We start from the raw sequence: 230686 nt of genomic DNA, 5'->3' as shown, positions 1-230686 counted from the left end.
AAATCCACAACGGCCTGTAAGCCGCTGCCCTTGGCGGGGTGCTGCGCCCGCACCGCAAGAAAAATGCCTGCGGCCAGCGCCAGCACCACCAGTGCAAAGATCACATTTTTCTTCCACGCGCTGCCCTTGGGGGCGGCGGTGTCAGAGCTTTTTTGCTTTATGCTCATGCAGCGTACTTGCTGGCAGCTGCACCGGCAATGCGGCCAAAGACGGTAAAGTCGGCCACAGCGTTACCGCCCAGACGGTTTGCACCGTGCACGCCGCCGGTCACCTCACCTGCTGCGAACAGGCCGGGGATCACAGAGCCGTCAGCCTTCAGCACCTCGGTGTTGGTGTTGATCTTCAGGCCGCCCATGGTGTGGTGCACACCTGCGGTGACCTTGATAGCGTAGTAGGGAGCGGTATCCAGAGCCTTTGCAAAGCTGGTGCGGCCAAAGTCGGGGTCGTTCTTGGCTTCAACGTAGCCGTTCCAGGTCTTCATGGTCTCGGCAAAAGCAGCCTCGTCCACGCCCATGGCCTTTGCCAGCTCCTCGTAGGTCTGGCCGGTCACAGTGTAGCCCTTCTTGATGTAGCCCTGAATGACGCTGGAAGCATCGACCATAGCCTGATCCACCACCAGCCAGCTGTAGCTGCCGGTCTGAGCGATCTCGGCAGCGGAAACCACGTCACGGGTGCCCACTTCGTCGATGAAGCGCTTGCCCTCGGCATTGATCAGCACAGCGCCGTCGCCGCGCAGACCCTCGGTGATCAGAGCAGCGGTGTTAGCCTCCACGGTGGGGTGGATCTGGATCTGATCCATGTCCACAGTGTCAGCGCCCACAGCGGTAGCCATCTCAATGCCCTGACCCTGTGCGCCTGCGGCGTTGGTGGTCATAAAGCCCTTCAGCTCGGGCTTGTACTCGGTGACCATGTCCAGATTTGCGCCGAAACCGCCGGTGGTCAGCACCACAGCCTTGGCATTCACAGTGATGGTCTCGCCGGTAGAACCGGTAGCCTTCACGCCCACAACGGCGCCGTTAGCATCGGTCAGCAGCTCGGTAGCGGTGGTGTTCAGCAGGGTCTGCACGCCGGCCTTGTCGCAGTTCTCCTGCAGCAGGGGGATCATGTAGGAGCCCACAGAAACGGTCTTGCCCTCAGCATTCACGGGGCGGTGGATACGCTTGACGGATGCGCCGCCGAAGCTGGAAACGCTGTGCAGGGTGATGCCGTGCTCGTCCAGCCAGTCGATGGCGTCAGCGCTGTTGGAGCACAGGGTCTCCACCAGAGCGGGGTCGTTGATGCCCTTGCCGCCGATCATGGTGTCCAGCTCCATCAGCTCCACAGAGTCGAAGTAGCCCTTGGGGTCTGCCTGATAAGCTGCCCACTGCTCGGAGACGGTCTTTGCCAGAGCGGTGATGGTAGCGTTGTCGGCGTACTTTTCGGCAGCGGTCTTGAGGGTCTTTTCCACGCCTGCGGACTCGCCGAACTCGTTCTCGTCCTGATACACGGTCTTGCCGGCGTTCATGCCGCCGGTAGCGCGCACGGAGTTGCCGCCCACCATGGGCTGGCTCTCCAGAATGACCACGCTCTTGCCCTCGGCAGCAGCCGTGATGGCAGCAGTCATGCCTGCACCGCCTGCACCCACGATGGCAATGTCTGCGTCAATGGTGGAGTCCTCGGCCTTGGTCGTGTCGGCCTTGACCTCGGTCTTATAGTCATCAGCGTTCAGGCCGGCTGCAACCAGAGCGGCAGCAGCAGCCTCCTTGATGGCGTCAGAGGTGATGGTTGCGGTGGCCACGCCGTCCACGGCAATGCTGCCGCTCTCGGCAATCGCGCCGGGCAGCTGCTCCAGAGCCATGGTGCCGATGCCGGGGGTCTCGTCCTTGCCCTCGGCGGTACAGCCGGTGATCTTGCCGTCGGTCAAAGTCAGAGTGACGGTAACATCGCCGCCCATACCCTTGGCGGTGCCGGTGAACTCGCCGGACACGCCCCTGCGGTGGAGGAGGCAGGCTTGCTGCCGCAGCCGTAGCCCAGCAGGCTGACGCTTACAACAGCCGCCATGGCCAGTGCAGCCACGCTCTTGCGGATTTGATTCTTTTTCATTGTTTCTTCCTTCTTACTTTGGGTTGCTTGTGTTCGGATATCTATCAGCAAAAAAGGGGGAGCTGCTCATTCGGAAAGCAGCTCCCCCTCGCTGAAACTTAGGAAAGGATTAGGCGTTGGCCTGAGCTGCAGCAACAGCGCAGGCAACGGTAGCGCCGACCATGGGGTTGTTGCCCATGCCGATCAGACCCATCATCTCAACGTGTGCGGGCACAGAAGAGGAGCCTGCGAACTGAGCATCACCGTGCACGCGGCCCAGAGAGTCGGTCAGGCCGTAGCTTGCGGGGCCTGCAGCCACGTTATCGGGATGCAGGGTACGGCCGGTGCCGCCGCCGGAAGCAACGGAGAAGTACTTCTTGCCGTTCTCGATAGCCCACTTCTTGTAGGTGCCGGCAACCAGATGCTGGAAGCGGACGGGGTTGGTGGAGTTACCGGTGATGGAGCACTGCACGTCCTCCTTCTTCATGATGGCAACGCCTTCCATAACGTCGTTCGCGCCGTAGCACTTAACGGCTGCGCGCTCACCCTCGGAGAAGGGGATCTCCTTGACCACAGTCAGGGTCTGGGTGGGGATATCGTACTCGGTCTGCACATAGGTGAAGCCGTTGATACGGGAAATGATGTAAGCTGCATCCTTGCCCAGACCGTTCAGGATGACGCGCAGGGGGGTCTTACGGACCTTGTTTGCGGTGCGGGCGATGCCGATAGCACCCTCAGCAGCAGCAAAGGACTCGTGGCCTGCCAGGAAAGCGAAGCAGGTGGTGTCCTCGCTCAGCAGACGAGCGCCCAGGTTGCCGTGGCCCAGACCGACCTGACGCTGCTCAGCAACAGAGCCGGGGATGGTGAAAGCTTCCAGACCCTCACCGATGGCAGCTGCGCACTCGGCAGCATCGGTCAGGCCGCGCTTCACAGCGATAGCGGTGCCCAGAGTGTAAGCCCAGACAGCGTTATCAAAGCAGATGGGCTGCACGCCGCGGACGATCTTGTCGCAGTCGATGCCCTTAGCGAGGAGCATCTCGTTGCAAGCGTCCAGAGACTCCAGACCGTTAGCCTTCAGGCATGCCTCGATTTTAGGCATACGGCGATCCATAGATTCAAAAGTTGCCATTGAGTTGTTCCTCCTCTCTTATTCCTCACGCGGGTCGATGTACTTCACAGCGCCCTGCTCCTTGCTGAAGCGGCCGTAAGTACCCACGTTCTTCTCATAAGCCTCGTTGGGGGTCTTGCCGTGACGGATATCCTCCATCATCTTGCCCAGCTTGACGAACTGATAGCCGATGACCTCATCGTTAGCGTCCACTGCCAGCTTGTTGATGTAGCCCTCGGTCAGCTCCAGGTAGCGCACGCCCTTCTCCTTGGTGGAGAAGATGGTGCCGGTCATGGAGCGCAGACCCTTGCCCAGGTCGTCCAGACCTGCGCCGATGGGCAGACCATCCTCAGAGAAAGCGGTCTGGCTGCGGCCGTAGACGATCTGCAGGAACAGCTCGCGCATAGCCACGTTGATAGCGTCGCACACCAGGTCGGTGTTCAGAGCTTCCAGAATGGTCTTGCCGGGCAGAATCTCGCCTGCCATAGCAGCAGAGTGGGTCATGCCGGAGCAGCCGATGGTCTCCACCAGAGCCTCTTCGATGACGCCGTTCTTGATGTTCAGGGACAGCTTGCAGGTGCCCTGCTGGGGTGCACACCAGCCCACACCATGAGTGTAGCCGCTGATGTCCTTGACCTCATAGGCCTTGACCCATGCGCCCTCTTCGGGGATGGGAGCCGGACCATGCTTAGGACCTTTGGTGATCGGGCACATATTCTGTACTTGCTGCGAATAGGTCATAATCATACTCTCCTTTTGACAAATGTCGCTTTGGCAGCATAAAACCGCCGCCGCGCCCTGCCGGCACAACTGCTGCTCTCTGCTGCTTGCATCCGAACCGGGTGCGCTGCTCTCTTTCAGCGCCTGCACCGGTACTACCACGCATGATTTTATTATAGAGAAAACGGACGAATTTTGCAAGTCATTTCCTGCAAAAAGTACAGCCGGGTTTTACGGTCATCCGGCGCTAACCGTCATTTCCACCGCTTTACACAAAACAGTCGTCAAGTTTTTGTCAATTCTGCCGTAAGCACCGGCAAACTTTTTTCAGCCTTTTCTTTTTGCGCGTTTCAGCGCGGGTCTTTCTGCACCGGATGCAGCGCCCAGATGGCCGCAAAACCCGCCGCCGCACCGGCCATGGCAAGCAGGTGCCGCCCGTTTTCCAGCGCCAGCAAGTTAGCTGCAAAGGGGAACGCAAGGCTGCCCACGCTCTGCCCCAAAGCCAGAAAGCCATAGTTCACCCCTGCATGGGGCAGGCCGAACAGATCGGTGGAAAGGGCGGGCAGCACCGCCGCCAGCGCCGAGTAGCAGAAGGTGAGCCCGGCGTAGCACACCACCACCCACCAGCCCTGCGCCGCCCAGAACGCCGCTGACAGCCCAAGCGAAGCTGCAAACAGTCCAAGGTCGGTGGCGCGGCGTCCGATATGGTCGCTGAGCATGGGCATCAGCATCCGTCCCGCGGCGCTGCCCACGCTGCCCAGTACGATGCTCCACAGTGCGGCAGTCTCGTCCAGCCCGCGCTCCATGCCCAGCTTTAGGATGATAGGGCTGAACAGCAGCACCGCCGGGGTTGAAAAGCACACCGCGCCCGCGCACAGCCAGTACTGCTTTGTGCGCAGCATCTGCCCCGGGGAGAGGTCGAGGGTGTTTTTGCCGCTTGGCTGCTGCTTTTTCTGCGGCGGATCGCTGAGTACCGCACTGCCCGCAAGGCACACCGGCAAGGTGAGCGCCCCCAATGCCCAGAACGCGCCCCGGATGCCCTGCACCGGGCCAAAGCCCCGCAGCGCCGCCCGGACGAATACCGTAAGGAACGCACCGGAAAGTCCTACTGCCCCGCCGATGACCCCGGTTGCCAGTCCCTTGCGCCCCGCATACCACTTTTGGGCGCAGGACTGGATAGAGGGGTACAAAAAGGCCGTGCCCAGCCCCGCCGGGATGCTGAAGGCCAGAAAGAACCCCCACCCTGCCCAGCCCGGCAGAAAGGCCGCCGCAAAAAAGCCGCCGCAGAGCAGGGCTGTGCCCCACAGCGCCGCGCAGCGCGGGCCCTTTGATCCTGTAAAAAGCCGCCCAGCACACACCCCACCCCAAAGGCGGCAATAAGCAGGGCAAAGGCGTAGCCTGCCCCCTGCTCCGAAAGGCCGTATTCCTCCATGACCGGCTGCTGAAAGACGCCCCAAGCCGCCGGTAAACCGGTAAGCACCTGAATGGCTGCCCCCGCAGCCAGAATCGTCCACGGGTGTTTTGCTGCAAACTGCTGCTTCATACTTTCACCTCAAAGATTTGTGCAATTTGCGATAGTGTGCCCATTTGGATTGACAATCCGGCATTATCCTTTATAATGGTAAAGTACTGAGTTAAAAACACTCCCGCCCCTTTTCAGGCATCGCGGGCGGGTACAATTTACAGATAGAGAGGAATTACTGTTATGAAAACACAGGCTTTGAAGGGTATGCGGGATCTACTGCCCGCTGAGCAGACCCTGCGCGACTACATTCAGGGCAAGATTCTGGAGACCTACCGCTCTGCCGGCTTCGAGCGCATCTCCACGCCTATGCTGGAGAATATGGAAAATCTAGACAAGTCCGACGGCGGCGACAACCTGAACCTGATCTTCAAGGTGCTCAAGCGCGGCGACAAACTGACCGCCGCCTTGAACACCGGCGACCCCAAGCAGCTGTCCGACATGGGTCTGCGCTACGACCTCACCCTGCCGCTGAGCCGCTACTACGCTGCCAACAAGGATAAGCTGCCCAACCCCTTCAAGGTCATCCAGACCGACCGGGTGTTCCGCGCCGAGCGCCCGCAGAAGGGCCGTCTGCGCGAGTTCGTGCAGTGCGATATCGACATTCTGGGCGATGCTTCCCCCAACGCCGAGGTGGAGCTGATCGACGTGACCACCCGCGCACTGCTGAACATCGGCTTTACCGGCTTTACCGTTAACATCAACGACCGGCGCATCCTGCGCGGGATGCTGGAGAGCATGGGTTTTGCCGCCGACACGCTGGATTCCGTCTGCATCACCTTTGACAAGATGGACAAGATCGGTGCCGAGGGCGTGAAGGCCGAGCTGACCGAAAAGCAGCTGCCGGAAAGTGCCATCCACGCACTGGCAGACTTTATTGCCGCCGGGGACGTAACGCTGGACGCTGTGGCTGCCCGCTGCGCCGACCCCGCCATTGCCGATGACCTGAAATATGTGCTGGCCACCGCCAACACGCTGGCTGCCGGCCGCTATCAGGTGGTCTACTGCCCCAGCCTGGTGCGCGGTCAGGGCTACTACACCGGCATGGTGTTCGAGGTGACCTGCCCGCAGTTCAGCGGTGCTGTGGCTGGCGGCGGACGCTACGACAACATGGTGGGCAAGTTCCTTGGCGTGCAGGTGCCCGCCGTGGGCTTCTCCATCGGCTTCGAGCGGGTGTGCGGCATTCTGCTGGAGCAGGGCTACCAGATCCCCGGCGCAAAGCAGAAGATCGCCCTGCTGTACGGCAAGGACGTTGACTTCCCTGCCGTGCTGAGCAAGGCCGCCGCGCTGCGCGAGCAGTACAACGTCACCGTGCTGCCGCAGGGCAAAAAGCTGGGCAAGCAGCTGGGTCAGCTGGAAGCCGCAGGCTTTGCGGGCGCAGCCTTTATGGACAAGGACGAGGTAAAGATCTTCGCCCAGCAGTAAGCTGCCCGCCTGACAATTATAATTTTGTGGCTCAGAAACGTCTGCGGACGTTTCTGCCCCACTTTTTTCAGCCGTCATGATATAAGAAAAGCAGCCCCGCCGGAGTGCCGATGGGGCTGCTTTTTTGCATGATAGTGTATTTTTTAGAACTCGATCTTGCTCTCGATGTAGCTCTTCAGCTCGCTGATGGGCATACGCACCTGCTCCATGGTGTCGCGGTCACGGACGGTGACGCAGTTGTCGGCAGCAATGCCCTTGGCCTCATCGCCCACGGTGTCAAAGTCCACGGTGATGCAGAACGGGGTGCCGATCTCGTCCTCGCGGCGGTAACGCTTGCCGATAGAACCGGTATCGTCGTAATCCACCATAAAATACTTGCTCAGCTCGTTGCGGATCTCCATAGCCTTCTCGCCCAGCTTCTTGCTCAGGGGCAGCACGGCGCACTTGTAGGGAGCCAGAGCCGGATGCAGACGCAGCACGGTGCGGACATCCTCCTTGCCCTTGCTGTCGGTCAGGTGCTCCTCATCGTAAGCCTCGCACAGGAAGGCCAGCGCCACGCGGTCACAGCCCAGAGAGGGCTCGATGACGTAGGGGATGTAGTGCTCGTTGGTCTCGCTGTCGAAGTACTCCAGGCTCTTGCCGGAGGCCTCCTGATGGCGGGTCAGGTCGTAGTTGGTACGGTCTGCAATACCCCACAGCTCGCCCCAGTCGGTGAACGGGAAGGCGTACTCGATATCAGTGGTAGCACGGCTGTAGAAGGCCAGCTCTGCGGGCTCGTGGTCACGCAGGCGCAGGTGTTCCTTCTTGATGCCAAGGCTCAGCAGCCAGTTCTCGCAGTAGTCCTTCCAGTAAGCAAACCAGTCCAGATCGGTGCCGGGCTTGCAGAAGAACTCGCACTCCATCTGCTCGAACTCGCGGGTGCGGAAGGTGAAGTTGCCCGGGGTGATCTCGTTGCGGAAGGCCTTGCCCACCTGACACACGCCAAAGGGCAGCTTGCGGCGGGTGGTGCGCTGGATGTTGGCAAAGTTGACAAAGATGCCCTGTGCGGTCTCGGGACGCAGATAGCAGGTGGAGGAGCTATCCTCGGTCACGCCGATGGCGGTCTTGAACATCAGGTTGAACTTGCGGATGGGGGTAAAATCGTGCTTGCCGCACACGGGGCAGACGATATCCTCGTGCTCTGCGATGAAAGCATCCATCTCGTCAAAACTCATGGCGTCCACGTTCACCTCGGGGTGCTCCTCCCCGATCAGCTTGTCGGCGCGGTGGCGTGCCTTGCAGGCGCGGCAGTCCAGCAGGGGGTCCGAGAAGCTGGACACATGGCCGGTGGTCACCCAAGTCTGGGGGTTCATGATGATGGCAGCATCCAAACCCACGTTATAGGGGCTTTCCTGCACAAACTTTTTCAGCCATGCCTTTTTGACGTTGTTCTTGAACTCCACGCCAAGGGGGCCGTAGTCCCAGCTGTTGGCCAGACCGCCATAGATCTCGGAACCGGGGAACACATAACCACGGTTCTTGCAAAGATTGACGATCATGTCAAGGGTCTTTTCGCTCTGTTCCATTGTAGTACATCCTTTCCGTCCGCGGCTGGTTTGCCGTGTCGTATCGTGTTGTGTTCCGGCGGCTTTTCCCACCGCCGGGCGTGCTTGTGGCTTGCGCAAGCACAGTATATTTACTGTACCATGTTTTGCCCCGCTTGTAAAGCCCGGCAGACAGTTCAGCTGCGCTCTGTCAGGTATTTTACCAGCAGGCGGTACAGAGTATCCGGGTCAATGGGCTTGGGCAGGTGCTCATTCATGCCGGCTTCCAATGCCCTGTTGCGATCCTTCACAAAAGCGTTGGCCGTCATGGCAAAGATGGGAATAGTCTTTGCGTCCGGACGGTCCATGGCACGGATGGCGCGGGTGGCCTCGTGGCCGTCCCGCACCGGCATCATCACATCCATCAGGATGGCGTCAAAGCCGCCCACCGGCGAGGCTGCAAAGGCCTCCACCGCCTGCTGTCCGTCGGCGGCTTTGGTCACCTTTATGCCTACATCGCTTAGCAAAAATTCCATGATCTCCATGTTCAGGGCGTTGTCCTCGGACAGCGCCAGCAGACAGGCAGCCAGCCGCAGTCCTCTTCGGTGTTTTTTCATGGTTCTTCTATCCTGTGTTTTTTGCTGCTTTTTGTAATAGAATGCTCCACGCTATCAGTATAATAAAAACTGTTCCAAAAGAAAAGCCAAAAATTGCTTTTCCGGCAGGTTTTACATGTTTCTGTAAAAAGAGCTCCCGGAGCGCCTGCGAACGCTTCGGGAGCCAAAAATGACATTTTACTTGTGGTACTTCATGCCTGCATTGATGGTACAGGCGCGGTAGATCTGCTCGGTGAGCACCAGCCGTGCCAGCTGATGGGGCATAGTGATGCGCCCCATGCTGAACTTGAGGGCAGCGGCCTTTTTCACCTCGTCGGACAGGCCGTGGGAAGAGCCGATGACAAAGGCCACATCCCCTGCCCCGCTGCCGGCGCGCTGCGCCAGAAACTGCGCCAGTTCATCGGAGGAGATCTGCTTGCCCTCGATGCACATAGCCACGATAGCAGCCCCCTTGCGCACATTGGAAAGGATGGCTTTTCCCTCCTTATCCAGCGCCTTTTTCACCACGGCGTCCGAGGCGTTTTTCTCCTCGATCTTTTCCTCCGGCAGCTCAAGGATGCGGAAGGCGGCAAAGGCCGCCAGACGCTTCTGGTACTCTGCCACGCCCTCGGCGAAATATTTGGCGTTCAGCTTGCCCACACAGATCAGGTCGATATTTTGCATGATAGCTTCCTCTTTTCAGGATAAACGATTTAAAATTGTCTCCGCTTCGCTCTGACAATAACAGCGGAAAGAATATTTTTGTTTTCGGTGAAACGGCACGCCTACGGGCGCTCCGTTTCCCCTATTTTCACAAGAGGGGACTTTTCGGAAAGGCAGCGGGGAGTTTCCTGAGCAAATTCCGGCGAAGTGGGGCCCCGGTGCGCAGCACTGGGGCGGAACAGGGGGTTCCGGGCTCATTTGCGAAGGAAAGCTCCCCGCCGTCTGCCAATCAAAGCAGGCTCATCTGCTCGCCCTCGTCCTCGGCGCGGATCAGCGCACCGGTGGCGGGCAGGCTGCGCACGCGGTAGCGGTGGGGATTCGCCAGCTCCAAGGTATCTGCCGGCACCACCGAGGCGATGGTCTGGTTCTTTTTCAGGGTAACTACCGCCACACCCTGACTGTCGCGGGTGGTCTTGGCGGCGATCTGCGCCGTACCCACCAGCAGCATCCGGCTGGCGCTGGTTCGGATGGCAAGCTCGGTCTCCTCCGGCTGGTAGAGCATCATGGCCAGCGGCTCCTTATCGCTGTACGCCTTCAGCAGCTTGCGGCGGTTCTGCTTGGTGGCGTAGGAGCTGAGCGGGATCTTTGCGCACTTGCCGCTGGCAAAGAAGAACAGCATAAAGCCGCTGTAATCGCCGGTGATCACCATGCTCAGCACGTTTTCGCCCTCGTCCATGCCCAGCCGTCCCGGGATGAAGATGCCCATCTGGGCCACTTTGCCGTCCTCCAGCTCTGCCAGACGCACCTTGTACACCTGCTGCTTGTCGGTAAAGAACAGCGCCTCCACGTTGTTGCGGGTCTCCAGCTGCTGGACGATCTCGTCGCCCTCCTTCAGCTTGTGAGCACCGGCGGTGCGCAGGCTCTGGGGCGGGATTTTTTTAAAGTAGCCCTCCCGGGTAAAGAACACGGTCACCGGGTAGTCCGGCACGGTCTCCTCCTCGGCGGCGGCCTCCTCCTCGGGCAGGTCGTACAAAATTTCGCTGCAACGGGGCTTACCGTATTTTTTCGCTACATCGTTCAGTTCATTGATGATGATGCGGCGGATGCGGGCAGGCTTTGCCAGCACATCGTTCAGGTCGGCAATGTCCTTTTCCAGCTGCTCGATCTCGCCGGTGCGCTTGAGGATGTATTCCCGGTTCAGGTGGCGCAGCTTGATCTCTGCCACATAGTCTGCCTGCACTTCATCAATGCCAAAGCCGATCATCAGGTTGGGTACCACCTCGGTCTCCTCCTCGGTGGTGCGGATGATGCGGATGGCCTTGTCGATATCCAGCAGGATGGCGGCAAGACCCTGCAACAGGTGCAGCCGCTTTTCCTTGCCGTGCAGGTCGTAGTAGGTGCGGCGGCGCACGCACTCGACACGGAACGCCGTCCACTCCTTCAGAATTTCCCGCACGCCCATGACCCGGGGCTGGCCGGACACCAGAATGTTGAAGTTGCAGCTGAAGCAGTCCTCCAGCGGGGTGGCCTTGAACAGTTTTGCCATCAGCTTGTCGGCATCCACGCCGCGTTTGAGATCCAGCGTCAGCTTCAGACCGTTCAGGTCGGTCTCATCGCGCATATCGCTGATCTCCTTGACCTTGCCGGTCTTGACCAGTTCCGCGATCTTGTCCATGATGGCCTCCACCGTAGTGGTGGGCGGGATCTGGGTAACCTCGATCATATTTTCGCCGGGCACTGCGTTGTAGCGGGCACGTACCTTTACGCTGCCGCGGCCGTTCTCGTAAATTTCACGCATCTGCGCTTCATCGTACAAGATCTGGCCGCCGCCAACAAAGTCCGGGGCAGGCATGGTGGTGCCGATATCGTGGTGCTCGTCCTTCATCAGCGCCACGGTGGTGGCGCACAGCTCTGCCAGATTGAAGGAGCAGATGTTGCAGGCCATGCCCACCGCGATGCCCAGCGTATTGTTGGCCAGAATGGTGGGGAAGGTGACCGGCAGCAGGGTAGGCTCGGTGGTGGTGCTGTCGTAGTTGGGCACAAAATCCACGGTCTCTTTGTCGATATCCCGGAACAGCTCCTCGCACACACCTTCCAGCTTTGCCTCGGTATAACGGGCGGCAGCGCAGGACATATCGCGGCTGTACGCCTTGCCAAAGTTGCCCTTGCTGTCCACAAAAGGCACCAGCAGGCTCTCGTTGCCGCGGCCCATGCGCACCATCGTATCGTAGATAGCGGCATCGCCGTGGGGGTTCAGGTGCATGGTGCTGCCCACGACATTGGCAGACTTGGTGCGTGCGCCCTTGAGCAGACCCATCTCGTACATGGTGTACAGCAGCTTGCGGTGCGCCGGCTTGAAGCCGTCGATCTCCGGCAGCGCGCGGCTGACGATGACGCTCATGGCGTAGGGCATATAGTTGGTTTCCAGCGTGCGGGTAATGGGATCCTCCAGCACGCTGCCTGCGTTTAAAATTTCAACGCCGTCGCCCAGCTGCGGGCGCACCGGCTTTAAGGTTTTCTTGGTCGATTTTTTTGCCATTGTGTTTCCTCATACTGTCCAGAGGCCGTGATTCAGGCCTTTGAGAAGCATTGCTGCTGCCCACGCCCTCATCCGGCTCGTAAACTCGCCACCTTCCCCGTCCGGGGGAAGGCTTTGGCACGGTATCGTTCTGTTTGTCAGGACACGTCCAGATCATCCAGATACTCTGCGCCGTGCTGGGCGATATGCTCCTTGCGGCCTGCCAGATTGTCGCCCAGCAGGATATCGAACACCTGCGCGGTCTGCACCACATCGGTGGGCATTACTTTAATAAGGCGGCGGCTTTCCGGGTTCATGGTGGTCAGCCACATCATCTCGGGGTCGTTCTCGCCCAAGCCTTTGGAGCGCTGGATGGTGTATTTTTTGTCCCCGATCTTTTCCAGAAAAGCGGCCTTTTCCGGCTCGGTATAAGCAAAATAAGTGCGGTCCTTCGTGGTGATCTCATACAAAGGCGACTCCGCGATATACACATAACCCTTGTTGATCAGGGTGGGGGTAAGGCGGTAGAGCATGGTCAGCACAAGGGTGCGGATCTGGTAGCCGTCCACGTCGGCATCGGTACAGATGACGATCTTATTGAACCGCAGGTTTTCGAGGTTGAAAGTAGCAAGCTCCTTGTTGTGCTTGCCGCCCAGCTCCACACCGCAGCCCATCACCTTGATGAGGTCCACGATGACGTCCGATTTGAAGATGCGGGCATAATCCGCCTTCAGACAGTTCAGGATCTTGCCGCGGATGGGCATGATGGCCTGATATTCGCTGTCCCGGCTGGACTTGACCGCGCCCATAGCCGAGTCGCCCTCCACGATATACAGCTCGCGGCGGGCGGCATCCCGGGTGCGGCAGTCCACGAACTTCTGCACGCGGTTGGCTAAGTCGATTTGCGTAGAGAGCGTCTTTTTGATGCTCTGTCGCGTTTTTTCCGCGTGCTCGCGGCTCTGCTTGTTCACCAGCACCTGCTGGCAGATCTTCTGGGCCTCCTCCGGCTTTTCCAGAAAATACACTTCCAGATAATGCTTAAGGAAATCGGTCATGGCCTGCGAGACAAATTTATTGGTGATGGCCTTTTTGGTCTGGTTCTCGTAGCTGGTGCGGGTGGAAAAGCTGGAGGACACATACACCAGACAGTCCTGCACGTCCTGAAAGCTGATGGCGCTCTCGCCCTTTTTGTACAGGTTCTTTTCCTTCAGGTACTTGTTGATCTGGTAGACAAAGGCGGTGCGCACCGCGTGCTCCGGGCTGCCGCCGTGCTCCAGCCACGAAGAGTTGTGGTAGTATTCCAGCAGCTGTACCTTATTAGAGAAACAAAAAGCCGCACTCATGCGCACCTTGTAGTCCGGCTGGTCATCGCGGTCCCGGCCCACGGCCTCGCTCTCGCAGCTGAACACGGGGGTCAGGGTGTCCTCCCCTGCTACTTCTGCCACATAGTCCGCGATGCCGTTCTGGTAGCACCAGCTTTCGTGCCACGGCTTGCCGGTGGCGGGGTCCTTTTCCTTTTCATCGGTAAAGTTGAGGGTAAGCCCGGCGTTGACCACAGCCTGACGGCGCAGCACATCCTTATAGTAGCTGCCGGGCACATCGATATCGGTAAACACCTCATCGTCCGGCTTCCAGTGGATAATACTGCCGGTGCGGCGTCCCTTGTAAGGCTCCTTTTGCAGGCCGCCCACGTTCTCGCCCTTTTTAAAGTCCAAGTGGTAGTGATAGCCGTCACGGTAGATATCGGCGGTCATCCACGCCGAGGCGTACTGGGTGGCGCACAGACCCAGACCGTTCAGGCCAAGGCTGAACTCGTAGTTATCCTCGCCTTCGCCGTACTTGCCGCCCGCGTACATCTCGCAGAACAGCAGTTCCCAGTTGAAGCGCCCCTCGCCGTTGTTCCAGTCCACGGGCATACCGCGGCCAAAGTCCTCCACAATGACGCTGCCGTCCTTGCAGCGGGTCACGTTGATGGTATCGCCGTGGCCGTCGCGGGCTTCATCGATAGAGTTGGACACGATTTCAAAAATCGAGTGGGCACAGCCCTCCACACCGTCTGAGCCAAAGATGACTGCCGGGCGCTTGCGCACACGGTCGGCGCCCTTTAACGAGGTAATACTCTCGTTGCCATATTCCTGTTTTCTTGCCATGCTGCTCCTCCCGTCCCGCCGCAGCTGTGCCGCGCAGGACGTCCTGTAATCAAAGCAAGCGCCCGCCCTATCTATTATATAAGAAATATAACAGCATCTCTAAGGGCATAAGCGCCTGTGTTCTTTTCTTTTATTAAACCATAGGTTGTAAAACTTGTCAAATGTTCTTTCTATCTTTCCCCGTGCAGCCCTCCGGCGCGAAAACCGCGAAAAAAGTCGTTCTTATTTTGTGCGCAGAGACGTCATAAAGCAAAAACTTTTCAATTTTTTCAAAAAAGTTTGCATTTACCCCTTTACAAAATCGAAATTTCAGGTATAATAATCATCGTCCGGTGCGCCTCTGTAGCTCAGTCGGTAGAGCAGGGGACTGAAAATCCCCGTGTCATTGGTTCGATTCCGATCGGAGGCACCACGTCGAGGAAACCCATCAGGGTTTCCCAATATGCGGCCGTAGCTCATCTGGTAGAGCGCCACCTTGCCAAGGTGGAGGTAGCGAGTTCGAGCCTCGTCGGCCGCTCCATTAAGGAGCAGCATTAGTTGCTCCGGTATGGCCCGGTAGCTCAGTTGGTTAGAGCACCAGCCTGTCACGCTGGGGGTCGTCGGTTCGAGCCCGATCCGGGTCGCTCGTCGGAATGTCAGTCGTTTGTCTGGCAGTCTTACAAGTAAGACCGCCGTAACAAACTCTGAAATTCCTCCTCTTCCCCACAAAATCTTGCTTCGCAAGCTTTCGCGGGGGCCCCGAAATTCGCAAGAATCGCTCGGGAGGGTGCAGGGACAAATGCACCGAATATGCGGCCGTAGCTCATCTGGTAGAGCGCCACCTTGCCAAGGTGGAGGTAGCGAGTTCGAGCCTCGTCGGCCGCTCCATTGGAGTGGTATTCATCACTCCCTTATATGGTGACGTGGCCAAGTGGTAAGGCAAGGGTCTGCAAAACCCTCATCCACCAGTTCAAATCTGGTCGTCACCTCCAAAAGATTCCCGGAAGCTTCGGCTTCCGGGATTTTTTGTTTTGTGCTGTTCCCTGCCGACCGCAAGGCCTCTGACTGTTTAGCCTGTACTTCTTGGGGTGCCGGATTTTTCATTTCCGATATAGACGGCAGCCGTGTGTCCTCGACCTTTGCAAAGAGATTCCACCACAAGGAATACGGGCGGCACCTTCTGCCGGAAAATTAGCGCTCATAAACATTCCAGTTTTTTCTTGACAACATTCTGTATGCGTGCTATTTTAAATTTTGTCAATTAGCCTATCCTAACCATCTGAGGGGTCTCGCCCCGCAGGTTTTTCTTTGCGCGCAATGTTAGGAGTGGCTAACTATATGGCAACGGTTTTCTGCCATTGCGAGGGCTGCTTCCCGGGCTGTAACGCCTGCAAACAGCAGTGCCCGGTGTGCCTGAAGCTGGAGGAAACCAGCCTGCGCAGCGGGGAGTGCATCGCCTGTGAAGCCTGCGTGGACACCTGCCCCAAGCAGAACATCCACCGGTGGGATCTGGCTCTTTGCAAGCACCCGTGGCTGCCGGTGCTGGGCAAGGCGCTGCTCTTTTTCCTGCTGGGCTGCTGGCTGGGCTTCTGCCGGTTTATCTGAAACAAAAAGGAGGCCGCTGCACAGTATTTGTGCATCAGTCTCCTTTATTGACTAGGACGATTTTGAATGCCCTCCGCTATGCTCTGGGCATTTTCGGCGGAAAAACTATTTATAATTTCGGTACGCCGGAGCGTCTGCGGACGCTCCGGCGTACCATTTTCACGGTAAAGGCTTGCCTTCATGTAAGATCGTACATTTCATTGCTTTTCTTACCCCTCTGCGTAAAAAAGAGCCGCCTAAGCGGCGGCTCCGTTGCGACATATCACTCTGCGGTCTGCTCTTCTTCAGCCGTATCCTCGATGACCTCCTGTGCAGCCTCGGCAGCGCGGCTCTCGTTGATGGCCTTTGCATCGGCAAGGATATCGCCGACCTCTTCCTGCACCTTATTCACGGTCTGCATGGTGCAGTCCTTCATCTGCAGCACCGCAGCGGTGGTCTGGGTGTAGACCTTTTTAGCGTCCTTGCTGGACAGCACCTTGAAACCGGCAGAGCCGAACACCACACCGCCCAAAAACAGTGCAAGCTTTTTTTGCATCAAACATATTTACCCCTCGTTTCTGTATTTTCCATCTGTGTGCCCGCGCCCGGAGCGGGGCAGGCTCTTTATCTCTGTATTGTAGCACGCTTTCGGGCTTTTTCAATAGTTTTCGACGATGTTAGGTCACGTTAACATTATTAGCAGCTGTATTCCATCCCGCAAGCGCAATTCGCCGATGTACCGGTTCTTCAGCCTCCGTTACCGTTTCTTTCTGTACCCGCAGACGCAGTAGAGTCCGCCGGGTCTCAAGACCCGGAAAACCTCCCGATAAGCAGCCTCCTTATCCGGGAACGCGTGAAAGCCGTTCAAAGACAAAACAATATCAAACGCGCCGTCCGCATACGGAAGTGCGCCCGCATCCCCCACCGGCTTGAGTGGCCGCACACCAAAAATCAGGTCTTATGAAATTCTACTTTTTGCGCAGCAGCTTACAGCAAAATCGTTCTTCCGTTTTTCCGTGCCGCCTTCATGGCAAACCGTACTGCATCACGGCTCGTCATTGGATCCACGATTCCAATCGTCAGATGTTTTGGGCTGCGGAATAAACGCTTCCACCCTCCGCAAAGCAGTTCCTGTGCATCTGCCCCTTCCAGCGTGACCGATACTTTTTGGCTCTTCCCCGGCATCAGCTCCGGCAGGGACAGCGGCAGACGCGCCGTGCACAGAGTGCCGCCTGCTGCATCCTCCAGATAAAGATTCACAGGCCAATCCCAATAGAACGGTGCTGCGCCCTCGTTTGCCACAGTCAGCTCTGCGGAAACGCCGTCTGCGCACAGGATCAGCTTTAGCTTTGTTACCCGGAGCCGATAGCCCAACCGCTTCAGCACGGCATTATATCCTTTTGTATCCTTTACCGGTGCCGTTTTTGGGCCCAGAAAGCTCATGTGCGACATTTCCAACAGGTGCAGCGTGCGGGGAAGATTTTGCTCCAGCATATCCTCCATGGAAAGGCTGCTGGTGAACTCGCCGCCCACCGGGGCATCCTGCCAGAGATCCGGCATAGGCGTCAGCGCATCGGGTTCATTGCCGTACCAGCCGCCCTCTGCGATCCATCCCAGCCACTCCATGGTGTCTTGTTCCTCGCCGGTCATATCGTTATAAAGGCCGAGGTTTTGTTCTGCCGCGAAGCGGAACGGCCTGCGCATCAGCAGTTTCGCCGTAGGAAAAGCGGCAAGGTAATCTGCGGCATATTCGTCCCGGATCGTCTCGTCCGGCATGGCCACCAGGCCATCTTCACTTTTGATGTGCCACTCGCCCCAGTGGCCAAGGCTGCCCAGCTCCACATAGGAAACAAAACCATCCGTGCCCAAAAACTCCGCCAGCGCATAAAGCACACGGTGATGCGCAGCCCGGAACACCACATTGGCATAGTTTGGAGAATAGCCTTTTCCATAATCTGTATCGTACCAGCTGCCATCCTTTGTCTGCGCATAAAGCCAGTCCGGGATATCCAGATGCGTCTCTTGTCCCGGCACATCGCAGACAAAGCGGATCACCAGATGGATCCCCTGCTCCCGCAGCGCGGCAAAGCCGTATTTTTCGCTGATCGTCTCCCACGCATAAACGCCCTCTTCCGGCTCTGCCTCCCGCCATGTAAGTTCCAGATAGCGGAGCGTTGCATCGCCAGCCTCTGCGGTATCGAGCATCGGTGCGTAACCGATCTGAGCATTCGGAAATGCGCCGTCATCCGCAGCATAGGTTCTTGTTTTTGTGGTCGATGCGATCATTGCAGCTCCCATCCCCAGCAGACAGATCCCTGCCGCCAGGATCCTTGAAATTTTACCCATGATACTCCCCGTTGTACTGGATAAGGGTGACATCCTGTACCCCCTTTACAGCGCGGATACGGTCTGCAAATTCCATATTGGGGTCTTTGCAGAATACCTCTACCGCCATCTCGGTGTTCTCGCCCCGCATGGTCTTGGATTTGACTGCATACTTGATGCGTCCCAGTGCCCGGACGATATCGTCTCCGGCATCGGCGCCCACATAGTGGATCACCGCAATGTACACCCGGCCTTTAGCCTGCCAGTGGGAGAACAAATAGATCATGGCGATCATGACAGCCGCCGTGACCAGCCCCAGTGCATACATTCCGGCGCCCGCCGTGATGCCCGTAGTGATAGACCAGAACAGGTACAACAGATCCAGCGGGTCCTTGACTGCGGTGCGGAAGCGGACGATGGACAATGCGCCCACCATACCAAGGGAGATGACCACGTTGGTACTGATGGCCAGTGTGACCATGCAGGTAAGCACGCACATTCCCACCAGCGTTACCGCAAAGCTGCGGGAGTATACTACGCCCGTATAGAATTTGCGGTAGACCAGATAAATAAGGATGCCCAGCGCCAGCGCCGCCAGCAGCGCCACCGCAAGCTTAGGCGCATCGTACTGGATAAAGGCATTCAGGACAGATTTTTTGATAAAGTCTTTTGTGCTCATGGTTCATTGTATTCCTTTTCTCTCAGGTTTCGTTCCAGTATTCAAACCCGTGCCGATATGCGGTCTTATCGCAGCACAGCACATACTTGGAAACGGCAGTCAGCTCCTGCGCGCGGGGCGGGAGGATGTCCCGCACGATCTGCGGCAGATACTCTGTAAATTTAACTTCCATGACCAGTTTGCCCGGCTCCAGCACCGGCAGGGTGGGAAGCGCAGGATCAAAAATATCCCAGCTGCCCACAGCAGCCCGGACATTCTGATCAAATGTAACACGCACCGTGCCGGCGTCCATGATCCACGGTTCTCGGTCGTAATCCACGATGACCCGGGGACGGAGCACATTGCATACACACTCGGTGTAGAACTCCTGACACAAACGGTGGGGACTGTGCAGCAAAAAGGCATAATCTCCGGCAAGAATAGCATCAAACTCTGTATGGGTCAAAGGTGCAGCTTCTTTATAGATGTAACTGCCGAATTTTTTCTTTCGTTCCAGCTTGATGCTGCGGTCGCTGCAATTATAAATGCGGATGCGGTACTTTTTGCGCAGCAGCACACCGGCATCTTTTTCCTCGTAAGCAGTATTCCAATAATCGTCAAAATACAGACTTCGGATGAAGTACCCGCCCTGCTGCGCGTGAGGGTCCAGATGAAGCACCGGAGACAGCCGCACAGTCAGCTCTGCCTTGTCCGCGTAGGAGATCAGATATTTCAGCTCGTGGCGGTAGGCTTCCGTATCGTTGCGGGGCTGCGGGGCCAGCAGTTCTTTTCCCCACTCCAAGCACTGCTGCCAGAGCGCGGACTCATTCTTCATAGATATCCTCCACCACGGTGCCGTCCGGCTGGATGTAAAAACATTTGACGCCATACACCTTGCCGGTATCGATGACATAGTAATCAAACGCATCCTGCGTATAGCCGGAGGCGTTGGTAGCCCGCACCCGGATAAAATACTGGCCTGCACCGGGAGACTCTGCCTGCGCTACGGGCAGCACAACGTGTTCCTGCCGGTAGAGCACCTGCCGGAACTGGTAATCCCGGGCAAGTTCCACCGTATAGACGATATCCTCGGCATTAAAATCATAGGACGGGTCCCAACTCAGCTGGAGCACGCCGTTCTGGAGGGAGGGCGTACCAATGTAAAACGGCATGGGGTAATAGTAGCCCTCCGGGTACTGCTGATAATTTTCCTCAATTTCCTCCGGCAGTGCCTGCGCCACCGTATTATACTGCGTTCTTGTAAGGGGCAGATGCTCCATGTCCGGCATTTGCCAGATGTACTGCTCGGTGATGGTGCGGTAATGCGCCGTCATCTCCTCGATCCGGTCGGCATTCAAATAATCATGCAGTTCCTGTACTGCGGTATCCAATACCTCCCGATAGCTCGCGGTCTGAAGGCAGCGGCGGAACAGCACATTGCACCAGTAGTTGCTGATGCCCCACTCCCAGCTTTCAGCATCTGTAAAGCGGATGAGTTCGCGCTCTTTACGGCGAAGCATATCGTCGTTATCCCAGTCCAGAATGTACCAGGTATCCGAATTCTGCGGACTATAGAGATACATGTTGCGGCTCTGGGTATCGGCATTGCCCATCAATAGCTGGAATGCCATCCAGTAGGCAATATTCTCCACATCAAAATATGTTTCCAGCAGCTTTTCCATCGGCTGGGATTCATCGTTCAACTTTTCCAGCATCTCAATGAGTTTGCTGTGGTCGCTGCTGCCCTTCGTTTCCAGATAAGAATCAAATTTCGCCTGATCAAACGTGGGGTCGGTGGTAAGCTTGATGGCATCTTCATAGCGGTAAAATTCAAAGAAATTCACCTTGTACAGCTGCCCTGTGGAATCCAGTCCATGGGCTTTCAGGGCCGTCTTGTTCAGCTGTTCCACCTGCGTATAGAGGCCATAATCTTCAAAAACACCGCTGGAACTGTCGGTCAGATCTTTCACATAAAGATGGACAAATTGGGTGCGCAGTCCCATCATCTGGTCGATTCCCTTAATAAGGTCATAGGCCATTTTGTTGCGGAACCGCAGTCCCTCGCCCATGTGTTTGTTCAGAGCGATGGTGCGCTGACCGCGCCAGCTGCCTTTATTTTTCTTGAGTTTGATCTTATAGTTCTTTTGGCTATTTCGGCTGGAGGTCTGACCGCGGATCTGCACTGTGGCGTTGGGGGCTTCCACCGCATAGCCCAGTTCACCGGGCAGAGGGCCATTTTCATCGCCCACCTGCAAAAGGGCATTGACCTGATAGCGTGGCACACCCATGGTCTCATAATCGTAAACCGAATAATGGTTGATCTCCGCCCAGCTGTGGTTGGTGTTCTCGCTGTCATTGCCCCGGCTCACGGTCAGGTACATTATCACCACGCCGCTGTCATCGTAGACCGTGTAAAGTTCCGGGTTATCCCGCAGGTGGACACTGTTGATATCCTCCAGCGGAGCCTTTTCCACCTTGTCCGCTGCTTTATTCCCAGACGCTGTCTGTGAACTGGCAGCGCTCTCTGTACTCCCGGCCGGCAGCACAGCGCAGCCTGCACACAGCCCGGCAAGCGCCACTCCCAGCCCCAACACCCTGCGGCGCGGGATCAGATCTCTATTCTTCATTTGCCTTCTCCTCTCAAAGCTTTCCCTTTTTATGTTCCAAGAACAGCCCCAGCCGGGTGAAGCGCCCGGCTTTTGTTTCTGCCACAATCGGCTGCTGCCCCAACACCCGGTAAGGCAGGTTGGCCGTAAAGGCATCCAACCGGAACAGCGTGATCAGATAAAACAGTGCCGCCCCGATCAGAAAGCCGAACCCATAAAACACAGGGTCAAACGCCATGGAAAGCGCTGTAAGCCCGCTGGCAGAAACAGCAAATACCACGGCTGCTGCGACAGCCCCTCCGTAATCCGTAAAGTAAAGCAGGATCATCAGAATGGTGTTGCCCACGGCGTAAAGGCCGTACCCTACACACAGGGTGCGGAAGTAACCGTGCATCAGGTCGTTGAACCCAAGAGGCAGCAGAGCCAGCAGAGTGTTCTCCAGTGAAAGTACCGCCGCTGTGACGAACAGCTGTTTGAGGGCAGTGAACCGGAGTTCCCGGTTCAGCACAGCCAGCATCTCTTCCTCTGCTGTGACGATATCGCCCACAACGCCGTCATCGTTGAACAGGCTGTAGTAGTTCCGGTAGGTGAACATGAACAGCAGTACCAGCGGAACGAACAGGAACACCAGCGTGACGATAAGCTGCTGCCCGCGCATACTGTGGAAGTATTCGCTGAAGCTCTTGCGCTTTTTAGGCGCGGATACAGTTGCGGAAGATGCCATATAAAAGACCTCCTTTCACCAAAAGCAGGGCGGACACGGGCCCGCCCTGCTGATTCCTTACGATAGATCGCTTACTGCGGTGCGCAGGCATCCACAGCTGCATTCCATGCAGCGTTCCAGTCGGCCACGATGTCGTCCAGTGTCTCGTCGCCGTTGATGCCAGCCTCCACCACACGCATGACGTGGGTCTGGTCGGCATTCAGCATCAGCTCAGCCTCCTGCTGTACCTCGGTGGCAAGGTCTGCCAGCTCTGCGGGGGCGGGGGCATCCTCGATCAGGTCGATGCCGTCGAATGCCTTCAGAGTATCGGGGTATTCCTGGCTCTTCAGCACCGGCACACCGCCCTGATCATAAGCAAAGTTGGAGCTTTCGGTCAGCCACTTGATGTAGAGCATGGCAGCCAGCTTTTTGTCATCGGTGGTGTTCTTGTTCACACCGAAGCAGTAGTCTGCACCTGCGCTGGCGTACTGGGTACCCTTGACGGTGATGGGGAACGGCATATAGCCAATGTCGTCGGCGTGGTCACCGGCGGCCTGCATCTGCACGATGGCCCAGCTGCCCAGAACCATGGCACCGATCTGGCCGTTATTGATGCGGGGCTTGGAGCCCTCCCAGTCGGTGGTGGTGGGGTCGGCCTCGGTCAGGCCGCGCTTCACTGCTTCGTACAGGATGTAGTACACAGCGTAGGGACCCATATCGTCCGCACCCAGAATGCCCTTCTGGAACGGATCCTTGGTCTGGGGCATGGTAATGTTCATCCAGTTCGGGTCGCCGGTTGCGCCGCCGCTGGTGTAAGCATCCCATGCGGTCATGGTCCAGCCGGCGGCGTAGTTGGTGTACAGGGGATCAATGGAAGGATCGTAGTCCTTGATCTTCTGCAGGTCATCCAGGAACTCGTCCGGGGTCTTGGGCAGGGTGGTGATGCCGGCAGCCTCAAAGACCTTCTTGTTGTAGACGATGCCCTGTGCATTGCCGGTGGAGGGGATGCCGTACACGGTGCCGTTATAAGCGCGGTTACTTCACCCGACAAAATCATCGCTGCGCTGCGTGGGTGGTATTTTTTTACAAATAGAACCTTATGTGGTTGTACAATTCTCCGAATTTTATTTATAGTTGTTTACAGTACAACATAAAGGTGTTATTCTTGTGCTTGAAAGAAGTAGGACGTAGTGCCCGCACTGCACCCGGCTTTCTTCATACTGTACCTTGAATCTTACATAAACCGTCTGAACGTGATACCGTGCCATGACCTCACACTTTCCGTAGGCGAGCCGGACAACGCCGCTGCACAAACAGGGGCAGGAACTGCGTTCGGAGCAAACGGCGATCAACATACATGAGCAGTGGAACTCTCTACTTATTTTTGCGTCTTAACAATTCGGAAATATTTGTAGAACTTGTCGGGGCGGAGCCCCCTCCATCTTGCTAACGCAAGACCGTTCGGTCGCTCAAAAGCCTCACTGGGGCTTTTGTTGCTGCGCTGCGCAAGCGCGGTCCCACCCCAAACCCTGCTCATGGTTCGCACCTGATGGTGCGAACAGCAACGGCGTGTCGTGCTTTACATAACTTCACCGAGGAGTTATCGAACAGACAGGAGGTACAATGACCAAAACGAATGTTCAACCGACCCCTAGAAATTCCAAGCACCACGACACGCCGAACAACAAAACGCACGTCATCAAGTTCCGTGTAACGAAAAATGAAAAACTGGAACTCAAATGATCAATCTGAAAATTGACCCGGAGTTCCAGTCCCAGATTCCGCCGCTGACCGATGATGAATTCCATCAGCTTGAAGAAAATATCCTCAAAGAGGGCAAGCTGATCTCTCCTTTGATTGTCTGGAATAACACCCTCGTTGACGGCCACAATCGTTATGAAATCGTTCAGGAACATCCCGAAATCTCCTTCTCCACGATGCCGCTCCCGTTTGAAAGCAGAGAAGAAGTCCTCGCATGAATTTGCAAAAACCAGTTGGGACGGCGCAATTTAACCCCGGAGCAGAAAAAGTTCCTCATTGGGAAACAGTACAGTGTAGAGCATCGGAAGCCCGGTGGAAACGGCAACAACCAGCACACGGCTGCTGCCAAGAAAACCGCCCCGGAGGAATTGTGTCAATTTGACACAATTCCTCCCACCTCTGCGGAAGCGAGCATCCGCAAGCAGATTGCAGAGCGGAACAATGTCAGCGAATCCTACGTTGCCCGTTCTGAAAAGTTCATGCACGGTGTAGAGATCATGGAACAGATGATGCCCGGTATGCAGGAGAAAATTCTGTCTGGGCAATTCAAAGTCCGTGATGCCGATATGCACCGCCTTGCCAGAGCTGATTTTCCGAACCGCAAGCAGATCGTGCACGAGATTCTGCACTCGGAAGACCGTCCCGCTCCGCAGTCGAGCTACTCACACTACTCTGGAATCAACTACTCCGCGCTGGAAGTCGCCGTCCGGCGGATTCAGCAGGACTTTGATTTTTGATGAGATACTTGCCTAAGCTGCCAGACGGTTCCTAACCCAAAAATGTCGGAAAGCAAAAATTGCCGGGTGAAAAAAACACCCGGCCACAAGGAATTGGAGGCTTGCCTATGAATTTGAATCGGCCTGACATGACCGAAGATGTGAAATATAAAGATTATACGAATAAGACCTTGCAAAAGGACTCAACCACAACTACAATGGAGATGGTCACTCAAACCAATGCCGTCAAGTCTCCGACTGACAGCCCGGCAACCACAAAGCTGGTGTACACGGTGGAAGAGATCGCACGAATGCTGGCCATCAGCCTGCGCTCTGCTTACAACCTGTGCAACAGCACCACCGAATTCCGTGTCCTGCGGGTAGGCGGAAGCATCCGCATCCCGAAAGACGGTTTCGATGCGTGGCTCAACCGGGCAGCTTGATAAGGAGGCAACAGTATGGCATATATTACGAAACGTGGCAACTCTTACAGCGTCCGATACACCTACGAAGATGAGCACGGCAAGAGCTGCGACAAATGGGAAAGTTTTCCCACCAAAGAGGAGGCAACAAACCGTAAGAAACAGATCGAGCACGAACTGGCAGCTGGCACTTTTCTGATTCCGTCCTCGGTGACGGTGGCAGAGTTCCTCATGGACTGGCTGCCCAAGCAGTGAAGCAAGCACAAGTGGGCACCCAAAACCTACGAATCCAACCTTTCCACCATCCAGAACCTTATTATCCCATATATCGGCAGCATGGAGATGCAAAAACTCAAGCCCTACCACATGGAGAACCTCTACACGACCCTGAGCAAAACGCCCTGCGGTTCGTATATCGAGGGAAAGAAGCAGGAACTGACCGAAAAGCAGAAGCAGCGGTTTCTTTCCGGCACCACCATCCATGAGGTGCATCGGCTACTGGGTACAGCCTTCCAATATGCCGTAGAGTGGGGTATTCTCGTCAAAAGTCCTGTTCCCGTGGACAGCCCCAAGAAGTCCACGCAGGAGCGCACCATCTGGACGGTAGAGGAGATGCGGGCGGCTCTGGACAGCATGGAGGACCCCATCCTGCATCTGGCAGTCCACCTCACACTGGTGGGCGCACTGCGAGAGGGCGAGATCGTAGGTCTGACCCCGGAAGATCTCGATTTTGATGCCGCAGATGGCATCGGAACGTTCCATATCAACAAGTCCATGCAGCGGGTGCGAAAAGAAGCCCTGAATCAAGTAGATGATGGCTGCATCATCAAGGTATTCCCGGACAAGCTGGAGCGCAGCACCACTTCCCTCATCCTGAAAAGCACTAAAACGGCATCCTCCTGCCGCACCATCTTCATGACCTCTGCTCTGAAAGAGGAATTGAAGAAGTGGCTGAATCAGTTAGCGGCAGACGAGAGAAAAGACCCGGCACGTTACCATGACAGCGGAATGCTGTTCCGTCTGCCCAACGGTCTGGCGGTGGAGCCTGTGCTGATTCGCAAGAAGTTCCTCAAATGGCAGGATGCACACCCGGAGTTCCCCCGCATCGTCTTTCACGGTCTGCGCCATTCCAGTGCCACCTATCAGCTGATGATCTCCGGCGGCGATGTGAAAGCCGTTCAGGGCACCACAGGACACGCTACGGCAGATATGCTGGTGAACACCTACGCCCACATCCAGCAGTCCTCCCGTGTAGAGCTGGGCAGGAAGTTCGAGGAAGGTTTCTATGCTAAGTCCGAAAACCCCAGCCCGCAGGCTGTACCCGCCGAAGGCGAACCGACCATTTCTATGACTGCTCTGCTGGAACTGCTGAAGAATGCAGACCCCGAAGTAAAGGCACAGCTCCGTCTGGCTCTGCTGACCTGATGCAAAATTTACCACGCATTTCAAAGCAATTCCAGCCCATGCAGAGGATTCCCACGAAAACACCAACCGTGCAAAAACCGTGCATTGACCGTGCAGGCCCCGATTTTTCGGGGTTACATAACGAAAAAGAGCGTCAAATCTTACGATTTGACGTTCAATATCTGGTGCACCTCGCGCACTCATATCCGAACTTTTCTCCGCTTTTACGGCTTCCCCGAAAGCGACCGTTTCTGTACCTTCCTTATAATTAAAGGTAATAAGTACCTTATCATCGTAGAGATAGATGGCATTGATGAAGGTGTCCACCAGTGCCTGCCGCTGCTCCGGCTGGGTCATATCCAGCTTGCGGAAGCGAAGCAGCCAAAACCGGACGAACTCCTCTTTCATCTTTGGCTTAGCCAGCCGTTCCTCTGCAATGCGGGCTTGCAGTTCTTTTCGCTGATCTTCCAGAGTTTCCAGCCGTTCCTTGGTGGAGCTGGTCAGAATGCCCATCTGGATAGCGTTCAGCATATTGGTGATGCCGACTTCCGTTTCCTTCAACTGCTTTTCGTAGATGGGCAGGTCTGTGCTTTCCTGATTTTGCAGCTCCATGACCTTGGCGATGATAGCATTCATGGAAGCATCGTCTTCCACCAGTTTCATGGTCTCGTTGACAACCAGATCTTCCAGCCACTGTTTCCGCACGGCCTTTTTATCGCAGGTCTTTTTCTTCTTGGCAGCAGCACACTTATAATAGGTGTACATCTTCCCGGTGTGGCTGACACCGCTTTCGCCAAACATCAGCGCTCCGCACTTACCGCAGTACAGCTTGGTGGTAAGCAGATAGCTTTCCTCTGCCTTATGACGGGCAGGGGCCTTTTTATTTTTCGCCAGCTTTTCCTGTACTTTGTTGAACAGGTCCTCTGACACAAGAGCCGGGATCGCATTGGGCTGTACCACATCCCGCAAACGCAACTCGCCGATGTACCGTCGATTGCTCAGCATCCGCTGAATCGTATTGTAGGACATCTCCCCGCCCATTGAATTTTTGATGTTGTGTGCCTTTAACCAATCCCGCAGGTCAGTCATGGTCGCACCGTCCGCATACTTCTGGAACGTCTGCTCCACATACGGAGCCAACAACGGGTCGGGCTGGTAATGCCGGGTCTCATCGATCATGTAGCCGAACGGAATCGTGCCACCATTATAAATGCCCTTGAGAGCGTTCTCGGTCATGCCGCGCACGACCTTTTCGGACAGGTCAGCCGAGTAGTATTCGGCGTAACCTTCCAGCACCGATTCCAGAATGATGCCCTCCGGGCCAGCCGAAATGACTTCCGTTGCCGATACCAGTTTCACGCCGTTCCGCTTCAGTTGGGTCTTGTACCGGGCACTGTCGTAGCGGTTCCGGGCAAAACGATCCAGCTTCCAGACAATGATGACATCAAAGATGCCGCGTTCGCTGTCCTTGATCATCTGCTGGAACTGCGGGCGGTTGTCCGTTTTTGCGGAGACGGCACGGTCAATGTAATGCTTTACCACCGTGAAGCCATTCTTTTCCGCATAGGCGGTGCATTCCCGGATCTGACCTTCAATGGATTCCTCGCGCTGGCTGTCAGTTGAATAACGAGCATAGATCACAGCAGTCATGGCAGGCACCTCCCATTTATACATCATTGAACGGTGGATCGTTTTTTCAAAGCAATGTTTCGTATAATGGATATACCATATTTTACAGATGATTGCAAGCATTTTTTACGTTTCTCATAAGATTCATCAAAAAAACGAACGCTCTTTAAAGGCAAAACATTCACATTCCATGGTTCTATGAAAGCACCCGGAGGAATTGTGTCATTTTGACACAATTCCTCCGCTCACCATGCCCCCTCCAGCGGCTTCAGCGCACTTTTGCGGTATTGCAGAGGGCTTTGCCCGGTGGCTTTTGCAAAGCGGGTGGAAAAATTGCTGGCATCCCCAAAGCCTACCTTCTGTGCAATTTCGCTGACGCTGTGGTCGGTAAGGACAAGCAGTTCCTTTGCCTGTGTGATGCGAAAGTTGACCAGATAATTATACGGTGTTGTGCCCATATACCGCCGGAACAGCCGCAGAAAATAGCTTTTGCTCATGTGCGCCTCTGCCAGCAGGTCGGCAAGGCAAAGTTCCTGCTGGTAATTTTTGCGCAGGGTCTCCGCTGCCTGCAAAATGACCTGCCGTGCGCTGGTGGTTTCAGCTTCTGCAAGAATGCTCTGTGCACATAAGGCAAGCATTTCGTGGAGAGCCAATCCGGTGTGCACCATGCTGTCCACGGTGCTGCGCTCCATCTGCCCCAAAAGCATTTCAAAATATTCCTGCATCTTGACCCCGGTGAGCTGCACCGGGGTCAGTTTTTTGCCCGGCAGCAGCAGCGGCTCCATGGCGGCGACCCCTGCGCCGTCCAGATGCACCCAATAATGATGCCAGCAGCTTTGCCCCGGAGCGGTGCAGTAGCTCTGTGGGGTGCGGCAGTTCAGCAGCAGCGCCTGCCCGGTGCTGAGCACCACATGGCTTTCCCCCTGCTCAATCAGCCCTGCACCCCGGAGGGTATAAAACAGGATGTAACTTTCCTTATCTGTCCGGGCGGTGGAAAAATGCTGCTGGGCGTAAAACACTCCCGCCTCGGTGCAGTAGTAGGGCTGTGCCAGCTCTGCTTCGCTGGGGGTAGTGCGTTTCCATACACTCTCCGGGGTCACATCCATGTTGTAGGTCAGCATTTTCCGTTCCCTCTCTTTCTGTGCCCAGTATAGCGCACCTGCCTTTGCAGCGCAAGAGTAGACTTTTCACAAAGAATGTGTCACCTTTGCGGATGGAATTGCGAGCATCATGCCGCTATACTGGTAGCAGACAAGGTCACACAGGAGGCGCATTATGCACAAAAATTATCTTGCCATCGACATTGGTGCGTCCAGCGGGCGGCACATTGTGGGATGGGTGGAGAACGGTGTTCTCCGCACCGAGGAAGTGTACCGTTTTCCCAATAGCGTCCAGCGGGTGGACGGTCATCTGGAATGGGACATCGACAGCCTGTTTGCCAACGTGAAGCAGGGCATCCGGGAAGCCTTTGCAAAGTACCCGGTCATTGAGAGCCTTTCCATCGACACCTGGGCGGTGGACTATGTGCTGCTGAAAAACGGCCAGCCCCTCTCCCCGGTCTACGCCTACCGGGACAGCCGGACGCAGGCGGTCACCCCCGAAGTCCACAACATTCTGCCCTTTGCGCAACTCTACCAGCGCACCGGCATCCAGTTCCAGCCCTTCAACAGCATTTATCAGCTGTATGCCGACAAAAAAGCCGGTCGGCTGGCACAGGCCGAGGACTTTTTGATGATCCCGGAATACCTGCTGTGGAAGCTCTGCGGCGTGAAGGCGCGGGAGTACACCAACGCCACCTCCACCGGCCTTGTGAATGCCCAGACCAAGGAGTACGATTCGGAGATCCTGCAGGCACTTGGCCTACCGGAAACAATGTTCCCAAAGCTGACTGCACCCGGCACGGTGCTGGGGTCCCTGCTGCCCCACATTGCCGCCGAGGTGGGTGGGCAGACCAAGGTAGTGCTGTGCGCCACCCACGACACCGCCAGCGCCGTGGAGGGCATCCCCATGGAGCAGGGCGATGCACCGTTCCTCTCCTCCGGTACATGGAGCCTGCTGGGGGTCAAGCTGACAAAGCCCATCACCAGCCCGGAAAGCTGCCGCGCCAACTTTACCAACGAGGGCGGCGTGGGGTACATCCGCTACCTGAAAAACATCATGGGTCTGTGGATCATCCAGTGCGTGCAAAAACAACTGGGCATCTCCTTTGCCGAGATGGTGGAGCTGGCCAAGACCAGCACCTACACCCGCATTTTTGATGTGAACGCAGCCCGCTTCTCTGCCCCGCAGGATATGCGCGCAGAGATTCGCACGGCTCTCGCCGAGACCGGCGAGGCCCCTGCCACGGATGCCGACCTCATCAACAGTGTCTATCATTCGCTGGCGTACTGCTATGGGGAGGCTTTCCGGGAGCTGGAAGCCCTCACCGGCCAGCACTGGGATAAGCTCTACATCGCAGGCGGCGGCGCAAAGAACGCTACCCTGAACGAGCTGACCGCTCACTATACCGGAAAACAGGTGGTGGCGCTGCCCATCGAGGCCACCGCCATCGGCAATTTGAAAATTCAGATGCAGATTTAAGAAGGAGGAACCGTATGAGTTACGCAGAAGCAAAAGCCCGCTACGCCGCCATTGGCGTGGACACCGAAGCTGCCATTGCCCGGTTAAAGACCGTGCCTATCTCCCTGCACTGCTGGCAGGGAGATGATGTCCGGGGCTTCGACACCGACCCCACCAAGCCCCTGACCGGCGGCATCCAAACCACCGGCAACTACCCCGGCCGTGCCCGCACCCCGGAGGAGCTGATGGCTGATATGGACAAGGTGCTTTCCCTTTGCCCCGGCACCAAAAAGATCAACCTCCATGCCTCCTACGCCATTTTTGACGAAGAAAGCCCGTGGGTGGACCGGGACAAGCTGGAGCCCAAGCACTTCAAAAAATGGGTGGATTTCTGCAAGGCAAGAGGGCTAGGCGCAGACTTTAACCCCACCTTTTTCTCCCACCCCAAGTGCGACCCACTGACCCTTGCCAGCCCCAACGAGGAGACCCGGAAATTCTGGGTGGAACACGGCAAGGCCTGCATCCGCATCAGTCAGTATCTGGCCGAGGAGCTTGGGCAGCCCTGCACCATGAACATCTGGACAGGCGACGGCTTCAAGGACGTACCTGCGGACCGCAAAGGCCCTCGCGACCGCTACAAGGCCAGCATCGACGAGATTTTGAGCGTGCCTTACGACTTCAAGCTGGTGAAGCCCTGCATCGAGAGCAAGGTGTTCGGCATCGGTGTGGAGGCGTACACCGTGGGCAGCGCCGAGTTTGCCCTGAGCTACGCCGCCTTCAACCGGGAAAAGTGCATTCCTCTGATGGATAACGGCCACTACCATCCCACCGAGGTGGTCAGCGATAAGATCCCCGCCCTGCTGGCCTTCTTCCCGGAGATCGCGCTCCACATCACCCGCCCCATCCGCTGGGACTCCGACCATGTGGTACTGTTCGACGATGAAACGAAGGAGATTTGCAAGGAGATCGTGCGCTGCGGCGGTCTGGACGGCCGGGTGAACATTGCACTGGATTACTTTGATGCTTCCATCAACCGCATCTCCGCATGGACGGTGGGCTTCCGCAACGTGGAAAAGGCGCTGTTGTCTGCCCTGTGCACCCCGCATACGGTGCTGAAGGAGCTGCAGGACACCAACCAGTTCACCGAGCTGATGGTTCGGCAGGAGGAGCTGAAGACCCTGCCCTTTGGCGAGGTCTGGGACGAATACTGCCGCCGGAACAGTGTGCCGGTGGACGGTGCATGGTTTGAGGAAGTCAAAAAGTACGAGCAGAACGTGCTGAGCAAGCGCATTTGAATGAGAGAGGTTTTTGAAGATGGGTATTCTGGATATTGAGATTGTAAAAGGCTTTATGCGGATGTGCAACGATGGCTGGCTGCAGGGCTGGCACGAGCGCAACGGCGGCAACCTGACCTACCGCATGAAGGAGGAGGAAGTGGCCCAGTGCCGCCCCTTCTTTGACCCGCAGCCACGGGAGTGGGTGAACATGGGGGTGCAGGCAGATAATCTGGCTGGCGAGTATTTCATCACCACCGGTTCGGGCAAATTCTTCCGCAATGTAGAACCGGACCCTGTCCACAGCATCGGCATTGTGGAGATCAACGAAAAGGGCGACAGCTGGCGCATCGTCTGGGGCTTGGAGGGCGGCGCAAAGCCTACCAGCGAGTTCCCCAGCCACTTTATGAACCACAGCGTCCGCAAGGCTGCCACCAATGGCGCAAACCGTGTCATCTACCACTGCCACGCCACCAACGTCATTGCCCTGACCTACATCCTGCCCCTGACCGACCGGGACTTCACCCGTGCCCTGTGGCAGAGCGCCACCGAGTGCCCGGTGGTGTTCCCGGAGGGTGTGGGCGTCTGCCCCTGGATGGTGCCCGGCGGGGCGGACATTGCCATGGCCACCAGTGAGCTGATGAAGCACTATCAGGCAGCCGTCTGGGCGCAGCACGGTCTGTTTGCCTCCGGTCCGGACTTTGACATCACCTTTGGTCTTGCCCACACCATCGAAAAGAGTGCTGAGATCTACGTCAAGGTGCTCTCCATGGGCGGCGGCATCATCCGGCAGACCATCACCGACGATGACCTGCGCGCCATTGCCCACGACTTTGGCGTGACCCTGAACGAGAAGTTCCTTAACTGAGCCTTTCTCCCCCCATTTTTCTTCATCCTAGCAGAACAGGCATCCTGTCCGATACCGCCAAATGGTATCACAGGATGCCTGTTCTGCTTTATGTTTCCCGGAACTCCATAGGTGTTTTTCCGGCGACCTGCTGAAAGACTGCGCTGAAATAATTGCGGGTGGCAAAGCCAAGCTGCTCGGAAATTTCCCGGACGCTGAGCGTTGTGCTTTTCAGCAGAACCTTCGCGCGTTCGACCTTTGCAAACTTCACATAGTTCGTGACGCTCAGACCCGTTTCTTCCTTGAATTTATGGGTGAGGTAGTATTCCGTGTAGCCCACCAGGGCGGCAAGATCTTCCGCCACGATCTTTTTGTCCAGATTCATCTCGATATAATCCACACATTTCTGGATCTGCATACTGAGGTTGGGGTTCGTCCGGTGTTTGTGGACACGCCGAATGAAATCATCGTACATCATCATTGCAAGCGGGCTCAGTTCATCCAACGATTTTGCCGCTTCCGCCGTCTGAATGTAGCTGTCCCCCAGCGAGTACGCCTCCTCCGGGGAAAGACCGCCCTCAATGGCGGCACGGCACACCAGCGAGGTGAACACGATGATGGAAGTCTTACTCTGGCGCAGAACATCGCTGCTCTGCACCGGCACGCCTGCACTCATGCTCATACTGTTGGAAAGTGCCTGCTTGTAATTCAGGTCTCCGGTGCGGACCATTTGCAGCATTCCCTGCTCCGCCATCCAGATCTTATGCCGGTCATGGGGAATCGCATCGCTTTTCAGTCGTTCGTCCTGTACTGCACTGCTGTTCACACTGCTCAGCTCCAGCCGCTGCCCGGTCAGGCAGTAGTGCATCATCAGCAGATAGCGGTTCATAATGGTGTTTTGCAGGGTAGGAACTTTTTCAAGGGCTTTGTAAAGCTGGATCGTCCATGCCACACTGATCTCCAGCTTGCTGTAATATTTCAGCCCTTCCTCGATCCCGCGCATTGTCACATCCTGATAGAACACCGGCCCGATGACCCAGACACGCTTCAGTTTTCCCTCTTCCTTTTCAAAGGCTGCGCCCCACAAAAGACCCAATGCCGTCCCCAAGGTAACGGGTACATCGTCCCGATCCCCCTGCTCCAGCATCCGCTGTTTGCAGCCGAACAGTTCAAATGCACTGGCAAGAAATGCCTCGTCCGGGCAGTTGCTCCGCAAGAGCTTCCCCTGTGCATCATAGCACCATGTATATACATTTCCGCCGCACTGGACAAGCTCGGAAAACAGCATCATATTCTGGAGAACATCCATGTGTAACCCCTCCGGCTCATTGATAAAAGCAGTATATCATACTTCCGCCGTTTTTTCCACCGATGCCCGGAGCCAGTGCAGCAGGATGCCCGCAGAGATAGCCGCAGCGCCAACGTCTGCTATCAGGTGCGCCGCCGCAATGCCCTGCACGCCGCAAAGCGCATTCATCAGGTACAGCAGCGGAATCAGCAGCAGCCCCTGCCGCAAAAGAGAGAGCACCACCGCACCGCTTGCCTTGCCCACAGATTGCAGCAAATTGGTTGCCAGATAGGTCAGACCGATCACCGGGCTGCCCAGAACCAGATAGACCACCAGCTGCGTTCCCAGACGGAAAGCGCCTTCTTCCTTGATGAACATCCCGATCAGCGCATTGCGTCCGGCAAAGCTGGCAGCTCCGGTAAGGACGCCAAAAACAACGGTCAGCAGGATCAGATCCTTCAAAAGCTGTTTCAAACGTTTTGAGTCGCCTGCGCCGTAGCTGTACGCCAGAAGCGGCTGGCAGCCCATGCAGATCGCCATGGCGATCATGCTGATGACCATGGTCGTCTTGCCTGCCGCTGCCATAGCTGCGACCGCCGCCGTACCGTGGGTCACCAGCAGCCGGTTGCTGAAGGAGGAGGCAAACCCTGCCAGCAGGCTGCTGATCCCGTTGGGCAGACCAATGGCCAGCATCTCACCCAGCATCTGCGGCTTTTTCAGGGCAGGACGGAAATCAACGGTCAGCACCGTGCCGTGTTTGACGATGTAGCGCAGATAGCAGCCCGTCGCCACAAGATTGCCCAGCACACTGGCAGCAGCCGCACCGCTGACGCCGAAGTTCAGCACCAGAATGAACAGCGGGTCAAAAATGCAGTTGACCAGCGTGCCCAGAAGATTGCCGATCAGGCCTTCTTTTACTGCGCCCTCTGCACGCACCAGCATCGCCATGCTGTTGGACAGGATAAAAAGCGGCGCACCCAGTGCAAGGACCCGAAGATACCGCTCTGCATAGGGAAAAAATTCTGCATTTGAGCCCAGCACCCCCAGAAGTGGCACTCTGCCCACCAGCAGACCGATGCTGACCAGAACGCCCAGAAAAAAGCAGCTCCAGAAGCAGAGCGAGGAGCAAGTCTTGCCCTGCTCGATCTCGCCTGCGCCAAAGCAGCGTGCAACCATGGCGCTGCTGCCTGCGCCAAGCATGGTCGCCACTGCCGCAAGGATCGAAAACACCGGTCCCACAACGGAGACCGCCGCCACCTGTGCGGTATCGCCCAGACAGCCCACAAAAAACATATCCGCCATGTTGTACAGCACCATGACAAGGATAATGATAATGGAGGGCACCGCCATGGAAATGATAGATTTCCAGACAGAACCGGTACGGAAAAGTGCTTCGTTTTTCATGGTCTCCTCCCAAAAATCAACCGCACGCAGGCAGAACGAAAGCCCCTGTCAAGGGGGCTTTCCGGGCTGCTTCGGTCACAGGTTGTCCAGCGCATCCAGCAGTGCTTTCAGCGCCGTTTCCGGCAGACCCAGCATAGGGCCGATCTTGCCAAATGTCATGCCGTAGGCAGCTTTTGCCTGCTGGTTGTCGGCAAAACCGGGCAGGTACTGCTCCACGATGGCTTTTGCGGCCTCGTTTTCCATCAGTGCTGCAATCGTGCTCTGGCTGTTCAGCTTGCCGCCGGTCAAAATTTCCGGGTGCTTCCAGCTGCTGATGCTCTGGTGTCCGGCAGACAGTGCGCCGTCCACCGGGATGGCTGCACCGGTGATGTACCGTGCCAGACCGCTGGCAAGGAAAAGTGCCAATGCAGCGCACTCCTCCGGGTCGCCCATCCGCTTTGCCGGGCAGTCGGCTGCAAAGAAGTCCATGGCCGCAGCCGGTGCATCCCCGAAAATGCTGGTTCTGGTGTAGCCGGGACAGATGGCGTTGACGGTAATGCCGTATTCTGCGTAATCCAGCGCCGCTGCGCGGGTCATGCCGACCACGCCGAACTTGGTGGCACTGTACAGCGCCTGTCCACGCTGGGGCACAAGACCCGCCACCGATGCCACATTGATGAGGAATCCGCCTTCGCTGTGGCTCTTGAGGATGGCCTCTGCGCCGTACTTCATCCCGGCAAAGACACCCTCACTGTTCAGGGAGAAGATCTTCTCGTAATCCTCTACCTCATACTCATGCAGCGGTGTGCCGCCCATGCCGATGCCTGCGTTGCTGACAACGCCATCCAGCTTGCCGTAGTGCGTCACCGTCTTATCCACCAGTTCTTTGATGGCAGAAGCCTTGCTGCAATCGGTCTGGATAAAGATGGCATCGCCGCCCTTGGCGCAGATGCCATCTGCCACAGCCCGCCCCTGCTCTGCACTGCGGGCTGCACAGACCACCTTCATGCCGTTTTCGCCAAAGCACTCAGCAATGGCCCGGCCGATGCCACGGCTTGCGCCGGTGACGATGGCCACTTTACCTTTGACACTGTTAAAATCCATAAAATGCCTCCACTTGATGTTTCATTCTCAAATACTCAACTGTGAGTTGCTTATCCATCTCCATGGTGCTATAATAGCACTGCGCCGCAGGGGCCGCAATCAGCAGTTTCCGGCGTATCCGGTGTTTAAGCAACGAATCACGTTCAAAGCGTTGGTTAAGCACCCTTTATGAAATTAATTGATGGAGGAATTCTATGGATATCCGGGTCAAAAAAACGAAGCGTGCCATTCAGAAAGCGTTTGTTGCCCTGCTGCGGGAGAAGCCGATTGAAAAGATCACGGTCAAAGAAATTGCCGAACGGGCCGAGATCAACAAAACAACCTTTTATTCCCACTATGAAACGCTGGATGCCCTCACCGCCGAAATGGAGCGGCAAACGGTCCAGCTCGTCTGCGACAATATGGGCGGCGCACAGCAGCTGCTGGATACGCCGGAGGCTTTTGTGCGGGAGATGTTTGCTAATCTCCAGCAGGCGACCGATTATCTCGGTGTGGTTCCTGCATCCGCGATGAACCGCTTTACACAGCATCTGCGTGATGCGATTCTGGAACAAATCAAACTCGCAAACATGGAACCATCCCAATATGAAAATGTCGGTGCGATCCTGATTTTTGTAATGAACGGTCTTTCCGGGCTTCTGAACACCGACGCAAAACTGGCACAGAAACAAATTGATGTGATCGCCGCCGTGGTTGCGGATGGTGTCCGTTCCATTCAATTCTCCTGCTGAAAAAAACCGTGCATGTTATCGAAAACGATAGCTCTGCGCGGCTTTTCTGGTTCAAAATTACTTTTTTGCTTTTTTGATGAACAGGGCTTCATCCGTTTCGGTCAAGACATACCTTGTTCATGTCCAAAGCCGCTCTCAAGCTCCGCAATACTCCCCCAGCACCCCAAGGCTGGGCTTTGCTGTCCGCTCCATCGTTTCGCGGTTCACGGCGATCAGACCAAACTGCATGGCATAGCCCTTCTGCCACTCAAAGTTGTCCATCAGGCTCCAATGGAAGTATCCCTTCACCGGGATGCCGTCGGCGATGCAGTGCTGCACGCCATCCAGTGCCTGCCGGATAAATGCCACACGGCGGGTATCATCGGCGGTGGCAATGCCGTTTTCGGTCACAATCAGGTCACCCTTGAATTCCTCTGCCACCTTGCGAATGACGTGTTCCAGTGCCTGCGGATAGACCTCGTAGTCCATCTGGGTCAGTTCTGCGCCCTCCGGTGCCGGCAGCTGCCCCTGCGGGCCATAAAGGGTGCGGGTATAGTTCTGCACACCCAGAAAATCATCGTCTTTGATATAAGGCAGATAATGGGTGAACTCCTCCTGCCATGCGGCCTCGGCAAAGGCTTCGCCGCCGGGCTGTGCCTGCAAGTCGTGCAGCGAAAGGGTCAGACCCACCTTGACCTGCGGGCAGAGGGCTTTGACGGCATCTCGTGCGGCTGCATGGGCACGCATCACCAGCAGATCACCTTCCGGGGTGCGCTCGCTGACAAAGATCTGCGGCTGGGGTGTGCCGAACGCCTGTGCATTCTCCATGGCAGCATACTTCATGTTTTCCATCATCTTCTGGAAGTTCATTCCCACCTGCACCGTGCCCTCGGCAGACTTTCCGGCCGATGCGGCATTTTGGGCGGCCCGCTCTGCCATCAGACGGAACCGCTTGGAGATCGCGGCAAGCTGCAAGCCCATATTGGCCTCGTTGATGGTGCAGACATAGCGCAGCTCGCTGCCCAGCTGTTCCATCACATAGGTCACATAACGTTTAAAATCCTCTACGGTGCTTTCGGTTTCCCAGCCGCCCTTGCAGATGAGCCATTTCGGGCTGGTGAAGTGCAGCAGCGTCACGATGGGTTCTACGCCATGCGCTTTGCAGCAGGCGATCACCTTGCGGTAATGCTCGATGGCTTCCGGGTTGAACTTTCCTTCCTCCGGCTCTACCCGTGCCCACTCGATAGAAAAGCGGTAGGCATTCAGCCCGGCATCAGCCAAGAGCTTGATATCTTCTTCGTACCGTTGATAATGGTCGCAGGCAATGCCGCTGGGCTCCGTAAAGCTGGAATGGGGCAGCTGCTCCTGTGCCCAGTAGTCACTATTCGTATTGTTGCCCTCCACCTGATGAGCTGCTGTTGCAGCACCGATGAAAAAGCCTTTTTCAAATTTCTGCATGATGGTTCTCCCTTCCTGCGTGTTGCTTGTTGAGGCTATTGTAGCAGACCTGTTTTGCCCCTATGGGACAATAAATCGTGAAGGCAGGCGCAAATTCACGCATCACAAATTATTGCACGAATTTTTATCCTTAACTATCGTTTTTCATCCGGCAGTGGCTGTTGCATTCTGTTATTCTGGTGTCAGAGAAAGCGGAACTCAGTTCACACAAAAAGGAGGAAAATCATTATGTTCCAAAAGAAACCCAGTGCCAGTGAAGTAGACGGCGTCCAGTACCGTCGTGCAAAGCTCTGGCAGATCATCTGTTACGCCTGCAACGCTTTTGTGGGCATGAGCATCTATTCCCTGATCGGTATGGCCAGTTATTCTGCCAGCATCGGCTACGGCATCACCACTGCGACCGTCGGTCTCATCCTGATGCTGGCCCGCATTCTGGACGGCTTTACCGACCCGATGCTGGCGTTCATCTACGACCGCGTCAACACCCGTTTCGGCAAGCTGCGCGTTCTGCTGATCAGCGGCTATCTGATCGAGGCTGTCGGTCTGCTGTGTATGTTCAACCTGTGCTCCAGCAAGGGCTTCGGTCTGCCGGTGTTCGTTTTGACCTACATTATTTACATCATCGGCTATACCGTCACCAACATGACCGCCCAGACCCTGCCGGCTATCATGACCAACGATCCCCGCCAGCGTCCCACCATCGGTGTCTGGAGCACTGCGCTGAACTACTTCGTGCCCATGGGCATGAGTATGCTGATCTACACCGTCATCCTGCCCAAGTGCGGCGGCACCTTTAATCAGGATTTCCTCAGCACGGTCTGCACCATCGTGCTGCTCATTGCCGGCATCGGCACCCTGATCGTCTGCGCCGGTATCTCTGCCTACGATAAGCCCGAAAACTTCGAGGGCACCAGCAAAAAACACGAGCCGCTGAAAACTGCGGATATTCTTGAGGTGCTCAAGCACAACAAGCCCCTGCAGTGCTACATCGCCTCCAACGCTTCCGATAAGCTGGCACAGCAGGTAGGCAGCCAGGCCATCATCAACACGATGCTGAACGGCATCCTCATCGGCAACATGGGTCTTGCTACCACCCTTAGCGTGATCAGCATGGTGCCTTCCATCTTCTTTGCGGCCTTCGGTGCAAAGTATGTGGGCAAAAATGGCAGCAAGAAGGGCATCGTGACCTGGACCTGCGTCAGCATGGCCATCGCCTCTGTGCTGTTCCTGTTCTTCATCTTTACCGACACTCGTCAGATCGGTGTGATCGGCAGCTGGAACATGATCGTTTACGTCCTGCTGACTCTGCTGCAGAATGGTTCCATGATGTGCATTACCACCTCCAACACTTCTTACATGGCCGATACCATTGACTACGAGCTGGACCGCACCGGCCGCTATATCCCGGCTGTCGTTTCTGGTACTTACAGTCTGGTGGACAAGCTCATCACCTCGGTGGCTGCTGTCATCGCCACCGGTGCGGTCGCCCTTCTGGGTTACACCACCACCATGCCCCAGCCCACGGATCCCTACACCAGCGGCATCTTCTGGATGACCCTTGCCATCAAGTTCGGTCTGCCCATGCTGGGCTGGGCCATCACCCTGATCGCCATGCTGGGCTGCCCGCTGACCAAGGAAGAAATGGTCAACGTCCAGAAGCGCATCGCAGATAAGAAAGAAGCCCTTCGTCATGAAGTAATTGCAGAACAGATGCAGTAACACCCTGCAAAGACCGAAAGGGCTCATACGCTCTTTCGGTTTTTGCTGATTCTATCCATCTTTTATAAAAAAGGAGTTTTTACCATGAGCAAGACCATCCTGTTGAATCAGAGCGACTGGCATTTTACCAAGGATAACCCCGGCATCCCCGCCGCCGTTATGGGCGAGGCCATTGCCCTGCCCCACACATGGAACGCGGTGGACGGTCAGGACGGCGGCAACGATTACTATCGCGGCACCTGCTGGTATACACTGGCCCTGGCAAAGCCCACCATCCCGGCAGGCGGCAAGGCTGTTTTGCAGCTGGACGGCGCAGCTATGACCGCTGCCGTCTACCTGAACGGTGAAAAGCTGGCTGAGCACAAGGGCGGCTATTCCACCTTCCGGGTAGACCTGACCGACCACCTCAAAGAGGAAAATCTGCTGGCAATTTCCGTGGACAACCGCGACAACGACACCGTGTACCCCCAGAAGGCAGACTTTACCTTCTACGGCGGCATTTACCGGGATGTGACCCTGCACATCGTTCCCGCAGAGCACTTTGCCCTGCCCGCTAATGGCGCACCGGCGCTGAAGGTGACCCCTATCGTCACCGACCTTGCCGCCAAGACCGCCGAGATCACTGTGGAAGCCGCCGTGGTGGGCGCACAGAGCGTAACCTTTACACTGGAAGGCCAGAGCATCACCGCCCCGGTGGAAAACGGCACTGCAAAGGCTGTTTTCACCCTGCACGATGCCCATCTGTGGGATGGCGTGGAGGACCCCTTCCTTTACACCGTTTCCGCCAAGCTGGGCAACGGCGAGGAGGCATCTGCCCGCTTTGGCTGCCGGAAATTTGAGATCGACCCCCAGAAGGGCTTTTTCCTGAATGGACGTAGCTATCCGCTGCGGGGCGTTTCCCGCCATCAGGACCGCAAGGGGGCCGGCATTGCTCTGACCAACGAAATGATGGAGGAGGATATTTCCATCATTCTGGAAATGGGTGCCAACACCATCCGGCTGGCCCACTACCAGCACGCACAGTATTTCTACGACCTGTGCGATGAAAAGGGTCTTGTCATCTGGGCAGAGATCCCCTACATCACCATGCACATGACCAACGGCCGTGCCAACACCCTAACCCAGATGGAAGAGCTGATCGTCCAGAACTACAACCACCCCTGCATTGCCGTGTGGGGCCTTTCTAACGAGATCACCGCCGCCTCTGCGGTCAACGAGGATCTGCTGGAAAACCACCGTCTGCTGAACGAGTTGGCGCACAAGCTGGACCCCACCCGAAAGACCACCATGGCAAACGTGTTCATGCTGGAGACCACCAGCCCCATTCTGGAGATCCCGGATGTGAACAGCTACAACCTCTACTTCGGCTGGTATCTGGGGGACCTTGAGCAGAACGACGAGTTCTTTGACAAATATCATGCTGATTACCCGGACCGCTGCATCGGCTTTTCGGAGTACGGCGCAGACGCCAACCCCCAGTACCAGAGCAGCCACCCGGAAAAAGGCGACTATACCGAGAGCTACCAGTGCATCTACCACGAGCACATCGCAAAGATGATTGCCGACCGTCCGTGGCTGTGGGCGACTCATGTGTGGAACATGTTCGACTTTGCCGCCGATGGACGCGATGAGGGCGGCAAGCATGGCGAGAACCAGAAGGGACTTGTCACCTTTGACCGCAAGCTGAAAAAAGACCCCTTCTATCTCTACAAGGCCTATTGGAGCAAGGAGCCGTTCGTGCACCTGTGCGGCAGCCGCTATGTGGACCGCGCCGAGGATGTGACCGAGATCAAGGTCTACTCCAATCTGCCGGAAGTCTCACTGTACAAAGACGGCCAGCTGGTGGAGACCAAGCAAGGCGACAAGGTGTTTACCTTCCAGTTGCCCATCACCGGCAAGCACAGCATTGAGGCACGCTCCGGTGAGCACAGCAGCATGATCCTGGTGAACAAGGTAGACGCCCCCAACCCGGATTACGCCATGGACAACCGCAAGAACGTGACCAACTGGTTTGACGGCGAGCTGGACGAAAGCTGCTGGTCGGTCAAGGACAACATGGCTGCCGCCATGGCAGACCCCAAGGCAGGCCCCGTCCTGAAGCAGATTTCTGATAAAGCCGCTGCTGCCCGCGGAGATGTTGCCGCTGCCGTGAAGGACAACCCGGCTCTGGTGGCGATGATGGAGCGTGCCATGCAGCGGATGACCATTGAATCCATGCTGATGCAGGCGGGCACTTCGGAAGAGGATATCAAGCAGTTGAACCGGGTATTGCAGGGCATTTCCAAGGAGTGATTTTTGATGAAACAGACTTATTGCAACCCCCTTGATCTGGGCTACCGTTACCAGCACATGAAGGAAGGCCCGCGCACAGCGGGCTTCCGGGAGGGCGCAGACCCGACGCTGGTGTACTTCAAAGGCAGATATTATCTGTTCGTTTCCATGTCGGCAGGGTTCTGGTACTCGGAGGATCTTCTGGACTGGAACTTCCATGCAGACCCCGACCTGCTGATCTATGACTACGCACCGGATGTGCGGCAGGTGGGCAATTACCTCTACTTCTGCGCCAGCCGCAAGGGGCGCAACTGCCCCATTCTGCGCACCGCTGACCCCCTGACTGAGCCGTTTACCGAGGTTTCCGCGCCCTTTGCTTTCTGGGACCCTGATCTGTTCTGCGATGACGATGGCCGGGTGTACTTCTACTGGGGCTGTTCCAATATTGCCCCCATCTACGGCGTGGAGCTGGACCCGGACACCATGACTCCCATCGGTGAAAAGCAGGAGCTGATCTTCGGCAATGAAACCATACTGGGCTACGAACGCCCCGGCAACAACGGCATCGTGAACCGGGAAGCCAGCGTGCTGTACCAGTCCATGAAGCAGTTCTATGATCCCAAGACCGGCAAGCTGAATCTGCCGCCGCAGATGGCAAATATCCCCGGTCTGAGTGTCGAAAGCCTGACTGCCATGTTCAACGCCATCGGCAAGCCCTACATCGAGGGTGCCTTTATGACAAAGCATGACGGCCTCTATTACCTGCAATATGCCTGCCCTGGCACCCAGTACAACACTTACGCCGACGGTGTATACACCTCCCGTTCTCCGCTGGGCCCCTTTGTGCGGCAGGCATCCAATCCGTTCTCCGCAAAGCCCGGTGGCTTCATTACCGGTGCAGGCCACGGCAGTACCATTGCCGACACCTACGGCAACTGGTGGCACGCTTCCACCATGCGCATTTCCGTCAACTATGACTTTGAGCGCCGGGTGGGGCTGTTCCCTGCCGGGTTCGACAAGGACGGCGTGCTTTACTGCAACCAGAACTTTGCCGATTACCCCCACCGCATCCCGGCAGACCGCTTTGATGCCGCCAGACAGCAGCCGGAATGGATGCTGCTGAGCTACAAAAAGCCGGTCACGGCCTCCAGCACCGCAGAAAACAGCAGCCCGGAATGGGCAGTCAATGAGGACTGCCGCAGCTGGTGGAGCGCCGCCGGTGCAGAGCCGGGCGAATGGCTCTGCGTGGACCTTGGCAAAGAGAGTGATGTCCGTGCCATTCAGGTAAACATGGCGGATGAAAAGCTGGTGGTGGACTTCCCTGCCGACAGCTACGGCGACGACCGCAAGACCCGCCACATCGAGACTCGGCCGCAGATCTCTCATTACACGGTAGAGACCAGTGTGAACGGAGCAGACTGGACGACCCGCGAAACGATTGCCCGGGAGTGCTCTAACGGCTACTACGAATATGCCGACGGCATCCGCGCCCGGTACGTACGGGTCACGGGAGGCGAACTGCCCTATGGACAGCCGCTGCGCATCAGCGGCCTGCGGGTATTCGGCAACGGCGAAGGCCCGAAGCCCGCACAGGCCGAAGCCGCCGGGGCTCGCGTAGATGCACTGGATGCAAAGATCACTTGGAAGCATATCGAAAATGCACAGGGCTGCAATGTCCGCTACGGCGTTGCGCCCGATAAGCTCTATCTGAGCTGGCTGGTGTACGATGCAGACGAAGTGACCCTTTCCACCCTGACCGCCGGGCAGGAATACTACGTCTGCGTGGACAGCTTTAACGAAAACGGCATCACGCCGGGTAAGATTTTCAAACTGGAGGGGTAAACCATGCCCATCAAAGCCGTGCAGCAATTTATGCTGGGCACTGTACTGAGCAACGAGCAGCAGGCAAAAGAGACCCTTGCTGCCATGAAAGCCGCCGGGTACGACGGCATTGAACTGTGTGGATTTATGATCCACCCCATCGGCTTTGTGGTAAAGCTGCTGACCAAAGCCGCCGGGATGCCGGTGGGCAAGGGCGGCAACTTGGACTGGCACAAGCTAGTGCAGGAAGCCGGTCTGAAGGTGGTCAGCCTGCACACCGACCTTGGCTCTCTGGAACGGGACGCCCACGCAGTGGCCGAGGAAGCCAAGAGCTTCGGCACACAGTATGTGGTCATTACCGGGATGTACCGGTTTGATTACGGCGATGAAGCCGTTATGCACCAGCTTGCGCAGCGGCTGAACAAAGCCGGCGAGACTCTGACAGCCGAGGGCATCCACCTGCTCTACCACAACCACAACTGCGAGCTGCGGCATGTGAACGCAGAAAAGCGCGCCTACGACATCCTCTTAGAAGAGACCGACCCTGCCTTTGTCAACTTTGAGTTTGACAGCTACTGGTTCACCGAGGGCGGTGCAAATGCGCTGGCATGGATGCAGCGGCTTGGTCCCCGCATGAAGCTGTGGCACATCAACGACCGGGGCACCCGCATCACTGGCAGTGCCATCACCCCCATTCTGAAAACCGACAGCATGGAACTGGGCACCGGCAATATGGACTTGGACAGCCTGATGGCGCAGGCCCTTGCCGTGGAGGTGGATGCCGTTATTCTGGAAAGCCACCGCAACTGGGTGGACAATTCCCCCATCAAGAGCTTCCAGCTCAGCGCAAAATACCTTGCGCAAAAATTCTGATCTGCCATTTTTTCATCATTTTCTTCTTCATTACCCCCATAAAAGCAACGCCCCGCACCGGTTTCTCCTTCCGGTGCGGGGCGTTGTGTTTTGTGGGGAATCTTTTTGCGTTACAGGGTGTGGGTGCCCGGCTGCAAGGTCAGGCTTCTGCCATCCGGGAGGGTGACTTCTGCGGTTCTGTTGCAGGGCACGGTGATGGTGTAGGTCACGGCATCGCCTGCATACTGCCAGCCGCTTTCAATGCGCCCCACCGGGGAATCGTACACTGCTTTTGCCCATCCCAGAGCCGGGTTCGGGGTGGGGGTGATGGTCAGGGTCTCCCCTGCCAGACGGATGCCGCACACGCCACCGAACAGCCAGCCGCAGATGGCGCCGTAAGAGTAGTGGTTCAGGGATTCGCTGGGGTGGCCGTTTGCGTCAATGCCCGTCCATGTCTCCCAGACGGTGGTAGCGCCCTGCTTGACCTCATAGAGCCAGCTGGGAGCGGTGTCCTGTAACAGCAGCTTATAGGCGGTGTCGGCATAGCCGTACTTTGCCAGCACCTCGCAGAGGAAGGGCGTAGAAAGGAAGCCGGTGTTCAGGTGGTAGCCGTTTTCCGCCACCATCCGGTTCAGGGTATCCGCAGCGGCTTGGCTCTCCTCCTCGCCCAGCAGCGCAAAGGCAATGGCGCGGACATATTCGCACTGGCGGTCGGAAGTGATGGTTCCATTATCCGTAAAGGCAGCACGGTATGCCTTCACCGCCTTTTCTGCCGTGTCACGGTACTGCACTGCGTCCTCTGCCTTGCCCAGTGCCTGCGCAATTTCTGCCAGAATCCGCCCGGAATAAGCCAGATAGGCCGTACCCACGCTCTTGCGCGGGTTCATCATCGCCTGCATGGGGGTAATGCCAGGCTCACACCACTCGCCGTAGTCCAGACCGTTCAGCACCGTGTACTTGGCGTATGCCCCGGTCTGCTGTTCCTCAGTGGTCTGCTGTGCACGGCCAAGCAGGAACGCATACCACTTCTGCATCATCTCGTAGTTGTCCGCAAGGATCTTGCGGTCACCGGTGCGCTTATAAAGGGCGTAGGGCACCAGAATGGCAGCATCGCCCCAGCCCGCCGACATACAGAGCATGGGGGTCATGTAGCCGGGGCGGCTGGTGGGCGGCGCAATGTTCGCCATGCGTCCATCCGGGTACTGGTTCAGGCGGCACTCGGCCAGCCATTTTTCCACCACCGGGTAGCAGTCCATCAGGGTCAGGCCGGTCTCAATGAACACTCCCATATCGCCGGTCCAGCCGGCGCGCTCGCGGGTGGGGCAGTCGGTGGGGATATCGCAGAAGTTGCCCTTCTGGCTCCACACACTGTTTTTCACCAGCTGATCCACATCGGCGTTGCCGCACGCAAAGCTGCCGGTGACCGGCATCTCCGAATAGACGGCGTGGGCAGTAAACTCTGCGCCGGTCAGGTCGATGTCCGTTTCCACCTTTGCGTACCGGAAGCCCATGATGGTAAAGCTGGGCTTGTAGTGATTCTCGCCCTCTTTGCAGACGAGTTCCAGCATCTGCGCCGTGCCGCCCTCCTTGTGGCGGTTCCGGTCCTGAAAGTTCTCCTGCGTAAAGTTGCCGTTCTCGTCCAGTGCTTCGCCGCACAGCAGCTTGATTTTCTGCCCGGCGTGGGCGGTCAGCTTTATCTCCACATAGCCAGCCACGTTCTGGCCAAAGTCCAGCACGGTCTCACCGTTGGGGGTGTGCAGCAGCCTGCCCGCAAAGGCCTCCTGCTCCTGGATGGGCACAGTGTTCATGCCGGTGATGGGCAGGGTGTTCGGCTCGGTCTTTACGCCATGCCAGCCGGAAAGCTCCTCTTCCAGCCGGGCATCGTACACTTCGCCCTGCTGCAGATCATTTTGGCGAATCGGGCCGCACTGGGTGGCCTCCATGTCGTCATCCGAAACGCAGACCGCCTTGCCGTCCACTTCCAGCTGGAACAGGACAGCCACTTCTTTCCCGAACAGGTCACGGTCGCCATCCACGCCGGAGGTGCTGCGGTACCAGCCGTCGCCCAATGCGATGAGTAGTTCGTTTTCACCGTCACGGACAAGCGCGGTCACATCGTAGGTCTGCGCCCCAAGGTGCTTATCTGCGGTAAAGCCTCCGGGGGCAAGCACCATGTCGCCGACACGCTTGCCGTTCAGCCATGCCGCATACAACCCCTTGGCGGTAATGTACAGCCGCTTGCGCTGCCCCGCCGGGGCGGTGAACGTTTTGCACAGATAGCTTGCCGGGCGGTGGGGCTGATAAGGCTGTGCCTGCCCTTTGCCAGAGGCTTCCAGCGCTGCCTGCTTCTGCTCCCAGTTGGGTTTTGCAAAGGCGTTGATGGCATCGGTGCAGTCGATGTCCGGCTCTTCTGTCTCCGGGCAGGCCCACACGCCCTGCCAGTCTGTCTGTGCAAGCCCGGTCTCGAAGGAAGCGGTGCTCCATGCACCGGGCTGGTCATTTTCATCCCACAGGCGGATGCGCCACTGTCCCTGCATCTTGGGCGGCACAGGGGTGGGCGTTTCGGTGTGCATCATACTGCTCAAAATCTTTCCGCTTGCCCACAGCGTTTCGGCTCCGGCGGTCACTTCGATTCCGTAGGCGGTCTGGCGCACGCCTTCGGCGCACTGCCACGATAAAAACAGCGTCCCGGCATCTATACCGAGAGGCTGGGTCAGATGATTCGTTTTCAGGTTTGTTGCTTGCATCATCTGCATCTCCTTTTTCCGTTTGATTTCTGTTCTTATTATAAAGAGAATCCCACGGAATAAGGGTGCAAAATTTTGTGTTATCGGTCAAAAAATCGTGTTGTTTATGACAATTCAAAAAATTCATCTTGCTTCACGACTTTTCACCCGTACTGTCTGCGGTTCTCCTGTTATACTTTGGGTAAGAAAATCAAAGGGCTGTGGACTGCCCTCAAACGAAAGGAAGGCATTACAGAATGGACATTGAAAAGATCCTCCAGCAGATGACACTGGAGGAAAAAGCAGACTTCTGCTCCGGTTCGGATTTCTGGCATACACAGCCGGTGGAGCGGCTCGGTGTGCCTGCCGTGATGATGAGCGACGGCCCCAGCGGTCTGCGCAAACAGGACGAGCAGGGCGACCATCTGGGCATCAACGAAAGCATCCCTGCGGTCTGTTTCCCGTCCAGTGCGGCGGTGGCTTCCAGCTTTGACACCGCTCTGGCAGAAAAGCTGGGCGAAACGCTGGGCAACGAGTGCCGCGCCGAGAATCTGGCCCTGCTGCTTGGCCCCGGTCTGAACATCAAGCGCAGCCCGCTGTGCGGACGTAACTTTGAGTATTTCAGCGAAGACCCCTATCTCAGCGGTGAGATGGGCGCGGCACTGGTCAACGGCATCCAGAGCAATGGTGTGGGCAGCTGCATCAAGCATTTTGCCGCCAACAATCAGGAGACCGACCGGATGGTCAGCGACAGCGTGATGGACGAGCGCACCCTGCACGAGATCTATCTTCCCGCCTTTGAAACGGTGGTCAAAAAGGCAAAGCCGCTGGGCGTGATGGCCGCCTACAACAAGCTCAACGGCACCCACTGCTCGGAGAACAAGGAACTGCTGACCGACATCCTGCGCAAACGCTGGGGCTATGAGGGCATGGTGGTGACCGACTGGGGCGCAGTAAAAGACCGCGCCAAGGGCATCGCCGCCGGACAGGATCTGGAAATGCCCGGCGGAAGCGGCCGCGGCACAAACTCGATCCTTTCTGCCATCAAGGCAGGAACGCTCTCGGAGGAGGAGTTGAACGCTGCCGTCCGCAACCTGCTGCGGTTCGTGGATTCTGTGACCAAAACTGAAAACGCGAGCGCCGTATTTGACCGGGACGCAGACTACCGGATGGCAGTTTCTGTTGCAGAGAACTCTGCGGTTCTGCTGAAGAACGAAAAGGGCGTGCTTCCTCTGGCAAAGGGCTGCAAGGCGGTGTTCCTTGGCGAATTTGCGCAGCACCCCCGGTATCAGGGCGGCGGCAGCAGCCATGTCAACAGTGCGAAGGTCAGCTGTGCGCTGGAGCACGCTCCCGGTGTAGCCTATGCACAGGGCTACCGCACCGATGAGGATACCGTTGATCCTGCGCTGGAACAGGCCGCCGTGGCTGCTGCTGCAGACGCAGAGGTCGCCGTGATCTTTGCCGGACTCCCGGAGCGGTACGAGAGCGAAGGCTACGACCGCACCACCCTTGCCATGCCGGAAAATCAGAATCATCTGATCGCCGCAGTCGCTGCGGTACAGCCGAATACCGTGGTCGTCCTGCACAACGGCTCTGCCATCGAAATGCCGTGGGTCAACGATGTCCCGGCTGTTCTGGAACTGTACCTTGCCGGTGACGGTGCCGGAGAAGCCGCCGTGAATCTGTTGTACGGCGCTGTCAACCCCAGCGGCAAGCTGGCAGAGACCTTCCCCCGGAGGCTGAGCGACACCCCGGCTTATCTTTCCTTCCCCGGCGAGCGGGAGACCAGCGTTTACTCTGAGGGCGTATTTGTCGGCTACCGCTACTACGACACCACGGAAGCAGATGTTCTGTTCCCCTTCGGTCATGGCCTTTCCTACACGACCTTTGAATACAGCGTACTCCGGCTGAGCCGCAGCACCGTCCGTGAGGGTGAAGAAGTGCAGGTCACCGTCACGGTAAAAAATACCGGCGCAGTCGCCGGCAAGGAAACGGTGCAGCTCTATGTAGCACCGCCCAAGGGTGAGCGTCACCGTCCGGTCCGGGAACTGAAAGGTTTTGCCAAGGTGTCCCTGCAGCCCGGTGAGAGCAAGGAGGTGCAGTTTACACTGGACAAGCGCAGCCTTGCCTATTATGAGCCGGAACTGCATGATTTCTATGCAGAAAGCGGCACTTACCAGATCTGCGTTGGTGCATCCAGCCGGGATCTGCGCCTGACCGGCTTGCTGGAATGGCAGGCAGCGCAGCCGCTGCCGGTACACTTTACCGCAGCCTCCACTCTGAAGCAGGTCATGACCCACCCGGTGGGTGCTGCCATCATCGGACCGATCCTGCAGCGTATGGCCGCAGCCGCAGGCAGCGCCACCGGAAAAAAGGACGATGATGATTCTTCTCTGTCCATGATGATGGGAATCCAGCTCAACACGCTGATTGATTTCCACGTCCTGACCGAGGAGCAGCTGAACGGCATCCTGAGCCAGATCAATCAGGCGTAAGGCAGGGATTGCGCGATAAAATAAGTCCTACTCTCTCCACTTTATTGCCATAAATTTTCCAAAAACCTCTTGACGCATTCTACATACAGTGGTATTTTTCTTGTAAATCCCACTGCTTTTGTGGATTGGCCCAAAACCATCCACAAGATGTGGTCGTGTTCATTTTGAACACAGCCACAGAAAGTGGTTGGTTATCACCGTGAGACCCACCACTTCCGTGAGGAAAAGTCCACGAAAGAATTTACCGCCCCGCAACACACCCGATTCATTTTGCCGCCGATTCACCCGACAAAATCCATCGCTGCGCTGCATGGGCGGTATTTTTCTTTTTCACAAATAAAATCTTATGTAGTTGTTCAATCTTCCAAAATTTGTTTTCAGTTGTTGACTATACAACTTCAAAGTGTTATTCTTGTGCTTGAAAGAAGCAGGTTGTAGTGTCCGCACTGCGCCCGGCTTTCTTCATACTGTACCTTGAATCCTTCATAAGCCGTCCGAACGAGATACTGCGCCATGACCTCACACTTTCCGTGGGCGAGCCGGACAACGCCGCTGCAAAACAGGGGCAGGAACTTCGTTCGGAGCAAACGGTGACCCACATACACGAGCAGCGGAACTCTCTACTTATTTTTGCATCTTAACAATTCGGAAACATTTGTTGAAAATGCGTTTTGAGCGCAGCGGTAGAGGGCAAGAACCGTCCCGTGGCCACAAATTTTCAATTCTTGAATATTTCCTGTCCATCTGGGACTTCACTTCTGCAATGCGTCTGCATTTCCGAAGTGATCTTGTTGGGGCGTGCCTGCCCCAAACCCTGCTCATCATTCGTGCCTTACGGCACGAATGGAACGGCGTGTCGTGCTTTACATAACTTCACCGAGGAGTTATCGAACAGACAGGAGGTACAATGACCAAAACGAATGTTCAATCGATCCCTAGCAATTCCCAGCACCACGACACGCCGAACAACAAAACGCACGTCATCAAGTTCCGTGTGACAGCGGAGGAAAAAGCGTCACTGGAACTCACTTGCAAACTCCTGAATCTCTCCCTCTCCACGTTCATCCGCCGTGCCATCCACAACGTCAAGATCGAAAAAACGGTCATCGTCGCAGGCGGCGGCGAAGAAACCCTGACCGCTGTTTCCACCCTGCTTGCCCAGTGCAGCAAGGTGGGCACCAACCTCAACCAGCTTGCAAGGCACTTCAACTCCGGCGGTGCAGACACCGAGCAGATCCGGGCGAAAATTCTTGACGAACTTGCAGACCTGACCGCATTCCGTCTCCACGCCGAGAAAGTTCTGGGTGAACTGTATGGCAACGCTCAAGCATATCGCCTCTAAAAACTCGGACTACACCGCCATCGAAGCGTACCTCGTTTACCAGCACGACGCGTTCACCGGAAAGCAACTTCTGGATGAGCACGGCAAGCCGAAGCTGCGGGATTCGTACCTGCTCGACACCCTTGAGTGCGGCGATTTCTCGTTCGCAACGGCCTGTCTGCTGGCAAACCGCAAGTATGGCAAGAACACCCAACGCGATGATATTAAGAGCCATCAGTATATCATCAGCTTCGACCCCAGAGATGCAGCCGACAACGGCCTGACCATGGAAAAGGCACAGGCACTTGGCCTGAAGTTTTGTTCTGAAAATTTTCCCGGTCATCCTGCCATCGTCTGCACTCACCCCGATGGGCACAACCATTCGGGAAACATCCACGTCCACATCGTGATCGGCAGCACCCGAACGCGAGAAGTGGAACGCAAGCCCTATATGCAGAAGCCCCGCGATTGGCGCGAGGGCATGAAGCACTCCAGCACCGCCCAGACTATGCGGCACCTCCGTGTCGAGGTCATGGAACTGTGCGAGGGTGCCGGACTGTACCAGATCGACCTGCTCAACGGCTCGAAAGAGCGTGTTAGCGAAGCTGAGTATTGGGCGCGCAGGCGCGGTCAGCAGAAGCTCGACCTTGCAAACGCAGCCCTCACCGCAGCCGGACAACCGTCCCAGCAGAAGAAGTTTGAAACCGTAAAAGATACCCTGCGGAAGCAGATTTCTTCGGTGCTGTATCGCGCTGTGAGCCTTGAAGATTTTTCTGACAGGCTCATGCAGCAGTATGGCATTGCTGTCAAGGAAAGCCGTGGGTGTCTGAGCTATCTGCCTGCTGGCAGGAACAAGTTTATCCGAGCGAAACATCTCGGTGACAAGTTTGAGAAAGAGCAGGTGCTTGCCGCACTCGCTCAGAACATCCGGCTTGCTCCGACCATCCAGCCTATCGCAACAGACAAGCCCGATAAGATTCAGAAACTGGTGGACATTCAGGCAAAGCTGAAGCAGGGCAAGGGCATCGGCTACGAGCGTTGGGCGAAGAAACACAACCTCAAAGCCATGGCACAGACCTTGATTCTCTTGCAAGAAAAAGGTCTGCTCAACGAGGACGCACTCGACCAGAGAATCACAGAGCTTGACACCAAGTTCCACGATTCGCTGGCGGTGGTGAAAGATCTCGAAGGTCGCATGAAAACCAACAAAGAGCTGCGCTATCACGTCGCAGCCTACACCAACACCAAGAACATCGCACAACAGTTAAAAGCCGCAAAACGACCCGCAGCCTTTGAAGAACAGCACCGTGCAGAACTGACAGCATACCGGACGGCAGCAGCCTATTTCAAGGCAAATGATATCACCAAGCTGCCCAGCCCGAAGAAACTGGAAGCCGAGTATGCGCAGCTGGCATCCGAAAAGGCAAAATTCTACGAGCAGTACAAGGAAGCCAAAGAGGAACTGCTCAAGCTGAAAACCGCAAAGCAGAATGTTGCGTCCTTTTTCCGGGAGGAAGAACAGACGCAGCAGGAGAGATAAAGGAGTGTGCGTATGATTAATCTGAAAATCGACCCAGAGTTCCAGAACCAGATCCCGCCGCTGACGGACGATGAGTACAAGCAGCTTGAAGAAAACATCCTCAAGGAAGGCAAGCTGATTTCTCCTTTGATCGTTTGGAATAACATCCTTGTTGACGGCCACAATCGTTATGCCATTCTCCAGAAGCATCCTGAGATTTATTTTTCCACCATGCCGCTCCCGTTTGAAAGCCGAGAAGAAGTTCTCGCTTGGATTTGTAAGAACCAGTTGGGGCGGCGCAACCTCACCCCGGAGCAAAAGAAGTTCCTCATTGGAAAGCAGTACAGTGTGGAGCATCGAAAGCCCGGTGGAAACGGCAACAATCAGTATACCGCAACCACTCAGGAAGCCGTTCAGGAGGAATTGTGTCAAATTGACACAATTCCTCCCACCTCTGTGGAAGCAAGCATCCGCAAGCAGATTGCCGACCGGAACAACGTTAGCGAATCCTATGTTGTCCGCTCGGAAAAGTTCATGCGGGGCGTGGAGATCATGGAGCAGATGATGCCCGGTACGAAAGAGAAGATCCTGTCCGGGCAGTTCAAAGTCCGTGATGCCGATATGCACCGTCTTGCTAGGGCAGATTTTCCGAACCGCAAGCAGATCGTGCACGAAATTCTGCACCCGGAGGACCGCCCCGCTCCGCAGTCGAGCTACTCACACTACTCTGGAATCAACTACTCCGCGCTGGAAGTCGCTGTCCGGCGGATTCAGCAGGACTTTGATTTTTTGATGAGATACTTGCCTAAGCTACCGGACGATTCCTACGCCAAAACTGAAACGCTAAAAATCCTCAAGCAGCACAAAGCGTATATGGCACAGTTTGAAGAAATGCTGAACGATGAAAAAATCGCATAACGACAGGCACTTGTAAGCCATCAACGAGCCACCAGCCGCAAGTGCAGGGCGGAAAGCATCCGCGCCCTTGCGCCTGATAAAAATTGGAACTTTGATTTTCTCGCCCGACTTTGCTGCGGTGGGACGATCAAAGGAGCGTGCGTTTGAACAAAAAGAAAAAGTCCACAAACACTTCCCCTTACCCCGATGAAGTCATTGACCGTTTGGCACGGGCATTCTACCCGGCCATCCTTGCCTGCTGGAACAGCGAAGAAGGGCAAAGAGAATTTGCCGCGTGGCAGGCGGAACAGGCTCATCTCTCCGGCAAAGAAAAACAGAGCGTTCCCGACGGGGAACGCCCTGCTGTACATATCGCTATCGTATGTGGATTTTGGCAGGGTGCGTCCGGCAGGGCGCACCCTATTTTTGTTTTGTTCTCAATCTTCTAACCCGTGATTCCCAGCCGCATTCTTCAAATATTCTTCCGGCTCGCCGTTTAGAATCAGGTCTGCATACACCAGCGGGTCATTGTAGATGAGGTAGTCCAGTTCCGTCCTCTGCGCCATGGTCACGTCCAGTGCATCCTCGACCCCGGTGCAGTCGATGGAAATCTTTCTCCCATCCCGGAGCAGCAGCTCCACGCACCCGGTGTCCATGTTGAATTTGCAGGCGCTTTCATCGTACTTCATGTTTGTGTCCTTTCCGCCTTACGGCACTCTCACAGTGGTCTGTCGTGCTTTCTTATGATAAGGTCTAGGACGTTTTTCGATGGAAGCAAGGGACTCGTTCTGTTTTCCAAAGAATACAAAAAATCCGAACCCTTCTCCTATCGGAAAAAAGTTCGGATTTTGTTGTTGTGGTGCACCTCCAGGGACTCGAACCCTGGGCCCACTGATTAAGAGTCAGTTGCTCTACCAACTGAGCTAGAGGTGCATATGGTGACCCGTACCGGAATCGAACCGATGTTAAAGGCGTGAGAGGCCTCTGTCTTAACCGCTTGACCAACGGGCCATATAAAAGTCGGCGACTACCTATTTTCACAAGCCGTTTCCAGCTAACTATCTTCGGCACAAGTAAGCTTAACTTCTGTGTTCGGAATGGGAACAGGTGGAACCTTACCGTCATCGACACCGACCGATTTGACTGAATCAGTATAACACATTTCTGTGCTTCTGTCCAGTATTTCTTAGAAGGACGTGCCTTCAAAACTGAATAATCACTGCTGACATTTTTTCGTTGACTTAAAAGTCTCAAGCGAATTGTGGTCAAGCCCTCGACCTATTAGTACACGCTTGCTGAATGGATCACTCCACTTACACATCGTGCCTATCAACCTTGTAGTCTTCAAGGGGTCTTACTTGTTTGAAACAATGGGATATCTTATCTTTGGGTCGGCTTCACGCTTAGATGCTTTCAGCGTTTATCCGATCCGTACATAGTTGCCCAGCTATGCCCTTGGCAGAACAACTGGTGCGCCAGAGGTACGTCCGCTCCGGTCCTCTCGTACTAGGAACAGCTCCCATCAAATATCCTGCGCCCACGACAGATAGGGACCGAACTGTCTCACGACGTTCTGAACCCAGCTCGCGTACCGCTTTAATTGGCGAACAGCCAAACCCTTGGGACCGAATACAGCCCCAGGATGCGATGAGCCGACATCGAGGTGCCAAACCTCCCCGTCGATGTGGACTCTTGGGGGAGATCAGCCTGTTATCCCCAGGGTAACTTTTATCCGTTGAGCGATGGCATTTCCACTCACATACCACCGGATCACTAACTCCAACTTTCGTTACTGCTCGACCCGTCAGTCTCGCAGTTAGGCTCGCTTCTGCGTTTGCACTCTTTTGCTTGATTTCCGTTCAAGCTGAGCGAACCTTTGAACGCCTCCGTTACTCTTTAGGAGGCGACCGCCCCAGTCAAACTGCCCACCTAACAATGTCCCCCGCCTTGATTCAAAGGCGCAGGTTAGAATTCCAATATCGCAAGGATGGTATCCCAACGGCCACTCCACAAAAGCCAAAGCTCTTGCTTCCCAGTGTCCCATCTATCCTGTGCATGCAACATCGAAACCCAATATTAGGCTACAGTAAAGCTCCATGGGGTCTTTCCGTCTTGTCGCGGGTAACCGGCATCTTCACCGGTACTACAATTTCGCCGGGCGGGCTGTTGAGACAGTGCCCAAATCATTACGCCTTTCATGCGGGTCAGAACTTACCTGACAAGGAATTTCGCTACCTTAGGACCGTTATAGTTACGGCCGCCGTTCACTGGGGCTTCGATTCAATGCTTGCACATCTCCTCTTAACCTTCCAGCACCGGGCAGGCGTCAGCTCGTATACGTCATCTTTCGATTTAGCACAAACCTGTGTTTTTGGTAAACAGTTGCTTGGGCCGATTCTCTGCGGCTCCATCTCTGGAGCACCCCTTCTCCCGAAGTTACGGGGTCAATTTGCCGAGTTCCTTAACAACCCTTCTCCCGTTGGCCTTAGAATCTTCTTCCTACCTACCTGTGTCGGTTTGCGGTACGGGCACCGCAGAAATCCACACAGCTTTTCTCGCCATCTTCCATCCCGGACTTCGGTACTAATTTCCCTCGATCGCTACCGGAACCAACACCCGGCTCCGAGACTTCAAATGTGTCCCTGTGTTTAACTCTTTTGGTGGTGACGGAATCTCTACCGTCTGTGCATCGGCTACGCCGTTAGGCCTCACCTTAGCTCCCGACTGACCTGGAGCGGACGAACCTTACTCCAGAAACCTGAGGCTTTCGGCCATGCAGATTCTCACTGCATTCGCGCTACTCATTCCGGCATTCTCACTTCTATACACTCCACAGCCGCTTGCGCTACTGTTTCACCGCGTATACAACGCTCCCCTACCCAATACATTGCTGTATTGCCTAAGCTTCGGTGTCAGGTTTAGCCCCGTTAAATTCTCCGCGCAAAGACGCTCGACCAGTGAGCTATTACGCACTCTTTGAATGTGTGGCTGCTTCTGAGCCAACATCCTGGTTGTCTACGTATCTTCACATCGTTTTCCACTTAACCTGACTTTGGGACCTTAGCTGTAGATCTGGGCTGTTTCCCTTTTGACAATGACATTTATCTGACACTGTCTGACTCCCAAGCATCAATACTCTGGCATTCTGAGTTTGATAAGCTTCGCTAACCTCTCGGCCGCTAGGCTATTCAGTGCTTTACCTCCAGGTATCTAACTTGAGGCTAGTCCTAAAACTATTTCGGGGAGAACCAGCTATCTCCGGGTTCGATTGGAATTTCTCCGCTACCCACAGTTCATCCGCCGCCTTTTCAACGGAGGTCGGTTCGGTCCTCCATGGAATTTTACTTCCACTTCAACCTGACCATGGGTAGGTCACCCGGTTTCGGGCCCATTGTATGCAACTTAACGCCCTTTTCAAACTCGCTTTCGCTTCGGCTCCAGACCTTAAGTCCTTAACCTTGCTGCATACAATCGCTCGCCGGACCGTTCTACAAAAAGTACCCTATCACACTTTGACGTGCTCTAGGTGCTTGTAGGCACAGGGTTTCAGGTTCTTTTTCACTCCCCTCCCGGGGTGCTTTTCACCTTTCCTTCACAGTACTATACGCTATCGGTCACTGGGTAGTATTTAGGGTTGGAGGGTGGTCCCCCCGTATTCCGACCAGGTTTCACGTGTCTGGCCGTACTCTGGATCCTGCGCAGCTCTCTCCGTTTTCACCTACGTGGTTCTCACACTCTCTGACCGGCCTTCCCATGCCGTTCGGTTAACAGATTAAGTCCTAAAAGCAGTCCGTACCCCGGAAGTATTTCTACTCCCGGTTTGCCCTCTTCCGCGTTCGCTCGCCACTACTTACGGAATCTCGTTTGATGTCTCTTCCTCGCCCTACTTAGATGTTTCAGTTCAGGCGGTTCCCCCGATATACCTATTTTGAAGTTCAGTATAACGTACCTGAGTATGAACCCAGATGAGTTTCCTCATTCAGAAATCTCCGGATCAATGCTTATTTGCAGCTCCCCGAAGCTTATCGCAGCTTATCACGTCTTTCATCGGCTCCCAGTGCCAAGGCATTCGCCCTGCGCCCTTGTTCGCTTGACCTTTCAAACGTTCTTTAAGAACATTTGGTATCCTCTTGATTCTCTCTTGCCAACGAAGATTATTGTTACCCTTCCTTTTGAAATTGTAATATTTCTTAAAAAGGAACTTACTATAATCTTTGTTTCGCAGTTATTATTCAGTTTTCAAGGTACGTCTTGGTGATGTCCCTCAAAGCCCGGTCTCCCGGAACTTTGATTTTCATCACATGGTGGGCCAAAATGGACTCGAACCATCGACCTCACGATTATCAGTCGTGTGCTCTAGCCAGCTGAGCTATTGGCCCATGTGGTGGAGATTAAGGGAATCGAACCCTTGACCCCCTGCTTGCAAAGCAGGTGCTCTCCCAGCTGAGCTAAACCCCCACATAAGGTTTTGAGTAACCCCTTTTCAGGGCCCTCAAAATTGAACAATATCTACTTGAACTTTTACTTGTCACCTGTTCCAATGACCGATCATCTTCGATGCTCTGTCATTGCCTGACTCCTTAGAAAGGAGGTGATCCAGCCGCAGGTTCTCCTACGGCTACCTTGTTACGACTTCACCCCAATCACCAGTTTTACCTTCGGCGGCGTCCTCCTTGCGGTTAGACTACCGACTTCGGGTCCCCCCGGCTCTCATGGTGTGACGGGCGGTGTGTACAAGGCCCGGGAACGTATTCACCGCAGCATGCTGATCTGCGATTACTAGCAATTCCGACTTCGTGCAGGCGAGTTGCAGCCTGCAGTCCGAACTGGGACGTTGTTTCTGAGTTTTGCTCCACCTCGCGGTCTTGCTTCTCTTTGTTTAACGCCATTGTAGTACGTGTGTAGCCCAAGTCATAAAGGGCATGATGATTTGACGTCATCCCCACCTTCCTCCGTTTTGTCAACGGCAGTCTGGCCAGAGTCCTCTTGCGTAGTAACTGACCATAAGGGTTGCGCTCGTTGCGGGACTTAACCCAACATCTCACGACACGAGCTGACGACAACCATGCACCACCTGTCTCTGCGTCCCGAAGGAAACACATATTTCTATGTGCGTCGCAGGATGTCAAGACTTGGTAAGGTTCTTCGCGTTGCGTCGAATTAAACCACATACTCCACTGCTTGTGCGGGCCCCCGTCAATTCCTTTGAGTTTCAACCTTGCGGTCGTACTCCCCAGGTGGATTACTTATTGTGTTAACTGCGGCACTGAAGGGGTCAATCCTCCAACACCTAGTAATCATCGTTTACAGTGTGGACTACCAGGGTATCTAATCCTGTTTGCTACCCACACTTTCGAGCCTCAGCGTCAGTTGGTGCCCAGTAGGCCGCCTTCGCCACTGGTGTTCCTCCCGATATCTACGCATTCCACCGCTACACCGGGAATTCCGCCTACCTCTGCACTACTCAAGAAAAACAGTTTTGAAAGCAGTTCATGGGTTGAGCCCATGGATTTCACTTCCAACTTGCCTTCCCGCCTGCGCTCCCTTTACACCCAGTAATTCCGGACAACGCTTGTGACCTACGTTTTACCGCGGCTGCTGGCACGTAGTTAGCCGTCACTTCCTTGTTGAGTACCGTCATTATCTTCCTCAACAACAGGAGTTTACAATCCGAAGACCTTCTTCCTCCACGCGGCGTCGCTGCATCAGGGTTTCCCCCATTGTGCAATATTCCCCACTGCTGCCTCCCGTAGGAGTCTGGGCCGTGTCTCAGTCCCAATGTGGCCGTTCAACCTCTCAGTCCGGCTACCGATCGTCGCCTTGGTGGGCCGTTACCTCACCAACTAGCTAATCGGACGCGAGGCCATCTCAAAGCGGATTGCTCCTTTTCCCTCTGCTCGATGCCGAGCTGTGGGCTTATGCGGTATTAGCAGTCGTTTCCAACTGTTGTCCCCCTCTTTGAGGCAGGTTCCTCACGCGTTACTCACCCGTTCGCCACTCGCTCGAGAAAGCAAGCTCTCTCTCGCTCGTTCGACTTGCATGTGTTAGGCGCGCCGCCAGCGTTCGTCCTGAGCCAGGATCAAACTCTTTATAAATGATATTTATCACTTAAAAGTGTTAAATCTTATTCGCTCAGCACGCAATCGCTTGCGTCCTGTGTGAATTACTTTTGTTTGGAATTGTTTTAAGTGTTTTTCCAACACGAAAATAGGTTCCGTTACAAGTTCTTTCGATATTGTTCAATTTTCAAGGTCCTGTGCGCCTCAGCCTTGCGGCTGACAGCTTATTCATTTTATCACTTTCGTAATAAGTTGTCAAGCACTTTTTTGAAAGATTTTTGAGATTCATTTTTGATTCTGTCGAATTTTTCTATTTGACGTCCATTTTGAAGTGTTTCATTCTGTCGGACGTCCGCCTGACAGTAATGTATTTTAGCACAGCATCCTTCAAAATGCAAGCGCTTTTTTGCATTTTTTACGCTAAAATCATTCTTTTGACTTTTTGCCCAGTTTTTTACATTTTTTATAGACACTTCCTCCCTTATTCCTCCAAAAGCCGGGCACGCAGCCGGATCAGGATCTTACGTTCCCGCCGGGAGATCTGTACCTGAGTCGTGTGCAGTGCTTTTGCCGTCTCGCTCTGGGTGCGGTTGCCATAAAAGCGCAGACGGATCAACTGCTTGTCCTGCTCCGGCAGTGCTTCGATCACCTCAGCCAGACTGATCCGATCTGCCAGCTCCTCCTCCGGGGATTCCACCGGGATCTCTAACTGCCGATCTCCATCCTCGCCGCTCTCCGGGGTCAGGCTCATGGCGGGCTGCGCAGCCTGTATGGCAAGGGCCACATTCTCTATCGGTTCATCCAGCTGCTCTGCCAGCTGCTGTAAGGTAGGCTCTGAGCCGCACAGCTTCATGGTATGCTCCCGTGCCGCCTGCACCCGCATTCCCAGCTCTTTCAGGGAACGGCTCACCTTGACCGTGCCCCCATCCCGGAACAGCTTTTTGATCTCGCCAAGGATCACCGGCACGGCATAGGTGGAAAAACACACGCCCCGGCTCTCGTCAAAATTATCATAGGCTTTGATGAGCCCCACACAGCCTGCGCTGTATAAATCGTCATACTCCATGCCGCGCCCACGGAACCTGCCCGCACAGGCGTGCACCAGCCCCAGATTCTGCGTGATAAATGCTTCCCGCCGGGTCTTATCCGTTACCATATACCGGACCGCCTTTCCTTTTTATGTAGGCTCCCGCCGGGACAGACGCTTGACCAGCAGCACCTTTGTGCCCTTGCCGGGCTTTGAGGTGACTTTTACCCTGTCCATGAAGCTTTGCATCACCGCAAAACCCAGACCGGAGCGTTCTTCCGGGTTTCCGGTGGTGAACAACGGCTGCATTGCCTGCTCCACATTGGGGATGCCGATGCCCTTATCTGTAATGGTGATGTGCACCTCCCGGTCGGGGTAGACCGCAATGGTCATGCACACCTGCCCGATATGCTCCGGGTAGGCGTGAACGATGCAATTGGTCACTGCCTCAGACACTGCCGTTTTCAGGTCGGCCAGCTGCGGCACAGTGGGGTCGTACCGTGCCAGAAACGCCGCCGTAACACCGCGGGCGTAGGCCTCGTTGCTGCTGAGGGAATCGAACTGGATGCGGGTAGTGTTTTCTGCTTTCATTGCGCATTCTCCTTTTCTATGTTCTCCGTACAGGGGATGCCCGCCAGCCGCAGGACTTTTTGCAGCTGTGCGGGGGCGTGCTGCAGCCGCAGGGTCGTGCCCAGAACGCGGGCGCAGCGCTGCCGCCCAAGAATAAGCCCGATGCCGGAGGAATCCATGAATCCCACCCCGCCAAGGTCGATAATCAAGGTGCGGGGGCTGCGGCTGACCAGTGCATCGTCCAGCTGCATCCGCAGGCTCTGGGCGGCATCGTGGTCGATCTCCCCCGCCAGATAGGCGTACAGGGTCTCCCCTGCCGCACTGAAGGTCACCGTTGCCATTGCTTGTCCATCTCCTTTTTTGCAAAATAAAAGATCCCGTACACATAGCTTCAGTGTACGGGATCTTCGGGTTATTTTTTAGAAAAAGCTGTCGGCAGCTTACGCTTTCGCCAGCAGTTCGGCAGCTTCCAGCGCTGCCGCCTCGCTGCCGCAGACCAGCAGACCGCGGCGGGTGTTGGCGTGCGCCAGCTGTACCGCCTCGTCCAGACTGGTGCAGAGATGAGCGTCAAAGTGATATTTTGCCTTCTCGGTCAGACGCCGGGTCAGCTGCTCCTCCACACCGGCGGGTGTGACGAGATACACCTTATCAAAGGGGCTCTCACTCATGCCGGGCATGGTAGATTTATCCTTTTTCTGCTCCTCGGGGCTCAGGCCGGTCTCCAGCGCGGAGAAGAAGGCCTCGGCGCCCTCCTCCTCGGTCAGACCGATGATGGCGCTCATGTGGCGCACCTTGGCCATGTTCAGCACGCGCAGCAGTGCAGCAGCCTGCTGCGGGGTGCGGCAGGCATCCAGAATGACCAGCGGGCGCTGGGAAAGCACCCGGATGCTGCAACGGTTGTCCACGGCAGCAATGCCATCCAGAATGGCTTCATCGGAGATGTCCACCTCCTTGCGGCAGAGCGCCAGTGCCAGCTCCACCGCCATGGCGGCGTTGCCTGCGGCGTGACGTCCCAAAAAGGCCAGCGGCACCGTATAGCCGCCGTAGTCCACCCGGCTGGCAAACTGTTCCGCTTCCAAAAAGGTGATATCCTCCGGGTCGGGCACTACCAGCTCACAGCCGCACTTGCCCGCAGCTACGACCAGCTCGCTGAGCACCGCCTTAGGCTGCTCCGGCGCGGTGACGCAGATGCTGTCCTTGCGCATCACGCCGCCTGCCAGCGCAGCCAGACGCTCCACCGAGCGGCTCACGCCGTCCGGCCCCACCGCTGTGACGGCGCACACCGGCATTTTGGGCAGTGCCGCAGCAAGGCCCGCGTCCGGCAGCTCTACTACCGCCAGCGTGCAGCCAGCTTCCCCAAAGCAGTATGCAGCGGCGGCAAGCTCCGCCGCCTGCATGGGCAGCTCCTCATGGGCGGCAAGGGCATCGGCGGCGCGGCACAGCAGCGCCTCGTCCACCGGCTCGCCTGCCACCCGGATGCGAGCCGCAAGGGGCTCGCACCCGGCATGATAGACACCGGCACGAATGCCCTGCGCGTGCAGGATGGCCGTCAGCAGACGCGCCACCGCCGTTTTACCGGCAGTACCTGCTATGCCCACGAACTGCACCTGCTGCACCGAGGCGGGCAGCAGCGCACCCAGCTGCTCCGGGTCGGCAAAGCCGTCCGGCAGGGCTGCAAAATACTGATTTGCCTGTTGGATGGTCATTCGTGTCTCCTTTTTATGTGATAATACAGCCCCTCGCAGGCCAGCAACAGCACGATGGCAACAAGGATGCCTGCCAGAACACCGGCAGAATCCAGCCACACATCGGTAACCTGACTGCTGCGCCCCTCCGAGAAGAGCTGAATGGTCTCATCGGTCAGCGCCGTCAGCACACCGCCCAACATGGGCACGGTGATATGCCGCAGCGGGTGACGGCTGTACACCCGCATACAGAGCATGAGCAGAAAGCCCTCCAGCGTATACTCGCAAAAGTGTGCCAGCTTGCGCACGATGTGCATGGTCAGATGCTCTGCCAGCCCCGGCTGCCCCAAGCGGCGCAGAATAATGCGCATCCACGCCAGTACCCGACCGCTTGCGCCGGAAGAGACCGTAGCCACCGCCATGGAGTTGGAAAAGATGAACCAAATGCAGGCGATGAGTGCAGCGGTAAAGACCACCCGCCCGGCCATGACCCACAGCGAGGTGCGTTCTTTGTTATTGTATTCCACTATTTTAACCCAGAGCCTTGATGCTCTGCTCAATGTTGGCCAGCTTGTCCTGACTCTTGGCGTACTTATTGCGGATATCCTCCACCAGAGCCGCCGGGGCACGCTCCACGAACTTGGGGTTGTTCAGCTGGTTGCCGAACATGGCCATTTCCTTTTCAGCCTTGGCCTTTTCCTTGTTCAGGCGTGCCAGCTCCTTCTCGCGGTCGATGAGCTCCATCATGGGGATGAAGCCGCGGGCGGCGTGGGTAGACACCTGCACCATGCCGTCGGTGCTGCCCTCGTACTTTTCGGTAAAGGTCACATCGGTGGCAAAGGCGAACTTGGCCAGATAGACCTGTGCGTTCTGGAAGGGGGCAGCATCGGCAGTCTCGATGATCATGCTGGTCTTTTTAGCGGGATGCACGTTCATCTCGGTGCGCATGGTACGCACAGCCTTGATATAATCCATCACCTTTTCAAAGGCTTCTTCCTCGGCTGCCCAGTTGTGAGCAGCGTCAAAGGTGGGCCACGCCTGCGTCATGATAGTCTCGGCAGAGCCGGGCAGAGCCTGATACAGCTCCTCAGTGATGAAGGGCATGAAGGGGTGCAGCAGTTTGAGGGCCTTGTCCAGCACATACACCAGCACGCGGCGGGCGGTATCGGCCTGCTGTGCATCGCCGGAGTTCAGGCGGGGCTTTGCGATCTCGATGAACCAGTCGCAGTAGACGTCCCAGATAAAGCTGTTGATCTTGGCGGCTGCCAGACCCATCTCGTAGTGCTCCAGATTGTCGGTCATAGCACCGGCGACCTGATTCAGCTTGGTCAGCACCCACTTGTCGCTCATGTCCAGCAGCTCCTCGCAGGGCAGACCCGGTTCAAAGTCCTCGGGCAGGTTCATCAGCACAAAGCGGGTAGCGTTCCACAGCTTATTGGCAAAGTTGCGGGCAGCCTCCACCTTCTTTTCGATATAGCGCATATCGTTGCCCGGGGTGGAGCCATCCACCAGCATAAAGCGCAGAGCGTCTGCGCCGTACTGGGCAATGACTTCCAGCGGGTCGATGCCGTTGCCAAGGCTCTTGGACATCTTGCGGCCCTGACTGTCGCGGACGATACCGTGGATGCAGACCGTATCAAAGGGAGCCTTGCCGGTATAAGCCAGACCGGAGAAGATCATGCGGCTGACCCAGAAACCGATGATATCGTAGCCGGTGACCAGCGTGTTGGTGGGGTAGAAATACTTCAGGTCGGCGCTGTCCTCGTTGGGCCAGCCCAGCGTGCTAAAGGGCCACAGGGCAGAGGAGAACCAGGTATCCAGCGTGTCGGGATCCTGCGTCAGCTTTGCGCTGCCGCACTTGGGGCAGGCACAGGGAGCAGACTTTGCCACCACGGTCTCGCCGCAGTCGTCGCAGTACCAAGCCGGGATCTGATGGCCCCACCACAGCTGACGGCTGATGCACCAGTCGCGGGTGTTCTTCATCCAGTTCATATAGTTCTTGGTGAAGCGCTCGGGCACGAACTTGATCTCGCCCTTCTCCACGCTCTCGATGGCGGGCTTTGCCAGCGGCTCCATCTTGACGAACCACTGCTTGGACACCATGGGCTCGATGGTGGAGTGGCAGCGGTAGCAGGTGCCCACCTCGTGCTTGAGGGGCTCGATCTCCTTCAGGAAACCGCCCTCCTTCAGGTCAGCCAGAATGGCCTTGCGGGCTTCCAGCGTGGTCATACCGGCGTACTTGCCGCAGTCCAGTACCTGAGGCTCGTTGACGGTGTTCTTACCGGCGGCAAACAGAGCATCGGCAGCAGCCTTGTCGGCAGCGCCGGTCATGTGGCCGTCGTAGGTAAACACGCGCACGATGGGCAGATCGTGACGCAGACCCACTTCAAAGTCGTTGGGATCGTGGGCGGGGGTGATCTTCACGACACCGGTGCCCTTGGTCATATCGGCGTGCTCATCGCAGACGATGGGGATCTCCTTGTTCAGCAGGGGCAGCACCACATGGCAGCCGTGCAGATGCGCGTAGCGGGGATCCTCGCCGTTGATCGCCACAGCGGTATCACCCAGCATGGTCTCGGGGCGTGTGGTGGCCAGCTCCAGCATCTCGCCGGTCTCCTTGACCGGGTACAGCAGATGCCAGAAGCTGCCGTCCTTCTCCTCGTACTCCACCTCGGCATCAGAGATGGAGGTGTTGCAGTGGGGGCACCAGTTGACCATGCGGTTGCCGCGGTAGATCAGCCCCTTGTCGTACAGGCGCACGAACACTTCCTTGACAGCCTCAGAGCAGCCCTCGTCCATGGTAAAGCGCTCGCGCTCCCAGTCGCAGCTGCTGCCCAGCTTTTTCAGCTGGCTGACGATGCGGTTGCCGTACTTGGTTTTCCATGCCCATGCGCGCTCCAGAAAACCGTCGCGGCCGACCATTTCCTTGGTCAGGCCCTCGGCGCGCATAGCCTCCACCACCTTGGCTTCGGTAGCAATGGAAGCGTGGTCGGTGCCGGGCACCCACAGGGCGGCATAGCCCTGCATCCGCTTGGTGCGGATGAGGATATCCTGCATGGTGTTATCCACCGCATGACCCATGTGCAGCTGACCGGTAACGTTCGGCGGCGGCATGACGATGGTATAAGGTTTCTTGTCCGGATCGGCCTTCGTGTGGAAGTAGCCGCCGTCCAGCCAGAACTGGTAGATACGATCTTCCACCTGACTGGGATCGTACTGCTTTGCAAGCTCTTTCATAGTGTCCTCCCAAAAATTTGATGAAGTGGGACGCAAAAAGCCGCCCCACGGAGCGTTCCATGGGACGGCTGTAAATACATGACCGCGGTACCACCCAAATTGCGCGGAAAGCTCCGCGCCCCTTGATGCCCCTGTAACGTAGGGCAGACCCGAAAGCGGCTTACCGGCTCAGCTCACCGCTTCTGCTCCAAAGTGACAGTGCCCCGCCGGTATCCCGCCGGGTTTTCAGCTGCCCCCGGCTCTCTGTGCGGCTCCAGACGATGCACACTCTTTTTCAACGCATTTATAAAAAGAATATAGCGTTTTTTGTAGGATTTGTCAATCAGTTTTTCAAACCTTTCACCCAACGCACCAGCTTCCACACCATTGCACCCAGATGCGGACAGTAGCTCACCATCAGCGCCTGCAGCTTCTGGCTTTTGTGCTCCAACGGGATCTTCCATGCAGCGCGGCAGTGCGTCTTTGCCAGCTCCAGCAGTGTTTTTTCCTTTTCCGGGTCCCGCTCCGGCTGGTTGACCAGCCGGAAATACACCTCGGCGCAGGACATGATGCAGCGTTGCTCCGTAGTGCTGCGGAAGGGCTCCGGCTGCCCCTTTACCAGCTGCCAGACCCGTTCCCATGCCAGTGCCGCCGTGTAAAAACGCAGGCTCGGCTCCTGCCGCACGGCAGAGCTCGGACGCTCAAGGTAGGCATAGAGCGGGCAGTTCAAAAACGCCATACTGCCCGCCTTGAGAAATTCTGTCACAAAAAACAGGGCATCCTCCCCGTAGAACAGCGCCGGGTCAAAGCGGATATCCTGCAGCAGCTCCCGGTGGGTCAGCATCCGCCAGCAGTGCCCGCCGCTCCATTCCCGCATCCACGAGTAGTTTTCCGCCGTGATCCTCTGCGGTGCCGGACATTCCGTTACCGTCCACAGGGTCTCGTTTTCCTGTATGCTGCGGTAGCGGCACATGGACATCCGGGTACCGCAGCTGCACAAAGCATCGTACAGCCATTCCAGATACTGCGGCAACACAAGATCATCAGAATCCACAAAGCCGATGTACTCGCCCTTTGCCTGCTCCAGCCCAAAATTGCGCGCAGAGGACACCCCTCCGTTTTCCTTACAGAAAATGCGCACCCGGGCATCCTGCGCCGCATAGCGCTGCATGATCTGCCAGCAGCCGTCCGGCGAGCCATCGTTTACAACGATCAGCTCAAAATTCCGGTAGGTCTGCGCCAGCAGGCTGTCCAGACACGCGGGCAGATACTTTTCCGCCTTATAGACCGGTACGATCACCGAGATCAGGGGGATTTTTTCTTTATTCATCCGGCTCTCCTTTTTAAGAAGCTGTACCAATAATCAAAAATGTGGTATAATGTGGCTATGATTATCAAAAACGAAAGAAAGCATTACGCCAGCGATTTGACGGACAGCCAGTGGGCTATGATTGCCCCTCTCTTTCCCCCTGCAGGGCATAAAAGCAAGTGGGAAAAACGGGAACTTGTGGATGCAGTCTTATACCTTGTAGAGAATGGCTGTAAATGGCGTAATCTTCCCCATGACTTTCCGCCGTATACCACGGTGTCCAACTTTTATCATGCAGCTGTCAAAAGCGGGCTATGGGAGAAGCTCCTGGCAGCACTGGTTGCCCAGACAAGGGAACAGGCAGACAAGAAAGCGCAGCCGACTTATGGAATCATTGATTCACAAAGTGTAAAAACAACTGGTCCGGCTCAGGAGCGTGGAATTGACGGTGGAAAAAAACGAAAGGACGAAAAAGACACATTGTAGTTGATACAATGGGCAACCTGCTCGCTGTCGTAGTACATGCTGCCAATATTCATGATACGAAAGCCGGGATTCTTGCTGCAAAACGGGCGGTCGAGAAATATCCCTCCATCCGGCGCTTTTGCGCAGATGCCGGTTACCGCAAGACTTTTGAGAAGGATGTCAAAGAGACTCTGGGGCTGGAGGTTGACATTTCTGCGAGAATTAAGCCCGAGTGGACGATCCTTCCGAAGAGATGGATCGTAGAACGTACCCTGGCATGGATCAACTATTCCAGACGCCTTTCCAAAGACTATGAGATTACAGTTGTATCAGCTCAGGCTATGTGCATGATCGCCGCTCTACGAACTCTTATTGCTCGGTTTTGAACTTATTGGTACGGGTTCTCAGTCCGTCACTTCGGTGCGCAGGCGGGCAATGAGCCGCTCCATCAGCGCTACCCGGTTGAAGGGGGTCATCAGGTAAAAGCCGTCCGCATAGGGCGCAGCCGCCTTAGCTGCCTGCACCGAGACTTCCAAGCCCAGCTCCTCGCCTGCGGCGCGGTCCAGCCCTTCAAACTTCTGGATGATGGCCTCGTCCACATGGATGCCGTTGACCTCGTTTTCCATAAAGATGGCGTTGCGCTGGCTGACCACCGGCAGGATGCCTGCCAGAATCTTTGCCCGCTCGCCCAGCATTTCCCGGGCTTTTTTCAGGTTTTCCACCGCCTGTGCCGACAGCACCGGCTGGGTAAGGAAGCCGCTCATGCCGTTTTCCAGCTTTTCTGCGGCACGTCGCAGCTCTACCTCAAAATTGCGGGCGTTCAGGTTCAGCGCACCGAACACCGTGATGGGTGCGGGCATCTCCCGTCCTTCTCCTGCCAGCGACACGATATACTGCGCCAGCTTGCGGGAGTTGAACTGGTACACATTTTTCACCTCGTCCCGCTCGGCGGTGGGGATGGGGTCGCCGGTAATGGCCAGCACCTCCCGCACGCCCTCGGCGTACAGTCCCAGCAGCAGCGCCTTAGTGGCGTTCAGGTTGCGGTCCCTGCAGGTCATGTGGGGCAGCACGTTCATGCCCAGCTCCCGGTGCACCCGGCAGGCCACCAGCGAGGAATCCATCCGCGCCCGGGCAATGGGGCAGTCCGCAATGGTCAGCAGGTCGGCACCGGCAGCCTGCAGCCGGCGGACACCCTCGAGATACGCAGTCAGGTCAGCATCCTTGGGGGAGTCCAGCTCCACCGCAATGACCCGCTGCCCGGCGCGCAGCTTGCGCAAAAAGGCATCGTCCGTTTCCACCGCAGGCTTTGCCGCAGCTGCGGGCTTTGCCGCCGGGGCGGCGGGCAGTGTTTCCGGCAGAGCATCCAGCGCGGTGCGCAGGGCAGCGATGTGCTGCGGCGTTGTGCCGCAGCAGCCGCCCAGAATGCGCACGCCCTCGGTTGCAAGGCGGCTCAGTTCCCGGGCAAAATATTCCGGCTTGCCCTGATAGCGCACCTGTGCCCGCGCCACCACCGGGTAGCCTGCGTTGGGCATGACCGAAAGCGGCAGCCCTGCATCTCCCAGCTGCTGCACCAGCGCCCGCATCGCGCCCGGGGCAGACACGCAGTTCAGGCCTACGGCATCCACCACGCCGCTCTGCGCCATGCGGCGCACAAGTTCTGCACAATAGCGGCCCTCGCGGGTGTAGCCGTCCGGCAGCACCGCAAAGGATACCAGCACAAAGGCCTCCGGCACAGTCTGCTTCAGCGCACGAATCGCTTCCAGCACACCGTCCTCTGCGCTCAGGGTCTCGAACAGAAAATTCCGTGCGCCCAGCAGCGCAAAGCGGTTTGCCACGGCAAGATACACCTGCGCCGCCGGGAGGTTCTCGGTATCCGGTGCGGGGCCAAGGTCGGCAAACACCGCCGCGCCGGTCTCCCCGGCAGCATTTGCTGCCAGCTGCCAGCCCGCATCTGCCAGCTGCTCCCAGCCCGGCTGCTGCGCCGCCGCCAGACGCGGCAGGCTGAAGGTATTGGTCTTGATGGCGTCCGCTCCGGCAGCAAGATACGCCCGGTGCACTGCCAGAATGCCCTCGGGGTCGGTCAGGTTTGCCTGCTCGCATTCCTGCCCCGGTTTTGCTTTATAATAGGTACCCATGCCGCCATCGAACAGCAGCGGCCGCTGGGCTAACAGTCTGCGCACATCTAACATCGATACTTTCCCTTTCCTATAAAAAGATTTCATTTTTCAGTTTATCGTAGTTCACCCATCCGGTCAAGCGCTTTTCTTGATTTCGCTTGCGGCGCAGCTATTTTTGTGCTATATTAGGAGTGAATTTTTATAAAAGGGAGAGGATGGATCATGCGCCACACCGGCACACTTGAACTGGAGACCGACCGGCTGCTGCTGCGCCGCCTGCTGCCGCAGGATGCCCCGCAGATGTACGAAAACTGGGCAAATGACCCGGCTGTGACCCGGTTTTTGCGCTGGGAACCGCACAAAAGCCCCGCCGAGACCCGGGAGCTGCTTTCGGCGTGGGCGGAGCTGTATCCGAACCCCGATTACTACCAGTGGGCCATGGTGGAAAAGGCCACCGGGCAGGTGTTCGGCTCTATCTCCGTATACAACGCCCTGCTGGACGAACCGCAGCAAAAGGCCAAGTGGCCGGGGCTGAACCTCTCCGGCGGCATCTGGGAGCCGGGCTACTGCATCGGGCAGAAGTGGTGGGGCAAGGGCTTTACCACCGAAGCGCTGCAGGCTGTGGTGGATTTCTGGTTCAATCAGGTGGGCGGTACCTTTCTCACCTGCTGCCATGCAGTGCAGAACCCCGCCAGTGGCCGGGTGATGGAAAAGGCAGGCTTTGTGTACCACCACAACGACGTTTACCACAAATTTGACGGCACACCGGTGGAATGCCGGTGCTATCTGCTGACAAAAGAGCACTACGATAACAGAAAGGACTTACTTTGAGCGAGCTTTATGATATTTTGACCGAGACCCCTCCCACAAAGGTGGTGCTGCTGGCACTGGATCAGGGGCTGTGGGACTGTGAGCGCAGTCTGGCAGAGCTTTCTGCCCTGTGCGAGGCCAACCACATGGAGGCCGTGGCGCAGATCACCCAGAAGCGCCAGACCCCGGAGACCGGCATCGTGCTGGGCAGCGGCAAGCTGGAAGAGGCTTCCCTTGCCGCCCAGACGCTGGGTGCGGAATGCGCTGTGTTTGACGGCGAGCTGACCGGCAGCCAGATCCGCAACATCTCCAACGCGCTGGGCGGGCTGGAGGTCATCGACCGCACCATGCTGATTTTGGAAATTTTCCGCAGCCGCGCCGTGACCAACGAGGGCAAATTGCAGACCGAACTGGCGCTGCTGCGCTACCGTCTGCCCCGCCTGCAGGGCATGGGCGAGGCGTTAAGCCGTCAGGGCGGCGGCGGTGGCGGTGGCGGCGGTGCCCGCCGCGGTGCCGGTGAGACCAAGCTGGAGCTGGACCGCCGCCATGTGCACGCCCGCATTGATGCGCTGGCCGAGAAGCTGGCCGAGATGGAAAAGCGCCGGGGTGAAAGCCGCAAGGCCCGCGCCAAGACCGGCATGCCGGTGGTAAGCCTTGTGGGCTACACCAACGTGGGCAAATCCAGCCTGATGAACGCCCTGTGCGGCCCTAGCGTAGCCGAAGCCGATATGCTGTTTGCCACACTGGACCCCACCAGCCGCAAGCTGGTGCTGCCCAGCGGCATGGCGGTGCTGCTGGTGGACACGGTCGGCTTTGTGTCCCGCCTGCCCCACAATCTGGTGGAAGCGTTCAAGTCCACCTTGGAGGAAGCCGCATGGTCGGATGTGATCATCCGGGTAGCAGACGCCGGGGACGACCAGCGCGAGGAACAGCTGTCTGTCACCGACGAAGTGCTGGACGGGCTGGACTGCGCCGATATCCCCCGCCTGACCGTTTACAACAAGTGCGACAAGCCCAACACCCTGAGCTTTGACCCCGATATCCTGCTGACCAGCGCCAAGACCGGCTACGGACTGGACAAGCTGCTGCAAAAGCTGGACGAGGTGCTCAGCGACCGGGTGCACACCATCCGGGTGCTGCTGCCCTACGACAAGCTGGGGCTTGCCGCCCCCATGCGGGAGCGCGGCAGCGTACAGGTGGAGGAATACCGGGAGGACGGGCTGTATCTGGAAGGCATCGTCAAGACCGAGGACCTGCACTGCTTTGAGGGCTATCTGGTCTGATAGGCGCATACGATTTAAATAGCCTCCGCTGCGCTCTGGCTATCATCAGCGGAATAGTATTTTGATATAGAGCAAGCCCGGAAAGTCTGCGGACTTTCCGGGCTTGCATTTTCACGGGTGGAGTCGTGACCGGAAACAGCTGCTCTATGGGTCAAGTACCTTGTCTACCACTGCTTTTTTCATAAATAAAAAGCCCCAACAAACACAAAAACCCGCCTGGCAGCGGGTTTTTGTGTATAGAGGGGTGGGAAAGTATATAAAGTGGTGAATCTCAATATTATTGGCAGGTCTTTGTGCGTTGCGCTGCCTTGCATGATGTATTATACCCGTTTTTCTTTTCTTGTCAAACAGGATTTTTGGGTTTTGCTTTAAAATAATACTTTACTTTTTTGTAAAAACTTTATATAATTAACATAGAATTTCAGAAACGAAATTTTATTCCATTTCCGTGGGTTTGCACAACATAAAAACTTTACTTTCAGAAAATTTTATACAATCCAACATATTTTTGAAGGAGGCTCTTTTCATGGACGATCTTGACCGCAAAATTCTCACCCTTCTGGCCAAAAATGCACGGATGCCCGTCAAAGAAATTGCGGAGCAGGTGTCGCTTACCAGTCCGGCAGTCTCCAGCCGTATCCATAAGCTGGAAACGGACGGCATCATCAGCGGCTATACCGTCACACTGAACCGTCCGGCAGACCGGATGTATGTGGATGCGCTCATCAGCCTTTCGGTTGCCCCCTCCAAGCAGGATGCTTTTCTGGCGCTGCTGCAGAACAGCCGCGAGGTGCTGCAATGCTACCACGTTACCGGTGCGTACACCTTTCTGGTCAAGGTCAGCTGCGGCAGCATGGCGCAGCTGGAGCACCTGATTTTGCAGTTCCAGAAGCTGGGCACCACCAGCACCCAGATCATCCTGTCCACCCCGGTGAACCATGGCGATCTGGACGCTTTGATGCTGTAAGCGGGCGCTGTTCATAAAACTGTTACTTTTTCCCTGCAATTTTGCGGTGCGGTGGTTCGTATCCAGAATAGCAGCCCAAAACCGGCACACACTACCTGTAACGTGCGCGCCCGGCTGCGCCTTCCACACACAGCACTATGAAAGGAAATGCAATACTATGAAAAAATTCATCGCCGCCCTGCTGGCAGGGCTGACCCTGTTTACTCTGGTGGGCTGCTCCGGCGGCAGCAAGGCCGACAGCTCCACCCCCAAGGACTACTCCCAGATCATCCACGACGCCCGCAGCGACGAGGACAACGAGTACAATATGATCTTTACCAAGGGCGAGGACGGCAAGTTTACCGCCATTGACGGTTACAGCGCCGAGTACGAGGCCGACCAGCTGAACGAGGAGATCCGGGACATTCTGATGCCCCCGCTGAATCTGGAGGACGGCCAGTACACCGCCTTTGCCGCCAGCATTTCCAGCATGATGGTACGCAGCTACGCTGTTGCCATCGTGAAACCCGCCGAGGGCAAGACCGACGAGGTAAAGGCCGCACTGGAAGCCTATGTTGCCAGCGAGCAGCAGTCCATGGAGCACTATCTGGAGGATCAGTACCTTGTTGCCAAGGCTGCCACCGTCACTGTGGCTCCCACCGGCGAGGTGGTTCTGGTCTGCGCCGAGGATCACGACACCATTCTGGCCAACATCGAAAAGGCTCTGGCCGCATAAAATGCCTTTGGGGAAACCGCACTCTGTACAGGGTGCGGTTTCTTTTTGCGGCGGGTTATGCTATAATACCCCTTGGATCTGTACATCCGCAGGAGAAGAACTATGAGCAAAGCAACCATCGTCATCCCCAATATCAACGGCAAGGGCTGGCTAAAGGATTCCATCGAGTCCATCTACGCCCAGACCGAGCAGGATTTTGATCTGATCGTGGTGGACAACGGCTCCACCGACGAAAGTCTTGCGCAGGCGCGCAGCTACTGCACCCGCCCCAACTTCACCCTGATCGAAAACGGACGCAACACCGGTTTTTCCTACGCGGTCAATCAGGGTATTGCCCGGGCGCAGAGCAAGTATGTGGTGCTGTTCAACAACGACGCCTTTGCCGAGCCGCAGTGGCTGGCCGAGCTTTTGCGCACCGCTGATGCCGACCCTAAAATTTTTGCAGTGCAAAGCCTGATGATCCGGCACTTTGAGCGGGAGCTGGCCGATGACGCCGGGGACTATGTAACATGGATGGGCTTTGCCTGCAAGACCGGCGATGGACGCCGCGCCAGCCGCTACACCAAGCAAAAGCGCATCTTCTCGGCCTGCGGCGGCGCAGCACTGTACCGCAAAAGCATTCTGGACGAGATCGGCGGCTTTGACGAGCACTTTTTTGCCTACTTTGAGGACGTAGACCTGAGCTGGCGCGCCAATAATGCCGGTTACAAAAACGTGCTCTGCCCCACTGCCAAGTGCTACCACATCTGCGGTGCCAGCACCGGTGCTGTGCGCTACAACGCCTTTAAAAGCCAGCAGAGCGGCCGCAACAGCATTCTGCTGCCGCTCAAAAACGAGCCGCTGCTGATGCTGGTGCTCAACTTTATCCCGCTGGCGCTGGGCTATCTGCTCAAGTGCTACAAGTTCCACAAGCAGGGCTTTGGCGAGGCTTGGGACAAGGGCATGCACGAGGCCTTTGCCCTGCTCAAAGCGGGCAAACTGGGCAAGCGCCCCTTCCGCCTGAAAGACCTGCCCAACTACATCCTGATGGAGCTGTGGATGATCTGGAACATGGTGCCCTACCTGTGGTATCGGCTGGTAGTGGTACGGTTTGATTTGAAATAACACACAGGCAGGAAGCCGTTTTCCGCTGCGTCCCTGCCGTGAAAAAACGCCCACGATAAAAGGGACCGCTGCACAAGGACTGTGCAACGGTCCCTTTTGTATTTGCATTTTACGCTGCGGTGCTGGCGGCATCCTCAGCGGCAGGGGCTTCTGCCACGGCGCTGTCCGCGCCCGCTTCAGCCTGTGCCTCCGGCTGCACAGCCGAGGCAGCAGCCGAATCTGCCGCAGCGGAATCTCCGGCAGTAGCCAGAATGGCGTCCTGCACATCGCTTTCCGCCATGGGCTCCGGCTGTGCGGCAGCGGAGCTTGCGGCGCTTTCGGGCTTGGTCTCGCTCTCGGTCAGGCCGGTCAGATACCAGCTGCCGCTCTGGCGCTCGAACAGGTAATCCATATACTTGGTGGGGGTGTCCGAGGAGGGGTTGATGATGCTGTCGTCCGCGCTGGCGGTGGGGATATAGCCCACAGTGACGTGCAGCTTGCCGCTGCGCTTGAACAGCTTGACCACGGTGGCGCGGTAGTAGCCCACCGTACCGGTGATGGGGATCTTGTAGCACTGGGTGGTCTCGTCAAACTCGACGGTCATATCCTCCATGTCAAAGCTGCGGTGGGTCAGCTTGAAGCCGGGGCCCAGCAGCTTTGCCAGATAGGCGTCCACCTCCACCGAGGGCAGCAGCAGCTGCTCGGTCTCGGGGTCGGTGTTGTAGTTTTCAAAGCCGCCCTGCGTCTCCTGAATGCTGTACACGCAGCCCCACACGGCTGCTTCCCGCAGGGTCAGGTCATCGATGTTCTCAATGCCGTCAAAGGGCATGGGGTCGAACAATACCAGACCCTCCAGCTTGTCCTCGTATTCCTGCTTTTGTGCGGTATCGTCAAACAGGTTCGCCACAAGGCCCACACCGGCCCGCAGCACCGTAACAAACCCGATGAGCACCAGCACCGTGATCAGCAGACCCAAGGTCTGCCGCCAGCGGCGGCGCTTGATCCGGGCGTGTTCTTCCGGGGTGATCGTATTTTTCATTGGTCTGAGTCTCCCAAAGTTTTTAGTCTACCCAACAGTATACCACATCCGGCCGCAGAGTGCAAAACCTGTACCGGTGGTTTTTTTGTGAAAGCAGGCTTTTTATTCCCAGTCCTTCCATATCTCGGGCTGGTAGCCCACGGTGGCCTTGCGTCCGTTGCGCACGATGGGGGTCTTGAACAGCTGCTGATTTTCAAACAGCTTGTCCTCCTTCTGCCAGTCCACCAGCGCATCCAGCAAAGCAAGGGTCTGCTTGTCCTTTGCCGCCGGGTCAACCAGCTTTTCCCAGCCGCCCAAGGCGCGCGCCACGTTATCAAACTCGCCCCGGCTCATGCCCTTTTCCTTCAGGTCGATCATCTGGAACTTAATGCCGCGCTCCTTGAAATAGCGCTGCGCCTTTTTGGTATCAAAGCACTTGCTCGTGCCAAAGATCTGGATATTCATCTTATCTCCTCCTGCCGGTTCCCGGCGGTCTTATTGTACCACACCGCAAACCGCTTGCATAGGCATAATTTGCGGCAAAACGGGCAATGCTTTCCGCAAAGGAGGTGTTTGCATGAACGCATTCGTAGACCCTGAGCTGTGCATCGGCTGTACCCAGTGCGCCGGGCTGTGCCCCGCAGTGTTCCACATGGAGGGGGTTCTGGCCGTGGCAGAGCCCGGCCCCATCCCGCCGGAGGAGGTGCCGCAGGCCGTCACCGCAGCCCAGAACTGCCCGGTAAGCGCCATCCGCATCGAGGAGTAAGCCCGGCACCGGTAAGGCTGCTGCACAGCTTGTGCGGCAGCCTTTTTTCGATGGAACAATTTGAAATGCCCTCCGCGCTACTCTGGGCACAAACAGCGGAATTTATGATTTCGATCTGGTGGAACGCCTGTCAGCGTTCCACCAGACCATTTTCATGCGTGAATATACAATAAAATGCGGAGCATTCTCTTTTTTGCGCAAAAAGCTCCCGCGCGGTGCGGTTTTGTGCTATACTATAAGATGTGAAATTACGCAACGGAGGAACTGCATTATGCGTTTACTGGTCATTGACGGCAACAGCATTGCCAACCGCGCTTTTTATGGCATCAAGCTGCTGACCACCAAGGACGGACGTTATACCAACGCCATCTATGGCTTTTTGAACATTCTGCTCTCCCTGCTCAAGGAGTGCCAGCCGGACGAGGTGGCCGTGGCTTTTGACCTGAAAGCTCCCACCTTCCGGCATAAAATGTACGATGGCTACAAGGCCACCCGCCACGCCATGCCCGAGGAGCTGGCACAGCAGATGCCGGTGCTCAAACAGTTGCTGGCAGACCTTGGCTACCGCACCGTTACCGCCGAGGGCTGGGAAGCGGACGATATTCTGGGCACGCTGGCTGCTGCCTGCGCCGCCCGCAAGGACGATTGCTTCCTTGCCACCGGAGACCGCGACAGCCTGCAGCTGGTGAGCGAGACCACCACCGTGCTGCTGGCTGCCACCGTAATGGGCCGCAGCAAGACCGTGGTGATGGACGAGGACGCCATTCAGGAAAAATACGGCCTTGCACCCAAGCAGCTTATCGAGGTGAAGAGCCTGATGGGCGACACCTCGGATAACATCCCCGGCGTGAAGGGCATCGGCGAAAAGACCGCCCTCTCGCTGGTGCAGACTTTCGGCTCGCTGGAGGGCGTGTACGAAAACATTGACGACAAGCGCATCAAGCCCAAGCAGCGGGAGCACTTGTTAGAGGACAAGCCCATGGCTGAGCTGAGCCACACGCTGGGCACCATCCGCACCGATGCCCCCATCGACACCGCCGAGGGTTCCTACACCGTGGGCGAGGGCAACAAGCCCGCCGCCGTGCGGCTTTTGCAGGAGTTGGAGATCCACTCCCTGATCCCCCGGTTCGGGCTGGACGGCGTAGCACCGGAAGCCGCCGCCGAGGAGCAGGCCGTAGACCTGCCTGAGGCTGAGCTCGCTTCCCTGCCCCTGACCCCCGCCGGACACTATCTGGTGGCTGCCCGCCCCGCCGTTACCGGCAAGCAGGGCACCCGGAACGTGGTATTGCAGCCGGAAAGCTGGTACGCCGTGCAGGACACCACCGTCTACCCGCTGGAGGATGCCGACCTGGTGCGGCTGCTGGACAATGCCGATGTGACGCTGGATGTGTTCAACGCCGCACCCCTGTACGCCAAGGCCATGGCCGCCGACGGCTGGGGCAGCAGCATCGTCTGGGACGGCAAGCTGGCGGCTTATCTGCTGGATGCTTCTGCCTCCAAATACCAGATCAGTGAGCTGATCCCCGCCTACAAGGCCGCTGCCGCCTTTACCTGCACCGATTACCCGGACGCCGGGCGGCTGGCCGACCTGTTTGCCCGGATGAAGGCCGAGATCACCGCCTGCGGCGAGGATGCACTGTACAACGAGATCGAGTTCCCGCTGGCACAGGTGCTGGCCGATATGACCCGCACCGGCGTGCTGGTGGATAAGGACGGCATCGAGCAGTTCGGCGTAAAACTGCGGGAGGAGCTGGAGCAGGTGCTGGCCCGCATCCACATGGAGACCGGCAGCGCCACCTTCAACCCCAACAGCCCCAAGCAGCTGGGCGAGATGCTGTTCGACACCATGGGGCTGCCCCACGGCAAAAAGACCCAGCGCGGCTGGTCTACCGACGCCGAAACGCTGGAAAGTCTGCGCGAGTACCCGCTGGTGGAGGACGTTTTGCAGTACCGCGCCTACCAGAAGCTGAACTCCACCTATGTGGAGGGGCTGCTCAAGGTCATCGGCGAGGACGGGCGCATCCACTCCACCTTCAACCAGACCGAAGCCCGCACCGGACGGCTCTCTTCCGATAATCCCAACCTGCAGAACATCCCCATCCGCACCGAGCTGGGCAGCCAGCTGCGCGCCTACTTTATCGCAAAGCCGGGCTGTGTGCTGGTGGACGCGGATTACAGCCAGATCGAGCTGCGCATTCTGGCGCACATCACCGGGGACGAACACATGCAGCAGGCATTTTTGAACGGTGAGGACATCCACCGCAGCACCGCCGCAAAAATTTACGGCATCCCGCAGAGCGAGGTGACACCCCGGCTGCGCTCTTCTGCCAAGGCCATCAACTTCGGCATCATGTACGGCAAGGGCGCGTACAGCCTTTCCAAGGATATCGGCGTGACCGTGAAGGAGGCAGACGCCTTCCTTAAAAACTATCTGGCAGCCTTCCCCAGCGTGAGCGGCTATATGGACAAGACCATCGCGGACGCAAAGGCAAACGGCTATGTGTCCACCCTGTTCGGCCGCCGCCGCACCCTGCCGGAGCTCGCCAGCACCAACTTCAACGTGCGCGCCAGCGGCGAGCGCATGGCCCGCAACACCCCCATTCAGGGCACCGCTGCGGACGTGATCAAGCTGGCCATGGTGCGGGTGTGGAAGCGCCTGCGGAACGAAAAACTGGCCAGCCGCCTGATCCTGACCGTCCACGATGAACTGATCGTAGAGGCCCCGGAGGCGGAGGCCGAGCAGGCCGCCCGCATCCTGCGGGAGGAAATGGAAGGCTGCGTGCAGTACGTGGTGCCCCTGAGTACCGATGTGCACGCAGGCAAAAACTGGCTGGAGGCACACTAAAATGATCATTCTCGGAATCGAGTCTACCTGTGATGAGACCGCCGCTGCACTGGTGGAGGATGGACGGCATCTGCTGAGCAACGTCATCTCCACCAGCGTCAAGGAACAGGCGCTGTACGGCGGCGTTGTGCCGGAGATCGCCAGCCGCCGCCATTGCGAATTTATCAGTGCTACGGTCAAAAAAGCTCTGCTGGACGCCGGTAAGACCATGGAGGACGTGGACGCCGTGGCCGTCACCTTTGCGCCGGGGCTCATCGGCGCGGTGCTGGTGGGCGTAAACTTTGCAAAAGGTCTTGCCTACTCGGCAGGCAAGCCGCTGGTGCCGGTGCACCATCTGCGGGGACACATTGCCGCGCTCTACCTGACCCACCCGGAACTCAAGCCGCCCTTTTTGTGTCTGGTGGCTTCCGGCGGGCACAGCCACATCGTGGAAGTGCAGGACTACACCCACTACCACATTTTAGGTCATACCGTAGATGACGCTGCGGGCGAAGCCTTTGACAAGGTGGCCCGCACGCTGGGTCTGCCTTACCCCGGCGGCCCCAGCGTAGCCGCTGCCGCCAAGACCGGTGACCCCAAGGCCTACCGCCTGCCGGTGCCCCATGTGGAGGGCAAATACAACGTGAGCTTTTCCGGCTTAAAGACCGCCGTGCTCAACGAGGTAAACAAGGCGCAGATGAAGGGCGAGGAAGTGAACGTGCCCGACCTTGCCGCCAGCTTTCAGGAGCGCATCGCGGGCATTCTGGCCGAAAAGCTGCTGCTTGCCGCTGCCGATACCGGGGCAAAACAGGTGTGTCTTGCCGGCGGTGTCGCTGCCAACGGCCGTCTGCGCCAGCTGGTGAACGACGGCGCCCAGAAGCTGGGCGCAAAAGTCTACCTGCCGGAGCTGAAGTTCTGCGGCGACAACGGTGCCATGATCGCAGCGCAGGGCTACTACCAGTACATTGCCGGGCACACCGCCGGGCTGGAGCTGAACGGCCTGCCCACCCTGCCCATCGACTATGAATAAATACATCACCGGAGGTGTTCCCATGACCGAGCGCAATCCCATCCTGCAAAGCCTGTTCGACCGCAAGTCGGTGCGGGTGTATGAAGAAAAGCCCATCCCTGCCGAGATGAAGCAGGCCATTTTGGAAGCTGCCGCACAGGCACCCTCTGCGGGCTGTCAGCAGCTGTATACCATTTTAGACATCACCGACCCGGCACTGAAGGAGGCGCTGGCTGAAAGCTGCGACCACCAGCCCTTTATTGCCAAAGCGCCGCTGGTGCTGGTGTTCTGCGCCGACTGCAAAAAGTGGTACGACGCATATCTGGAAGTCGGCTGCACGCCCCGCACCCCGGGTGTGGGCGATCTGATGCTGGCAGTCACCGATACCGCCATTGCTGCCCAGAACGCCGTAGTCGCCGCCGAAAGCTTTGGCATCGGCTCGTGCTACATCGGGGATATCATGGAAAACTGCGACACCCAGCGCAGTCTGCTGCATCTGCCGGATTATGTATTCCCGGCGGTAATGCTGGTGTTCGGCTGGCCCACCCAGCAGCAGAAGGATCGCGTAAAGCCCCAGCGCTGCGCCATGGAGCATATCGTGCACGAAAACGGCTACCGCACCATGGACGGCGCGGAGCTGCGGGACACCTTTGGCTACAAGGCCGGTAACGCGCCCTTTGAGCAGTGGTGCACCGCTTTTTGCAACCGCAAGTATAACTCCGATTTCTCCAAGGAGATGACCCGCTCCGTGGAGGAATACCTCGGCCAGTTCCGGTAAATACCGTTTTCCGCCACGCCCCTATCGTGAAAAAGTGGTCCAGAAACGTCCGCAGACGTTTCTGAACCACAAATTATAGCAATGAAAAGCGGCAGCTGCACGGCGTTTTGTGCAGCTGCCGCTTTTCTCGTTTATCTCTGGTTTTCCGCAAACAATGCGCCCAGCTCCGGCAGGATATCATGGGGCAGCATCCCGTACTCGCCGCGCTTTGCGGCGGCGCGGTCGGCGGCGGCACCGTGCAGATATACCGCGCAAGCAGCGGCTTGGTAGGCGTGCAGACCGCAGGCCAGCAGCGCCGAGAGCATACCCGCCAGCACGTCCCCGCTGCCGCCCCGGGAAAGCCCCGGATTTCCGGTGGGGTTCACGCACACCCGCCCGTCCGGGCTTGCCACCACGGTGCGTGCACCCTTCAGCACCACCACGGCATTCCACGCCTTGGCATATCGCAAGGCGATGCCCTCCCGGTCGGCTGCAAGTTCTGCCGCCGAAAGCCCGGTCAGGCGCGCCATCTCGCCGGGGTGCGGGGTGACCACCAGCTCCCCCGCCGGGTGCGGGAAGGGCCTGCCCTCTGCCAGCAGCTGCGCGGCGGCGTTCAGACCGTCTGCATCCAGCACCGCAGCGCCCGCAAAGCCGGGCAGAAGCTGCTGCACCAGCGTGCGGGTCTCGGCGGCCCGGGCAGCGCTTTGCGCTGTGCTGCCAAGACCGGGGCCCAGCAGCAGCACGGTAGCCTTCTGCCGCCGGAGCAGCGGCATATTTTCCGGCGCAATGCCGCCTTGTGCGCCCTCCTTACAGGGGCACAGGCAGCACTCCGGCAGACGGGTCACAGCGGCGCTGACCACCGGCTCGACACTGGCAAGGGTAACGATGCCCGCCCCGGTGCGCAGTGCGCCCTCGGCTGCCAGCAGGGCAGCGCCCCGATAAAAGGCACTGCCCGCCACCTCCAGCACACTGCCAAAGGTACCCTTATGGCTCTCCCGGGCACGGGGCGGGATGCTTTGCCAGACAAATTCTTCGGTAATTTCCACAGCCATAGGTGCACCTCCAGAGAACGATTTTAAATGCCCTCCGCGTTGCTTTGGGCATCTTCAGCGGAATCATTATTTTATATTTTGTCGTTTTGAAAAATCTGCGGATTTTCCAAAACGACTTTTTAACAAGAGAGGATTTTTTCGGGGCAGCATTACGCCTGTCCCTGCACAAGGGCGCGGATCTGTTTTTCCACGTTCTGCACTTCCTCGTGGAACATCCGAGCAGACACGCGCAGTGCGCCGTGGCCAAGGATGATGACCTGCTCCATGCCGTCCGAGGTCGCCACGCGGACGCGGCGGTTCTTGCCGATCTCATGGGTGACCCGCTCGATGAACATATCGGCGGTCTCGGCTTCTTTGGTGTAGACCACATGGATATTGTGGTACTGCTCAATGGCGCCGGGGCTTCCGGGCACGCGGTAGGCGTCGAACACCAGAATGAGCACGCATTTCTGGTAGCCCTGATAGTTGCACAGAATGTCCATCAGCCGATGGCGGGCGGCGTCTAAGCTTTCCTTTGACAGCGCGTTCAGCTCGTCCCACGCAAAGATGATGTTGTAGCCGTCCACCAGCAGATACTCCGGGGCAATTTCCCACTGCTCTGCGGCAAAATCCGGGCGTTCGGTCTTTTGCACCGGACGGAAGGCCGCCAGCGGGTCCCGCTTGATAGGGCCGTAGGTGCGCTCAAAAATTTTAAGCAGCTCGGCATCCTCTTCCAGCGTGGCGCGGTAAGCCATGGCGCGGCGCTGGGGCGCAGCCTGCACCTCCGGGCGGGCGGGCTTTGCCTTGCCCCAGCCGCTTTCCACATGCATGTGACTGCGCACCTCGTTCCACGGCACCACAAAGCCAGCACCATGGGCACAGAACACGGAATCTGCGGGGTTTTCCAGATCATGCTCCGGCTGGTAGCCGCTCTCTGCAATGACCTGCTGCGCGTTGTGGCAGGGGCGATAGCTGTCCAGCGTCAGGCTCAGATGCCCCCTGCCCCGGGTGTAGCTGACCACCTCCATGGGGTAGCTGCGCATGGTAGATACCGGCGCAAAGCCGGTCAGGGTGGCGGTCTCCGCACCGCTTTCCGGCGGGTCAAAGCTGCCCTCCATGCGCTGGATATCACTCATGGCGCGGCCGATATTCTCCACCGGCACTTCCAGCCGGAAGGCATACCACGGCTCTAACAGCTGGCTTTTTGCCAGCATCAGCCCCTGCCGCACGGCGCGGTAGGTGGCCTGCCGAAAATCGCCGCCCTCAGTGTGCTTCAGGTGCGCTTTGCCGGTGAGCAGAGTGATCTTTACATCGGTCAGCGGTGCGCCGGTCAAAACGCCAAGATGCTGCTTTTCTTCCAGATGGGTCAGCACCAGCCGCTGCCAGTTTTTGTCCAGAACCTCTTCCCGGCAGTCGGCGGCAAACTGCATCCCGCTGCCCCGGGGCAGCGGTTCCAGCAGCAGATGCACCTCGGCATAGTGGCGCAGCGGCTCGTAGTGGCCTACGCCCTCCATGGGCTCGGTGATGGTCTCCTTATACAAAATGCCGCCCGGACCAAAGGATACTTCCAGCCCGAACCGCTCTGCCAGCAGGCTGCGCAGCACTTCCAGCTGCACCTCGCCCATCAGCTGCACATGAATTTCGCCCAAGCTTTCGTTCCACACCACATGGAGCTGGGGTTCTTCCTCCTCCAGCCGGTGCAGCTTGCCCAGCGCGGCGTGCACATCCGCGCCCTCCGGCAGCAGCACCTGATAGCTGAGCACCGGTTCCAGCACCGGCACATCGCTGTCCCGCTCCGCCCCAAGCCCGGTGCCGGGCTTTGCATGGGTCAGGCCGGTCACGGCGCACACCTGTCCCGGGCCGATGGCCTCGGTCAGGGTATACTTTGCGCCGGAGTACAGCCGCAGCTGGTTCGCCTTTTCTGCCCACGGCTCGCCGTCTGCTTCGCCGGAGAGCAGAGCCTTTACCTTCAGCTCCCCGCCGGTGACCCGCAGCCATGTCAGGCGGGTGCCCTGCTCATCCTGTGATACCTTGAACACCCTTGCACCAAAGGCGTGCAGCGCCGGGGCGGGGCGGGTGTAGCAGTCCAGCCCGTCCAGAAGTACATCCACCCCATCCAGCCGCAGCGCTGCACCGAACCAGCACGGAAAAACGTGCCGCCGGGCAACTGCGGGGATAATGTCCGCATCGGTCAAAGTGCCTGCATCCAGCATTTTTTCCATCAGCTGCTCATCGCACAGCGCCAGTGCCTCGTTGCGTGCTGCAGGCTCTGTGCCAAAATCCACAAAGCCCTCGCCAAGGCGGTGGTTCAGTTGGGTGAGCAGCTGCTCCCGGGTCATGCCGGGCAGGTTCATCTTATTCACGAACACAAAGGTGGGCACATGGTAGCGCCGCAGCAGCCGCCACAGCGTTTCGGTATGGCTCTGCACGCCATCCGTTCCGCTGACCACCAGCACGGCGTAGTCCAGCACCTGCAAGGTGCGCTCGGTCTCGGTGGAAAAATCCACATGGCCGGGGGTGTCCAGCAGGGTGATGGCGGTATTGCCCGCCGTAAGCAGCGCCTGCTTGGAAAAGATGGTGATGCCGCGCGCTTTTTCCAAGTTGTCGGTGTCCAGAAAGGCGTCTCCGTGGTCCACCCGCCCCAGCTTGCGGATAGCACCGGTGCGGTAGAGCATGGCCTCGGAGAGGGTGGTCTTGCCGGAGTCTACATGGGCCAGAATGCCCAGTACGATCTGTTTTTGCGTTGTTTCCATGCACTGCTCCTATAAGCCGTTTTATAAGTAGCGCACCCGCTTATAAAACGGCTTCTAAAAATAATTTCCTGTTTATTGTAACACGCTTTGGAGGGAAAAGAAAGTTTTCGGGTGCAAATCCCGCCGGTAAAAAGCAGCACCGGGCAGAAAGCGGTCTGCCCGGTGCGTTTTTCTTAAAAAAGGTCCAGCATATTGTCCAGATAGATTTCTTCCCGCACCTGCAGCTGGTATTCCGGCTTTATCATGTAGTAAAGCAGAAATTCCAGCACCAACGCGCTGCCAAGTCCCCTGCCCTCTATCTTGAACTGGGAAAAGCCTGCGGGCAGGTACCGCTGCCAGATGTCCTCCACCCCAATAAATCCGGGGCTGCGCATCGCCTTGGAAAAGCGGTAGCCCCCGGCGGCATCCGGGGCGGCGCAGCGGTGGTCCGGGCAGTCCTCGCCCAGATTCTGGCGGCTGACCGTCTCGTAGCAGTGCTTGCGCTCGGTGCAGCCGAACCAGCAGCACTCGTTGCACAAAAACTCCACCTTCTCCTTTTGCTCCGGCGGCAGGGTGCGCAGCTGTTCCAGTGCCGGGTTCAGCCGGAAATCCGGCACCACATACCGGAACTGCGGCTTTGCCAATTCCTGCCGCAGCTCCGCAAACTCGGTGAGCACCTTGGTGGTGGAGGACACCAGATACAGCTCCGGCCAGCGCTGCCGCAGATAGTCCGCCAGCAGGTCGGAATGGACGATGACGCCGTTTGGCACACTGCCGCCTTTTGCAAACTGCTCACACAGGGCGTTGCACTGCGGGTCGGCAAGGTGCTCAGCCCGCAGCAGGGAGTTACTGAAGGTCAGCCGCCCGGAAATACCGTATTCCCGCAGCAGCGCCAGCACCTCGCGCGCAGTAGCCCCGCCGCAGGAGATGCGTCCCCCGCCCCAGATGCAGCCCGCCGGGGCACCGTAGATAGAGCCGATGACGCACCAATCGTAAAAATATTCCCGGTGTTCCCGGTACAGCGGCAAAAACCGGCGGTACAGCTCGTAAAACTCGAACAGTCCGGGCAGATGATAACAGGCAGCTGCGGGCTTTTCCATGGCGGTTCCTTTCCTGCAAAAAGGGAGCTGCTGCGTAAAAATGCCGTGCAGCGGCTCCCCTGTTTTTATCGTATTGCTTCTGTTACACGGTAGCACCGACCTGAGGGGCACCCCCGGCAAGCTGCTCTGCCGTAAGCGGCCGGGCTTCTGCGGGGGCGTTCAGCCGCTCCTTTGCCACAGCCAGCATCAGCTTGATGCGGTTTTCCTGATTGACCCGGGTAGCGCTGGGGTCGTAGTCGATGGGGGTGATGTTGGCGCTGGGGTACAGCGCACGGATCTTGTTCACCATGCCCTTGCCCACGATGTGGTTGGGCAGGCAGCCAAAGGGCTGCGCACACACGATGTTGCCGTAGCCGCCCTGCACCAGCTCGATCATTTCGGCGGTCAGCAGCCAGCCCTCACCCATTTTTGCGCCCAGCGAGATGACCCCCTTGGGCTTTTCCACCAGCTCCTTGAAGGGGCCCGGTGCATAGAACCCGGCGTCCGTCTCTGCCTTGAGCATGACGCGCTCCACGCTGTCCAGCCAGTTGAGGAACTGATCCGTGCCCACCTTTACAGCCAGCTTGCCGCCGTACAGCACATGATCCTCGCCCATGTTGAAGGCGCAGTACTGCACAAAGCCCATCAGACCGGGGAAGTTCACCTCGCAGTCCTGACTTTCCAAAAACTTTTGCAGGTCATTGTTGCCCAGCGGGCTGTATTTGACGTAGATCTCGCCCACAACACCCACCTTGACCTTGGGCACCCGGGTGACCGGGATGGTGGCAAATTCCTTTGCGATGAGCGGGAAGGTGTGCTTCATTTCCCGGGAAGTAAAACCTTTTCCGGCCAGCAAGGCACGGCCAAGACGGGCGATCCAGCGATCCACCATGCGGTCAGCCGCACCCTTTTCATTCTCGTAGGGGGTCACCTGATTGCGCAGCGCACACAGCATATCGCCGTAGAAGATGCAGGCGATGCACTTGCGTGCCAGCGGGAGGGTCATCTGGAAGCCGCTGTCCTTTTCCAGACCAGAAAAGTTCAGGCTTGCCACCGGGATCTGCGGATAACCGGCCTTGACCAGCGCCTTGCGCAGCAGATGGATGTAGTTGGAGGCGCGGCAGCCGCCGCCGGTCTGGGTGATCAGCAGGGCGGTGTGCTCCAGATCATACTTGCCGCTGTTCAGCGCGTCCAGAAACTGGCCGATGACCAGCAGCGCCGGGTAGCAGGTATCGTTATGCACATACTTCAGCCCCAGCTGTGCCACGGCACTGCCGCAGTTGCCCAGCAGCTCACACTGATAGCCTTCGCAGCGCAGTGCGTACTCCATGAGCCGGAACTGGGTAACAGCCATGTTGGGGATGAGGATGGTGTGGGTCTTTTTCATCTCCGGGGTAAATTTGGGATAATGATATTCCATAGGTTCCTCCTATGTTGCTCTAAATAAGATAGTCCCCGCAAAAGCTTCCCCCCGCCGGGGGAAGTCTTTGCGCCTATCTCAGGGTTTCTTTTATTCTGCCTTTTCTGCGGCAGCCTCGTCCCGCTCGTCCAGAGCGGCAAACAGGCTGCGCAGACGGATGTTCACGGCACCGAGGTTCGTGATCTCATCGATCTTCAGCTGGGTGTACAGCTTATTGCCCCGCTGCAAAATCTCGCGGGTCTCGTCGGTGGTAATGGCATCCACGCCGCAGCCGAAGGACACCAGCTGCACCAGATCCATATCCTTCTGGGTGGTGCAGTACTTGGCGGCAGCATACAGGCGGCTGTGGTAGGTCCACTGGTTCAGCACACTGGTGGGGAACTTCTGCACCCGGTTAGAGATGCTGTCCTCGGTGACCACCGCAGCCCCGTGGCGGGTGATCAGGCGGTCGATGCCGTGGTTGACCTCCGGGTCCACATGGTAGGGGCGGCCTGCCAGCACGATGATGCGCTTGCCCTGACGGCGCGCCTCATCGATGATCTCGCTGCCCTTTACCCGAATCTTAGCCATGTGTGCCTCGTACTCCGCGTAAGCGGCATCGGCTGCGGCCTGCACCTCCCGCTCGGAGATGCCGCCGAAGTACTTGGGCAGCACCTCTTTTGCCATCTTGTGCACAAAGTCCTTCGGGCGGTGGATGCCCACATAATCATAGATGAACTTTTTGCCCTCCAGCTCCGGGCAGTTGCCTGCCAGAACCTCCGGGTAGTAGGCCACCACCGGGCAGTTATAGTGGTTGTCGCCCAGTCCCTCGTCCACATTGTAGGTCAGGCAGGGGTAGAAGATGGCGTCCAGCTGCATCTGGCTCAGCGCCTTGATATGGCCATGGCTCAACTTTGCCGGGAAGCAGGCGGTATCGCTGGGGATGGTAGCCTGCCCGGCCAGATACAGCCCGCGGGTGGACACCGGGCTGGTGTGCACCGCAAAGCCAAGGCTCGTCCAGAAAGCGTGCCAGAAGGGCAGCAGCTCGTAGAAGCCCAGACACAGCGGGATGCCGATGGAGCCGCGCTTGCCGGGCACAGGCTTATAGCTGGCCAGCAGCTGCTGCTTGTAGGCGTACAGGTTCAGGCTGTTGTCCTCACTTTTGCCGGTAACAGGCTTGTCGCAGCGGTTGCCGGAGATAAACTTGCGGCCATCGGCAAAGGTGTTGACGGTCAGCTGGCAATGGTTGCCGCAGCCGCCGCACTTGACGCTGACCACCTGCTGTGCAAACTTTTCCAGTTCCTGCTCGTTCATCATGGCAGAGGTGGTCTGGTTGTTTTTATGGCTCTGGCGCAGGCCGTACAAGGCAGCGCCGTAAGCGCCCATCAGACCGGCAATGTCCGGTCGGATGACCTCCACGCCCATCTCCTTTTCAAAGGCGCGAAGCACCGCTTCATTATAGAAGGTACCGCCCTGCACCACGATCTTGCGGCCCAGCTCTTCCGGGCTGGAGGCGCGGATCACCTTGTACAGCGCGTTCTTGACCACGCTGATGGACAGACCTGCAGAGATATTCTCGATGCTGGCACCGTCCTTCTGTGCCTGTTTGACTGAACTGTTCATGAACACGGTGCAGCGGCTGCCCAAGTCCACCGGGCGGTCTGCGAACAGGCCCAGTGCGGCAAACTCCTTGACATCATAGCCCAGCGCCTGCGCAAAGGTCTGCAAAAAGCTGCCGCAGCCGGAGGAGCAGGCTTCGTTCAGGAAGATGTTGCTGATGGCGCCATCCTCGATCTTGAAGCACTTCATGTCCTGTCCGCCGATATCAATGATGAAATCCACGTCCGGCATAAAGTACTTGGCGGCGGTAAAATGTGCCACCGTTTCCACCAGACCGTAATCGCAGCGGAAGGCGTTCTTCACCAGTTCCTCGCCGTAGCCGGTGGTGGTGACGCTGGCTACCTGCAGCCCCGGGTGCTCTTTGTAGATCTTGAGCAGCTGCTCCCGGATGAGGGGCAGCGGATTGCCAAGGTTGGGCTGATAGTTGGTGTACAAGATCTGGCTCTTTTCGTCCACCACCACCAGCTTGACGGTGGTAGAACCGGAGTCGATGCCGATATGCACCGGCCCGCAGTGGGCGCTGAAGGCCACGCGGGGCACGCTGTGGGACATGTGCCGTGCGTGGAAAGCCTCATACTCCTCTTTGCTGGCGAACAGCGGCGGCTCGCTGGCATAGGTAGCAGTGGCGGCGTACTTGTCCAGCGCAGCGGCCACCTCGGTGAGCACAAACTCCTTGTCGGCATACAGGGCAGCGCCCAGCGCCACATACAGCAGGCTGTTTTCCGGGCAGGTGCCGGTCACGTTCAGCGCCTCGTCAAAACTCTTGCGCAGCACGGTGCTGAAGGTGAGCGGGCCGCCCAGATAAAGGATATTGCCCTTGATGGGGCGTCCCTGTGCCAGACCGGCTATGGTCTGGTTGACCACTGCCTTATAGATGCTGGCGGCGATATCCTCTGTGCGGGCACCCTGATTGATCAGCGGCTGCACGTCACTTTTTGCAAACACGCCGCAGCGGGAAGCGATGGTATAGGTACGCTGCGCCTGCTCTGCAGCCTTGTTCATTTCATCGGCGCTCATCTTCAGCAGGGTAGCCATCTGGTCGATGAAAGCACCGGTGCCGCCGGCACAGCTGCCGTTCATGCGCACCTCGGTGCCGTTGGTCAAAAACAGGATCTTGGCATCCTCGCCGCCCAGCTCAATGACGCAATCGGTCTTTGGCATAAAGCGCTTGACCGCCACGCGGGTGGAGAACACCTCCTGCACAAAGGGCACGCCACAGCTGTCCGCCAAGCCCATACCGGCAGAGCCGGAGATGCTGAGCAACGCTTTGCTGCCATGCAGCTGCTCGGCATCAATGCGCCGCAGCAGCTCCTGCGCCTTTTCCAGAATATGGCTATAATGTCGTTCGTATGTAGAATACAGCAGTTCATCATGCTCGCCCAGCACCACACACTTGATAGTGGTACTGCCGATGTCAAGACCTACTCTCACCTTGTTTTCCCTCCTAAGGACAAATAACCGGAGCATACCGCCCCGGCTGCCATGGCAAACAGCCGTTTGCAGCAAAGATGTGCAACGGCAGCTTTCTCTTTTCAGCAGCCCGCATTGCGCAGCTACGCATTTTTTAAGCAGCAAGCGCAGCAAAAAATGCAGCAAATTCGTTTTTGCATACATTATTATTATAATCCAATTGCGGGCGGCATTCAATCCGTGTTGTCTATTTTACACGAAAAAAATAGTATTTTTTGCTCAAAAGGCTGAACTTTTTGTGAACAAGTGTCTTTTTCCCCCGCAAAAAAGCCGCCGCACAGAGTTTGTGCAGCGGCCTTGTACCGGCGGGACATTTTGAATGGTTTCCGCGTGTGCTCTGGTTATTTCGAGCGGGAGCTCTCCCTACGATCCCACGCGTAAAAATGCCTTTGGAGCGCTCCGTTTTCCTTACCGGTTCACGAAATTCAGCACCAGCGCCAGCAGCAGCATGTGCACGGGGTAAAAGGCGTAGCAGGTGTACTGGAAAGGTTTGCTGTGGCAGCCCTGCCGCCCGCGGTACAGCCAGATGGGCACCAGTGCCAGCAGCGCCAGCCCCTGCTGGCAAAGCTCAAAGTCCATGCCGAAGAGCTGAATGGGGTACATCAGCCCGCCCAGCAGCTCCACATTGACCCAGTACAGTGCTGCCAGCTGCCCCAGCAGACACCACCACTTGCGCCCGTGCAAAAAAGTAGAAGATGAACACGGTCAGCACCCCTGCGCCGTAGTAGTCCGCCATGCCCAGCGTGCCCAGCACCGCGCCTGCCACCACCACAAGGGCGGAGACCAGCAGGTACAGCGCTGTTTTCTGCTTTTTGCGCACGGTTTCCATCAGATGGATGCCCAGAATGCCCAGCAGCAGCGTCCAGATAACATTCTGGTGCACCGGGTAGAACCATGTGCCGCCGTACATCAAATCGAAGGGCACTTCCGAAAGCAGGGCAAACAGCAGCAGACGCAGGGTGTATTTTTTCAGGTCATGAGTGTGGAAATAGCCCTCCACCGCCATAAAGGCAAAGATGGGAAACGCCACCCGCCCGGCACAGGTCAGCCATTCCTGCGCGGGCAGCAGCGTCGCCCACAGGTGGTCCATCAGCATCAGCATCATGGCAAGGATATGAAGGACCGCTGCGCTCAGGTCAAAGCGGGTCGCAGCAGTGGAATGGATCGGTTTGGTTGACATACGCATACCTCGTTTTTTGTCGAAATTTCGTTGTTCTGTCTGGAATACGAACGACCCCCGCAAAAAATTGCAGCCCCAGCAGATCTTTTCCCGCCGGGGCTGGCTTACCGCTTTATTTTTTCTGCTGTGAAACACCCAGACATAGAAAGGTCGAGCCAAGGCAGAGCCACATCACCGCCGTGGAGCGATTTTTCGCAGTGATAAAATTCAACATCGCAGTAAGAAAAGACAGCAGTCCGCTGAGATAAAATAGATTCCATTTTTTCATGGCTTATCCCTCCGGTTTTGGTTTTTCACCGGCTATTTTGGATACGGCAAGCGCAGGGGCGGCTGCCATTTTACTCCGCGTGCAAAGGGGCGCAGAGCGCCCACCCGGCACGCAGAAAGCGTGTGCCCGCAGCAGTCTGCGGGGCAAATTCATGAAGGGTGGCTTGCCTGCCTGCCCATGGAGATGTAAGCGCAAAAGCAGGAATGCGGGAAAAAGCAAGGGACGGTTTTGGCGAAAAAGCGTCTGGCGGTGGCGGAAAAGCCGAACGCAAGATTTTTTCATATTATGCTGGCTCGTAAGGTGAGCCGTACCAAAACTTCCTTGCGGAAATGTGCAGCCTTATAGTTCATCTGCACCTGAACCGGCAGCTGTGCACCCGGCGCTTGCCGCACCCAAAATAGCCGGTGGAGCGCTCATTTAGTTTTTGACGTTTTCCAGATAGGTCTCAAAGGCTTCGGCAAAGCTGACATTTACATCAAAGGGGACAGTGTAGTCCACCTTGGAGGTCACAAGGCAGAGGTCCAGCCGGTTGGAAGTCTCGTCTGCCTGCCGGTTCAGCTTACCTAGCGCGGCATGGATGACCTTGCGGTCGTAGTTGATGGTGGTCACCCGCTTCACATCGCAGCAGTAGGAGATCTGGTTGCCCTCAGCGTTGAAGCGGTAGCCCGTGCCCCCGCCGGAGAGCAGCTGCTCGGAGCTGCGCAGGTCGTTCATCCGCTTGAAGGTGCGGGCAATGCTCTGGCGCGCGGCGTTCAGGCTGACCTCGCTGTCCATATCCATGTCCAGCGCATCCTTTGCCTTGCGGATGGCGGCAAACAGGCGGCTCTTCTCCTCCAGCAGGTAGAGCATGAACCGGGCAACGTCGGTGATCTGCTCTGCATATTCGGTCTGTGCCACGTCCATAACGGTCTCGTCCTCGGCTTCGGGCATCACCTTATGGCGCAGATAGGTGTTGGCTACCTTGGTCACGTTGGCGTCGCAGTCCAGAATGCCCTGTGCCTCGTCCAGCAGGGACTGGAGCTTGTTCTGGTAACGGAATGCTTCCTTCAGGTTCATAGTCGTTCCCTCCGTCTTGCTTTTCTGCTTTCAGCTTACCATAGACTGCCCGCCCGCGCAAGCCAAATATCGGTCGCCCGCCTGCGGAACAGGCGGCAGCTCTGTGCCTTTTTACCCGAAATACACAAAACTTTTTTCCAAAATACACAGAAAAGTGGCAAAACACTTGTAATGTGCGAAATTTGTATGTATACTGAGGACAGGTTTCACCCCGGAAAATAAAAGAAGAAAAGAGGTAAATCACATGAGAAAACTGCTCCGCAAGCTGGCCTCCGGCGTTCTGGCAGCTGCACTGGCAGTCAGCCTTGTCCCGGCTGCTGCGTTTGCCGCACCCGCAAAGGAGACCCACATCACCATCCTTGGCACCTCGGATATGCACGCGAACCCCTGGGGTTTCAGCTACGAGGATGACAAGGAAACCAGTAACAACGGTATGGCACGTCTGTACACCTACATCCAGCAGGTGCGTGCCGAGGAAAAGAACGTTGTGCTGCTGGATGCCGGCGATGATATTCAGGGCACCATCATGACCGACGATATCTACAACAAAAAGCCGGATTCTCCCCACCCCGTGATCACCGCCATGAACATTATGGGCTACGACGCCATGACGCTGGGCAACCACGAGTTCAACTGGGGCGTGCCCACCCTGCGCAAGATCATTGCACAGGCTAACTTCCCGGTGCTGGCTGCCAACATCAAGGATGCCGATGGCAACTTTGTGACCGGCGCAGGCTGGACCATCGTGGAGCGCGACGGTGTGAAGATCGCTGTCATCGGCGTGGATACCCCCGATGTGCCCATCTGGGACGGCGGCAAGGAGGGCATTGAGGAGTGCACCTACGAGGCTGCCAACACTGCCGTGAAGGAGGCCATCAAGGCCATCGGCAAGCAGGCTGACATCATCGTGGTCTCCGCGCACATGGGCCTGTACGCAGAATTTGACGAGGAGCACGGCTCCGACTCTGCACAGAAGATTCTGGACGACAACCCCGAGGTGGACGTGCTGCAGGTCGCGCACCTGCACACTGTCGTCAAGCAGAAACAGGGCAACGTAGTGATTGGCGGCGTGCGCAGCAGCGGCCGCGATATTGCCCGTTTTGACCTGACGCTGGATGCTAACAAAAAGATCATCGCCTCCTCTGTGGACGTTGTAGACATGACCGGCGTTACCCCCAGCGAGGAGCTGCGCTCCAACCCCGTGATTGCCGAGGCACATCAGGCCACCCGCAACTTTATCACCGGCGGTACCGGTGAAAAGGGCGAAAAGGGTGCTTCTCTGGGCTCTACCACCGCAAAGTTCCAGCCCAAGAATGAGATCGCCGGTCTGCCGGAGGGCAAGCTGCGCGACACCGCCGTTATGGACCTGATCAACAAGGTGCAGCTGGCAAACTCCGGCGCAGACGTTTCTGCCGCCGCCCTGTTCAAGGACACCAGCGACCTGCCCAAGGGCGATATCAACTACGGCAACATCTTCAACATTTATAAGTTTGATAACACCCTGTACCGCGTACCCGTGACCGGTGCAGAGCTGAAGGCCTACATGGAGTGGTCTGTCGAGTGCTACAACCAGTGGGTGCCCGGCGATATCAACATCTCTTTCGACCCCGAGTACCCCGGCTACCTGTACGATATGTTTGCCGGTGTGGACTACGAGATCGACCTGAGCCAGCCCAAGGGCCAGCGCATCAAGAACGTTATGTTCCACGGCGAGCCGCTGCGCGATGACCAGACCCTGACTCTGGCTGTGAACAACTACCGCTACTCCTCTGCCCTGAAGAGTCAGGGACTGGTGGCCGGCAAGAAGGAGTGGGAGTCCTCCAACTCCATCCGCGATATGATCGTAGCTTACTTTGCCGAGCACTCTCCCGTTGCTCCCGAGGTGGATAACAACTGGAAGATCGTGGGCGTGGACCTGCAGGAGGACAACCCGGACCGTGCTACTCTGATCGCACTGATCAACAAGGGCATCATCGATACCCCCTACAGCAAGAGCCTGAACCTGAACGACCCCGAAGTGCAGGAGATCCTGAACGACAAGAGTAACAGCGCGCTCCGCAATTGGAACCGCGTAAAGATGTTCTTTACCCTGAAGTGATCTGTAGCCCGCTCCGTTTCCGGACAGATTATAGTAACAGACAGGCGGCGCTTTTTGCCGAGCGCACGCTGTAAATAACAGGCAAAACGCCCGCCCCGGCATGACCGGGACGGGCGTTTTGCTTTTGCTGTGACACTTATTGGGATAAGAGATTGGCATTACTCAGCCGGCCACGCGCTCGGTGCGGCCTGCCTCCAGCATATAGCGCAGGAAGCCGGTCACGTCGGCGGGGTCGGTCACGGTGAGGTCAAAGCCCTTCTTGGGGGCAGTGTCCATCATCTGCAGCATGGAGCGTGCGGTAGCGTCCTTTTTCAGGTCGCAGGTCTTGCCGTTGTCCAGATGCAGCAGCACGCTGCCGTGGCTGGCAGAAAGCTGGCGCATGAAACGTTCCTTATCAAAATACTCGATACGAAGCATAGGAATACCTCCTTGATGAAATGGTTTATGTTACACTTGCCGTCCGGTCCTCTTTGGACTGGCGGCGGGAGAATAGCGGTTTTGCCCGGCAGGGGAAATGCTTGCACAGCTTGCGTCCCGGCTGCCTTGGTGCTATACTGAGCTTGGAAGCTCTGATAGGATAATACCACAAAATAATCGCAAATTATAGAACAGAACCGCATAGTATATGCAACAAAACCGGCATTGATAAAAAACATTCAAAGTATTGCGGAAAGGAATTGGTAAATATGGCATATCAGACAAGCTGTGCATCCTATACAAGCGGCCGGGTGGGGCTTTCCAGCGCTACCGCCGTGGTGGCCGATGCCGCCGGGCGGGAACAGACCCAGCACGGCAGCCCGCTGTTCCCTATCGCCTGCTATGCCGAGGATCTTTCCTGCTACTCGGTGGCGTGGCACTGGCACGAGGAATTTGAGTTCATTCTGGCGGCGCTTGGGCCTATCCATGTGGATGTGAACAAGACCCGCCTGACCCTGCAGACCGGGCAGGGGGTGTTCATCAGCTCCGGGGCACTGCACGCGGTAGAGCCTGCCGAGGGCAGAGCACTGCTGCACTCCGGCGTATTCCAGCCCAGGCTTGTCGGCGGCATGGACACCGTATTCTGGCAAAAGCTCATCCGCCCGCTTTTGCAGCCCGGCACGCCGCCCTTCTTTTTACTGGACGAAGCCGTGCCATGGCAGCGGCAGGTGCTGCTCTGCCTGCGGGAGGCGTGGAAGGGCGTGGCAGACGAGCCCTTTGACTATGAGAACCGGGTGCGCTACCACCTTACCGCCGCGCTGCGGCTGCTCATTACCCAATGCGTCAGCGGCAAGGTGAAGGTATCGGAGCAGGAGCAGATCGCCTCGGAGCGGATGAAGCAGATGCTCCGCTATGTAGAGGAGCACTACGCCGAGGAGCTGACCGTGGAAAAGCTGGCTGGCTGCGTAGCCCTGAGTGAAAGCGCCTGTCTGCGCAGTTTCCGGCAGTTTCTGGGCATCACGCCCATCCAGTACGTCAAACAGTTCCGGGTGGAAAAAGCCGCCGAGCTGCTGCGCTCCACCCGGCTCAAGACCGGCGAGGTAGGGCTGGAATGCGGCTTTTCGGACGCCAGCTACTTTATCAAGACCTTCCGGGAGATCAAGCACTGCACCCCCCGGGAGTACCGCATCCGCTTCTGCTAACATGAAAAAGAGGGACAGAAATGCCCGCAGGCATTTCTGTCCCTCTGATTTTAATGCAATTCCTTGAATCATGGCCAAAGCGCAAGCGGAGACCATTTTCAATCGTCCAACGCAGAAGAAGGCGCGCCGGTTCAACCGCCGGTTTTACCGGTGCAAAGGCCTTGCCAGCGCTCCGGCGGGATGACCGCCTCGGTGACAAAGGCTTCGGGGTTCGGGGCAAGAACGTGGCGGGTGACCTTGAAAAGTCCCTCGGCGTCGCACAAAACGCAAGCTGCATCGCCAAATTTCGTGTTTTTTGCTGCACCGCAGTCCAGATACGCCTGCTCCAGCTTGACGAAATCCTCCGAGATATGCGGCTGCTGCGCATTGTAGTGGCGGCGCATATAGACGTTGTGCTGCGCCCCGGCTTCGTCCACCACGGTCATCTGCATGGGCTTGTCGGTCAGGCGGTTCGGCACGTTCAGCACCTCCTCCACGCTATGGATAAAAGTGTTGCGGGCGTGGGTGACCCCCAGCAATAGCACCTTGCCGTGGGCTGCCCGCAGCCGGTCGTAGCAGCCGCCGGGGGTGCAGGGAGTGTTGGCGTTCAACTCCCCTTCTATGTAAGCAGCCGCCCCCTTGCCGTAAGCCGCCATGCTGTGGGTGGGGTGCAGCGAGCGCACCACGCCGGGGCGCTGCCGGAACAGCTCCGGCAGGATGCCCACACAGCACGGGCTGCGGCGCACATCGAACACCCGGTTCTCCTCGTTGATGAACCGCCATGTGTGGGTGGGCAGCAGCAGCAAGCCCTCTGCAAAAAACTCCATCAATGCGTCCAGAACTGTGTCTGCGCCGCCCTCCACCGGGCCGATGGATCTCATGGAGGAATGAATCAGGATGGTCTCGTTCCCTGTCAGCCCCATCGCGGCAAGTTCGCGCTTGAGGTCAGCCTTTGTATATGCCATATCGTTTCTCCTTTTCGGGCGTTTTGTTTACTTCCAGTTTACCGCCTTTTGTGCGGCAAAGCAAGCCCGCAGCAGCGCCCCAGCGATGCGCAAAAATAGTGCAGAACTCTATTACAACTTTTCAATTTTGAACAATGTGAAAAAAGATACGAAGTTACGATAGAATTTCACATTGTTCAACTTGAACAATGTGGAGAAAGGCCCGCAGTTTTCTGCGCATAGCCGCCCACATTGTTCAAGCTCCGGCTGTATCCTGAAGCATCATTTTGAACAATGTGAAAAGTAAGCGTATCCACGTTCTATAATTTAAGTGCAGTGTGCAAAAAGCACACAAATCTGCGTGTTTATGCACCGTTGCTGCACATTGTTCAAAACCCTGTAGGTCATAGGGGGACTTCTGAACAATGTGTCGACACGCAAAAAGGCACATACCCTGCCGCATCTGCGGGGGTATGTGCCTTTCAGCTTTTTCAGTGGTCAGCAGTTACTCGCCCAGCAGTTCCTTGCGCACCGGTGCGACCTGATCGTTCACAAGCTCCTTCAGAGCCTTCTGGAAGTGCCACATATCATTGCCGAGGATGATCATGTTGTAACCGTCTGCGATGGCCTGCTTCAGGTTCTCCTGCGTGGGAGGCACCACCGGGCCCAGAACGCCCAGACCCTTGGCGCGGCACTTTGCCACCAGCGTCTTGTAGGCCTCGTGGACCTCCTCGCCCATGGAGTAGCCGATTTTCAGCTGCTTGGAAACAGCGTAGTCGATGGGTCCGAAGTTGACGGCATCAATGCCGGGCACGTCAAGGATTTCGTCGATGTTATCGGTAAACTCAAAGTCCTCGTCCATGGGGATGACCAACGTATCCCGGTTCTGCTGCTCAATGTAGGCGTTCCAGTCAAAGTTGTGGTAGCCAAAACCGGCGGCGCGCACATTGGTCTCGCCGCCGCGACGGCCCAGCGGTGCAAACTTTGCGCCCTCCACGCTGCGGCGCGCCATTTCGGCCGTCTTGCAGTGGGGGATCACAACGCCGTCTGCGCCCCATTCCAACACCTTACGGATGGCTACCTCGTTGTCGTCTGCCATGCGCACCAGCACCGAAATATCATGCAGTTTCGCAGCCATGATCTGCTTTTCGAATGCTTCATCCAGCATATAGTTGGTGTGCTCCAGATCCAGATAGATAAAATCCAGACCGGACATAGCAATGTTTTCGATCACGCAGGTAGTGCCGGTAAAGCATGCCATACCGAAAACCGGGCCCTTTTTCATCTTTTCCTTCAGAGTCAATTCTTACACCTTCTCTTTTTTCTCGGGTTCCTATTATAAACCGCACCCGCTTTGCGGCGGGTGCGGCTGCGTACAGACCTATGCTTAGAAAATGCTGTAACCCAGCAGCTGCGGCAGGGCGGTGGTCAGCGGGCCCCACAGGCTGATAGAGATCAGCACGATGACGTTGCAGATGACATAAGGTGCAGCGCCCTTGAAGATCTCGATAATGGGCATACGGTTGATCTTGTTGCAGGCGTTCAGGCACATGCCAACAGGAGGCGTGACCAGACCGATGGCAAGGCCGGTGATCATCATAGCGCCGAACTGCAGCGGAGAGAAGCCGTACTGCTGCATGACCGGCAGCAGAATGGGGGTCAGCAACAGGATGGCGGGGCTGACGTCGATGAAGGTACCGATCATCAGGATCAGCACGTCAAAGATCAGTGCAATGGCCCATGCGGGCAGGTTGAGGGACATGAAGAATGCGCCCACGGTCTGCGGCACTTTCTGCATGGTGAGCACCCATGTGAAGATGGTGGTAAAGCCGATGATGAGCATGATGGAGGAGGAGGAGATCAGGGTCTTTTTCAGTGCTTCCCAGACACCCTTCCAGGTCAGCTCCTTGTAAACGAAGAAGCCCACCAGAATGGAGTACAGCACGGCCACACCGGCGCTCTCGGAGGCGGTGCAGACGCCAAAGGAAACGCAGATGATGATGAACACCGGCATGATCAGGGCGGGGATGCCGCTCAGCAGGCTCTTGGCGGCGCGCTTTGCGTCAAACTTGGCCTTTGCCGGGTGCCAGCCATTCTTTGCACTGATGATGTACACGAGGACCAGCTGAGTCAGACCGATCAGGATGCCGGGCACGGCGCCTGCCATGAACAGTGCACCCACGGATGCGCCGGAGATCATGGAGTAAACGATCATGGGGGTAGAGGGCGGGATGATCATGCCCATGGTGGAGGAAGCAACAGTGATGCCCGCAGAAGCCTCCGGAGGATAGCCCTCCTTTTCCATGGCGGGGATCAGGATGGAGCCCAGAGCAGAGGTATCTGCCACAGAGGAACCGGAGATTCCGCCGAAGATCATGGAGGCCACGATGTTCACTTCGCCCAGACCGCCGCGCACCGGGCGCAGCAGCTCCATGCAGAAGTTGATGATGCGCTGGGTGATACCGCCGGTATTCATCAGCTCACCGGCCAGCATGAACAGCGGCATGGCGATCATCAGCTCGCTGTAAGCGCCGTTCCACACGCGCTGCGGCAGCATGGCGATAAAGTTGGGTGCGTAGATCAGAATATAGCTCACGCAGGAAGCGCCGATTGCAAAGGCCAGCGGCACGCCCAGCGCAGCAAAGAAGATCAGCAGCACCAGAAGGATGAGCATTGCCATAAGTATTTTCTCTCCTTTCCCTTATGCGTCTTCCTTGGTCAGCGCCTTGTTTTTGGGCGCAAAAAAGGAAATGTCAGCCTTGTACAGGGTGATGATCTTGATCACGACGCAGATGGCGCAAATGATGCCGCAAACCGGCATGATGCCGTACATATACATCATGGGGATCTCCATGCCCTGACTGATCTGCTTGCCTGCAACGCCAACGTACTTGAAGCCCTGATAGGTGAATACCAGATCCACGGCCAGTACGATGAGGTAGTTGATGATGGCCAGCCAGCGCTTGCGGGCGGGCTTGACACCGTCGTAGATAATGTCGATCATGACGTGCTCATCCTTGATGACGTTGATGCCCATGCCCCAGAAGGTGGTAAAGGCAAACAGGGTGGTGTTGAACTCTGCCAGCTGCTTCCAGCTCAGGGAGAAGCAGTAGCGCGCAATGACCGTAAAAATGACCAGCGCGGCAAGCAGTGCCATAGCGACGATCCCGATGAAAAAGTACAGATCAAACAGCTTTTTCCCGAATTTTTTGAGCGCTTCTATTGTGCTCAGCCCCTTTCCTGTAATGTTGTGGGTGGTTTATCATTGAGAAAGGGCAGCCCGAAGGCTGCCCCCGTGCCTCAATAAAAACGATATACGCGCAAGCGGTTATGCCTTTGCGACGATATCCTGCATCTCCTTGATCTCATCGGCGGTGCAGATGCCCTCGGTGACACACTGGTCGTACACGGACTGCACAGCAGTCTGGAAGGCCTTCAGCTCATCGGCAGAGGGCTCGTAGACCTCGCAGCCGTAGTCCACGATGGTCTGCTTTGCAGCGCTGGAGTTCTGGTCGATCAGCTGGTCGTTGTACTCACCCATAGCGGTAGCGCACTCGGTGATGGCATCGCGGAACTCCTCCGGCAGAGCGTTCCACCATGCAGCGTTCACATAGAAGGGGTCCGGATGGAACTGGTAGTTCACTTCGGTGAAGTACTTCTGCACTTCGTAGAACTTCATGCCTTCCACGTTGACCCACGGGTTCTCCTGACCATCGGCAACGCTGGTCTTGAGGCCCATGTACAGGTCAGAGTACGGGATGGTGGTGGTGGTAGCGCCCATGGCCTGGAAGGTCATGTCGATGGTCTTCATGCCGTTGGTGCGCATCTTCAGGCCCTTCAGGTCTGCGGGAGCCTTGATGGGGTGCTTGGAGTTGGAAAACTGACGGTAGCCGCCTGCATCGCACAGGTTGATGATGACGGTGCCGGTCTCACCCTCGGCCTCAGCGCACACCTTCTGTGCCAGCTCGCTTTGCAGCAGAGCGGTGACCTGTGCGCGGGTGTTGGTCAGGAAGGGCAGGGTGAACATCAGCAGGCGGGGGCTGAAGTCGAACTGGCCGCCGCGCATACCCTGAATGGTTCCTGCGACCACCTGCTCCAGCATCTCCTTCTCGGTGCCCAGCTGGCCGTTGCCGTAAACTTCGATCTTCACATGGCCGTTGGTAGCAGCAGCCACATCCTCGGCAAACTTTTCCATGGAGACAAAGCGGGGGTTGCCCTCGGGCTGTGCATGACCCACGGTCATGGTAAAGCTGCCCAGAGAGGCAAACTTGTCTTCACCGCCGGCTGCAGAGCTGGCTGCGGAGCTGGCTGCAGGTGCTGCGGTGGTGGTGGAAGAGGCAGAACCACCGCAGGCTGCCATTGCACCTGCTGCGGCCACTGCGCCGGATACCTTCAGAAAGCTGCGACGAGAGATCTTTTTCATACGATTGTCCTCCAACTTGTGTCAGGCCGCCGGGAAACTGCCTCGTGCTTGTCTCTTTGCCGGTCAACCTGTATACAGCGTTTACTTCGTGCTGCTATCGTAACAAAAAATACATATTTCACAAGAGCAATATTCACTGAACTTATTGAGGTTTCTTTGTGCATTTAGCACAATATTCACCTTTTTTTCAGCATTTATTCAACTTCTTTCTGGTGTTTTCGTCTAATATACCAGTTTCATTGCTGCAAGATCCGCGTTTTGCTCGATTGCAATTTCCTGTATACAAGATTTGTCATAAACTTCTATTCAAGCATTGACATTCCGCTGCCGGAACGGTACAATGATAATAAGCTTAATTTACCGGATAAATGGAGAACGACTATGGCTACATTACAGCACACGGATGAGCTCTATCATATTCTTGAGGACGAGATCTGCGCATTGAAGATTTTGCCCGGAGAAGCTCTGAGCGAAAACCAGCTGTGCAAGCGGTTCGGTGTTTCCCGCACCCCTATCCGCAGCGTTTTGCAGCGGCTGGAGCAGAACCGCTTTGTGCAGATCATCCCCTGCAAGGGCACCATCGTCACCGCCATCGACATCGGCGTGGTGGATCAGCTCATCTTCCAGCGTGTTGCGGTGGAGGGCATGGTGTTCCGGGATTTTGTGCAGAGCTGCTCGCCCATGGAGATCCTTGCGGTGGAACACCTTTATAATATGCTGCTGGAAGCCGCTGCGGGGCGCAGCGACCCGGAAAACTTTGATTTCAACCACTTTCTCAGCTGTGACCTTGCCATGCACGAGTACTGGTTCCGCAAAACCAGCAAGGAGTACCTTTGGGAACAGATGACCCGCCCGCAGGCAGACTATTCCCGCTTTATCCGTCTGGACATCGTGGGCGCGCGCAACGTATCCAGCGTTGTCAGCGAGCACACCGAGATGCTGCGCATTCTGCGGGAGAAGGATCTGGACGCCATCGAGCCGCTGATGCGCACCCACCTGTACGGCGGCGTGAGCCGCATGGGCAGCAAGATCTACTCGGACGAATACCGCGGCTACTTCAAGCTGCCGGAGAACAAAAAATAAAGAAGGCCGCTGCACAAGAAACTGTGCAGCGGCCTTCTTCTGGTTGCGCCAGCAGGAGTCGAACCTACGATGGGGGAGTCAAAGTCCCCTGCCTTACCGCTTGGCGATGGCGCATCATGCAAAATAGTATAGCATATTTTCCGCTGTTCCACAAGAGGTGCGCCACATTTTTGCAGCTTTTTCTGTGCGCTGTCTGCCGCACTTGCGGCGGTTTTGGTCGGTTTTTGGGCTTTGTGGCCGGGATCCTGCGTTTTCCATATTCTTCCATGTTTTTACGAAAGGCAAGTTTTGCGGGATGCGTTTTTCAAAAAACACAGTCCGCAGGGGGCACAAGATTCATATTGCAAAGGTGAAATTTATTTTTTTCCTGATTTTTCTTATTATTTTCTCAAAAGACTGTATTTTTTGTTGCGGTTCTGGTACGCTGGATGTGATAAAAGCAAGTTGAAGAAGCTATGCCGATGTCCGAGCTGCCCCCGGGCGGGACAGTGTCTCCATCTTTGTGAAGGAAAGCGAGGGATCTCATGAAAAAATTCCTGAAAACGCTGGTGGTCGGGCTTTGCCTGTTCACGCTGCTGTGCTGCGCACTGCCGGCTGCATTTGCCGCCGACAAAACTTCAGGGAGCAAAAAGGAAGAGAACGTGTACGCCATTGGTATGGATGCCCAAGGCGGCATCTGCTCTACTGTGGTCACCTACACGAACCTGTCCGGCAAACTGGAGAGCACGCCCGAGCAGCCTATCATGACGGGCTACACCTTTGACGGCTGGTACACCGAGCCGGTGGGCGGCAGCAAGGTAACCACCTCCACCGTGTTTACCTCCGATGCTACCATCTACGCCCACTGGACTGCCAAGGCCGGTACCACTACCGTGCCGCAGCCCACCACCCAGCCCGCCACCGTCCAGTGGCAAAAGTATGTAGGCACCGCACTTATGACCGGTGCCCTGCTTACCACCCTGCTGGTCGCCACCATGTTCTGAACACTGCTGTAAACGCAATGATACCATTGAAGAAAGGGATCTTACCATGACTACTTCTACCATGAAAATACCCGCCAGCTATTCCGCCATCGAAGCCGAAGAGATGACCTATCTGGACGGCGGTGCCAACAACGCTTATCAGACCTTCCTGGACATCGGCAAGGTGTTCAACTACATCGCCCGCATCTTCTCCGGTGCAAGCTCCATCATCAACAACGTCAACGTCATCTACCAGTCCTTTGTATCGCTGAACAGCCTGCTGGGCAGCTTCGGCAAGTAAAAGGATCACCCCAAAGTCTGGATACGGGAGCCGTGCTTTTTTCGAAAAAGTGCGGCTCCCGTTTTTCGTACACGCTGTAATTCAGTGCATCACTGCGCAGCTGCAGAACCGGCAGCTGCGGCTGGAAAGCGCCGGTTCCATCGCGCAGGCCGCGCTGGGGCTGAACAACGTGTTCGCCGCCGCGCAGGCCGCCGCCGATGACTATCTGCACTCGGTGCAGGCCAGCCTTGCGGACACCAACGCCACCGCCGCCAACACCCTTTCGCAGGCGCGCAGCGAGGCCAAACGCATTCTGGAACAGGCACAGGCAGACGCCGACAGCCTGAAGGCGCAGGCGCAGCAGGAATGCGACGCCATGACCGCCGCCGCCGCGCAAAAGCGCGCCCAGACCGAGGCCGACTGCAAGGCCATGGTGGAGCGCGCCGAGCAGGAGGTGCAGCAGCGCTGGCAGGCATTTGACCGCAAGGCCAACGAGCTGCTGGACCAGTACCGCAGCACTGACGGCCTGCTTTCGGAGGAAACATGAAAAAACGCGATATCCGGTTCGCTTCCATCCCTTCCACCGAGGAAGTGGCCGCAGAACGTGAACGTCTTGCGTACCAGAGCCGCTACCAGCGGGTGCTGCGCAGTACGATCTATATTCTGGTGGTGGTGGCCGCAGCAGCCGTGCTGCTGGCTACGCTGTTTCTGCCGGTACTTCAGGTCTCCGGCGACAGCATGTACCCTACATTAAATGATAAAGACATTATCCTGCTGGTAAAATCCAACCACATTGAAAACGGCGAGCTGTGCGGGTTTTACTGGCAGAACAAGCTGCTGCTCAAACGCATCATCGGGCAGCCCGGTGATGTGATCGATATGGACGTGAACGGCGTAGTCTCGGTAAACGGCGTGGCGCTGGACGAACCCTATGTGGACGCGCTGACCGTGGGCGAATGCGACATCCGGTTCCCCTATCAGGTGCCGGAAAACCGCTACTTCGTGCTGGGCGATCACCGTGCCACATCCATCGACAGCCGCAGCAGCGTGATAGGCTGCGTTGAAAAAAGCCAGATCGTGGGCAGGGTTTTCCTGAGAATATGGCCCTTGTCCAGCTTCTCGTTGATCCATTGACCCCGGGAGGAGGTATTTCGTTATGAACGACATTCTTAAAACGTACATGGAGCGGTTCCGCGAGAACCGGCACACCCTGCGGCGCTACACCGCGTTTGTGCTGGCGCTTGCCATGATCACCACCCTGTTCGTCAACTGGCAGCTGCACGGCGTGGGCATTTCCATGACCGCGCAATACCAGTGCGGCGAGGAGGAACACGCCCACACCGCGGATTGCTACACCAAGGTGCTCACCTGCGGTTACGAGGAAGGCGAGCTTGAAAATGCGGACGAGGTGGCCGCCGCTGCCATCAGCCAGCCTACCGTTGAGGAAGAGCCCGCGCCGCTGGCACTGGAGCCGCAGATCGAGTTTGTGCCCCACGAGCACACCGACGACTGCTACACCGAGGTGCAGACCCTGACCTGCATGGAGGAAGAGCATGTCCACGGTGACGACTGCTTTGACCCCGAGGATGGCAGCCTGATCTGCGACAAATTTGAGCATACCCACGACGAAAGCTGCTACACCACCGAGTACGAGCTGACCTGCGGCTTAGAAGAGGGCGAGCTTGTGGAGCAGGTGGTAGAGCCCACCCAGAGCGCCGAGCTGGCGGCTATGGCTGCAGCCAAGCCCGTGGCACTGGAGCCGGTGGTGGACACCGTGGAGCCCATCTACCACCACCACACTGACGCCTGCTACGAGGAAGTGCTTACCTGCCCCCTGCCGGAGCATCACCACACCGTAGCCTGCCTGAGCGACACCTCCGCCGACCTTGAGACCCCCGAGGAGTGGCAGGCCGCCAACGCCAAGGCCGAGATCTCCGGCAACTGGGCCGAGGATCTGCTCAGCGTGGCAAAAACCCAGCTGGGCTACGAGCAGAGCGAGAAAAACTTTGAGATCGACCCCGCGGACGGCGTGACCCTGCGCTACTACTCCCGCTACGGCCAGTCTTACGGCAACCCCTACGGCGAGTGGGATGTGATGTTCCTCTCTTACTGCCTGAAGTACGCCGGTATCCCCCAGAGCGCTATCCCGCAGGAGGCCAGCGTGCTTGCCCTGCGCAGCTCCATGAGCGACATGGACTGGCTGCTGGACGGCGAGGACGGCAGTTCTGCCGATGTGGGCGACATCGTTATTTATAATAAGTACGTCACCCGCACCGTGGCTGTGGACGGCAGCGCCGATGGTGCAGCGGACGGTCTGGACGACCAGTTCAGCATGGACGCCGAGGGCGAGAACGGCGCAGAGCCTGAGGAATCCGGCACTGCTGCGCTGGATACCGCCCCCACCACCGACAGTGTGACTACTCCCGATACCACCGACACCGCTGTACCCAGCGCAGTCTCCCCTGCTGCCGAGCCGCAGACCACCACCGTGACTGACGCTCAGCCCGTGGAGACCGTGGGCATCGTGAGCGAGGCGGACGATGACACCCTGACCGTCATCTCCGGCGATGTGGACGGCAAGGTGGCCGAGGTCACCCTTTCCAACGCCGAGGTTCTGGGCGTGGTGAGCGTTGCCTATGCCCAGTATGCAGACGAGATGCTCTCCTCTGCCGTTGACGGCGCACTGAAAGCCCCCAGTATGCTTACGATGGCGGGTGAGGGCTCCGCCACCTTTACATCCGTTCAATACGTTGACTTCTTTGATGAAACCCGGGATACCCATAAGGGCGGTATTACCAAATTGACCTTTAAAGTCGACAACAAAGAACAGACGGGTAATATCAAACTGGAATTCGGTAAGGCGGTCAACGCCCAGTTCGATTACCATGTCGATGCCCGCGTGCTGAGTGCAACCAACAACACCCTGACCTATAAGCTGCCAAGTGGACTTGAGCCGCCCGAGGATAAAACAGTTGACATCCTTGACAAACAAAAGAATAAGATCGGTACGCAGATCTTTTCCACAAATGGCACTACGACCCTTACCTTTGATACTGGTCATGATTACTTCGATCTTACCAATGGTTTTGACGGCTCGTTCTACTACGACTGGGAATACACAAAAGCATTGACCGGCGGCACTGAGATCCAATTCCCCGGCGGTACGACTGTAACCCTGAAGGATCCGCAGGATATCGAAATTGAAAAGAGCTGGGACACCATCAAGGAGGATTCCGATGGCAGAGCCCGAATCCCCTATAAGGTCGTTGTATCCTCGCAGTACGGCTGGCAAAAGCCGATCTGGATCCAAGACGGTCTGCAGACGAGTGACGACACCCTCTTAACCGATAAAACTTCCTATGATCGGAGCTCGTTCAAGCTGGTAAAGATAGATGCTTATGGAAATGAGACCAAGATAGACTCCTCAGTCTACTCGCCCATTTTTGACCGCGATAAGTTTACCAAAAGTCTTGATAGCAAATACTTCAAGGGCTTTGAGTACACTAATCTTCCCGCGCTTACAGCCGGAGAACGATATGTGCTGAGCTACGATGTTCTTACTGCCTACACCGGCGAGGCTGAGCTTGACAACAAAGTAAAAACCGAGGGTCATTCGGCTAAGTGCGAGGTTTACCTGGACTCCAAGGTCGAAAAGGAAGGCAACTACAATGAAACCACCGGTCTGATCGACTGGACTATTACTGTAACGAACCCTTTCAAAGCTGATCTGGATGGCTATACCGTAACGGATACCCTTGATAATGGAGCTACGATCGATGGCGATATAAAGCTATTTGTAACGAAGAAAAATGACGGAGATTGGGATAATTCGCTCAAAGAAACCATTTCTACCGCAGATGGAGAGCCTGGCTTTACCTACACCTTCAAAGAGGGCGATAACGCTCAGAGGTATGAGTTCCGGTATTCGAGCACGGTTCCTGATACCGCTGCATCGGTGAAGAACAAGGTCACATACGGTAAGGGAGACAGCCAATTCGAAGACGGTTATGAAGTCCCGATCCCCGGCCAGGAATTTGAACCGAAGAAAACCGCCTCCGGTTCGCTTACCCAAAAGAAGGACGACCCCAACACGCTTATTGCTCCTTGGACGATCACTGTAAATATGCCGCATAGAGATGCGGTATATACGATTAAAGATCATTTTGACAGAAGTTATGGCGCAGTTCAGTGTGGTAATGCCAAGACCATACAGAAGGCTATTGAAGACAGCCTGATACTCACCTATCTTGATGGTACAGTGCCAAATGCGCTTCGCTACAGTGACCTTGAGAAAAACAATATCAAACTTAAAGTCGAATACTATTATTTTCCGGATTATAGTTCCAAGGTCGAATTGGAGAATGATAACCGCGATGTGCAGTCCTTTATTGCCACGATTGACACTACAAATTGCACCCTCGACCTCGAGAAGTTGAGCTTCTCCTACAGCACAACGGTAGATGTAAGCGAGCTTGCTGTCGGCAACAGTGTTGACATCTATAACTACATTGACAACGGAGACAAAGCATACTACCCCTACAAAAAGCCCCGTACTGACGTAAGCATGACAAAGGGCTGGCGGCTCTACTATGACTCCGATTTTGCCGGCGAAAATTATGATCGTTATGGCAGCTATTTCAACAACTACGCAAAGCCCGAGCTGGACTATGATAAGAACGAAGAAGTTCGCGAAAATCAGATCGAGTATCAGGTCACGCTGGATCTCTCTGCACTGAACGAACTGCCAGCAACGATCACACTTATCGACAACTTGCCCAAGGGTGTTACCTACCTCGTATTATAAAAGAGTAGTATTTATAGACCGCTCTCCAGCGGGATGCTACAATAATTATAGGGTGCTGTGGATTGGTCTTTATCACCTACCGTCAAACGGTTTTGCGGAGGCTCCAACCACAGCTTCTTTGTTGAAATGTTAATCAGTTAGATACCGCTAGACGGTTTATTTAGAACGAGGTTACAAGAGCAAAGAAGTCTGTGGTCCTGAACAGCATCGAAATAAATACGCCGGAGGTATCAAAATGGTTTGTGTTGGAATTGACGTTGCCAAGGATAAGCATGACTGCTGTATTCTTGATTCGGACGGAACGGTTCGTGCTGACTGCTTCACCATCCCGAACAACTCAGATGGTTTCAAAAGGCTGCTGCAAACGATTCAAGACTGTACTCAAAAGTCAGACAAAATAAAAGTAGGGCTTGAGGCTACCGGGCATTATAGCTACAACATCCTTGGGTTCCTTCTTGACAACGGTCTGCCAACTTATGTCATTAACCCGTTGCATACCAATCTATACCGAAAGAGTCTCAGCCTTCGCAAAACTAAAACCGATCGTGTGGATGCAAGAACGATTGCAACTATGCTATTGTCCGATGTAGACCTCAAGTCCTACACGGATACAGCATACCACAACGAAGAGCTAAAGTCACTAACAAGATACAGATTTGAAAAAGTCCAGGAGAGAGCCAAGCTGAAGCAATCCGTATCCAGATTGGCTACAATCTTATTTCCAGAATTGGAACAGCTTGTTCCAACTCTCCATATTGCTTCGGTTTACTCGCTCCTCAGCGAATATCCCGGTGCGAAGCAGGTTTCAGAAGTTCATCTTACCAAGCTGACAAACCTTCTTGCGACAGCATCTAAGGGGCGTTACGGAAAAGACAAAGCTATCCAGATTCGAGATGCAGCCAAAACTTCCATTGGTTCCGTTATGCCTGCCAAATCTCTGGAATTGAAGCACACCATTAAGCTCATTCGGGAACTCACCTCCGAGATTGATGAAATTGAAGATTCGATTCAGCAAATCATGGATGAATTGCATCCACCACTTCTTTCTATTCCCGGAATGGGTATTCACTCCGCCGCCATGATTCTTGGAGAAATCGGTGATTTCTCCAACTTTGAATCTCCTGACAAAATCCTTGCTTACGCTGGTTGCTCTCCATCTACATACCAGTCAGGAAAACTTACAAACTGTTACGCTCACATGGAGAAGCGTGGTTCTCGTTATTTGCGATATGCCCTTTACAACGCAACCAAGTATGTCTGTCATTGGAATCCTGTCTTTGCTGAATACCTTGCCAAGAAACGTGCCGAAGGAAAGCATTACAATGTTGCCTTGTCCCATGCCACAAAGAAACTCGTGCGGCTGATCTACGCTTTGCAGAAGTCTGGAAAAACATATCTTACAGCTGCCTGATTTTCTCCAGAGCCTGAGCCAAATCCAAGAACCACTTAGCTGGCGCAGCGAACCCTTGACAAACCGAAGCATTCAAATGCTATTCTGTTTCTGCGAGGGTTGGCCGGGCTTGCTTTGCTATTCTCTCCGTCGCCCTCGCTGCTCTGATTCCAGCATTTGAATGCTGTTTGTCAGGGGCAGCGAATCGTTGACGGATTTTTTCATTTTGGGGCTTGACTTTTAATAGTTAGTCTCTGCAATGGCAATGTGCAGTCGGCCTCTATCGTATTCGCTCAGGGGATGTCGAGTGATCCGTGGTATTATGATCTCCCCTCCAAGGTAGATGGCGAAGAGATCAGTCTTCAAAGATATTTCCGAGAAAATGGCCGTCTTGAGGTGACCGACGCGACCGAGGACGAAGGGCAGACCCTCAAGTTCCACATTACCGGGCTGGACAAGATCAACTTTGCAACGCTTAATGAGCAGGGCTACACCGAGCTTGTGCTGCGCTACCGCGTCAAGATGACGGATGACCGTTGGCAGAACCTTAAATTCAACCATAACACCTATACAAACAACGTTCGCTGGGAAGAGCAGAGCAAGGATGCCTCGGTCTCCATCCACATGAAGCGCGAGGTTGCTCCCATTGATAAAGTGGGCGAGCAGGTAGCGGGGAAAAAACAGGTCAAGTACACCCTGACGATCAACCCTGCCGCAGCCAACCTGAACACAACCGGCACAACGATCACGCTTACCGATGTGCTGCAAGTAAGGTCTCCGGGTGTCCATGCAACGCTTGATCTTTCCAGCGTGAAGCTGACCAACACCGATACCGGTGAGGAGGTGCCCAAGGCTGAGTATGGCTTCATCCCGCCGGAGTTAACGTATAATGAAGAGAACCACCCCATTTACACCACCGTCTTTACCCTGCCGGATCAGACCCCGCTCAAGCTGGAGTATGTGTACGAGACCGATGCAACCGCTAATGTTCAGCTGCAAAACACAGCCACCATTACAGGCTACCAGGACGCGTACGTACGTAGATCAAACAAAGGTGGAAGGCGGTTCCACAGCCTATCAGGAAAGCGTGACCATCCATAAGGTGGATAAGCGCAACAACCTGTATGGGCTGGCAGGTGCAGCATTCTCGCTGGAGTATTTCGACCCCATCACTAACAGCTGGAAAGACTTCGATACCAGCAAACCCAGCTATGAGGTCGACAACAACGGCAACCTTACCTTCCACTTCTCAAGCACAGAAGGCACGGCCGACCTTAAGCAAAACACCCTGTACCGCATTATTGAGGTAAAGGTACCCGATGGCTACAGCGCGGAGACCGATGCAACCTATGGTGGCAACAAGCGCTACTACTTTATCTATCAGGGTACAGGCTCCAATGCAGAGGCTGCCTATAATTCTGCCGTTGGCAACAGTGGACAAGCAAGCGAGGTTCCGCCCGAGAGCGAGGTCAACTTCTTCACCAGCGGACAGTCCAACGACCTGTATGTGCCCAACACCGCCAACAGCCTGACCATCATCAAGAACTGGAAGGATCAGGACGGCAACTTCCTGAAGGCAGATCAGGTGAACATGACCGCAGTGGATGTACAGCTGTACTGCTACAAGCAAAATACGAACATAGCCAGCGCAAAACCGTACGGAGACGTGATCCAGCTGACTAAAGATCAAGGCTGGACTACCACTGTCCCCATTGATAATGACTACCGCGAGGGCTATATCTTCTTTATCAAGGAGACAAACGTCAGCGCATCCCGCTTTACCGTAGTTTACAACCAGCCGGAGGGCGTACAGGTGGGCGGAACCCTTACCTTTACCAACACCGACACCGGTTTCTCTGACTACGAACTCCCCTCTACCGGTGGCACCGGTACACTCCCGTTTACAGCCGTGGGCGGCACAATGATGCTGTCTGCGCTGGCATATAGTTTTATCTACCGCAAGCGCAGACGCGAAGGGAGGGCAGATGACTAAACTGCACTTCTCTGCTGGCGTGCCGGAGCTTAAACCCCGCCCGCCCAGCGCAAAGTTTACGCGATAGTCCGAACAAAACTACACCCCTACCCCCCCTGTACAAAAACACAGGGGGCGGCAAGGGGCAAAAAAGAAAGGGGCTTTTTCCATGAAAAAAGCAATGAAGAAACTCATGGCTGCACTGCTGGCAGTTGCTATGGTTTGCGCCATGGCCATTCCGGCGTTTGCGGCTGGTGGTACGGAAGTTACCGACTCTAAGGTTAACGTTAAAAATCATAAGTTTGAAGCTTATCAGATTTTCAGTGCAAAGCTGGATTCTGGTAAACTGACCGATGTTGAGTGGGGCAACGGTGTTAAGGGTACTGAGCTTTTGGCCGCTTTAAAGACCGCTACCACCCTTGGTGATTTTAGCACCTGCAAGAACGCCTCTGATGTTGCAGAGAAACTAGCAACTTTCACTACTGAAAAAGCCACTAAGTTTGCTGCCTTTGTAGCTAACGGCTATCTGTCCACTACCAAAATCGCTGGTACTGGCACCATTGCTCTTCCCTCTGCTGGCTATTATCTGATCAAAGACGTTACCCCCGTGGAAGGCCAATACGATGCTTCGAACCTGACCCTTCTGCTGGTGAGTAGCGCTGAAACTGTTACCCCCAAGGTAAAAACCGATATCCCCACCCTTGAGAAGAAGGTCAAGGACAAAAACGATTCCACCGGCGATACTACTGACTGGCAGGATTCTGCCGACTACGATATCGGCGACACTATTCCTTATCAGCTGACTGCTACTCTGGGCGATGTGAGCAACTTCGACACATACTATGTGGAGTTTGTCGATACCATGACTCACCTGACTTATGATTCTATCACCTCCGTCAAGGTCGGTGATAAAACTTTGAATGCTGGAGAGTACACTTCCTCTTGGGATTCTACTTCTAAAACTCTGAAGGTTTCCATTGACAATGTGAAGGCGCACAGTGCAACCAACGGCTCCACAATCACGGTTGAATATACCGCCATTCTGGATGATGATGCTATCATTGGTTCTAACGGCAACCCGAACGAAGCTTATCTGATATTCTCCAACAACCCGAATGGCGATGGTTACGGCAAAACTGCCCCGGACAAGAACATTGTTTTCACCTATAAAGTTGTTGCCAATAAGGTCGATCAGGACGGCATTGCTCTGCCCGGCGCAGCTTTTGCTCTGTTCAAAAAACTGCCTGCTGTCCCCACCGATGGCACTTCCCACATTATGGAGGGTGATGACGCTTATGCTCCGGTCGAGCAACTGAACGTTGACGAAAACGGTGAGATTGAGAACAAGGAACTGACCACCTTCGAGTGGAAGGGCATTGATGATGGCGAATACATGATCAAGGAGATCATCACTCCCACTGGCTATAACTCCATTGAGCCCATAAAGTTTACCGTTACCGCTGATCATCAAATCAAAGCTGATAATCCCCAGCTTACTGAGCTGACGGGCGGCGATAGATTTGACGGTAGTGTTGAACACGGCACTCTGACCACAAGGATCGAGAACAAGCAGGGCACTACCCTGCCCGGCACCGGCGGCATCGGCACCACCATCTTCTATGTGATCGGCGGCGGCCTGATGGCTGCAGCAGCTATCCTGCTCATCACCAAAAAGCGCATGGAGAACCACTAAATTCTCCTTTTCCCCGGCACAGAGCGGGGCCGCAAGGCCTCCTGCTCTGATCCTGAAACTATAACGTTAGGGAGTAGCCCATGAAAAAGAACAAAAGCACCATTATACTGATCCTCGTCTTTTTCGTGGGTCTATCCGTGATGTTATACCCCACCATCAGCGATTACGTCAACCAACGCAACCAGTCCCGCGCGGTGGCAAGCTACGCGCAGGACGTGGACAACATGACCGATGCGGATTACAGCGCCTACTTTGACGCCGCCGATGCCTTTAACGCACAGGTGGCCGCCAACGAAAACGCCCTCTTCCGCCCGGATCAGCTTTCCGGCTACTACGAAACGCTGGATATTACCGGCACCGGCATTATGGGTTACATCACCATTTCCAAAATCGGCGTGGAGCTGCCCATCTACCACGGCACCGACGACAGCGTATTGCAGATCGCCGCAGGCCACTTGGAGGGCACCAGCCTGCCGGTGGGCGGCGCGTCCACCCACGCGGTCATTTCGGCGCACCGCGGCCTGCCCAGCGCAAAGCTGTTTACCAACCTCGACCAGCTGGAAGTGGGCGATACCTTTACCATCACCGTGCTGGACCGGGTGCTCACCTACGAGGTAGACAAAATCTCCATCGTGCTGCCCACCGAGACCGATGAGCTGAAGATCGCCGAAGGTAAGGACTACGTCACCCTGATGACCTGCACCCCCTATGGCATCAACACCCACCGGCTGCTGGTGCGGGGACGCCGCATCACCACACCGGACAAGCTCAAGCACATCCGTGTGACCTCCGATGCCATCAAGATCGAGCCCCTCCTCACCGCGCCCATCATGGCGCTGCCCCTGCTTCTGGTGCTGCTGTTCTGGCTGCTGTTCGCTCCCCGCAAACGCAGCTCCACAAAGAACGAAACGCACAAAACGCAATGAGCAGCCGCTTTTATCCGCGGCTTTGCACGGAATAGGTTTCCCAACAAAAAAGCATCTGCAGCCGTAATGACTGCAGATGCTTTTTTTTGCCTGTTCAGCGGTCCGTCCCGGAGGGAGAGCCGGTTTTGTTTACTGCTGTGCCTGCTGCTCGGCGCGCTTGGCTTCCAGTGCCAGAATAGCGTCACGGCGGCTCAGGTTGATGCGGCCCTGCTGGTCGATGTCGGTCACCTTGACCACAATGGCATCGCCCACGGCGACCACATCCTCCACGCGCTCCACACGCTTGGTGTCCAGCTTGGAGATGTGCACAAGGCCTTCCTTGCCCGGTGCGATCTCCACGAAAGCACCAAAGTTCATCAGGCGGGTCACCTTGCCCTTGTAGATGGCACCGATCTCGGGGTCCTCCACAATGGTCTTGATGGTAAAGATGGCGCGCTTTGCGTCCTCCTGATCCACGGCAGAGACGAACACATGGCCGTCCTCCTGCACATCGATCTTGCAGTTGCAGGTAGCGCAGATGTCCTGAATGACCTTGCCGCCCTTACCGATCACGTCCTTGATCTTGTCGGTGGGGATCATCATGCTGAACATCTTGGGTGCCCAGCGGCTCAGCTCGTGGCGGGGCTCTGCGATCACCGGCTTGATGATCTCGTCCAGAATATACAGGCGGCCCTTGCGGCACTTCTCAAAGGCCTCGGCAATGATGTCGTAGGTCAGGCCGTCGATCTTGATGTCCATCTGGATGGCGGTGATGCCCTTGCGGGTGCCGCCCACCTTGAAGTCCATATCGCCGTGGAAGTCCTCCACGCCCTGAATATCCAGCATGGTCATCCAGCGCTCGCCCTCGGTGATCAGACCGCAGGAGATACCGGCAACGGGTGCCTTGATGGGCACGCCTGCGTCCATCAAGGCCAGCGTAGAGCCGCAGATGGAAGCCTGAGAGGTGGAGCCGTTGGAAGAGAGCACCTCGGACACGCAGCGGATGGTGTAGGGGAACTCCTCCAGAGAGGGCAGCACCGGCACCAGAGCACGCTCGGCCAGTGCGCCGTGGCCGATCTCGCGGCGGCCGGGGCTGCGCGGTGCGCGTGCCTCGCCCACAGAGTACGGCGGGAAGTTATAGTGGTGGATATAGCGCTTGGTCTGCTCGTCGGTCAAATCGTCCATCAGCTGGTTGTCCTTGGTGCCGCCCAGCGTGCAGGTGGTAAGCACCTGCGTCTGGCCACGGGTGAACATACCGGAGCCGTGCACGCGGGGCAGAATGCCCACCTCAGCGGCCAGCGGGCGGATCTCGTTGATGCCGCGGCCGTCCACGCGCTTGCCTTCATCCAGCAGCCAGCGGCGCACCACGAACTTCTGCATCTTGTAGCTTACCAGATCCAGATCGGCGGCGGACAGGTCGGGGTATTCTTCGGCGATCTTGTCCATGATGGGCAGCAGGGCTGCGTCACGCACGTTCTTGTCGTCGGTATCCATAGCGGCCTTGAAGTCGTCCAAGTACTTGTTCTGGATGGCGTGGAACACGTCCATGTCCAGACCCACCACCTGGAAGTCGATCTTCGGCTTGCCGCGCTCGGCCACGATCTTGTTGATGAACTCGATGATCTTCTTGATCTCAACGTGTGCGGTCTTGATGGCGGTCAGCATGGTGTCCTCGTCCACCTCGTTGGCGCCGGCCTCGATCATCACGATCTTGTCCATAGTGGCGGCAACGGTCAGGGCAAGGTCGCTCACCTTGCGCTGCTCCTGCGTGGGGTTCAGCACGATCTCGCCGTCAACCAGACCCACCTGCACGCCGCCGATGGGGCCGTTCCAAGGGATATCGGACACGGCGGTCACCAGAGAAGCGCCGATCATACCGGCGATCTCGGGGCTGCAATCCGGGTCAAGGCTCATGACGGTCATGGTAATGCACACGTCGTTGCGCATCTCCTTGGGGAACAGCGGGCGCATGGGACGGTCCACCACGCGGCTGGTCAGGATGGCGCGCTCGCCGGGGCGGCCCTCACGGCGCATAAAGCTGCCGGGAATGCGGCCTGCGGCGTAGAGCTTTTCCTCGTACTCCACGTTCAGCGGAAAGAAATCCACGCCCTCGCGGGGCTTGGGGCTCATGACCACGTTGCACATCACGCAGGTCTCGCCGTAGCGGATCAGTGCGCTGGCATTGGACAGGCCGCACATCTTGCCCATTTCAACCTTGAACGGGCGGCCGGCCAACATGGTTTCGTAGACCTTGAAGTTGTCAAAGGTCTCTTTGCGGGAACCAAATTCGATTGCCATTGTTTCTGCCTCCTTGTTTTTCGGATCGTTCTATCCAAAAAGCCGTGGCGTGCGCATCATAGCAATAAATCCAGCGCCTCTGCCCGCAGGCACAGGCGTTCGATTTACTGCTGCAATACGCTGCCACCGCTATTTTGTGCGCATGGGATACATGGAGCTATCCATAAAGCAAAGGGCAGGTACCTTTGCGGTACCTGCCCTCCGTTAAAATTACTTACGCAGACCCAGAGTTGCGATCAGAGCACGGTAACGCTCGATGTCCTTCTTCTGGAGATAAGCCAGCAGATTGCGGCGACGGCCAACCATCTTCAGCAGACCGCGGCGGCTGTGGTGATCGTTAGGGTTCTTCTTCAGGTGCTCGTTCAGCTCGTTGATGTGAGCGGTCAGCAGAGCGACCTGAACCTCGGGGGAGCCAGTGTCCTTCTCGGTCAGAGCGACTTTGGCCATAACTTCCTGCTTATTCATAATACAGTACCTCTTTCAAGTAATTTATCTGCCTATGGCACAGCGGTGGGAAACGGTTCTCCCAAAAGCGGGCATACTCCCAGCCCCGTGCCACGGTAACAGATATAGTATACCAGATTGCACAGCAGATTGCAAGAAGATTTTTGCCCGCAAGCCTTAATTTTTTACAATACCGCCCCAGTACAGCTGCACCTCCGGCAGTTTCTTTTTGCGCAGCAGAAACACGGTGGGGATCAGGTACACCGCCACCGACATCAGCCGCGAGGCATCGTAGCCGCTTACGCTCTCAGCCACACTGGTGGTGCCGTACAGCCCGCCGATGAGCATGGCAGCAATGTCCATGGCGCTATGCAGGAACACCGTCACCCACAGATTGCCGGTACGGAAGTAGATGGCGGCAAACATCACGCCCAGCGAAGCCGCAAACACGCACTGCATCAGCACGCCAAAGGGTGCCGAGCCCAGAATATTGGTCAGGTGCGCCGCACCAAACAGCACACCGGACAGCAGGCAGGCCTTCCACACACCGGCGCGGCTGGTGCCGAAGTGTTCCAGCAGGGTCTGGGCGATGACGCCCCGGAAGATGAACTCTTCCGCCACGCCCACCATGGCCATGTTGGCCAGAAAGGTGCAGATGCGCACAGCGGGCTGCAGCGTGCCATTCTCCGGCCGGCCCAGCAGCAGCGAACCAAAGGTGTTGTAGCCGATGAATACCAGCGGGTACATGCCCACCAGCAGGCCGTTGAAAAAGCCGCTGCCGCGGCGGCGCAGCAGCCCGGCACGGTCTGTCCGCACCAGAAACAGCACCGCCACCAATGCGCCCACCAGCTCCTGCAGGGTGCTGTAGAGGTATGTATCCAGTGCAGAAAAATCTGCCCGGAGCAGCACCAGCACAATGGTAAAGATCAGGTCGGTGACAAACAGGCTTGCCAGAAAGGCCACTTCGGCCAGAACACAGAATACGATCGGGTGCGCAGTGCGCAGTCGTTTGAGCATAAGTACAGCCCTCCCTATCAATGATAAGCCTATTCTACCACGATTCCCCCAAAAGCGATAGGGCGAAAATAAACTGTGCTGCCGGGAGATCAGGGAGTTGTGAACAGCTTGCAGCATCTTTTTACAGAAAGTTCATGTAAAAACAGGCTAAAATAGCCTTGCAGGTTTGACGTGTCTGCCGCTTTGGTGTATCATATACTTGTATTGTTATGCGCGATTCCGGGCGCATCGCAGCCCGATTTTTAAGATTTATGAGGTGTGACCTATGTCCCTTGTTGAAAAACTTTTTGGCAGCTTCTCCGACCGGGAGCTGAAAAAGGTGAACCCCATCACCAAACAGGTGCTGGCACTGGAGCCCAAGTATCAGGCCATGTCCGATGCCGACTTGCAGGCGCAGACTGCCGCTTTCAAACAGCAGCTGGCCGATGGCAAAACGCTGGACGACATTCTGCCGGATGCCTTTGCCGTCTGCCGCGAGGCCGCATGGCGCGTGCTGGGCATGAAGCACTTCCCGGTACAGGTGACCGGCGGCATCGCCCTGCACCGCGGCGATATTGCCGAGATGCAGACCGGTGAGGGCAAGACCCTTGTGGCTACCCTGCCCGCCTACCTGAACGCCCTGACCGGCGAGGGTGTGCACATCGTTACCGTCAACGACTATCTGGCCAAGCGCGACAGCGAGTGGATGGGCAAGCTCTACCGCTGGCTGGGGCTGAGCGTGGGCCTGATCGTGCAGGGCATGGACGGCGACGCCCGACGGGCCGCCTACAATGCCGATATCACCTACGGCACCAACAACGAGTTCGGCTTCGACTACCTGCGCGACAACATGGTGACCTACAAGGCCAACATGGTGCAGCGCGGCCACGCCTACGCCATCGTGGACGAGGTGGACTCCATCCTGATCGATGAAGCCCGCACCCCCCTGATCATCTCCGGCCGCGGCGAGGACTCCTCCAGCCTGTACACGCAGGTAGACCGCTTTGTACGCACCCTGCACAAGAGCGTGGTGGTGGAGCTGGAAGATAAGGTCTCCACCGATGAGCAGGCCGATGGCGATTACGTTGTGGACGAAAAGCACAAGACCTGTACCCTGACCGCTGCCGGCATCAAAAAGGCCGAAGCCTATTTTAAGGTAGAGAACCTTGCCGCCGCCGAGAACATGACCCTTGCCCACCACATCGATCAGGCCATCAAGGCCTACGGCGTGATGCAGCGGGACATCGACTATGTGGTCAAGGATGGTCAGGTCATCATCGTGGACGAGTTCACCGGCCGCCTGATGATCGGCCGCCGGTACAACGAGGGTCTGCATCAGGCCATCGAGGCCAAGGAGGGCGTGAAGATCGCCGCCGAAAGCAAGACGCTGGCCACCATCACCTTCCAGAACTACTTCCGTATGTACAAAAAGCTGTCCGGTATGACTGGTACTGCCCGTACCGAAGCCACCGAGTTTACCGAGATCTACGGCCTGAACATCGTCAGCGTGCCCACCAACCGCCCGGTGCAGCGCAAGGACTACCCGGACGCCATCTACAAGACCGTGGAGGGCAAGTACCGCGCCGTCATCGAGCAGGTAATGGAGTGCCACAAGAACGGTCAGCCTGTGCTGGTAGGTACCGTCAGCGTGGAAAAGAGCGAAACGCTTGCCAAGATGCTGCAGCGCCACACCCGGGATTTCAACGTGCTGAACGCCAAGAACCACGAGCGCGAAGCCGAGATCGTGGCGCAGGCCGGTAAAAAGGGTGCCATCACCATCGCCACCAACATGGCAGGCCGTGGTACCGATATCATGCTGGGCGGCAACGCCGAGTTCATGGCGAAAGCCCAGATGCGCAAGGAGCACTTCTGCGAGAATCTGCTCAATCCCGAGACCCCGCAGGACGCCGACCCGGCAGCCGTGGAACTGCTGCTGACCGAAGCCAACGGTCACGGCGAGACCACCGATGCCAACATTCTGGCCGCACGTCAGCGTTTTGAGCAGCTGTACGCCCAGTACAAGCCCGCCATTGACGCCGAAGCCGACGAGGTGCGCGCCGCAGGCGGCCTGTTCATCATTGGCACCGAGCGCCACGAGAGCCGCCGTATCGACAACCAGCTGCGCGGCCGTGCCGGCCGTCAGGGCGACCCGGGCGCTTCCCGCTTCTACCTGAGCCTTGAGGACGATTTGATGCGCCTGTTCGGCGGCGACCGGGTGTCCAGCCTGATGAACACCCTGAAGATCGACGAGGATACCCCCATCGAGAACCGCATGATCACCAATACGCTGGAAAGCGCCCAGAAAAAGCTGGAAGGCCGCAACTTCGAGATCCGTAAGAACGTGCTGAAGTACGACGACGTGATGAACCAGCAGCGCGAGATCATCTATGGGCAGCGCCGCAAGGTGCTGGACGGCGAGGACATCAGCACCGAAATGCACAAGATGCTGCGGGAAAACATCGATTCCAGCTGCGCCCAGTTCCTTTCCGGCGATGTGAAGGACGAGTGGGATTTTGGTGCGCTGCGCCGTCACTATCAGGGCTGGCTGACCACCGATGCCGACTTCCACTACACTGTGGCAGACTTTGATAATCTTTCCCAGCAGGGCATTGCCGATATGTTGTACGACCGCGGAATGCAGATCCTGCAGGCCAAGGAGGTGCGCTACGGTGCACCCGTCATGCGCGAACTGGAGCGCATCTGCCTGCTCAAGTGCGTAGACCGCCAGTGGATGGGCCACATCGACAACATGGACCAGCTGCGGCAGGGCATCACGCTGCGCGGCTACGGCCAGAAGGACCCGGTGGTGGAATACCGCATTGAGGGCTTTGATATGTTCGACCAGATGGTGGATTCCATCCGGGAGTCCAGCGTCAAGATGCTGCTGACCATCGAGCTGCGCGCCGCCGGTTCCGCCCCCAAGCGGGAGCAGGTGGCAAAGCCCACCGGCGAGGGCTTTGTGCCCGGCAACGGCGCACCCGGCGTCAAGGGCAGCCCCAAGGGCCAGCCGGTGCGTGTGGTCAAGATTGGCCGCAACGACCCCTGCCCCTGCGGCAGCGGCCTGAAGTTCAAAAAGTGCACCTGCGCCAAGTTCCATCCGGAAGGCCTGCCCACCGACGCAAACGAAGATTAAGCTGAAAAGCCTCCCGGCTCCTGTCTTTGGCAGGGGTCTGGGAGACTTTTGATAAAATGAAAGGGAGCTGATTTGGAATGATCACACCGGAAAAGCTGTTGGAAGCTGCAAAGCAGCTGGAACCCCAGCTGCAGGAATGGCGGCGCACCCTGCACCGTCACCCGGAGGTGGGCTTCGACCTGCCCCAGACCAAGGCACTGGTCAAAAAGGCGCTGACTGAGATGGGCTACACCCCGCAGGATTGCGGCAAGTGCGGCGTGGTGGCGCTTGCAGGCGGCAAGCGTCCCGGCAAGGTGATCCTGCTGCGGGGCGACATGGACGCTTTGCCCCTGCAGGAGGAATCCGGCGAGGAATTTGCCTCTGAGCTGCCCGGCAAGATGCACGGCTGCGGCCACGATATGCACACCGCCATGGTGCTGGGCGCGGCCAAGCTGCTCAAGGAGCACGAGGACGAGATCGAGGGCACGGTAAAGCTGGAGTTCCAGCCCGCAGAAGAGATCTTTCAGGGCTCGCTGGATATGATCAACAGCGGCCTGCTGGAGAACCCCAAGGTAGACGCAGCGGTCATGTTCCATGTACTGGCCGGGATGCCCCTGCCCGCCGGTATGGTGCTGGTGCCGGGCGGCGGCATTACCATGGCCAGCTGCGAGCAGTATCACATCGTTGTGCACGGCAAGGGTGGCCACGGCTCTATGCCCAACGCCTGCATCGACCCCATCACCGCAGCGGCGCACATCCACATTGCCCTGCAGGAGATCAACAGCCGTGAGCTGGACCCCGCAGGCTTCGGCGTGTTCACCACCGGCCGGTTCGAGGCAGGCAAGACCTCCAACGTCATCCCGGATTCTGCCGATATGTGGGGCACCATCCGCACTGTGGACCCGGAGCAGAAGGTCAGTGCCCTTATCCATCAGCGCATGACCGAGATTGCACAGGGCGTAGCCACCGCCTACCGCTGCACCGCCGAGGTGGAGTTCAGCGATTACTGCCCCTGCATGGTGGTGGACACCCCGCTGGCGGGCAATGCCCTGACCTATATGACCGAGCTGCTGGGCAAGGAAGCGATGGATATGACCCCGCTCACCGGCGGCAAGCCCGGCGGCGGCAGCGAGGACTTCGCCTTTGTCAGCCACGAAGTGCCCACCGTGAGTATGTTCTTAGCTGCTGGCAACGCCAAGGAGGGCTACACCTACGGTCAGCACCACCCCAAGGTGCGCTTTGACGACAGCATTCTGTACCGCGGCACGGCAGCCTACACCTATATGGCGCTGCGCTGGCTGGCAGAGCACCAGTAACAATAAAAAAGACCACCGGACAATGCAATCCGGTGGTCTTTTTTCGTTGCAGCTCAGCCGTTACAGGCTAAGGCCTACGCCGAGAACTACCAGCAAAACTGACAGGCACAGGCAGCTTATGCCGTTTCTCCGCTCGGTAAAAGCCTCGATGGAGCTCTTTTCCCGCTGCCTTGAACGCTCCAGCTGCACAGCGCCCATATATGCGGCAAAACCGGCACAGAGCAGCAGAACAAAACTGAACCCGAGCATCCTCATCATTTCTCCAAAAACCTCATCCCATTATTGTGTATTCTGCCTCAGAACTGCATCTTCCACACATGGTCGGTGCGGTAAGTGCCGTTGGCATAGTGGGTCGCGCCGGACTCGAACAGCACATAGATGCCTCCGTCCGGGGCATCGGCCAGCGCTTCGGTCATGGGCATCACGGTCAGGGCTGCAGTCTGGCGGGCGCTGTCCAGCAGGTAGGCCTTCACTTCCCTGCCGTTCACGGTCAGGGCGGTGTCCTGGGCTTCGTCCAGCGCCAGCGCGTAGCGCAGCAGGCAGGCATTATTCTTGCGTCCATAGGACTGGCTCAGGGTCACTGCGCCGTCCTTTACCACCACGCCCTGTATCTTGTTGGGCGCTGCCAGCACCACGTCCGGCTGGGCGTAACTGTCGCCCTCTGCCACCGTAAGGCCGGTGTCGCCGCCGGTCATATCGTAGCCCATAATATAGCTGCCCAGCTTTTCGCCCTCCGCGTTTTCGGTGGTATAGTCCATACCCGCCGAAAGCCCATAGTCCGCACCGGGGTGGTAGAAGTTGCCCACCCAGAGGTACCCGCCGGAAAAACTGAGGAAGGAGGGCGAGACCGGCACCGGGATGCTCTGCTCCACCGTGACCTCATGGCTGCCCTCGGCGGGCAGGCTGCTTAAGGGAATGGCAAGGATGGTGGTGCGGCCCTCGGTGTCATTGGTGCCCGAAAGATAAAGGGTGGTATCACTGACGGCAACGCCGCCCACATGGCCGTCAAAGGGCAGGTTGCCCGGCTTTTTCAGCAGATATTCCGCCGTCAGCCTGCCGGTGGCGGTATCCACCGCCACAATGGCAGAGCATTTGCCCTTGGTGGAGTAGTAGCCGGAGATGTACAGAATGCCGGTGGCATCGCATATATCCATGCCCTGGGGGATCAGGTTTTCCGCAAGTCCGGGAATGAGGAATTGCGGCTCCGCCTTGCCCAGATACTCCGCAAAGGTACTGTTGCCAAGGTAAGTCTCAGCAGCCACGGTGGTCGTCTGGGAATAAAGCATCTTTTCTTCCGGGGCCGGGGCAGCGGCAGAAGCCGCCGCCGGGGCCGAGGAGGCCGGCAGAGAGGCAGCGGTGGCGCCGCAGCCTGCCAGCAGCGCCACTGCCAGCCCTAAACTGCAAAGGAACTGAGCTTTATGGAAACCACGCATAGAAACTACTCCTTTCTGGGCAGGGGTCACCGACGAAATTCTTCCGGCCGGAAGGCCCGGGTACGGGCGGCTTTGCCGTCGGCGGTAAGCACCGAGAAGTACACATAGGGGGCCTTGTCCGGGATGTCAAACTCTGCATGGGTTACCGGCGAACCATCGGGGTTGCAGATGTTCCGGGCCACCTTGGGGCTGCCATGGGCAATGATTCGCTGGGCCGGGGTGCAGTCCAGGGTCACATGGTTCCGGTCAAAGGTCAGGTTGGTAATGGTGGGGCCGGTAGTGGCGTAGAAATCCCCCTTTTCTAAGGCCTCGATCACCGACTGATACTCCAGGTCCTTGGCCAGCACCTGGGTCCAGGCCCCAAAGGAGTCGCACAGCAGGGTGCCAAAGGGCTCCTTGTTGTGGTTGTCGTCGGCTCCGTGGACAAACAGGAACTTGCCCCGGCGCAGCAGCTTGTCAAAAAGGGCCAGGTTGCTCTCGCCGCCGCTGATAAGCTGGGAGCCGGTGTTGAACATCTCCAGGCTGAAGCAGCCCTGGTAGCTCAGCACGTCCTCCTCTGCCTCCATGGACCAGCAGGGGTGGTTGTAGGCCACCAGATAGCCCCCATGCCGGGCTTCGTCCATAAACTCCTGGACATAGGCCCGGTAGTACCGCCGGGGCCCCAGGTTACCCAAATGCTCCCGCTGCTGTGCCACCTCCAGGGGCATATACTTGCAAAAGTTGGGGTCAAAGCCCACGATGGCGGTGTTGTGGGGGTCCTTGGCCAGCAGGTTCAGGTGGATCTCCGGCCGGAAGGGGTCAAAGGCAGCAGTGCGGGAGGGCCGGATATAGGCCTCGTAGCCTGTCAGCAGGAGAAAGTCCGGGGTGGAAAGGGCGGTGTGGTCGTATGGAGCCTCGTGGTCGGTAATGGCCAGGATGGAGTAGCCTGCCTCCCGGTATGCCTCCACCAGCTGTTCCGGGGTAAGTCTGCCATCCGAAAGGGTGGAGTGGGAATGCAGATTGGCACGGTACTGCTTTGCTTGGGGGGTAATGTACGAGAACATAGTATGCTCCTTTCCCGTGAGCAAAAAGGGCAGCCGCCGTGGGCTGCCCTTCTTGCGATTTTTGCCTGATATCTTACTTCATGGCGGCCTTGGAATAGCCGGTCATCATGTACTTCTGGAAGATCAGGAACAGGATGACCACCGGGATGATGGCCAGCACAGCGCCTGCCATGATCTCGTGATAGTTGGAAACTGCCTGGCCTGCGAAGGTGTTCTTCAGCTGCGCCAGACCCACGGTCAGCACCCGGCGCACCTCGTTCTTGGCAATGATCTTGGGCCAGAAGTAGGCGTTCCAGCCATTGGTGAAGGTGACCAGGGTAACGGTGAAGATGGTGGCCTTGCTCATGGGCACCAGCACATACCAGATGGTGCCCAACCGGCTCAGGCCGTCGATGCGGCCTGCGTCGATGTAGCTCTGGTCAATGGACAGGAAGGTGTTCCGCAGCATGAAGATGTAGTAAGCGGACACGGCCTCCGGCAGGATCAGACCCAGGAAGGTATCGCACAGGTTCCAGTTGGCACACATGATGTAGATGGGGATAAAGGTGACCTGATGCGGGATCATCAGAGCGCCAAGCACTACATAGAACAGGGCTGCGCGGCCCTTGAAGCGACCCACGGCAAAGCCGTAAGCAGCCAGAATGCCGGTGCTCACCTGCAAAAACAGGATGCCTGCGGTCATTACGATGGTGTTCCAGTAATACTTCATGAAGTTCGCCTTCTGGAGAACGTTCAGATAGTTCTCCGGGTGGAACTCATGCGGGAACAGGGTGGGGATCACCAGCTGCACTTCTTCCGCAGATTTGAAGGAGGTGGCGATCATCCAGTACAGCGGGAACAGCATGATGATGGTCACCAGCACCGCCACCACAGTCTGGACATGGTAGCTCAGTGGGCGCTTTTTATGCTTGTGGAGCTCGTTGACCTCTTTGATCAGAGCCGCATTGTCCACGGGCTTATAGGTATCAGCCATTTTGCGTTTCTCCTTTCAAGTGGTCAGGAATCGTAAGTTACGGAACGGTCGGAGATCTTCATGGTGAGCACCGTGATGGTGAGCAGGATGAGGAAGAACATCACCGCTGCCGTGGAAGCACGGTCCATGCGGAAGTCCACCATTGCGTAACGGTAGATCAGGTAGACGAACACCTCAGTGGAGCGGGCAGGGCCGCCGGAGGTCAGGATATCCACCGACTGGAACACCTTCATGGAGGACAGGAAGGTGGTGACCAGCAGGAACAGGGTGGTGGGCGACAGCAGCGGCAGGGTGATGCGGAAGAACTTCTGGAAGCCGTTTGCGCCGTCCAGCGAGGCCGCCTCGTAGTATTCCGGCGAGATGCCGATCATGGCCGAGAGGTAGATCATCATGCCGTAGCCGATGACGCGCCAGCCGGTCAGCATCAGCACCGAGGGCAGCGCCGTGGATTGCTGGTTGAGCCAGTCCACAGCGGGCAGGCCGATGCACTGCAGCAGGTAGTTCAGAACACCGGCATCGGTGTTCAGGATCCACAGAAAGACCACAGCGGCCGAGGACATGGCAACGTATTTGGGCACAAAGACGAAGGCGCGCATCAGCCCAAAGGAGCGTGTGAGCCGGTTGAACAGCAAAGCCAGCAGCATACCGCCCACCATGGTCACAATGATCTCGCCCATCGAGTACAGGAAGGTGACCTTGAGGGAGTTCCACAGGTACTTTGCGCCGCTGCCTGCAAACAGCCACTTCCAGTTTTTCAGGCCGACATACATCCATGTGTCGTTCAGCAGGTTCCAGTCGGTAAAGCTGATCTGCACCAGCTTAACGATAGGATAGTAGGTAAAAACACCCAGCAGTACCAGCGCAGGCACTACAAAGAGAAAATCAACGAATTTGGACAGCGTGCGCTGGGAGAACAGGGGCTTTTTATCAGCCTTTACGGTGGGCACGGAGCCAGCAGCAGCTTGTTTCATGATCTCACGTCCTTTCAAAGAGTTGGGTCTGCGTTACGGGACAAGCCTCTGTGATCAGGCGTGATCCTCCAGGATCTCGTTGATCTCGGTGACCATATCGTTGGAGCCGGAGGTAACATCGCCGCCCTGATTCATCATGATCTCCATGTAGTTCTTCCATGTGGTGGCAAGCTCGCTCCATGCGGCGTTCTGGATGCGGGGATTGATGAGGTTCAGGTTATCAAAGATGCACTGGAAGGCAGGCTTCTTTTCCAGGAATTTCTTGCCTTCCTCCGTGTCCAGCACAGAGTTACGGGTGGGCAGATAGCCGGTGCCCTCGGCCCACTCCATATTGACCTCCTTGCCGCACAGGAACTGCAGGAACTGCCATGCAGCGTTCTTGGTGGCCTGATCGTTCTTGGAGGGGATGCCCAGCACGCAGCCGCCCACCTCAGAGTTCTTATCGCCGGTGGTAGCAGCGGGATACCATGCCATACCAACCTCGAAGTCCGGGCACTTGCTGACGTAGTTGTTGTACAGGGAAGAAGTGTGCATGACCGAGAAGGTCTTCTGGTCGTAGAAGTTCTGGCGCATGGTAGCGGAAGCATCGGTACCGGATGCAAAGTAGGCATCGCCTGCATCGCACCAGCCCTTGATCATATTAGTCACGCCCAGTGCTGCATCGCTGCTCAGGTCGCAGTCGTTGTCGTCGGTAATGATCTGAACGCCCTCGTTCAGGTACAAAGTCTCAAAATACCACTGATCCCAGCCCGGGACTACGGTGCCGTAGATGCCCTTTTTGCTGTGAACCTCAGCCAGGAAGGGGGTGAAGTCCTCGATCTTCTCGGGGATCTTCCAGCCGTTGGCATCGGCCATGGTCTTGTTGTAGTAGATGACCTGCGTGGAGTGCAGGAAAGGCAGCGCCACCTGCTTGCCCTTGTACTGGCTGCTGAGCAACAAACCTGCGGAGAAGTCGTCCACGTCGTAGCCGGTACCGGCAATGTAGGGGTCCAGATCCTCGTACAGGCCGCTGTCGCCGTAGGAGGCAACGTAGTCGGTGTTGGCAACTGCCACGGCGGGCAGACCGGTGCCGGCTGCATGGGCAGCCACCAGTGCCTCGTTGATGTCCTTGTAGGAGCCGATGTACTGAGCCTCCACAGTGATGAGGTTCTGGGTGGCGTTGAACTTCTTGACAACGTCTGCCACCAGCTCATCGTACTGGGACTCCAGTGCGTGCCACCAGGTAATGGTGATAGGCTCGGTCACTTCGTACTTGCTGGGGTCAGCAACCTCAGAAGCTGCCGAAGCTGCTGCGCTGGAAGCGGTGGTATTTGCCTTGCCGGTGGAGCCGCCGCCGGAGCAGGCGGTCAGAGCCGTTGCGGCTGCAAAGGTACCGGTAGCCATCAAGAAGCTGCGGCGAGAAATCTTTTTCATAATCGTTCCTTCTTTCATTTGTGTTTTTTAAAAGCGCACGGCCGTGCGAGCCGGTACGCTGATTCCTGAAAATAAGGGGCGTTCCTCTTCTTTGTGCAAAAAAGAAAAGCGAACGGGCCAAATTGCCTGAATATCCTTCAGGTTTCGTTCTGGCTGTCCGCTTGGCACGCTCATTCTCTGCAAGCAAGATGCAATTGTGATGCAGTTTCTTGCCCTGATGATATCACATAAAAGGACATTTCGCAAGAACGAAAATTCACTATTTATTATTTTTTTGTGCTATTTTTATAAAAATCGTCCAATTCACCTAAATTCATATTGAAATATAGGTCAATTTCACAACAGGCGAAGCGCCTGTCCCATCTCCCCCAGCGAGGCAAAAATGGCATCGGGCTGCACGTCTGAGCCTGCCACATCCTCAGGATGGGTCTCGCCGGTCAGCACCAGAACGCCCGCCGCACCGTTTTTCACGCCGGTGGCTACATCGGTGTAAAGGCGGTCGCCCACAAAGGCCACTTCAGCGGCAGAATAGCCGGTCTTATCCAGCACCATTTCTACGGTTTCGGCAAAGGGCTTGCCCAGATACTTCGGCTGCTTTCCGGTGGAAAGGCTGATGGCAGCGCAGAAGCTGCCGCAGTCCGGGATAAAGCCGGTCTCGGTGGGGCAGTTGATGTCCAGATGGGTGGCAAGAAAGACAGCGCCCTCCCGGATGAAGGTGCAGGCCTTGGAGAGCTTTTCGTAGGTCAGGGTGGTGTCAAAGCCGATGACCACGAGATCCGGCTTTTCGTCCACCAGCCGGATGCCTGCCTCGGTAAAACTTTCCACCAGCGGAGGCGTGCCCACCAGATAGACCGTCTTGTCCGGGCAGTGGGTCAGAAGGTAGCGGATGGTCACATCGCCGCTGGTCATGATCTCGTCCCGGGTAATGGGACAGCCCATGCGTTCCAGCTTTGCCATATAGTCCCGGGGGGAGCGGGAGGAGTTGTTGGTGAAAAACAGATACTCCTTCCCTGCTGCCTTTACCGCCTGCAAAAACTCTGCCGCGCCGGGCAGGATGCGCTCGCCCAGATAAAAGGTGCCGTCCATATCCAGCACAAACAGCCGGGTGCGTTTTAATAGCTCCATCTTGTCAGTCATAGCCTTAACCCTTTTCCTTTTAGCGGATCTCTTCGATGTGGTAGATGTAGTCCAACGAGCGCAGAGCTTCAATGATCTGGTGATGCGTTTTGTATTTTTTCAGTTCTGCGCTACAAATAGTAAACGTAATAGTGTACACGCTCAGGCCGGAGCCTGCGTAGGCGGGGTTAGATTCGATATCATCAATGCGCAGCCCCAAACGGCGGCTCACCGTGACAAAATCCCGCAGATAGAAGCTGCTTTTCAGCTCCAGATGGATCTCGAAGTGGTTGGAGCGGTTCAGCAGGTAGATTTCAAACGAGGGGAAGCACATCAGGATGCACAGCAAAAACACGAACACGATCAGGGTGACCGTGTACAGCCCTGCACCCACCGCAAAACCCAGCAGCACACAGGCCCACAGACCCACCGAGGTGGTCAGTCCCTTGATCTGCCCGCGGGAGCTGAACAGGATAGAGTTGCCGGACAGCATGGCGGTAGCCACGATGGTAGCCGCCGAAAGCAGCGGCAGCCCGGAGGGGTGTCCCGCCATGAGGAACTGATCCAGCAGCATGGCGGTGGTGGCGGAAAAGGAGATGAGCACAAAGGTGCGCAGACCTGCCGAGTGGCGCTTGCTGGAGCGCTCGCAGCCGATAATGGATGCCAGCAGCACGATCAAAAACACCCGCAGCAGCACCGAGTAAGGGTTCAGCCCGGTGGACCACCCGCCCAGAAGGGCGGCAATGGGGTCGGTTACAGGAAGGTTGCCCGCGATCATTATGCTCTCCTCCTTCGGAACGAGGCTGCCAGCGGCCCGGCAGTCCTCATGTAATGCTCCTCTGCGGCCTCAGAAAAAGCCAGCTCGTCCTCGTAAAAGGGGTCGTTATGCTTGGGCAGCTCCTCCTGTATCCTCTGGATGCGCTCGATGAGCAGCTCCACCTCGGTTTTCTGCGGGGCGTCCTCTTCCACCGGCAGCTCCACGATGTCCTCCAGCTTGTTGGAGTAGGACTTGGAAAGGTAGAGCGAAAGCTTTGCGCATGCGGGGCCGATCAGCTCGTACAGCACACTGGAAGCCAGAATGATGGTCTCCAGCACATCGCCGGTCTCACCGCCGAGGGTACGCGCGCCCATGGCCGCCAGACCAATGGCCACACCGGCCTGCGGCACCAGTGCCAGACCTAGATAGTTGCGGATGCGCTTTTCCTTGCCCACCATGGCACAGCCAAGGAAGGCACCGGCATACTTGCCAAGGATGCGCACCACAAAGTAGATGACGCCGATCTGCAGCAGGGATACCGAGCCAATGCTCTCGGAACTGTTGACCAGTGCGCCCAGATCAAAATTGACGCCGGAGCGCACAAAGAACAGCAGCAGAATGGGCGGACTGAAGTAGTTGAGCTGCTTGAACAGCCGCTCGTCGTCGGTCAGGTTGATATAGATCATGCTCATGGACATACAGCCCAGCAGGGGCGAAACATCCAGCATGGCGCAGATACCACAGAAGGTGAACAGCACCGCCACCGATACGATAAGCCGGTTGTCGGTAGAGCGCTTATGCAGCAGCAGCTTAAGGATCAGGCCGAACAGCCCGCCCAGCACGAATACCGCGATATTGAGCAGAATCGGCCGGACGATGCTGCCGGCATGGAAATCGCCGGTCATAGAGGCCAGCGCCACCGAGATGGCGATGCTGTACGCCAGCAGACCTACCATATCGTCCAGTGCCACCACCTGCAGAAGGGCCTCTACAAATTCGCCCTTGGCGCGGGTCTGCCGGATGGTCATAACGGTGGAAGCCGGTGCGGTGGCCGAGGCCAGCGCCGCCAGCACGATGGAGAAATTCAGCTCCAGCCCCAGCACAAAGTAGACCACGATGAACACCAGCACCGAGGCAAGACACGCCTCCATGACTGTGATGATCATCACCTTGGCACCGCTCTTTTTCAGGGTGGAGAACTTGAAGAACTCGCCGGTGCTGAAAGCGATGAAGGCCAGTGCGATATCCGCAATAAAGCTCATGCCGCTGACCACCCTGCCGGGCACAAGGTTCAGGCAGTAGGGGCCAATGAGGATGCCCGCCACGATGTAGGCCGTCACATTCGGCAGCCGCAGCCGTTTTGTGATGCGGGTCATGGCAAAGCCGGAAAACAGCATCAGTGCCACGGATACGATGATCACCGAAACCTCGGAGGTAATGTGAAGGGTCTCATAAACGGGGGTAAGCATGGCAGGCAAAGCTCCTTTCTATCCCGGCTGTAAGGCAGCACCGCCCGCGCTGCACAGCCCGCAGCGCTTGCCCTACAAATAAAAAAACAGGCTCGTACAGCTCTGAAAAAGGAACCTCTCCCCTTTTCTCTCACTGTCCGCCCTGCTCTTTGCTCTAAAAAGGCCGTCAACACCTGTATTCTGTTTTCAGTTCCATCAAATCGGCAACTTTGATGGACACAGAATAGCATAGTCCCCCGTGATTGTCAAGCAAATGTAAACATACTGTAAGTTTTTTGTACGATATGCTAATTTCCAGCCTGCAAAATAGGACATCTTGCCCAGATTTCTGCATTTTTTACTGAAATTCCGCAAAAAGATATTGATTTTATCTGTCAAAGCGTTCATAATACCTCTAATTGTAAAAGTTTTTGTGTGCAGAAATTGCCCCTGCAAAAGGGCAACAGGAGGAAGAACATGAAACAGGAGCTGATGGATGCCATTCAGGAAACGCCGGTCATTGCGGCCGTCAAAGATGATGCAGGGCTTTGCAACGCACTGACCAATGAGAATATCCGGGTGGTATTTGTATTATATGGAGATATCTGTAATATCTCCTCCATTGTGCGCCGCATCCACGAAGCCGGGCGCTTTGCTGTGGTGCATGTAGACCTTATTGCCGGGCTGGCGGGCAAAGAGGTGGCGGTGGACTTTATCCGCAATACCACCGAGGCCGACGGCATCATCTCCACCCGGCAGTCCTTCATCCGCCGTGCCAAGGAGCTTGGTCTGGTCGCCATCCTGCGGGTATTCCTGCTGGATTCCATCGCACTGGAAAGTCTGGATAAGATCCCCGCAAACCTACCGGACTGTCTGGATCTGCTGCCCGGTGCTATGCCTAAGATCCTGCGCCGCGTCTGCGCCAAAGCCAAGGTGCCGGTGCTGACCGGCGGGCTGATTGCGGACAAGGAGGACGTGCTGGCTGCACTGGAAGCCGGTGCTACCGCCATTTCCACCACCAATCAGGCCGTGTGGGATATGTGACCCGCATTCTGCGCAAAAGCGGCAGGTGTTTTTTGTAAGGGTTTCACAAAAAGTGCAAAACATCTTGCTTTTTGTGCAAGGACAAGGTATGATAAGAATCAACAAGTGCTGTTTGTTTCAAGAGATATGAGCGAAACGGACAAGGGCAGTTGCCTTTGTTTCGGTTCGCTCTTTTTTTGTACAAACAACAGATGCCCGGCTCCCGACGGGCCAAGGCAGAACGGACAGGAGGAAAAAAACAATGTATGATGTAGCAATCATCGGCTGTGGTGTCATCGGTGCCGCCGCAGCCTACGCACTGTCGCGCTACGACAACAAGGTGGTCATCCTTGAGGCCGAGAACGATGTGGCAGACTGCACCACCAAGGCCAACAGCGCCATTCTCCACGCAGGCTACGACCCCGCCCCCGGCACCCGCATGGCACGGCTGAATGTGCGCGGCGTGGCGCTGGCCAAGGAGATCTGCGCAAAGCTGGATGTCTCCTATAAGCAGTGCGGGTCTCTGGTGCTGGCACTGGACGAAAAGGAGCTGCCCCACCTGCAGCATCTGTTTGAGAACGGCACCGCCAACGGCGTGCCCGGCATGAAGATCCTTTCCAAGGAAGAGACCCTTGCCATGGAGCCCAACCTTTCTGAAAAGGTCTGCGGCGCACTGTGGGCCCCCAGCGCCGCCATCGTGAACCCGTGGGAGTACGCACTGGCCATGACCGAGGTGGCGGTACGCAACGGCGTGGAGCTGCGCCGCAACTGCAAGGTGACCGATGCCGAAGCCATCGAGGGCGGCTACCGCCTGACCGTGCCCGGCGGCACGGTAGAGACCCGCTGCGTCATCAACGCTGCCGGTATCTGGGCAGACAAGGTGCACTCCATGGTGGAGCCTGCTAACTTCCACATCATTCCCACCCGGGGCGAATACTACCTGCTGGACAAGAGCGAAGGCACCCGCGTGAGCCACGTCATCTTCCAGTGCCCCAACGAGCTGGGCAAGGGCGTGCTGGTAGCACCCACCGTGCACGGCAACCTGATCGTCGGCCCCAACGCAGAGCCGGTGGAGGGCAACGACACCTCCTGCACCAGCAGCGGTCTGGAATTTGTCAAGGCCACTGCCCAGCGCAGCGTGCCCAGCATCAACTTTGGCGAGTCCATCCGCAGCTTTGCGGGCGTGCGCGCCAATCTGGACGTGGACGACTTTATCATTGGCGAAGAGCCGGAAGCACCCGGCTGGATCGACCTGGCCGGCATGAAGAGCCCCGGTCTGTCCGCTGCCCCGGCAGTTGCTGAGGAAGCTGTTACCATCCTGCAGCAGCGCGGTGTTCTGGGCGCTGAAAAGGCCGATTACAAGGATGGCCGCCGCCACATCCGCTTCAAGGAGCTTTCCGCAGAGGAAAAGGCAGCGCTTGTCAAGGAACAGCCCGCCTACGGCCGGGTGATCTGCCGCTGCGAGACCATCACCGAGGGCGAGATCCTGGCAGCTCTCCACAGCGAGGTGCCCGCCAACACCATCGACGGCGTCAAGCGCCGCGCCGGTGCAGGCATGGGTCGTTGTCAGGGCGGCTTCTGCGGCCCCCGTGTGCTGGAGCTTATCAGCCGTGAGCTGGGTATGAGCCCCATGGACATCCTGCAGGACAAGAACGGCTCGAACGTTCTGGTCAGCGAAACGAAGGTAGGAGGAAAGAGCAATGGTTGATCTGGTCATTATCGGCGGCGGCCCTGCGGGCCTTGCTGCTGCCTGCAAGGCATGGGAAAGCGGTCTGCGCGACATCCTCATTCTGGAGCGCGACAAGGAACTGGGCGGCATTCTGAACCAGTGCATCCACAACGGCTTCGGTCTGCACCGCTTTGGCGAGCAGCTGACCGGCCCGGAGTACGCCGGACGCTTTATTGAGATGCTCAAGGACACCGGTGTGAAGGTGCAGCTGGACACCATGGTGCTGGAAGTAACCCCGGACAAAAAGGTGCACTGCGTCTCCAAGGAGTACGGCTACCAGATCATCGAAGCCAAGAGCATCGTTCTGGGCATGGGCTGCCGCGAGCGCACCCGTGGTGCCATTGGTACCCCGGGCACCCGCCCTGCCGGTGTGTATACCGCCGGTGCAGCACAGCGCTATGTGAACATGGAAGGCTATCTTGTGGGTAAGCGGGTGCTGATCCTCGGCAGCGGCGACATCGGCCTCATCATGGCACGCCGCATGACCCTTGAGGGCGCAAAGGTGCTGGCCTGCGTAGAGGTGATGCCCTACTCCGGCGGCCTGACCCGCAACATCGTACAGTGCCTGAACGACTTTGACATCCCCCTGTACCTCTCCCACACCATCGTGGATATTCAGGGCAAGGACCGCGTAGAAAAGGCCATCGTGGCTGAGATCGGCCCCGACCGCAAGCCCATCCCCGGCACTGAGATGGAGTTCGATGTGGACACCATTCTGCTGAGCGTGGGCCTGATCCCCGAGAACGAGCTGACCAAGCAGGCCGGAATCGAGATGGACCCCCGCACCAAGGGTGCTATCGTGTACGAGAACATGGAGACCAGTATTCCCGGCGTGTTTGCCTGCGGCAACGTAGTGCAGGTGCACGATCTGGTGGACTTTGTTTCCGGCGAGAGCGAGCTGGCCGGTGTAGCTGCTGCCAACTACGTCCAGAACGGCCCTGTGGCCGAGGGGCGTGTGCTGACCGTGAAGCCCGGCGCAGACCTTGGTTACACCCTGCCGCAGCGCATCCGTCTGGAAGGCGTGGAAAAGAGCACCAATGTGTCCTTCCGCGTCCGCCGCATCTGCGGCAAGAGCACCATCCTTGTCAAGAGCGGTGACACGGTGATCGCACGCTTCAAGCGCGACCGCCTTGCTCCCGGCGAGATGGAGCACATTGCCCTGCCCAGAGTGCTGCTGGACAGAGCCCCCGTGGACGAAGTGACCATTGAGATCGAGGAGGCATGAGCGATATGAAAGAAGTAATTTGCACCTGCTGCCCTCAGGGCTGCCATCTGCAGGTGGATGAAGCCAACGACTACAAGGTGACCGGCAACGGCTGCCCCAACGGCATCACCTACGGTAAGGAAGAGCTGACCCACCCCACCCGCATCATTACCAGCACCGTGCGCGCCGAGGGCTGCCTGCACTCCCGCTGCCCGGTCAAGACCTCCAAGCCCGTGCCCAAGGGACAGATGGCTGAGGTTGTCGCTGCCCTGGACAGCGTGGTGCTGCACGCGCCCATCCATGTGGGTGACGTGGTGCTGACCGACGTCTGCGGCACCGGTGCAGACATTGTGACCTGCCGCGATATGGCATAAACTCCCCCCTTTACTCCGACAACATTTTTCAACCTCCCTTCCTATACACGCTATAAACAAAGCAGCCGCTGCGCCTTACCGTGCAGCGGCTGCTTTGCGTGTGGGGAAATCCCCCCTGTGTAAACACGATTTGGAATGCGCTCCGCGTTGCTCTGCGCATCATCAGCGGAAAGATTATTTTTATTTCGGGGTTCAGAAACGCCTGCGGGCGTTTCTGAACCCCATTTTCACAGGTGGGATTTGGATACGAACTCTTGGGGAAGGTGGCATCGCCGCAGGCGATGACGGAAGAGTTTTCCCCGCCGCGCAGATGTTTCCGTAGGAAACCAGCGTGGCAGCTGCCAGTTGCTGTTACGCTCCTTATCCGTGAAAATGGGATAGCGGAACGCCCGCAGGCGTTCCGCTATCCCGAAAATAAAAATAATTCTTCCGCTAAACATGGCCGGAGCGGTAGCGGAGGCCATTCAAAATCGCCCGTCCCGCATTGCCGCCCGCCGGGCGGCATCACTCCAGCCGGAAGGCGTAGCGCAGAAATTCTGCGATCTGCTGGGTGTGCGGTGCACTTTCCGGCACAAACAGGTAGTAGGTGTGCGCCACCCGGGGGTCGGCGTCCGCGCCGGTGCCCGCCACAAAGCGGCTGGCGGTCATATCCACCGCAACGCAGACGGTTTTGCCTTCTGCGTTCACCTCGGTGCACAGGGCGCTGCCCAGCTGCTGCTGCAAGTCCTTTGGCAGGATCTCCCGCAGGTCCCGCATGGGCATATTGTCCTTGTAATAGGCCAGCACCTCGTCGCTTGTCACCACAAAATCCAGCTCGTGGGTCAGGGTGTAGGCGATCAGCTTGCCATTGCTGGCAGAGGTGTAGTCGCTGGCATCTCCACCAAGGTCAATGTACAACGCATCGTCAAAAACGATCCGCTGGCGGCGGCTAAGATCCTGCGTGGCGGCGTAGTCCTTCTGGATGCTTTCCGCCGGGAAAAGGTTATATTCATCGTTGGTAAAAAAGCCCTGTAACAGGATTTCTTTCTGGCTTTGTACCACTGCGTCCCCGATGTAAAAGCCCACCGCCAGCAGCAGCACCAGCCCCATGATCCAGAAGCGGTAGTAGTGCAAAATGTAGCCCGCGCGCTGCCGGGGGCTCATGGGGCGCAGCTTTGCCCCTTCCGCTGCTTTCCAGCGTGTAAAGCGTTCCCGCAAGTTCATCTTTTCTGCCTCCCGCTTACAGCAGCCCGCGCTTCTGCATTTTTTTGCGCTGTTTCCGCTCCCGGTCTGCCTGCTCCCATGCAGCCTGCTCCTCAGCAAGCTCGCCGGTGTATTTTTTGAACACCGTGTTGATGAAGTAGGAGGACACAAAGATAGCCAGCCCTACCCACACAAAAAACACACCGCTCATGTAAAAGCAGCCCACACCGGCCAGCGCCCAGAGCAGCGCCAGCGTCAGGGTGACGGGCAGGTTGCCCACCGCCATGATGAAACTGTTGCCCAGCAGCTTTTTCAGCGGGAAATCAAACACTGCCAGCAGCGGCCAGATGTAGAAGGTGCAACCCAGAAACAGCATCGTCAGGCAGAGCACCAGTGCCCCCACCAGAATGGCGGGCAGACCGCCCACAAAGAGGTAGAGGTTCCACACGCCAACAAGGTCGGCGGCAAAAAAGGCGATGCCGGCCGCTTCCAGCAGCCACAGCAGGGTGGCTTTTTTGAAATGCTGCTTAAAAGCGCCAAAGAACCCTGACAGGATGCTGCCCTCGGTGTCACGCACCTGCCGCATGGTATAGGCGTAAAATGCGGTAGTGGCAGCGCCGATGGTCACCAGCGGTAGGCTGGTAAGGGACCACAGCAGGCTCATGCAGGTAACATCGGCAACCTTGCCGATGGCGTTCCAGAATTTGTTTTCCGGGTCAAAGATTCGGCTCATGTGCGGTGCGTTTCCTTCCTGTAATCTGCTTATGAAAACAACTTCTTACTCAGCCTTGACGGTGCCTTCCAGAATATTGGTGGTGATGTAGTCCACCCCCATCTCCACCAGTGCTGCACCGTCCGCAGCCTCGTTGACTGTCCAGACGTTATACTCCTGCCCAAGGGCGTGCACCTTCTGCACGTTTTCGGCGGTGGCAGACTTATAATAGATGTCCAGACCAAGGTTGTACTTTTCCAGCACTTCCAGCAAGCGGTCGTCCCACTCCTTGATGAGGAACTGGGCGGGCTGCTGCGGGTAACGGCGGCGCAGATAGATCAGGTTCTTCAGTGCAAAGGAGATAAAGGTGACCTGCTCCAGATAGCCCGCCTTTTCGATCATGGAAACGATCTTGTAGACATCGGCGGCCTTGAACTGGTTCTTCAGCTCCAATACGCAGTGCTTGCCGTATTTTTTACAGATCTCGATATACTCCATCAGGGTGGGAATGGTCAGGTCGATGCGGCCGCGCTTGCCGTCAAGGTCGGTCAGCTGCAGCTTGCGCAGGGTGTCGAAGGTAGTCTCCTCGATCACCATGTGGTCAATGCCCACCCGGGCAGTGTTGTCATCATGGAAGATGACGAACTGTCCGTCTGCGGTGCGATGCACGTCCGTTTCTACGCCAAAGTAGGTGGCGCGGTTGCAGGCCGCCACAAAGGCCGCACAGGTGTTCTCCTTTTCCAGCCCGCTCAGGCCCCGGTGGGCCACCATACGGACGGTTTTGTTGTCGAGCTTCACAGTATCCATAGCCATAGGTTCTGCTTCCTTTCCGGTTTACCCGTAGGTGATGGCCGCAAAACAAAAAGAGCGCACAAAACAAAGCTATTCCGCTCTGTCTGTCGCTCTCCTGCTCTGCGCAAACAATTTGTAGTTTTATTGTACACTTTTCTAAGGCGAAATACAAGCGCCCGCTCAGCTTTTGGAAGTTATGCACAAAGTTATTTCCTAATTCTTGAACACTCTGCCGAAACCGGTCAGCCGGTGGTTTTGTCCGGCGCGGGCGTTTCCGGCTCATAGCAGAATATGGCCAGAATGCAGCGGAAGCCATTTGTTTTATCAGCCCTTCAGCGGCATGATGCTCTCCGGTGCAGCACACAGGTACTGTGGCGCGGCGGGTGCTGCCGAGGAAAGGCTTTTTTTGCTTACCTTCCACCACAGCTGTGCCGTGCCCTCCGGCGGGGTGCAGATGAGGTTCCAGTCAAAGGGGTTCTCGCTGGTGGAGACCGCCTTTACCGGAATGGCGTTGGGCACATCGGCGGCGCAGGGCGTAAAGTCGTGGGCACGGATGCCCACAGCGGTGCAGCCCGCCGGGACGGGCAGTGTCAGCCGCAGGGTGGTGTCCCAGCCGTCCAGCCGGACGGTGTGGCTGTCCAGCGGGGTGCAGGGCAGAATGTTCTTGCAGCCGGTCAGCCGCGCGGCGGCAACACTCTGCGGGTCGGCAAAAACGGCCTTAGTGCTACCGGTGCGCAGCACCTGTCCTTCGTTCAGCACGATCATTTCTTTGCACAGGCGGTAGGCCTCGTCCCGGTTGTGGGTCACCAGCAGAGCCGTGCCCGCAAAGCTTGCCAGCAGGCTGCCCACCTCGCCCTCGACCTCCTCCCGCAGGTAGCTGTCCAGCGCACTGAAGGGCTCGTCCAGCATCAGGATGCGGGGCTTGCCCACCAGAATGCGTGCCAGCGCGGCGCGCTGCTGCTGCCCGCCGGAAAGCTGGGCGGGGTAGCGCTTGGCAAGCGCTTCCAGCCGCATGGCGCGCAGCATCTCGGCGCAGGCGGCGCGGCGGGCGGCAGGGTCTTTTTCTGCCTTCAGGCCGCAAAGGACATTCTGCTCCACGGTCATATTGGGGAACAGGGCGTAATTCTGGAACAGCAGTCCCACGCCCCGCTGCTGCGGCGGCAGGTCGATGTGCCGGGTGCTGTCGAACAGCACCCGCCCGTCCAGCACGATGCGTCCGCAGTCCGGCTTTACAATTCCTGCAATGCACCGCAATGTCATGCTTTTGCCGCAGCCGGAAGCTCCCAGCAAAGCAGTGGAAGTGTTGCCGATGGTAAAGGCGGTGCGGAGGGTAAAGCCGTCCAGCTTTTTTTCAATGTTGATTTCAAGGCTCATTTCCGGGCACCCGCTTTCTGTTTTTTCTCCAGCAGGTTCACCGCCAGCAGCACCACCGCCGAAATGGCGATATCTACCAGCACCCACCGCATGGCACCAAGCTCATCGTTGGTGCGCCAGAGCTGGTAGACTGTGGTGGCAATGGTGGCGGTCTTGCCGGGGGTGTAGCCCGCGATCATGCTGGTAGCGCCGTATTCGCCCAGTGCCCGGGCAAAAGCCAGCACTGTACCCGCCAGAATGCCCTGACGGCAGGCGGGCATCCGCACCCGCCAGAAGATCCATGTATCGGACTGTCCCAGCGTCTGCGCCGACCACGCCAGCGTTTCGTCAAAGCTTTCAAACGCGCCGCGCGCGGTGCGGTACATCAGCGGAAAAGCCACCATGATGGAGGCAAAGATGGCGCTGTACCAGTTCATGACCAGCTTTACCCCAAACTGCTGCATGAAGAAGATGCCCAGCGGCCGCTTTGCGCCGAAGAGCAGCAGCAGAAAGTAGCCCACCACCGTAGGCGGCAGCACCATAGGCAGGGTGAGCAGCACATCCAGCACCCCCTTGACCACCCGGGGCAGCCGGGCGATATAGTAGGCGGCAAAAATGCCAAGAAAGAACACCGCCGCGCAGCTGATCAAAGCAATGCGCAGGCTGTTCCACAACGGATACCAGTCCATGCCTGCTCCTTTATACGGCGCTGAAGCCCACGCCCTCGAACACGGTCATGGCCTTGTCAGTCTGTAAGTAAGCCAAGAACTCCTTGGCAGCCTCAGCGTTGGGGGCGGCCTTCAGCACGGCGGCGGGGTAGATGACCTGACCGCACATCTCCTTGGTGGCCTCGTCCACAGGGGTCAGACCGGCGCTGTACGCATCCGTGCAGTAAACGGCACCGGCGTCCACGCTGCCTTCGGTGACCTGCGTGGTCACTTCCTTGACGTTGGAGCCGTAGGTGATCACGCCCGCAGCGGCCAGTGCAGCTTCGTCCAGCTGATAGTAGGCAAGGATCTTCTGGGTGTACTGCCCCACGGGCACATCGCTGTTGCCCATGCAGAACAGGATATCCTTCGCCTTCAGTTGCTCGGCCAGTGCGTCAAAGCTGTCAATGCCTTTGTCGCTGCCCTCCGGCACGCAGAGCACAACCTTGTTCTCCAGCAGATTTACGCGGCTGTCGGCATCCACAAAGTCAAGGCCGTCCTTGTTCACCTCGGCAGAAGCGGTGATGTCCAGCTGGTTCATCTGCTTCTGACCGGCAGAGATGAACAGATCGCAATCCGCGCCCTCCTGGATCTGGGTCTTGAGGGTGCCGGAAGAGTCGAAGTTGAAACGGAAGGTCACCTCCGGGTGCTCTGCCGTGTAGCTCTCGCCGAGAGCGTTCAGCGTCTCGGTGAGGGACGCGGCGGCAAACACGATCAACTCCACGCTCTGTGCTGCTTCCGAGGAAGCGGCGGCAGAGGAAGCCACGGACGATGCTGCGCTGGAAGCAGCACCGCCGCAGGCGGTGAGGGCAGCGGTTGCACCGGCCATACCGGCAGCGGCCAGAAACCTCCGACGGGAAATGCGATGGTCGTTCATCTCTGTTTCTCCTTACTTTAAGTGAAAAAATAGTATATTTCTACGCCCCGTAAAGGAAAACAGGGCAGGAAACCTTACTTACGGGCGCACTCGCCGTCCAGACCCGCGGCGATGCGTACTCCGTGCTCCAGGCTGGGCAGGATGTACTCCAAATTCTCCTGCACCGCCTTGGGGCTGCCCGGCAGGTTGACGATCAGGGTCTTGCCGCGCAGCACGCTGACGCCGCGGCTCAGCATCCCGCGCGGGGTGATGCTCAGGCTGTGGTAGCGCATAGCCTCGGCAATGCCGGGGGCGTTGCGGTCGGCAACGGCGCAGGTGGCTTCCGGGGTGATGTCACGGGGGGAGAAGCCGGTGCCGCCGGTGGTGAGCACAAGGTTCACCTGACGGCCATCTGCCATGCGGATGAGCTGCGCTTTCAGTGCCTTGGCTTCGTCCGGCAGGATCATGGTCTCCTCCACCACATAGCCTGCGGCGGTGAGCATTTCCACAATCAGCGGCCCGCTTTTATCCTCCCGCTCTCCGCGGCTGCCTTTATCGGAAAGGGTGATCACGGCAGCGCGCAGGGGCGGGTTTTCCAGTGCGGGCAGCAGGGTCACCTCGTCCCCCACATGGATCTCGCCGCCGGTGAGCACCCGGGCGAACACACCCTCGTGGGGCATGATGCACTCGCCGGTCTGCTGCTTGATGACGCAGTCGTTGTGGCACTCCTTGCCGATCTGGGTCATTTCCAGCACCACATCCCCGATGGCAAACCGGCTGGTCACCGGCAGGCTGCGAAAATCGAAGCCCTCGATGACCAGATTTTCGCCGAAGGCACCGTAGTCCACCCAAATTTTCTTGCGGAACGCCTCGATCTTTTCGGCGCTGAGCATACTGACCTGACGGTGCCAGTTGCCGCCGTGGGCGTCCTCCGCGATGCCCCATTCCGGGGTCAGGACGGCGCTGGGCACCTCGGTTTTTACGGTGCCCCGCTTGGGGCTGGTACAGATTGCCAGAAGCTTACCCATAGTTATTTATCCTCCAATGCGATACATCCCGCGGGTAGCGGGCATAGAACTGTCGTTAAAATGGTGTTCCCGGGGCTTTGCCCAGATGGTCTCCCGGATAGCGGCCAGCAGCTGCGCATCGTCCGCGCCGCTGCGCAGCAGGGCGCGCAGGTCACGCCCGGTCTCGCTGGCAAGACAGGGGCGCAAAAAGCCCTGACTGGTCAGCCGCACCCGGTTGCAGGAAGCGCAGAACTTGCCGTGCACCGCTGCAATAAAGCCGATGCTGCCCTGCCAGCCCGGCACGGTGTAGTACACCGCCGGGCCGTCGCCCAAGGCGTGCTCCTGCGCCGGGGAAAGGGGCGCAAGCTCCGGCCAGCGCCGGGCAAACCGCGCCCGCAGCTCCGGGCCGGAGATGCAGGGCATGGCAGCGCCGTAGCCGATGGGCATCATCTCAATGAACCGCACCTGCAGGGCGTTGTCCTTTGCCAGCGCGGCAAGCTGTTCCAGTTCGCCCTCGTTGACGCCCGCCTGCGGCACACAGTTCAGCTTGACCGGCAGGCCGCTTTCCAGCGCTGCCTGCAGGCCTGCCTGCACGGCGGCAAAATCGTCCCGGGCAGTGATCTTCCGGAACACCTCCGGGCGCAGGGTGTCAAGGCTGATGTTCACACTGTCCAGCCCGGCGTCCAGCAATGCAGGCAGCTGCTCTGCCAGCAGCACCGCATTGGTGGTCAGGGTGACCCGGCGGATGCCCGGGGTCTCTTTAAGCCCAGCCACCAGCTGCGCCACATTCTTGCGCACCAGCGGCTCGCCGCCGGTCACCCGCACGGTGTCGATGCCGCACTGGGCAAACAGCGCAGCCAGACGCAGAAATTCCTCGTAGGTCAGCACGGCTTCCCGCTCCAGCTTTTCCACACCGTCCGGCATACAGTAGCGGCAGCGCAGGTTGCACAGGTCGGTCACCGACAGGCGCAGATAGTGGATCTCGCGCTGGTAACGATCAAACATAGCCGCCCTCCGCCCGGATATAGTGGCCGCTCTTGCCGCCGATCTTTTCCACCAGATGGATCTCGCCCAGCTCCATGCCCTTATCCACGGCCTTGCACATATCGTAGATGGTCAGCAGCGCGGTAGAAACGCCGGTCAGCGCCTCCATCTCCACACCGGTCACGCCGCTGGTCTTGACGGTGCACAGGGCTTCTACCGCCTGCCGCTCGGGCAGCAGACGGAACTCGATGCCTACCTTGGTCAGCGGCAGCGGATGGCACAGGGGGATCAGCTCACTGGTGCGCTTGGTGGCCATAATGCCCGCAATGCGCGCCACGCCCAGCACATCACCCTTTTTCACGGTGCCGCTCTGCACGGCGGCAAAGGCCTCGGCGTTCATGGTAATAATGCCGTGGGCAGTGGCTTCCCGGGTGGTGACGGGCTTTGCGCTCACGTCCACCATCACGGCATTGCCGGCGGCATCAAAATGTGTCAGATTATTTTCACTCATATTTTTTCACCTTAGTAAGCTGAGAGGGTTTCAGCAATGCCCAAAGCCGCAGTTCGGCCAGTGGCACACTTCGCAGTTCAGGCACAGGCCGCCCTCACCCAAGCGGGCGATATCCTCGGCGGTGATGGGGTCATCTGCCAGCAGACGGGGCAACAGCAAGTCAAAGATGGTGCGCTTGGCGTACATCACGCAGCCGGGCAGGCCGCACACCGGCACACCGTCCAGATAGCTGACAAGGAACATCGCGCCCGGCAGCACAGGGGCGCCGTAGGTGATGATATCTGCCCCGGTATTCTTGATAGCCAGCGGGGTGCGGTCATCGGGGTCCACGCTCATGCCGCCGGTGGTAAAGATCAGCTCGCACCCTGCGGCCTTAGCCTCCAAAATGGCGGCGGTGATCCCGGCGGGGTCATCATCGCAGACCTTATGGAAAACCATCTCGCAGCCGTAGACAGCCAGCTTGCTTTGCAGGATGGGAGTGAATTTATCCTCAATGCGTCCCTTGAACACCTCGCTGCCGGTGGTGATGATGCCCACCTTCTTGGCCTGCATGGGCAGCACGTTCAGGATAGGCTCTGCCCCGGCGGCGGCCTGCATAGCGTCCATCTTCTCCTGCTCGATGACCAGCGGGATGATGCGGGTACCGGCCAGCTTCTGCCCTTTTTTCACCGGCAGGTCGCCGTGGATGGTGGCAATCATCATCTGCGGGGTGCTGTTCACAGCCATCAGTGCCTTGCGGTTGATCTTTAGCAGCCCGTCACAGTCCGCGATCAGCTCGATCTTGCCTTCTTTCGGCGCAGTGCCGTGGATATTTTTGCCCGCAGCGGCCTTGTACAGCAGGGCGGCTGCTTCGTCCTCGTGGAGGATGCCGGGGTGCTTTTCCCAGACGTAGAGGTTCTCCTTGCCGATGGAAAGCAGCACAGGGATATCCTCGGGCTGGATGACGTGCCCCTTGCGGAAGCGGGCATCCTTGTACTCGCCCGGGATGATCTGGGTGATATCATGGCAGAGCACCTGCCCTGCAGCGTCAACAGTACGGATCAGTTTCATGATGGCATTCTCCTTACAGCGCGGGCATCTGGGCTTCGATCCAGTCTGCCAGTGCCGGAATATCGTTCAGGTCAAAATCTGCGCCGGGGATATCCCCCACCACCGCCAGCGGCTGGAAGGAGACGGGCGCATCCGAGATGGCGCTGCGCACCACCTCGATCTTCGGCCAGCCGCTGGATTTGAACCCTTCCAGCAGCACAAGGTCGTAGCCGTGACGCTCGAACAGGGCAAGCAGATCCTGCTCGGTCAGGCGGAATTCCTCGGTCAGCAGGTAGCGCGTGCCGGAGTAGACCGCCACGCCCTCGGCACCGGCTTCCCGTAGGCGGTAGCTGTCGGTGCCGGGCACGTCCGGGGTAAAATCGTGGCCGTCGTGCTTGATGACGCCTACCTTCAGCCCACGGCTGCGCAGCACGGGCAGCAGCTTTTCCAACAGGGTGGTCTTACCGCTGTTGTGCACCCCGCTGACGGCCAGCACCGCCGGGCGCTTGAGCACCTGTGTCTCTGCCAGCGCCTGTTTTTGTTCACTGTACAAAGCAAAGCACCTCCACTTCCATGCCGGATTCCACCGGCCCGCTGCCGGCAGGGATCTCCACCAGACAGTTGCAGCCCATCATGGCGGACAGCGCACCGGAAGAGTGCGCCTCGGTGTTGCCCGCGCCGGGCAGGGTCACCTTGCCGCCGCAGGCAGTCGCCCGCAGGTAGCGGTTGCCCTTGCTGGCTTTGGCAAAACCATTCGTCAGGGTGCAGACGGTGCGGGCGGGGATGCAGCTCTCCTCCCGGCGTCCAGCGGCGCGCAGCAACGCGGGGATGGCATACTGCTCCAGCGTGGCAGCGGCGGCAAAGGGGTTGCCGGACAGGCAGAACACCAGCTTGCCGCCCAGTGTTGCCGCCAGCATGGGGCTGCCGGGCTTCTGGGCTACGCCCTCTACCAGCAGCTGTGCGCCCAGCTTTTCCAGCACACGGGGCAGATAGTCCTTCTGCCCTACGGAGACACCACCGCTGGTGATGACAGCATCGCAGCAAGTCAGCAGCTCCTGCATTTTACCGGTGATGACCTCCGGGTCGTCGGAGCACTGCTGCCGCGCCACGGCAAAGCCCAGCTGATGCAGCCGGGCGGCATTCTGGGTGCCGTTGGCATCGTAAATTTTACCGGATGTCCACGGTGCGCCGGGTTCCAGCAGCTCGCTGCCGGTGGAAAGGATACCCACGGTCAGCGGGCGGCAGACCGTTACTTCAGCGTAGCCCTGCCCGGCCAGCACCCCCAGATGGGCGGGGGTGAGCACCGTCCCGGCGGGCGCAATGACCGCACCTGCGGCCACGTCCTCGCCGCGGAATACCACGTTCTGCAGCGGTTTTACGGCGGCATAAAGCTGCACGTTCTCTTCCCCGCTGTCGGTCAGTTCCTGCATCAGGACGCAGTCCGCGCCCTCCGGCAGGGGTGCTCCGGTCATGATGCGGGCAGCACAGCCTGCGGGCAGTGCCGCAGCCGGGGCATCGCCCGCGTAAAGCTTCATCACCACCGGCAGGGTGACCGGGGTCTCCCGGCTTGCACCGGCGGTATCCGCGCTGTGCAGGGCGTAGCCGTCCAACGGGCTGCGGTCAAAGGGGGGCTGGTCCATCCGGGCGCAGAGGTCACCGGCGGCAATGCGCCCGCAGGCGGCTTCCAGCGGGATGGTCTGCGGGGACGGAGAAGGCAGAAGTGCTGCCGCGTCCAGCACGCTGCGCAGCGCCTTGACGGGGGAGCAGAAAGGCTGGTTCATTATAACTTCCTCCATAGACCCGCCGCTCTCCCCTTCTGCTATGGCTCAGACGGGGCACCGGCGGGGGTATTCTTTTTTCAAAAAAGGCAGGTAAAAAAGAAGCGGAGACGTCTTGACCGGAAAATCAAAACGCCTCCGCAGAATATCCCCACAAAACCGGCAGCGGCAGCTTGCAGTCTGCTACGCCGGTGGCAGCCTTCGGCTATGTGCCGTCCTTGCAGCGGCAGCACACAGCCAAAAAGCACCTGTGAAGATGGGAGGAGTTCTTTTTTTCAAATTGCAGCGTTTCTTCTGCGGGAAGGCGGTGGGGTTTCCCCCGCCACCCTTGAATGCCCGCCCTTGCGGGTGCAGCATTGCGGCGCGGTGTCCTGCTCTTTGTGGGAGTTTAGACACCTTTGCTCAAAGAAGCTCTTATACCCTGATTCAATTGTAGAATTTAGTCACAGAACTCGTCCACGTCGCTGATGGCCTTGGCGTAGCGGCGGGTGAGGTGCTTGGTAGAAAAGAGGAACCGCTCGTTCTGGTTGTTGGTCAGCTCCTCGATATCGGCATACTCCGGGTTCTCCTGCATGGCCTTCCAAGTCTGCTCGATGACCTCCGGCGCAAGGCCGTAGGGAGAGCGCTGGAAGTACTTGAGCGGAGTGGCGCTGGGGTAGATGCGGGCGTTGAACCGCACCATCTCGGCGAACATTACACACAGATCCTTGTCCTCAATGAGCTGCACGATCATGGCGTAGTTATCGCTCATATTGGCGTTGGAGTAGTAGTAGGTGTCCTTTGCACCCGTGCGGGTGACGATATCGGTGCACTGGGGATCTGCGGGCATCTGCGCCAGCAGCTCGTCGGCGTTTTCCACTTCCTCCAGCAGCAAAGCGTGAGGGGTAAGCAGCGCAGCCGCGGAGCGTGCGCGGATGTAACCGGCCAGCTCCTGTGCCGGGGTCAACTCCGGCAGCTCCGGGGCGGTCTTGGTGGGCTGATCCGCAAAGGGATCGTTTTCCGCTTCCGGCTCACCGGCCAGAAAATCCAGCAGTTCCGGCTTTGCAGCATCGGGCTGCGCAGCTTCGGCAGCTTCGGGTGCAGCCTCGGCGGCCTGCTTTGCGGCAAGCTCGGCGGTCTCCCGCTCCACTGCGGCGATCACATCCTCGCCGGTCTTGGCGGCGCTGCCGTCAAAGGTGCTGCCGGTCTCCTTCAGGCGGCGGGCAGTCTCGCTTGCGGCGTCGATGTCGAACACCTCTGCCTTGGGCTTTTTCTTGGCGGCCAGCTCTGCCTTTTGCAGTTCCAGAACGGCCTGTTCCGGGTCTACGCTGCCATCCACCGTGGTGGTGTAGCCGGGTTTACGTCTGCCAAACAACATGACGATCTTTCCTCTTTCTATGGGATTTATTCAGCTGCTGCGGTGTTCTGGGCGTAGATGCCGCGCTTTTCCAGATCATCGGCCATGTCAGCCAGATCATACTTCTCCAGCGTCTCGCGGGTGGGCACACCGGTGGTGCGGTCCCAGCCGAAGATGTCGTAGAACAGATCCTTTGCCTTCTCCATGTCGGCGCGGTCCAGCTTGGTAGTGCCTTCCTCAAATGCCTTGAAGTCGGGGTCCTTATCAAACACCCAATCGCAGATGGCATCGTGCTCCTGACGCAGGTTTGCGCTGCCGCAGTTCTGCTGGAAGCTGATGGCGGTCATCACGCGCAGCATCTGGGTGATGCGGGCGCCGTCCTCCTGCAGACCGGCCTGGGTATAGGTCTCGCCGGTAACAGCAGTCATAAAGTCTGCCTGCAGATCCAGATCGCCGTGGTAGTCGCGCTCCTTGGAGGGAGACTGAGTCATGGGCCACATCCAGTTGCACAGGGTAGCGGAGTCGTGGAAGTTCTTATCGTTGACGCAGTAAGCAGCCAGCTTTGCCTTGTTTTCGTTGATGGGAGTGTAGGCCTTGGCCTTATCGTAGCAGCCCTCGCCGAAGAAGTCCTCCATGACCTTCTTGGTCACCTCATAGGGAGCACCGGAACCGGTCTCGCAGACGATCTCGTGGATCATGCAGTCGCGGTTGTAAACGAGGTTGTACAGCATGCCCACCTGCCATGCCTCAGCAGGGCCGTGGTGGTTGGGGTAGCCGTTGTACATCAGGTTGGAGTTGGTAGCGCCGTCGGTGCGGTCCAGCCAGCTCTTGGGCAGGCCGAACTTTTCCATCATGGCCAGCGTGCCCTTGGCGATAACGGACAGGTCGCCCTCGCCGTAAGCCATGCGGCGGATCAGCTCGACCTCCCAGCGGGGATCGCCGGCCTTCTCCCACTCCCAAGGCAGAGAGTCGTACTCGGCCTCGCTGATGTACTTGGTGGCCTCCTCGCGCGGCATCCGCAGGATCCACTGCAGGTCGCGGTTCAGGTTGCCGTAGTTGTCCCACAGACCCATATCGTCCACAGCATGAGCCCATGCCAGATTGATGACCATGGTGCCATCGCCCTCGTACTTGAAGTCGTGCACGCCGTCCGGGTAGACGCGGGTGCCGTACAGCACGGGCATACAGGTGTTGGAGTTGTGGGTGGGCAGATCGTAATCTGCCAGCGGATCCACATCATACTCGGTGTAGCAGCGGATGGGGCAGGAGGAGCAGCCGCCGTTCTTCACGGTGTACTCGGCAGCGGGAGCGCCGAAGTCGAAGTAGCCCTTGAAGCAGCGCAGAGCCACCTTGTTGATATCGTTGTAGGGCTGCTCGCCGGTATCCACGGGGCCGCCGGGAGCCTTCTTCCACATACGGCCGGGGGCGCCGGACCAGCGGTTCTTGCCGGAGGTGGCGCTGTACTCTGCCCAGCTCTGGGGCTGTGCGGGCACGTTGTGGTTGTTGTTGCCGCCGATCAGGTTGCCCATCATGTAGTTGGAGAGCTCCAGCACCTTCTTGGGGTCAGCGACCTTGACGCTGCCGGTGCCGCGGATGGCCAGACCCTTCAGCTTTTTGTTGCCCAGCGCAGCGCCCAGACCGGCGCCGCCGGAGTTGCCGAAGCTGGTGTTCAGGGTGGAGTAGTCCACCAGATTTTCACCGGCAGGGCCGATGGAAGCAGTCTCGAACTCACGGCCGTTCTGCTCTACCATCCACTTGTTGGCAGCAAAGGTGCCCTTGCCCCAGATCTCGGATGCGTCCTCCAGAGAGACCTCGCCGTCCTCGATGCGCAGGTAGACGGGCTTCTCAGAGATGCCGCTGACGACGATGCCGTCGTAACCGGCATACTTCAGCATGGAGCCGATGTGGCCGCCCATGTGTGCATCGATAATAGAGTGACCCTTAGACCAGGTAGAGCGGAAGGTCACGTTCATACGGCCGGAGCAGGGCACGCCTGCGCCGGTCAGGGGGCCGACACCGAAGATGACCAGAGCCTTCTCGTCATAGGGGTCCAGCTCCATGGGAGCTTCCTCATACATAATGCGGTAGGCCATGCCCATACCGCCGATATACTTATGATACTTTTCGTCATCCTGCGTGGTGATCTCGCCGGTGGTCAGGTTGACGCGCAGGATTTTGCCTGTCCAGCCATAACTTTCAGCCATTGTAGTTCCTCCTTACAGATCCAAGTATGCAGCCTGTGCTGCGCTGGTAACGGCATCCCAATCCACGATGGACAATGCGCCGGACGGGCAGCCTGCCACGCAGGCACCGCAGGCGATGCACTTGGAGGACTTGCCGGTCTCGGGGTTGACGGTGGGCATGTGCCACGGGCAGGCCTCATGGCAGGCGCCACAGCCGATGCACTTGTCGGTATCCACTACGCGGATGCCGCGGCTGTCGGTGGTGATGGCCTTCTGCGGGCAGGCATTGCCGCAGGCGGGGTCCTCGCACTGGCGGCAGGTATCCGGGAAGTAGACAAAGCAGTTATCGGTGCCGGACAGCAGGCCGTTGCCCGCGCCGTCCAGATTCAGGCGGCGCTGGATCTTGACGCGGCTGATATAAGAGGAGCACACGCCGTCGTTGGTCAGGGTGCAGTTGATCTCGCAGCGCTGGCAGCCGGTGCACAGGTCTGCGTTGACCACCAGCAGGCCCTGCGGCAGTGCCCAAGTGGCCACTGCGCCGGAATCCACCTGCTGCTGAGAGCAGCCGAACAGGGACAGCATGGAAGCGGACAGGGTGAGCCCTGCAAGGCTCTTGCCCGAGATCTTCATGAATTGACGGCGGGTCATGTCAGCCGTCAGGAAATCAGTTTTTGCCATAGGTTCCATTCCTCCGTTGAGGTCACTCTGCGCAGAGTACCCCGGTCACATAGAAATACGAGTTGTTGACGATGGTCGTCACAGCCGAAGAGGTGATGGTCGCGCCGGAAAGGGCGTCCACCTCGGTCAGGTCTGCGCTGACGGCACCGGACGCATTGCCGGTGGTGGTCAGGCTGGCCTGCTCCAGACGCACCTTGGACTGCTCTTCTGCCGAAAGATCCGCAAAGGGGATCGCCATCGGCTCGCCGTCCAGTGCGCTCTTGCTGAGCATGGCTGCGTACAGCTTGCGCCGTGCTACGGCCTCTGCGCTGGAATCCAGCGGCGGAGCCAGCTCATCGCCCAGTGCCTCGCCCTTCAAAGCCGAGAAGGTAAGCCCCGCAGCATACATCTTGCGGGTAGCCTCGGCCTCGGGAGAGGTATCGAAGGTGCGCCACTGTGCGGGGTCAAAATCCCCGGCAGCAGCGGGCTGCTCCTCCGCTGCACCGGCAGCAGCATAGGCGGCACCGGTAACGGGGTCCGTTACGGTGTAGCTTTTGCCCGCCAGCGTGAAGGGTGCTGCGCCCTGATACTGGGATGTGAACTCCGGGTTGACGCACTGGCCGCCAAGGCTTTCCGTTTCGTCCTGCGAGAGGATCTCTACTGCGGAAACATTGCCCTCGGCGTCAATGGTCACAGCAGCCTGCACATCGCTCTGGAAGCCCTTCTGAGTGCCCTCCACGCGGTAGCTGCCATCGTCGAGCTGGTACACTGCGCTGATGCCGTAGATGGCTGCATCCGCCTCCGACACCGGCAGCAGCGTACCGGCAACCGTGGTGCGTGCGCTTTGCAAGGTGGTCAGACCGACCGCCAAGGCGATGGTCGCAACGCCCATGGCTGCATAGCCCGGCAGCCGCTTGCGCCACAGCGGTACGGGCGCAAACGGGTTGGTTGCCTGCTTCATGTTATCACCTGCCTGTTTTTTATTTTGCCGGGTAACCCCGGGCAACAATTGAGGCCGCTCTGGCTGCTGCAACAGCGGAGCGGTCTCTTCGATAATATATTAACATGCGCGCGCGGAGTATGTCAACAGAAATAGACAGGCTTTTCCGTTTTGTAACGATTGTTTTTGTAATATTTGCTTAAACTTTAGGGATTTTGCGTCCGCACACCAGCTGCAGGCCGTATTCTGCTGCAAGCTCTGCGGATTGCACGGTGGGCATGCTTTTACTTACCAGCACCGGCACCCCGGCGCGGATGGCCTTGCGCACCATATCCAGCGGCACCCGGCCGCTGGTGTACAGCACACATTCTGCCAGCGGCAGCCCCGCCAGCACCGCGCAGCCCACCGCCTTATCCAGCGCGTTGTGCCGTCCCAGATCCTCGCAGGCAAAAACGATCTCGCCCCCCTGCAGCACAAAGCAGCTGTGCACCGCCCGGGTGGCGCGGTACAGCGGCAGCCCGGCGTGCATGGCGGCGGTCAGGCACTCCACCCATTCCGGCTGCAACGCCAGCCCGGGCACAGGGCGCAGGGGCTGCTGCTCCACCGGACTGCCCAGCGCGATATTATCGGTGCAGCAGCTGGCCACCTTCTGCGCGGCGGCACGGCGGGTGGGCAGCGGGTAGCGCAGATATACCTGCACCTTTGCGCCCTCGGCACAGACGGCGATCTGCTCCACCTCGTCCGCAGATGCGATCCACCCTTCGGTGAGCAGCCGCCCCAAGGCCAGCTGCGGCAGCAGCGCCGGGGTGCATACCACCCGGAAGGCGGGCTGCTCGTTTACATAAATGGTGGCGGCGTGCTCTGCCGGCACGCTGGCCTCGGTACCGTCCGGCAGGCGCAGGCTGGCAAAGGCCGCCTGTGCGCCAAAGCGGTCGGTGATCTGCAAAGAGGGTGTGCTGCGTTTTTCCATAAAGCTTCCTTATATTATTTGTGTGGTAAGTAGACAGTATCAACATACCGGTTCTGTGGCAAAAAGTCAAGAGCCATCTTTCCGTGAATGCACAATGCCGGACAGCCCGCAGACTGTCCGGCATTGCGCTGATAAAAATGATTTCCAAATTCAATCCTGTGCCGCGTTCTCAGAACACCGCCGGGACGATCTGCTGAGCATCCACATCCACGATGCCGTAGGTGTTCAGCCGCAGCTTCGGGATGACCGGCAGGCTGACGAAGGCAAGGGTCATAAAGGCGTCGATGTCCTCCGAGATGCCGTAGGCTTTCAGCGCCGCCTTGAGCGCTTGCAGCTTTTCCTCCACAGCCTCGGCGCTCTCGGTGCTCATAAGCCCTGCCACCGGCAGCGGCAGCTCCCCTACTACCTGTCCGTTCAGTGCAAAGGCTAAGCCGCCTTTATTTTTGCGCACCGTGTTGCCCGCCAGCACCATGTCGGCATCGTTGGTGCCCGCCACAATGAGGTTGTGGGAGTCGTGGGCAATGCTGGAAGCCACCGCGCCGCATTGCAGGCCGTAGTTGCCCAAAAAGCCCAAGCCCACATGACCGGAGCGGTGATGCCGCTCGAACACCGCCAGCTTGACGATCTTTTGTGCCACGTCCACGCCGGGCGCTGTGCCCGGGTGCTGGCAGAATGGAACGATCTTTTCGGTGGTCAGCAGGGCGTGCGGGGTCAGGCAGATCACCCGCTGCCGGGTGCCGGTCTGCTTCAGCTGCAATTGCTCCAGGGTGATCTCGTCCATGTTGAAGGAATCGAACACCCGCGCAAAGCGTGCTTTGTCCACCACAAGGGCGGCGGGGTGCAGCATTTTGCCCTGCTGCGCCACCAGCTTGCCCTTTTTATACACCTGCTCCACCGTGAACTGTTCCAGATCTGACAGCACGATCAGGTCGGCGGTATAGCCGGGGGCTACCGCGCCGCTGTGCGTAAGACCGAAATACTGGCACGGAACAAGGGTGCCCATCCGCACCGCCACCACCGGGTCTACCCCGGCGGCAATGGCCTTGCGGATGATGTAGTCGATATGCCCGCCCTGCAACAGGTCGCCGGGGTGCCTATCGTCGGTCACCAGCATACAACGGCTGCAATAGGGCTCCCGGAACAGGGGCAGCAGGCTGTCCATGTTCTGGGCTGCGGTGCCCTCCCGCACCATGATGTACTGCCCGCGCCGCAGCTTTTCCATGGCCTCATGGAGTTCTGAGCACTCATGGTCGGACTGCACCCCGGCGGCGATATAGGCGTTCAGCTCCTCCCCGCTGAGAAAGGGGGCGTGCCCGTCGATCTTTTTGCCAGCAGCGGTGCAGTCGCAGATCTTTTGCAGGATCTTTTCGTCCGCGCGCACTGTGCCGTAGGAGTTCATCAGCTCCGCCAGTCCCAGCACCCGGGGCTGCTGATAGTAGGGGCGCAGCTGCTCTGCTTCCAGCACCGCGCCGGATTCATCCAGCCCGGTGGCAGGCACGCAGGAGGGTAGCATAAAGTAGACCGAAAGCGCCAGATCTTTGGTGCTCTCCAGCATAAAGTCCAGCCCCGCCGTACCGGCTACATTGGAGATCTCGTGCGGGTCGGTGACCACCGCCGTAGTGCCGTGGGGCAGCACCGCCTGTTCAAAGGCCGGGCCGCAGAGCATGGAGCTTTCAATGTGGATGTGCCCATCCACAAGCCCCGGGCAGACATACTTGCCCTGCAAGTCCAGCTCAGTCTCGCCGGTATAGTGTCCCACGCCAAGGATGATGCCTTGACGGATGGCTACATCGGCCTGCTCGATCTCGTTTGTGAACACGTTGATGACCCGGGCATTTTTCAGCACCAGCTCTGCCCGCACGTCACCCTTTGCTGTCAGGATCTGCTGCTTCAAGGTTTCCATTTTCATAAGGCCCCCCTTGTCCTGCTTTTACTGTTAAAAACTTGCGTTCTGCTGTCGGAAATACTGTTTTTGGTTTACATGGCGATCCAGCCAAAGGCGTTTGCCACTGAGCTTGCCAGAATGATGGCTGCAAAAATGGGGCACAGCCAGCGGATCATAAAATTGAACACCGGTTTGCGGCGGAAGCGCTGACCGTCCTGCTCCACCTCCTGCGCGATTCGCTCCACGCCGATGACGCGGGACACCAGCAGGCAGGTGGCAATGGCGGCAATAGGCATCATGACAGAGTTGGTCAAAAAGTCGAAGAAGTCCAAAAACTGCATCCCGAACACAGTCACCCCGGCCAGCGGGCCGTAGCCCAGTGCCGACAGGCTGCCCAGCACCACCATGATGGCGCCGATGAGCACGGTGGAGCGGGTGCGGTCCCAGCCCAGTTCATCTTCAAAGGTGGAGACGGCGCTCTCGGTCAGGGCGATGGAGCTGGTAATGGCTGCAAACAGCACCAGCACAAAGAACAGCACACCCACAGCGGTGCCCAGGCCCATGCTGGCAAACACCTTGGGGATGGTGATGAACATCAGCGCAGGGCCGGCCTGCAGGGTGTCCGGGTCGCCGCCGGAGAAGGCGAACACCGCCGGGATGATCATCAGGCCTGCCATGATTGCAATGGCGGTATCGAACACCTCCACATTCTCGGTGGACTCCTCGATGGAGACGTCCTTCTTCATGTAAGAGCCGAAGGTGACCAGAATGCCCATGGCGATGGACAGAGAGTAGAACATCTGCCCCATGGCGGTGACCACGGTCATCCAGGAGAAGTTTTTGGGGTTGGGCACCAGAAAATACTTCACGCCCGCCAGTGCACCGGGACGGGTGACCGAGTAGCCCGCAATGACCAGCGACAGCACCACCAGCACCGGCATCATCACCTTGGAGACGCGCTCCACGCCGTTGCGCACACCGGCAAAGATAATGCCCAGCGTGAACAGACTGAACAGCAGAAACGCCAGCTCGGCCTGCAAGCCGTTGGTGATAAAGGCAGAGAAGTAGCCGTCCGCCGCCAGATTCCCGCCGCGGCCGCACAGGTACTCCGCCAGATAGTGGATGACCCAGCCGCCGATGACCGAATAGTACGGCACGATCAAAATGGGGATAATGGCGTTGATCCAGCCGCCGAACCGGATGCCTTTCCCCTTGCCAAAGTGGGCGTAGGCGCTGACCGGGCTTTTGTGGGTCATACGGCCCAACGCGGTCTCGGCCACGATCATGGTATAACCAAAGGTAACTGCCAGCAGAATGTATACCAGCAGGAAAATGCCGCCGCCGTATTTGGCTGCCAGATACGGGAAGCGCCAGATGTTGCCCAGACCCACCGAAGCGCCTGCGGCCGACAGCACGAACCCGATCTTACCGGAGAACGCGCTGCGCTTGTGTTGTTGTTCCATGTTGTTATTCCTCTTTTCCTATCTGCTATAAAAATTAAGCAAAACAAGTGTACCACAACTGCGGACAACTGGCAAGCAACAGAACAAACACCCCGGTCAGCGCCTGACGGCGCTGACCGGGGTGTTTACCAGTTTCTCTTTTATTTTTTACAGCTTATGGTACTTGCGGTCCTCTTCCTCGTAGACGGGGTCGCAGGTCAGGTACATGCCCAGACGGTTCAGGGTGCTGCTGTCCACGCTGGAAAGCAGCACGGTGGAGTGCACATCACAGCCCTTGAGGTTGGGCAGCTGGTGCATGGCTGCTGCGGCAAGCTCGCTGGAAGCAGCAGAGCTGGACAGGGCGATCAGGATCTCGTCGGTATGCAGACGGGGGTTCTTGCCGCCCAGATAGTTGGTCTTGAGGGTCTGGATGGGCTCGATGGCAGCGGCGCTGACCAGATCCGTCTCCTGCGGGATGCCCGCCAGATACTTGAGCGCGTTGATCAGGGCGCTTGCGGTAGCACCCAGCAGCGGGCCGGTCTTGCCGGTGATGACGGTGCCATCGCTCAGCTCAATGGCAGCAGCCGGTGCGCCGCCGGTGGCCTCGCTGCGGGCATGTGCCTGCTTTTCCACTTCCCGGGCTCCCATGGTCAGCCCGGCCTGATTCATCAGCAGCTCCAGCTTGTAGCGCTCGCTCTCCTTGGCGGTGCCGGTGATCTTCTGCTCGCACAGACACTTGTAGTACCGGCGCACGATCTCCTTGCGGGAGGCCTCGCAGCAGACGGCATCGTCCACGATGCAGTTGCCGGCCATGTTCACGCCCATGTCCGTGGGGGACTTGTAGGGGCTCTGCCCTGCGATCAGCTCGAACATCGCGTTCACCACCGGGAAGATCTCGATGTCGCGGTTGTAGTTCACGGTGGTCACGCCGTAGGCTTCCAGATGGAAGGGGTCGATCATGTTCACATCGTTCAGGTCAGCGGTGGCGGCCTCGTAGGCCAGATTGACCGGGTGCTTCAGGGGAATGTTCCAGATGGGGAAGGTCTCGAACTTGGCGTAACCGGCCTTGACGCCGCGCTTGTATTCATGGTACAGCTGGGACAGGCAGACGGCCATTTTTCCGCTGCCGGGGCCGGGCGCGGTGATGACCACCAGCGGGCGCTCGGTCTCAATGTACTCGTTGCGGCCGTAGCCCTCGTCGCTGACGATGCGTGCCACGTCGTTGGGGTAGCCGGGGATCTTATAGTGGCGGAAGGTGCGGATGCCCAGACTGTTCAGCCGCTTTTCAAAGGCCTCCACCTCGGCGGCGGCGGTGTACTTGGTCACGCACACGCTGCCCACATACAGCCCCATCTCCTGAAAAGCGTCGATGAGGCGCAGCACGTCCAGATCGTAGGTGATGCCGTAGTCGCCGCGCACCTTGCTGCTGATGATGTCCTCGGCGCTGATGACGATGACGATCTCGGCCTGCTCCTTGAGCTGCAAAAGCATCTGCAGCTTGGAGTCCGGCTGAAAGCCGGGCAGCACGCGGGAAGCGTGGTAATCGTCGAACAGCTTGCCGCCGAATTCCAGATACAGCTTATTGTCAAACTTCTTGATGCGCTCGCGGATATGCTCGGACTGCATCGAAAGATATTTGTCGTTGTCAAATCCTATTTTCATCGTTTGTTTCCTCTCTGGTGGCCCGGCACACCATACCCGGGCTAAAAAATCACAAACATAAGTATACCACAGCCCGGGGTGGGGCGCAATGCAAAACAAAGCGCAGAGCACAATTCCGGCAGGATAGGCCGTTTTGGGCGGTGCAGAGCTCTGTTTTTTGTTGCAGATGCCGTTTTGGGTCAGGTCTTTTGCCGGGCGGCAAGGTCTTTTTCCACCTTCCAGAAGGCCAGCAGCAGAAGCCCCGCCGCCATATAGCTGAGCGTTTCCACCCAGATATAGCCGCCTGCGATCACATGGCGCACGGCGGCGTTCTGCGCGGCAGTGCCCAGCGCCGTGCTGGCGCACTGGTCATAGCCGGTGCGCGCCAGCACCCCGTTGAACAGTGCGCTCATCACCGATCCTCCCGCCACGGACTGGGAACTGTACACCGACATGGTAAGTCCATCCGTGCGGATGCCGCTGCGCATCTCCACATGGTTCACCACATCGGTCACCATGGCAAGCAGCAGGCAGCAGATAGGTGCAGAGCCGAAGCACTTGAGCGCAACACCGATGGCAACAGGAACCAGTCTGCCCTGCCCCAGCCCCGCGAGGACGCCGCCCGCAGCGCCCAGCAGCAAAAACCACCCGCACACCTTGCGCTTGCCGAACCGGTCGGTCAGCGGCACCAGCAGCACCGAGGCCAGCGCCATGGGCAGCGCCCCCATCATGGTCAGCAGGGATTGAGACGCACCCCATGCACCGGCACTGCCCAAAAAGGTGTTGTCCACCACCCACTTACAATAGTAAGTCATGGTGCTGTTTTTTAAAGAGCCGCTCCACTGGAACAAAACACATACACCCATGATGAGCCACCACATGGGGTCGGCAGCCACCGCCCGCAGCTGGCGGCGCAGTGAGACCCGCTGCACCGGTGCAGGCTCCTGCGAGGGTGCTTCTGCCTGCCGGGCGGCTTCAAATTCATCTTCCGGCCCGTACAGGCCTTCCAGAATGCGGCGCTCCTCGGTAACGCGCTCGCGGGTAAAGGCGAACTGCAAGTAGATGGTAAGCCCGGTGAACACCGCCACCCCCAGCATGGTGAAGAACCAGCGGTGGATATTTTCCCGGAGGAAAAAGGACACCAGCATGGGGAACACCATGCTGCAAGTGCCCATCACGCCCAGACCCACCATGCTATTGATAGAGGCCAACAGCCCGCGCTGACGGCTGTCCCGGGTGGATACCGAGAGCATGATGCTGCTGGCTGTGCTGTAAATGGGGGACGCAAAGGAGTAGTACAGGTTGTACGCCACGGCGATCCACACCATGCGCGCGATACCCTGAAAGGGCACGATGAACATGAGCACGCTGGCAGAGGAAAAGGTAAACACCGAAAGCAGCAGCCACGGCCTTGCCTTGCCCGCCGTGGCGCGGGTGCGCTCGATCAGCTGCCCTACCAGAAGGTTTGCCGCCACGATGAGCACCGTGGACACCAGCTGCAGCCGGCTGAGAAACCGCAGATCCAGCCGGAGCACATCGGTAAAGTAGCTTTGCAGGATGCTGCCGAAAATACTGCCTGAGATGGAAGCACCCATGGGGCCCAAAATATAGCCGAAGAGCATCTCCGGCAGCTGGACCTTCTCGCTTTTGATCCGGGTGCGGGTGAACCGGTGGTTCCAGAAGCTTTGTCTGCGCATGGAACAGATCGTTTCCTTTCTCCCCGCAAGTGCGGGGTCTTACACATTCTTATCGTTCCTATGATAACACATTTTCCACTGCCGGGGAACTGTCCGGTGCAAAAAACATCTTTTTACCGCAGACGGTCGGAAAACACAAAAGGGACCGCCGCAGTGTGCGGCAGTCCCCTTTGCTCTTATGAAGAACTATCCGTATGGAGAAGAGAATGGCTTGTTACTTTGCCTCGGCGGGCTGGGTCTTTTTGACAAGGCTCAGGATCACTGCGCCCAGCACACTGCCCACAGCCAGCGCCACGCAGTACAGCACGGCGTGGTCCACCACCGGGAACACGAAGATGCCGCCGTGGGGTGCGCGCAGTGCGCAGCCGAAGGTCATGGAGAGCGCACCGGCGACCGCAGAGCCGATCACGCAGCTGGGCAGAACGCGCAGCGGGTCGGCTGCTGCGTAGGGGATAGCACCCTCAGACACGAAGCACAGACCCATGACGTAGTTCACGATGCCGTTACGGCGCTCGTCCGGCGTCCACTTGCGGGGGCAGAAGGTGGTGGACAGGGCGATGGCGATGGGAGGAACCATGCCGCCCACCATGACGGCGGCCATCACCTCGTAGTTGCCGGAGGCAAGGGCGGCAGTGCCAAAGACGTAGGCTGCCTTGTTGACCGGGCCGCCCATATCCACGCTCATCATACCGGCCACGATAGCGCCCAGCAGCACCTTGGAGCTGCCGCCCAGTGCGTTCAGCCAGTCGGTCATGGCGGTGTTGATCATGCCCATCACCGGGTTCACAGCGCACATCATCGCACCTACGATGAGAATGCCGCCCAGCGGGTAGATGAGCATGGGCCGGATACCGTTCAGGCTGGCGGGCAGCTTTTCGGTGATCTTTTTAAGGAACTGCACGATGTAGCCCGCTGCAAAACCGGCCAGCAGCGCTGCAAGGAAGCCGCCGGAGATGCCGGTGGTGCTGCCTGCGGCAAGGTCGGTGAAGTTGGTGCCGTTCATGGCCAGCACGCCGCCGGCAAAGCCTACAGCCAGACCCGGACGGTCGGCGATGGACATGGCGATGAAGCCTGCCAGAATGGGCAGCATATAGCCGAAGGCTGCGCCGCCCACCGTCTTGAAGAAGGCGGCAACGGGGGTGTTCATGCCAAAGTTTGCGGGGTTGATGCTGTAATCATCCAGCAGGAAGGCCAGCGCGATCATGATGCCGCCGCCCACCACGAAGGGCAGCATGTGGGAAACGCCGTTCATCAGGTTCTTGTACAGGCTGCGGCCGAAGCTGTCCTTACCTGCGGTGTCGTCCTCGGCTGCTGCGCCGCCCTCGGCGTGGAACACAGGCACCTCGCCGTGGGCGATCTTCTTGATGAGCTCCTCCGGTTTGTGGATGCCGTCATCCACCCGGGTGAACAGCACCGGCTTGCCGTCGAAGCGGGCGGTATCCACCTTTTTCTCTGCTGCCACGATGATGCCGTCACAGGCAGCGATCTCGGCGCGGGTCAGGATATTCTTTGCGCCGTCCGAGCCATTGGTCTCCACCTTGGTGGGCAGTCCCAGCTTGTCACCGGCCTTGGTCAGCGCCTCGGCGGCCATATAGGTGTGGGCGATGCCGTTGACGCAGGCGGTCACAGCCAGAATGCGGTAGCCGTCCTGCGGGATGGCCTGCTGGGTAAAGCTCTCTGCGCCGAACTGTGCTTCCTCCTGCGCATCGATGCACTCCAAGAACTCCTTGGGGCTCTTGGCGGCTTTAAGCTTTTCCACAAAGTCCTCGTTCATCAGCATCTGCATCATGCGGGCCAGCATATCCACGTGCAGACTGCCGTTTTCCGGTGCAGCAATGGCAAACAGCAGGTCGGTGGTGCCGTCATCCTCGGCGTTGTACTGCACCGGGGTGCTCAGCCGCAGGGCGGCCAGACTGGGACGGGTGACCACATTGGTCTTGGCGTGGGGCACGGTGATGCCGTTGTCCACATAGGTAGAGCCCTCGGCCTCGCGGGCATAGAGTGCCTTTTTGTAGGTCTCCTTGTCGGTGATGTTGCCATGGGTGGCCTGCAATTCCACCAGTCGGCTCAGGATCTGCTCCTGCGTTTGCAGCGCCTCGTCCAGCGCAATGGACTGTGCGGTAAATAACTCGGTGATGCGCATAAACGTTCCTCCTTTGATCTTTTATCCTATCAAAGCTGCGCCAGCAGCTCGTCGATTTTCTCCTTTGTGGCAAGCCCAAGGCTGAAAGCCGTGGCGCTGCCGCAGGCGGTGCCCAGACGCAGTGCCTGCGCGTAGCTGCGGCTTTGCAGATACCCAGCCACAAAACCGGCCACCATGCTGTCGCCTGCGCCCACGCTGTTGACCACCTTGCCCTTGGGGCAGCCGATGCGGTGCACCTGTCCCTGCTCGTCCAGCAGCAGCGCACCGTCCCCTGCCATGCTCACCAGCACGTTGCGGGCACCCTTTTCCTGTAAAGTACGGGCAGCAGCCACGATCTCGGCGTCACTGGTCAGCACCTTGCCCACGATCTCGCCCAGCTCATGGTTGTTGGGCTTGATGAGGAAGGGGTGGTAGGGCAGCACGTTCACCAGCAGGTCGCGGGTGGCGTCCACCACCGCGCGCACGCCCCTGCCCTGCAGCCGTGCCAGCAGCCGCTCGTAGACGCTCTGCGGCAGGCTTGCCGGGATGCTGCCCGCCAGAATGAGGATGTCGCCCTCGGTCAGCTTGTCCAGCTGGGCTTCCAGCTGCTGCAAAGCGCTTTCCGGGATGGCAGGGCCAGCGCCGTTCAGCTCGGTCTCCTGCCCGGCTTTGATCTTGACATTGATACGGGTCATGCCGTTTTCCAGATGCACAAAGTCGGTTTTCAGCCCCTGTGCGGCCAGACCGCGCTCCAGCCATGCGCCGGTCTCACCGGCCACAAAGCCCAGCGCCACGCTCTCGCAGCCCAGCTGCGCCAGCACGCCGGACACGTTGATGCCCTTGCCGCCCAGCACGCAGTCCTCACCTTGGGCGCGGTTCACTGCGCCCACCTCCAGCGGTGCGTCCAGGCGCACAACGTAGTCGATGGCCGGGTTAAAGGTAACGGTGTAGATCATACTTCTGCCTCCTTTACAAAGGTATGCTGCTTATATTTCGGGTTCGGGCAGCGGTTGGTCAGGATGGCACCGCTGTGCAGATCCGTGATGACCGCCGGGTAAATTTTTGCAAACTTGGCATCGTCCACAAGGAACCAGCTTTCCCTTGCGCGGTGGACGGCTGCGGCCTTTACGGCTGCTTCCTCGGGGTCCGGAGTGGTAAAGCCCGCTTCCAGCGCCACGCCGTTGGCACCCATGAATGCTTTGGTAAAGTTATATTGCTGGATGCTGCTGACTGCCGGTGCGCCTACGATGGCTTCGGTCTGGGGGCGCAGCAGCCCGCCGGGCAGATACACCCGGCAGCCCTTTTGCGCCAGCATCCGGGCGTGCGCCACACCGTTGGTCACATAAGTCGCTTTGAGCGCCGCACCCGTCAGCGCCCGCACCAGCTCCAGCGTGGTGGTGCCTGCATCAATGAACACAAAATCCTCTGCGGTGATGAGCGCTGCGGCGGCTGCGGCAATGCTGCGCTTTTCTGCCACAGCCAGCGTCTCTTTTGCTTCCATGGTGGGCTCGTCTGCCAGAAAGCGGCTGTCCGGCAGGGTGGCCCCCCCGTGCACCTTGGTCAGCCTGCCCTGCCGGTCCAGCTCGGTCAGGTCACGCCGGATGGTGGATTCGCTGGTGTGCAGCGCCTCGCACAGCTGCTGCACCGTCACGGTGCGCTGCTCGTTCAGCTGTTCTAGGATCAGTGCAAAACGTTCCTCTGCCAGCATGGTGTCTTTTCCCTTCTTTCCTTCCCACACCTGACCGTTTCTGCACGGTCTTGGCGTGTTTTGGTTGTTTGCATCTTTATTATAGCAAAAATCTTGTCAAAATCAATCAAATTCAGTCATTTTCGTTCACAAAAAATATCCTCTATTTTTGTGCACTGTTGCCAATATGTGGGATACAAGAGTGTTTTTCCACCAAAAAAGACCACCGCACTTGTGTATGCGGTGGTCTTTTTTGCGTTTATATGACCGGTTGTGACCGGTTTTGGTGCTCAGGCTGGTTTCAATCAGGCATCCGAACGAGAGTAGGCGTTCTTCATCTGGCTGCTCAGCTCAAACAGCACCTTGTCCAGCGTGTCAGCAGCCTTCTCCTGCAGCATGGCGGCGATGGCAGTGTTGGCTTCCTCCCGCAGGTCGGCGCGGCTTGCGGCGTCCGGCTCGGCGGCAAGCTTTGCATCGTACTGGTTCACCAGTGCGCGGCCGGCGGAGAGCACGGCCTCCTCGTAGCGCTCAAGATGGAACAGGGACTTGTTATAGGAAGCATCTGCCATGGCGGCGATGAGGCGGCTGGTCCAGTAGAAGTTATCGGTGGACACGGTGCCGGTGGTGTTTGCCAGATACTCCGGGGTACGCTCCACGTTGGCGTAGAAGGGCACCATGGTGTTGAAGGCATTAGAAGCATAGGCCACCCACTCCACAGCGCGGGATTCCTCCGGCTGGTCGGGACGCATCTGCAGCAGCGCCATAAAGTCGTTGCGGTTGATACCGATGGAGCGGTACGCGCCCTTTGCGGACTTGTCGCCGTAGCTCAGGTAGGGGTCGTAGGGGGTGCCCTGATAGTGGCTGGACAGCATATACTTGATATCCTCCGGGGTCACCTTGCGCTCCGGCACCATGCACCACGGCAGGTCATCGGACATGGGGGTGTAGTCGGCGTCGCCACCCTCCCACACCCATGTGCGGGGGTTGAGGTAGCGCAGCATATACCATGCGCGGGGGGTGTTGTAAACGTGGTCGGCGTCATCGTGGCTGCCAAAGGCGTCCCGGGGGTTCAGCGCGCCGTCCAAAGAGAGGTCGAGGTGGTTCTTTGCAATAAATTCACGCAGATCGGCAGAGCAGAGGTAGTTTTCCTGTGCGCCGAAGGCATCTTCCAGATCAAAAGTATCGATGCCCAGCTGGTTGGGCATGACCACATACACATCGTCCGGCACGCGGCGGGCGATCCAGTGGTGACCGCCGATGGTCTCCAGCCACCAGATCTCGTTCACGTCCTGAAAGGCGATGCCGTTCATCTCGTAAGTACCGTACTGCTCCAGCAGGCTGCCCAGACGCAGCACGCCCTCACGGGCAGAGTGGATATAGGGCAGCACCAGATAGACGATATCCTCCTCGCCGATGCCGCCGGGCACCTCGGGCTTTTCGCCCTTGGCGGGCTGGTACTCCACCAGCGGGTCTGCGCCCAGTACGCGGGGATTGGAGGTGATGGTCTCGGTAGCGGTCATGCCCACGTTAGCGGCGTTGACGCCAGAAGCTGCCCAGATGCCCTTGCCCTCCACGGCGTTGGGCATGGCGGTAAACCGCAGCGCGCCCTCCGGCAGAGGGATCTCCACATGGGAGAGGACGCTGCGGTAGGTCTTGGGCAGATCCTCCGGGTGGATCACGGTGAATTTTTTAGCGGTGAAATGGCCGGAGCCGGAGTCATCGTTGCGGGCGATCATGGTAGAGCCATCGTACGATGCTGCCTTGCCGACCAGAATGGTAGTGCAAGCCATAGGTTTTCCCTCCATATTCTATAATGTGACTCTATTGTAGAACTTTTTCAGCAGAATTGCAACCGGGAAACAAAAACCGCCGCGCTGCGTACCACGGCAGAGCGGCGGGAGATGGAATGCTTTTTTCAGGCTGTTACTGGGCTGCCCAGTAGAAGTCCTCGCCGGGCAGCATGCCGCCCACGGCGGCAGGGTCGGCATTGTAGAGCACCTGCAGGTAACCGGAGACGTCGGCCTTCAGTTCCTCGCCGGTCAGGCAGACGATGTTGCAATTGGGCAACGCTTTTTTGGCAATGGCGGCTTTTGCCACCACCCCCTGCTCCTCGCACAGGGCGGCGGTGCCGTCCAGATCGGTGTTGGCGGCGTTCACGCTCTGGGCGTAGTCTGCCAGAAAGGCGGCTACCACGTCCGGGTGCTCCTCGGCGTAGGCCTTGCGCACCACGGTCACACCGGTGATCAGCTGGGTGTCTGCCACCTTGTCCCACTCGGCGGTCAGGTCAAGGGCTACCCGCAGGGTGTCGTCCTTCAGCCCGGCAGCAGTCACATAGGGCTGGGGCAGCACGGCAATGGCGTCCTGCATGCTGGCCATCTGGGCGGTCACCTCGGTGGCCTCGCTGTAATACTGGATGTCCACATCCTTGTCCGGGTCAATGCCGTTGGCGGTAAGCAGATAGCGCAGCACATACTCCGGGGTAGTGCCCTTGCCGGTGGACAAGATGGTGCGGCCCTTGAGGTCAGCCATGCTGTGGACGGTATCGCCCTGCTCCACCACATACAAAACGCCCAAGGTGTTCACTGCCACAGCCTGAATGCCGCCGTTCGTTTTCTGGTACAGGGTCGCCGCCAGATTAGCCGGGATGGCGGCCATGTCCAGCTCGCCCTTGATGAGCAGCGGCACGATCTCATCCGCAGCGCCGTAAAGCTGCAAATCATAGTCCATGGCAGCGGTGCCGGCCTGCTCCATCGAGAGCAGGTTGACAAGTCCCATGGTGGTGGGGCCCTTCAGGCCCGCGATGCGCAGCGGCTCGGTAGCGGACAGCGGCGCTGCGGACTCTTCCTCAGAAGCAGCCGCAGAGGAAGCAGTCTCGGATACCGCCGTGCTAGAAGCGGCAGAGCTTGCGCTGCCGCCGCAGGCTGCAAGGCTCAGTGCAAGGCTGAACGCCAGCAGTAAGGACAGGATCTTTTTCATGATATACTCCTTTTCACACCCGGCACGCCCCGGTACGGGAAGCGGAAACCGGTCTTTTTTTGAAAAATTTTGCAAAATCATTTGCTTTGCGCGTTCCAGTTTACTATAATAGGGGTAAAAATACCGTTGCGTGTGCAACGCAATTGCAGGAGGCTGCGGAGAACGCTATTTTCTCTGCGGAGTTGCGATGAATAATTATCTGCCGCTGTTACAAACCACCACGCTGTTCACGGGTCTTTCCGCTGCGGAGCTCAGCACGCTGCTGTCCCGGCTTGGGGCAAGCGTGCGCAGCTACGGCAAGGGCGAAGCCCTTGTGCTGGCGGGGGAGCCCAGCCGCCGGGTAGGCATTGTGCTGTCCGGCGAGCTGGATGCCTACCGTCCGGCACCGGGCGGGGCACGCATCCCCATTGCCCGGGTAGAGCCGGGCGGTGTGTTCGGGGACGTGCTGGGAGGCTCCAGCCTGTCCAGCCCGGTCACCGTGCTGGCTGCTGCCCCCTGCGAGGTGCTGCTGCTGCCCTACGAGCGGCTGCTGCTCTCGGACGGCAGCCCCGCCCACCAGCGGGTGGTGCAGAACCTTGTGCGCACCATCAGCGATAAATATTTTTCCCTCTCCCGCCGCATCGACCTGCTGGTGATGAAGAGCCTGCGCGCCAAGGTAGCGGCGTATCTGCTCAGCGAGGCTGCCCGCGCCCACAGCCTGACCTTCAGCATCCCCTTCTCCCGCATCCAGCTGTCGGATTACCTCAACTGCGACCGCAGCGCCCTTTCCCGGGAGCTGAGCACCATGCAGAAGGAAGGGCTCATCGACACCTACCGCAGCAGTTTCAAACTGCTGGCGCCGGACGCCTTGCAGCAGATGGTGCAGTAGCCTTTTGCCAACTATCTTATATTTAAGGAGCAATCAAGCAATGTCCAAGCCTGTTCTTTGGATCGTGATCCCCTGCTACAACGAGGAGCAGGTGCTGCCCATTACAGCACCCATGTTTCTGGAAAAGATCCACAGTCTGACCGCACAGGGGCTGGTCAGCGATAAAAGCCGGGTGCTCTTTGTCAACGATGGCTCCCGCGACAAAACGTGGGAGCTGATCCAAGGCTTTGCCGCACAGGACGAGCACTATATCGGCATTTCCCAAAGCCGCAACCGCGGCCACCAGAACGCCGTGCTGGCGGGGCTGATGGAGGCACTGCACAGCGACAGCTGCGACATTACCATCTCCATCGACTGCGATGGTCAGGATGATATCAACGCCATGGATGAGATGGTGAAAAAGTATCTGGCAGGTGCCGAGGTGGTGTACGGCGTGCGCAGCCGCCGGGACACCGACACCTTCTTCAAGCGGTTTACCGCCGAGGGCTTTTATCATGTGATGAACGCTTTGGGCGCGGATATCGTGTTCAACCACGCAGACTACCGCCTGATCAGCACCCGCGTGCTGGAAAGCTTTGCGGATTACAAGGAGGTCAACATCTTTTTGCGGGGCATGGTGCCGCTGGTGGGCTTTGCCCACGATGTGGTCACCTACGAGCGCCACGAGCGTCTGGCCGGTGAGAGCCACTACCCCCTGAGCAAGATGCTGGCGCTGGCTTTTGACGGCATTACCAGCCTTTCCAACAAGCCCATCCGCATCATTACCGGGGCGGGTATCGCGGTAAGCCTTGTCAGCTTTATCGGGGTCATCTGGGCCATCGTATGCGCCGCCATGGGCAGCAGTGTGGCTGGCTGGGCTTCCACCGTCTGCATCGTCTGCTTTATGGGCGGTGTGCAGCTGGTGTGTCTGGGTGTGATCGGCGAGTATATCGGCAAGATCTATATGGAAACGAAAGCCCGCCCGCGCTATATCATCTCGGAGCGCACATGGGCTCCCTACGAAAGGAAATATCACGGATGAGCAAGCAAAGCTGGAAGGGCAGCACCCTTCTGAACCCGGAACCGCCGGTACTGGTATCCTGCGGCGGGCTGGACAAACCCAACCTTATCACCATCGGCTGGACAGGCACCATCTGCACCCAGCCCAGCATGGTATCCATCAGCGTGCGCCCGGAGCGGTACAGCCATCAGCTGCTGTGCGAGAGCGGGCAGTTCGCTATCAATCTGCCCACCGAAAAGCTGGTGCGCGCCATCGACTGGTGCGGCGTGAAGAGCGGGCGCGACATGGACAAGTTTGCCGCCTGCGGCCTGCACGCCGCCCCCGGCAGCGTGCTGACCGACTGCCCGGTGCTGGAGGAAAGCCCGGTCAACCTGGAGTGCCGCATCACCCAGCGCATCCCGCTGGGCAGCCACGACCTGTTTTTAGCCGAGGTGGTGGCCTGCGATGTGGACGAGAGCCTGCTGGACGAAAAAGGCAAGCTTTGTCTGGATAAGGCAAACCTCATCGTGTACAGCCACGGGGAGTACTTGGCGCTCGGCAAAAAGCTGGGCACTTTTGGTTACAGCGTGCGCAAGAAAAAGCCCGCAAAGCGTAAGAAATAACAAAAAGGCGATGCCCTGCGGCATCGCCTTTTTGTTATTTACTTCTCGTGTTTTACCCGCTGGATCTCTCCCAAGTCGTAGGGGGTGTTCTGGTAGACGTAATAGTTCAGCCAGTTTTCATACAGCAGGTGGGCGTGGGCGCGCCAGCGGAACAGCGGCTGCTTTGCGGGGTCGTCATCCGGGTAGTAGTTGGCGGGCACATGGATGGGCAGCCCCTTGGCTACATCCCGCTTATACTCGGCATCCAGCGTATATTTATCGTACTCCGGGTGACCGGTGACAAAGATCTGCCGCCCGTTCTCGGTGCTCATCAGGAAGGGCCCGGCGGCGTCGCTCTCGGCCAGAATGCGCAGGGCGGTGCAGTTGTCCACATCCTCCCGGCAGATGCCGGTATGGCGGCTGTGGGGGGCGTAGAACACCTCATCAAAGCCGCGCACCAGCGGGTTTGCCGGACGGGTGACCCGGTGCTCGAACACGCCGAACATCTTTTCCGGCAGCAGCTGCTTGCGCACGCCGTAGTGGTAGTACAGCCCGGCCTGTGCGCCCCAGCAGACATGGAGGGTGGAATAGACGTTCGTTTCGCTGAAGTCCATGATCTCGCACAGCTCATTCCAGTAGTCCACCTGCTCAAAATCCATGGTCTCCACCGGCGCGCCGGTGATGATCATGCCGTCGTAGCGGTTGTTCTTCACCTCGTCAAAGGTCTTGTAAAAGGCCTCAAGGTGGGCAGCCGACACATGGGTGGCAGAGTGGCTGGCAGTCTGCAGCAGGGTCATGTGCACCTGCAGCGGAGTGTTTGCCAGCAGCCGGGCAATTTGGGTCTCGGTGGCGATCTTGGTGGGCATCAGGTTCAGGATCAGAATTTCCAGCGGACGGATATGCTGCGCCAGCGCCCGCTCCCGGTGCATGACAAAGACGTTTTCCTCATATAGGGCATCAAAGGCGGGTAAGGTCTTGGGGATGATCAGCGGCATAGGATGGTTGCTCCTTTGCTAGACGATTCAAAAATGGCTCCGCGTTCGCTTTGCCATCTTCAGAGGAATCATTATTTTTGATTTCACCTTTGTCGCGGCCTATTGGCCGCGACAAAGGTATTTTCACGGGAGAGGATCATACCTTATCCAGTGCCTGCGCGATATCGGCGATGAGATCCTCGGCAGACTCCAGACCGCAGCTCATGCGCACCAGCTCAGCGGGCACACCGGCGGCAGCCAGCTGCTCGTCGTTCATCTGGCGATGGGTGCTGGAAGCGGGGTTCAGGCAGCAGGTGCGGGCATCCGCCACATGGGTCTCGATGGCGGCAAGCTTCAGCTCCTTCATAAAGGTGCTGGCGGCCTGACGTCCACCTGCCAGACCAAAGCTCACGACGCCGCAGCTGCCGTTTGGCAGGTACTTCTGCGCCAGTGCGTGGTAAGGGCTGCTTTCCAGCCCGCAGTAGTTCACATAGGCCACCTTGGGGTGGTTCTCCAAAAACTGTGCCACCGCCATGCCGTTGGCGCAGTGGCGCTGCATCCGAACGTGCAGGCTTTCCAGACCAAGGTTCAGCATATAAGCGTTCATGGGAGACTGCATGGAGCCGAAGTCCCGCATGAGCTGCGCAGTAGCCTTGGTGATGAAAGCTCCCTCCTTGCCGAAACGCTCGGCGTAGGTGATGCCGTGGTAGCTGTCGTCCGGGGTGCACAGACCCGGGAACTTCTCGGCGTGCGCCATCCAGTCAAACTTACCGCCGTCCACGATGGCACCGCCCAGCACTGCGCCGTGACCGTCCATGTACTTGGTGGTGGAGTGGGTCACGATGTCCGCGCCCCACTCAAAGGGGCGGCAGTTGACCGGCGTGGGGAAGGTGTTGTCCACCATCAGCGGCACACCGTGGGCGTGAGCGGCCTTGGCAAACTTTTCAATATCCAGCACGGTCAGGGCGGGGTTTGCGATGGTCTCGCCGAACACTACCTTGGTGTTGGGCCGGAAGGCGGCGTTCAGCTCCTCCTCGGTACACAGAGGGTCTACGAAGGTGGCAGTGATGCCCATCTTTGCCATGGTGACCGAGATGAGGTTGAAGGTGCCGCCGTAGATGGTGCTGGAGGCCACGATGTGGTCCCCTGCCTCGCAGATATTGAACAGGGCAAAGAAGTTTGCGGCCTGTCCGCTGGAGGTAAGCATAGCGGCAGTGCCGCCTTCCAGCTCGCAGATCTTTTTGGCTACCATGTCACAGGTGGGGTTCTGCAGGCGGGAATAGAAATAGCCGTCTGCCTCCAGATCGAACAGCTTGCCCATGTCCTCGCTGGTAGCATACTTGAAGGTGGTGGACTGGATGATGGGGATCTGACGGGGTTCGCCGTTGCCGGGGGTGTAGCCGCCCTGCACACAGATGGTATCACGGTTCATACAACATACTCCTTTGCTGGTTTTTTGGTCGGGAAGGACGATTCCCCGCAGGAGGGGCTGCCTCCGGCGGGGAATCGAAAAAACAAAGCTTCTTATTTCCGCAGGCGCTTATCGCTCTTGGTTGCCCACAAAGTGCCCACAGACTGGAACGCCTGCACCATCAGCACCAGCAGCACCACACAGACGATCATGATGTTGGTCTGGTAGCGGTAATAGCCGTAGGAAAGGGCGATCTTGCCCAGACCGCCGCCGCCGATGACGCCGGACATGGCGGAGTAGCCCAGAATAGTGGTCAGTGCGGTGGTCATGCTGGAGATCAGGCCGGGCAGGCACTCCGGGATCATGACCTTGGTGATGATCTGGAAAGGGGTAGCACCCATGCTCTGGGCAGCTTCCACCACGCCCTCGTCCAGCTCCCGCAGGCTGGTCTCCACCAGACGTGCCACAAAGGGGAAGGCGGCGACCACCAGCGGAACGATGGTAGCCTTGGTGCCCACCGTAGTGCCCACGATGGCGCGGGTAAGCGGGAACACACAGATCATCAAAATCAGGAAGGGCACGCTGCGCAGGATGTTGATGACGATATTGATCAGGTGCATCAGCCAGCCGGGCAGGGGCAGGATGCCGTCCTTGTCACCGGCTACCAGCAGCACACCCAGCGGCAGACCCAGCACCAGCGCAAAGGCGGTGGAGAGCACCGTTACATAAAAGGTCTCCCAGATGGCAAAACCGTAATCTGCGATATTCATATACCGGTCACCTCCTCTACCGTTACGCCGGACTGGCTGCGCATATACTCCATAGCCTGCTGTGCGACCGCAAGCTCTGCGGGCAGCTTGAGCAGCATGGAGCCGTAGCACTGGCCGCTCAGATCGCGGGTATCGGCGCTGAGCACCGACACCAGAATGCCTTTTTCGGCGGCAAGGCTTGCCACCAGCGGCTTTGCGGTGGAGGAACCGTTAAAGGTAACGCGCACCACATGGTCATCCGGCGCAAAGCAGGAAAGATCCCGCGCTGCGCTGCCGCCGTTGGGGGCAACCAGACGCTTGGCAGCCGCCGTTTTGGGGTTTGCAAAAATTTCCTGTACCGAGCCCTGTTCCACGACCACACCGCCGTCCAGAATGGCCACGCTGTCGCAGATCTCCTCCACCACGCTCATCTGGTGGGTAATGACCACCACGGTGATGCCCAGCTTGCGGTTGATATCCTTGATCAGAGTCAGGATGGAGTGGGTGGTGTTGGGGTCCAGCGCACTGGTGGCCTCGTCGCACAGCAGCACCTTGGGGTTGGTTGCCAGTGCACGGGCAATGGCGATGCGCTGCTTCTGACCGCCGGACAGCTGTGCCGGGTAGGCGTTGGCCTTATCCGGCAGACCCACCATCTCCAGCAGCTCCATGGCACGCTTTTCGGCCTCGGCCTTCTTTACGCCTGCCAGCTCCATAGGGAAGCAGATGTTCTTCAGGCAGGTGCGCTGCATGAGCAGGTTGAACTGCTGGAAGATCATGGTGATTTCCCGGCGGCGCTTGCGCAACGAGGCGGGAGATAACGTCTCCATCGCCACGCCGTCGATCACCACACTGCCGCCGGTGGGGCGCTCCAGCAGGTTGATGCAGCGCACCAGCGTGGATTTGCCCGCACCGGACATACCGATGATACCATAGATGGAGCCATCGGGAATGGTGAGGTTGATGTTCTGCAGCGCTTTCACCGCGCCATCCTTCATCTGGAAGGTCTTGGAAAGGTACTTGAGTTCGATCACAGAAATTGCTCCTTTAGATTATCCCTCGATGGGTGCCAGACTGTCCTGCTTGCCGCCGTAGATGCCCATGGGCTCGACGTGAATACCGGCAACAGATACCAGATGGGTACCCTTTTCGGCGTTGAAGTTGTCCAGATACGGCTGATGCTGGAAGTAGTTGGTGTCTACCTGACCGTCCTCAACGATCTGGTTGGGGATCACATAGTCGTCGTACTCCTGGATATCCAGCGTGATGCCCTTGGCGGCAAGGATCTCCTTGCAGATCTCCAGCACCTCGCAGTGGGGGGCGGGAGTAGCGGCGCAGCTGACGGTCTGACCGTTCAGGGCATCGTAGTCCACGGTGGAATCATAGCCGTCGGTGGGGTTCTCCACAACGGACACCACAGCGCCCTTGTAGGTCTCGTCCATGAAGTCCTTCACCTTCTGGCTCTGCAGGGCAGCGGCCAGAGCCTTGATCTTGGGCTCCTCCTGATTGCCATCCTTGCAGACCAGAATGTTGACGTAAGCAGAAGAGCCGTCCTCCATGGCCAGTGCATCGGTCATGGGGTCCAGACCGGCAGAGATGGCGTAGTTGGAGTTGATGACGGCGTAGTCCTCGTCCTGCAGGACGTTGGGCACCTGAGCGGCCTCCACCTCGTCCACGGTGACGTTCAGGGGGTTCTCCTCAATGTCGTTCTTGGTGGCGGTCAGGCCGGCATCTGCCTTCAGCTTGAAGAAGCCGTTCTTCTCCAGCAGGGTCAGGGCACGAGCCTCGTTGGTGGTATCGTTGGGCACAGCCACCTTGATCTTATCCAGCTTAGCTGCAGCAGAGGATGCCACGCTGCCGGATGCAGCAGCGGAAGAAGCAGTGGAAGAAGAACCACCGCAGGCAGTCAGGGCAGCGGCTGCGGCTGCCACACCGGTAACTTTCAGAAAATCGCGACGAGTAATCATAGTTTTGTTCCCTCTCTATTTGTTTTATAATGTAGTGCAGCTCGCACGGCACCTTTCCGCGCGCGGCCTTGAACGGACGCATGAAAAAATGCCTCCGTCCTTACGAGCCTTAGGCTCTGCAAGGACGGAGGCATGAACATACTTCCGTGGTACCACCTTGGTTCACTGTAACCTTACGGATACAGCCTCGATGCTGCGGCAGCGTGTGCTGCTTACAGCCGGACGCTGTAACGGGCGCATCCCGTTGCGGGCTTAGCACTCCTGCGCCTCGTCCGCACGGCTCCGAGACCATTTTCAGCTTCCTGTTTCCTGCCCTTTTCCACCGCCCGGGCTCTCTGGTAAGGATCAATGCGAAGGCCTACTCTTCTCTTCACAGCCATTTTTGTGATATTGACACTATAATAAACCCATTGGCGGCATTTGTCAACACCTTCAACGAAGTTTTTGGGTAGGGATATAGAAAACGCTTTTTTGTTGCGAAACAACGCAAAGCATGGTATACTTGATTTGCCGCCTTACGGCGGCGAAGGTGCTGCCTGCATGAACAGGTGGTCATGCATCCCTTACCCGTACACTGTTTCATCTGATCAAAATGAAACGAGGTCTGCGGGAAGGAAACTTTTTTGCAATCCCCCCTCCCCAAAGACCTCAGAAGGGAGGGAAACTCTATGGATCTGACACAACTGCTCGCGCTGCTGATGTTCATCCTCGGTCTGCTGACGCTGATCGTGGAGGTCATCCGGCTGACCTTTGAGGTAACGACTTTTTATCAGAAACAGGAGAACAAAAGCAAAAAAGATTGACCGCCCCAGCTACCAACCTGAACGGTCAATCTTTTTGACATACGGGTAAGGATGCTGACCATTGCGGGCAGCGCCTTCTCTATGTATAGTATAGCCCGGTTTTCACGCATTGTCAAGAAAAATGCTTCGGCTTACAATATATTACACCATTCTTTTTTGCAAGGAGAGCAGGCAATGAACAGCAGAGACTCTTTTCCCGATGAAGAGCTGCGCCGCCGCATCATGGATTTTATCATGGCCGCAGGGCAGACCCTGTTGGAAAACGGCGCGGAGGTGTTCCGGGTGGAGCAGACCATGGAGATCATGGCGCGCAGCTTCCATTTGCGGGAGTTCCACGTCTATGTGCTGACCAACGGCATTTTTGCCAGCGCCGGCACTGCCGAGATCAGCGAGGTACGCAATGTGCCGGTGCGCACCACCCATCTGGGACGGGTGGCGGCGGTGAACGAGCTTTCCCGCCAGATCGCTCAGACTGGAATGCCCTTGGACGAAGCCGAGAGCCGTCTGGTGCTGGCGCGGCAGCTGCCCTTCCCCAAAGATCATGTGCAGCTGCTGTCCGGGCTGTGCGGGGCGTTCTGCTTTGCCATGATGTTCGGCGGCAACCTGCGCAGTGCGCTGGCAGCTGCCGGGGCGGGGCTGGTGGCCAGCTGGTATCTGCTGTGGTGCGGGCGGCATGAGGTGCCCGGCGGCTTTCAGAAGATCAGCACCGCCGCACTGATCACACTGGTGTGCATCCTGCTGTGCAATCTGCTGCGCACCTCTGCCAGCCACGCTATCATCGGCGCGTTGATGATCCTGACCCCGGGCATCGCCTTTACCATGGGCATCCGGGACTTTGTGCAGGGCGACTACCTTTCCGGCACCATCCGCATGATCGATGCCTTGCTCATTGCCGCCAGCATTGCCATAGGCGCCGGCCTTGTGCTGCGGCTGTACACGATACTTACGGGGGTGGTCGTGGTATGATGTCCCTTACTGCTGCACAGCTCAGCGAGCTGACGGCACAGTTTTTTCTGGCCGGGCTGGGCACGCTGAGCTTTGCCATCCTGTTTGCGTGCCCCCGCCGCTGCCTGCCCTACTGCGCACTGGTGGGCGCTGTGGGCTGGCTGTGGTACGAACTGCTGACCCTGCTGGGCGCAGACGCCGCCACGGCCTCCCTGCTGTCGGTCATTCCGCTTACCATCCTTACCCGCGTGTTTGCCATTACCCAAAAAACGCCGGTCACGGTGTTTTTGCTGACCGGCATTTTCCCGCTTGTGCCGGGCGCGGGCATCTACTACACCGCCTACTATTTCATCCAGAATGAAAACGCCCTTGCCCTTGCCAAGGGCATCAGCACCTTTAAAATTGCCGTGGCGCTGGCCATCGGCATCAGTCTGGTGCTGTGCGTGCCGCTGCCGAAAAAGCGGAAATAACCTGTTGTTTTCCAATCTATTTATAAATAAGGAGTGATCTCTATGAATGCAATGGAACTTCTGACTACCCGCCGCACCTACCGCCGGTTTGCGCAAAAGGCCGTGCCGCAGGACGTGGTAGACGATATCGTACAGGCTGTGCGGCTGTCCTCCTGCGGGGCAAACCGGCAGGCGGTGCGTCTGGTGCTGGTGCAAAGCCCGGAGATGGTCGCCAAGGTGCAGCCGCTGGTCAAGTGGGCTGGCTACCTGCCGCCGGAGCAGGGCACACCCAAGGCGGACGAGCTGCCCACCTTTTATGCAGCGGTGGTGCAGGATACCGCCATTCCCGGCGACCTTGCCACCGACACCGGCATTGCGCTGGCCAACATGACCCTTGCCGCATGGGACAAGGGCGTGGGCAGCTGCATCATGGGCGCGATCAATAAGCCCGCCCTGACCGCGCTGCTTGGCATCGAGGAGCCGCAGAAGCTGGCGTTTATGGTGGCCTTTGGCTACCCCACCCACAAAGCCGGCATCGTCCCCATGACCGAGCAGACCGGCGTAAAGTACTATCTGGACGAAAACCGCGACTACTGCGTGCCCAAGCGCAGCGCGGAGGAGCTCGCAAGAAGCCTGTAAGCGCCGCAGTGCAAGTTCGCCCTCTCAGGCTGAACTCCCCCAGTCATCGCTACGCGATGCCAGCCCCCTCTGAGATGGGGCCTTTGGCATCGCGGCAAAGTTACCGGCTCAAGTGCAAAGTGTCCGGGTGCGCCAGAGGCTCCCTCCCCGAGGGAGCTGGCAAAGCCGTCAGGCTTTGACTGAGGGAGTTAAGGCGCGCCCTCTCAGGCGCTCCCGCGCCAGCTCTCCCAAAGGGAGAGCCAAGGTCTAAGGCTTGTTGCTAAAGTATTAGGTGCAATGAGGAAGTTCTCGGCAGTGCTCTTGCCTCTCCCTTTGGGAGAGGTGGATGCGAACGTAGTGAGCAGACGGAGAGGGCGCACGCCGTTGACCTCGACACTAAAGGATTAGGTATAATGAGGAGGTTTTCGGCAGTGCTCTTGGCTCTCCCTTTGGGAGAGCTGTCACCGCAGGTGACTGAGAGGGCGCAGGACAGCAAGGGCTGAGGGATTTATACTGCATATATTCACATATTTTCTCCGCTATTGCATAAATGTTTGCAAAATCGTTTCAATTTCACGGATTATTATGCACAAGTATTGACTTTTCGTTTTGTACAAACTATACTAAGTGCGTTCCCCGAAAGCGCGATGAATCGCATCCCATCGGGGCAAAGCAAACTATATTGCATAGATTGAGGAGTGTTTGAATATGAAAAAGATCTCTCGCCGCAGCTTCATGGCTGCCGCTGCCGTTTCCGTTGCTGCTCTGGCTCTGACCGCCTGCGGCGGTTCTGCAAGCTCTGCTGCTTCTTCTGTGGCAAGCTCTGCCGCTTCCTCCGAGGCTGTTTCTTCTGCCGCTGCTGCTGAGCTGACCACCGTGGAGGCCGGCAAGCTGACCATGGCTACCAACGCCGCCTTCCCTCCGTACGAGATGACCACCGATGCCGGTGAGTTCGAGGGCATCGACGTGGACACCGCCAAGGCTATTGCTGAGAAGCTGGGTCTGGAGCTGCAGATCGACGACATGGACTTTGACGCCGCACTGCTCAGCGTGCAGCAGGGCAAGGCCGACATCGTGATGGCAGGCGTTACCGTGACCGATGAGCGCAAGGCTGTGATGGACTTCTCCGACAGCTACGCCACCGGCATCCAGTCCATCATCGTGCCCAACGATTCCGAGATTGCTTCTCCCGACGATCTGGCCGGTAAGAAGATCGGCACCCAGCGCGGCACCACCGGCTATATCTACTGCTCCGATGATTTCGGCGATGAGAATGTGGTCGCTTACGACAATGGTCTGACCGCTGTGCAGGCACTGAACAATGGTCAGGTGGACGCTGTGGTCATCGACAACGCTCCCGCCAAGGAGTTCGTTGCTGCCAACCCCGGTCTGAAGGTGCTGGACACCAGCTACGCCGAGGAGGATTACGCCATCGGCATGGCAAAGGGCTCTGCTCTGGAGGACGCTGTCAACAAGGCTCTGGAGGAGCTGAAGGCTGACGGCACCCTGCAGTCCATCGTGGACAAGTACATCAACGCCAACTAAGCCGCGTGCCCTGTACCATTCCCGTACCCAAGGAGGCGCCCCGCTCCGGGGCACCTCTTTTTTTAGAAAAAAGTGGTTACAATTTATTGACAAACAGAAAGTGAGGATGTGAATGGCTGCGCAATACGAACTGCTCAAAGAGCTGCTGAACAGCGGCACAAAGCTGAGCTTTGGACAGGATTTCTTCTTCAAGTTTTATCAGGCCTTTATCCTGAAGGACCGCTGGATGCAGTACATCAGCGGCGTGGGCACTACCCTGCTGGTCACCGCACTGGCGCTGGCGCTGGGCGTGGTGCTGGGCAGTGTGGTGGCGCTGGTGCGCGTGACCCACGACCAGCAGCGCCCCGGCCACAAAAACGCGGTGCTGGGCTTTTTTAACGCGGTGTGTCAGCTGTACACCACCATCATCCGCGGCACGCCCATGATGGTGCAGCTGCTGATCATGAGCATGGTCATTTTTGCCAACAGCCGCAACTTTACCATGGTGGGTGCGCTGACCCTGGGCATCAACTCCGGCGCGTATGTATCCGAGATCATCCGCGGCGGCCTGATGGCCGTGGACCCCGGCCAGATGGAGGCCGGGCGCAGCCTCGGCCTGAACTACATGACCACCATGGTGGTCATCATCATCCCACAGGCCATCCGTGCGGTGCTGCCTGCACTGGGCAACGAGTTCATCATTCTGCTCAAGGATACCTCCCTGATCACCACCATCGGCGGCAAGGAGCTGCTGTATGCCGCACAGGGCATTATGAACCGCACCTACGAAGCCATGTTCCCCCTGCTGGGCGTTGCACTGATCTACCTGATCCTTGTTATGCTGTTTACATGGCTGCTGGGCAAGTTTGAGAGGAGGCTGGCACAAAGTGACCGATAAGATTTTGGAAGTACGCGGCCTGACCAAGACCTACGGCGGCGTAAAGAAGCGCGGCGCAAAAAAGGCCGACCCCACGCTGGACGTGCTGAAGGGCATCGACCTTGACATCTACCGCGGCGACGTGGTTTGCCTGATCGGCCCTTCCGGCTGCGGCAAGTCCACCTTTCTGCGCTGCCTGAACCGGCTGGAGACCCCTTCCTCCGGCTCTATCAAGTTTGAGGGCGTCGAGGTGGACGAAGCACACATTGACGCCGTGCGTCAGAAGATGGGCATGGTGTTCCAGCACTTCAACCTGTTCCCCCACCTGACCGTGAAAAAGAACCTTGAGCTGGCACCCAGCCTGCTGAAGCTGAAGGACAAGGAAGCCATCTCTGCCCGCGCAGACGAGCTGCTGGCCCGCGTAGGTCTGGCCGACAAGGCCAACGCCTACCCCAAGAGCCTGTCCGGCGGTCAGCAGCAGCGCATCGCCATTGCCCGTGCACTGGCCATGGATCCGGACGTGATCCTGTTTGACGAGCCCACCAGCGCCCTTGACCCCGAGATGGTAGGCGAGGTGCTGGAGCTGATGAAGGAGCTGGCACACACCGGCATCACCATGCTGGTGGTCACCCACGAAATGGGCTTTGCCCGCGAGGTGTCCAACCGGGTCATCTTCATCGATGACGGCAAAATTCAGGAGGACGAGCCGCCGCAGGAGCTGTTCACCAACCCCAAGCATCCCCGCCTGAAAGCCTTCCTCTCCAAGATGCTGTAATAATATAAAAAATTCAAGCCCGGAAGGTCGGTAGACCTTCCGGGCTTGTTTCATTAAAAATAGCGCTGCGGCTCAAAGCTCTGCCAGAATGGCATCGCCCATGGCGGTGCAGCCAAGGCAGGTGCAGCCATCGCTCATGTTGTCGGCGGTGCGCAGACCCTTGTCCAGTACACGGCTCACGGCGTTCTCAATGGCATCGGCTTCCTCTGCCATGCCAAAGGAGTACCGCAGCATCATGGCGGCAGACAGGATGCAGGCGGTGGGGTTTACGATGTCCTTGCCTGCAATGTCCGGGGCGGAGCCGTGGATGGGCTCGTACAGGCCGCAGGTGCCATCGCCAAGGCTGGAGGACGGGATCATACCGATGGAACCGGTGATCATGGAAGCCTCGTCCGACAGGATATCGCCGAACATATTCTCGGTGACGATCACGTCAAACTGCGCGGGGTTCTTCACGATCTGCATAGCGCAGTTGTCCACGAACATCTCGCTGTACTCCACGTCCGGGTACTCGGCCTGCAGCCGGTGCATCACGGTGCGCCACAGGCGGCTGGTATCCAGCACGTTGGCCTTATCCACGCAACACAGCTTTTTGCGGCGCTTGCGGGCTGTCTCGAAGCCGATGCGGCCAATGCGCTCGATCTCGTGCTCTGCATAGGGCATGGTGTCCACAGCCTGCTTTTCGCCGTTTTCCAGCGTGTGGGTCTCGTGATTGCCGAAGTACACGCCGCCGATCAGCTCCCGCACGATGATAAAATCAATGCCCTGTGCCACGATCTCGGGTTTCAGGGGGCTGGCAGGTGCCAGCTGCGGCCAGATCTTAGCGGGGCGGTTATTGGCGTACAGCCCCATCCCGGCGCGCAGCCGCAGCAGACCCTTTTCCGGCCGCTGTTCTCCGGGCAGCCCCTCCCACTTGGGGCCGCCCACCGCGCCCAGCAGCACGCTGTCGGCGGCAAGGCACTTGTCCAGCTCGTGCTGGGGCAGCGGGTCGCCGTATTTATCAATGGCCTCGCCGCCCATGGTGGCAGCGGTGTAGTGGAAGGTATGGCCGTACTTTTCAGCCACCTTATCCAGCACCCGGAGGGTCTGCTTTACGATCTCCGGGCTGGAGCAATCGCCCCAGATGACAGCAATATTTTTTTCCATGAGGTACTCCTTCTATGCTCCAAACACATTTTCACGGATGGAGACGGGCTTATTTCTGGATGGCCTTCATCAGGCCGCCGGCGGAGATGATGTTCTGGATAAAGGGCGGGAAGGGCTCGGCGTGGAACACCTTGCCGTTGGTCTCATCGGTGATGACGCCGGTGTCAAAGTCCACCTGAACGGTGTCCCCTGCCTCGATGGCGTCCACAGCCTCCGGGCACTCCATGATGGGCAGACCGATGTTGATGCTGTTGCGGTAGAAGATGCGGGCAAAGCTCTTTGCAATGACCACCGCGATGCCTGCAGTCTTGATGCACAGGGGTGCATGCTCACGGGAGGAGCCGCAGCCAAAGTTCCAGCCGCCCACCATGATATCGCCGGGCTGCACCCGGTTCACAAAGTCCTTGTCGATATCCTCCATGCAGTGGCTGGCAAGCTCCTTGGCATCCTGCGTGTTCAGGTGGCGTGCCGGGATGATAACGTCGGTATCCACGTTATCCGGGTATTTGAAAACAGAACCTCTTGCGTTCATGCTCATGCTCCTTTCGGGTCAGACCGTGCGCGGGTCGGTGATGTGGCCGGTCAGGGCGCTGGCGGCGGCGGTGGCAGGAGAAGCCAGATAGACCTCGCTGTCCACATGACCCATGCGTCCCACAAAGTTGCGGTTGGTGGTGGAAACGCAGCGCTCGCCCGCTGCCAGAATACCCATGTAGCCGCCCAGACAGGGGCCGCAGGTGGGGGTGGACACGATGCAGCCCGCATCAATAAAGGCAGTGGTCCAGCCACGCAGGATGCACTCCTTATAGACAGCCATGGTGGCGGGGATGATGATGCCGCGCACACCCTTGGCGATGTGCTTGCCCTTGAGGATGTTGTAGGCGGCTTCCATATCCTCCAAGCGGCCGTTGGTGCAGCTGCCGATGACCACCTGATCGATCTTGATGTCCTTGCCCTCGCTGGCAACATGGGTGTTCTCGGGCAGATGGGGGTAGCTGACGGTGGGTTCCAGTGCGCCGAGGTCGATCTCGATGGTCTTTTCGTACATAGCATCGGGGTCAGCCTCGTAGAACACCGGCGGGCGCTGGCTGCGGCCTGCAAGATAAGCCTTGGTCACCTCATCCACCGGGAAGATGCCGTTCTTGGCACCGGCTTCAATCGCCATATTGCAGATGCACAGGCGGTCGTCCATAGTAAGGCTTTCCACACCCGGGCCGGTGAACTCCATGGATTTATACAGTGCGCCATCCACACCGATCATACCGATGATGTGCAGGATCAGGTCCTTGCCGGACACCCGGGGATTGAATTTGCCGGTAAGCACGAACTTGATGGCAGAGGGCACCTTGAACCATGCCATGCCGGTGGCCATGCCTGCGGCCATATCGGTAGAGCCTACGCCGGTGGAGAAGGCACCCAGCGCACCGTAGGTGCAGGTGTGACTGTCCGCGCCGATCACGCAGTCACCGGCGGTGACGATGCCTTTTTCCGGCAGCAGGGCGTGCTCAATGCCCATCTGACCGACATCGTAGAAATTGAGGATATCGTACTTATTGGCAAACTCCCGGCACTGCTTGGACTGGGTAGCGCTCTTGATATCCTTGTTGGGTACAAAGTGATCCAGAACGATGGCGATATGATCTTTATCAAACACGTGGTCGAAACCGGCGCGTTCAAACTCGTTGATGGCCACCGGGGTGGTGATATCGTTGCCCAGCACAATGTCCAACTTTGCGTTGATGAGCTGGCCTGCCTTGACCTCCGGCAGTCCGGCGTGTGCGGCAAGGATCTTCTGCGTCAGGGTCATTCCCATGGTAGTTTTCTCCTTTTTATCGATTATTGATCGCGCTGACAAGGGCGCGGATACCGGCCACGATGATGTCGGTGTCGGTACCGGCACCCCATGTGACCGTGTTATCGCCCCAGACAAGGCCCACATAGGAGGCTGCGCGGGAGGTAGAACCCTCGTCCAGACTGTGCTCAGAGTAGTTTTCCAGATGGAAGTCCATGCCGGTGGCGCTCTGGATGGCGTTGGCTACGGCATCCAGACGGCCGTTGCCCACCGAGGTGACCACCTTGCGCTGGCCGTTCAGCTCCAGCGTGACCGTGGCGGTGATGCCGTTCACCTGTGCAAAGTGGGTCTCCACCACGTTCAGCGGCTTTGCACGGTTGAGGTAGGTGTCCTCGAAGATATGCAGCACCTCGGCGGCGCTCAGCTCCTTGTGGCTGTGGTCGGACACGCTCTTGACCTTGTAGCCCAGCGCCTCCCGCATCTTGGGGGGCAGGTTGTAGCCGTAGTTCTGCTCCAGCACAAAGCCGATGCCGCCCTTGCCGCTCTGGCTGTTGATGCGGATGACGTCGGCATCGTAGGTGCGGCCGATGTCGTGGGGTTCCACCGGGATGTAGGGGCAGGTCCAGCGGTGCTCGCCGGTCTGCTTGCGGTAAGCCATGCCCTTTGCAATGGCGTCCTGATGGCTGCCGGAGAAGGCTGCAAACACCAGCTGCCCGGCGTAGGGGGTGCGCTCGTAGATATGCATCCGGGTCACCCGCTCGTAGGTAGCGCAGATGGCGGGCATATCCGAGAAGTCCAGCTTGGGGTCTACGCCGTGGCTGTACATATTCATCGCCAGCGTTACGGCGTCCACATTGCCGGTGCGCTCGCCGTTGCCGAACAGGCAGCACTCCACGCGCTGTGCGCCCGCCAGCACTGCCAGCTCTGCGCAGGCTACGCCGGTGCCGCGGTCGTTGTGGGGGTGGGTGGAGATGATCACGCTGTCGCGGTACTTCAGGTGCTTGTCGCAATACTCGATCTGGTTGGCGTACACATGGGGCATGCTCATCTCCACAGTCACCGGCAGGTTGATGATCATGGGGCGCTCCGGGGTGGGCTGCATGATATCCAGCACGGCGTTGCACACCTCTACGGCGTAGTCCACCTCGGTGCCGGTAAAGCTTTCGGGGCTATACTCAAACAGGAAGTTGCCCTCGTACTCCTCACTGAGCTGCTTGACCAGCTTTGCGCCGTCCACGGCGATCTGCTTGATCTCTTCCTTGGACTTATGGAACACCTGCTCTCGCTGCGCCACGGAGGTGGAGTTGTAGAAGTGGATCACCGCCCGGGGTGCGCCCTTGACCGCCTCGAAGGTGCGGCGGATGATGTGGTCGCGGCACTGGGTCAGCACCTGCACGGTGACGTCGGCGGGGATCATGTCCTTTTCGATCAGGGTGCGCAGGAACTCGTACTCGGTCTCGCTGGCGGCGGGGAAGCCCACCTCGATCTCCTTGAAGCCGATCTTTACCAGCATCTGGAAGAACTCCAGCTTTTCTGCAAGGCTCATAGGCACGATCAGTGCCTGATTGCCGTCCCGCAGGTCTACGCTGCACCATGCGGGAGCTTTTTCAATATGGTCTTTTTTCACCCAGCTGTCATAACCGGCGGGTACCGGGTAGTACCCCGGTGCGTACTTGGTAGCGTCCATCATCCTGTTGTCCTCCTGATGTTGTGGTGCATAAAAATGCACCCCTTCCGTCTGCTCGTTTCACTCGCATCCACCTTCCCCAAGGGGACGGCTTTCCGCCGGAATGCGGTAAAGTTTGCGGTATTGCCCAAAGGCGCCCCCTTGGGGGAGCTGGCATCGCGTAGCGATGCCTGAAGGGGTATCCGCATACAAAAAGGCTCCCGTCTTTCAAGGCGAAAACCTTGAGAGACGAGAGCCTGTAAATTGCTTTTACAGGGCACCCGTGGTACCACTCTCCTTGCTGCACGGTCAGGTACAGCCACTTTGCACGATCGGCTAAAACGGCGAATCGCTGCCCCTGTAACGGTGGGCGTCCGTCAGAACCTACTTGTCCGTTCAGTTCTGCCGCTCAGGGGCCAGTATCCGAAGCTCTCTGCACCCGCCTTGCACCACCCGGCGGCTCTCTGCACGCAGAAGAAAGATCGTTTTATCCCCGTCAACGCATTTGCACTTTGTTGAAAGTGAGATAATTTTAGCACGCCTGCCAGAAAGTGTCAAGAAGTTTCGTTCAGGATAAAGATGAAAGCATTTCACAATACCATGGGGTAAATCATGCAAAATTGAGGTCGTTGCTCCCCTGCCCCCTCATCCGGCAAGCTCTTTGCGCACCTATAATATGGTAACTGAGCGGCTTTAGCCCTCTTTGTTAAGAAACTGCTAAGTTTTTGCAAAGTTGCCCTCGCTGCGCTGTTGCCGGGCGGCAAGGTGTGGTATACTGGACGCAGCAACCGGGTGGAAGCCCACTTTATATAGAAGGAGGAACATCCCATGAAAGAAGTCAAGCCATCCAAAAAGCCGTTGGCCATCTACTATGCCATCGTGCTGCTGGTGCTGCTGGTCATCAACCTTGTGGTCATGCCGTGGCTGGCCGAGCGTCAGGTGCAGGAGGTAGACTACGGCACCTTTATGAGCATGACCGAGCAGGAGAACATCGGCAAGGTAGATATCCAGTCCAACCAGATCATTTTTACGGATAAGGACAACAAGCAGATCTACAGAACCGGTCTGATGAACGACCCCGGCCTGACCGAGCGCCTGTACGATGCCGGTGCGCAATTCTCCAGCGAGATCGTGGAGCAGGGCTCGCCGGTGCTCAGCTTTTTGCTGTGGTTCGTGCTGCCCATCCTGCTGTTCAGCTTCATCGGCAACCAGATGAACAAAAAGCTGATGGAAAAGGCAGGCGGCGGCCCGGGTTCTATGATGTTCGGCAGCGCGGGCAAATCCAACGCAAAGGTGTATGTGCAGTCCACCCACGGCATCCGCTTTGCGGACGTTGCCGGTGAGGACGAGGCCAAGGAGAACCTGCAGGAGATCGTCAATTATCTGCATGACCCCAAGAAGTACGAGGAGATCGGTGCTTCCATGCCCAAGGGCATTCTGCTGGTAGGCCCTCCGGGCACCGGCAAGACCATGCTGGCCAAGGCCGTAGCTGGCGAATCCAACGTTCCCTTCTTCTCCATCTCCGGTTCGGAGTTCGTGGAGATGTTCGTGGGCATGGGTGCCTCCAAGGTGCGTGACCTGTTCAAACAGGCCAAGGAGAAAGCACCCTGTATCGTGTTTATCGACGAGATCGACGCCATCGGTCAGAAGCGCAACAGCGGCCAGTTTGGCGGCAACGACGAGCGCGAGCAGACTTTGAACCAGCTGCTTACCGAGATGGACGGCTTTGAGGGCAACACCGGCGTCATCATTCTGGCAGCCACCAACCGCCCGGATTCCCTCGACCCTGCCCTGACCCGTCCCGGCCGGTTCGACCGCCGTGTGCCCGTGGAGCTGCCCGATTTGAAGGGCCGCGAGGAGATTTTGAAGGTACACGCCAAAAAGGTGAAGATCGCCCCGGGTGTGGACTTCAACACCGTGGCACGCATGGCCTCCGGTGCCTCCGGCGCAGAGCTTGCCAACATTGTAAACGAAGCCGCACTGCGTGCCGTGCGGGCAGGCCGCAAGAGCGTGACCCAAGCCGACCTTGAGGAGAGCATCGAGGTGGTCATTGCCGGCTACCAGAAGAAGAACTCCATCCTGACCGACCACGAAAAGTGCATCGTAGCCTACCACGAGATCGGTCACGCCCTTGTGGCGGCCAAGCAGTCCAACTCTGCTCCTGTGCAGAAGATCACCATCATCCCCCGCACCTCCGGTGCACTGGGCTACACCATGCAGGTGGATGAGGGCAACCACTACCTGATGAACAAGGCCGAGCTGGAAAATAAGATTGCCACCCTGACCGGCGGCCGCGCCGCCGAGGAGGTGGCCTTCAACTCCATCACCACCGGCGCGTCCAATGATATCGAGCAGGCCACCAAGCTTGCCCGTGCCATGCTGACCCGCTACGGCATGAGCGATGAATTTGACATGGTGGCGCTGGAAACCGTGAACAACCAGTATCTGGGCGGCGATACCTCGCTGGCCTGCAGTGCCCAGACCCAGCGTGAGATCGATCAGAAGGTGGTAGAGCTGGTCAAGACCCAGCACGAAAAGGCCATTCGCATCCTGACCGAGAACCGCGCCAAACTGGACGAGCTGGCACAGTACCTGTACCAGAAGGAGACCATCACCGGTGAGGAGTTCATGGATATCCTCAACCGCGATGATGCTGAAAACAAACCAGAAAATCCCTGAAAATAAAAATTTTTGAATCTTTTGCAATAATCCGGCCGCCGCAGCTGAACCATGGTTTAAAAAAATTATGATGCAAAAAAACAAGGCAGTCCCTGCGGCTGCCGTTTTCAGGAGGTATTTCCTATAAAGATGCTGAACAAAAAGTTTGTCCGTACCCTGAGCTGTGCTGCTGTGGCGGTGTGTGCCGCTGCCATGCTGAGCGTGGGCGCTTTTGCCGCCGAGGTGGATTCCACCTGCGTGGAGGGCTATCTGCCCCCGCAGGAGCAGATGGTGCAGGGCGACATTGCACTGCACAGCGGTGATGTTGCCGTGGGCGAAAAAGACCCCAGCTACGCTGGCTACGGTGCCCCGGAGGGCAACCCCATTCAGGGCAACATCATGCTGATTTCCGGCGACGAGCTGGCCGACACCGCCAAGACCGAGGCACGCTACACCGTCAAGGGTCTGCTGGGCAAACAGCTGCTGTATACCGCCCGCCAGAAGGACGGCGTGCTGACGCTGGACGTCCCCGCCGAGGTGGCCACCTTCCGCACCACCATCGAGGATATGCAGGCTTTGCAGTCCAACGGTGTGAAAACGCTGGTGCTGGTGACCGAGAAGAACACCACCACCCTGAACCTCTCGCTGCTGTGCGAGGGACAGAAGTCCGGCACCCGCGTCACCCTGCGGCATCTGGGCAGCAGCGCCACCCTCTCTGTGGGTCTGCGCTGCCGCCGCGACCTGCTGATCGGCCGCTAATCGGAAAAACGGCAGTATAATTTGTGGTTCAGAAACGCCCACAGGCGTTTCTGAACCACTTTTTTTCATGATGACAAGACCCCCCGGCGGGCAGCCGGGGGTCTTGTCGCACACTTATGGAGGCTTGGACAGGAATAAAAGGAAGATCACATTCCCTTTGCGGGAAAGAGAATCGCTGCTTACTTGCCGCGGACGGCTGCGAAACCGGCTTCCAGATCGGCAAGGATGTCATCGATGTGCTCAGTGCCGATGGACAGGCGGATGGTGTTCTGGTAGATCTGCTGCTCGGCCAGCTCGGCGTCGGTCAGCTGGCTGTGGGTGGTGGAGGCCGGGTGGATGACAAGGCTCTTCACGTCTGCCACATTGGCCAGCAGAGAGAAGATTTTCAGGTTGTCGATGAAGGTAAAGGCCTCCTCGCGGCCGCCCTTGATGTTAAAGGTAAAGATGGATGCGCCGCCGTTGGGGAAGTACTTCTGGTACAGGGCGTGGTCCGGGTGGTCCGGCAGCGAGGGATGGTTCACCTTTTCCACCTGCGGGTGGTTGGCAAGGAACTCCACCACCTTTTTGGTGTTCTCCACATGACGCTCAATGCGCAGGCTCAGCGTTTCGGTGCCCTGCAGCAGCAGGAAGGCGTTGAAGGGAGAGATGGTAGCGCCGGTATCACGCAGCAGGATGGCGCGGATGTAGGTGACAAAGGCGGCAGGGCCTGCGGCGTCCGCAAAGGAAACGCCATGGTAGCTGGGGTTGGGGGCAGCGATGTTGGGGTAACGGCCGCTGGCCTTCCAGTCGAAGTTGCCGCTGTCCACGATGATGCCGCCCAGCGTGGTGCCGTGGCCGCCGATGAACTTGGTAGCAGAGTGCACCACGATGTCTGCGCCGTGCTCGATGGGACGGATGAGGTACGGGGTGCCGAAGGTGTTGTCAATGACCAGCGGCAGGCCGTGCTTGTGGGCGATGGCGGCAATGGCATCGATATCCGGGATGTCGCTGTTGGGGTTGCCCAGCGTTTCCAGATACACAGCCTTGGTGTTGGGCTGAATGGCGGCCTCCACCTGTGCAAGGTCGTGGGCATCCACGAAGGTGGTGTTGACACCGAACTGAGTCAGAGTGTGCGCCAGCAGGTTGTAGCTGCCGCCGTAGATGGTCTTTTGTGCCACGATGTGGTCACCGGCCTGTGCCAGTGCCTGAATGGTGTAGGTGATGGCGGCTGCACCGGAAGCGGTAGCCAGTGCTGCCACGCCGCCCTCCAGCGCTGCGATGCGCTTTTCGAACACATCCTGCGTGGAGTTGGTCAGACGGCCATAGATGTTGCCTGCATCGGCCAGACCGAAGCGGTCTGCGGCGTGCTGGCTGTTGCGGAACACATAGGACGTGGTCTGGTAGATGGGCACCGCACGGGCATCGGTGGCGGGGTCGGCCTGCTCCTGACCGACATGAAGCTGCAGGGTCTCAAATTTATATTCAGACATTGTTATTTACCTCTCTTAATATACCAAAAGTATTATTATTGTGTACAAAAAATCCCGATGCGTTTTCAAAGGCGCACCGGGCAATGTGGTCTACCGGAGTTGCTGCTGTCACATTCGGGCGCACATTCGCGCAGCCGAGGGCAACTTACAGTACACATCCGATGCCTGTGCCCGGTGGGTACGCATTCGCCCACAGCGATAATTCGCGTGCAGCAGTTCTTTCCAGATCAGCTTCATCTTTGTGCCCTCCTTCCGGTAAAACTTTTTCATCCCTCTATGTACCACCCGCCGGGGAACCTTTGTTTCATTTCCCTACAAGACTAGTGGATTGGATGTTTGCATTATATCCCGTTCTACCTAGTTTGTCAATAGGTTAATTCCACTTTTTTCAAGGATGTATTTTTTGCATGATAATTTTGCCTGCGCTGCCCCCGCCCGACAGCATTTTGTACAGCGACCCCTCTGAACAAAAACGAAGCCCGGAACGTCTGCGGACGCTCCGGGCTTCGTTTTATCATAAATTGGTCAGACCCGCTTTGTCTCCTCTGTCCGGGTGGAAATGCTGAACAGCACAAAGCCGATGACAAACAGGATGGCAATGGAGCCCACACCCACGTTGGCGCTGCCGGTCAGCTGGCTGCCCACGCTGACGATCATAGTGCCAAGGAAGGAGGCACCCTTGCCGCAGATATCGAACAGGCCGAAGTATTCGCCGGATTTTTCCTGCGGGATGATCTTGGCAAAGTGGCTGCGGCTCAACGCCTGCACACCGCCCTGGAACATACCCACCACCACGGCCAGCACCCAGAACTGCCACTGGCTCTTCAGGAAGAAGGCAAAGACGGCAATGCCGGTATAGGCCGCGATGCACACCGGGATCAGGGTCTTGGATTCATATTTCTGGCTCAGGCGTCCAAAGATCAGCGCCGAGGGGAAGGCCACGATCTGGGTGACCAGCAGCGCCAGCAACAGGCCGGTGGTGTCCAGCCCCAGTGCCGTGCCGTAGGCGGTGGCCATATCAATGATAGTATACACGCCGTCGATGTAGCAGAAGAAGGCCAGCAGGAACCAGAACACCTGCTTGTCCTGCGGCAGGTGCTTCAAGGTCTGCCCAATGCGCACAAAGCTCTGGCGGATGGCGTGCTGCTCCACCTCCACATAGTTGATCTGGCGGTATTTTTTCAGCAGCGGCAGGGTGACCACCAGCCACCATACGGCGGTAATGACCAGCGCGATGGACAGCGCGGTCATCTGGCTGAGCCCCACTGCGCTGCTGCCCAGCACCAGCGCCAGACAGACCACAAAGGGCACGCAGCTGCCGATATAGCCCCACGCGTACCCGCGGGAGGACACCATGTCCATCCTCTCCGGGGTGGTCACATCGCCCAGCATGGAGTCGTAGAACACCAGACTGCCGGAGTAGCCGATCTTGGCAATGATAAAAATGATCAGAAAGGCCAGCCATGTGCCCGCCAGACCCATGGCGCAGCAGCCAATGACGCCCACAAAAAGGCAGAGCATGAAGATGGGCTTTTTAAAGCCCTTGGTGTCCGCCAGCGTGCCCAGAATGGGGCTCAGAATGGCGGTGACAACCGTGACGATGGAGCTTGCGTAGCCCCAGTAGGCCAGATAGTCCACCTTGCTCACGCCACCGGCTTCGGCCAGCGCATTGAAAAAGATGGGCACCAGCGTGGCGATCATCAGCACAAAGGCCGAATTGCCCACATCGTATAAGATCCATGCCCGCTCCAGCGGTGTCACCTTGAATTTTTCAGTTTTCATCGTATTTCCCTTGTCCCTTTTGCACCGCCGGGCGGCGCGTTTTTTAAAATTCCCCAAAGGTGTGGTCGTAGGCGGCATCCAGCGGCTCGTCCGTGTCCAGCTTTGCCACATACTCTAAGATCAGCCTCTCTGCCAGCGGCAAAGCCTTGGCGTACAGCGCATCCAGCTTGCGGTTGCTCTCGGTGCACTGCGGGTTCGGCTGCGGGTTTGCCACAAGGCCGTGCATCCCATCGTACTTGCCCAGCAGCTTCATGCCGGTCAGCACCACCCAGCGCTTGACCGGGTTCGAGGCCTGCAGCACCTTATGCACCAGGATCATCCCTTTCAGGGCTTCCAGCGCGGTCCGCTCCGAAATATCCTTGTAGAACGGCGCGATCACCCGGGCGTTTTCCGCGCTGGGGTGGATGTGGCTGGCGGTGAAGAAGGTCAGCGGGTCATAGCCGTCCCGGCGCAGCAGCATATTGTCGAACTCGGTCTCGATCTCACAGTGGGTCACACCGCTCTCCCGGGTAAACTGCTCCACAAAGGGGTGGCAGGTGCTGTCCAGTGCAAAATGGCACACAAAGCCCAGCGCGTAGGCCAGCGCAGCCTCGCGGTCGGCTTCCTCGTGCACCACCCGCCGTGCCCGGTCAAAGAACGTTCTGCCCGGCTCGTCGTGCATGGCGTTGCCCAGCGCGGCGACCGGGGTGGACTTTTCCGCATGGTAATAGAACAGCAGATCCGGCCCGTGTAGGCCGATATCGTACAGTTCCCGGTGCGCCTCCAGCTTTTCCCGCAGCGGCGCAGGCAGATGATCCAGCACATTTGCGCCAAAGCGGCGGTGTGCGTAGGTAGAGGGCATCTCTCATTCCTCCTTCTTGCTGTGCCAGTGCCCGCCGCCCTGTTCCGGCTGCACTGACCAAAAATTTTATCGTTTTCAGTATAGCAGAAAGTTTGCCGACCTTCTACCCTTTTGTGTCTGTTTTCCGTAAAAAGTTTTAATAATTTTACTGCATTTCCCGCCGCTCCCCCCAAACATAAAAGGGTACTCCTGAAATGCCCATGGCATTTCAGGAGTACCCTTTCTACTTATTCAGGTTCACACGCTCTCATAGCCCTGCGGCATCTCACTCTTGCGGTCGCGGGACATCAGGTTGCGCAGCGCGTCGCTGGCGTTCATGCCCTCCTTGACGATGGCGTTCACCGTCTGGGCAATGGGCATTTCCACATGGTACTTCTCGGCCAGTTCCATGGCGGCGGGCAGAGCGTTGATGCCCTCCACTACCATGCCGACTTCCTTCACGGCCTGCTCCGGGCTTTCGCCCTTGCCGATCAGGATACCGGCACGGTTGTTGCGGCTGTGCATACTGGTGGCGGTAACGATCAGATCGCCGATACCGGCCAGACCCGCAAAGGTCTGGACATTGCAGCCCATAGCCACGCCCAGCCGGGCGATCTCGGCAATGCCGCGGGTGATCAGGGCGGCGCGGGCGTTATCGCCGTAGCCAAGGCCGGTGGAGATGCCAACACCCAGCGCAATGACGTTCTTCATGGCGCCGCTCAGCTCCACGCCCTTGATATCAGCGTTGGTGTACACACGCATACAGGTATTGCTGAACACCTCCTGCACCACCTCGGCAGCCTCCAGATCCGGGCTGGCGGAAACGATGGTGGTGGGCAGATCCAGCGCCACCTCCTCGGCGTGGGTGGGGCCGCTGAGCGCCACCAGACGCACCGCCCGGGGGCCGTTCTCGTGGCTCAGCTCGTCGGCAAGGATCTCGGTCATGGTATATAAGGTATCAGGCTCAATGCCCTTTGCCACATCCACGATGATCTGGCCGGAGCGGATATAGGGCCGCGCCTTGGCCGCCGTGGCGCGCACGAACACCGACGGCACTGCAAACAGCAGCACGTCCTTGCCGGTACACACTTCCTCTATGCTTTTGGTAAAACGCAGCTCCTGCGGGATGACCATCCCCGGCAGATTGGGGTGTACCCGGGTGGTAGAAAGGTTGTCCACCTCGGCCTCAATGGCCGACCACACCTGCACATCGTTGCCACTGACGGTCAGCATCCGTGCCAGAGCCATGCCCCAGGTGCCTGCACCCAGAACACCAATACTAAACTTTTTCACGTTTGTATCCTCCGTGTCTGCACCGGGCAAGGGGCAAGCCCCCTGCCGGTGGATTTGCGCCGCGCCGGGCCGTTGCCCCGCACCCGCGCACTGTTATGTCCATTGTACACGAAAGCGCCCACAGCGTCAAGCATCTGCCGCATTGCACAAATATTTAACAAGTTCATGCAATTTTTCGGTCATATCACACGTTTTGTACAAACCGTTTGCGCTGCGGGGCATTTCATGCTATTATAGGCAATACCGCATAATTCTAAGTGCCGATACGGCGAGCGAGGTGCGGCAGATGCTAAGCCAAAAGCGCAGATAATACTTTGTGTATTATCGAGCATTTTGGCAACGCAGATGCCGTGCCGCAGCCGTCGGAACAGTGCTTAAGCCGTCAGGCGGGAATTGTGCGGGGTTGCCTATAGTATTCTGGTAGGTTTTGTAGGGATTGGTGATTCAGTCTCTTGACTTTGACCCTACTTTAAGGTATATACTGCTTTAGTCGGCAAAAGCTTTGCCGGCTTGTGCATTTTTTAGCTTTGAGGAAAAACCGATGTTTGAAGCACTTTTATCCAACCGCACGGTCAGCGTGCTGGTGGAGGCACTGCCCCGCATCCTGACGGCAGGCCTGACCATGACCATTCCGCTGACCCTTCTCTCCTTCTTTTTTGCCATGATCATCGCAGTGGCGGTGGCACTGGTGCAGTACGCCAATGTGCCGGTGCTGCGGCAGATCGCCCGGTTCTATATCTGGGTCATCCGGGGCACCCCGCTGCTGGTGCAGCTGTTCATCATCTTTTACGGCCTGCCCAGCGTGGGCATCATGCTGAACGCCTTTCCAGCGGCAGTCATCGCCTTTGCCTTCAACGAGGGCGCCTACTGCGCCGAGACTATGCGCGGCGCGCTGGAAAGCGTGCCGCAGGGGCAACTGGAGGCCGGGTACTGCGTGGGCATGAGCTGGTGGCAGATCATGCGCCGCATCGTGCTGCCGCAGGCACTGCGCACCGCCGTGCCTGCGCTGTCCAACTCTCTCATCGGCATGATCAAGGACACCTCGCTGGCGTCCAATATCACGGTGGCAGAGCTGTTCATGGCCGGGCAGCGGGTAGCCGCCCGCACCTACATCTTCCTGCCCATCTACTGCGAGGTGGCTGTGGTGTATCTGCTGTTCTGTACCGTCATCACCAAGCTGCAGGCGCTGCTGGAACGTCAGCTCAACGCCCGCGGCTTCCAGTAAAAAGGGAGGTGCGCACCTATGGCTATGTTAGAGATCCGCAATGTGCAAAAAACCTTCCGCACCTATGCAAAGCCCGGCCTTTTTCACCGCCCCGGTGCACGGAAGGTCGCCAGTGAGCTGCCCGTGCTGCGCGGGGTAGACCTGGCCGTGGAAAAGGGCGATGTTGTGGCGATCCTTGGGCCGTCCGGCTCCGGCAAGACCACCCTGCTGCGCTGTTTGAACTTTCTGGAAACTGCCGATGCCGGGCAGCTGGTGTTTGACGGCGAAAGCTTCGACCTTGCCCATGCAGGCCGCGCCGACATTGCCCGGCTGCGCAAAAAGACGGCCTTTGTGTTCCAGAACTACAACCTGTTCCGCAACAAGACCGCCCTGCAGAACGTGACCGAAGGGCTCATTGTGGCGCGTAAGCTGCCCAAGGAGCAGGCGGATGCTATCGGCATGAAGATGCTTGCCAAGGTAGGCCTTGCCGACCGTGCCGACTACTACCCCCGCCAGCTTTCCGGCGGACAGCAGCAGCGGGTGGCGATCGCCCGCGCCCTTGCCGCCGACCCGGAGATCATTTATTTTGACGAGCCCACCAGCGCCCTTGACCCGGAGCTGACCGGCGAGGTGCTCAGCGTGATGCGGCAGCTGGCTGAAGAGGGCATGACCATGCTGGTGGTCACCCACGAGATGGGCTTTGCTCGCAACGTGTCCTCCAAGACCGTGTTCATGGAAAACGGCGTGGTAGTGGAGCAGGCACCCTCTCAGCAGTTCTTTGCATCCCCCAAGGAGGAGCGCACCCGGGCCTTCCTGCGCAGGATCGCCCATACGGAATAAAACCACTTCTCTTTTTGCATTTTTTACGACAGAAAGGAATTTTTACTTATGAAACGCAGAACCTTTATTTCTCTGATGGGCGTTATGGCCGCAGCCGGGGTGCTGTCCATGACCGGCTGCTCTTCCAAGGACACCGCCGCCAGTACTGCCAGTTCCGCAACGCTGAATAAGCTGGACAGCATCCAGAAGAGCGGCAAGCTGGTGGTGGCGCTGGAGGGCGCATGGCAGCCGTGGAGTTACCATGATTCTTCTGACACGCTGGTGGGCTACGATGTGGAGGTCTCCCGCGCCATTGCCGAAAAGCTGGGCGTGGAGCCGGAGTATGTGGAGAGTGACTGGGACAGCCTGTTTGCCGGTCTGGACGCCGGCCGCTACGACATGGTGTGCAACGGCGTGGAGGTGACCGAAGAACGTGCCAAGACCTACGCTTTCACCACCCCCTACGGCTACATCCACACCGCGCTGGCTGTGCGCAAGGATAACGAGGAGATCCACAGCTTTGAGGATCTGAAGGGCAAGACCACCGCCAACAGTCTGGCTTCTACCTACATGGAGCTGGCCGAAAGCTACGGCGCTACCGTGCAGGGCATCGACACGCTGGAAGAGACCATCCAGCTGCTGACCGCAGGCCGCATTGATGCCACTCTGAACGCGGACGTTTCCTTCTACGACTACCTGAACGTCCACCCGGACGCAGACTTCAAGCTGGTGGCACAGACCGCCGAAGCCTCTCATGTGGCGATTCCGGTGCTCAAGAGCGAGGACACCGCCTATCTGGATGCGCTGAACGCCGCCATTGAAGCTCTGCGCGCCGACGGCACCTTAAAGACCCTGAGTGAAAAGTACTTCGGACAGGATATTTCCTCTGAAAACTGAGAAACTTGACCCTCTCAGTCTGCTCACTTCGTTCGCATCCAGCTCCCCCGAAAGGGGGAGCTTTTTTGTTATCTGTCAGTCCGTGCAGTAAAGCTCCCCCTTCGGGGGAGCTGGCGAGCGCAGCGAGACTGAGAGGGTAAATTTCCTATTGACTTATGCAATATTATATGATATATAATATTATAGAAACACACCATATCGAAGGGAGGCTGTTCCTGCATGAGTTTTCCCATCAGTGCCGCGCTGCTGGACGCCATTGTGCTGTCCGTGGTGGCGCAGGAGCCGGAAGGTACCTACGGCTACAAGATCACCCAACAGGTCACCCACACGCTGGAACTGAGCGAATCCACCCTGTATCCGGTGCTGCGCCGACTGCAGAAAGACCAGCTGCTCACGGTCTACGATGCGCCCTTCAATGGCCGCAACCGCCGCTATTATCAAATTACCTCCGCCGGGCGGGCGCAGCTTGCCGCCTATGCGCAGGAGTGGAGCCGCTACCGTTCTTCCATTGACACATTTTTCAGAGAGGTGGAATGATCTATGACCCGTACTGCATTTCTTGCTGCGCTGGAGCAGCTTCTGGCTCCTTTGCCGGAGGCCGAGCGCAAGGACGCTTTGAATTATTACGAAGATTATCTGGATGCCGCCGGGCCGGAAAACGAAGCCCGCGCCATTGCGGAGCTGGGCAGCCCCGAGGAGGTCGCCCGCAAAATTCTGGACGAACAGACCCCGGCAGACAGCTCTGCCGCCCCGGCATCCCCTGCCCCGCGTTCCCGCTGGCGCATGATGCTGGGCGGCGGGCTGGCGGTGCTGGTGCTGGCCTGCTTTTTCTTCCAGCACTCCAAGGCCACCCCTGTACAGCCGGTCGAATCTGCGTCCCCGGCAGCAGACAGCAGCTCTGTCCCGGAGGAGACCAGCAGCAGCTACCTCGCTGTCCCAGCTGATACCGTCCCCCCTCACCATTCCTGCTGATGACCTTGGGGAAAGCACCCTGCAGATCCCGCTGGAAAAGCTAAATCAGGAGCTGAAGCTCAGCCTGAACTACGGCTCTGTGACCTTTGTCACCGACCCGTCCCTCACCTCTGATAAATACGCCACCTTCCAGTTCGACAACTTCCCCCATTCACCCGTTCTGCGCACCACCGGCGGGGACGGCCGCACTACCCTGACCTTTGAAATGCCGGAAAACTGGCAGGTAGCTGAGAACGCCCCGGAGGCCATGCTCACCGTCACCATTCCGGCAGACGCCCTCACCCGGCTGGTCATCAGCTTGGAGACCGGCGATGTCCGCCTTGCGCCCATGCAGCTGAAAACGCTGAATGTTGCGCTGACCAATGGCGGTCTGCGTGCCGAAGACCTAACCGTGACCCGCGACCTGCTGGTCGAGCTGCCTGCTGGGGGATGCATGATCGATCACCTTTCCGTTGCAGAATACGCCAATATCACCGCGACCCGCTGCATCCAGCTGCATCTGGATGGCGACCCCGCCGACTACACGACCGATGCCCGCACGGATAACGTTGTACGCATCGGCAGCAAGACATACGATAAACGCTATACCTCTACCGGTCCCAACGGGATCCTGAATCTTTATGCCAGAGGGCTGATCGATCTGAACACTGAAAGATAACGCCCCTCATAACAGAAACCGCCCCTCTTCTACGGCTTTGCGCCAGAGAAGAGGGGCTCTTTTGTGCTTATACCTGATGAAAATAATCGTAGATGGTCTGCGCCAGCTGTTTGCCCACGCCGGGGGTGTTTTCCAGCTGGTCGGGGGTGGCGTCCTTCACCGCGCCCACGCTCTTGAACTGCGTCAGCAGGGCTTTGGCTGTTTTGGGGCCTACGCCCGGCACCTCGGTCAGGGTGGAGGAGTAGCTTTTCTGCTTCATCTGCTGCTTGCGGTAGGCGTTGGCAAAGCGGTGGGTCTCGTCCTGAATGGCGGTGATGAAGGTAAAGGTACCCCGGTTCATGTTGATGGCAATTTCCCGCCCGTCGCTGTCCACGATGGCGCGGGTGCGGTGGTGGTCATCCTTTACCATGCCGTACAGCGGCACATCTGCCAGTGCCGTACCGGCCAGTGCTTCCTTTGCGGCGCTCACCTGTCCCCTGCCGCCGTCCATCAGCAAAAGATCCGGCTTCTGTCCGAACCAGTTGCCGCTTGGCTGGCCGTTTTCGGCCTGTGCAGCGTATTTTTCGTACTCTGCCGCCCGGCGGGAGACGGTCTCCGCCAGCGAGGCGTAGTCGTCCGTGCCTGCAACAGTTTTCATCTTGAACTTGCGGTAGCCCGCCTTGAAGGGCTTGCCATCCTTGAAGGTGACCATGCCGCAGACGCTGCTGCCATCGCCCCAGTTGGAGATATCGTAGCTCTCGATGGCGCGGGGCGGCTTTGAAAGCCCCAGCACCTGTGCCAGCTCGTCCAGCAGCTTTTCTTCCCGGGCGTAGCGGCCGCTCTCCCGCGCCAGACGCTCCACCGCGTTGGTGTGCGCCATCTCCACCAGATGCGCTTTATCGCCCCGCTGGGGCACATAAAGCTGTACCTCGCTGCCTCGCTTCTGGTTCAGCGCCTGCTGCAAGGCATCCACGTCCGGCGGCAGCGCATCCACCGCGATGATCTTTGGAATTTGTTCATCGTCCAGATAGTACCGGGGCAGAAATTCCTCCCGCACCGCGTCGATATCCGAGGTATCGTGGAACAGAAACTCCCGCTTGTCGGTCAGCCGTCCCTCCCGGAAGCGCAACACCGCCGCGCACACGCTGTCCGGCGTGCCGGCAAGCGCCACCACGTCCATCTCCACGTCCGGGTCTATCACCACCTTCTGCCCTGCCGTAAGCTTGGTGATGGCATTGATCTGGTCCCGCAGGAGGGCGGCGGTCTCAAATTCCAGCCGGTCGGAGGCCTCCTGCATCCGCTCGTTGAGGGTTTTCAGGATATCCTTTTTGCCGTAGCGGATCAGGTGCACCGCGTTTTTGACCGCCTGATTGTAGGTCTCGCAGCTGATCTTTCCGCTGCACACCGCCATGCACTTGCCAATATGGGCGTTCAGGCAGGGGCGGCCCTTGCCGATCTCCTGCGGGAAGCGCTTGGAGCAGCGCGGCAGCAAAAAGGCATCCATGGCCGTTTCTGCCATCTGCCGCGCTGCAAAGCTGGAGGTGTAGGGGCCGATATACTCTGCCCCGTCCTCCTCCTTTTGCAGGGTGAAGGAAAGGCGCGGCCAGTCCTCCCGGGTGACGCGGATATAGCTGTAACCCTTGTCATCCTTGAGCAGAATGTTGTACTTAGGGGTGTGCGCCTTGATCTGGCTGGCCTCCAGCACCAACGCCTCGAACTCGCTCTGACAGACGATGACGTCAAAGGTATAGGCATGGGCGATCATCTGGCTGACCTTGTTATCGTGGGGCACGCCCTCGCGGAAATACTGGCTTACCCGGATGCGCAGGCGCTTGGCCTTGCCGATATAGATGATGGTGTCGCTTTTGTCCCGGATGATATACACCCCGGGCAGCAGCGGCAGCATACAGGCTTTTTGATAGAGCTCGGTCTTGGTCATGCGTTTTCGTCCTCAGCCTTGGCAACCCGGAGGTTTTTGCAGTGGAAGAGATCGGCCACGCAGCCCACGATGCCCGCCACATTGAGCAGCCACACCCAGCTCTTGACCCGCTGCTCGGTAAGCAGCTCCAGCAGGGCATTTGCCGCCAGCAGCAGGCTGAACAGAACAAGGAACGCATACCACGGCTTCCCGGAATCACACAGTGCAACGAACTTTTCCATTCGCCGCTTGTTTTTCTCGCTCATAAAAAGCCCTCCTTCTTCCCGTAAAAAAGCTTATCAAAAAAGCGGCAGGGAACCCCCGCCGCTTTCTGTTGCTTGTGATACAGACTTACTCTGCAAAGCCGGACTCCACCAGCTTGATCAGGCCGTCCACGGCAGCCTGCTCATCAGCGCCGTCAGCGATGATGCGGATGGTGGTGCCGCCAACGATACCCAGAGACAGAACGCCCAGCAGGCTCTTTGCGTTCACGCGGCGTTCTTCCTTTTCGACCCAGATGGAAGACTTGAACTCGTTTGCCTTCTGGATAAAGAAGGTAGCCGGACGAGCGTGCAGACCAACCTGATTTTCAACGGTAACTTCTTTTACGTACATAGTAAAGCGCTCCTATCTAATATCGTTTTGGTGTACAAAAGCATAGTGTGCCTGTTGTGTTACACTCATTTTAGCGCAAGTCGAAACGGTTGTACAGTCCCCTTTTGCATTTTTGGCGCTTTTCCCAATGAAACAGGGAGCATTTTTCAGGTTTTGTACAAAGATAATAAAATTATACCCCGAAGGTTAGAGGGGTAATACAAAAGTTTTCAACAACTTTTAGACTGCCGGGGAGTTTTCCTCTGAATTTTGTGTATTTTTACCGATATTTCCGGCGCGGCTCACTCCTGCGCAGGGCCTGCGTAGCGCATCTGCACCAGTGCGCATTTACGCGTCACGGTAGGGTATTGCTGCGGGTCAAATTCCAGACTGATGCTTCCGTCCAGCTGCCAGCCCATGCGGGTATACAGCGCAATGGCGCGGGTGTTGGTGTTCAGCACACTCAGCACCGGGTGTGCGTGCTCCGGCAGCTTTTTGCGGGCAAAATCCAGCAGCTTTGCGCCAATGCCGTTGCCCCGGGCTTTTTCCGTGACGAACAGGTGCTCGATATGCCCCGCCTTATGGCTGACGCACACCATGCCGTCCGGCACATCCTTGGTGGTGTGCAGGTAGCACACCCAGCCCGCCGCCTTTTCCTGCTGCAATTGCAGCAAAAACTGCGGCTCGGTCAGGGTGCGGCAGTATTCCGGCGTCCAGTTGTCGGCGCAGACAGTCTGCCGTCCCTCGGCAAACAGCTTTGCGGCGGCGGCAAACTGCTCGGCGGTCTTTACCAGCCGGACATTCTCGCCCCGCTTCCACTTGGGCACTTCGGCAATGGGGTGGCTCATGCACCACTGCTCGTACAGCTCCGGGCGGCGCAGACGGGTGCGGGTGCGGCTTTGCTCGCCGCGCCACGCGTCGATTTTTGCATGGTCGCCGCCCAGCAGCACCTCGGGCACGGCACGGCCTTCCCACACCTCGGGGCGGGTGTACTGGGGGTATTCCAGCAGACCGTCCCAGTAGCTTTCCTCCTCGTAGCCCTTCTGCTCGGCCAGTACGCCGGGCTTCAGGCGCAGTACGCTGTCTGCCACCACAAGGCTGGCCAGCTCGCCGCCGGTCAGGATATAGTCACCGATGGAGATCTCCTCGTCCGCAAAAGCTTCAATGACACGCTCGTCAATGCCCTCGTAGTGGCCGCAGACCAGCGTCAGGTTGTCATATTCAGCCAAGCGCTTTGCGTGCTCCTCGGTGTAGCGCTGGCCGCCCGCCGTCAGGAACACGATATGCGGGGCGGGGCGTCCCTGCTGGGCCACCTCGCGCTGCACCGCCCGCAGGCAGTCCGCGATGGGCTGGGCGTACAGCACCATGCCGCAGCCGCCGCCGTAGGGGTAATCGTCGGTCTGTTTCTGCTTGTTCAGGGTATAGTCCCGGATCTGGTGGCAGTGAGTCTCAATATAGCCCCGCTTTGCTGCCCGGCCGATGATGCTGGCATCCAGCACCTGCTGGCACATCTCCGGGAACAAGGTCACGATATCCACACGCATTCCCATGGCTTACTCCTCCTCCCGCTCGCTGTCAAAGTCGTCATCCAGCAGGCCGGGGATGGGGGTGACGAGGATATATCCCTCCGGCGGGTTGCGCTCTTTCAGGAAGGCATCCACCCCGGGGAACATATACTCCTTGCCGCCGGGTGCCTTGACGGTGTAGATATCCTGCGCACCCGGGTGGTCCACGCTGGTCACTACGCCGTACACCTTGCCGGTATCAGCGTCCCGTACCTCGCACCCGATGAGGTCTGCCACATACCACCGGCCTGCGGGCAGAGTGGCATCGTTGCGGTCAAAATAGAACACCTGCCCGCGCAGCGCCCGGGCGGCGTCCATGTCGCTGACCCCCTCCAGCTGGAGCAGCGCCATCTGCCCCTGCGGACGGATGGAAAGGATCTTATATGCTTTGCCGCCCTGTGCCGAAGGGTACAGGCGACCCGCTTTTTTCAAAAAATCCACCCCGTCGCACCAAAGCTCCAGCTTCATTTCCCCGCGCACACCGTGGGTGGTAACAACTTTTCCGGCTTCCAGATATTGCTGCATCGTTTTCTCCTGTAAGAACCCTCTCAGTCAATGCCTGCGGCATTGCCAGCTCCCCCGAAGGGGGAGCTTTTTGACGAAGAGGTGGTGTATTGCTTGTTTGTTCAGAATGCTCCTGTGTACAGTCTGCTCCAAGCTCCCCCTTTCGGGGGAGCTGGCGCGAAGCGCCTGAGAGGGTTTTCTATAACCAAAAAGGCCCCTTGCCGCAAGGGCAAAGGGCCAGTAGGGTGCTCAGTCGATCTCAACAAGGACCTTTTCATCGACCCGCACAGCAGCCGCGCGCATCACCACACGAATGGCTTTTGCGATCCGGCCCTGCTTGCCGATGACACGGCCCATATCTCCCTCTGCCACGCTCAGGTGGTAGACGATGGTACCGTCCTCGCGGGGCTCGTCCACCGTGACCTTGACGGCGTCCTTGTCCTCCACGAGACCGCGGGCAACTGCCAGCAACAGCTCCTGCATGAGTCAGCCCTCCCCTACTTACAGAATGTTGGACTTCTTCAGCAGGACACGAACGGTATCAGTGGGCTGAGCGCCGTTAGCGATCCACTGCTTTGCCTTCTCGGCATCGATCTTCACCTCAGAGGGCTCCTTGTTGGGATCGTAAGTGCCGATCTCCTCAATGAAGCGGCCATCGCGGGGGAAGCGGCTGTCAGCAACGACAACACGATAGAAGGGAGCCTTCTTGGCGCCAACGCGGCGCAGACGAATCTTAACTGCCATAATAGATATCCTCCAAAAATTGTTGTTTTTGATATATGTTACAAACCCCGCCGGGGTTGTATACCGTTGTTATTTCAGTCCGCGGAAGGCGTTGGGGTTGCCCATCATGCCGCCCAGACGGCGGGCAAAACCCTTGGGGCTCTTCTTGAACTGCTTCATCATCTTCTGCATCATCTCGTACTGCTTGAGCAGCTTGTTCACATCCTCCACACGGGTACCGCTGCCTGCGGCAATGCGGCGCTTGCGCTTGGGGTTGATGATGGAAGGTTTTTCCCGCTCTTCCTTGGTCATGGAATAGATCATGGCCTCGATGCGGTCAAAGGCTTTTTCGTCGATCTGGCTGGCGTCGATGCCGGAAGCACCGGGCAGCATACTGAGCATCGCGCCTGCACCGCCCATCTTGCGGATCTGGGCGAACTGCTCCAGCATATCGTTCATATCGAACTTGTTTTCCATCAGCCGCTTGGCGGTCTCCTCGGCAGCCTTTTCGTCGGCGGCATCCTGTGCACGCTCGATCAGGCTGAGCACATCGCCCATGCCAAGGATGCGGCTTGCCATGCGGTCCGGGTGGAACACATCCAGATCATCCAGCTTTTCGCCGGTGCCCTGGAACTTGATGGGCTTGCCGGTAACGGCCAGCACGGAAAGCGCTGCACCGCCGCGGGTATCGCCATCGGTCTTGGTGAGGATGATGCCATCCACGCCCACCGTCTCGTTGAAGGTCTTAGCCACGTTGACGGCATCCTGACCGGCCATGGCGTCCACCACCAGCAGGGTCTCGTCCACGGGAACGGCGGCCTTGATGTCCACCAGCTCCTGCATCAGCACTTCATCGATCTGCAAGCGGCCTGCCGTATCCAGAATGACGATGTCGTTGCCGTAGTCCTTGGCATGTGCCAATGCCTTGCGGGCGATCTCCGGTGGCTTTGCGCCGGGCAGGGTGAACACCGGTGCACCGGCCTGTTTGCCCACCACCTGCAGCTGGTCGATCGCCGCAGGGCGGTAGATATCGCAGGCCACCAGCATGGGGCGGCGGCCCTGCTTGATATAGAACTTGGCAAGTTTTGCCGCGTGGGTTGTTTTACCGTTGCCCTGCAGGCCGCAGAGCATGATGACCGTCTGGCCCTTGTTCTTGATGTTCAGGCGGGCGGCCTCGCTGCCGCCCATGAGGGCTACCAGCTCCTCATTGACGATCTTGACCACCTGCTGGGCGGGGGTCAGGCTCTCCATGACCTCCTGACCCATGGCGCGCTCGGATACCTTTGCGCAAAAGTCCTTGGCAACCTTGTAGTTGACATCGGCCTCCAGCAAAGCCATCCGCACCTCGCGCATGGCGGCTTTGATATCTGCCTCGGTCAGCTTACCGTGACCGCGCAGCTTTTTGAATACACCGGCAAGGCGGTCGGTCAGGGATTCAAATGCCATTGTGCGGTGCTCCTTTCAAAATTCGATCAGCTTTCGTTTGCTTCATCCATCGAGCGGATGATCTCCAGCATTTTTGTCAGCGTTTCCACATATTCCGTGGTGGTGATATTGGCGTGGGGGCCGGTGCACTCGAACCGGGTGTCGATGACCAGCTGTTCCAGCTGTTCCAGCTTTTGCTGCACCCGCCGGTAGCGGGCTGCAAAGCCTACCTTTTCTTCCAGTTCCTTCAGGGTGGTCTCGCCGTGCTTGATGGCGTCCCGTGCGCCCTGCCGGGTGATGCCGAAGTTCTCGCCGATCTCGCTCAGCGAAAGGTCATCGTTATAATACTGGCGCAGCATCTCGCGCTGCTTCTGGGTAAGCACCTCGCCATAAAAGTCCAGCAGATACCCCATTTCCAGATCTTTTGCCATTGCTGTTGACCCCCGGTGCGCTGCTGTCTGTACTTGCTATGTTGTAAAGTTTTTTTGCTTTACGGATGGAGTATACCAGAACCCCTGCCCCTTGTCAAGGGGATTTTGGAGTTTTTTCTGAAATATCTGCCCAAAATTCGCTGTTTTTGCCAAAAGGCATCTTGACGCAGCCGGGGGCTTTGCGTTAGGATAATAGTGTTGTATCCCAAGAGAAAGGAGTGCCCTTGTGCCGATCTACTCTAATTTTTACCAGACCCTTACCACTGCCTGTCCCATTGTGGAGCTGCGGGGCTATGCCGCCGCCTGCGGGCTGAAGGGGCATCTGTACGCTTATCTGGATTTTAACGGCCCCACCGGCACCGCCCGGGACGGCCTTGCCGAGGGGATGCTGGCCCTTGCCATTGAAAAAAAGCAGCTTGCCCCGGGGCAGCCCATCATCGAGGCGGCCTCCGGCCCATTTGCCACCGCCCTGACGCTGGCCAGCCTGACCGCTGGGCATCCCATCGTGCTGGTGATGCCGGAGGACGCCCCTGCCCTGCGACAGGAGTACCTGCTGCGCTTGGGCGCACAGATCCGGCACAGCCCCGCCCGCAGCGGTCTGGCCGGGGCGCGGGCGCTGGCGGCGCAGACTGCCGCCGCGAACGGCTGGTACTATATGAACTGGCTGGCCAACGATGATAACCCGGAGTACCACCGCCGGGTCACCGGCCCTGCCATCGTGCAGAGCATTGCCCGGCAGGACCAGAGCCTTGTGGACGCCATTACCATCGGGGTGGGCAGCGCCGGCACGGTGACCGGCGTGGGCGAGACCATCAAGGCATGGACGAACGATGTGCGCATCGTGGCGGTGGAGCCGTACGAAAATCAGGTGCTGGGCGGCGGGCTTACCGGCCCCCACGGCATCCCGGATATCGGCTACGGCATCGTGCCGGAAAACTACAACAGCTATGTGGTGGATAACGTTTCCGCCGTGGCAAGCCGGGACGCCCAGCGGGCTGCCCAGCAGGTGCTGCGCACCGATGCGATCCCTGCTTCGGTCAGCGCCGGTGCTGCCCTGCACGCCGCCGCCCAGCTGCTGGCCAACTGCAACAGCCGCGCTGCGCTGGCCATTTTCAGCGGACGCGCCAGCATCGTGTAAGCGGCTGCTTCTGTCAATAGGAAAGAAGGACGTTTTTCATGACCAAGGACATGACCAGTGGCGCCATTACGCCGTTGCTGATCAAATTTACCATTCCGCTGGTGCTGGGCAACCTGTTCCAGCTTACCTACAACGCCGCCGACAGCATCATTGTGGGCAAGTTTGTGGGCGAGGACGCACTGGCTGCCGTGGGCACCTCCAACCCCCTGATGACCCTTGCCATCCTGTTCATCAACGGGATGTGTCTGGGCGCAGGCATTCTGGTCAGCACCGCCTTTGGCGCAGGAGATACCAAGCTGGTGGAGCGGCAGGTATCCACCACCGCCATTGCGGGCACGATGTTCTCTTTGACCTTCTCTGCCCTGTGCGTGCTGCTGGCAGACCCGTTGCTGCGGCTGCTGCAGGTGCCCGCTTCCATTCTGCCCATTGCGGTGAACTACCTGCGCATCGTATTTGCGGGGCTGATCTTCACCTTCTTTTATAACTTCCTTGCTGCCACCATGCGTGCGCTGGGCGACAGCAAGAGTGCGCTGTATTTTTTGATGATCAGTGCGGTGCTGAACATCGGCGGCGACCTGTTTTTTGTGGAGGCACTGGGCTGGGGCAGCGAGGGCTGCGCCCTTTCTACCGTGCTCAGCGAAGCTGCCTGCTGTCTGCTGTGCGTGGTGTACATCCGTTACAAGGTGCCGGTCCTGCAGCTGGGCAGGCGGTGGCTGGTGTATGACGGCAAGCTGCTGCGCAAAACCGTAAGCTACGGCTGGGCCAGCGCCATGCAGCAGGCCACGGTGCAGCTGGGCAAAATTGCGGTGCAGGCCATCGTGAACACCATGGGCGTCAACGCCATGGCGGCCTTTACCGCCGCCTCCCGCATCGACGACTTTGCCTACACCCCGCAGCAGAACATCGGCCACGCCATGACCACCCTGATGGCGCAGAACCGCGGCGCGGGCAAGGCCGACCGGGTGCGGCAGGGCTACCACTGCGGGATGCGCATCGAATTTGTCTATGCGCTGCTGCTTACCGCCGTCTGTCTGCTGTTTGCCGAGCCCATCATCCGGCTGTTTGCCACCGACCCCGCCGTGGTGGACTTGGGTGTGCGGTTTTTGCGCACCATCTCGCTGTTTTATCTGATGCCCGCCGCCACCAACGGCATTCAGGGCTTTTTCCGCGGCATGGGCGACTTAAAGGTCACCCTGAACAGCAGTATGCTGAACATGGGTGGCCGTGTGGCTGCCGCCGCATTGTTTGTGCTGGTGATGAAGATGGATATCGAGGCTTTGCCCTTCAGCTACGCGGCGGGCTGGCTGCTGATGCTGCTGTACGAGCTGCCCCTGCTGGTGCGTTTTCTGCGCAGCAGCGAGATGTAAGATAAAAAACAATGCCGGAGCGCTGACGCTCCGGCATTGTTTTTTTATAGATATGTTTTACTTGGTGCCGTAGATACGGTCGCCTGCATCGCCCAGACCGGGCACGATGTAGCCATTCTCGTTCAGGCAATCGTCCTGTGCGCCCAGATAGATGTCCACATCGGGGTGTGCCTCGTGCAGAGCCTTGATGCCCTCCGGTGCGCCCAGCAGACCGATGAACTTGATGCGCTTTGCGCCGTGCTTCTTGATCTGGGTGATGGCGTCGATGGCGCTGCCGCCGGTAGCCAGCATGGGATCCAGCACCAGAACGTCGCGCTCAGCGATATCCTGCGGCAGCTTGCAGAAGTACTCCACAGGCTGCAGGGTCTTTTCGTCGCGGTACAGGCCGATGAAGCCCACCTTAGCAGCGGGCAGCAGGGTCAGCATACCGTCCAGCATACCCATACCGGCGCGCAGGATGGGCACCAGAGCCAGCTTGCGGCCTGCCAGCACCTTGGTCTTTGCCATGGTGATGGGGGTCTCGATCTCCACCTCTTCCAGCGGCAGATCGCGGGTAGCCTCGTAGCACAGCAGGGTTGCGATCTCGCCAACGAGGTCACGGAACTCCTTGGTGCCGGTCTGTTTGTTGCGCAGCAGGCTGATCTTGTGCTGCAGCAGCGGATGTTCAACGATCATCGGGGTCATAAAAACACGCTCCTTAATTTATATAGAACATTCTATCGGGTACTGATCTGTGGCCTTGCCCACCCGGTGGGCGCATAAAAGGCTTTTTTCACAGAGAAGCTGCAAGCACGCTTGAACTCTCTATGAAAAATGCGTTTGTCGCGGCCTGCGGCCGCGCTAAACATTCAATTTCCGCTTCAGAGAAAATCAGCGGTTTTCCAGTGCGGTCAGCTTGTCGATGCGGCGCTGATGACGGCCGCCCTCAAACTGGGTGTTCAGGAAGATGTCCACCAGCTGGCAGGCAAGGCCTGCGCCCACTACGCGGCCACCCATGCACAGGGCGTTGGCGTCGTTGTGGCGGCGGGTATACTCGCAGCTGAAGCTGTCGGAGCAGCAGCAGGCGCGGATACCCTTGATCTTGTTGGCTGCCATGCTGATGCCCACACCGGTGCCGCAGAACAGCAGTGCCTTCTCGCACTGACCGCTCACCACTGCGTCACAGGCGGGCACAGCCATATCGGGGTAGTCCACGCTGTCGGTGCTGTGGGTGCCAAAGTCGATATACTCCAGACCAAGCTCCTCCAGATGTGCCTTGACAGCCTCTTTCAGTTCAAATCCGCCGTGGTCGGCGGCAAGTGCGATGGGTTTTGCCATGGAAAAACGTCCTTTCCCTGTGAGTGGTCACAGTTCCGCTTTTATTATTTGTTTGCTGCGGCTTCGGCAGCCAGACGCTCGGCCCGCTCCCGCTCCGCCTGACTCAGGCGGTGGTAGTCCGGCAGCAGCGCCTCCGGCAGCACAGCCTGCCCGGCTGCGGCCATCTGCTTTGCCACAAGTGCTACGGCAGCGGCACGACCGCCCCGCAGCGCCGGGGGTGTTTGCAGCACACCCGCCACATTACTGTATTTATTATAGCACAGACCCGCGCCATCACCAACAAAAAACAGGGGCTTTTTGCAATTTTCTACAAAATCCGCCAGATCTGTCACTGCCCGGGCGTCGTCGTCCAGCAGGCGGGCGTGAGTGGCAAGGTCAAAGGCAGCGCTGTATACCTGTGCGCGGCGGGCGTCCAGTGCGCAGAGCACCGTACCCTCGCCGGTGTGGGCAGCAGCCAGCGCTTCCAAGGTAGACACCGGGGCGCACAGGGTCTCGCGCGGGAAGGCCAGACCCTTGACGGCGGCCAGCCCGATGCGCAGGCCGGTGAAGCTGCCCGGGCCTGCGTTGACAGCGTACAGGTCGATGTCCGCGCAGGTCAGCCCGCACATCTTTAAGCAGGTGTCGATCATAGGCATCAGCGTTTCGCTGTGGGTCATGCCGCCGTCCAGATACACCTCGTACAGCAGGCGGTCGTCCTGCAGCAGCGCTACACCGGCGGTCTTGCCTGCCGTATCCACGGCCAGAATATTCATACCGTCACCCCCTCAATGGTGATCTTGCGGGTGGTATCGTCCAGACGGTCGATGTTCACCCGGATGGGGTTTTCCAGCGCCAACAGGTCGGCAAAGTTTTCGCTCCACTCTGCCGCCACCACAGCGCCCTGATCCAGATAATCGTAGAAGCCCGCCGCGCACAGATCGTTCTCGGTGGAGATGCGGTACAGGTCAAAGTGCGCCAGCGGACGCGGGCCCCGGTAGTAGTTCACGATGGCAAAGGTGGGGCTGGACACCGGGTCGGTGCAGCCCAGACCCTCGGCAAGACCCTCGGTAAAGGCGGTCTTGCCTGCGCCCAGACCACCGGTAAAGGCGATCAATGCCCCGGGAGCCAGCACAGCGGCCATCCGCTTGCCCAGCGCCACCGTCTCGGCGCGGGAATGGGTGATATATTCTGACATGAAGGTTACCTCATCGTTTCAAAAAAGGGATGGCAGACACTCTGCCATCCCTAAGTATAATATAAAACACACAAAAGTGCAATGGTCAGGCGGCAGCAGGGGTCTGCTCCGCTATGCCGTTCGCTGCCGTGCCGGGCGCGGTGAGCCGGGCGGTGCTATCGCCCTGAATGATGGGGTAGGACGCCGCCGGGTGGGGACGCCGTCCGGTGTTCTGGTTGATGTACCATACGATGTCGTTTTCGCCGTAGACCTCAAGGCCGTAATCAATGGCCTGCTGCAAGGTCTCGCCCTCGATCAGGCGGTTCACGGTCGCCCACAGCATACTGCGGGAATACACGCTGTACACGTTGTTTACAAAACCCGCCACGGCCTTTGCCCCGCCGGAGAGCAGCCCGTCCGAAAGGGTGGTGTCCACATGGCCGCTGCGTCCGTAGAACTCGCAGGTCTCCGAGAGCACGATGGTGCCGTTCAGCTTACCGCCCCGGTAGGCATTGCCGAAAAAGCCTCCGGTGACGGCGTAGCAGCCGTTTACCTTGATGACCCGGTGGCTGAGCAGATCCATGCCGTAGCGCAGGTCGTTCCAGAAATCAGATTTTTCCAGCAGCAGGAGGATGGGCGCGGTGGCCTGTTTTTTCCACAGCCAGCCATACTCATAGGTGTAGTACGCGCCGTGGGCGCTGAGGATGGCAAGGTCGTAGTCCGCCATCCGCTTCAGGTCGGAGACGGTCACCATCATGTCCAGATGGGTGTCCAGCCCGAAACCGTTCCAGTAGTCCTTCATATAAGAATAGTAGGGGTAGCGGTTACTGTTGACCCCGTTATCAAAGGCATAGTAGATGACTGCATTGCCCACGGTGCCGTTCTCGGCGGCGAGCAGGGCGGGCGCATCCTCCAGCTCCGGCCCGGGCAGGGCGGCGTCTGCCTCGCTCTCGGTGTCGGTGAGCAGAATACCGCCCAGCGCGCCGCAGCTGTAAGTAAAGCTTATCATGCCGTTTTCCGCATCCACATAGATGCTGTCCTTTTTTACAAGCCCCTGCGCCGCCAGCGCATCCAGCTGCGCCAGCGCTGCGTCCTGACGCTCTTCTTCCGACATTCCGGCGTAAGCGGCGCTGTCGGTCAGGGCGGTGACGGCGGCATCCGTCTGCTGCATCTCCTGCACCTCAGAGGCGGTCAGGGTCTGGGGGGTGCCGGTGGTCTCCTCCGGCACGGCGGCTACTGCCGGGCACACTGCCGTAAAGGCCAGCGCAATGGCGCACACCGCGCTGAGCAGGCGGCGATAAACTGTATGTTCCATTTCTTCTTTTCCGTTCCTCTCCCCCGGCACACTGCCGGGGCTGTTGTACGCAAGGCTGCGTCCACAGGTTCATTGTAGGGTGCCGCCGGGGCTTTGTCAAGCTTCCCGGCAATGTTTTACCATTCCGTCACACACGGCGCATTGCATTGGCACGGGGATTTGTGTATAATAGCGATATGCTGGGTTTTTATCGCCTGTACGCAGGCGCACCCCGGCAGACTGTTCTGACGAAAGGCGGTGCTTTCCTTGGATAGCATTCGACAATATTTTAAGCGCACCGATAAGATCTATCTGCTGCTGTGCATTTTCAGCAGCGTTATGGCGGTGCTGGCGCTGTCCTCCTGGGCAGCCAAGCAGGGCAATGGCTTTGCCACCGACGAGGTGACCGGTGCCATCATCGGCATTGGCGACTACCGCCGCGCACTGGTGCAGGCGGGCGCTGCCGTCATTGGCATCGTGATCGCGCTGCTGCTCTCCTGCGTGGACTACCGCAGCCTTGTAAAGGTGTGGCCGGTGCATGTTGCCCTGACGTGGGGTCTGGTGCTGCCCACGCTGGTCATCCGCAACGTATCCATCGGCCCACTGACCATCGGCTACAACGCCGGTGATACCGACAACTACTCGTGGTACAAGCTGGGCGGCTTTACCTTTCAGCCCACAGAGCTGGCAAAGATCAGCTTTATCCTGACCTTTGCCATGCACCTGAACAACGTGCGCAGCCGCATCAACGAGCCAAAGGAGCTGGCAAAGCTGCTGCTGCACCTGCTGGTGCCCATTGCCATCATCCATGTGCAGGGCGATGACGGCACGGCCATCATCTACGGCATCATCGGCTGCTGCATGATGTTTGCGGCGGGGCTGAGCTGGAAGTATATCTTTGCAGCCTTTGCGGCGGCGGGCGCTGCCGTGGCGGTGGCCTTTGCCTTTTTCAGCGATAAGATCGGCAAGGGATACCAGTGGTACCGCATTCTGGCGGTGCTGGACCCGGAAAACACCACCGGCTGGGCCCCCAGCGAGACGGTATGGAAGAACATCATCTACCAGCAGCAGCGCGGTGAGATCGCGCTGGGCTCCGGCGGCATCTTTGGCAACGGCCTATTCACCGGCCGGTATTACAGCGTGCCCAACGCCCACAACGACTTTATCCTCAGCTGGATCGGCAACGCGGCGGGCTTTGCGGGCTGCTGCGTGGTGCTTGGCGTTCTTCTGGCGCTGGTGATCAAGACCTTTGCCACCGGTGCCCGCAGCGAGGATCTGCTGGGCAGCTACATCTGCGCCGGTATCGGCGGTGCCCTGACGGCGCAGATCGCGGTGAACGTGGGCATGAACCTGCGGGTGCTGCCGGTCATCGGTGTCACGCTGCCCTTCTACTCTGCCGGCGGCAGCTCGGTGCTTATGCTGTATATCTGTGTCGGTTTAGTCCTTTCTGTATACTCTCACAACACCAAAAGCCTGTTCGGGTAAAGAATATTCTATAAGACAAGGACGTGCAGCCCGCAGGCTGCTCGTCCTCGCTTTTTTATCTTTCCAGCTTTTCCAGTTCCACCACCGGCCAGCCAAGGGCGCGGATGGCGCTTTCATCGTGGGTGGCCAGCAGCACCGGCTTGCCCGCGCAGCGCTGCCGCAGCAACGCCGCCGCCCGCTGCAGGGTGTCCGGGTCCATGCCGGTAAAGGGCTCGTCCAACAGCAGGGTGTCGCTGGGGGCCCATAGCGCCCGCAGCAGCGCCACCCGCCGCTTTTGCCCGCCGGAAAGTCTGCGGGCGGGCAGCTGCAAGGCGGCAAGTTCCATTCCAAGCTGTTGAAAATCGCTTATAATTTGCTCTTTGTACTGGTCTTCCGTCCCCGGCAGCACCAAAGTGACGTTCTGCACTGCGTTCAGCTGGAGGCAAAGGCGGTCCTCCTGAAAGATCGCCGCCACCCGGCCCACGCCCTCCACGCTGCCGGTGGTGGGGCGCTCCAGCCCCATCAGGATGCGCAGCAGGGTGGTCTTGCCCCAGCCGCTGGGCGCCCATAGCACCACGGGGGCGTCCACCTCCATGCACAGGTCGGTGAAGAGCGGCGCTGTGCCGAACCGCTTTGTCAGGTGTTGAAGCTTCAGCATTTTGCCCCCTCCTCTCCCAGCACTGCACCTACGGCTTTATCCAATGCAAACAGGAACAGCTTTTCAAAGCCTGCGCTCAGCAGGATGATGACAAAGGTCCACGCAAACAGTTCTCCGGTGGAAAGGGTGATCTTGGCACGATAGAGCGCATCGCCAATGCTGCCGTTGGGCAGACCGATGACCTCGGCCGCCACGCCGCTTTTCCAGCAGATGCCCAGCGCCACGCTGCACCCCTGCCGGAAGGCCGGAAGCACCGCAGGCAGCCAGATCGCCCGCAGACGGCGCGTCGGCGGCAGACGGAACACCGCCGCCATCTCCAGCAGCTGCACGTCTGCCCCGGCAATACCGGTGCGCACCGCGCCGTACAGCACCGGCAGCACCATTAAAAAGCTGATGAGCACCGAAAGCGCACTGCCCCGCACCCAGACCAGCGCCAGAATGATAAAGCTTGCCACCGGCGTGGCCTTGACCAGCTGCATCACCGGAGCCAGCAGCGCATCGGCGGCGCTCCACCGGGCGGAGAACACCGCCAGCACCACGCTGACCACTGCGCCCAGCACAAAGCCCAGTAAAATGCGCCCGGAGCTGAAGCCCACCCGCTGCCAGAAATCCGCCCTTGGCAGCAGCTGCACCAACGTGCGCAGCGCCTGCACCGGCGATACCAAAAACACCTCCTGTCCGATGGCCATAGCTGCGGCCTGCCAGACCGCCAGCCAGAACGCCACCGCCAGCAAACGGCGAAAAAACTGCTTGTTTTGCTTCATAAACTGCCCTCTTCCCCTGCCTATTATAAGGTATAGTATACCATACCGTCCCGCAAAGGGGAATGACCTGTGCACCACCTGCGGCGGGTCGGCTCAGACCATATATACTTTTATTCAACTGTCGTATGCTTGACATGAATTTGCATCCAGTGTAAACTGGATACAGTATGCGGTGCAACTTTGCACCGGCGCAGGAAAGAGGGGACGGCATTGACACAAGCGCTCAAGGGCCGCAAGCTGTTGCTTGTCGGTTTTACGTTATTTTCCATGTTTTTCGGGGCGGGCAACCTGATCTTCCCGCCCGATCTGGGTGCAAAGGCCGGGGTAAACTTCTGGCCCGCCTTTCTGGGGCTTGCTATCAGCGCCGTGGGGCTGCCGGTTGCGGGGGTCATCGCGGTGGCACGCGCCGATGGTCTGGACAAGTTGGCCGGGCGGGTGCACCCGGTGTTTGCGCAGGTGTTCATGATTTTGATCTACCTGTCCATCGGGCCGTGTCTGGCCATTCCGCGCACCGCAAGCACCTCGTTTGCCATGCTCACCCCGCTGCTGGGCAGCAGCGCCGGGCTGCAGCTGGGGTATTCCGCGCTGTTCTTTAGCGCGGCCTTTCTGGTGGCGCTGCACCCGGACAGGCTCACCCGCTGGCTGGGCAGGCTGCTCTGCCCCTGCCTGCTGGTTCTGATCCTGATCCTGTTCGGCGGTTGTCTGCTGCACCCGCTGGCGGCGCAATACGGTACGCCCACCGAGGCGTATCGTTCCGCTGTTGTATTGCAGGGCGTATTGTACGGCTACCAGACCATGGACGCCCTTGCAGCGCTGAACTTTGGCGCGGTCATCGCCATGAACATCCGGGCGCAGGGCGTCGCCCGGGAGCAGGACGTGCAGCGCAGTGCCATCCGCGCCGGGCTTGTGGCGGGCGGGCTGCTGCTGGCGGTCTACGCCATGCTGGGGCACGCCGGAGCACTGACCGGTGCCGCCGTACCCGGCCTTGCCACCGGTGCCGAGGTGCTGACCGTGCTTGCCGAGCAGCTGTTCGGCAAAGCAGGGTTGGTGCTCCTTGCGGCCATCTTTATGCTGGCCTGCTTCAACACCTGTGTAGGGCTGATCGCCTGTGTGGGAGAGTATTTCCACACCCTGCTGCCCCGCATCCCCTACCCTGCCCTTGCCGCCTTTTTTGCCGCTGCCAGTATGCTGATCGCCAATCTGGGGCTGGCAGAGATCCTGCGCTTGTCCGTCCCGGTGCTCAACGCGCTGTACCCGGTGGCCATTGTGCTGATCGCACTTTCCTTTGTGCCCGGGCTGGAGCAGCGCCGCCGGGTCTATCCGCTGTGCATCGGCTGCACCGCCGTGCAAAGCATTGTTGCCGCGCTGCCGCTTGGCCCGCTTTCTGCCCTTGCCAACGCCCTGCCGCTGGCGGCACTGGGCTTTGGCTGGGTGCTTCCGGCTGCTGCCGGGCTGCTGGCAGGCATCCTTTTAAGCAGAACTGAAGAATAAAGGAGATTTTACTATGATCCAGCCCATCATGCACGACCCGCTGTTTCTGGCGCAGAAGTCTGCCCCTGCCACCCCGGAGGATGCCCCCCTTGCGCGGGACTTACTGGACACCCTGACCGCCCACGCCGACGGCTGTGTGGGCATGGCCGCCAACATGATCGGCGTGCTCAAGCGCATCATCGCGGTGGAGGCCGAGGACGGGTATCTGGTGCTGTTCAACCCGGTCATCCTGAAAAAGTCCGGCCTGTACGAAGCCGAGGAGGGCTGTCTTTCGCTGGAAGGCGTGCGGAAAACAAAGCGCTGGCAGAGCATCAAGGTGCAGTACCAGACCATGGACGGCAAGCCGCGTATCAAGACCTTTACCGGCTGGACGGCGCAGATCATCCAGCACGAGATCGACCATTGCGACGGAATATTGGTTTAAGCTTTTATCACGCACAAAGCCCCCGAGGGTGTGACCCCCGGGGGCTTTGCTATGCTGTAACAGAGATTTCGGAATTTTAGCCCTTGACGCCACCAAGCGCAACGCCGCGGACGATGAACTTGGACAGCAGCAGGTAGACGATGATGACCGGCAGAATAGCGATGGCCACCATCATGTACACCTTGCCCATATCGAACTTCAGGAAGTCCGCGCTGCGCAGCTGGGCGATCAGGATGGGCAGGGTCTTTTTGTCGGCGGTGTCCAGCACCAGAGCCGGGATGAAGTAGTTGTTCCAGCTGGCCACGAAGGAGAAGATGGCCTGCACAGCCAGAGCCGGCTTCATGATAGGCAGCACGATCTTATTAAAGGTATAGAACTCGCCTGCACCGTCAATGCGGGCGGCCTCCACGATCTCCATGGGAAGGGAGGCGTCCAGATACTGCTTCATGAAGAAGAACACCGTAGGTGCTGCAATGCTGGGGACGATCAGGGGGATGAAGCTGTTTTTCAGGCCCATCTTGGAGATCAACTGCAGAAAGCCCAGTGCGGACACCTGTGTGGGCATGGTCATGATGAGCAGGATCAGGGCAAAGGCGGCTTTTTTGAACTTGAAGTTATAGGCGTAGATGCCGTAGGCCGTCAGCGCCGAGAAGTAGACGCTGAGCGCTGCCGAGCAGGCAGACACCAGCAGGCTGTTGCGGATGCCGCTTACCACAGGGATGTTGGCGTCCGTAAGCACGTTGCGGAAGTTTGTGATGATGGACTTGCCCGGCATCAGCGAGAAGCCCTTTTGAATTTCGAAGTGGGTGCGGGTGGAGTTGATGATCAGCACATAGAAGAAGAACAGGCACAGAAAGCTGATCAGCACCAGCACCAGATAGCACCACGCACGGCGGGCGGTCAAAATCGCCTTTTCGGACTGGTTTTTAGGCGTATGTGCCATACTTATTTCCCTCCTTTGGCAGCAGCCTTTTTGGCTGCTTTCAGTTCCTTGCGCTGGACCTTGGTCAGGCCGTCATCTTCCTTGGTCAGCGAGAAGTACACGACGACGCACAGCACTGCACACACAAGGAACAGCACCACAGATACTGCACCGGCCATGCCGTAGTTCTTGCTGAACAGATGGTTGTTCAGGTACATGATCATAGTGGTGGAGGTACGGTCGGGGCCGCCCTTGCCGTTGGTCAAAATTTGCGGCACATCGAACATCTGCAGGCCGCCGATCATGGAGGTGATCATCACATAGACCAGAATGGGACGGATCAGGGGCAGGGTGATCTTCCAGAACATCTGGTTCGGCGTGCAGCCGTCCAGCTCCGCAGCCTCGTACAGGGTGGGATCCACGCCCATAATGGCTGCCATCAGCATGATGGTGGTGTTGCCGAACCACATCAGGAAGTTCATCAGGCCCACAAGGCCACGGTTGCCCCACACGGTATTCAAAAAGCTGATGGGGGTCTTGATCCAGCCCATGCTCAGCAGCACTGCGTTCACCGGGCCGTTATCCGAGAACAGGGCGAAGAACAGCATTGCGAAGGCCGAGGCCATGATCAGGTTGGGCATATAGATGACCGTCTTGAAGAAAGTCTGCCCCTTCAGCTTCAGCCGCAGGTCGGTGAACCATGCCGCCAGCAGCAGCGAGACGACGATCTGCGGGATAAAGCCGATGATCCACAAAATCAGCGTGTTGCCAAAATACTTGGGCAGATCGGTCGCGAACAGGGTGATGTAGTTCTTCAGGCCCACAAAGCTGGGTCCGATGATCTTCAGACCGCTGCGGTAATACTCAAAAAAGCTGTAATAGATGGTAGATGTCAGAGGGATCAGCTGGAATACCGCGAAGATGATAAAGAACGGTGCAATGAAGATATAGCCCCATTTCGCGTAGCTGATCGACCCTTTCTTCTTTGTTTTTTCTCCCATGAGATCTCCCTCCTGCCGGGTCACAGCAAAACCAAAGGGGCGGGCGAGATACGCCGCCCGCCCCTTTGCTTCAATTTTCAGTTCGGAGTAAAGCCGCTTATGCGGGCCATACCACGTCGGTCAGCTCGGGGTACTTCTCCTTGATGGCGGTCTCGAAGTTTGCCTTGGCGGCATCCTCCTCCACGTTGCCGGTGAAGTAATCCTTGAAAGCGTTCTGGAAGCTCTCGTTCAGGCCCTGATCGTACGGGCCGGCGTTGGACATATCGATCTTGGTTGCAGCCTCTGCAAACAGAGCGATGTGGTTCTGGCCGCCGAGGAAGTCGGACTTGTAATCGCTGCTGGCGATCTCGTTCATGGCCTTCTCGTTATTGGTGTAATCCTGCGTATCCATGGTGATCTGCTTCATGATGGCTTCATCGCAGGTCAGCTTCAGCATAACGTCCTTGATGGTCTCAAGGTTGTCGCTGCCGGCTGCGCCGCAGATCCAGGTGCCGCCCCAGTAGTAGGGCTGAGGGCCTTCGCACACAGCGTAGTCGCCGTAGATGCCGTTGCCAACCTCTTCCTTGCCGCCCTCAGCGGTAGGAGTTTCCAGAGAGTTGCCCAGCAGGGTGAAGTTGATGCCCCAAGTGGAGTAGAAGAAGCCGAATACCTTACCGGTGGGGCCCTGATCGGAAGCCCACTGGCTGTCCCACAGGCTGGACTTGTTGTTGTAGCCCTTGTCGGTGTACTCCTTGGTCTGATCCACCCACTTCATCAGGTTCTCGTCCACGGTAACGGTGGTGCCGGTGACCCAAGGTGCGGAGACGTTGTTGGAGAAGGTGCGGTAAGCATCATCGAAGCCGGACAGCATCTTGTAGCCCTTGGCAGCAGCCTTGGCAGCTACATCGTTGAACTTATCCCAGTCGGACAGGTAGGTCTGTACCTCGGCGGGGTCATCGGTGCCCAGCACATCCTTGGCAATGCTGCGGCGGTATGCGAACAGGCCCGGGGTAGCCTGCCAGGTGGTGCCGCGCTGGCTGCCGTCCACAGAAACGATGTCCTTGGTGTACTGGTACTGGCCGGCCAGATCGGAATCGGTCAGGCCGATATCCTTCTTGACATCCAGAACATAGTCGGAATCCACATACTTCAGAGCGTAGTCAGCCTCGATCAGGAAGATATCGATCTTGTCGTCATCGGCAGCGGAGTCCTGATTCAGCAGAGCCTCGTCCAGCTTGTTCTGGTAGTTATTGTTCTCGTTGGCGTTGATGGTCCACTTCACGGTGGTGCCGTCCTTCAGGGTGGTGGTGGACTTGTCGGCTGCGATCTCCTTGACCTCGGGATAGTAGTCGTTGAAGCGGCTCTGGAACTCATCATTCCAGCACCAGATGTTCAGCACCTTGCCCTCGGCGGAAGCGGGAGCAGAAGCGGCTGCAGAGGATGCAGGAGCAGCAGAGGAAGCAGCAGTGCTGCTGGAGGAGCTGCCGCCGCAGGCTGCCAGAGCAGCACCAATCGTCACGACACCGGAAGCAAGCAGGAAATTACGACGAGAGATCTTTTTCATAAGGGTAAACCTCCTTCATGGTTTTCCAATTAAAAAATTCATTCTCAAAAACTCCGCGCTGGGAGTTGTGGGCCTTTGTTAAAGGATGCGGACGGAGCCGCCGTCCAGCAGTTTGCCGGACACCCGGATCTGCTCCGGCAGGGTCACACGCGGATGCTCGATCAGCTCGATCAGCTTATCCGCCGCCAGCCTGCCAAGGGATTTTGTGTTCTGCTGGTAGGTCACCAGCGGGGGTTTGATCACCCGGGAGAGATAGATGCCATCGTATCCCATCACTGAGATATCCTCCGGGATGCTCAAGCCCGCTTCGGTCAGGGCGTTGTAGCCGCCCAGTGCGGAAAAGTCATCCGGGAAGATGATGCAGGTCGGCCGCTGCGGCAGTGCCAGCAGCGCCCGGGTCTCCTCTGCGCAGCGATCTACATCGTGGTACACACCGCAGCGGACGTACTCCTCCGGCACCTTCAGCCCCAGCTCCTCGCAGGCCTGATAGAAGCCTGCCAAGCGGTTCTCGGTAACAGCGGTCTTTTCGCCGTGGATAAAGGCGATGCGCCGGTGCCCGCAGGCCCATGCCTGCTTTACCAGAGCCTTTGTGCCCACCACGTTGTCTGAAAGGATCGCCATCCGGTTGTTGAACACATGGTCGATGGTCACCACCGGCACATCGCCGTTGACCAGCTCCACCACCTGCGGATCGTAAAAGTTCACACAGGCGATCACCACGCCGTCCACACCCCGGTAGTGGCAATGTTCCAGATAGCTCATGGACTTGCCGCTGATGTTGTGGTTGATGAAGGTGATATCATAGCCGCGCTTTTCCGCTTCTACCTTGAAGCTGTCCAGCACTGCGGAGAAGTACTCGTGGGTCAGGCCGCTCTGTTTTTCATCTACGAACAGAACGCCAAGGTTGTAAGTACGGTTGGTTTTCAGCGCCCGGGCCGCTGCGTTGGGCAGGTACCCCATGCGGCGGGCCGCTGCACGGATGCGCTCCCGCGTGGCCGGTGCGATGTCCGGCTGGTCGTTCAGCGCCTTACTGACAGTTGCAACGGATACGCCGCATTCTTTCGCCAGATCCTTCAGGGACGGCATCTTGTAGCCTCCTTCCGAGGAAAGGAGCTGCGGGATGTTTCTCGCAAGTTCCTTAATCGTTTTCGCAATCTCAATATATCGCATTCTATACTAAAAATCAAGCGGAAACGTAAAAGTTTTAGCTCATCTGCATCACTTTTGGCATTTTGTTTCAATATGACCTGTAAGAATTGTGCATCTCGATTCACTTTCGTTACATTTCGATTAAAACGAAAAAATTTTCGTTGCAGTTTCGTTATGGTTTTCGGTGCCGGAGGCCGTATGTATATATTACTTTTAAAATGGGGTTTTCGGGTCTTTCGTTCGCCCTTTCGCCGGTGTACGCCGTGCCGAAAGTCCCCGAAAACCGCCGGGGCTGCGCAGATTATTTTAAAATTTCCGCTGAGATTTTTGCAAAAAGCTCTTGCATTTTTGGGTGGGATACGGTATGCTTAGCGTGATGAGATTGCTTCTTTCGCAGTGCCTTAATCGTTTTCGCTTATCGATGTACTGCCCACCTGACAAGGCGCAGTTTTAAGGAGGAAGCATTATGAAGTTCGGATATTTTGATGACCAGAATAAAGAATACGTCATCACCACCCCGCAGACGCCCCTGCCGTGGATCAACTACCTTGGCAGCGAGGACTTCTTCAGTCTGGTCTCCAACACGGCGGGCGGTTACAGCTTTTACCGGGACGCCCGGATGCGCCGCCTGACCCGCTACCGCTACAACAACTCCCCGCTGGACATGGACGGCCACCGGATCTACATCAAGGACGGTGACACCGTATGGAACCCGGGCTGGCAGCCCACCAAGACCCCGCTGGACAGTTACAGCTGCCGCCACGGTCTGGGCTACACCATTCTGGAGGGCAAAAAGGACGGCGTGACCGCCCGGCAGGAGCTGTTCGTCCCCAAGGGCGATGCCTGTGAGCTGGACCGGGTGACGGTGTGCAACAGCAGCACCGCAGTCAAGGAGCTGGATCTGTTCAGCTATGTGGAGTTCTGCCTGTGGGACGCTGTGGATGACAGCTCCAACTTCCAACGCAACTACTCCACCGGTGAGGTGGAGGTAGAGGGCAGCGTCATCTACCACAAGACCGAGTACCGCGAGCGCCGCAACCACTACGCCGTGTTCTGGGCAAACTGCCCGGTGGATAGCTTTGACACCACCCGGGATGCTTTCTGCGGCGTATACGGCGGCCCGGCAGACCCGCAGGCCGTCCGCGCCGGACACTGCTCCGGCAGCATTGCCCACGGCTGGGCACCGGTGGGTGCCCTGCACATCCGCCTGACCCTCGCCCCCGGCGAGAGCCGCAGTATCCTGTTCGGTCTGGGCTACATCGAGAACCCTCAGCAGGAAAAGTTCATTGCGCCGGGTGTCATCAACAAGACCCGCGCCCACGCCATGATGGAGCGCTACGCTACGGATGCACAGGTCGATGCCGCCCGCGTCGCCCTGCGCACCTACTGGGAAGAGCTACTGTCCACCTACCATCTGGAATCCGGCGAGGAAAAGCTGAACCGCATGGTCAATATCTGGCACCAGTACCAGTGCATGGTCACCTTTAACATGAGCCGCTCTGCCAGCTACTACGAAAGCGGCACCGGACGCGGCATGGGCTTCCGGGACAGCTGTCAGGACCTGCTGGGCTTTGTGCATATCATCCCCTCCCGCGCCCGGGAGCGCATTCTGGATATCGCCGCCACCCAGTTTGAGGACGGCAGCGCCTACCACCAGTACCAGCCCCTGACCAAAAAGGGCAACCGGGATATCGGCACCGGCTTCAACGATGACCCGCTGTGGCTCATTGCCGGTACCGCCGCCTACCTGCGGGAGACCGGCGACTGGTCCATTCTGGAAGAGCAGGTACCCTTTGATAACGACGCCACCAAGGCGCAGCCCCTGATGGAGCACCTGCGCCGCAGCTTCAACTTTACCTGCACCCATCTGGGCCCCCACGGCCTGCCGCTGATCGGCCGCGCCGACTGGAACGACTGCCTGAACCTGAACTGCTTCTCCGAGCACCCGGGCGAGAGCTTCCAGATCACCGGCCCCAGCGAGCGCCCCGTGGCCGAAAGCGTTTTCATTGCCGGTATGTTCGTCAAGTACGGCCACGAATACGCCCAGCTGTGCGACCATTTGAACCTGACCGAGGAAGCCGCTGCCGCCCGCAAGAGCATTGATGCCGTAGAGCAGGCCACCCTGACCGCCGGTTGGGACGGCGCATGGTTCCGCCGTGCCTACGATGCTTTCGGCAAGCCTATCGGCAGCAAGGAGTGCACCGAGGGTCAGATCTTCATTGAGCCGCAGGGTATGTGCGTCATGGCCGGTATCGGCAAGGAGAGCGGACAGGCCGCGCAGGCGCTTGCCAGCGTGGAGGAGCGGCTGGACACCAAATACGGCGTGGTGCTGCTGCAGCCTGCTTACACCAGCTACCAGCTGAATCTGGGTGAGATCTCCAGCTATCCTCCGGGATACAAGGAGAACGCCGGTATCTTCTGCCACAACAACCCGTGGATCAGCTGCGCCGAAGCAACGCTTGGCCACGGCGACCGCGCCTTTGCAGTGTACCGCAAGACCTGCCCCGCCTATATCGAGGACATCTCCGAGATCCACCGCACCGAGCCCTACGTTTACAGCCAGATGGTAGCCGGTAAGGATGCCCCCACCTTTGGTGAAGCCAAAAACAGCTGGCTGACCGGCACGGCGGCATGGACCTTCTTCAACATCAGCCAGTACATTCTGGGCATCCAGCCCACTTTGGACGGCCTGAAGGTAGACCCCTGCATCCCCCACACCCTGTCCGGTTTCGCCGTGACCCGCCGCTTCCGCGGTGCGGTGTACCACATTACGGTGGATAACGCCGCCGGGGTGCAGCACGGCATCAAGGCCGTTACCGTGGACGGCAAGGCCATCTCCGGCAATGTTCTGCCGCTGGCTGCCGCCGGTACTGAGGTAACAGTGCAGGTGACCATGGGTTAACCCGACTTTTTCTGCTTTTTCATATTATTCTCCTTTCTGTGACCAAAGCCGCCGCGCAGACCCCTGCACGGCGGCTTTGGTTTATAATGAAACAGTTTAATGATTGAAAATGCGCTCCGCGTTGCTCTGCGCATCTTCAGAGGAAAGATTATTTTTATTTCGCGTTTGTCGCACTCTGCGGAGTGCGACAACGCCATTTTCACGAGAGGGGCTGCAATAGTTAAAGGGCGGTCTGAATTGCAAATGCAGTTGACCGCTACGCCCCCTCCTGTGAAAAAAGCATTTCAGCCAAGCCCGCAGGCTTGGCTGAAATGCAAATTAAAATCATAATTCCGCTATCTATGCGCAGAGCAACGCGGAGCGCATTCAAAATCATTTCACCTGCCCGCGCATTCCAAATCGTCCCCTTCCCTCTTGCATTTTTGGGGAAAGAGGTGTAGAATACAGTCACAATCAAACACAGGGGAGCTCGTGCAGCGGGCTGAGAGGAAGTATAGCAAGCTTCGACCCTTTTACCTGATGCGGATAATGCCGCCGTAGGAAGTCATACCCTTTATGATTTTTTGCAGGAGGAGCCGCGCCAGGCTCCTCCTGTTTTTTTGTCCCTCTGCGGAGGTTCCGCAGCCGACTGAGGGGGAGCGCCCTGAGCCTTGGATGAATGCAGCGATGGGAAGCCGTGTTCCGGCGTGAGAGGAAGCCAGTAAGCTTCGACCGCACCTTCCGTACCTGCTCCCGCCTTTCGCGGGCACGGGCTGTTTTGTTGCGGGAGCGCCGGTGTTCGTCCTGCGCTGCCGCAGATGGTTGAAAAGGAGCCAATTTATCATGAAGAATCTCTCTGTCAAAAAGCTTGCCCTCGCCGGTATGTTCTGTGCCCTGTGCGTGGTGGGCAGCGTATTCAGCTTTCCCATGTTCGGCAGCAAGTGCGCCCCGGTGCAGCACATGGTCAACGTGCTGTGCGCTGTTCTGCTGGGGCCCTGGTGGGGCGTGGGCGTAGCCTTTGTGGCTTCCCTGCTGCGCAACCTGCTGGGTCTGGGCAGTCTGATGGCCTTCCCCGGCAGTATGTTCGGTGCGCTGCTGTGCGGCCTTGCATACCACAAGACCAAAAACCTGATCGCCACCGTGGTAGGTGAGGTGTTCGGCACCAGCATTCTGGGCGGCCTGTGCGCATGGCCCGTGGCCATCTTCCTGATGGGCAAGAGCGCTGCGGATATCGCTTTCTACGCCTACATCGTGCCCTTCCTCATCTCCACCGCCGTGGGTGCGGTGATCGCCGGTGCTGTGGTGTTCAGCCTGCAGCGCTCCGGTGCTCTGCGCTCCATGCAGAACAGCCTTTCCTGAGCAGAGGTGGCCAGAATGCTCAAGACCGCCTTTGAAAACCTGCGCAGCCGCTGCCCGCTGATCCACAACATTACCAACTACGTCACCGTGAACGACTGCGCCAACATGGTGCTGGCCTGCGGTGCTTCCCCCATCATGGCCGATGATGCCGCCGAGGTGGAGGAGATCACCGCCATCTGCGGCGGGCTGAATATCAACATCGGCACGCTGAACAGCCGCACCGTCACCAGTATGCTGCTGGCGGGCAAAAAAGCTAACCAGCTGGGACACCCTGTGGTACTGGATCCGGTGGGTGCCGGTGCTTCCCGTCTGCGCACCGACACCGCCTTCCGTCTGCTGCGGGAGGTACAGTTCACGGTGATCCGTGGCAACATCTCGGAGATCAAGACCCTTGCCTCCGGTGCAGGCACCACCAAGGGCGTGGATGCAGACGTAGCCGACAAGGTGACCGAGGAAAATCTGGACAGCGCCGTGGCCTTTGCCAAAGCCTTTGCCGCCCGCACCGGCGCGGTGGTGGCCATTACCGGCGCCATTGACATCGTGGCCGATGCACAAAAGGCCTACTGCATCCGCAACGGCAACGCCATGATGAGCAGCATCACCGGCACGGGCTGCCAGCTTTCTGCCCTGACGGCAGCCTTTGTCACCGCCAATCCCGGCCATCCGCTGGAGGCTGCCGCTGCAGCGGTGTGCGCCATGGGTCTGGCGGGTGAGATCGCCCACCGGCGGCTCACCCCGCAGGATGGCAACGCCACCTACCGCAATTACATCATTGATGCCATTTACAACATGACCCCCGAACAGCTGGAGAAAGGCGCAAACTATGAAGTGCGATAAACACACCATGCTCCTGTACGCAGTGACCGACCGCGCATGGGTGGGCGAGCAGACCTTGTATCAGCAGGTGGAAAGTGCCCTGAAGGGCGGTGCCACCTGTGTGCAGCTACGGGAAAAGCAGCTGGGCGATGCAGATTTTTTGCAGGAAGCCATCCAGATCCACGCCCTGTGCCAGCAGTACGGTGTGCCGCTGTTCATCAACGATAACGTGGAGGTGGCCTTGCAGTGCCACGCCGAGGGCATCCATGTGGGACAGGACGATATGGCTGCCGCACAGGTACGCCAGCGCGTGGGCGAGGGCGTGATGATCGGCGTTTCCGCCCACACGGTACAGGAAGCGCTGGACGCTGTGGCGCACGGCGCGGATTATCTTGGCGTGGGCGCGGTGTTCGCCACCCACACCAAGACGGACGTAAGCGAGATGCCCCGGCAGACCCTGCTGGACATCTGCAACGCCGTGGATGTGCCGGTGGTAGCCATTGGCGGCATCCACAAGGAGAACATCCTGCAGCTCAAGGGCACCGGCGTGGACGGTGTGGCGCTGGTAAGCGCCATCTTTGCCGCAAAGGACATCGAGGCCGAGTGTCGGGAGCTGCGCGCCCTTTCGGAGCAGATCATAAAGTAAGCTATCATCCCGCGGCAAACCGGGGGCACCACCTTGGGTCGCGTTACAAAATTCATGGAGAAAACTAACATGAAAAGCGTATTTTGCGCAGGTGCCGGCATCCAGAGCGTACTGTTTTTTCTGAATGACGGCTACCTGCCTGCTGGCCGGGAGCTTTCTCCTCGGACACGAATCGGGCCATTCCATCGCCCGCCCTACTGCCTGCGGCAGCAGGGTCCCACCCCAGCGGACGGTCCTCGGAGAAACTCCCAACCAGCGGTTCGCCCCTGCTGCAATGCATGACCAGCACCCTGCTGTTCAGAGATAAACTGTCATTTGGAGGAACACAGCGTATGCAGACTTATACCACCCAGATGGATGCCGCCCGCAAGGGCATCGTTACCCCGGAGATGGAGATCGTAGCCAAAAAGGAATACCGCACCACCGAGGAGATCCGCCAGTGGGTCGCCGAGGGCAAGGTAGCCATTCCCGCCAACAAGCACCACAAGTGCCTGAACCCCGAGGGTGTGGGCTCCATGCTGCGCACCAAGATCAACGTGAACCTTGGCGTCTCCCGCGATTGCAAGGACTACAACATTGAGATGCAGAAGGTGATGAGCGCCGTGAACATGGGCGCAGAAGCCATTATGGATCTGTCCAGCCATGGCAACACCCAGCCCTTCCGCCAGAAGCTGACCCACGAGTGCCCGGTGATGATCGGCACTGTGCCGGTGTATGATTCGGTCATTCACTACCAGCGGGATCTGGCAGAGCTGACCGCACAGGACTTTATCGATGTGGTGCGCCTGCACGCAGAGGACGGCGTGGACTTTGTCACCCTGCACTGCGGCATTACCCGCAAGACCATCGAGCAGATCCGCAAGCACAAGCGCAAGATGAACATCGTGAGCCGTGGCGGCTCTCTGGTGTTTGCGTGGATGAGCATGACCGGCAACGAGAACCCCTTCTACGAGCACTTTGACGAGATCTGCGAGATCTGCGCCGAGCATGATGTGACCATCTCTCTGGGCGACGCCTGCCGTCCCGGCTGTCTGGCTGACGCCACCGATGTGTGCCAGATCGAGGAGCTGGTGCGTCTGGGCGAGCTGACCAAGCGCGCATGGGCGCACAACGTGCAGGTGATGGTGGAAGGCCCCGGCCATGTGCCCCTGAATCAGGTGGCTGCCAACATGGAGGTGCAGAAAAGCATCTGCATGGGCGCACCCTTCTATGTGCTGGGACCTCTGGTCACCGATATCGCCCCCGGCTACGACCACATCACCGCTGCCATCGGCGGCGCAGTGGCAGCCGCCAGCGGCGCTGCCTTCCTGTGCTATGTGACCCCCGCCGAGCATCTGGCACTGCCTAACGTGGACGATGTAAAGCAGGGCATCGTAGCATCCAAGATCGCCGCCCATGCCGCCGACATTGCCAAGGGCATCCCCCATGCCCGGGACATTGACGACAAGATGGGCGATGCCCGCCGCGCACTGGACTGGGATGCACAGTTCGCCTGTGCGCTGGACCCCGAGACCGCCAAGGCCATCCGGGATGCCCGCCTGCCCGAGGACGACCACAGCGACACCTGCAGCATGTGCGGCAAGTTCTGCGCCGTGCGCAGCATGAACAAGGCGCTGGCCGGTGAATACATCGATATCCTGTAAGCTATTCCCGCGCTGAAAGGCGCTTCTTCCTCCGGGACTGCTGCACAAACCGTGCGGCAGTCCCTTTTTTGTGGGACGATTTAAATGCCCTCCGCTTCTTACGGGTTGCGGAGCGCTCCAAACGCATTTTCACAAGTGGGGTCGCAGAGGTAAGCTGCATTTGCCGCACTGCGTTCAGTTTGGCAAATCCATACTATCAATATTTTAGATTTTACAATTCTTCTGTGCTGTACTATAATGAAGTAGCAACTTTATTTCTCAAAAGTACAGGAGGCTGTTTTCTTGATAGTTGATCTGATCGAAGCGCTTTACCGCCTGCTGTGGGGCGATTTATTCACCCTGCCGGTGGCGGGCGGCATTGGCATCTCCTTTATGGTGGTGCTGCTGTTTGCAGCCGGTATCGGCTTTACCCTGCGCACCCGGCTGCTGCCGGTGCGGCTGTTCCGGGATATGATCGGCGCGGTGTGCGAAAAAAAGCAGGCTGCGGGCGGGCTTTCCTCCTTCCAGACGCTGGTCATCTCCACCGCCACCCGGGTGGGCATGGGCAACCTTGTGGGCGTGGTGGCCGCTGTTTCGGCGGGCGGCGCGGGCGCGGTGTTCTGGATGTGGGTCACTGCGCTGCTGGGTGCCTCCACCTCCTTTGTGGAGTCCACTCTGGCGCAGAAGTACCGCGTGCCGGATCCGCTGTACGGCGGCTGGCGAGGCGGCCCGGCCTACTACCTCCATGTGCTGGCCGAGCGCAAGCGGGGCAAAAAGCTCAAACGCTCGGTGTGTGCAGCGCTGTTTGCGGTGTCCGGTCTGATCTGCTGGTGTGGCATCAGCCAAGTCATCTCCAACTCGGTCAGTTCTGCCTTTGAAAACGCCTTTCACGTCCCGCCGCTGGCCACCACCGTGGTGCTTACCCTGCTGGCAGCACTGATCGTGCTGCGCAAAAACGCCACCGTAAAAAGCCTTGACTTCATCGTA

General features: G+C 58.1%; 200 protein-coding genes, 10 tRNA genes, 3 rRNA genes, 4 pseudogenes, 2 riboswitches and 2 other annotated features (2 of these 221 running past the window's edge). Of the genes and pseudogenes, 87 read left to right on the top strand and 130 right to left on the bottom strand.

Annotation, left to right across the window (positions count from 1 at the left end; genetic code table 11):
- The 6 genes from ACXPUX_RS07235 to ACXPUX_RS07210 all read right to left on the bottom strand — a co-directional run.
- Window positions 1–167, bottom strand: partial view of a NusG domain II-containing protein gene (locus tag ACXPUX_RS07235; protein ID WP_458827725.1) — the 5' end (the start) only. Its footprint begins 235 nt before the window's first position; the window shows 167 of its 402 coding nt (coding positions 1–167); its start codon is at window positions 165–167; the stop codon falls past the left edge of the window.
- Window positions 164–1966, bottom strand: a complete 1803-nt coding sequence (locus tag ACXPUX_RS07230) for a flavocytochrome c (RefSeq protein ID WP_458831124.1) — start codon at window positions 1964–1966, stop codon at window positions 164–166. Before ACXPUX_RS07230 ends, ACXPUX_RS07235 begins: the two co-directional genes overlap by 4 nt.
- Window positions 1906–2082 carry a hypothetical protein gene (locus tag ACXPUX_RS07225; RefSeq protein ID WP_458831122.1) on the bottom strand — a complete coding sequence of 59 codons (177 nt, stop codon included), beginning with the start codon at window positions 2080–2082 and terminating at the stop codon, window positions 1906–1908. Before ACXPUX_RS07225 ends, ACXPUX_RS07230 begins: the two co-directional genes overlap by 61 nt.
- Window positions 2083–2191: 109 nt before the next feature.
- The gene (locus ACXPUX_RS07220; RefSeq protein ID WP_005935035.1) at window positions 2192–3190 is read right to left on the bottom strand and encodes a GGGtGRT protein; all 999 of its coding nucleotides are present in this window, start codon (window positions 3188–3190) and stop codon (window positions 2192–2194) included.
- 18 nt (window positions 3191–3208) lie between these two features.
- Window positions 3209–3910 (bottom strand): iron-sulfur cluster assembly scaffold protein, encoded by a 702-nt coding sequence (locus ACXPUX_RS07215; protein ID WP_458831120.1) that lies wholly within the window; start codon window positions 3908–3910, stop codon window positions 3209–3211.
- A gap of 329 nt (window positions 3911–4239) precedes the next feature.
- The gene (locus ACXPUX_RS07210; RefSeq protein ID WP_458831118.1) at window positions 4240–5247 is read right to left on the bottom strand and encodes an MFS transporter; all 1008 of its coding nucleotides are present in this window, start codon (window positions 5245–5247) and stop codon (window positions 4240–4242) included.
- 347 nt (window positions 5248–5594) lie between these two features.
- Between ACXPUX_RS07210 and hisS the strand changes: the two genes are divergently transcribed.
- Window positions 5595–6836 (top strand): histidine--tRNA ligase, encoded by a 1242-nt coding sequence (hisS, locus tag ACXPUX_RS07205; protein WP_458831116.1) that lies wholly within the window; start codon window positions 5595–5597, stop codon window positions 6834–6836.
- 143 nt (window positions 6837–6979) lie between these two features.
- Here the strand turns inward: hisS and ACXPUX_RS07200 are convergent, their stop codons facing one another.
- The 5 genes from ACXPUX_RS07200 to ACXPUX_RS07180 all read right to left on the bottom strand — a co-directional run bounded on the left by ACXPUX_RS07200 (window position 6980) and on the right by ACXPUX_RS07180 (window position 14286).
- Window positions 6980–8401 (bottom strand): glycine--tRNA ligase, encoded by a 1422-nt coding sequence (locus tag ACXPUX_RS07200; RefSeq protein WP_015537773.1) that lies wholly within the window; start codon window positions 8399–8401, stop codon window positions 6980–6982.
- A gap of 155 nt (window positions 8402–8556) precedes the next feature.
- On the bottom strand, window positions 8557–8976 hold the full coding sequence (locus ACXPUX_RS07195; protein ID WP_458831114.1) for a response regulator: 420 nt from the start codon (window positions 8974–8976) through the stop codon (window positions 8557–8559).
- A 177-nt stretch (window positions 8977–9153) separates the two neighbouring features.
- Complete coding sequence (gene rlmH, locus ACXPUX_RS07190; RefSeq protein WP_015537770.1) at window positions 9154–9639, bottom strand: 23S rRNA (pseudouridine(1915)-N(3))-methyltransferase RlmH; 486 nt, start codon at window positions 9637–9639, stop codon at window positions 9154–9156.
- A gap of 268 nt (window positions 9640–9907) precedes the next feature.
- The gene (locus ACXPUX_RS07185; RefSeq protein WP_458831111.1) at window positions 9908–12157 is read right to left on the bottom strand and encodes a DNA gyrase subunit A; all 2250 of its coding nucleotides are present in this window, start codon (window positions 12155–12157) and stop codon (window positions 9908–9910) included.
- 137 nt (window positions 12158–12294) lie between these two features.
- A complete protein-coding gene (locus tag ACXPUX_RS07180) occupies window positions 12295–14286 on the bottom strand; it encodes a DNA gyrase/topoisomerase IV subunit B (RefSeq protein WP_458831109.1) in 1992 nt (663 codons plus the stop codon).
- A gap of 336 nt (window positions 14287–14622) precedes the next feature.
- On the opposite strand from ACXPUX_RS07180, the gene ACXPUX_RS07175 reads away from it, so the two are divergent.
- The 6 genes from ACXPUX_RS07175 to ACXPUX_RS07150 all read left to right on the top strand — a co-directional run bounded on the left by ACXPUX_RS07175 (window position 14623) and on the right by ACXPUX_RS07150 (window position 15870).
- Window positions 14623–14698 (top strand) — tRNA-Phe (locus ACXPUX_RS07175).
- 32 nt (window positions 14699–14730) lie between these two features.
- Window positions 14731–14806: transfer RNA gene (locus tag ACXPUX_RS07170), tRNA-Gly, on the top strand.
- A 29-nt stretch (window positions 14807–14835) separates the two neighbouring features.
- A tRNA-Asp gene (locus tag ACXPUX_RS07165) sits at window positions 14836–14909 on the top strand.
- Window positions 14910–15077: 168 nt separating this feature from the next.
- Window positions 15078–15153: transfer RNA gene (locus tag ACXPUX_RS07160), tRNA-Gly, on the top strand.
- 29 nt (window positions 15154–15182) lie between these two features.
- Window positions 15183–15257, top strand: a tRNA-Cys gene (locus ACXPUX_RS07155).
- A 346-nt stretch (window positions 15258–15603) separates the two neighbouring features.
- Window positions 15604–15870 (top strand): hypothetical protein, encoded by a 267-nt coding sequence (locus ACXPUX_RS07150; protein WP_458831108.1) that lies wholly within the window; start codon window positions 15604–15606, stop codon window positions 15868–15870.
- A 262-nt stretch (window positions 15871–16132) separates the two neighbouring features.
- Here ACXPUX_RS07150 and ACXPUX_RS07145 read toward each other — a convergent pair whose 3' ends face one another.
- From ACXPUX_RS07145 to ACXPUX_RS07110, 8 genes are all read right to left on the bottom strand, one after another.
- The gene (locus tag ACXPUX_RS07145) at window positions 16133–16405 is read right to left on the bottom strand and encodes a DUF6110 family protein (protein ID WP_458831186.1); all 273 of its coding nucleotides are present in this window, start codon (window positions 16403–16405) and stop codon (window positions 16133–16135) included.
- Window positions 16406–16606: 201 nt separating this feature from the next.
- The gene (locus ACXPUX_RS07140) at window positions 16607–16774 is read right to left on the bottom strand and encodes a class I SAM-dependent methyltransferase (protein WP_458831184.1); all 168 of its coding nucleotides are present in this window, start codon (window positions 16772–16774) and stop codon (window positions 16607–16609) included.
- Between the two features lie 62 nt (window positions 16775–16836).
- The gene (locus ACXPUX_RS07135) at window positions 16837–18135 is read right to left on the bottom strand and encodes a DUF4832 domain-containing protein (RefSeq protein ID WP_458831106.1); all 1299 of its coding nucleotides are present in this window, start codon (window positions 18133–18135) and stop codon (window positions 16837–16839) included.
- Between the two features lie 52 nt (window positions 18136–18187).
- Window positions 18188–18853 carry a DUF4956 domain-containing protein gene (locus tag ACXPUX_RS07130; RefSeq protein WP_458831104.1) on the bottom strand — a complete coding sequence of 222 codons (666 nt, stop codon included), beginning with the start codon at window positions 18851–18853 and terminating at the stop codon, window positions 18188–18190.
- A gap of 22 nt (window positions 18854–18875) precedes the next feature.
- Window positions 18876–19667, bottom strand: coding sequence for a polyphosphate polymerase domain-containing protein (locus tag ACXPUX_RS07125; RefSeq protein WP_458831102.1), 792 nt, complete (start codon window positions 19665–19667; stop codon window positions 18876–18878).
- A complete protein-coding gene (locus ACXPUX_RS07120) occupies window positions 19657–21459 on the bottom strand; it encodes a CotH kinase family protein (protein WP_458831100.1) in 1803 nt (600 codons plus the stop codon). The genes ACXPUX_RS07125 and ACXPUX_RS07120 overlap by 11 nt, the downstream gene beginning before the upstream one ends.
- Before the next feature lie 13 nt (window positions 21460–21472).
- Entirely contained in the window at window positions 21473–22162 is a 690-nt protein-coding gene (gene pelG, locus ACXPUX_RS07115; protein ID WP_458831099.1) for an exopolysaccharide Pel transporter PelG, read from the bottom strand.
- Window positions 22163–22233: 71 nt separating this feature from the next.
- Window positions 22234–23157 carry an ABC transporter substrate-binding protein gene (locus ACXPUX_RS07110; RefSeq protein ID WP_458831097.1) on the bottom strand — a complete coding sequence of 308 codons (924 nt, stop codon included), beginning with the start codon at window positions 23155–23157 and terminating at the stop codon, window positions 22234–22236.
- 607 nt (window positions 23158–23764) lie between these two features.
- Between ACXPUX_RS07110 and ACXPUX_RS07105 the strand changes: the two are divergent.
- The 6 genes and pseudogenes from ACXPUX_RS07105 to ACXPUX_RS07080 all read left to right on the top strand — a co-directional run.
- Window positions 23765–23881, top strand: a pseudogene (locus ACXPUX_RS07105) (plasmid mobilization protein); the annotation flags it as partial.
- A pseudogene (locus tag ACXPUX_RS07100) lies at window positions 23881–24244 on the top strand (ParB N-terminal domain-containing protein); the annotation flags it as partial. The pseudogenes ACXPUX_RS07105 and ACXPUX_RS07100, both read left to right, overlap by 1 nt.
- A 502-nt stretch (window positions 24245–24746) precedes the next feature.
- Complete coding sequence (locus ACXPUX_RS07095) at window positions 24747–25061, top strand: helix-turn-helix domain-containing protein (RefSeq protein WP_458831095.1); 315 nt, start codon at window positions 24747–24749, stop codon at window positions 25059–25061.
- A gap of 15 nt (window positions 25062–25076) precedes the next feature.
- Window positions 25077–25295: a hypothetical protein gene (locus ACXPUX_RS07090; protein WP_458831093.1), complete on the top strand. Its 219-nt coding sequence runs from the start codon at window positions 25077–25079 to the stop codon at window positions 25293–25295.
- Window positions 25296–25310: 15 nt separating this feature from the next.
- Window positions 25311–25418: pseudogene (locus ACXPUX_RS07085) on the top strand (tyrosine-type recombinase/integrase); the annotation flags it as partial.
- The gene (locus ACXPUX_RS07080) at window positions 25407–26465 is read left to right on the top strand and encodes a site-specific integrase (RefSeq protein WP_458831182.1); all 1059 of its coding nucleotides are present in this window, start codon (window positions 25407–25409) and stop codon (window positions 26463–26465) included. The pseudogene ACXPUX_RS07085 and the gene ACXPUX_RS07080, both read left to right, overlap by 12 nt.
- A gap of 158 nt (window positions 26466–26623) precedes the next feature.
- Here the strand turns inward: ACXPUX_RS07080 and ACXPUX_RS07075 are convergent.
- Window positions 26624–28094 (bottom strand): annotated as a pseudogene (locus ACXPUX_RS07075) (recombinase family protein); the annotation flags it as partial.
- Between the two features lie 224 nt (window positions 28095–28318).
- A complete protein-coding gene (locus tag ACXPUX_RS07070; RefSeq protein WP_458831091.1) occupies window positions 28319–29194 on the bottom strand; it encodes an AraC family transcriptional regulator in 876 nt (291 codons plus the stop codon).
- Window positions 29195–29348: 154 nt separating this feature from the next.
- Here ACXPUX_RS07070 and ACXPUX_RS07065 point away from each other — a divergent pair, with 154 nt between their 5' ends.
- The 3 genes from ACXPUX_RS07065 to rhaD are packed head-to-tail and all read left to right on the top strand — an operon-like array spanning window position 29349 to window position 32774.
- Entirely contained in the window at window positions 29349–30653 is a 1305-nt protein-coding gene (locus ACXPUX_RS07065) for a rhamnulokinase (RefSeq protein ID WP_458831089.1), read from the top strand.
- 14 nt (window positions 30654–30667) lie between these two features.
- Window positions 30668–31927, top strand: a complete 1260-nt coding sequence (locus ACXPUX_RS07060; protein WP_458831087.1) for an L-rhamnose isomerase — start codon at window positions 30668–30670, stop codon at window positions 31925–31927.
- A gap of 19 nt (window positions 31928–31946) precedes the next feature.
- Entirely contained in the window at window positions 31947–32774 is an 828-nt protein-coding gene (gene rhaD, locus ACXPUX_RS07055; protein WP_458831085.1) for a rhamnulose-1-phosphate aldolase, read from the top strand.
- An 88-nt stretch (window positions 32775–32862) separates the two neighbouring features.
- On the opposite strand, the gene ACXPUX_RS07050 is transcribed toward rhaD, so the two are convergent.
- The 3 genes from ACXPUX_RS07050 to ACXPUX_RS07040 form a co-directional block, all read right to left on the bottom strand.
- Window positions 32863–34062, bottom strand: coding sequence for a helix-turn-helix domain-containing protein (locus ACXPUX_RS07050; RefSeq protein WP_458831083.1), 1200 nt, complete (start codon window positions 34060–34062; stop codon window positions 32863–32865).
- A gap of 36 nt (window positions 34063–34098) precedes the next feature.
- Window positions 34099–35445, bottom strand: coding sequence for an MATE family efflux transporter (locus ACXPUX_RS07045; protein ID WP_458831081.1), 1347 nt, complete (start codon window positions 35443–35445; stop codon window positions 34099–34101).
- Window positions 35446–35520: 75 nt separating this feature from the next.
- The gene (locus ACXPUX_RS07040; protein ID WP_117534945.1) at window positions 35521–36528 is read right to left on the bottom strand and encodes an SDR family NAD(P)-dependent oxidoreductase; all 1008 of its coding nucleotides are present in this window, start codon (window positions 36526–36528) and stop codon (window positions 35521–35523) included.
- A 194-nt stretch (window positions 36529–36722) separates the two neighbouring features.
- Between ACXPUX_RS07040 and ACXPUX_RS07035 the strand changes: the two genes are divergently transcribed.
- Entirely contained in the window at window positions 36723–37259 is a 537-nt protein-coding gene (locus ACXPUX_RS07035; protein ID WP_458831079.1) for a TetR/AcrR family transcriptional regulator, read from the top strand.
- Between the two features lie 135 nt (window positions 37260–37394).
- Here the strand turns inward: ACXPUX_RS07035 and ACXPUX_RS07030 are convergent, their stop codons facing one another.
- The gene (locus ACXPUX_RS07030) at window positions 37395–38696 is read right to left on the bottom strand and encodes a glycoside hydrolase family 1 protein (RefSeq protein WP_458831077.1); all 1302 of its coding nucleotides are present in this window, start codon (window positions 38694–38696) and stop codon (window positions 37395–37397) included.
- A gap of 228 nt (window positions 38697–38924) precedes the next feature.
- Here ACXPUX_RS07030 and ACXPUX_RS07025 point away from each other — a divergent pair, with 228 nt between their 5' ends.
- The 4 genes from ACXPUX_RS07025 (at window position 38925) to ACXPUX_RS07010 (ending at window position 45380) form a co-directional block, all read left to right on the top strand.
- Entirely contained in the window at window positions 38925–40415 is a 1491-nt protein-coding gene (locus ACXPUX_RS07025; protein ID WP_458831075.1) for an MFS transporter, read from the top strand.
- Between the two features lie 84 nt (window positions 40416–40499).
- Window positions 40500–42707 (top strand): glycoside hydrolase family 2 protein, encoded by a 2208-nt coding sequence (locus ACXPUX_RS07020; protein WP_458831073.1) that lies wholly within the window; start codon window positions 40500–40502, stop codon window positions 42705–42707.
- A 6-nt stretch (window positions 42708–42713) separates the two neighbouring features.
- A complete protein-coding gene (locus ACXPUX_RS07015; protein WP_458831071.1) occupies window positions 42714–44528 on the top strand; it encodes a family 43 glycosylhydrolase in 1815 nt (604 codons plus the stop codon).
- 3 nt (window positions 44529–44531) lie between these two features.
- Window positions 44532–45380 carry a sugar phosphate isomerase/epimerase family protein gene (locus ACXPUX_RS07010; RefSeq protein ID WP_458831069.1) on the top strand — a complete coding sequence of 283 codons (849 nt, stop codon included), beginning with the start codon at window positions 44532–44534 and terminating at the stop codon, window positions 45378–45380.
- A 110-nt stretch (window positions 45381–45490) separates the two neighbouring features.
- On the opposite strand, the gene ACXPUX_RS07005 is transcribed toward ACXPUX_RS07010, so the two are convergent.
- Window positions 45491–48109 (bottom strand): family 78 glycoside hydrolase catalytic domain, encoded by a 2619-nt coding sequence (locus ACXPUX_RS07005; RefSeq protein WP_458831067.1) that lies wholly within the window; start codon window positions 48107–48109, stop codon window positions 45491–45493.
- 233 nt (window positions 48110–48342) lie between these two features.
- Between ACXPUX_RS07005 and ACXPUX_RS07000 the strand changes: the two genes are divergently transcribed.
- The 5 genes from ACXPUX_RS07000 (at window position 48343) to ACXPUX_RS06980 (ending at window position 54766) form a co-directional block, all read left to right on the top strand.
- Window positions 48343–50580 (top strand): beta-glucosidase, encoded by a 2238-nt coding sequence (locus tag ACXPUX_RS07000; RefSeq protein WP_253493745.1) that lies wholly within the window; start codon window positions 48343–48345, stop codon window positions 50578–50580.
- A 907-nt stretch (window positions 50581–51487) separates the two neighbouring features.
- A complete protein-coding gene (locus ACXPUX_RS06995) occupies window positions 51488–51922 on the top strand; it encodes a plasmid mobilization protein (RefSeq protein ID WP_458831064.1) in 435 nt (144 codons plus the stop codon).
- Window positions 51894–53441 carry a relaxase/mobilization nuclease domain-containing protein gene (locus tag ACXPUX_RS06990; RefSeq protein WP_458831062.1) on the top strand — a complete coding sequence of 516 codons (1548 nt, stop codon included), beginning with the start codon at window positions 51894–51896 and terminating at the stop codon, window positions 53439–53441. Before ACXPUX_RS06995 ends, ACXPUX_RS06990 begins: the two co-directional genes overlap by 29 nt.
- A 12-nt stretch (window positions 53442–53453) precedes the next feature.
- Window positions 53454–54338, top strand: a complete 885-nt coding sequence (locus tag ACXPUX_RS06985; protein WP_458831060.1) for a ParB N-terminal domain-containing protein — start codon at window positions 53454–53456, stop codon at window positions 54336–54338.
- Between the two features lie 137 nt (window positions 54339–54475).
- Window positions 54476–54766: a transposase gene (locus ACXPUX_RS06980; protein ID WP_458831058.1), complete on the top strand. Its 291-nt coding sequence runs from the start codon at window positions 54476–54478 to the stop codon at window positions 54764–54766.
- On the opposite strand, the gene ACXPUX_RS06975 is transcribed toward ACXPUX_RS06980, so the two are convergent.
- The 15 genes from ACXPUX_RS06975 to ACXPUX_RS06905 form a co-directional block, all read right to left on the bottom strand.
- On the bottom strand, window positions 54755–55006 hold the full coding sequence (locus ACXPUX_RS06975) for a DUF6061 family protein (protein WP_117554343.1): 252 nt from the start codon (window positions 55004–55006) through the stop codon (window positions 54755–54757). The genes ACXPUX_RS06980 and ACXPUX_RS06975 overlap by 12 nt on opposite strands.
- 168 nt (window positions 55007–55174) lie before the next feature.
- Window positions 55175–55250, bottom strand: a tRNA-Lys gene (locus tag ACXPUX_RS06970).
- A 3-nt stretch (window positions 55251–55253) separates the two neighbouring features.
- Window positions 55254–55328 (bottom strand) — tRNA-Glu (locus ACXPUX_RS06965).
- Window positions 55329–55335: 7 nt separating this feature from the next.
- Window positions 55336–55452 (bottom strand): 5S ribosomal RNA (gene rrf, locus ACXPUX_RS06960).
- A 126-nt stretch (window positions 55453–55578) separates the two neighbouring features.
- Window positions 55579–58413: ribosomal RNA gene (locus ACXPUX_RS06955) — 23S ribosomal RNA — on the bottom strand.
- A gap of 206 nt (window positions 58414–58619) precedes the next feature.
- A tRNA-Ile gene (locus ACXPUX_RS06950) sits at window positions 58620–58696 on the bottom strand.
- Between the two features lie 3 nt (window positions 58697–58699).
- Window positions 58700–58775 (bottom strand) — tRNA-Ala (locus ACXPUX_RS06945).
- Between the two features lie 126 nt (window positions 58776–58901).
- Window positions 58902–60412: ribosomal RNA gene (locus ACXPUX_RS06940) — 16S ribosomal RNA — on the bottom strand.
- The 16S, 23S and 5S rRNA genes sit together here with 4 tRNA genes alongside, the layout of an rRNA operon.
- 445 nt (window positions 60413–60857) lie before the next feature.
- Complete coding sequence (locus tag ACXPUX_RS06935) at window positions 60858–61532, bottom strand: sigma-70 family RNA polymerase sigma factor (RefSeq protein WP_458831056.1); 675 nt, start codon at window positions 61530–61532, stop codon at window positions 60858–60860.
- Window positions 61533–61553: 21 nt separating this feature from the next.
- Entirely contained in the window at window positions 61554–61994 is a 441-nt protein-coding gene (spoIIAB, locus tag ACXPUX_RS06930) for an anti-sigma F factor (protein ID WP_458831054.1), read from the bottom strand.
- Window positions 61991–62314, bottom strand: a complete 324-nt coding sequence (locus ACXPUX_RS06925) for an STAS domain-containing protein (RefSeq protein WP_097778752.1) — start codon at window positions 62312–62314, stop codon at window positions 61991–61993. Before ACXPUX_RS06925 ends, spoIIAB begins: the two co-directional genes overlap by 4 nt.
- A 99-nt stretch (window positions 62315–62413) precedes the next feature.
- Window positions 62414–63679 carry a folylpolyglutamate synthase/dihydrofolate synthase family protein gene (locus tag ACXPUX_RS06920; protein WP_458831052.1) on the bottom strand — a complete coding sequence of 422 codons (1266 nt, stop codon included), beginning with the start codon at window positions 63677–63679 and terminating at the stop codon, window positions 62414–62416.
- The gene (locus tag ACXPUX_RS06915; RefSeq protein WP_458831050.1) at window positions 63676–64185 is read right to left on the bottom strand and encodes a VanZ family protein; all 510 of its coding nucleotides are present in this window, start codon (window positions 64183–64185) and stop codon (window positions 63676–63678) included. The genes ACXPUX_RS06920 and ACXPUX_RS06915 overlap by 4 nt, the downstream gene beginning before the upstream one ends.
- Before the next feature lie 4 nt (window positions 64186–64189).
- Window positions 64190–66895 (bottom strand): valine--tRNA ligase, encoded by a 2706-nt coding sequence (locus ACXPUX_RS06910; RefSeq protein WP_458831048.1) that lies wholly within the window; start codon window positions 66893–66895, stop codon window positions 64190–64192.
- A 57-nt stretch (window positions 66896–66952) separates the two neighbouring features.
- Window positions 66953–67182, bottom strand: a binding site (T-box leader).
- Between the two features lie 35 nt (window positions 67183–67217).
- A complete protein-coding gene (locus ACXPUX_RS06905; RefSeq protein WP_458831046.1) occupies window positions 67218–68204 on the bottom strand; it encodes a glycosyltransferase family 2 protein in 987 nt (328 codons plus the stop codon).
- A gap of 57 nt (window positions 68205–68261) precedes the next feature.
- Between ACXPUX_RS06905 and ACXPUX_RS06900 the strand changes: the two genes are divergently transcribed.
- Window positions 68262–68669 carry a transposase gene (locus ACXPUX_RS06900; protein ID WP_437446789.1) on the top strand — a complete coding sequence of 136 codons (408 nt, stop codon included), beginning with the start codon at window positions 68262–68264 and terminating at the stop codon, window positions 68667–68669.
- A gap of 8 nt (window positions 68670–68677) precedes the next feature.
- Window positions 68678–69034 carry a transposase gene (locus tag ACXPUX_RS06895; RefSeq protein WP_458831044.1) on the top strand — a complete coding sequence of 119 codons (357 nt, stop codon included), beginning with the start codon at window positions 68678–68680 and terminating at the stop codon, window positions 69032–69034.
- A gap of 18 nt (window positions 69035–69052) precedes the next feature.
- Here ACXPUX_RS06895 and ACXPUX_RS06890 read toward each other — a convergent pair whose 3' ends face one another.
- The gene (locus ACXPUX_RS06890; protein ID WP_458831042.1) at window positions 69053–70837 is read right to left on the bottom strand and encodes a bifunctional homocysteine S-methyltransferase/methylenetetrahydrofolate reductase; all 1785 of its coding nucleotides are present in this window, start codon (window positions 70835–70837) and stop codon (window positions 69053–69055) included.
- A 150-nt stretch (window positions 70838–70987) separates the two neighbouring features.
- Between ACXPUX_RS06890 and ACXPUX_RS06885 the strand changes: the two genes are divergently transcribed.
- The 5 genes from ACXPUX_RS06885 (at window position 70988) to ACXPUX_RS06865 (ending at window position 75644) form a co-directional block, all read left to right on the top strand.
- Window positions 70988–71596: a GNAT family N-acetyltransferase gene (locus tag ACXPUX_RS06885; RefSeq protein WP_458831040.1), complete on the top strand. Its 609-nt coding sequence runs from the start codon at window positions 70988–70990 to the stop codon at window positions 71594–71596.
- Entirely contained in the window at window positions 71593–72858 is a 1266-nt protein-coding gene (gene hflX, locus ACXPUX_RS06880; protein WP_458831038.1) for a GTPase HflX, read from the top strand. Before ACXPUX_RS06885 ends, hflX begins: the two co-directional genes overlap by 4 nt.
- 526 nt (window positions 72859–73384) lie before the next feature.
- On the top strand, window positions 73385–73825 hold the full coding sequence (locus ACXPUX_RS06875) for an Lrp/AsnC family transcriptional regulator (RefSeq protein WP_458831036.1): 441 nt from the start codon (window positions 73385–73387) through the stop codon (window positions 73823–73825).
- Window positions 73826–73982: 157 nt separating this feature from the next.
- A complete protein-coding gene (locus ACXPUX_RS06870; protein WP_458831032.1) occupies window positions 73983–74540 on the top strand; it encodes a DUF4358 domain-containing protein in 558 nt (185 codons plus the stop codon).
- A gap of 102 nt (window positions 74541–74642) precedes the next feature.
- Entirely contained in the window at window positions 74643–75644 is a 1002-nt protein-coding gene (locus tag ACXPUX_RS06865; protein WP_249240451.1) for a glycosyltransferase family 2 protein, read from the top strand.
- A 109-nt stretch (window positions 75645–75753) separates the two neighbouring features.
- On the opposite strand, the gene ACXPUX_RS06860 is transcribed toward ACXPUX_RS06865, so the two are convergent.
- Both ACXPUX_RS06860 and ACXPUX_RS06855 read right to left on the bottom strand, forming a co-directional pair.
- Window positions 75754–76662, bottom strand: coding sequence for an Ice-structuring protein (locus ACXPUX_RS06860; RefSeq protein ID WP_458831030.1), 909 nt, complete (start codon window positions 76660–76662; stop codon window positions 75754–75756).
- Between the two features lie 102 nt (window positions 76663–76764).
- Window positions 76765–77106 carry an arsenate reductase family protein gene (locus ACXPUX_RS06855; protein ID WP_249240453.1) on the bottom strand — a complete coding sequence of 114 codons (342 nt, stop codon included), beginning with the start codon at window positions 77104–77106 and terminating at the stop codon, window positions 76765–76767.
- A gap of 112 nt (window positions 77107–77218) precedes the next feature.
- On the opposite strand from ACXPUX_RS06855, the gene ACXPUX_RS06850 reads away from it, so the two are divergent.
- The 4 genes from ACXPUX_RS06850 to ACXPUX_RS06835 all read left to right on the top strand — a co-directional run bounded on the left by ACXPUX_RS06850 (window position 77219) and on the right by ACXPUX_RS06835 (window position 82018).
- On the top strand, window positions 77219–77407 hold the full coding sequence (locus ACXPUX_RS06850) for a ferredoxin (protein ID WP_458831028.1): 189 nt from the start codon (window positions 77219–77221) through the stop codon (window positions 77405–77407).
- Between the two features lie 271 nt (window positions 77408–77678).
- Window positions 77679–80252: a DNA polymerase I gene (gene polA / locus ACXPUX_RS06845; protein ID WP_458831027.1), complete on the top strand. Its 2574-nt coding sequence runs from the start codon at window positions 77679–77681 to the stop codon at window positions 80250–80252.
- Between the two features lies 1 nt (window position 80253).
- Window positions 80254–81261 carry a tRNA (adenosine(37)-N6)-threonylcarbamoyltransferase complex transferase subunit TsaD gene (gene tsaD / locus ACXPUX_RS06840; protein WP_015536801.1) on the top strand — a complete coding sequence of 336 codons (1008 nt, stop codon included), beginning with the start codon at window positions 80254–80256 and terminating at the stop codon, window positions 81259–81261.
- 22 nt (window positions 81262–81283) lie between these two features.
- A complete protein-coding gene (locus tag ACXPUX_RS06835) occupies window positions 81284–82018 on the top strand; it encodes a nitroreductase family protein (RefSeq protein ID WP_458831024.1) in 735 nt (244 codons plus the stop codon).
- 131 nt (window positions 82019–82149) lie between these two features.
- Here ACXPUX_RS06835 and ACXPUX_RS06830 read toward each other — a convergent pair whose 3' ends face one another.
- From ACXPUX_RS06830 to ACXPUX_RS06810, 5 genes are all read right to left on the bottom strand, one after another.
- Window positions 82150–83049, bottom strand: coding sequence for an NAD(P)H-hydrate dehydratase (locus ACXPUX_RS06830; RefSeq protein WP_458831022.1), 900 nt, complete (start codon window positions 83047–83049; stop codon window positions 82150–82152).
- Window positions 83050–83198: 149 nt separating this feature from the next.
- The gene (locus tag ACXPUX_RS06825) at window positions 83199–85781 is read right to left on the bottom strand and encodes an NYN domain-containing protein (protein WP_458831020.1); all 2583 of its coding nucleotides are present in this window, start codon (window positions 85779–85781) and stop codon (window positions 83199–83201) included.
- A gap of 173 nt (window positions 85782–85954) precedes the next feature.
- Window positions 85955–86860 (bottom strand): hypothetical protein, encoded by a 906-nt coding sequence (locus ACXPUX_RS06820; protein WP_458831018.1) that lies wholly within the window; start codon window positions 86858–86860, stop codon window positions 85955–85957.
- An 82-nt stretch (window positions 86861–86942) separates the two neighbouring features.
- Window positions 86943–88259, bottom strand: a complete 1317-nt coding sequence (locus tag ACXPUX_RS06815; RefSeq protein WP_458831016.1) for a 2-hydroxyglutaryl-CoA dehydratase — start codon at window positions 88257–88259, stop codon at window positions 86943–86945.
- Window positions 88260–88349: 90 nt separating this feature from the next.
- Complete coding sequence (locus ACXPUX_RS06810; RefSeq protein ID WP_458831014.1) at window positions 88350–91325, bottom strand: acyl-CoA dehydratase activase; 2976 nt, start codon at window positions 91323–91325, stop codon at window positions 88350–88352.
- Between the two features lie 15 nt (window positions 91326–91340).
- On the opposite strand from ACXPUX_RS06810, the gene ACXPUX_RS06805 reads away from it, so the two are divergent.
- Window positions 91341–91559 carry a hypothetical protein gene (locus tag ACXPUX_RS06805; protein WP_458831012.1) on the top strand — a complete coding sequence of 73 codons (219 nt, stop codon included), beginning with the start codon at window positions 91341–91343 and terminating at the stop codon, window positions 91557–91559.
- A 177-nt stretch (window positions 91560–91736) separates the two neighbouring features.
- Here ACXPUX_RS06805 and ACXPUX_RS06800 read toward each other — a convergent pair whose 3' ends face one another.
- The 4 genes from ACXPUX_RS06800 to ACXPUX_RS06785 form a co-directional block, all read right to left on the bottom strand.
- A complete protein-coding gene (locus ACXPUX_RS06800) occupies window positions 91737–91931 on the bottom strand; it encodes a TraX family protein (RefSeq protein WP_458831010.1) in 195 nt (64 codons plus the stop codon).
- Window positions 91897–92508 (bottom strand): TraX family protein, encoded by a 612-nt coding sequence (locus ACXPUX_RS06795; RefSeq protein ID WP_458831008.1) that lies wholly within the window; start codon window positions 92506–92508, stop codon window positions 91897–91899. The genes ACXPUX_RS06800 and ACXPUX_RS06795 overlap by 35 nt, the downstream gene beginning before the upstream one ends.
- Window positions 92509–92620: 112 nt before the next feature.
- Entirely contained in the window at window positions 92621–92776 is a 156-nt protein-coding gene (locus tag ACXPUX_RS06790) for a hypothetical protein (protein WP_458831006.1), read from the bottom strand.
- A gap of 417 nt (window positions 92777–93193) precedes the next feature.
- Window positions 93194–93832, bottom strand: coding sequence for a hypothetical protein (locus ACXPUX_RS06785; RefSeq protein WP_458831004.1), 639 nt, complete (start codon window positions 93830–93832; stop codon window positions 93194–93196).
- A 244-nt stretch (window positions 93833–94076) separates the two neighbouring features.
- On the opposite strand from ACXPUX_RS06785, the gene ACXPUX_RS06780 reads away from it, so the two are divergent.
- Window positions 94077–95930, top strand: coding sequence for a bifunctional metallophosphatase/5'-nucleotidase (locus tag ACXPUX_RS06780; protein WP_458831002.1), 1854 nt, complete (start codon window positions 94077–94079; stop codon window positions 95928–95930).
- Between the two features lie 162 nt (window positions 95931–96092).
- Here ACXPUX_RS06780 and ACXPUX_RS06775 read toward each other — a convergent pair whose 3' ends face one another.
- Window positions 96093–96347: a hypothetical protein gene (locus tag ACXPUX_RS06775; protein WP_249240466.1), complete on the bottom strand. Its 255-nt coding sequence runs from the start codon at window positions 96345–96347 to the stop codon at window positions 96093–96095.
- Window positions 96348–96616: 269 nt separating this feature from the next.
- Between ACXPUX_RS06775 and ACXPUX_RS06770 the strand changes: the two genes are divergently transcribed.
- Window positions 96617–97549 carry an AraC family transcriptional regulator gene (locus ACXPUX_RS06770; RefSeq protein ID WP_458831000.1) on the top strand — a complete coding sequence of 311 codons (933 nt, stop codon included), beginning with the start codon at window positions 96617–96619 and terminating at the stop codon, window positions 97547–97549.
- Between the two features lie 131 nt (window positions 97550–97680).
- On the opposite strand, the gene ACXPUX_RS06765 is transcribed toward ACXPUX_RS06770, so the two are convergent.
- The 5 genes from ACXPUX_RS06765 to ACXPUX_RS06745 all read right to left on the bottom strand — a co-directional run bounded on the left by ACXPUX_RS06765 (window position 97681) and on the right by ACXPUX_RS06745 (window position 102895).
- Window positions 97681–98493 (bottom strand): AAC(3) family N-acetyltransferase, encoded by an 813-nt coding sequence (locus tag ACXPUX_RS06765; RefSeq protein ID WP_458830999.1) that lies wholly within the window; start codon window positions 98491–98493, stop codon window positions 97681–97683.
- A 484-nt stretch (window positions 98494–98977) separates the two neighbouring features.
- On the bottom strand, window positions 98978–99775 hold the full coding sequence (locus tag ACXPUX_RS06760; protein ID WP_117553914.1) for an HpcH/HpaI aldolase family protein: 798 nt from the start codon (window positions 99773–99775) through the stop codon (window positions 98978–98980).
- Window positions 99776–99859: 84 nt separating this feature from the next.
- A complete protein-coding gene (locus tag ACXPUX_RS06755) occupies window positions 99860–101152 on the bottom strand; it encodes a TRAP transporter large permease (RefSeq protein ID WP_458830997.1) in 1293 nt (430 codons plus the stop codon).
- Between the two features lie 21 nt (window positions 101153–101173).
- A complete protein-coding gene (locus ACXPUX_RS06750) occupies window positions 101174–101629 on the bottom strand; it encodes a TRAP transporter small permease (protein WP_117553912.1) in 456 nt (151 codons plus the stop codon).
- Window positions 101630–101800: 171 nt separating this feature from the next.
- Window positions 101801–102895 carry a TRAP transporter substrate-binding protein gene (locus ACXPUX_RS06745; protein ID WP_458830995.1) on the bottom strand — a complete coding sequence of 365 codons (1095 nt, stop codon included), beginning with the start codon at window positions 102893–102895 and terminating at the stop codon, window positions 101801–101803.
- Window positions 102896–103276: 381 nt separating this feature from the next.
- Here ACXPUX_RS06745 and ACXPUX_RS06740 point away from each other — a divergent pair, with 381 nt between their 5' ends.
- A complete protein-coding gene (locus tag ACXPUX_RS06740; protein WP_458830993.1) occupies window positions 103277–103978 on the top strand; it encodes a GntR family transcriptional regulator in 702 nt (233 codons plus the stop codon).
- Between the two features lie 40 nt (window positions 103979–104018).
- Here ACXPUX_RS06740 and ACXPUX_RS06735 read toward each other — a convergent pair.
- Window positions 104019–104092, bottom strand: a tRNA-Gln gene (locus ACXPUX_RS06735).
- A gap of 410 nt (window positions 104093–104502) precedes the next feature.
- On the opposite strand from ACXPUX_RS06735, the gene ACXPUX_RS06730 reads away from it, so the two are divergent.
- The 10 genes from ACXPUX_RS06730 to ACXPUX_RS06685 all read left to right on the top strand — a co-directional run bounded on the left by ACXPUX_RS06730 (window position 104503) and on the right by ACXPUX_RS06685 (window position 116005).
- Entirely contained in the window at window positions 104503–104961 is a 459-nt protein-coding gene (locus ACXPUX_RS06730; RefSeq protein WP_458830991.1) for an InlB B-repeat-containing protein, read from the top strand.
- Window positions 104962–105007: 46 nt separating this feature from the next.
- Window positions 105008–105241, top strand: coding sequence for a hypothetical protein (locus ACXPUX_RS06725; protein WP_458830990.1), 234 nt, complete (start codon window positions 105008–105010; stop codon window positions 105239–105241).
- A gap of 49 nt (window positions 105242–105290) precedes the next feature.
- Complete coding sequence (locus ACXPUX_RS06720) at window positions 105291–105767, top strand: hypothetical protein (protein WP_458830988.1); 477 nt, start codon at window positions 105291–105293, stop codon at window positions 105765–105767.
- Window positions 105764–106354: a signal peptidase I gene (gene lepB, locus ACXPUX_RS06715; protein WP_117526849.1), complete on the top strand. Its 591-nt coding sequence runs from the start codon at window positions 105764–105766 to the stop codon at window positions 106352–106354. Before ACXPUX_RS06720 ends, lepB begins: the two co-directional genes overlap by 4 nt.
- A gap of 22 nt (window positions 106355–106376) precedes the next feature.
- Window positions 106377–110024, top strand: coding sequence for an isopeptide-forming domain-containing fimbrial protein (locus ACXPUX_RS06710; RefSeq protein ID WP_458830986.1), 3648 nt, complete (start codon window positions 106377–106379; stop codon window positions 110022–110024).
- 235 nt (window positions 110025–110259) lie between these two features.
- Complete coding sequence (locus ACXPUX_RS06705; protein ID WP_458830984.1) at window positions 110260–111435, top strand: IS110 family RNA-guided transposase; 1176 nt, start codon at window positions 110260–110262, stop codon at window positions 111433–111435.
- Window positions 111436–111810: 375 nt separating this feature from the next.
- Window positions 111811–112515: a hypothetical protein gene (locus ACXPUX_RS06700; protein ID WP_458830982.1), complete on the top strand. Its 705-nt coding sequence runs from the start codon at window positions 111811–111813 to the stop codon at window positions 112513–112515.
- The gene (locus tag ACXPUX_RS06695; RefSeq protein ID WP_458830980.1) at window positions 112469–113407 is read left to right on the top strand and encodes an LPXTG cell wall anchor domain-containing protein; all 939 of its coding nucleotides are present in this window, start codon (window positions 112469–112471) and stop codon (window positions 113405–113407) included. The genes ACXPUX_RS06700 and ACXPUX_RS06695 overlap by 47 nt, the downstream gene beginning before the upstream one ends.
- A 370-nt stretch (window positions 113408–113777) precedes the next feature.
- Complete coding sequence (locus tag ACXPUX_RS06690) at window positions 113778–115079, top strand: isopeptide-forming domain-containing fimbrial protein (RefSeq protein WP_458830978.1); 1302 nt, start codon at window positions 113778–113780, stop codon at window positions 115077–115079.
- An 80-nt stretch (window positions 115080–115159) separates the two neighbouring features.
- A complete protein-coding gene (locus ACXPUX_RS06685; RefSeq protein ID WP_458830976.1) occupies window positions 115160–116005 on the top strand; it encodes a class C sortase in 846 nt (281 codons plus the stop codon).
- Between the two features lie 129 nt (window positions 116006–116134).
- Here ACXPUX_RS06685 and ACXPUX_RS06680 read toward each other — a convergent pair whose 3' ends face one another.
- From ACXPUX_RS06680 to ACXPUX_RS06670, 3 genes are all read right to left on the bottom strand, one after another.
- Entirely contained in the window at window positions 116135–118282 is a 2148-nt protein-coding gene (locus ACXPUX_RS06680; protein ID WP_458830975.1) for a polyribonucleotide nucleotidyltransferase, read from the bottom strand.
- A 210-nt stretch (window positions 118283–118492) separates the two neighbouring features.
- Window positions 118493–118747 (bottom strand): 30S ribosomal protein S15, encoded by a 255-nt coding sequence (rpsO, locus tag ACXPUX_RS06675; protein ID WP_005925047.1) that lies wholly within the window; start codon window positions 118745–118747, stop codon window positions 118493–118495.
- Between the two features lie 156 nt (window positions 118748–118903).
- Window positions 118904–119743 (bottom strand): lysostaphin resistance A-like protein, encoded by an 840-nt coding sequence (locus tag ACXPUX_RS06670; protein WP_458830973.1) that lies wholly within the window; start codon window positions 119741–119743, stop codon window positions 118904–118906.
- 265 nt (window positions 119744–120008) lie between these two features.
- Here ACXPUX_RS06670 and secA point away from each other — a divergent pair, with 265 nt between their 5' ends.
- Together secA and ACXPUX_RS06660 are read left to right on the top strand one after the other, a co-directional pair.
- Complete coding sequence (gene secA, locus ACXPUX_RS06665) at window positions 120009–122855, top strand: preprotein translocase subunit SecA (RefSeq protein WP_458830971.1); 2847 nt, start codon at window positions 120009–120011, stop codon at window positions 122853–122855.
- Between the two features lie 77 nt (window positions 122856–122932).
- Window positions 122933–124150, top strand: coding sequence for a M20 metallopeptidase family protein (locus ACXPUX_RS06660; RefSeq protein ID WP_458830969.1), 1218 nt, complete (start codon window positions 122933–122935; stop codon window positions 124148–124150).
- A gap of 296 nt (window positions 124151–124446) precedes the next feature.
- Here ACXPUX_RS06660 and ACXPUX_RS06655 read toward each other — a convergent pair whose 3' ends face one another.
- The 8 genes from ACXPUX_RS06655 to ACXPUX_RS06620 all read right to left on the bottom strand — a co-directional run bounded on the left by ACXPUX_RS06655 (window position 124447) and on the right by ACXPUX_RS06620 (window position 133325).
- Window positions 124447–125583: a hypothetical protein gene (locus tag ACXPUX_RS06655; RefSeq protein ID WP_458830967.1), complete on the bottom strand. Its 1137-nt coding sequence runs from the start codon at window positions 125581–125583 to the stop codon at window positions 124447–124449.
- Between the two features lie 26 nt (window positions 125584–125609).
- Window positions 125610–126626 (bottom strand): PHP domain-containing protein, encoded by a 1017-nt coding sequence (locus ACXPUX_RS06650; RefSeq protein ID WP_458830965.1) that lies wholly within the window; start codon window positions 126624–126626, stop codon window positions 125610–125612.
- Between the two features lie 73 nt (window positions 126627–126699).
- Entirely contained in the window at window positions 126700–127599 is a 900-nt protein-coding gene (locus tag ACXPUX_RS06645; RefSeq protein WP_458830964.1) for a carbohydrate ABC transporter permease, read from the bottom strand.
- A 23-nt stretch (window positions 127600–127622) separates the two neighbouring features.
- The gene (locus ACXPUX_RS06640) at window positions 127623–128570 is read right to left on the bottom strand and encodes a carbohydrate ABC transporter permease (RefSeq protein WP_458830962.1); all 948 of its coding nucleotides are present in this window, start codon (window positions 128568–128570) and stop codon (window positions 127623–127625) included.
- 54 nt (window positions 128571–128624) lie between these two features.
- Entirely contained in the window at window positions 128625–129983 is a 1359-nt protein-coding gene (locus tag ACXPUX_RS06635; RefSeq protein WP_458830960.1) for an ABC transporter substrate-binding protein, read from the bottom strand.
- Window positions 129984–130319: 336 nt separating this feature from the next.
- Window positions 130320–131120 (bottom strand): HAD-IIA family hydrolase, encoded by an 801-nt coding sequence (locus ACXPUX_RS06630; protein WP_458830958.1) that lies wholly within the window; start codon window positions 131118–131120, stop codon window positions 130320–130322.
- Between the two features lie 19 nt (window positions 131121–131139).
- A complete protein-coding gene (locus tag ACXPUX_RS06625; RefSeq protein ID WP_458830956.1) occupies window positions 131140–131877 on the bottom strand; it encodes an MgtC/SapB family protein in 738 nt (245 codons plus the stop codon).
- The gene (locus ACXPUX_RS06620) at window positions 131877–133325 is read right to left on the bottom strand and encodes a cation:proton antiporter (protein WP_458830954.1); all 1449 of its coding nucleotides are present in this window, start codon (window positions 133323–133325) and stop codon (window positions 131877–131879) included. The genes ACXPUX_RS06625 and ACXPUX_RS06620 overlap by 1 nt, the downstream gene beginning before the upstream one ends.
- 456 nt (window positions 133326–133781) lie before the next feature.
- Here ACXPUX_RS06620 and ACXPUX_RS06615 point away from each other — a divergent pair, with 456 nt between their 5' ends.
- The 4 genes from ACXPUX_RS06615 to ACXPUX_RS06600 all read left to right on the top strand — a co-directional run bounded on the left by ACXPUX_RS06615 (window position 133782) and on the right by ACXPUX_RS06600 (window position 137634).
- Window positions 133782–134348 (top strand): glycerol-3-phosphate responsive antiterminator, encoded by a 567-nt coding sequence (locus ACXPUX_RS06615; protein WP_458830952.1) that lies wholly within the window; start codon window positions 133782–133784, stop codon window positions 134346–134348.
- A 241-nt stretch (window positions 134349–134589) separates the two neighbouring features.
- Window positions 134590–136035: an FAD-dependent oxidoreductase gene (locus ACXPUX_RS06610; RefSeq protein WP_458830950.1), complete on the top strand. Its 1446-nt coding sequence runs from the start codon at window positions 134590–134592 to the stop codon at window positions 136033–136035.
- Window positions 136028–137281, top strand: coding sequence for an NAD(P)/FAD-dependent oxidoreductase (locus ACXPUX_RS06605; RefSeq protein ID WP_458830948.1), 1254 nt, complete (start codon window positions 136028–136030; stop codon window positions 137279–137281). Before ACXPUX_RS06610 ends, ACXPUX_RS06605 begins: the two co-directional genes overlap by 8 nt.
- A 5-nt stretch (window positions 137282–137286) precedes the next feature.
- Window positions 137287–137634: a DUF1667 domain-containing protein gene (locus ACXPUX_RS06600; protein WP_458830946.1), complete on the top strand. Its 348-nt coding sequence runs from the start codon at window positions 137287–137289 to the stop codon at window positions 137632–137634.
- A 504-nt stretch (window positions 137635–138138) separates the two neighbouring features.
- Here ACXPUX_RS06600 and ACXPUX_RS06595 read toward each other — a convergent pair.
- From ACXPUX_RS06595 to ACXPUX_RS06470, 26 genes are all read right to left on the bottom strand, one after another.
- Window positions 138139–138837, bottom strand: a complete 699-nt coding sequence (locus tag ACXPUX_RS06595) for a hypothetical protein (protein WP_458830944.1) — start codon at window positions 138835–138837, stop codon at window positions 138139–138141.
- Window positions 138838–138853: 16 nt separating this feature from the next.
- Window positions 138854–139549, bottom strand: a complete 696-nt coding sequence (locus tag ACXPUX_RS06590; RefSeq protein ID WP_458830942.1) for a YesL family protein — start codon at window positions 139547–139549, stop codon at window positions 138854–138856.
- 45 nt (window positions 139550–139594) lie between these two features.
- Window positions 139595–140341 (bottom strand): glycerophosphodiester phosphodiesterase family protein, encoded by a 747-nt coding sequence (locus ACXPUX_RS06585; protein WP_458830940.1) that lies wholly within the window; start codon window positions 140339–140341, stop codon window positions 139595–139597.
- A gap of 303 nt (window positions 140342–140644) precedes the next feature.
- Entirely contained in the window at window positions 140645–141694 is a 1050-nt protein-coding gene (locus ACXPUX_RS06580) for a sulfate/molybdate ABC transporter ATP-binding protein (protein WP_458830938.1), read from the bottom strand.
- Complete coding sequence (modB, locus tag ACXPUX_RS06575) at window positions 141691–142362, bottom strand: molybdate ABC transporter permease subunit (protein WP_458830936.1); 672 nt, start codon at window positions 142360–142362, stop codon at window positions 141691–141693. The genes ACXPUX_RS06580 and modB overlap by 4 nt, the downstream gene beginning before the upstream one ends.
- Window positions 142363–142372: 10 nt before the next feature.
- The gene (modA, locus tag ACXPUX_RS06570) at window positions 142373–143257 is read right to left on the bottom strand and encodes a molybdate ABC transporter substrate-binding protein (protein WP_458830934.1); all 885 of its coding nucleotides are present in this window, start codon (window positions 143255–143257) and stop codon (window positions 142373–142375) included.
- A gap of 74 nt (window positions 143258–143331) precedes the next feature.
- Entirely contained in the window at window positions 143332–144264 is a 933-nt protein-coding gene (locus tag ACXPUX_RS06565; RefSeq protein ID WP_458830932.1) for a molybdopterin-binding protein, read from the bottom strand.
- Between the two features lie 6 nt (window positions 144265–144270).
- Window positions 144271–145248: a GTP 3',8-cyclase MoaA gene (gene moaA / locus ACXPUX_RS06560; RefSeq protein WP_458830930.1), complete on the bottom strand. Its 978-nt coding sequence runs from the start codon at window positions 145246–145248 to the stop codon at window positions 144271–144273.
- Window positions 145241–145738, bottom strand: coding sequence for a cyclic pyranopterin monophosphate synthase MoaC (gene moaC, locus ACXPUX_RS06555; protein ID WP_458830928.1), 498 nt, complete (start codon window positions 145736–145738; stop codon window positions 145241–145243). Before moaC ends, moaA begins: the two co-directional genes overlap by 8 nt.
- Window positions 145739–145768: 30 nt before the next feature.
- Entirely contained in the window at window positions 145769–146788 is a 1020-nt protein-coding gene (locus ACXPUX_RS06550) for a molybdopterin-binding protein (protein WP_005925006.1), read from the bottom strand.
- A 13-nt stretch (window positions 146789–146801) separates the two neighbouring features.
- On the bottom strand, window positions 146802–147320 hold the full coding sequence (gene mobB / locus ACXPUX_RS06545; protein WP_458830926.1) for a molybdopterin-guanine dinucleotide biosynthesis protein B: 519 nt from the start codon (window positions 147318–147320) through the stop codon (window positions 146802–146804).
- Window positions 147310–148563: a molybdopterin molybdotransferase MoeA gene (locus ACXPUX_RS06540; RefSeq protein WP_458830925.1), complete on the bottom strand. Its 1254-nt coding sequence runs from the start codon at window positions 148561–148563 to the stop codon at window positions 147310–147312. The genes mobB and ACXPUX_RS06540 overlap by 11 nt, the downstream gene beginning before the upstream one ends.
- 246 nt (window positions 148564–148809) lie before the next feature.
- Window positions 148810–148955, bottom strand: a riboswitch (molybdenum cofactor riboswitch).
- 29 nt (window positions 148956–148984) lie between these two features.
- Window positions 148985–149902, bottom strand: coding sequence for a hypothetical protein (locus ACXPUX_RS06535; RefSeq protein ID WP_458830923.1), 918 nt, complete (start codon window positions 149900–149902; stop codon window positions 148985–148987).
- A gap of 26 nt (window positions 149903–149928) precedes the next feature.
- Window positions 149929–152085, bottom strand: a complete 2157-nt coding sequence (locus ACXPUX_RS06530) for an aldehyde ferredoxin oxidoreductase N-terminal domain-containing protein (protein WP_458830921.1) — start codon at window positions 152083–152085, stop codon at window positions 149929–149931.
- Between the two features lie 12 nt (window positions 152086–152097).
- Window positions 152098–152742 carry a ferredoxin-like protein gene (locus tag ACXPUX_RS06525; protein ID WP_458830919.1) on the bottom strand — a complete coding sequence of 215 codons (645 nt, stop codon included), beginning with the start codon at window positions 152740–152742 and terminating at the stop codon, window positions 152098–152100.
- A 22-nt stretch (window positions 152743–152764) separates the two neighbouring features.
- Window positions 152765–153682, bottom strand: a complete 918-nt coding sequence (locus ACXPUX_RS06520; protein WP_458830917.1) for an FMN-binding protein — start codon at window positions 153680–153682, stop codon at window positions 152765–152767.
- 178 nt (window positions 153683–153860) lie between these two features.
- A complete protein-coding gene (locus ACXPUX_RS06515; protein WP_458830915.1) occupies window positions 153861–154631 on the bottom strand; it encodes a formate dehydrogenase accessory sulfurtransferase FdhD in 771 nt (256 codons plus the stop codon).
- Window positions 154632–154800: 169 nt separating this feature from the next.
- A complete protein-coding gene (ade, locus tag ACXPUX_RS06510; RefSeq protein ID WP_458830913.1) occupies window positions 154801–156540 on the bottom strand; it encodes an adenine deaminase in 1740 nt (579 codons plus the stop codon).
- 68 nt (window positions 156541–156608) lie between these two features.
- On the bottom strand, window positions 156609–157979 hold the full coding sequence (locus ACXPUX_RS06505; protein WP_458830911.1) for a sodium-dependent transporter: 1371 nt from the start codon (window positions 157977–157979) through the stop codon (window positions 156609–156611).
- A 147-nt stretch (window positions 157980–158126) separates the two neighbouring features.
- Complete coding sequence (locus tag ACXPUX_RS06500) at window positions 158127–159620, bottom strand: DUF1846 domain-containing protein (protein ID WP_458830909.1); 1494 nt, start codon at window positions 159618–159620, stop codon at window positions 158127–158129.
- 179 nt (window positions 159621–159799) lie between these two features.
- Window positions 159800–161296, bottom strand: coding sequence for an MFS transporter (locus ACXPUX_RS06495; RefSeq protein WP_458830907.1), 1497 nt, complete (start codon window positions 161294–161296; stop codon window positions 159800–159802).
- Window positions 161297–161510: 214 nt separating this feature from the next.
- Entirely contained in the window at window positions 161511–163439 is a 1929-nt protein-coding gene (locus ACXPUX_RS06490) for a PTS fructose transporter subunit IIABC (RefSeq protein ID WP_458830905.1), read from the bottom strand.
- Between the two features lie 29 nt (window positions 163440–163468).
- A complete protein-coding gene (pfkB, locus tag ACXPUX_RS06485) occupies window positions 163469–164374 on the bottom strand; it encodes a 1-phosphofructokinase (protein WP_249240513.1) in 906 nt (301 codons plus the stop codon).
- Window positions 164371–165126, bottom strand: coding sequence for a DeoR/GlpR family DNA-binding transcription regulator (locus ACXPUX_RS06480; protein WP_458830903.1), 756 nt, complete (start codon window positions 165124–165126; stop codon window positions 164371–164373). Before ACXPUX_RS06480 ends, pfkB begins: the two co-directional genes overlap by 4 nt.
- A gap of 284 nt (window positions 165127–165410) precedes the next feature.
- On the bottom strand, window positions 165411–166895 hold the full coding sequence (locus tag ACXPUX_RS06475; protein WP_458830901.1) for a C69 family dipeptidase: 1485 nt from the start codon (window positions 166893–166895) through the stop codon (window positions 165411–165413).
- A gap of 133 nt (window positions 166896–167028) precedes the next feature.
- The gene (locus tag ACXPUX_RS06470) at window positions 167029–168081 is read right to left on the bottom strand and encodes an ABC transporter substrate-binding protein (protein WP_458830899.1); all 1053 of its coding nucleotides are present in this window, start codon (window positions 168079–168081) and stop codon (window positions 167029–167031) included.
- A gap of 187 nt (window positions 168082–168268) precedes the next feature.
- Between ACXPUX_RS06470 and ACXPUX_RS06465 the strand changes: the two genes are divergently transcribed.
- The 3 genes from ACXPUX_RS06465 to ACXPUX_RS06455 are packed head-to-tail and all read left to right on the top strand — an operon-like array spanning window position 168269 to window position 170551.
- Complete coding sequence (locus ACXPUX_RS06465) at window positions 168269–168949, top strand: Crp/Fnr family transcriptional regulator (RefSeq protein ID WP_458830897.1); 681 nt, start codon at window positions 168269–168271, stop codon at window positions 168947–168949.
- A gap of 40 nt (window positions 168950–168989) precedes the next feature.
- A complete protein-coding gene (locus ACXPUX_RS06460) occupies window positions 168990–169970 on the top strand; it encodes a glycosyltransferase family 2 protein (RefSeq protein ID WP_458830895.1) in 981 nt (326 codons plus the stop codon).
- Complete coding sequence (locus ACXPUX_RS06455) at window positions 169967–170551, top strand: flavin reductase family protein (protein WP_458830893.1); 585 nt, start codon at window positions 169967–169969, stop codon at window positions 170549–170551. Before ACXPUX_RS06460 ends, ACXPUX_RS06455 begins: the two co-directional genes overlap by 4 nt.
- Before the next feature lie 38 nt (window positions 170552–170589).
- On the opposite strand, the gene metA is transcribed toward ACXPUX_RS06455, so the two are convergent.
- The 5 genes from metA to ACXPUX_RS06430 all read right to left on the bottom strand — a co-directional run bounded on the left by metA (window position 170590) and on the right by ACXPUX_RS06430 (window position 175628).
- Window positions 170590–171525, bottom strand: a complete 936-nt coding sequence (gene metA, locus ACXPUX_RS06450; RefSeq protein ID WP_458830891.1) for a homoserine O-acetyltransferase MetA — start codon at window positions 171523–171525, stop codon at window positions 170590–170592.
- Window positions 171526–171661: 136 nt separating this feature from the next.
- Complete coding sequence (locus ACXPUX_RS06445; RefSeq protein ID WP_097782493.1) at window positions 171662–172936, bottom strand: O-acetylhomoserine aminocarboxypropyltransferase/cysteine synthase family protein; 1275 nt, start codon at window positions 172934–172936, stop codon at window positions 171662–171664.
- A gap of 92 nt (window positions 172937–173028) precedes the next feature.
- Window positions 173029–173685 (bottom strand): methionine ABC transporter permease, encoded by a 657-nt coding sequence (locus tag ACXPUX_RS06440; protein ID WP_249240523.1) that lies wholly within the window; start codon window positions 173683–173685, stop codon window positions 173029–173031.
- The gene (locus tag ACXPUX_RS06435; RefSeq protein ID WP_458830888.1) at window positions 173682–174695 is read right to left on the bottom strand and encodes a methionine ABC transporter ATP-binding protein; all 1014 of its coding nucleotides are present in this window, start codon (window positions 174693–174695) and stop codon (window positions 173682–173684) included. Before ACXPUX_RS06435 ends, ACXPUX_RS06440 begins: the two co-directional genes overlap by 4 nt.
- Window positions 174696–174713: 18 nt before the next feature.
- Window positions 174714–175628, bottom strand: coding sequence for a MetQ/NlpA family ABC transporter substrate-binding protein (locus tag ACXPUX_RS06430; protein WP_458830886.1), 915 nt, complete (start codon window positions 175626–175628; stop codon window positions 174714–174716).
- 668 nt (window positions 175629–176296) lie between these two features.
- Here ACXPUX_RS06430 and ACXPUX_RS06425 point away from each other — a divergent pair.
- The 7 genes from ACXPUX_RS06425 to ACXPUX_RS06395 all read left to right on the top strand — a co-directional run bounded on the left by ACXPUX_RS06425 (window position 176297) and on the right by ACXPUX_RS06395 (window position 181619).
- A complete protein-coding gene (locus tag ACXPUX_RS06425) occupies window positions 176297–176431 on the top strand; it encodes a hypothetical protein (protein ID WP_458830884.1) in 135 nt (44 codons plus the stop codon).
- 174 nt (window positions 176432–176605) lie between these two features.
- A complete protein-coding gene (locus ACXPUX_RS06420; protein WP_458830882.1) occupies window positions 176606–177397 on the top strand; it encodes a threonine/serine exporter family protein in 792 nt (263 codons plus the stop codon).
- The gene (locus ACXPUX_RS06415; protein ID WP_458831179.1) at window positions 177397–177846 is read left to right on the top strand and encodes a threonine/serine exporter family protein; all 450 of its coding nucleotides are present in this window, start codon (window positions 177397–177399) and stop codon (window positions 177844–177846) included. The genes ACXPUX_RS06420 and ACXPUX_RS06415 overlap by 1 nt, the downstream gene beginning before the upstream one ends.
- Before the next feature lie 42 nt (window positions 177847–177888).
- A complete protein-coding gene (locus tag ACXPUX_RS06410; protein ID WP_458830880.1) occupies window positions 177889–178464 on the top strand; it encodes a nitroreductase family protein in 576 nt (191 codons plus the stop codon).
- A gap of 687 nt (window positions 178465–179151) precedes the next feature.
- Window positions 179152–179988 (top strand): ABC transporter substrate-binding protein, encoded by an 837-nt coding sequence (locus tag ACXPUX_RS06405; RefSeq protein ID WP_458830878.1) that lies wholly within the window; start codon window positions 179152–179154, stop codon window positions 179986–179988.
- Window positions 179989–180100: 112 nt separating this feature from the next.
- A complete protein-coding gene (locus ACXPUX_RS06400) occupies window positions 180101–180865 on the top strand; it encodes an amino acid ABC transporter permease (protein WP_458830876.1) in 765 nt (254 codons plus the stop codon).
- Complete coding sequence (locus ACXPUX_RS06395; protein WP_458830874.1) at window positions 180855–181619, top strand: amino acid ABC transporter ATP-binding protein; 765 nt, start codon at window positions 180855–180857, stop codon at window positions 181617–181619. Before ACXPUX_RS06400 ends, ACXPUX_RS06395 begins: the two co-directional genes overlap by 11 nt.
- A 72-nt stretch (window positions 181620–181691) precedes the next feature.
- Here the strand turns inward: ACXPUX_RS06395 and leuB are convergent, their stop codons facing one another.
- From leuB to ACXPUX_RS06375, 4 genes are read right to left on the bottom strand one after another with little or no spacing between them, the layout of a single operon-like run.
- Window positions 181692–182765: a 3-isopropylmalate dehydrogenase gene (leuB, locus tag ACXPUX_RS06390; protein WP_458830872.1), complete on the bottom strand. Its 1074-nt coding sequence runs from the start codon at window positions 182763–182765 to the stop codon at window positions 181692–181694.
- A 49-nt stretch (window positions 182766–182814) separates the two neighbouring features.
- Window positions 182815–183297 (bottom strand): 3-isopropylmalate dehydratase small subunit, encoded by a 483-nt coding sequence (gene leuD, locus ACXPUX_RS06385; RefSeq protein ID WP_015536899.1) that lies wholly within the window; start codon window positions 183295–183297, stop codon window positions 182815–182817.
- Window positions 183298–183315: 18 nt separating this feature from the next.
- Complete coding sequence (gene leuC / locus ACXPUX_RS06380) at window positions 183316–184575, bottom strand: 3-isopropylmalate dehydratase large subunit (protein ID WP_458830870.1); 1260 nt, start codon at window positions 184573–184575, stop codon at window positions 183316–183318.
- A 16-nt stretch (window positions 184576–184591) separates the two neighbouring features.
- Window positions 184592–186244 (bottom strand): 2-isopropylmalate synthase, encoded by a 1653-nt coding sequence (locus ACXPUX_RS06375; RefSeq protein WP_458830868.1) that lies wholly within the window; start codon window positions 186242–186244, stop codon window positions 184592–184594.
- A gap of 218 nt (window positions 186245–186462) precedes the next feature.
- Window positions 186463–186729 (bottom strand) — a binding site (T-box leader).
- Between the two features lie 319 nt (window positions 186730–187048).
- On the opposite strand from ACXPUX_RS06375, the gene ftsH reads away from it, so the two are divergent.
- Window positions 187049–188899 carry an ATP-dependent zinc metalloprotease FtsH gene (ftsH, locus tag ACXPUX_RS06370; RefSeq protein ID WP_458830866.1) on the top strand — a complete coding sequence of 617 codons (1851 nt, stop codon included), beginning with the start codon at window positions 187049–187051 and terminating at the stop codon, window positions 188897–188899.
- Window positions 188900–189028: 129 nt separating this feature from the next.
- On the top strand, window positions 189029–189637 hold the full coding sequence (locus tag ACXPUX_RS06365; RefSeq protein ID WP_458830864.1) for a transcriptional regulator, IclR family protein: 609 nt from the start codon (window positions 189029–189031) through the stop codon (window positions 189635–189637).
- Between the two features lie 179 nt (window positions 189638–189816).
- On the opposite strand, the gene ACXPUX_RS06360 is transcribed toward ACXPUX_RS06365, so the two are convergent.
- The 4 genes from ACXPUX_RS06360 to ACXPUX_RS06345 form a co-directional block, all read right to left on the bottom strand.
- Window positions 189817–191106 (bottom strand): O-acetylhomoserine aminocarboxypropyltransferase/cysteine synthase family protein, encoded by a 1290-nt coding sequence (locus ACXPUX_RS06360; RefSeq protein ID WP_015536893.1) that lies wholly within the window; start codon window positions 191104–191106, stop codon window positions 189817–189819.
- Between the two features lie 525 nt (window positions 191107–191631).
- The gene (locus ACXPUX_RS06355; protein ID WP_458830862.1) at window positions 191632–192888 is read right to left on the bottom strand and encodes an MFS transporter; all 1257 of its coding nucleotides are present in this window, start codon (window positions 192886–192888) and stop codon (window positions 191632–191634) included.
- Between the two features lie 43 nt (window positions 192889–192931).
- Window positions 192932–193729: a zinc dependent phospholipase C family protein gene (locus ACXPUX_RS06350; protein WP_458830860.1), complete on the bottom strand. Its 798-nt coding sequence runs from the start codon at window positions 193727–193729 to the stop codon at window positions 192932–192934.
- Window positions 193730–193966: 237 nt separating this feature from the next.
- Window positions 193967–195001, bottom strand: a complete 1035-nt coding sequence (locus tag ACXPUX_RS06345) for an NAD(P)H-dependent glycerol-3-phosphate dehydrogenase (protein WP_458830858.1) — start codon at window positions 194999–195001, stop codon at window positions 193967–193969.
- Between the two features lie 541 nt (window positions 195002–195542).
- On the opposite strand from ACXPUX_RS06345, the gene ACXPUX_RS06340 reads away from it, so the two are divergent.
- From ACXPUX_RS06340 to ACXPUX_RS06315, 6 genes are all read left to right on the top strand, one after another.
- A complete protein-coding gene (locus ACXPUX_RS06340) occupies window positions 195543–196226 on the top strand; it encodes an amino acid ABC transporter permease (protein WP_015536889.1) in 684 nt (227 codons plus the stop codon).
- An 18-nt stretch (window positions 196227–196244) separates the two neighbouring features.
- On the top strand, window positions 196245–197045 hold the full coding sequence (locus ACXPUX_RS06335) for an amino acid ABC transporter ATP-binding protein (protein ID WP_458830855.1): 801 nt from the start codon (window positions 196245–196247) through the stop codon (window positions 197043–197045).
- A 48-nt stretch (window positions 197046–197093) separates the two neighbouring features.
- Window positions 197094–197921, top strand: a complete 828-nt coding sequence (locus tag ACXPUX_RS06330) for a transporter substrate-binding domain-containing protein (protein ID WP_458830853.1) — start codon at window positions 197094–197096, stop codon at window positions 197919–197921.
- A gap of 219 nt (window positions 197922–198140) precedes the next feature.
- A complete protein-coding gene (locus tag ACXPUX_RS06325; protein WP_005920353.1) occupies window positions 198141–198458 on the top strand; it encodes a PadR family transcriptional regulator in 318 nt (105 codons plus the stop codon).
- A gap of 3 nt (window positions 198459–198461) precedes the next feature.
- Window positions 198462–198893 (top strand): DUF1700 domain-containing protein, encoded by a 432-nt coding sequence (locus ACXPUX_RS06320; protein WP_458830851.1) that lies wholly within the window; start codon window positions 198462–198464, stop codon window positions 198891–198893.
- A gap of 79 nt (window positions 198894–198972) precedes the next feature.
- Complete coding sequence (locus ACXPUX_RS06315; RefSeq protein WP_458830849.1) at window positions 198973–199551, top strand: hypothetical protein; 579 nt, start codon at window positions 198973–198975, stop codon at window positions 199549–199551.
- Between the two features lie 67 nt (window positions 199552–199618).
- Here the strand turns inward: ACXPUX_RS06315 and uvrC are convergent, their stop codons facing one another.
- The 9 genes from uvrC to ACXPUX_RS06270 all read right to left on the bottom strand — a co-directional run bounded on the left by uvrC (window position 199619) and on the right by ACXPUX_RS06270 (window position 206690).
- The gene (gene uvrC, locus ACXPUX_RS06310; protein WP_458830847.1) at window positions 199619–201469 is read right to left on the bottom strand and encodes an excinuclease ABC subunit UvrC; all 1851 of its coding nucleotides are present in this window, start codon (window positions 201467–201469) and stop codon (window positions 199619–199621) included.
- Window positions 201466–201714 carry a hypothetical protein gene (locus ACXPUX_RS06305; protein WP_458830845.1) on the bottom strand — a complete coding sequence of 83 codons (249 nt, stop codon included), beginning with the start codon at window positions 201712–201714 and terminating at the stop codon, window positions 201466–201468. Before ACXPUX_RS06305 ends, uvrC begins: the two co-directional genes overlap by 4 nt.
- Before the next feature lie 85 nt (window positions 201715–201799).
- Window positions 201800–202063, bottom strand: a complete 264-nt coding sequence (locus ACXPUX_RS06300) for an HPr family phosphocarrier protein (protein WP_005920365.1) — start codon at window positions 202061–202063, stop codon at window positions 201800–201802.
- A gap of 281 nt (window positions 202064–202344) precedes the next feature.
- Entirely contained in the window at window positions 202345–203592 is a 1248-nt protein-coding gene (trmD, locus tag ACXPUX_RS06295; RefSeq protein ID WP_458830843.1) for a tRNA (guanosine(37)-N1)-methyltransferase TrmD, read from the bottom strand.
- 3 nt (window positions 203593–203595) lie between these two features.
- Entirely contained in the window at window positions 203596–204132 is a 537-nt protein-coding gene (gene rimM, locus ACXPUX_RS06290) for a ribosome maturation factor RimM (protein ID WP_458830841.1), read from the bottom strand.
- 228 nt (window positions 204133–204360) lie between these two features.
- On the bottom strand, window positions 204361–204594 hold the full coding sequence (locus ACXPUX_RS06285) for a KH domain-containing protein (RefSeq protein WP_005920371.1): 234 nt from the start codon (window positions 204592–204594) through the stop codon (window positions 204361–204363).
- Window positions 204595–204612: 18 nt separating this feature from the next.
- Window positions 204613–204855 carry a 30S ribosomal protein S16 gene (gene rpsP / locus ACXPUX_RS06280; protein WP_022257433.1) on the bottom strand — a complete coding sequence of 81 codons (243 nt, stop codon included), beginning with the start codon at window positions 204853–204855 and terminating at the stop codon, window positions 204613–204615.
- A gap of 69 nt (window positions 204856–204924) precedes the next feature.
- The gene (gene ffh / locus ACXPUX_RS06275; protein WP_005920375.1) at window positions 204925–206280 is read right to left on the bottom strand and encodes a signal recognition particle protein; all 1356 of its coding nucleotides are present in this window, start codon (window positions 206278–206280) and stop codon (window positions 204925–204927) included.
- 26 nt (window positions 206281–206306) lie between these two features.
- Window positions 206307–206690, bottom strand: coding sequence for a sigma factor-like helix-turn-helix DNA-binding protein (locus tag ACXPUX_RS06270; RefSeq protein WP_458830838.1), 384 nt, complete (start codon window positions 206688–206690; stop codon window positions 206307–206309).
- A 226-nt stretch (window positions 206691–206916) separates the two neighbouring features.
- On the opposite strand from ACXPUX_RS06270, the gene ACXPUX_RS06265 reads away from it, so the two are divergent.
- The gene (locus tag ACXPUX_RS06265; protein WP_458830836.1) at window positions 206917–207828 is read left to right on the top strand and encodes a pyridoxal-phosphate dependent enzyme; all 912 of its coding nucleotides are present in this window, start codon (window positions 206917–206919) and stop codon (window positions 207826–207828) included.
- 38 nt (window positions 207829–207866) lie between these two features.
- Window positions 207867–209195, top strand: a complete 1329-nt coding sequence (locus ACXPUX_RS06260; protein WP_458830834.1) for an MATE family efflux transporter — start codon at window positions 207867–207869, stop codon at window positions 209193–209195.
- Window positions 209196–209252: 57 nt separating this feature from the next.
- Here ACXPUX_RS06260 and upp read toward each other — a convergent pair whose 3' ends face one another.
- From upp to ACXPUX_RS06235, 5 genes are all read right to left on the bottom strand, one after another.
- Entirely contained in the window at window positions 209253–209879 is a 627-nt protein-coding gene (gene upp, locus ACXPUX_RS06255; RefSeq protein WP_349152539.1) for a uracil phosphoribosyltransferase, read from the bottom strand.
- Window positions 209880–210065: 186 nt separating this feature from the next.
- The gene (gene rpiB / locus ACXPUX_RS06250) at window positions 210066–210512 is read right to left on the bottom strand and encodes a ribose 5-phosphate isomerase B (protein WP_112090383.1); all 447 of its coding nucleotides are present in this window, start codon (window positions 210510–210512) and stop codon (window positions 210066–210068) included.
- Between the two features lie 44 nt (window positions 210513–210556).
- Window positions 210557–211264: a tRNA (adenosine(37)-N6)-threonylcarbamoyltransferase complex dimerization subunit type 1 TsaB gene (tsaB, locus tag ACXPUX_RS06245; protein WP_458830831.1), complete on the bottom strand. Its 708-nt coding sequence runs from the start codon at window positions 211262–211264 to the stop codon at window positions 210557–210559.
- Complete coding sequence (gene tsaE / locus ACXPUX_RS06240) at window positions 211261–211686, bottom strand: tRNA (adenosine(37)-N6)-threonylcarbamoyltransferase complex ATPase subunit type 1 TsaE (protein ID WP_236131348.1); 426 nt, start codon at window positions 211684–211686, stop codon at window positions 211261–211263. Before tsaE ends, tsaB begins: the two co-directional genes overlap by 4 nt.
- 85 nt (window positions 211687–211771) lie before the next feature.
- Complete coding sequence (locus ACXPUX_RS06235) at window positions 211772–212980, bottom strand: hypothetical protein (RefSeq protein WP_458830828.1); 1209 nt, start codon at window positions 212978–212980, stop codon at window positions 211772–211774.
- A 246-nt stretch (window positions 212981–213226) separates the two neighbouring features.
- Here ACXPUX_RS06235 and ACXPUX_RS06230 point away from each other — a divergent pair, with 246 nt between their 5' ends.
- The gene (locus tag ACXPUX_RS06230) at window positions 213227–214444 is read left to right on the top strand and encodes an FtsW/RodA/SpoVE family cell cycle protein (RefSeq protein WP_458830826.1); all 1218 of its coding nucleotides are present in this window, start codon (window positions 213227–213229) and stop codon (window positions 214442–214444) included.
- Window positions 214445–214499: 55 nt separating this feature from the next.
- Here ACXPUX_RS06230 and ACXPUX_RS06225 read toward each other — a convergent pair whose 3' ends face one another.
- Complete coding sequence (locus ACXPUX_RS06225) at window positions 214500–215081, bottom strand: ABC transporter ATP-binding protein (protein ID WP_458830825.1); 582 nt, start codon at window positions 215079–215081, stop codon at window positions 214500–214502.
- The gene (locus ACXPUX_RS06220; protein ID WP_458830823.1) at window positions 215075–215845 is read right to left on the bottom strand and encodes an ABC transporter permease; all 771 of its coding nucleotides are present in this window, start codon (window positions 215843–215845) and stop codon (window positions 215075–215077) included. The genes ACXPUX_RS06225 and ACXPUX_RS06220 overlap by 7 nt, the downstream gene beginning before the upstream one ends.
- 210 nt (window positions 215846–216055) lie before the next feature.
- On the opposite strand from ACXPUX_RS06220, the gene brnQ reads away from it, so the two are divergent.
- Window positions 216056–217336: a branched-chain amino acid transport system II carrier protein gene (gene brnQ / locus ACXPUX_RS06215; RefSeq protein WP_458830822.1), complete on the top strand. Its 1281-nt coding sequence runs from the start codon at window positions 216056–216058 to the stop codon at window positions 217334–217336.
- Between the two features lie 13 nt (window positions 217337–217349).
- Window positions 217350–217760, top strand: a complete 411-nt coding sequence (locus ACXPUX_RS06210) for a peptide deformylase (protein WP_458830821.1) — start codon at window positions 217350–217352, stop codon at window positions 217758–217760.
- Between the two features lie 76 nt (window positions 217761–217836).
- Here ACXPUX_RS06210 and ACXPUX_RS06205 read toward each other — a convergent pair whose 3' ends face one another.
- The 4 genes from ACXPUX_RS06205 to ACXPUX_RS06190 form a co-directional block, all read right to left on the bottom strand.
- The gene (locus tag ACXPUX_RS06205; protein ID WP_005920400.1) at window positions 217837–218703 is read right to left on the bottom strand and encodes a carbohydrate ABC transporter permease; all 867 of its coding nucleotides are present in this window, start codon (window positions 218701–218703) and stop codon (window positions 217837–217839) included.
- Window positions 218704–218705: 2 nt separating this feature from the next.
- Window positions 218706–219683, bottom strand: coding sequence for a carbohydrate ABC transporter permease (locus tag ACXPUX_RS06200; RefSeq protein WP_458830819.1), 978 nt, complete (start codon window positions 219681–219683; stop codon window positions 218706–218708).
- A gap of 97 nt (window positions 219684–219780) precedes the next feature.
- The gene (locus tag ACXPUX_RS06195) at window positions 219781–221226 is read right to left on the bottom strand and encodes a carbohydrate ABC transporter substrate-binding protein (RefSeq protein WP_458830817.1); all 1446 of its coding nucleotides are present in this window, start codon (window positions 221224–221226) and stop codon (window positions 219781–219783) included.
- Between the two features lie 78 nt (window positions 221227–221304).
- Complete coding sequence (locus tag ACXPUX_RS06190) at window positions 221305–222312, bottom strand: LacI family DNA-binding transcriptional regulator (RefSeq protein WP_458830815.1); 1008 nt, start codon at window positions 222310–222312, stop codon at window positions 221305–221307.
- Between the two features lie 529 nt (window positions 222313–222841).
- Here ACXPUX_RS06190 and ACXPUX_RS06185 point away from each other — a divergent pair.
- The 7 genes from ACXPUX_RS06185 to ACXPUX_RS06155 form a co-directional block, all read left to right on the top strand.
- The gene (locus tag ACXPUX_RS06185) at window positions 222842–225277 is read left to right on the top strand and encodes a GH36-type glycosyl hydrolase domain-containing protein (RefSeq protein WP_458830813.1); all 2436 of its coding nucleotides are present in this window, start codon (window positions 222842–222844) and stop codon (window positions 225275–225277) included.
- Window positions 225278–225376: 99 nt separating this feature from the next.
- Window positions 225377–225607 (top strand): hypothetical protein, encoded by a 231-nt coding sequence (locus ACXPUX_RS06180; RefSeq protein WP_458830811.1) that lies wholly within the window; start codon window positions 225377–225379, stop codon window positions 225605–225607.
- A gap of 121 nt (window positions 225608–225728) precedes the next feature.
- A riboswitch (TPP riboswitch) is annotated at window positions 225729–225837 on the top strand.
- Window positions 225838–226099: 262 nt separating this feature from the next.
- A complete protein-coding gene (gene thiW, locus ACXPUX_RS06175; protein ID WP_015536868.1) occupies window positions 226100–226615 on the top strand; it encodes an energy coupling factor transporter S component ThiW in 516 nt (171 codons plus the stop codon).
- Between the two features lie 15 nt (window positions 226616–226630).
- Window positions 226631–227452: a hydroxyethylthiazole kinase gene (gene thiM / locus ACXPUX_RS06170; RefSeq protein ID WP_458830809.1), complete on the top strand. Its 822-nt coding sequence runs from the start codon at window positions 226631–226633 to the stop codon at window positions 227450–227452.
- Window positions 227439–228077 carry a thiamine phosphate synthase gene (gene thiE, locus ACXPUX_RS06165; RefSeq protein WP_097778854.1) on the top strand — a complete coding sequence of 213 codons (639 nt, stop codon included), beginning with the start codon at window positions 227439–227441 and terminating at the stop codon, window positions 228075–228077. The genes thiM and thiE overlap by 14 nt, the downstream gene beginning before the upstream one ends.
- A gap of 332 nt (window positions 228078–228409) precedes the next feature.
- Entirely contained in the window at window positions 228410–229720 is a 1311-nt protein-coding gene (thiC, locus tag ACXPUX_RS06160; protein WP_458830806.1) for a phosphomethylpyrimidine synthase ThiC, read from the top strand.
- Between the two features lie 282 nt (window positions 229721–230002).
- Window positions 230003–230686: the beginning of an alanine/glycine:cation symporter family protein gene (locus ACXPUX_RS06155; protein WP_458830805.1), read on the top strand. It continues 702 nt past the right edge of the window; 684 of the gene's 1386 nt are visible here — the first part of the coding sequence; it begins with the start codon at window positions 230003–230005; the stop codon falls past the right edge of the window.

Source organism: Faecalibacterium sp. PGM34 (assembly GCF_054456555.1).
This window is presented reverse-complemented; position numbering and strand designations above follow the sequence as displayed.

Bases quoted from the DNA above. Each gene is read 5' to 3' on its own strand.
- ACXPUX_RS07225 (WP_458831122.1), bottom strand. From the start codon at position 2,082: ATGAAAAAGAATCAAATCCGCAAGAGCGTGGCTGCACTGGCCATGGCG.
- ACXPUX_RS07220 (WP_005935035.1), bottom strand. From the start codon at position 3,190: ATGGCAACTTTTGAATCTATGGATCGCCGTATGCCTAAAATCGAGGCA.
- ACXPUX_RS07215 (WP_458831120.1), bottom strand. From the start codon at position 3,910: ATGACCTATTCGCAGCAAGTACAGAATATGTGCCCGATCACCAAAGGT.
- hisS (WP_458831116.1), top strand. From the start codon at position 5,595: ATGAAAACACAGGCTTTGAAGGGTATGCGGGATCTACTGCCCGCTGAG.
- ACXPUX_RS07200 (WP_015537773.1), bottom strand. From the start codon at position 8,401: ATGGAACAGAGCGAAAAGACCCTTGACATGATCGTCAATCTTTGCAAG.
- ACXPUX_RS07195 (WP_458831114.1), bottom strand. From the start codon at position 8,976: ATGAAAAAACACCGAAGAGGACTGCGGCTGGCTGCCTGTCTGCTGGCG.
- rlmH (WP_015537770.1), bottom strand. From the start codon at position 9,639: ATGCAAAATATCGACCTGATCTGTGTGGGCAAGCTGAACGCCAAATAT.
- ACXPUX_RS07185 (WP_458831111.1), bottom strand. From the start codon at position 12,157: ATGGCAAAAAAATCGACCAAGAAAACCTTAAAGCCGGTGCGCCCGCAG.
- ACXPUX_RS07180 (WP_458831109.1), bottom strand. From the start codon at position 14,286: ATGGCAAGAAAACAGGAATATGGCAACGAGAGTATTACCTCGTTAAAG.
- ACXPUX_RS07150 (WP_458831108.1), top strand. From the start codon at position 15,604: ATGGCAACGGTTTTCTGCCATTGCGAGGGCTGCTTCCCGGGCTGTAAC.
- ACXPUX_RS07145 (WP_458831186.1), bottom strand. From the start codon at position 16,405: ATGCAAAAAAAGCTTGCACTGTTTTTGGGCGGTGTGGTGTTCGGCTCT.
- ACXPUX_RS07135 (WP_458831106.1), bottom strand. From the start codon at position 18,135: ATGATCGCATCGACCACAAAAACAAGAACCTATGCTGCGGATGACGGC.
- ACXPUX_RS07130 (WP_458831104.1), bottom strand. From the start codon at position 18,853: ATGAGCACAAAAGACTTTATCAAAAAATCTGTCCTGAATGCCTTTATC.
- ACXPUX_RS07125 (WP_458831102.1), bottom strand. From the start codon at position 19,667: ATGAAGAATGAGTCCGCGCTCTGGCAGCAGTGCTTGGAGTGGGGAAAA.
- ACXPUX_RS07120 (WP_458831100.1), bottom strand. From the start codon at position 21,459: ATGAAGAATAGAGATCTGATCCCGCGCCGCAGGGTGTTGGGGCTGGGA.
- pelG (WP_458831099.1), bottom strand. From the start codon at position 22,162: ATGGCATCTTCCGCAACTGTATCCGCGCCTAAAAAGCGCAAGAGCTTC.
- ACXPUX_RS07095 (WP_458831095.1), top strand. From the start codon at position 24,747: ATGAATTTGAATCGGCCTGACATGACCGAAGATGTGAAATATAAAGAT.
- ACXPUX_RS07090 (WP_458831093.1), top strand. From the start codon at position 25,077: ATGGCATATATTACGAAACGTGGCAACTCTTACAGCGTCCGATACACC.
- ACXPUX_RS07080 (WP_458831182.1), top strand. From the start codon at position 25,407: ATGGAGAACCTCTACACGACCCTGAGCAAAACGCCCTGCGGTTCGTAT.
- ACXPUX_RS07070 (WP_458831091.1), bottom strand. From the start codon at position 29,194: ATGCTGACCTACAACATGGATGTGACCCCGGAGAGTGTATGGAAACGC.
- ACXPUX_RS07065 (WP_458831089.1), top strand. From the start codon at position 29,349: ATGCACAAAAATTATCTTGCCATCGACATTGGTGCGTCCAGCGGGCGG.
- ACXPUX_RS07060 (WP_458831087.1), top strand. From the start codon at position 30,668: ATGAGTTACGCAGAAGCAAAAGCCCGCTACGCCGCCATTGGCGTGGAC.
- rhaD (WP_458831085.1), top strand. From the start codon at position 31,947: ATGGGTATTCTGGATATTGAGATTGTAAAAGGCTTTATGCGGATGTGC.
- ACXPUX_RS07050 (WP_458831083.1), bottom strand. From the start codon at position 34,062: ATGGATGTTCTCCAGAATATGATGCTGTTTTCCGAGCTTGTCCAGTGC.
- ACXPUX_RS07045 (WP_458831081.1), bottom strand. From the start codon at position 35,445: ATGAAAAACGAAGCACTTTTCCGTACCGGTTCTGTCTGGAAATCTATC.
- ACXPUX_RS07040 (WP_117534945.1), bottom strand. From the start codon at position 36,528: ATGGATTTTAACAGTGTCAAAGGTAAAGTGGCCATCGTCACCGGCGCA.
- ACXPUX_RS07035 (WP_458831079.1), top strand. From the start codon at position 36,723: ATGGATATCCGGGTCAAAAAAACGAAGCGTGCCATTCAGAAAGCGTTT.
- ACXPUX_RS07030 (WP_458831077.1), bottom strand. From the start codon at position 38,696: ATGCAGAAATTTGAAAAAGGCTTTTTCATCGGTGCTGCAACAGCAGCT.
- ACXPUX_RS07025 (WP_458831075.1), top strand. From the start codon at position 38,925: ATGTTCCAAAAGAAACCCAGTGCCAGTGAAGTAGACGGCGTCCAGTAC.
- ACXPUX_RS07020 (WP_458831073.1), top strand. From the start codon at position 40,500: ATGAGCAAGACCATCCTGTTGAATCAGAGCGACTGGCATTTTACCAAG.
- ACXPUX_RS07015 (WP_458831071.1), top strand. From the start codon at position 42,714: ATGAAACAGACTTATTGCAACCCCCTTGATCTGGGCTACCGTTACCAG.
- ACXPUX_RS07010 (WP_458831069.1), top strand. From the start codon at position 44,532: ATGCCCATCAAAGCCGTGCAGCAATTTATGCTGGGCACTGTACTGAGC.
- ACXPUX_RS07005 (WP_458831067.1), bottom strand. From the start codon at position 48,109: ATGATGCAAGCAACAAACCTGAAAACGAATCATCTGACCCAGCCTCTC.
- ACXPUX_RS07000 (WP_253493745.1), top strand. From the start codon at position 48,343: ATGGACATTGAAAAGATCCTCCAGCAGATGACACTGGAGGAAAAAGCA.
- ACXPUX_RS06995 (WP_458831064.1), top strand. From the start codon at position 51,488: ATGACCAAAACGAATGTTCAATCGATCCCTAGCAATTCCCAGCACCAC.
- ACXPUX_RS06990 (WP_458831062.1), top strand. From the start codon at position 51,894: ATGGCAACGCTCAAGCATATCGCCTCTAAAAACTCGGACTACACCGCC.
- ACXPUX_RS06985 (WP_458831060.1), top strand. From the start codon at position 53,454: ATGATTAATCTGAAAATCGACCCAGAGTTCCAGAACCAGATCCCGCCG.
- ACXPUX_RS06975 (WP_117554343.1), bottom strand. From the start codon at position 55,006: ATGAAGTACGATGAAAGCGCCTGCAAATTCAACATGGACACCGGGTGC.
- ACXPUX_RS06935 (WP_458831056.1), bottom strand. From the start codon at position 61,532: ATGGTAACGGATAAGACCCGGCGGGAAGCATTTATCACGCAGAATCTG.
- spoIIAB (WP_458831054.1), bottom strand. From the start codon at position 61,994: ATGAAAGCAGAAAACACTACCCGCATCCAGTTCGATTCCCTCAGCAGC.
- ACXPUX_RS06925 (WP_097778752.1), bottom strand. From the start codon at position 62,314: ATGGCAACGGTGACCTTCAGTGCGGCAGGGGAGACCCTGTACGCCTAT.
- ACXPUX_RS06920 (WP_458831052.1), bottom strand. From the start codon at position 63,679: ATGACCATCCAACAGGCAAATCAGTATTTTGCAGCCCTGCCGGACGGC.
- ACXPUX_RS06910 (WP_458831048.1), bottom strand. From the start codon at position 66,895: ATGAAAGAGCTTGCAAAGCAGTACGATCCCAGTCAGGTGGAAGATCGT.
- ACXPUX_RS06905 (WP_458831046.1), bottom strand. From the start codon at position 68,204: ATGAATAAAGAAAAAATCCCCCTGATCTCGGTGATCGTACCGGTCTAT.
- ACXPUX_RS06900 (WP_437446789.1), top strand. From the start codon at position 68,262: ATGATTATCAAAAACGAAAGAAAGCATTACGCCAGCGATTTGACGGAC.
- ACXPUX_RS06895 (WP_458831044.1), top strand. From the start codon at position 68,678: ATGGGCAACCTGCTCGCTGTCGTAGTACATGCTGCCAATATTCATGAT.
- ACXPUX_RS06890 (WP_458831042.1), bottom strand. From the start codon at position 70,837: ATGTTAGATGTGCGCAGACTGTTAGCCCAGCGGCCGCTGCTGTTCGAT.
- ACXPUX_RS06885 (WP_458831040.1), top strand. From the start codon at position 70,988: ATGCGCCACACCGGCACACTTGAACTGGAGACCGACCGGCTGCTGCTG.
- ACXPUX_RS06875 (WP_458831036.1), top strand. From the start codon at position 73,385: ATGGACGATCTTGACCGCAAAATTCTCACCCTTCTGGCCAAAAATGCA.
- ACXPUX_RS06870 (WP_458831032.1), top strand. From the start codon at position 73,983: ATGAAAAAATTCATCGCCGCCCTGCTGGCAGGGCTGACCCTGTTTACT.
- ACXPUX_RS06865 (WP_249240451.1), top strand. From the start codon at position 74,643: ATGAGCAAAGCAACCATCGTCATCCCCAATATCAACGGCAAGGGCTGG.
- ACXPUX_RS06860 (WP_458831030.1), bottom strand. From the start codon at position 76,662: ATGAAAAATACGATCACCCCGGAAGAACACGCCCGGATCAAGCGCCGC.
- ACXPUX_RS06855 (WP_249240453.1), bottom strand. From the start codon at position 77,106: ATGAATATCCAGATCTTTGGCACGAGCAAGTGCTTTGATACCAAAAAG.
- ACXPUX_RS06850 (WP_458831028.1), top strand. From the start codon at position 77,219: ATGAACGCATTCGTAGACCCTGAGCTGTGCATCGGCTGTACCCAGTGC.
- polA (WP_458831027.1), top strand. From the start codon at position 77,679: ATGCGTTTACTGGTCATTGACGGCAACAGCATTGCCAACCGCGCTTTT.
- tsaD (WP_015536801.1), top strand. From the start codon at position 80,254: ATGATCATTCTCGGAATCGAGTCTACCTGTGATGAGACCGCCGCTGCA.
- ACXPUX_RS06835 (WP_458831024.1), top strand. From the start codon at position 81,284: ATGACCGAGCGCAATCCCATCCTGCAAAGCCTGTTCGACCGCAAGTCG.
- ACXPUX_RS06830 (WP_458831022.1), bottom strand. From the start codon at position 83,049: ATGGCTGTGGAAATTACCGAAGAATTTGTCTGGCAAAGCATCCCGCCC.
- ACXPUX_RS06825 (WP_458831020.1), bottom strand. From the start codon at position 85,781: ATGGAAACAACGCAAAAACAGATCGTACTGGGCATTCTGGCCCATGTA.
- ACXPUX_RS06820 (WP_458831018.1), bottom strand. From the start codon at position 86,860: ATGGAAAAGCCCGCAGCTGCCTGTTATCATCTGCCCGGACTGTTCGAG.
- ACXPUX_RS06815 (WP_458831016.1), bottom strand. From the start codon at position 88,259: ATGGAATATCATTATCCCAAATTTACCCCGGAGATGAAAAAGACCCAC.
- ACXPUX_RS06810 (WP_458831014.1), bottom strand. From the start codon at position 91,325: ATGCTCCGGTTATTTGTCCTTAGGAGGGAAAACAAGGTGAGAGTAGGT.
- ACXPUX_RS06805 (WP_458831012.1), top strand. From the start codon at position 91,341: ATGGCAAACAGCCGTTTGCAGCAAAGATGTGCAACGGCAGCTTTCTCT.
- ACXPUX_RS06800 (WP_458831010.1), bottom strand. From the start codon at position 91,931: ATGTACCCCATTCAGCTCTTCGGCATGGACTTTGAGCTTTGCCAGCAG.
- ACXPUX_RS06795 (WP_458831008.1), bottom strand. From the start codon at position 92,508: ATGTCAACCAAACCGATCCATTCCACTGCTGCGACCCGCTTTGACCTG.
- ACXPUX_RS06790 (WP_458831006.1), bottom strand. From the start codon at position 92,776: ATGAAAAAATGGAATCTATTTTATCTCAGCGGACTGCTGTCTTTTCTT.
- ACXPUX_RS06785 (WP_458831004.1), bottom strand. From the start codon at position 93,832: ATGAACCTGAAGGAAGCATTCCGTTACCAGAACAAGCTCCAGTCCCTG.
- ACXPUX_RS06780 (WP_458831002.1), top strand. From the start codon at position 94,077: ATGAGAAAACTGCTCCGCAAGCTGGCCTCCGGCGTTCTGGCAGCTGCA.
- ACXPUX_RS06775 (WP_249240466.1), bottom strand. From the start codon at position 96,347: ATGCTTCGTATCGAGTATTTTGATAAGGAACGTTTCATGCGCCAGCTT.
- ACXPUX_RS06770 (WP_458831000.1), top strand. From the start codon at position 96,617: ATGGCATATCAGACAAGCTGTGCATCCTATACAAGCGGCCGGGTGGGG.
- ACXPUX_RS06765 (WP_458830999.1), bottom strand. From the start codon at position 98,493: ATGGCATATACAAAGGCTGACCTCAAGCGCGAACTTGCCGCGATGGGG.
- ACXPUX_RS06755 (WP_458830997.1), bottom strand. From the start codon at position 101,152: ATGGCAATGCTCATCCTTCTGGTGCTGCTGATCTTCTTTGCTGCGCTG.
- ACXPUX_RS06750 (WP_117553912.1), bottom strand. From the start codon at position 101,629: ATGGCACTGCTTGCCGCGCTGGTCATTTTTACGGTCATTGCGCGCTAC.
- ACXPUX_RS06745 (WP_458830995.1), bottom strand. From the start codon at position 102,895: ATGAAAAAGATCTCTCGTCGCAGCTTTCTGAAGGTATCCGGCGCAGTG.
- ACXPUX_RS06740 (WP_458830993.1), top strand. From the start codon at position 103,277: ATGGCTACATTACAGCACACGGATGAGCTCTATCATATTCTTGAGGAC.
- ACXPUX_RS06730 (WP_458830991.1), top strand. From the start codon at position 104,503: ATGAAAAAATTCCTGAAAACGCTGGTGGTCGGGCTTTGCCTGTTCACG.
- ACXPUX_RS06725 (WP_458830990.1), top strand. From the start codon at position 105,008: ATGACTACTTCTACCATGAAAATACCCGCCAGCTATTCCGCCATCGAA.
- lepB (WP_117526849.1), top strand. From the start codon at position 105,764: ATGAAAAAACGCGATATCCGGTTCGCTTCCATCCCTTCCACCGAGGAA.
- ACXPUX_RS06710 (WP_458830986.1), top strand. From the start codon at position 106,377: ATGAACGACATTCTTAAAACGTACATGGAGCGGTTCCGCGAGAACCGG.
- ACXPUX_RS06705 (WP_458830984.1), top strand. From the start codon at position 110,260: ATGGTTTGTGTTGGAATTGACGTTGCCAAGGATAAGCATGACTGCTGT.
- ACXPUX_RS06685 (WP_458830976.1), top strand. From the start codon at position 115,160: ATGAAAAAGAACAAAAGCACCATTATACTGATCCTCGTCTTTTTCGTG.
- ACXPUX_RS06680 (WP_458830975.1), bottom strand. From the start codon at position 118,282: ATGGCAATCGAATTTGGTTCCCGCAAAGAGACCTTTGACAACTTCAAG.
- rpsO (WP_005925047.1), bottom strand. From the start codon at position 118,747: ATGAATAAGCAGGAAGTTATGGCCAAAGTCGCTCTGACCGAGAAGGAC.
- ACXPUX_RS06670 (WP_458830973.1), bottom strand. From the start codon at position 119,743: ATGCTCAAACGACTGCGCACTGCGCACCCGATCGTATTCTGTGTTCTG.
- secA (WP_458830971.1), top strand. From the start codon at position 120,009: ATGTCCCTTGTTGAAAAACTTTTTGGCAGCTTCTCCGACCGGGAGCTG.
- ACXPUX_RS06660 (WP_458830969.1), top strand. From the start codon at position 122,933: ATGATCACACCGGAAAAGCTGTTGGAAGCTGCAAAGCAGCTGGAACCC.
- ACXPUX_RS06655 (WP_458830967.1), bottom strand. From the start codon at position 125,583: ATGCGTGGTTTCCATAAAGCTCAGTTCCTTTGCAGTTTAGGGCTGGCA.
- ACXPUX_RS06650 (WP_458830965.1), bottom strand. From the start codon at position 126,626: ATGTTCTCGTACATTACCCCCCAAGCAAAGCAGTACCGTGCCAATCTG.
- ACXPUX_RS06645 (WP_458830964.1), bottom strand. From the start codon at position 127,599: ATGGCTGATACCTATAAGCCCGTGGACAATGCGGCTCTGATCAAAGAG.
- ACXPUX_RS06640 (WP_458830962.1), bottom strand. From the start codon at position 128,570: ATGAAACAAGCTGCTGCTGGCTCCGTGCCCACCGTAAAGGCTGATAAA.
- ACXPUX_RS06635 (WP_458830960.1), bottom strand. From the start codon at position 129,983: ATGAAAAAGATTTCTCGCCGCAGCTTCTTGATGGCTACCGGTACCTTT.
- ACXPUX_RS06630 (WP_458830958.1), bottom strand. From the start codon at position 131,120: ATGACTGACAAGATGGAGCTATTAAAACGCACCCGGCTGTTTGTGCTG.
- ACXPUX_RS06625 (WP_458830956.1), bottom strand. From the start codon at position 131,877: ATGATCGCGGGCAACCTTCCTGTAACCGACCCCATTGCCGCCCTTCTG.
- ACXPUX_RS06620 (WP_458830954.1), bottom strand. From the start codon at position 133,325: ATGCTTACCCCCGTTTATGAGACCCTTCACATTACCTCCGAGGTTTCG.
- ACXPUX_RS06615 (WP_458830952.1), top strand. From the start codon at position 133,782: ATGAAACAGGAGCTGATGGATGCCATTCAGGAAACGCCGGTCATTGCG.
- ACXPUX_RS06610 (WP_458830950.1), top strand. From the start codon at position 134,590: ATGTATGATGTAGCAATCATCGGCTGTGGTGTCATCGGTGCCGCCGCA.
- ACXPUX_RS06605 (WP_458830948.1), top strand. From the start codon at position 136,028: ATGGTTGATCTGGTCATTATCGGCGGCGGCCCTGCGGGCCTTGCTGCT.
- ACXPUX_RS06600 (WP_458830946.1), top strand. From the start codon at position 137,287: ATGAAAGAAGTAATTTGCACCTGCTGCCCTCAGGGCTGCCATCTGCAG.
- ACXPUX_RS06595 (WP_458830944.1), bottom strand. From the start codon at position 138,837: ATGAACTTGCGGGAACGCTTTACACGCTGGAAAGCAGCGGAAGGGGCA.
- ACXPUX_RS06590 (WP_458830942.1), bottom strand. From the start codon at position 139,549: ATGAGCCGAATCTTTGACCCGGAAAACAAATTCTGGAACGCCATCGGC.
- ACXPUX_RS06585 (WP_458830940.1), bottom strand. From the start codon at position 140,341: ATGGCTATGGATACTGTGAAGCTCGACAACAAAACCGTCCGTATGGTG.
- ACXPUX_RS06580 (WP_458830938.1), bottom strand. From the start codon at position 141,694: ATGAGCCTTGAAATCAACATTGAAAAAAAGCTGGACGGCTTTACCCTC.
- modB (WP_458830936.1), bottom strand. From the start codon at position 142,362: ATGGACTGGTATCCGTTGTGGAACAGCCTGCGCATTGCTTTGATCAGC.
- modA (WP_458830934.1), bottom strand. From the start codon at position 143,257: ATGAACGACCATCGCATTTCCCGTCGGAGGTTTCTGGCCGCTGCCGGT.
- ACXPUX_RS06565 (WP_458830932.1), bottom strand. From the start codon at position 144,264: ATGGGTAAGCTTCTGGCAATCTGTACCAGCCCCAAGCGGGGCACCGTA.
- moaA (WP_458830930.1), bottom strand. From the start codon at position 145,248: ATGTTTGATCGTTACCAGCGCGAGATCCACTATCTGCGCCTGTCGGTG.
- moaC (WP_458830928.1), bottom strand. From the start codon at position 145,738: ATGAGTGAAAATAATCTGACACATTTTGATGCCGCCGGCAATGCCGTG.
- ACXPUX_RS06550 (WP_005925006.1), bottom strand. From the start codon at position 146,788: ATGAAACTGATCCGTACTGTTGACGCTGCAGGGCAGGTGCTCTGCCAT.
- ACXPUX_RS06540 (WP_458830925.1), bottom strand. From the start codon at position 148,563: ATGGAGGAAGTTATAATGAACCAGCCTTTCTGCTCCCCCGTCAAGGCG.
- ACXPUX_RS06535 (WP_458830923.1), bottom strand. From the start codon at position 149,902: ATGTTGTTTGGCAGACGTAAACCCGGCTACACCACCACGGTGGATGGC.
- ACXPUX_RS06530 (WP_458830921.1), bottom strand. From the start codon at position 152,085: ATGGCTGAAAGTTATGGCTGGACAGGCAAAATCCTGCGCGTCAACCTG.
- ACXPUX_RS06525 (WP_458830919.1), bottom strand. From the start codon at position 152,742: ATGGCAAAAACTGATTTCCTGACGGCTGACATGACCCGCCGTCAATTC.
- ACXPUX_RS06520 (WP_458830917.1), bottom strand. From the start codon at position 153,682: ATGAAGCAGGCAACCAACCCGTTTGCGCCCGTACCGCTGTGGCGCAAG.
- ACXPUX_RS06515 (WP_458830915.1), bottom strand. From the start codon at position 154,631: ATGGAAAAACGCAGCACACCCTCTTTGCAGATCACCGACCGCTTTGGC.
- ade (WP_458830913.1), bottom strand. From the start codon at position 156,540: ATGAAAATGGAAACCTTGAAGCAGCAGATCCTGACAGCAAAGGGTGAC.
- ACXPUX_RS06505 (WP_458830911.1), bottom strand. From the start codon at position 157,979: ATGGAACAACAACACAAGCGCAGCGCGTTCTCCGGTAAGATCGGGTTC.
- ACXPUX_RS06500 (WP_458830909.1), bottom strand. From the start codon at position 159,620: ATGAAAATAGGATTTGACAACGACAAATATCTTTCGATGCAGTCCGAG.
- ACXPUX_RS06495 (WP_458830907.1), bottom strand. From the start codon at position 161,296: ATGCGCAGACAAAGCTTCTGGAACCACCGGTTCACCCGCACCCGGATC.
- ACXPUX_RS06490 (WP_458830905.1), bottom strand. From the start codon at position 163,439: ATGCGCATCACCGAGTTATTTACCGCACAGTCCATTGCGCTGGACGAG.
- pfkB (WP_249240513.1), bottom strand. From the start codon at position 164,374: ATGATCTACACCGTTACCTTTAACCCGGCCATCGACTACGTTGTGCGC.
- ACXPUX_RS06480 (WP_458830903.1), bottom strand. From the start codon at position 165,126: ATGCTGGCAGAGGAACGTTTTGCACTGATCCTAGAACAGCTGAACGAG.
- ACXPUX_RS06475 (WP_458830901.1), bottom strand. From the start codon at position 166,895: ATGGCTTGCACTACCATTCTGGTCGGCAAGGCAGCATCGTACGATGGC.
- ACXPUX_RS06470 (WP_458830899.1), bottom strand. From the start codon at position 168,081: ATGAAAAAGATCCTGTCCTTACTGCTGGCGTTCAGCCTTGCACTGAGC.
- ACXPUX_RS06465 (WP_458830897.1), top strand. From the start codon at position 168,269: ATGAATAATTATCTGCCGCTGTTACAAACCACCACGCTGTTCACGGGT.
- ACXPUX_RS06460 (WP_458830895.1), top strand. From the start codon at position 168,990: ATGTCCAAGCCTGTTCTTTGGATCGTGATCCCCTGCTACAACGAGGAG.
- ACXPUX_RS06455 (WP_458830893.1), top strand. From the start codon at position 169,967: ATGAGCAAGCAAAGCTGGAAGGGCAGCACCCTTCTGAACCCGGAACCG.
- metA (WP_458830891.1), bottom strand. From the start codon at position 171,525: ATGCCGCTGATCATCCCCAAGACCTTACCCGCCTTTGATGCCCTATAT.
- ACXPUX_RS06445 (WP_097782493.1), bottom strand. From the start codon at position 172,936: ATGAACCGTGATACCATCTGTGTGCAGGGCGGCTACACCCCCGGCAAC.
- ACXPUX_RS06440 (WP_249240523.1), bottom strand. From the start codon at position 173,685: ATGAATATCGCAGATTACGGTTTTGCCATCTGGGAGACCTTTTATGTA.
- ACXPUX_RS06430 (WP_458830886.1), bottom strand. From the start codon at position 175,628: ATGATTACTCGTCGCGATTTTCTGAAAGTTACCGGTGTGGCAGCCGCA.
- ACXPUX_RS06425 (WP_458830884.1), top strand. From the start codon at position 176,297: ATGGATCTGACACAACTGCTCGCGCTGCTGATGTTCATCCTCGGTCTG.
- ACXPUX_RS06420 (WP_458830882.1), top strand. From the start codon at position 176,606: ATGAACAGCAGAGACTCTTTTCCCGATGAAGAGCTGCGCCGCCGCATC.
- ACXPUX_RS06415 (WP_458831179.1), top strand. From the start codon at position 177,397: ATGTCCCTTACTGCTGCACAGCTCAGCGAGCTGACGGCACAGTTTTTT.
- ACXPUX_RS06410 (WP_458830880.1), top strand. From the start codon at position 177,889: ATGAATGCAATGGAACTTCTGACTACCCGCCGCACCTACCGCCGGTTT.
- ACXPUX_RS06405 (WP_458830878.1), top strand. From the start codon at position 179,152: ATGAAAAAGATCTCTCGCCGCAGCTTCATGGCTGCCGCTGCCGTTTCC.
- ACXPUX_RS06400 (WP_458830876.1), top strand. From the start codon at position 180,101: ATGGCTGCGCAATACGAACTGCTCAAAGAGCTGCTGAACAGCGGCACA.
- leuB (WP_458830872.1), bottom strand. From the start codon at position 182,765: ATGGAAAAAAATATTGCTGTCATCTGGGGCGATTGCTCCAGCCCGGAG.
- leuD (WP_015536899.1), bottom strand. From the start codon at position 183,297: ATGAACGCAAGAGGTTCTGTTTTCAAATACCCGGATAACGTGGATACC.
- leuC (WP_458830870.1), bottom strand. From the start codon at position 184,575: ATGGGAATGACCCTGACGCAGAAGATCCTTGCCGCACACGCCGGACTG.
- ACXPUX_RS06375 (WP_458830868.1), bottom strand. From the start codon at position 186,244: ATGATGGACGCTACCAAGTACGCACCGGGGTACTACCCGGTACCCGCC.
- ftsH (WP_458830866.1), top strand. From the start codon at position 187,049: ATGAAAGAAGTCAAGCCATCCAAAAAGCCGTTGGCCATCTACTATGCC.
- ACXPUX_RS06365 (WP_458830864.1), top strand. From the start codon at position 189,029: ATGCTGAACAAAAAGTTTGTCCGTACCCTGAGCTGTGCTGCTGTGGCG.
- ACXPUX_RS06360 (WP_015536893.1), bottom strand. From the start codon at position 191,106: ATGTCTGAATATAAATTTGAGACCCTGCAGCTTCATGTCGGTCAGGAG.
- ACXPUX_RS06355 (WP_458830862.1), bottom strand. From the start codon at position 192,888: ATGAAAACTGAAAAATTCAAGGTGACACCGCTGGAGCGGGCATGGATC.
- ACXPUX_RS06350 (WP_458830860.1), bottom strand. From the start codon at position 193,729: ATGCCCTCTACCTACGCACACCGCCGCTTTGGCGCAAATGTGCTGGAT.
- ACXPUX_RS06340 (WP_015536889.1), top strand. From the start codon at position 195,543: ATGTTTGAAGCACTTTTATCCAACCGCACGGTCAGCGTGCTGGTGGAG.
- ACXPUX_RS06335 (WP_458830855.1), top strand. From the start codon at position 196,245: ATGGCTATGTTAGAGATCCGCAATGTGCAAAAAACCTTCCGCACCTAT.
- ACXPUX_RS06330 (WP_458830853.1), top strand. From the start codon at position 197,094: ATGAAACGCAGAACCTTTATTTCTCTGATGGGCGTTATGGCCGCAGCC.
- ACXPUX_RS06325 (WP_005920353.1), top strand. From the start codon at position 198,141: ATGAGTTTTCCCATCAGTGCCGCGCTGCTGGACGCCATTGTGCTGTCC.
- ACXPUX_RS06320 (WP_458830851.1), top strand. From the start codon at position 198,462: ATGACCCGTACTGCATTTCTTGCTGCGCTGGAGCAGCTTCTGGCTCCT.
- uvrC (WP_458830847.1), bottom strand. From the start codon at position 201,469: ATGACCAAGACCGAGCTCTATCAAAAAGCCTGTATGCTGCCGCTGCTG.
- ACXPUX_RS06305 (WP_458830845.1), bottom strand. From the start codon at position 201,714: ATGAGCGAGAAAAACAAGCGGCGAATGGAAAAGTTCGTTGCACTGTGT.
- ACXPUX_RS06300 (WP_005920365.1), bottom strand. From the start codon at position 202,063: ATGTACGTAAAAGAAGTTACCGTTGAAAATCAGGTTGGTCTGCACGCT.
- trmD (WP_458830843.1), bottom strand. From the start codon at position 203,592: ATGGGAATGCGTGTGGATATCGTGACCTTGTTCCCGGAGATGTGCCAG.
- rimM (WP_458830841.1), bottom strand. From the start codon at position 204,132: ATGCAGCAATATCTGGAAGCCGGAAAAGTTGTTACCACCCACGGTGTG.
- ACXPUX_RS06285 (WP_005920371.1), bottom strand. From the start codon at position 204,594: ATGCAGGAGCTGTTGCTGGCAGTTGCCCGCGGTCTCGTGGAGGACAAG.
- rpsP (WP_022257433.1), bottom strand. From the start codon at position 204,855: ATGGCAGTTAAGATTCGTCTGCGCCGCGTTGGCGCCAAGAAGGCTCCC.
- ffh (WP_005920375.1), bottom strand. From the start codon at position 206,280: ATGGCATTTGAATCCCTGACCGACCGCCTTGCCGGTGTATTCAAAAAG.
- ACXPUX_RS06270 (WP_458830838.1), bottom strand. From the start codon at position 206,690: ATGGCAAAAGATCTGGAAATGGGGTATCTGCTGGACTTTTATGGCGAG.
- ACXPUX_RS06260 (WP_458830834.1), top strand. From the start codon at position 207,867: ATGACCAAGGACATGACCAGTGGCGCCATTACGCCGTTGCTGATCAAA.
- upp (WP_349152539.1), bottom strand. From the start codon at position 209,879: ATGACCCCGATGATCGTTGAACATCCGCTGCTGCAGCACAAGATCAGC.
- rpiB (WP_112090383.1), bottom strand. From the start codon at position 210,512: ATGGCAAAACCCATCGCACTTGCCGCCGACCACGGCGGATTTGAACTG.
- tsaB (WP_458830831.1), bottom strand. From the start codon at position 211,264: ATGAATATTCTGGCCGTGGATACGGCAGGCAAGACCGCCGGTGTAGCG.
- tsaE (WP_236131348.1), bottom strand. From the start codon at position 211,686: ATGTCAGAATATATCACCCATTCCCGCGCCGAGACGGTGGCGCTGGGC.
- ACXPUX_RS06235 (WP_458830828.1), bottom strand. From the start codon at position 212,980: ATGGAACATACAGTTTATCGCCGCCTGCTCAGCGCGGTGTGCGCCATT.
- ACXPUX_RS06225 (WP_458830825.1), bottom strand. From the start codon at position 215,081: ATGCTGAAGCTTCAACACCTGACAAAGCGGTTCGGCACAGCGCCGCTC.
- ACXPUX_RS06220 (WP_458830823.1), bottom strand. From the start codon at position 215,845: ATGAAGCAAAACAAGCAGTTTTTTCGCCGTTTGCTGGCGGTGGCGTTC.
- ACXPUX_RS06210 (WP_458830821.1), top strand. From the start codon at position 217,350: ATGATCCAGCCCATCATGCACGACCCGCTGTTTCTGGCGCAGAAGTCT.
- ACXPUX_RS06205 (WP_005920400.1), bottom strand. From the start codon at position 218,703: ATGGCACATACGCCTAAAAACCAGTCCGAAAAGGCGATTTTGACCGCC.
- ACXPUX_RS06200 (WP_458830819.1), bottom strand. From the start codon at position 219,683: ATGGGAGAAAAAACAAAGAAGAAAGGGTCGATCAGCTACGCGAAATGG.
- ACXPUX_RS06195 (WP_458830817.1), bottom strand. From the start codon at position 221,226: ATGAAAAAGATCTCTCGTCGTAATTTCCTGCTTGCTTCCGGTGTCGTG.
- ACXPUX_RS06190 (WP_458830815.1), bottom strand. From the start codon at position 222,312: ATGCCGTCCCTGAAGGATCTGGCGAAAGAATGCGGCGTATCCGTTGCA.
- ACXPUX_RS06185 (WP_458830813.1), top strand. From the start codon at position 222,842: ATGAAGTTCGGATATTTTGATGACCAGAATAAAGAATACGTCATCACC.
- ACXPUX_RS06180 (WP_458830811.1), top strand. From the start codon at position 225,377: ATGATTGAAAATGCGCTCCGCGTTGCTCTGCGCATCTTCAGAGGAAAG.
- thiW (WP_015536868.1), top strand. From the start codon at position 226,100: ATGAAGAATCTCTCTGTCAAAAAGCTTGCCCTCGCCGGTATGTTCTGT.
- thiM (WP_458830809.1), top strand. From the start codon at position 226,631: ATGCTCAAGACCGCCTTTGAAAACCTGCGCAGCCGCTGCCCGCTGATC.
- thiE (WP_097778854.1), top strand. From the start codon at position 227,439: ATGAAGTGCGATAAACACACCATGCTCCTGTACGCAGTGACCGACCGC.
- thiC (WP_458830806.1), top strand. From the start codon at position 228,410: ATGCAGACTTATACCACCCAGATGGATGCCGCCCGCAAGGGCATCGTT.